Annotated in this window: 215 protein-coding genes, 6 tRNA genes, 1 rRNA gene, 5 pseudogenes and 2 riboswitches (1 of these 229 cut by a window edge); of the genes and pseudogenes, 169 read left to right on the top strand and 58 right to left on the bottom strand. The window is 37.2% G+C overall.

Translation table 11 applies throughout. The features are described from left to right. Window positions 1–537, bottom strand: partial view of a helix-turn-helix transcriptional regulator gene (locus tag A6B45_RS10070; RefSeq protein ID WP_072614438.1) — the 5' portion only. 231 nt of this gene lie to the left of the window's left edge; 537 of the gene's 768 nt are visible here — the first part of the coding sequence; the start codon lies at window positions 535–537; the stop codon falls past the left edge of the window. A gap of 420 nt (window positions 538–957) precedes the next feature. Here A6B45_RS10070 and A6B45_RS10065 point away from each other — a divergent pair, with 420 nt between their 5' ends. From A6B45_RS10065 to A6B45_RS10050, 4 genes are all read left to right on the top strand, one after another. Then, a complete protein-coding gene (locus A6B45_RS10065) occupies window positions 958–1,446 on the top strand; it encodes an MFS transporter (RefSeq protein WP_072614437.1) in 489 nt (162 codons plus the stop codon). Between the two features lie 62 nt (window positions 1,447–1,508). Next, window positions 1,509–2,549 carry an efflux RND transporter periplasmic adaptor subunit gene (locus A6B45_RS10060; protein WP_072614436.1) on the top strand — a complete coding sequence of 347 codons (1,041 nt, stop codon included), beginning with the start codon at window positions 1,509–1,511 and terminating at the stop codon, window positions 2,547–2,549. Next, window positions 2,542–3,231, top strand: a complete 690-nt coding sequence (locus A6B45_RS10055) for an ABC transporter ATP-binding protein (protein ID WP_072614435.1) — start codon at window positions 2,542–2,544, stop codon at window positions 3,229–3,231. The genes A6B45_RS10060 and A6B45_RS10055 overlap by 8 nt, the downstream gene beginning before the upstream one ends. Further along, on the top strand, window positions 3,218–4,399 hold the full coding sequence (locus tag A6B45_RS10050) for an ABC transporter permease (RefSeq protein WP_072614434.1): 1,182 nt from the start codon (window positions 3,218–3,220) through the stop codon (window positions 4,397–4,399). Before A6B45_RS10055 ends, A6B45_RS10050 begins: the two co-directional genes overlap by 14 nt. 35 nt (window positions 4,400–4,434) lie before the next feature. On the opposite strand, the gene A6B45_RS10045 is transcribed toward A6B45_RS10050, so the two are convergent. After that, window positions 4,435–5,889: a glutamate--cysteine ligase gene (locus tag A6B45_RS10045; protein ID WP_072614433.1), complete on the bottom strand. Its 1,455-nt coding sequence runs from the start codon at window positions 5,887–5,889 to the stop codon at window positions 4,435–4,437. A 128-nt stretch (window positions 5,890–6,017) separates the two neighbouring features. Between A6B45_RS10045 and A6B45_RS10040 the strand changes: the two genes are divergently transcribed. Next, window positions 6,018–6,911, top strand: coding sequence for an alpha/beta hydrolase (locus A6B45_RS10040; RefSeq protein ID WP_072614432.1), 894 nt, complete (start codon window positions 6,018–6,020; stop codon window positions 6,909–6,911). 82 nt (window positions 6,912–6,993) lie between these two features. On the opposite strand, the gene A6B45_RS10035 is transcribed toward A6B45_RS10040, so the two are convergent. The 3 genes from A6B45_RS10035 to A6B45_RS10025 are packed head-to-tail and all read right to left on the bottom strand — an operon-like array spanning window position 6,994 to window position 8,984. Continuing rightward, complete coding sequence (locus A6B45_RS10035; RefSeq protein WP_072614431.1) at window positions 6,994–7,257, bottom strand: PspC domain-containing protein; 264 nt, start codon at window positions 7,255–7,257, stop codon at window positions 6,994–6,996. A gap of 55 nt (window positions 7,258–7,312) precedes the next feature. Next, window positions 7,313–8,647, bottom strand: a complete 1,335-nt coding sequence (locus tag A6B45_RS10030; RefSeq protein WP_072614430.1) for a DUF4097 family beta strand repeat-containing protein — start codon at window positions 8,645–8,647, stop codon at window positions 7,313–7,315. Continuing rightward, on the bottom strand, window positions 8,634–8,984 hold the full coding sequence (locus A6B45_RS10025) for a PadR family transcriptional regulator (RefSeq protein ID WP_072614429.1): 351 nt from the start codon (window positions 8,982–8,984) through the stop codon (window positions 8,634–8,636). The genes A6B45_RS10030 and A6B45_RS10025 overlap by 14 nt, the downstream gene beginning before the upstream one ends. Before the next feature lie 392 nt (window positions 8,985–9,376). Between A6B45_RS10025 and tyrS the strand changes: the two genes are divergently transcribed. Both tyrS and A6B45_RS10015 read left to right on the top strand, forming a co-directional pair. Then, the gene (gene tyrS / locus A6B45_RS10020; protein ID WP_072614428.1) at window positions 9,377–10,624 is read left to right on the top strand and encodes a tyrosine--tRNA ligase; all 1,248 of its coding nucleotides are present in this window, start codon (window positions 9,377–9,379) and stop codon (window positions 10,622–10,624) included. A gap of 30 nt (window positions 10,625–10,654) precedes the next feature. After that, a complete protein-coding gene (locus A6B45_RS10015; protein ID WP_072614427.1) occupies window positions 10,655–11,644 on the top strand; it encodes a D-2-hydroxyacid dehydrogenase in 990 nt (329 codons plus the stop codon). 64 nt (window positions 11,645–11,708) lie between these two features. Here the strand turns inward: A6B45_RS10015 and A6B45_RS10620 are convergent. The 3 genes and pseudogenes from A6B45_RS10620 to ilvD form a co-directional block, all read right to left on the bottom strand. Further along, window positions 11,709–12,684, bottom strand: a pseudogene (locus A6B45_RS10620) (bile acid:sodium symporter family protein). 37 nt (window positions 12,685–12,721) lie between these two features. Further along, a complete protein-coding gene (locus tag A6B45_RS10005; protein WP_072614426.1) occupies window positions 12,722–13,042 on the bottom strand; it encodes a metal-sulfur cluster assembly factor in 321 nt (106 codons plus the stop codon). A 33-nt stretch (window positions 13,043–13,075) separates the two neighbouring features. Continuing rightward, the gene (gene ilvD / locus A6B45_RS10000) at window positions 13,076–14,818 is read right to left on the bottom strand and encodes a dihydroxy-acid dehydratase (protein WP_072614425.1); all 1,743 of its coding nucleotides are present in this window, start codon (window positions 14,816–14,818) and stop codon (window positions 13,076–13,078) included. A 438-nt stretch (window positions 14,819–15,256) separates the two neighbouring features. Between ilvD and A6B45_RS09995 the strand changes: the two genes are divergently transcribed. The 20 genes and pseudogenes from A6B45_RS09995 (at window position 15,257) to ubiE (ending at window position 34,600) form a co-directional block, all read left to right on the top strand. Next, the gene (locus A6B45_RS09995; RefSeq protein WP_072614424.1) at window positions 15,257–16,120 is read left to right on the top strand and encodes a helix-turn-helix domain-containing protein; all 864 of its coding nucleotides are present in this window, start codon (window positions 15,257–15,259) and stop codon (window positions 16,118–16,120) included. Then, on the top strand, window positions 16,101–16,901 hold the full coding sequence (gene sufC / locus A6B45_RS09990) for a Fe-S cluster assembly ATPase SufC (protein ID WP_072614423.1): 801 nt from the start codon (window positions 16,101–16,103) through the stop codon (window positions 16,899–16,901). The genes A6B45_RS09995 and sufC overlap by 20 nt, the downstream gene beginning before the upstream one ends. 1 nt (window position 16,902) lies before the next feature. Further along, window positions 16,903–18,087, top strand: coding sequence for a Fe-S cluster assembly protein SufD (gene sufD / locus A6B45_RS09985; protein WP_072614422.1), 1,185 nt, complete (start codon window positions 16,903–16,905; stop codon window positions 18,085–18,087). Continuing rightward, window positions 18,074–19,300, top strand: coding sequence for a cysteine desulfurase (locus tag A6B45_RS09980; protein ID WP_072614421.1), 1,227 nt, complete (start codon window positions 18,074–18,076; stop codon window positions 19,298–19,300). Before sufD ends, A6B45_RS09980 begins: the two co-directional genes overlap by 14 nt. Then, window positions 19,287–19,721, top strand: a complete 435-nt coding sequence (gene sufU, locus A6B45_RS09975; RefSeq protein WP_072614420.1) for a Fe-S cluster assembly sulfur transfer protein SufU — start codon at window positions 19,287–19,289, stop codon at window positions 19,719–19,721. Before A6B45_RS09980 ends, sufU begins: the two co-directional genes overlap by 14 nt. Before the next feature lie 13 nt (window positions 19,722–19,734). Next, complete coding sequence (gene sufB, locus A6B45_RS09970; protein WP_072614419.1) at window positions 19,735–21,165, top strand: Fe-S cluster assembly protein SufB; 1,431 nt, start codon at window positions 19,735–19,737, stop codon at window positions 21,163–21,165. A gap of 3 nt (window positions 21,166–21,168) precedes the next feature. After that, the gene (locus A6B45_RS09965; RefSeq protein WP_072614418.1) at window positions 21,169–21,474 is read left to right on the top strand and encodes a metal-sulfur cluster assembly factor; all 306 of its coding nucleotides are present in this window, start codon (window positions 21,169–21,171) and stop codon (window positions 21,472–21,474) included. 305 nt (window positions 21,475–21,779) lie between these two features. After that, complete coding sequence (locus A6B45_RS09960; protein ID WP_072614417.1) at window positions 21,780–22,952, top strand: 2-isopropylmalate synthase; 1,173 nt, start codon at window positions 21,780–21,782, stop codon at window positions 22,950–22,952. 1 nt (window position 22,953) lies between these two features. Then, window positions 22,954–24,027 (top strand): 3-isopropylmalate dehydrogenase, encoded by a 1,074-nt coding sequence (gene leuB / locus A6B45_RS09955; RefSeq protein WP_072614416.1) that lies wholly within the window; start codon window positions 22,954–22,956, stop codon window positions 24,025–24,027. Then, a complete protein-coding gene (leuC, locus tag A6B45_RS09950) occupies window positions 24,024–25,400 on the top strand; it encodes a 3-isopropylmalate dehydratase large subunit (protein WP_072614415.1) in 1,377 nt (458 codons plus the stop codon). Before leuB ends, leuC begins: the two co-directional genes overlap by 4 nt. 9 nt (window positions 25,401–25,409) lie before the next feature. Continuing rightward, complete coding sequence (gene leuD, locus A6B45_RS09945) at window positions 25,410–25,994, top strand: 3-isopropylmalate dehydratase small subunit (RefSeq protein WP_072614414.1); 585 nt, start codon at window positions 25,410–25,412, stop codon at window positions 25,992–25,994. 10 nt (window positions 25,995–26,004) lie between these two features. Next, window positions 26,005–27,290: pseudogene (locus tag A6B45_RS09940) on the top strand (MFS transporter). An 18-nt stretch (window positions 27,291–27,308) separates the two neighbouring features. Further along, window positions 27,309–28,097, top strand: a complete 789-nt coding sequence (locus A6B45_RS09935; RefSeq protein ID WP_072614413.1) for an L-threonylcarbamoyladenylate synthase — start codon at window positions 27,309–27,311, stop codon at window positions 28,095–28,097. Between the two features lie 202 nt (window positions 28,098–28,299). Then, window positions 28,300–28,608, top strand: coding sequence for a PadR family transcriptional regulator (locus tag A6B45_RS09930; RefSeq protein ID WP_072614412.1), 309 nt, complete (start codon window positions 28,300–28,302; stop codon window positions 28,606–28,608). 4 nt (window positions 28,609–28,612) lie between these two features. Next, window positions 28,613–29,218, top strand: a complete 606-nt coding sequence (locus A6B45_RS09925; protein ID WP_072614411.1) for a DUF1700 domain-containing protein — start codon at window positions 28,613–28,615, stop codon at window positions 29,216–29,218. A gap of 1 nt (window position 29,219) precedes the next feature. Next, window positions 29,220–30,209, top strand: coding sequence for a DUF4097 family beta strand repeat-containing protein (locus A6B45_RS09920; protein ID WP_072614410.1), 990 nt, complete (start codon window positions 29,220–29,222; stop codon window positions 30,207–30,209). 483 nt (window positions 30,210–30,692) lie between these two features. Further along, complete coding sequence (locus tag A6B45_RS09915; protein WP_096738761.1) at window positions 30,693–31,727, top strand: HoxN/HupN/NixA family nickel/cobalt transporter; 1,035 nt, start codon at window positions 30,693–30,695, stop codon at window positions 31,725–31,727. Between the two features lie 142 nt (window positions 31,728–31,869). Beyond that, the gene (locus A6B45_RS09910) at window positions 31,870–32,400 is read left to right on the top strand and encodes a GNAT family N-acetyltransferase (RefSeq protein ID WP_072614409.1); all 531 of its coding nucleotides are present in this window, start codon (window positions 31,870–31,872) and stop codon (window positions 32,398–32,400) included. A gap of 53 nt (window positions 32,401–32,453) precedes the next feature. Next, window positions 32,454–33,893, top strand: coding sequence for an o-succinylbenzoate--CoA ligase (locus A6B45_RS09905; protein ID WP_072614408.1), 1,440 nt, complete (start codon window positions 32,454–32,456; stop codon window positions 33,891–33,893). Continuing rightward, window positions 33,890–34,600: a bifunctional demethylmenaquinone methyltransferase/2-methoxy-6-polyprenyl-1,4-benzoquinol methylase UbiE gene (ubiE, locus tag A6B45_RS09900; RefSeq protein WP_072614407.1), complete on the top strand. Its 711-nt coding sequence runs from the start codon at window positions 33,890–33,892 to the stop codon at window positions 34,598–34,600. Before A6B45_RS09905 ends, ubiE begins: the two co-directional genes overlap by 4 nt. A gap of 105 nt (window positions 34,601–34,705) precedes the next feature. Here ubiE and A6B45_RS09895 read toward each other — a convergent pair whose 3' ends face one another. Together A6B45_RS09895 and A6B45_RS09890 are read right to left on the bottom strand one after the other, a co-directional pair. Continuing rightward, entirely contained in the window at window positions 34,706–35,587 is an 882-nt protein-coding gene (locus A6B45_RS09895; protein WP_072614406.1) for a metal ABC transporter solute-binding protein, read from the bottom strand. Beyond that, window positions 35,584–36,024, bottom strand: coding sequence for a MarR family transcriptional regulator (locus A6B45_RS09890; protein WP_072614405.1), 441 nt, complete (start codon window positions 36,022–36,024; stop codon window positions 35,584–35,586). The genes A6B45_RS09895 and A6B45_RS09890 overlap by 4 nt, the downstream gene beginning before the upstream one ends. Window positions 36,025–36,101: 77 nt before the next feature. On the opposite strand from A6B45_RS09890, the gene A6B45_RS09885 reads away from it, so the two are divergent. After that, window positions 36,102–37,019, top strand: a complete 918-nt coding sequence (locus A6B45_RS09885) for a D-alanyl-D-alanine carboxypeptidase family protein (RefSeq protein WP_237048951.1) — start codon at window positions 36,102–36,104, stop codon at window positions 37,017–37,019. Between the two features lie 44 nt (window positions 37,020–37,063). Here the strand turns inward: A6B45_RS09885 and zwf are convergent, their stop codons facing one another. Next, complete coding sequence (gene zwf / locus A6B45_RS09880) at window positions 37,064–38,524, bottom strand: glucose-6-phosphate dehydrogenase (protein WP_072614403.1); 1,461 nt, start codon at window positions 38,522–38,524, stop codon at window positions 37,064–37,066. A gap of 415 nt (window positions 38,525–38,939) precedes the next feature. Between zwf and A6B45_RS09875 the strand changes: the two genes are divergently transcribed. After that, the gene (locus A6B45_RS09875; protein WP_072614402.1) at window positions 38,940–40,172 is read left to right on the top strand and encodes an MDR family MFS transporter; all 1,233 of its coding nucleotides are present in this window, start codon (window positions 38,940–38,942) and stop codon (window positions 40,170–40,172) included. Window positions 40,173–40,852: 680 nt separating this feature from the next. Continuing rightward, a complete protein-coding gene (locus A6B45_RS09870) occupies window positions 40,853–41,830 on the top strand; it encodes an aldo/keto reductase (RefSeq protein ID WP_072614401.1) in 978 nt (325 codons plus the stop codon). Between the two features lie 10 nt (window positions 41,831–41,840). Here A6B45_RS09870 and A6B45_RS09865 read toward each other — a convergent pair whose 3' ends face one another. After that, the gene (locus A6B45_RS09865; RefSeq protein ID WP_072614400.1) at window positions 41,841–42,311 is read right to left on the bottom strand and encodes a MarR family winged helix-turn-helix transcriptional regulator; all 471 of its coding nucleotides are present in this window, start codon (window positions 42,309–42,311) and stop codon (window positions 41,841–41,843) included. A gap of 89 nt (window positions 42,312–42,400) precedes the next feature. Here A6B45_RS09865 and A6B45_RS09860 point away from each other — a divergent pair, with 89 nt between their 5' ends. Further along, window positions 42,401–43,375 (top strand): aldo/keto reductase, encoded by a 975-nt coding sequence (locus tag A6B45_RS09860; protein WP_072614399.1) that lies wholly within the window; start codon window positions 42,401–42,403, stop codon window positions 43,373–43,375. Window positions 43,376–43,596: 221 nt separating this feature from the next. Here A6B45_RS09860 and A6B45_RS09855 read toward each other — a convergent pair whose 3' ends face one another. Further along, window positions 43,597–43,977 carry a winged helix-turn-helix transcriptional regulator gene (locus A6B45_RS09855; RefSeq protein WP_072614398.1) on the bottom strand — a complete coding sequence of 127 codons (381 nt, stop codon included), beginning with the start codon at window positions 43,975–43,977 and terminating at the stop codon, window positions 43,597–43,599. A gap of 141 nt (window positions 43,978–44,118) precedes the next feature. Here A6B45_RS09855 and A6B45_RS09850 point away from each other — a divergent pair, with 141 nt between their 5' ends. From A6B45_RS09850 to A6B45_RS09840, 3 genes are all read left to right on the top strand, one after another. Continuing rightward, a complete protein-coding gene (locus A6B45_RS09850) occupies window positions 44,119–45,309 on the top strand; it encodes an NADH-dependent flavin oxidoreductase (RefSeq protein ID WP_072614397.1) in 1,191 nt (396 codons plus the stop codon). A 139-nt stretch (window positions 45,310–45,448) separates the two neighbouring features. Continuing rightward, a complete protein-coding gene (locus A6B45_RS09845; RefSeq protein WP_072614396.1) occupies window positions 45,449–45,700 on the top strand; it encodes a hypothetical protein in 252 nt (83 codons plus the stop codon). 321 nt (window positions 45,701–46,021) lie between these two features. Continuing rightward, window positions 46,022–47,374, top strand: a complete 1,353-nt coding sequence (locus tag A6B45_RS09840) for a Na+/H+ antiporter NhaC family protein (protein WP_072614395.1) — start codon at window positions 46,022–46,024, stop codon at window positions 47,372–47,374. A gap of 34 nt (window positions 47,375–47,408) precedes the next feature. On the opposite strand, the gene A6B45_RS09835 is transcribed toward A6B45_RS09840, so the two are convergent. After that, window positions 47,409–48,743: an amino acid permease gene (locus A6B45_RS09835; RefSeq protein ID WP_072614394.1), complete on the bottom strand. Its 1,335-nt coding sequence runs from the start codon at window positions 48,741–48,743 to the stop codon at window positions 47,409–47,411. 106 nt (window positions 48,744–48,849) lie between these two features. Here A6B45_RS09835 and A6B45_RS09830 point away from each other — a divergent pair, with 106 nt between their 5' ends. The 3 genes from A6B45_RS09830 (at window position 48,850) to A6B45_RS09820 (ending at window position 51,807) form a co-directional block, all read left to right on the top strand. Further along, window positions 48,850–49,743 (top strand): LysR family transcriptional regulator, encoded by an 894-nt coding sequence (locus A6B45_RS09830; protein ID WP_072614393.1) that lies wholly within the window; start codon window positions 48,850–48,852, stop codon window positions 49,741–49,743. Between the two features lie 128 nt (window positions 49,744–49,871). After that, window positions 49,872–50,363, top strand: coding sequence for a PH domain-containing protein (locus A6B45_RS09825; RefSeq protein WP_072614392.1), 492 nt, complete (start codon window positions 49,872–49,874; stop codon window positions 50,361–50,363). Further along, window positions 50,356–51,807, top strand: coding sequence for a PH domain-containing protein (locus tag A6B45_RS09820; RefSeq protein WP_072614391.1), 1,452 nt, complete (start codon window positions 50,356–50,358; stop codon window positions 51,805–51,807). Before A6B45_RS09825 ends, A6B45_RS09820 begins: the two co-directional genes overlap by 8 nt. A gap of 122 nt (window positions 51,808–51,929) precedes the next feature. Here A6B45_RS09820 and A6B45_RS09815 read toward each other — a convergent pair whose 3' ends face one another. From A6B45_RS09815 to A6B45_RS09805, 3 genes are all read right to left on the bottom strand, one after another. Further along, window positions 51,930–52,886 carry a DMT family transporter gene (locus A6B45_RS09815; protein ID WP_072614390.1) on the bottom strand — a complete coding sequence of 319 codons (957 nt, stop codon included), beginning with the start codon at window positions 52,884–52,886 and terminating at the stop codon, window positions 51,930–51,932. 139 nt (window positions 52,887–53,025) lie between these two features. Further along, window positions 53,026–53,847 (bottom strand): Cof-type HAD-IIB family hydrolase, encoded by an 822-nt coding sequence (locus tag A6B45_RS09810; RefSeq protein WP_072614389.1) that lies wholly within the window; start codon window positions 53,845–53,847, stop codon window positions 53,026–53,028. Beyond that, complete coding sequence (locus tag A6B45_RS09805) at window positions 53,837–55,348, bottom strand: BglG family transcription antiterminator (RefSeq protein WP_072614388.1); 1,512 nt, start codon at window positions 55,346–55,348, stop codon at window positions 53,837–53,839. The genes A6B45_RS09810 and A6B45_RS09805 overlap by 11 nt, the downstream gene beginning before the upstream one ends. A 221-nt stretch (window positions 55,349–55,569) precedes the next feature. On the opposite strand from A6B45_RS09805, the gene ulaG reads away from it, so the two are divergent. The 9 genes from ulaG to A6B45_RS09755 all read left to right on the top strand — a co-directional run bounded on the left by ulaG (window position 55,570) and on the right by A6B45_RS09755 (window position 63,103). After that, a complete protein-coding gene (gene ulaG / locus A6B45_RS09800; RefSeq protein ID WP_072614387.1) occupies window positions 55,570–56,643 on the top strand; it encodes an L-ascorbate 6-phosphate lactonase in 1,074 nt (357 codons plus the stop codon). Window positions 56,644–56,655: 12 nt separating this feature from the next. After that, entirely contained in the window at window positions 56,656–57,132 is a 477-nt protein-coding gene (locus A6B45_RS09795) for a PTS sugar transporter subunit IIA (protein ID WP_072614386.1), read from the top strand. Window positions 57,133–57,145: 13 nt separating this feature from the next. Continuing rightward, window positions 57,146–58,657 (top strand): PTS ascorbate transporter subunit IIC, encoded by a 1,512-nt coding sequence (locus A6B45_RS09790; protein WP_072614385.1) that lies wholly within the window; start codon window positions 57,146–57,148, stop codon window positions 58,655–58,657. A gap of 37 nt (window positions 58,658–58,694) precedes the next feature. Next, complete coding sequence (locus A6B45_RS09785) at window positions 58,695–59,000, top strand: PTS sugar transporter subunit IIB (protein ID WP_072614384.1); 306 nt, start codon at window positions 58,695–58,697, stop codon at window positions 58,998–59,000. A 10-nt stretch (window positions 59,001–59,010) separates the two neighbouring features. Further along, window positions 59,011–59,649, top strand: a complete 639-nt coding sequence (locus tag A6B45_RS09780) for a 3-keto-L-gulonate-6-phosphate decarboxylase UlaD (protein ID WP_072614383.1) — start codon at window positions 59,011–59,013, stop codon at window positions 59,647–59,649. Window positions 59,650–59,651: 2 nt separating this feature from the next. Beyond that, window positions 59,652–60,515, top strand: coding sequence for an L-ribulose-5-phosphate 3-epimerase (locus A6B45_RS09775; protein WP_072614382.1), 864 nt, complete (start codon window positions 59,652–59,654; stop codon window positions 60,513–60,515). A gap of 2 nt (window positions 60,516–60,517) precedes the next feature. Then, window positions 60,518–61,246, top strand: coding sequence for an L-ribulose-5-phosphate 4-epimerase (locus tag A6B45_RS09770; protein ID WP_072614381.1), 729 nt, complete (start codon window positions 60,518–60,520; stop codon window positions 61,244–61,246). A 346-nt stretch (window positions 61,247–61,592) separates the two neighbouring features. Further along, a complete protein-coding gene (locus tag A6B45_RS09765; protein WP_072614380.1) occupies window positions 61,593–61,961 on the top strand; it encodes a hypothetical protein in 369 nt (122 codons plus the stop codon). A 581-nt stretch (window positions 61,962–62,542) separates the two neighbouring features. Then, a complete protein-coding gene (locus A6B45_RS09755; RefSeq protein ID WP_072614379.1) occupies window positions 62,543–63,103 on the top strand; it encodes a helix-turn-helix domain-containing protein in 561 nt (186 codons plus the stop codon). Between the two features lie 1,211 nt (window positions 63,104–64,314). On the opposite strand, the pseudogene A6B45_RS10710 reads toward A6B45_RS09755, so the two are convergent. After that, window positions 64,315–65,181: pseudogene (locus A6B45_RS10710) on the bottom strand (NAD(P)-dependent oxidoreductase); the annotation flags it as partial. 84 nt (window positions 65,182–65,265) lie between these two features. Between A6B45_RS10710 and A6B45_RS10705 the strand changes: the two are divergent. The 9 genes and pseudogenes from A6B45_RS10705 to A6B45_RS10395 all read left to right on the top strand — a co-directional run bounded on the left by A6B45_RS10705 (window position 65,266) and on the right by A6B45_RS10395 (window position 71,496). Continuing rightward, complete coding sequence (locus A6B45_RS10705) at window positions 65,266–65,403, top strand: topoisomerase C-terminal repeat-containing protein (RefSeq protein WP_371923063.1); 138 nt, start codon at window positions 65,266–65,268, stop codon at window positions 65,401–65,403. A 323-nt stretch (window positions 65,404–65,726) separates the two neighbouring features. Beyond that, on the top strand, window positions 65,727–66,986 hold the full coding sequence (locus A6B45_RS09740) for a pectate lyase family protein (RefSeq protein WP_227005781.1): 1,260 nt from the start codon (window positions 65,727–65,729) through the stop codon (window positions 66,984–66,986). Window positions 66,987–67,209: 223 nt separating this feature from the next. Then, window positions 67,210–67,812, top strand: coding sequence for a helix-turn-helix domain-containing protein (locus A6B45_RS09735; RefSeq protein ID WP_072614377.1), 603 nt, complete (start codon window positions 67,210–67,212; stop codon window positions 67,810–67,812). A gap of 165 nt (window positions 67,813–67,977) precedes the next feature. Continuing rightward, on the top strand, window positions 67,978–68,190 hold the full coding sequence (locus tag A6B45_RS09730; RefSeq protein ID WP_072614376.1) for a helix-turn-helix transcriptional regulator: 213 nt from the start codon (window positions 67,978–67,980) through the stop codon (window positions 68,188–68,190). Then, window positions 68,183–68,626, top strand: coding sequence for a hypothetical protein (locus tag A6B45_RS09725; protein ID WP_072614375.1), 444 nt, complete (start codon window positions 68,183–68,185; stop codon window positions 68,624–68,626). The genes A6B45_RS09730 and A6B45_RS09725 overlap by 8 nt, the downstream gene beginning before the upstream one ends. Before the next feature lie 920 nt (window positions 68,627–69,546). After that, a pseudogene (locus tag A6B45_RS09710) lies at window positions 69,547–69,732 on the top strand (site-specific integrase); the annotation flags it as partial. A gap of 119 nt (window positions 69,733–69,851) precedes the next feature. Continuing rightward, window positions 69,852–70,301: a helix-turn-helix domain-containing protein gene (locus A6B45_RS09705; RefSeq protein WP_072614372.1), complete on the top strand. Its 450-nt coding sequence runs from the start codon at window positions 69,852–69,854 to the stop codon at window positions 70,299–70,301. A gap of 40 nt (window positions 70,302–70,341) precedes the next feature. Continuing rightward, window positions 70,342–71,262 carry an IS30 family transposase gene (locus A6B45_RS09700; RefSeq protein WP_012268558.1) on the top strand — a complete coding sequence of 307 codons (921 nt, stop codon included), beginning with the start codon at window positions 70,342–70,344 and terminating at the stop codon, window positions 71,260–71,262. A 3-nt stretch (window positions 71,263–71,265) separates the two neighbouring features. Beyond that, window positions 71,266–71,496 (top strand): hypothetical protein, encoded by a 231-nt coding sequence (locus tag A6B45_RS10395; protein WP_157884982.1) that lies wholly within the window; start codon window positions 71,266–71,268, stop codon window positions 71,494–71,496. 32 nt (window positions 71,497–71,528) lie between these two features. Here A6B45_RS10395 and A6B45_RS09695 read toward each other — a convergent pair whose 3' ends face one another. Then, complete coding sequence (locus tag A6B45_RS09695) at window positions 71,529–71,879, bottom strand: hypothetical protein (protein WP_072614371.1); 351 nt, start codon at window positions 71,877–71,879, stop codon at window positions 71,529–71,531. Between the two features lie 189 nt (window positions 71,880–72,068). On the opposite strand from A6B45_RS09695, the gene A6B45_RS09690 reads away from it, so the two are divergent. The 16 genes from A6B45_RS09690 to A6B45_RS09615 all read left to right on the top strand — a co-directional run bounded on the left by A6B45_RS09690 (window position 72,069) and on the right by A6B45_RS09615 (window position 89,363). Continuing rightward, complete coding sequence (locus A6B45_RS09690) at window positions 72,069–72,287, top strand: hypothetical protein (RefSeq protein WP_072614370.1); 219 nt, start codon at window positions 72,069–72,071, stop codon at window positions 72,285–72,287. A gap of 190 nt (window positions 72,288–72,477) precedes the next feature. Next, window positions 72,478–73,098: a helix-turn-helix transcriptional regulator gene (locus tag A6B45_RS09685; protein WP_072614369.1), complete on the top strand. Its 621-nt coding sequence runs from the start codon at window positions 72,478–72,480 to the stop codon at window positions 73,096–73,098. A 386-nt stretch (window positions 73,099–73,484) separates the two neighbouring features. Beyond that, complete coding sequence (locus A6B45_RS09680) at window positions 73,485–73,943, top strand: Tellurite resistance protein (RefSeq protein ID WP_072614368.1); 459 nt, start codon at window positions 73,485–73,487, stop codon at window positions 73,941–73,943. A 46-nt stretch (window positions 73,944–73,989) separates the two neighbouring features. Continuing rightward, a complete protein-coding gene (gene recQ, locus A6B45_RS09675) occupies window positions 73,990–75,798 on the top strand; it encodes a DNA helicase RecQ (protein ID WP_072614367.1) in 1,809 nt (602 codons plus the stop codon). 355 nt (window positions 75,799–76,153) lie between these two features. Then, window positions 76,154–77,014, top strand: coding sequence for an SAM hydrolase/SAM-dependent halogenase family protein (locus A6B45_RS09670; RefSeq protein WP_014325209.1), 861 nt, complete (start codon window positions 76,154–76,156; stop codon window positions 77,012–77,014). Window positions 77,015–77,039: 25 nt separating this feature from the next. Beyond that, the gene (locus A6B45_RS09665; protein WP_072614366.1) at window positions 77,040–77,603 is read left to right on the top strand and encodes an ECF-type riboflavin transporter substrate-binding protein; all 564 of its coding nucleotides are present in this window, start codon (window positions 77,040–77,042) and stop codon (window positions 77,601–77,603) included. A 31-nt stretch (window positions 77,604–77,634) separates the two neighbouring features. Then, on the top strand, window positions 77,635–79,311 hold the full coding sequence (locus tag A6B45_RS09660; protein WP_072614365.1) for an ABC transporter ATP-binding protein: 1,677 nt from the start codon (window positions 77,635–77,637) through the stop codon (window positions 79,309–79,311). Between the two features lies 1 nt (window position 79,312). After that, window positions 79,313–80,140 carry an energy-coupling factor transporter transmembrane component T family protein gene (locus tag A6B45_RS09655; protein ID WP_072614364.1) on the top strand — a complete coding sequence of 276 codons (828 nt, stop codon included), beginning with the start codon at window positions 79,313–79,315 and terminating at the stop codon, window positions 80,138–80,140. Beyond that, a complete protein-coding gene (gene pepV / locus A6B45_RS09650; RefSeq protein ID WP_072614521.1) occupies window positions 80,137–81,573 on the top strand; it encodes a dipeptidase PepV in 1,437 nt (478 codons plus the stop codon). Before A6B45_RS09655 ends, pepV begins: the two co-directional genes overlap by 4 nt. A 257-nt stretch (window positions 81,574–81,830) precedes the next feature. Next, complete coding sequence (gene rpsF, locus A6B45_RS09645) at window positions 81,831–82,127, top strand: 30S ribosomal protein S6 (protein WP_011680503.1); 297 nt, start codon at window positions 81,831–81,833, stop codon at window positions 82,125–82,127. Between the two features lie 33 nt (window positions 82,128–82,160). Beyond that, window positions 82,161–82,727, top strand: a complete 567-nt coding sequence (gene ssb / locus A6B45_RS09640) for a single-stranded DNA-binding protein (RefSeq protein WP_002815494.1) — start codon at window positions 82,161–82,163, stop codon at window positions 82,725–82,727. Between the two features lie 31 nt (window positions 82,728–82,758). Continuing rightward, a complete protein-coding gene (gene rpsR / locus A6B45_RS09635) occupies window positions 82,759–83,043 on the top strand; it encodes a 30S ribosomal protein S18 (RefSeq protein WP_004911134.1) in 285 nt (94 codons plus the stop codon). A gap of 170 nt (window positions 83,044–83,213) precedes the next feature. Continuing rightward, complete coding sequence (locus A6B45_RS09630; protein ID WP_072614363.1) at window positions 83,214–85,241, top strand: DHH family phosphoesterase; 2,028 nt, start codon at window positions 83,214–83,216, stop codon at window positions 85,239–85,241. 17 nt (window positions 85,242–85,258) lie between these two features. Further along, complete coding sequence (rplI, locus tag A6B45_RS09625) at window positions 85,259–85,711, top strand: 50S ribosomal protein L9 (RefSeq protein WP_042251058.1); 453 nt, start codon at window positions 85,259–85,261, stop codon at window positions 85,709–85,711. A 1-nt stretch (window position 85,712) separates the two neighbouring features. Next, a complete protein-coding gene (dnaB, locus tag A6B45_RS09620) occupies window positions 85,713–87,176 on the top strand; it encodes a replicative DNA helicase (RefSeq protein ID WP_072614362.1) in 1,464 nt (487 codons plus the stop codon). Between the two features lie 384 nt (window positions 87,177–87,560). Then, the gene (locus tag A6B45_RS09615) at window positions 87,561–89,363 is read left to right on the top strand and encodes a bifunctional metallophosphatase/5'-nucleotidase (protein ID WP_072614361.1); all 1,803 of its coding nucleotides are present in this window, start codon (window positions 87,561–87,563) and stop codon (window positions 89,361–89,363) included. Window positions 89,364–89,404: 41 nt separating this feature from the next. On the opposite strand, the gene A6B45_RS09610 is transcribed toward A6B45_RS09615, so the two are convergent. Together A6B45_RS09610 and A6B45_RS09605 are read right to left on the bottom strand one after the other, a co-directional pair. Continuing rightward, window positions 89,405–89,947 (bottom strand): hypothetical protein, encoded by a 543-nt coding sequence (locus tag A6B45_RS09610; RefSeq protein WP_072614360.1) that lies wholly within the window; start codon window positions 89,945–89,947, stop codon window positions 89,405–89,407. Next, complete coding sequence (locus A6B45_RS09605; protein WP_072614359.1) at window positions 89,940–90,440, bottom strand: aminoacyl-tRNA deacylase; 501 nt, start codon at window positions 90,438–90,440, stop codon at window positions 89,940–89,942. The genes A6B45_RS09610 and A6B45_RS09605 overlap by 8 nt, the downstream gene beginning before the upstream one ends. Window positions 90,441–90,516: 76 nt before the next feature. On the opposite strand from A6B45_RS09605, the gene A6B45_RS09600 reads away from it, so the two are divergent. Further along, a complete protein-coding gene (locus A6B45_RS09600) occupies window positions 90,517–91,245 on the top strand; it encodes a GntR family transcriptional regulator (protein ID WP_072614520.1) in 729 nt (242 codons plus the stop codon). 271 nt (window positions 91,246–91,516) lie between these two features. Next, complete coding sequence (locus tag A6B45_RS09595; protein ID WP_072614358.1) at window positions 91,517–93,958, top strand: phosphoketolase family protein; 2,442 nt, start codon at window positions 91,517–91,519, stop codon at window positions 93,956–93,958. 429 nt (window positions 93,959–94,387) lie between these two features. On the opposite strand, the gene A6B45_RS09590 is transcribed toward A6B45_RS09595, so the two are convergent. After that, window positions 94,388–95,179 (bottom strand): ABC transporter ATP-binding protein, encoded by a 792-nt coding sequence (locus A6B45_RS09590; RefSeq protein WP_072614357.1) that lies wholly within the window; start codon window positions 95,177–95,179, stop codon window positions 94,388–94,390. Window positions 95,180–95,497: 318 nt separating this feature from the next. Between A6B45_RS09590 and ilvB the strand changes: the two genes are divergently transcribed. The 4 genes from ilvB (at window position 95,498) to ilvA (ending at window position 99,870) form a co-directional block, all read left to right on the top strand. Continuing rightward, the gene (gene ilvB / locus A6B45_RS09585; RefSeq protein ID WP_072614356.1) at window positions 95,498–97,207 is read left to right on the top strand and encodes a biosynthetic-type acetolactate synthase large subunit; all 1,710 of its coding nucleotides are present in this window, start codon (window positions 95,498–95,500) and stop codon (window positions 97,205–97,207) included. Further along, on the top strand, window positions 97,207–97,452 hold the full coding sequence (locus tag A6B45_RS09580; RefSeq protein WP_072614355.1) for an ACT domain-containing protein: 246 nt from the start codon (window positions 97,207–97,209) through the stop codon (window positions 97,450–97,452). Before ilvB ends, A6B45_RS09580 begins: the two co-directional genes overlap by 1 nt. A gap of 19 nt (window positions 97,453–97,471) precedes the next feature. Then, a complete protein-coding gene (gene ilvC, locus A6B45_RS09575) occupies window positions 97,472–98,530 on the top strand; it encodes a ketol-acid reductoisomerase (RefSeq protein ID WP_341456130.1) in 1,059 nt (352 codons plus the stop codon). A 74-nt stretch (window positions 98,531–98,604) separates the two neighbouring features. Next, window positions 98,605–99,870: a threonine ammonia-lyase IlvA gene (gene ilvA / locus A6B45_RS09570; protein WP_081371196.1), complete on the top strand. Its 1,266-nt coding sequence runs from the start codon at window positions 98,605–98,607 to the stop codon at window positions 99,868–99,870. 37 nt (window positions 99,871–99,907) lie between these two features. On the opposite strand, the gene A6B45_RS09565 is transcribed toward ilvA, so the two are convergent. Beyond that, window positions 99,908–100,300 (bottom strand): RidA family protein, encoded by a 393-nt coding sequence (locus A6B45_RS09565; protein WP_072614353.1) that lies wholly within the window; start codon window positions 100,298–100,300, stop codon window positions 99,908–99,910. Window positions 100,301–100,399: 99 nt separating this feature from the next. On the opposite strand from A6B45_RS09565, the gene A6B45_RS09560 reads away from it, so the two are divergent. From A6B45_RS09560 to A6B45_RS09505, 12 genes are all read left to right on the top strand, one after another. Then, a complete protein-coding gene (locus A6B45_RS09560) occupies window positions 100,400–101,314 on the top strand; it encodes an isocitrate/isopropylmalate family dehydrogenase (protein ID WP_072614352.1) in 915 nt (304 codons plus the stop codon). Window positions 101,315–101,436: 122 nt separating this feature from the next. Beyond that, window positions 101,437–102,249, top strand: a complete 813-nt coding sequence (locus A6B45_RS09555) for a Cof-type HAD-IIB family hydrolase (RefSeq protein WP_072614351.1) — start codon at window positions 101,437–101,439, stop codon at window positions 102,247–102,249. 104 nt (window positions 102,250–102,353) lie between these two features. Then, window positions 102,354–102,851, top strand: coding sequence for a thiol peroxidase (gene tpx, locus A6B45_RS09550; RefSeq protein ID WP_072614350.1), 498 nt, complete (start codon window positions 102,354–102,356; stop codon window positions 102,849–102,851). Between the two features lie 104 nt (window positions 102,852–102,955). Further along, complete coding sequence (locus A6B45_RS09545; protein WP_072614349.1) at window positions 102,956–103,936, top strand: ribose-phosphate diphosphokinase; 981 nt, start codon at window positions 102,956–102,958, stop codon at window positions 103,934–103,936. A gap of 106 nt (window positions 103,937–104,042) precedes the next feature. Beyond that, entirely contained in the window at window positions 104,043–104,750 is a 708-nt protein-coding gene (gene yycF / locus A6B45_RS09540; protein WP_010281559.1) for a response regulator YycF, read from the top strand. A 67-nt stretch (window positions 104,751–104,817) separates the two neighbouring features. Then, window positions 104,818–106,683 carry a cell wall metabolism sensor histidine kinase WalK gene (gene walK / locus A6B45_RS09535; protein WP_072614348.1) on the top strand — a complete coding sequence of 622 codons (1,866 nt, stop codon included), beginning with the start codon at window positions 104,818–104,820 and terminating at the stop codon, window positions 106,681–106,683. Further along, window positions 106,673–107,965: a hypothetical protein gene (locus A6B45_RS09530; RefSeq protein WP_072614347.1), complete on the top strand. Its 1,293-nt coding sequence runs from the start codon at window positions 106,673–106,675 to the stop codon at window positions 107,963–107,965. The genes walK and A6B45_RS09530 overlap by 11 nt, the downstream gene beginning before the upstream one ends. Window positions 107,966–108,023: 58 nt before the next feature. Continuing rightward, complete coding sequence (gene yycI, locus A6B45_RS09525) at window positions 108,024–108,818, top strand: two-component system regulatory protein YycI (RefSeq protein WP_072614346.1); 795 nt, start codon at window positions 108,024–108,026, stop codon at window positions 108,816–108,818. 60 nt (window positions 108,819–108,878) lie between these two features. Then, window positions 108,879–110,018, top strand: coding sequence for a S1C family serine protease (locus A6B45_RS09520; RefSeq protein ID WP_072614345.1), 1,140 nt, complete (start codon window positions 108,879–108,881; stop codon window positions 110,016–110,018). 630 nt (window positions 110,019–110,648) lie between these two features. After that, a complete protein-coding gene (gene rlmH, locus A6B45_RS09515; protein ID WP_072614344.1) occupies window positions 110,649–111,128 on the top strand; it encodes a 23S rRNA (pseudouridine(1915)-N(3))-methyltransferase RlmH in 480 nt (159 codons plus the stop codon). Window positions 111,129–111,221: 93 nt separating this feature from the next. Then, window positions 111,222–113,387 carry a YhgE/Pip domain-containing protein gene (locus tag A6B45_RS09510; protein WP_072614343.1) on the top strand — a complete coding sequence of 722 codons (2,166 nt, stop codon included), beginning with the start codon at window positions 111,222–111,224 and terminating at the stop codon, window positions 113,385–113,387. 53 nt (window positions 113,388–113,440) lie between these two features. Next, a complete protein-coding gene (locus A6B45_RS09505; RefSeq protein WP_072614342.1) occupies window positions 113,441–113,911 on the top strand; it encodes an Rrf2 family transcriptional regulator in 471 nt (156 codons plus the stop codon). Window positions 113,912–113,975: 64 nt separating this feature from the next. On the opposite strand, the gene A6B45_RS09500 is transcribed toward A6B45_RS09505, so the two are convergent. Beyond that, window positions 113,976–114,641: an NAD(P)H-hydrate epimerase gene (locus A6B45_RS09500; protein WP_072614341.1), complete on the bottom strand. Its 666-nt coding sequence runs from the start codon at window positions 114,639–114,641 to the stop codon at window positions 113,976–113,978. Between the two features lie 125 nt (window positions 114,642–114,766). Next, window positions 114,767–114,935, top strand: a riboswitch (Lysine riboswitch). Between the two features lie 97 nt (window positions 114,936–115,032). On the opposite strand from A6B45_RS09500, the gene alr reads away from it, so the two are divergent. The 23 genes and pseudogenes from alr (at window position 115,033) to adhP (ending at window position 140,746) form a co-directional block, all read left to right on the top strand. Continuing rightward, window positions 115,033–116,145, top strand: a complete 1,113-nt coding sequence (gene alr, locus A6B45_RS09495) for an alanine racemase (protein ID WP_072614340.1) — start codon at window positions 115,033–115,035, stop codon at window positions 116,143–116,145. A gap of 9 nt (window positions 116,146–116,154) precedes the next feature. Then, window positions 116,155–117,249, top strand: a complete 1,095-nt coding sequence (locus A6B45_RS09490; RefSeq protein ID WP_072614339.1) for an aspartate-semialdehyde dehydrogenase — start codon at window positions 116,155–116,157, stop codon at window positions 117,247–117,249. Window positions 117,250–117,336: 87 nt separating this feature from the next. Beyond that, complete coding sequence (locus A6B45_RS09485; protein ID WP_072614338.1) at window positions 117,337–118,344, top strand: YdcF family protein; 1,008 nt, start codon at window positions 117,337–117,339, stop codon at window positions 118,342–118,344. An 88-nt stretch (window positions 118,345–118,432) separates the two neighbouring features. Next, window positions 118,433–120,214, top strand: coding sequence for an ABC transporter ATP-binding protein (locus A6B45_RS09480; protein ID WP_072614337.1), 1,782 nt, complete (start codon window positions 118,433–118,435; stop codon window positions 120,212–120,214). After that, complete coding sequence (locus tag A6B45_RS09475; protein WP_072614518.1) at window positions 120,198–121,997, top strand: ABC transporter ATP-binding protein; 1,800 nt, start codon at window positions 120,198–120,200, stop codon at window positions 121,995–121,997. The genes A6B45_RS09480 and A6B45_RS09475 overlap by 17 nt, the downstream gene beginning before the upstream one ends. A 183-nt stretch (window positions 121,998–122,180) precedes the next feature. Further along, the gene (locus tag A6B45_RS09470; protein ID WP_072614336.1) at window positions 122,181–122,918 is read left to right on the top strand and encodes an amino acid ABC transporter ATP-binding protein; all 738 of its coding nucleotides are present in this window, start codon (window positions 122,181–122,183) and stop codon (window positions 122,916–122,918) included. A 91-nt stretch (window positions 122,919–123,009) separates the two neighbouring features. Next, the gene (locus tag A6B45_RS09465) at window positions 123,010–123,882 is read left to right on the top strand and encodes a transporter substrate-binding domain-containing protein (protein WP_072614335.1); all 873 of its coding nucleotides are present in this window, start codon (window positions 123,010–123,012) and stop codon (window positions 123,880–123,882) included. Beyond that, on the top strand, window positions 123,882–124,523 hold the full coding sequence (locus A6B45_RS09460) for an amino acid ABC transporter permease (protein WP_072614334.1): 642 nt from the start codon (window positions 123,882–123,884) through the stop codon (window positions 124,521–124,523). Before A6B45_RS09465 ends, A6B45_RS09460 begins: the two co-directional genes overlap by 1 nt. A 10-nt stretch (window positions 124,524–124,533) precedes the next feature. Beyond that, window positions 124,534–125,193: an amino acid ABC transporter permease gene (locus A6B45_RS09455; RefSeq protein WP_072614333.1), complete on the top strand. Its 660-nt coding sequence runs from the start codon at window positions 124,534–124,536 to the stop codon at window positions 125,191–125,193. Between the two features lie 352 nt (window positions 125,194–125,545). After that, window positions 125,546–127,180, top strand: coding sequence for a peptide ABC transporter substrate-binding protein (locus A6B45_RS09450; RefSeq protein WP_072614332.1), 1,635 nt, complete (start codon window positions 125,546–125,548; stop codon window positions 127,178–127,180). 84 nt (window positions 127,181–127,264) lie between these two features. Continuing rightward, on the top strand, window positions 127,265–128,182 hold the full coding sequence (locus A6B45_RS09445) for an ABC transporter permease (RefSeq protein WP_072614331.1): 918 nt from the start codon (window positions 127,265–127,267) through the stop codon (window positions 128,180–128,182). An 11-nt stretch (window positions 128,183–128,193) separates the two neighbouring features. After that, window positions 128,194–129,219, top strand: coding sequence for an ABC transporter permease (locus A6B45_RS09440; RefSeq protein WP_072614330.1), 1,026 nt, complete (start codon window positions 128,194–128,196; stop codon window positions 129,217–129,219). A gap of 14 nt (window positions 129,220–129,233) precedes the next feature. Beyond that, entirely contained in the window at window positions 129,234–130,283 is a 1,050-nt protein-coding gene (locus A6B45_RS09435; protein ID WP_072614329.1) for an ABC transporter ATP-binding protein, read from the top strand. 2 nt (window positions 130,284–130,285) lie between these two features. Further along, window positions 130,286–131,221 carry an ABC transporter ATP-binding protein gene (locus A6B45_RS09430; RefSeq protein ID WP_072614328.1) on the top strand — a complete coding sequence of 312 codons (936 nt, stop codon included), beginning with the start codon at window positions 130,286–130,288 and terminating at the stop codon, window positions 131,219–131,221. A 105-nt stretch (window positions 131,222–131,326) separates the two neighbouring features. Continuing rightward, window positions 131,327–133,219, top strand: a complete 1,893-nt coding sequence (locus A6B45_RS09425; protein WP_072614327.1) for a M13-type metalloendopeptidase — start codon at window positions 131,327–131,329, stop codon at window positions 133,217–133,219. 92 nt (window positions 133,220–133,311) lie between these two features. After that, window positions 133,312–134,196: a sulfite exporter TauE/SafE family protein gene (locus tag A6B45_RS09420; RefSeq protein ID WP_081371195.1), complete on the top strand. Its 885-nt coding sequence runs from the start codon at window positions 133,312–133,314 to the stop codon at window positions 134,194–134,196. A gap of 67 nt (window positions 134,197–134,263) precedes the next feature. Then, window positions 134,264–134,346 (top strand) — tRNA-Tyr (locus A6B45_RS09415). A gap of 37 nt (window positions 134,347–134,383) precedes the next feature. Next, window positions 134,384–134,455 (top strand) — tRNA-Gln (locus A6B45_RS09410). Window positions 134,456–134,534: 79 nt separating this feature from the next. Then, on the top strand, window positions 134,535–135,980 hold the full coding sequence (locus A6B45_RS09405; protein WP_072614326.1) for a glycosyltransferase: 1,446 nt from the start codon (window positions 134,535–134,537) through the stop codon (window positions 135,978–135,980). Then, window positions 135,977–136,807 carry a glycosyltransferase gene (locus A6B45_RS09400; protein ID WP_072614325.1) on the top strand — a complete coding sequence of 277 codons (831 nt, stop codon included), beginning with the start codon at window positions 135,977–135,979 and terminating at the stop codon, window positions 136,805–136,807. Before A6B45_RS09405 ends, A6B45_RS09400 begins: the two co-directional genes overlap by 4 nt. 85 nt (window positions 136,808–136,892) lie before the next feature. Continuing rightward, entirely contained in the window at window positions 136,893–138,110 is a 1,218-nt protein-coding gene (locus A6B45_RS09395; RefSeq protein ID WP_072614324.1) for a phosphoglycerate kinase, read from the top strand. A gap of 148 nt (window positions 138,111–138,258) precedes the next feature. Beyond that, window positions 138,259–139,522: pseudogene (locus A6B45_RS09390) on the top strand (MFS transporter). 171 nt (window positions 139,523–139,693) lie between these two features. Then, window positions 139,694–140,746, top strand: a complete 1,053-nt coding sequence (gene adhP, locus A6B45_RS09385) for an alcohol dehydrogenase AdhP (protein ID WP_072614323.1) — start codon at window positions 139,694–139,696, stop codon at window positions 140,744–140,746. Between the two features lie 55 nt (window positions 140,747–140,801). Here the strand turns inward: adhP and A6B45_RS09380 are convergent, their stop codons facing one another. Further along, entirely contained in the window at window positions 140,802–141,134 is a 333-nt protein-coding gene (locus A6B45_RS09380; RefSeq protein ID WP_072614322.1) for a VOC family protein, read from the bottom strand. A 5-nt stretch (window positions 141,135–141,139) separates the two neighbouring features. Continuing rightward, window positions 141,140–142,420: an MFS transporter gene (locus A6B45_RS09375; RefSeq protein ID WP_072614321.1), complete on the bottom strand. Its 1,281-nt coding sequence runs from the start codon at window positions 142,418–142,420 to the stop codon at window positions 141,140–141,142. Between the two features lie 106 nt (window positions 142,421–142,526). On the opposite strand from A6B45_RS09375, the gene A6B45_RS09370 reads away from it, so the two are divergent. From A6B45_RS09370 to A6B45_RS10700, 6 genes are all read left to right on the top strand, one after another. Continuing rightward, a complete protein-coding gene (locus tag A6B45_RS09370; protein ID WP_227005831.1) occupies window positions 142,527–143,480 on the top strand; it encodes a helix-turn-helix domain-containing protein in 954 nt (317 codons plus the stop codon). Window positions 143,481–143,500: 20 nt separating this feature from the next. Further along, window positions 143,501–145,057 carry an ABC-F family ATP-binding cassette domain-containing protein gene (locus tag A6B45_RS09365; protein ID WP_072614319.1) on the top strand — a complete coding sequence of 519 codons (1,557 nt, stop codon included), beginning with the start codon at window positions 143,501–143,503 and terminating at the stop codon, window positions 145,055–145,057. 14 nt (window positions 145,058–145,071) lie between these two features. Further along, complete coding sequence (locus tag A6B45_RS09360) at window positions 145,072–145,854, top strand: biotin--[acetyl-CoA-carboxylase] ligase (RefSeq protein ID WP_227005832.1); 783 nt, start codon at window positions 145,072–145,074, stop codon at window positions 145,852–145,854. Window positions 145,855–145,977: 123 nt separating this feature from the next. Continuing rightward, a tRNA-Ser gene (locus A6B45_RS09355) sits at window positions 145,978–146,065 on the top strand. 642 nt (window positions 146,066–146,707) lie between these two features. Then, window positions 146,708–146,974, top strand: coding sequence for a hypothetical protein (locus tag A6B45_RS09350; protein ID WP_072614317.1), 267 nt, complete (start codon window positions 146,708–146,710; stop codon window positions 146,972–146,974). A gap of 277 nt (window positions 146,975–147,251) precedes the next feature. Next, window positions 147,252–147,335, top strand: a complete 84-nt coding sequence (locus A6B45_RS10700) for a DUF3892 domain-containing protein (RefSeq protein WP_072614516.1) — start codon at window positions 147,252–147,254, stop codon at window positions 147,333–147,335. 43 nt (window positions 147,336–147,378) lie between these two features. On the opposite strand, the gene A6B45_RS09340 is transcribed toward A6B45_RS10700, so the two are convergent. From A6B45_RS09340 to A6B45_RS09305, 8 genes are all read right to left on the bottom strand, one after another. Then, window positions 147,379–147,969: a hypothetical protein gene (locus tag A6B45_RS09340; protein WP_072614316.1), complete on the bottom strand. Its 591-nt coding sequence runs from the start codon at window positions 147,967–147,969 to the stop codon at window positions 147,379–147,381. A 301-nt stretch (window positions 147,970–148,270) separates the two neighbouring features. Further along, entirely contained in the window at window positions 148,271–148,582 is a 312-nt protein-coding gene (locus A6B45_RS09335; RefSeq protein WP_072614315.1) for a hypothetical protein, read from the bottom strand. 29 nt (window positions 148,583–148,611) lie between these two features. After that, the gene (locus A6B45_RS09330; protein ID WP_072614314.1) at window positions 148,612–148,884 is read right to left on the bottom strand and encodes a hypothetical protein; all 273 of its coding nucleotides are present in this window, start codon (window positions 148,882–148,884) and stop codon (window positions 148,612–148,614) included. Window positions 148,885–149,200: 316 nt separating this feature from the next. Next, window positions 149,201–149,338: a hypothetical protein gene (locus A6B45_RS10390; RefSeq protein WP_157884981.1), complete on the bottom strand. Its 138-nt coding sequence runs from the start codon at window positions 149,336–149,338 to the stop codon at window positions 149,201–149,203. Between the two features lie 180 nt (window positions 149,339–149,518). Then, window positions 149,519–150,097 carry a DUF4352 domain-containing protein gene (locus A6B45_RS09320; protein WP_072614312.1) on the bottom strand — a complete coding sequence of 193 codons (579 nt, stop codon included), beginning with the start codon at window positions 150,095–150,097 and terminating at the stop codon, window positions 149,519–149,521. A 116-nt stretch (window positions 150,098–150,213) separates the two neighbouring features. After that, complete coding sequence (locus A6B45_RS09315; RefSeq protein WP_197704147.1) at window positions 150,214–150,714, bottom strand: tetratricopeptide repeat protein; 501 nt, start codon at window positions 150,712–150,714, stop codon at window positions 150,214–150,216. A gap of 98 nt (window positions 150,715–150,812) precedes the next feature. Beyond that, entirely contained in the window at window positions 150,813–151,154 is a 342-nt protein-coding gene (locus A6B45_RS09310) for a ribonuclease G (protein ID WP_072614311.1), read from the bottom strand. 82 nt (window positions 151,155–151,236) lie between these two features. Next, window positions 151,237–151,773, bottom strand: coding sequence for a GNAT family N-acetyltransferase (locus tag A6B45_RS09305; protein WP_072614310.1), 537 nt, complete (start codon window positions 151,771–151,773; stop codon window positions 151,237–151,239). Window positions 151,774–152,082: 309 nt separating this feature from the next. Here A6B45_RS09305 and A6B45_RS09300 point away from each other — a divergent pair, with 309 nt between their 5' ends. Continuing rightward, window positions 152,083–153,252 (top strand): DUF2075 domain-containing protein, encoded by a 1,170-nt coding sequence (locus tag A6B45_RS09300; RefSeq protein ID WP_072614309.1) that lies wholly within the window; start codon window positions 152,083–152,085, stop codon window positions 153,250–153,252. 52 nt (window positions 153,253–153,304) lie between these two features. Here the strand turns inward: A6B45_RS09300 and A6B45_RS09295 are convergent, their stop codons facing one another. From A6B45_RS09295 to A6B45_RS09280, 4 genes are all read right to left on the bottom strand, one after another. Then, window positions 153,305–153,820, bottom strand: a complete 516-nt coding sequence (locus A6B45_RS09295) for a ClbS/DfsB family four-helix bundle protein (protein ID WP_072614308.1) — start codon at window positions 153,818–153,820, stop codon at window positions 153,305–153,307. 94 nt (window positions 153,821–153,914) lie between these two features. Next, window positions 153,915–154,418 (bottom strand): DNA topology modulation protein, encoded by a 504-nt coding sequence (locus A6B45_RS09290; protein WP_072614307.1) that lies wholly within the window; start codon window positions 154,416–154,418, stop codon window positions 153,915–153,917. A 167-nt stretch (window positions 154,419–154,585) separates the two neighbouring features. Next, window positions 154,586–155,194, bottom strand: coding sequence for a TetR/AcrR family transcriptional regulator (locus tag A6B45_RS09285; protein ID WP_072614306.1), 609 nt, complete (start codon window positions 155,192–155,194; stop codon window positions 154,586–154,588). 339 nt (window positions 155,195–155,533) lie between these two features. Further along, window positions 155,534–156,082, bottom strand: a complete 549-nt coding sequence (locus A6B45_RS09280) for a GNAT family N-acetyltransferase (protein ID WP_072614305.1) — start codon at window positions 156,080–156,082, stop codon at window positions 155,534–155,536. Between the two features lie 403 nt (window positions 156,083–156,485). On the opposite strand from A6B45_RS09280, the gene A6B45_RS09275 reads away from it, so the two are divergent. Then, on the top strand, window positions 156,486–158,102 hold the full coding sequence (locus A6B45_RS09275; RefSeq protein ID WP_072614304.1) for a leucine-rich repeat protein: 1,617 nt from the start codon (window positions 156,486–156,488) through the stop codon (window positions 158,100–158,102). Window positions 158,103–158,164: 62 nt separating this feature from the next. Here the strand turns inward: A6B45_RS09275 and A6B45_RS09270 are convergent, their stop codons facing one another. After that, window positions 158,165–159,103, bottom strand: a complete 939-nt coding sequence (locus A6B45_RS09270) for a multidrug resistance efflux transporter family protein (protein WP_072614303.1) — start codon at window positions 159,101–159,103, stop codon at window positions 158,165–158,167. A 197-nt stretch (window positions 159,104–159,300) separates the two neighbouring features. Here A6B45_RS09270 and A6B45_RS09265 point away from each other — a divergent pair, with 197 nt between their 5' ends. Then, window positions 159,301–160,662, top strand: coding sequence for an aminotransferase-like domain-containing protein (locus A6B45_RS09265; protein WP_072614302.1), 1,362 nt, complete (start codon window positions 159,301–159,303; stop codon window positions 160,660–160,662). A gap of 144 nt (window positions 160,663–160,806) precedes the next feature. Here the strand turns inward: A6B45_RS09265 and A6B45_RS09260 are convergent, their stop codons facing one another. Further along, window positions 160,807–161,424 carry a TetR/AcrR family transcriptional regulator gene (locus tag A6B45_RS09260; protein WP_072614301.1) on the bottom strand — a complete coding sequence of 206 codons (618 nt, stop codon included), beginning with the start codon at window positions 161,422–161,424 and terminating at the stop codon, window positions 160,807–160,809. A gap of 122 nt (window positions 161,425–161,546) precedes the next feature. Here A6B45_RS09260 and A6B45_RS09255 point away from each other — a divergent pair, with 122 nt between their 5' ends. The 6 genes from A6B45_RS09255 to A6B45_RS09230 all read left to right on the top strand — a co-directional run bounded on the left by A6B45_RS09255 (window position 161,547) and on the right by A6B45_RS09230 (window position 169,274). Next, complete coding sequence (locus A6B45_RS09255) at window positions 161,547–164,294, top strand: YhgE/Pip domain-containing protein (RefSeq protein WP_072614300.1); 2,748 nt, start codon at window positions 161,547–161,549, stop codon at window positions 164,292–164,294. 19 nt (window positions 164,295–164,313) lie between these two features. Next, a complete protein-coding gene (locus A6B45_RS09250) occupies window positions 164,314–165,438 on the top strand; it encodes a M24 family metallopeptidase (protein WP_072614299.1) in 1,125 nt (374 codons plus the stop codon). Between the two features lie 149 nt (window positions 165,439–165,587). Then, window positions 165,588–166,334: a helix-turn-helix transcriptional regulator gene (locus A6B45_RS09245; protein ID WP_072614298.1), complete on the top strand. Its 747-nt coding sequence runs from the start codon at window positions 165,588–165,590 to the stop codon at window positions 166,332–166,334. Window positions 166,335–166,480: 146 nt separating this feature from the next. After that, window positions 166,481–166,921: a hypothetical protein gene (locus tag A6B45_RS09240; RefSeq protein ID WP_072614297.1), complete on the top strand. Its 441-nt coding sequence runs from the start codon at window positions 166,481–166,483 to the stop codon at window positions 166,919–166,921. A 165-nt stretch (window positions 166,922–167,086) separates the two neighbouring features. Beyond that, window positions 167,087–167,485 carry a helix-turn-helix domain-containing protein gene (locus A6B45_RS09235; RefSeq protein ID WP_173674452.1) on the top strand — a complete coding sequence of 133 codons (399 nt, stop codon included), beginning with the start codon at window positions 167,087–167,089 and terminating at the stop codon, window positions 167,483–167,485. A gap of 286 nt (window positions 167,486–167,771) precedes the next feature. Continuing rightward, window positions 167,772–169,274 (top strand): AMP-binding protein, encoded by a 1,503-nt coding sequence (locus tag A6B45_RS09230; protein ID WP_072614514.1) that lies wholly within the window; start codon window positions 167,772–167,774, stop codon window positions 169,272–169,274. A 134-nt stretch (window positions 169,275–169,408) separates the two neighbouring features. On the opposite strand, the gene A6B45_RS09225 is transcribed toward A6B45_RS09230, so the two are convergent. The 4 genes from A6B45_RS09225 to A6B45_RS09210 all read right to left on the bottom strand — a co-directional run bounded on the left by A6B45_RS09225 (window position 169,409) and on the right by A6B45_RS09210 (window position 171,964). Next, a complete protein-coding gene (locus tag A6B45_RS09225; RefSeq protein WP_072614295.1) occupies window positions 169,409–170,416 on the bottom strand; it encodes an anti sigma factor C-terminal domain-containing protein in 1,008 nt (335 codons plus the stop codon). Continuing rightward, window positions 170,409–170,900, bottom strand: coding sequence for an RNA polymerase sigma factor (locus tag A6B45_RS09220; protein ID WP_072614294.1), 492 nt, complete (start codon window positions 170,898–170,900; stop codon window positions 170,409–170,411). The genes A6B45_RS09225 and A6B45_RS09220 overlap by 8 nt, the downstream gene beginning before the upstream one ends. Window positions 170,901–171,079: 179 nt before the next feature. Next, complete coding sequence (locus tag A6B45_RS09215; RefSeq protein WP_072614513.1) at window positions 171,080–171,382, bottom strand: bacteriocin immunity protein; 303 nt, start codon at window positions 171,380–171,382, stop codon at window positions 171,080–171,082. 24 nt (window positions 171,383–171,406) lie between these two features. Further along, window positions 171,407–171,964, bottom strand: coding sequence for an NADPH-dependent FMN reductase (locus A6B45_RS09210; protein WP_072614293.1), 558 nt, complete (start codon window positions 171,962–171,964; stop codon window positions 171,407–171,409). Window positions 171,965–172,150: 186 nt separating this feature from the next. Here A6B45_RS09210 and A6B45_RS09205 point away from each other — a divergent pair, with 186 nt between their 5' ends. Beyond that, window positions 172,151–172,762: a GNAT family N-acetyltransferase gene (locus tag A6B45_RS09205; RefSeq protein ID WP_072614292.1), complete on the top strand. Its 612-nt coding sequence runs from the start codon at window positions 172,151–172,153 to the stop codon at window positions 172,760–172,762. A 71-nt stretch (window positions 172,763–172,833) separates the two neighbouring features. Here the strand turns inward: A6B45_RS09205 and A6B45_RS09200 are convergent, their stop codons facing one another. The 3 genes from A6B45_RS09200 to A6B45_RS09190 form a co-directional block, all read right to left on the bottom strand. Continuing rightward, on the bottom strand, window positions 172,834–173,817 hold the full coding sequence (locus A6B45_RS09200) for a phosphatase PAP2 family protein (protein ID WP_072614291.1): 984 nt from the start codon (window positions 173,815–173,817) through the stop codon (window positions 172,834–172,836). A 165-nt stretch (window positions 173,818–173,982) separates the two neighbouring features. After that, complete coding sequence (locus A6B45_RS09195; protein WP_072614290.1) at window positions 173,983–174,912, bottom strand: cation transporter; 930 nt, start codon at window positions 174,910–174,912, stop codon at window positions 173,983–173,985. Further along, entirely contained in the window at window positions 174,909–175,328 is a 420-nt protein-coding gene (locus A6B45_RS09190) for a MarR family winged helix-turn-helix transcriptional regulator (RefSeq protein ID WP_072614289.1), read from the bottom strand. Before A6B45_RS09190 ends, A6B45_RS09195 begins: the two co-directional genes overlap by 4 nt. A 232-nt stretch (window positions 175,329–175,560) precedes the next feature. Between A6B45_RS09190 and helD the strand changes: the two genes are divergently transcribed. The 23 genes from helD to A6B45_RS09075 all read left to right on the top strand — a co-directional run bounded on the left by helD (window position 175,561) and on the right by A6B45_RS09075 (window position 198,205). Continuing rightward, window positions 175,561–177,924, top strand: coding sequence for an RNA polymerase recycling motor HelD (gene helD / locus A6B45_RS09185; protein WP_072614288.1), 2,364 nt, complete (start codon window positions 175,561–175,563; stop codon window positions 177,922–177,924). After that, window positions 177,924–178,613, top strand: coding sequence for a nucleoside/nucleotide kinase family protein (locus A6B45_RS09180; RefSeq protein WP_072614287.1), 690 nt, complete (start codon window positions 177,924–177,926; stop codon window positions 178,611–178,613). The genes helD and A6B45_RS09180 overlap by 1 nt, the downstream gene beginning before the upstream one ends. Before the next feature lie 116 nt (window positions 178,614–178,729). Beyond that, a complete protein-coding gene (locus A6B45_RS09175) occupies window positions 178,730–180,241 on the top strand; it encodes an MDR family MFS transporter (protein WP_072614286.1) in 1,512 nt (503 codons plus the stop codon). Beyond that, a complete protein-coding gene (locus tag A6B45_RS09170; protein ID WP_072614285.1) occupies window positions 180,238–180,915 on the top strand; it encodes a DUF4811 domain-containing protein in 678 nt (225 codons plus the stop codon). Before A6B45_RS09175 ends, A6B45_RS09170 begins: the two co-directional genes overlap by 4 nt. 177 nt (window positions 180,916–181,092) lie before the next feature. After that, window positions 181,093–181,293, top strand: a complete 201-nt coding sequence (locus A6B45_RS09165) for a cold-shock protein (protein ID WP_002815634.1) — start codon at window positions 181,093–181,095, stop codon at window positions 181,291–181,293. A 107-nt stretch (window positions 181,294–181,400) separates the two neighbouring features. After that, window positions 181,401–182,114, top strand: a complete 714-nt coding sequence (gpmA, locus tag A6B45_RS09160) for a 2,3-diphosphoglycerate-dependent phosphoglycerate mutase (RefSeq protein ID WP_072614284.1) — start codon at window positions 181,401–181,403, stop codon at window positions 182,112–182,114. Between the two features lie 128 nt (window positions 182,115–182,242). Further along, on the top strand, window positions 182,243–183,514 hold the full coding sequence (locus tag A6B45_RS09155) for a uracil-xanthine permease family protein (protein WP_072614283.1): 1,272 nt from the start codon (window positions 182,243–182,245) through the stop codon (window positions 183,512–183,514). Between the two features lie 356 nt (window positions 183,515–183,870). Then, complete coding sequence (gene atpB, locus A6B45_RS09150; RefSeq protein WP_072614282.1) at window positions 183,871–184,596, top strand: F0F1 ATP synthase subunit A; 726 nt, start codon at window positions 183,871–183,873, stop codon at window positions 184,594–184,596. Between the two features lie 167 nt (window positions 184,597–184,763). Beyond that, window positions 184,764–184,991, top strand: a complete 228-nt coding sequence (atpE, locus tag A6B45_RS09145; RefSeq protein WP_002815630.1) for a F0F1 ATP synthase subunit C — start codon at window positions 184,764–184,766, stop codon at window positions 184,989–184,991. Window positions 184,992–185,017: 26 nt separating this feature from the next. Continuing rightward, entirely contained in the window at window positions 185,018–185,521 is a 504-nt protein-coding gene (gene atpF, locus A6B45_RS09140; protein WP_072614281.1) for a F0F1 ATP synthase subunit B, read from the top strand. 11 nt (window positions 185,522–185,532) lie between these two features. After that, entirely contained in the window at window positions 185,533–186,075 is a 543-nt protein-coding gene (gene atpH, locus A6B45_RS09135; RefSeq protein ID WP_072614280.1) for an ATP synthase F1 subunit delta, read from the top strand. Between the two features lie 12 nt (window positions 186,076–186,087). Further along, window positions 186,088–187,605, top strand: coding sequence for a F0F1 ATP synthase subunit alpha (atpA, locus tag A6B45_RS09130; protein ID WP_072614279.1), 1,518 nt, complete (start codon window positions 186,088–186,090; stop codon window positions 187,603–187,605). A gap of 14 nt (window positions 187,606–187,619) precedes the next feature. Further along, window positions 187,620–188,528, top strand: a complete 909-nt coding sequence (locus A6B45_RS09125; RefSeq protein ID WP_072614278.1) for a F0F1 ATP synthase subunit gamma — start codon at window positions 187,620–187,622, stop codon at window positions 188,526–188,528. Window positions 188,529–188,683: 155 nt separating this feature from the next. Next, a complete protein-coding gene (atpD, locus tag A6B45_RS09120) occupies window positions 188,684–190,084 on the top strand; it encodes a F0F1 ATP synthase subunit beta (RefSeq protein WP_072614277.1) in 1,401 nt (466 codons plus the stop codon). Window positions 190,085–190,098: 14 nt separating this feature from the next. After that, complete coding sequence (locus A6B45_RS09115) at window positions 190,099–190,542, top strand: F0F1 ATP synthase subunit epsilon (RefSeq protein ID WP_072614276.1); 444 nt, start codon at window positions 190,099–190,101, stop codon at window positions 190,540–190,542. A 318-nt stretch (window positions 190,543–190,860) separates the two neighbouring features. Beyond that, window positions 190,861–191,904, top strand: a complete 1,044-nt coding sequence (locus tag A6B45_RS09110; RefSeq protein WP_072614275.1) for a phosphate/phosphite/phosphonate ABC transporter substrate-binding protein — start codon at window positions 190,861–190,863, stop codon at window positions 191,902–191,904. Between the two features lie 94 nt (window positions 191,905–191,998). After that, a complete protein-coding gene (gene phnC, locus A6B45_RS09105) occupies window positions 191,999–192,745 on the top strand; it encodes a phosphonate ABC transporter ATP-binding protein (RefSeq protein ID WP_072614274.1) in 747 nt (248 codons plus the stop codon). After that, window positions 192,745–193,566 carry a phosphonate ABC transporter, permease protein PhnE gene (gene phnE, locus A6B45_RS09100; RefSeq protein WP_072614273.1) on the top strand — a complete coding sequence of 274 codons (822 nt, stop codon included), beginning with the start codon at window positions 192,745–192,747 and terminating at the stop codon, window positions 193,564–193,566. The genes phnC and phnE (A6B45_RS09100) overlap by 1 nt, the downstream gene beginning before the upstream one ends. Before the next feature lie 10 nt (window positions 193,567–193,576). After that, the gene (gene phnE / locus A6B45_RS09095; RefSeq protein WP_072614272.1) at window positions 193,577–194,386 is read left to right on the top strand and encodes a phosphonate ABC transporter, permease protein PhnE; all 810 of its coding nucleotides are present in this window, start codon (window positions 193,577–193,579) and stop codon (window positions 194,384–194,386) included. A gap of 36 nt (window positions 194,387–194,422) precedes the next feature. Next, window positions 194,423–195,928: a bifunctional metallophosphatase/5'-nucleotidase gene (locus A6B45_RS09090; RefSeq protein WP_072614271.1), complete on the top strand. Its 1,506-nt coding sequence runs from the start codon at window positions 194,423–194,425 to the stop codon at window positions 195,926–195,928. 203 nt (window positions 195,929–196,131) lie between these two features. Continuing rightward, the gene (locus A6B45_RS09085; protein WP_072614270.1) at window positions 196,132–196,773 is read left to right on the top strand and encodes a LysM peptidoglycan-binding domain-containing protein; all 642 of its coding nucleotides are present in this window, start codon (window positions 196,132–196,134) and stop codon (window positions 196,771–196,773) included. Window positions 196,774–196,833: 60 nt separating this feature from the next. Next, complete coding sequence (locus A6B45_RS09080) at window positions 196,834–198,078, top strand: NADH-dependent flavin oxidoreductase (RefSeq protein ID WP_072614269.1); 1,245 nt, start codon at window positions 196,834–196,836, stop codon at window positions 198,076–198,078. A 55-nt stretch (window positions 198,079–198,133) separates the two neighbouring features. Next, window positions 198,134–198,205, top strand: a tRNA-Glu gene (locus tag A6B45_RS09075). 71 nt (window positions 198,206–198,276) lie between these two features. Here A6B45_RS09075 and proC read toward each other — a convergent pair. The 3 genes from proC to A6B45_RS10495 form a co-directional block, all read right to left on the bottom strand. Next, on the bottom strand, window positions 198,277–199,044 hold the full coding sequence (gene proC / locus A6B45_RS09070) for a pyrroline-5-carboxylate reductase (protein WP_072614268.1): 768 nt from the start codon (window positions 199,042–199,044) through the stop codon (window positions 198,277–198,279). A gap of 56 nt (window positions 199,045–199,100) precedes the next feature. Continuing rightward, a complete protein-coding gene (locus A6B45_RS09065; RefSeq protein ID WP_072614267.1) occupies window positions 199,101–200,498 on the bottom strand; it encodes an MDR family MFS transporter in 1,398 nt (465 codons plus the stop codon). Between the two features lie 83 nt (window positions 200,499–200,581). Beyond that, window positions 200,582–200,725, bottom strand: a complete 144-nt coding sequence (locus A6B45_RS10495; protein ID WP_002815612.1) for a hypothetical protein — start codon at window positions 200,723–200,725, stop codon at window positions 200,582–200,584. An 88-nt stretch (window positions 200,726–200,813) separates the two neighbouring features. On the opposite strand from A6B45_RS10495, the gene mutY reads away from it, so the two are divergent. The 4 genes from mutY to A6B45_RS09045 all read left to right on the top strand — a co-directional run bounded on the left by mutY (window position 200,814) and on the right by A6B45_RS09045 (window position 203,254). Continuing rightward, entirely contained in the window at window positions 200,814–201,842 is a 1,029-nt protein-coding gene (gene mutY, locus A6B45_RS09060; protein ID WP_072614512.1) for an A/G-specific adenine glycosylase, read from the top strand. Further along, window positions 201,826–202,935 (top strand): AI-2E family transporter, encoded by a 1,110-nt coding sequence (locus A6B45_RS09055; RefSeq protein ID WP_072614266.1) that lies wholly within the window; start codon window positions 201,826–201,828, stop codon window positions 202,933–202,935. The genes mutY and A6B45_RS09055 overlap by 17 nt, the downstream gene beginning before the upstream one ends. 89 nt (window positions 202,936–203,024) lie before the next feature. Next, window positions 203,025–203,106 (top strand) — tRNA-Leu (locus tag A6B45_RS09050). 75 nt (window positions 203,107–203,181) lie between these two features. After that, window positions 203,182–203,254 (top strand) — tRNA-Thr (locus A6B45_RS09045). A 30-nt stretch (window positions 203,255–203,284) separates the two neighbouring features. Here the strand turns inward: A6B45_RS09045 and hflX are convergent. Further along, the gene (gene hflX, locus A6B45_RS09040) at window positions 203,285–204,586 is read right to left on the bottom strand and encodes a GTPase HflX (protein ID WP_072614265.1); all 1,302 of its coding nucleotides are present in this window, start codon (window positions 204,584–204,586) and stop codon (window positions 203,285–203,287) included. Between the two features lie 293 nt (window positions 204,587–204,879). Here hflX and trpS point away from each other — a divergent pair, with 293 nt between their 5' ends. From trpS to A6B45_RS09015, 5 genes are all read left to right on the top strand, one after another. After that, window positions 204,880–205,899, top strand: a complete 1,020-nt coding sequence (gene trpS, locus A6B45_RS09035; protein WP_072614264.1) for a tryptophan--tRNA ligase — start codon at window positions 204,880–204,882, stop codon at window positions 205,897–205,899. Between the two features lie 89 nt (window positions 205,900–205,988). Then, on the top strand, window positions 205,989–207,320 hold the full coding sequence (locus tag A6B45_RS09030) for an APC family permease (RefSeq protein WP_072614263.1): 1,332 nt from the start codon (window positions 205,989–205,991) through the stop codon (window positions 207,318–207,320). Between the two features lie 338 nt (window positions 207,321–207,658). After that, window positions 207,659–209,035: a hypothetical protein gene (locus tag A6B45_RS09025; protein ID WP_072614262.1), complete on the top strand. Its 1,377-nt coding sequence runs from the start codon at window positions 207,659–207,661 to the stop codon at window positions 209,033–209,035. 315 nt (window positions 209,036–209,350) lie between these two features. Beyond that, on the top strand, window positions 209,351–210,967 hold the full coding sequence (locus A6B45_RS09020) for a peptide ABC transporter substrate-binding protein (protein WP_072614261.1): 1,617 nt from the start codon (window positions 209,351–209,353) through the stop codon (window positions 210,965–210,967). A 26-nt stretch (window positions 210,968–210,993) separates the two neighbouring features. Continuing rightward, complete coding sequence (locus tag A6B45_RS09015) at window positions 210,994–212,202, top strand: metal-dependent hydrolase family protein (RefSeq protein ID WP_072614260.1); 1,209 nt, start codon at window positions 210,994–210,996, stop codon at window positions 212,200–212,202. 55 nt (window positions 212,203–212,257) lie between these two features. Here the strand turns inward: A6B45_RS09015 and A6B45_RS09010 are convergent, their stop codons facing one another. Further along, window positions 212,258–213,439 carry an LCP family protein gene (locus A6B45_RS09010; RefSeq protein WP_072614259.1) on the bottom strand — a complete coding sequence of 394 codons (1,182 nt, stop codon included), beginning with the start codon at window positions 213,437–213,439 and terminating at the stop codon, window positions 212,258–212,260. A gap of 717 nt (window positions 213,440–214,156) precedes the next feature. Here A6B45_RS09010 and A6B45_RS09005 point away from each other — a divergent pair. Then, complete coding sequence (locus A6B45_RS09005) at window positions 214,157–214,585, top strand: hypothetical protein (RefSeq protein WP_227005833.1); 429 nt, start codon at window positions 214,157–214,159, stop codon at window positions 214,583–214,585. A 17-nt stretch (window positions 214,586–214,602) separates the two neighbouring features. After that, window positions 214,603–214,770, top strand: a riboswitch (Lysine riboswitch). A gap of 70 nt (window positions 214,771–214,840) precedes the next feature. Then, window positions 214,841–216,280, top strand: a complete 1,440-nt coding sequence (locus A6B45_RS09000; RefSeq protein WP_072614257.1) for an amino acid permease — start codon at window positions 214,841–214,843, stop codon at window positions 216,278–216,280. A gap of 54 nt (window positions 216,281–216,334) precedes the next feature. On the opposite strand, the gene A6B45_RS08995 is transcribed toward A6B45_RS09000, so the two are convergent. The 4 genes from A6B45_RS08995 to A6B45_RS08975 form a co-directional block, all read right to left on the bottom strand. Beyond that, a complete protein-coding gene (locus A6B45_RS08995; RefSeq protein WP_072614256.1) occupies window positions 216,335–216,778 on the bottom strand; it encodes a universal stress protein in 444 nt (147 codons plus the stop codon). A gap of 393 nt (window positions 216,779–217,171) precedes the next feature. Next, on the bottom strand, window positions 217,172–218,458 hold the full coding sequence (locus A6B45_RS08985; protein ID WP_072614254.1) for a replication-associated recombination protein A: 1,287 nt from the start codon (window positions 218,456–218,458) through the stop codon (window positions 217,172–217,174). A gap of 6 nt (window positions 218,459–218,464) precedes the next feature. After that, window positions 218,465–218,839 carry a YueI family protein gene (locus A6B45_RS08980; RefSeq protein WP_072614253.1) on the bottom strand — a complete coding sequence of 125 codons (375 nt, stop codon included), beginning with the start codon at window positions 218,837–218,839 and terminating at the stop codon, window positions 218,465–218,467. Window positions 218,840–218,933: 94 nt separating this feature from the next. Next, complete coding sequence (locus tag A6B45_RS08975; RefSeq protein ID WP_072614511.1) at window positions 218,934–219,797, bottom strand: MFS transporter; 864 nt, start codon at window positions 219,795–219,797, stop codon at window positions 218,934–218,936. Between A6B45_RS08975 and A6B45_RS08970 the strand changes: the two genes are divergently transcribed. Continuing rightward, the gene (locus A6B45_RS08970; RefSeq protein ID WP_227005836.1) at window positions 219,790–220,068 is read left to right on the top strand and encodes a hypothetical protein; all 279 of its coding nucleotides are present in this window, start codon (window positions 219,790–219,792) and stop codon (window positions 220,066–220,068) included. The genes A6B45_RS08975 and A6B45_RS08970 overlap by 8 nt on opposite strands. A gap of 123 nt (window positions 220,069–220,191) precedes the next feature. Here A6B45_RS08970 and rpsD read toward each other — a convergent pair whose 3' ends face one another. Continuing rightward, window positions 220,192–220,803: a 30S ribosomal protein S4 gene (gene rpsD, locus A6B45_RS08965; protein WP_072614252.1), complete on the bottom strand. Its 612-nt coding sequence runs from the start codon at window positions 220,801–220,803 to the stop codon at window positions 220,192–220,194. 305 nt (window positions 220,804–221,108) lie between these two features. Here rpsD and ezrA point away from each other — a divergent pair, with 305 nt between their 5' ends. Beyond that, on the top strand, window positions 221,109–222,824 hold the full coding sequence (gene ezrA / locus A6B45_RS08960; protein ID WP_072614251.1) for a septation ring formation regulator EzrA: 1,716 nt from the start codon (window positions 221,109–221,111) through the stop codon (window positions 222,822–222,824). A 51-nt stretch (window positions 222,825–222,875) separates the two neighbouring features. Here the strand turns inward: ezrA and A6B45_RS08955 are convergent, their stop codons facing one another. Further along, the gene (locus A6B45_RS08955; RefSeq protein ID WP_072614250.1) at window positions 222,876–224,276 is read right to left on the bottom strand and encodes an APC family permease; all 1,401 of its coding nucleotides are present in this window, start codon (window positions 224,274–224,276) and stop codon (window positions 222,876–222,878) included. A gap of 116 nt (window positions 224,277–224,392) precedes the next feature. Here A6B45_RS08955 and A6B45_RS08950 point away from each other — a divergent pair, with 116 nt between their 5' ends. From A6B45_RS08950 to A6B45_RS08930, 5 genes are all read left to right on the top strand, one after another. Next, window positions 224,393–224,983, top strand: a complete 591-nt coding sequence (locus A6B45_RS08950; RefSeq protein ID WP_072614249.1) for a nucleoside/nucleotide kinase family protein — start codon at window positions 224,393–224,395, stop codon at window positions 224,981–224,983. A gap of 275 nt (window positions 224,984–225,258) precedes the next feature. Beyond that, window positions 225,259–226,452, top strand: coding sequence for an aminotransferase class I/II-fold pyridoxal phosphate-dependent enzyme (locus A6B45_RS08945; protein ID WP_072614248.1), 1,194 nt, complete (start codon window positions 225,259–225,261; stop codon window positions 226,450–226,452). Then, the gene (locus A6B45_RS08940; RefSeq protein ID WP_072614247.1) at window positions 226,449–227,438 is read left to right on the top strand and encodes a D-2-hydroxyacid dehydrogenase; all 990 of its coding nucleotides are present in this window, start codon (window positions 226,449–226,451) and stop codon (window positions 227,436–227,438) included. Before A6B45_RS08945 ends, A6B45_RS08940 begins: the two co-directional genes overlap by 4 nt. A 34-nt stretch (window positions 227,439–227,472) precedes the next feature. Next, window positions 227,473–228,531 carry a PTS transporter subunit IIC gene (locus A6B45_RS08935; protein WP_072614246.1) on the top strand — a complete coding sequence of 353 codons (1,059 nt, stop codon included), beginning with the start codon at window positions 227,473–227,475 and terminating at the stop codon, window positions 228,529–228,531. Window positions 228,532–229,035: 504 nt separating this feature from the next. Beyond that, window positions 229,036–230,586: ribosomal RNA gene (locus tag A6B45_RS08930) — 16S ribosomal RNA — on the top strand. Window positions 230,587–230,686 lie beyond the last annotated feature (100 nt).

Raw genomic sequence — 230,686 nt, 5'->3', positions numbered from 1 at the left:
CCATTCGCCATTTGCATAATTTTTCGAATAGAGTATTTTTAAAACATGACAATGCTGGTATAACACAGGCAATATAACGTCAGCGAGTATGATAAAAGGGTCAGTTGCTGTTGTGTGTTTCAGCGCAATTGATATTTCTTGTTCAATTTTTATCGCAATAAAAGTTAATATATCCAAAGGTGTTGAAAAAAGCGATGAGACATAGTGTGGGTTCAGACCGGATTCAAGAATAATATCTTGCATAGTAACATTTCGCATATCAGAGCGAGATAATAAGCACAAGAATGCATGTGCCAACTTTTCTTTATCCAGATCTCGTTTACTTTTCTTTGGGACCTTATCGACGGGTAATAATTTTGAAAGTGGTATATTAAATGATTGTGAAATTTTTTTCAACATAACAAGTGTGGGGCGGGTTCTCGCACGTTCCCAACTTGAAACAGTTTGGTGAGATACAGACAAAAAAGCAGCAAACTCTGTTTGCGTGAGTTTGTTATCGTTTCTAATCTTTTTAATTATTTTATTAGTTTCATACATGAAAATACCACTGTTTTTTTATAAATCAATAATAAAGTCCGAAAAATATAGGCGAAAAATCCCATCTATTTTTGGTTTGTTTAATTAAAACAATTATTATCAGATTTTACTATAAAAGTCAATAAAATATTTATCGCAAAAAATACGATATGACGTAATTTTTGATGAATTTTGGGCCTGTCGACTTTGATATAATAATAACTATCGGCTAAATAGTATAGGCCCGATACAAACAAAGGAGAAGAGAGATTATCTGATAGTTCACTTATACTTGTGTTTAAAAAATAGATGATTTTTTGAAAGTCTGTGGGGATATTTTCAAAACTCATCTATTTTACTTCGCAGGTTGTTACAGTTTGAACTATTGTTAGGGTGCAAGCATGATGAATCTTGTAGTCTTGGTAATCAACAGGGAGAAATATGACAAAAACAGTTAAGATTGTGTTAACAATCGTTGGTACTTTGGTTCTAATCGGAATAACGATGGTTGGTAGTTTGATCGCTATAAAAGACGTAAGTGGATCTGAGTTTAATACGCCAACTTTGCCTGTAATGATTGGGATAGTTGTTGGAGCAACAGCATCCGTTATATTTAGTGCGTTATTTAGCAAATTATTTATTTTTCTTTCGCAACTTGGACAAGAGGCAAAGCAATCCGTATCATTCATGAATTCTTGGTATGCCACAGTAGTAAGCATGCTACCTGTTGGAATCATTAATCTGTTTCTAATAACAGTTTTGAATCTATACAAGAATGATAATAAAGCAGCAAGCATTATTGGTGATCTTGTTGCGGCATTCTTATATACATTAATTTTGCGTCAGGATGGTACGATTACAAAACGTACACAGATTATTTTTATTGTGATTTCAGTAGTTTTGGGAGCTGGGATGGCCTTTGCGTTTTAACTTTTTGTAGTTAACGATAAAGAGTTTTGAATAATCATTAACATGTTATGTAGGGGAAGTATATGAAACGCAAAACAAAAATCATAGTAACTGTTGTTGGAAGTGTTGCTGCACTTGGTATTTTAACTGCCACTGGTGTGGAAGCTTACCATAAACTGGTAAAGCCGGCAACAACGGCTAAAAACAAGTATCAAGTGTATAAAGTAACTAGTGCCTTACCACTTACAATGTCAGGAAAAGTGGTTGCTGAAAAAACACAATCTTTAAACTCACCAACTGGGAAATTGCAACAGATTAATGTGAAAGATGGGCAGTCTGTTAAAAATGGTGATATTTTACTTACCGTAACTGCTACAGATGTGCAAGATTCTATTAGTTCGCAACAGGATGTTGTAAATAAAGCCAATCGCGCAGTTAGCAGCGCATCAGCTACACTAAAAAATGCACAACAAAGTTACAATCAAGCAGATGCGGATACTAAAATGTCGCTAAAGGACACTGTTACACAAGCGCAACAAGCACTAACTGATGCAAATGGTGATTTGCAAGATGCCCAAAATAAGCTAGCAGAATTACAAGGTAAATTAACTGTATCTTTGAAAGCACCTTTTGACGGGGTTGTTTCAGTAAGTAACGATACAAAAGATGGTATACCAGCCATCACAATGAATTCAAGTCAAAAAGTTTTGCAAGCTAATGTGTCAGAATATGATTACAGCAAGGTACACGCTGGAGACAATGTCACAGTGAGCGGTATTGATGGCTCGCCAAAACAAAGTACTAAGATTACAAAAATTGAACAAATTCCATCTAGTCAGGGCAAAGGAACAACGTATTATCCTTTCTCTGCCAGTGTTAATAACGACTTTTTGTACGGACAAAGCGTTAAGGTGAAGGTGCCGCAGTCAGAGTTAAAAATTCCAAAATCAGCGGTATATAAAGGCAGTGTCTACAAAGTTATTGATGGTAAGGCTAGTCGAGCTCAAGCTGACTTAACGCAAAATGGAGATACGTACATTGTTAACTCTGGTATTAGTAAAGGGGAAGAATTGGTTACTAATCCGGATGCAAAGTTGACAAATGGAGAGGTTGTTGATGATTAACTTAGTTTCAGTCAGCAAAAGTTATCGACAGGGAAACGAGAATTATAAAGCTTTACATGAAATTTCGTTAAATATTAATGCTGGTGAATTCGTTGCGATTATGGGACCGTCCGGTTCAGGGAAATCAACATTGATTAACATTATTGGTTTTTTAGACAATAATTTTGATGGACAATATAATTTTAACGGCACTGTAGTTAATGAGTTGAATAGACGCGATCATGCTCGATTACGTAATCAATCAGTTGGTTTTGTTTTTCAAAATTTCAAACTAATTAGGAACCAAAGTGTAGGCGAAAATGTTGGGTTGCCATTATTATATGCCGGTTTGAAGCGACGTGATATTATTGCTCGTGTAAATGATGTGTTGGAGCAAGTCGGATTACCTGACAGTTATGATAAACTACCTAAAAATTTATCGGGTGGACAACAGCAACGTGTTGCAATTGCTCGTGCAATTGTCACACGTCCTAACTTTCTAGTGGCAGATGAACCCACGGGGGCATTGGATTCAGCGACATCTCGAGAAATATTGGCACTTTTTGAAGAGCTAAATCGTAATGGAACAACAATCATTATGGTGACACACGATGAAAACGTTGCACGCCAAACAAATCGTTTAATTAGGATTTTAGACGGTCGTTTACAAAGTGACGTGGAGGTGCAGCATGCAGGTTCGTGAGTTAATTGTCAGTTCATTCAGGTCGTTAATTTCGAATAAACGTCGCAGTATTTTAACTATGATTGGCATTATTATTGGTATTGCTTCGGTGATTACCATCCTATCTCTTGGTGATGGGGCACGGATTGAAATGCTGAAAAATTTGCAGGCCGACAGCAGTGGACAACAGTCGACGGAGATTACATTTTCGCCAAGTAATGATGCTAAAATTTCCGGATTTAACAATGATGATTTAGCGCGTATTCGCGCTAATGCTAAAGTCAGCAAAGTTACGGTACAGTCTGATGATCATGGTATCTTATCCAGTGAGGGGACCATTAATGGTAAGAGTATAACAGCATCAGTATATTTAGCAACAACAGCAAATGACAGTGAGATCATTACTGGGCATGGCATTAAAGCAACAGATATCTCAATGGATAACCCAGTTGCATTGGTTAGTCAATCAATTGCCAAGAAAGGTTATCGAACAAATCGAAATGCGTTGAATTCAGGAATTGAAATCAATGGCACAATGTATACAATTGTTGGCATTATTAATAATAATGCGGTAAAGGGTGAATTTTACAATTACGACGTCGTTGTGCCACGACACGTGTTTGAGAACAGTAACGCAACGGTTAATGCGAATACCTTAAAACTAACATTTGTGTCTGGTACAAATATATCTAAAGCAACAACTGATATTAAAGATCAACTCAATAAAATTGGTTCACAACATGCTTCCGGATCCTATGAGTTTTTTGATACAGCAGCCATGCTTAAAGGTATAACAGCAGTCATTAAGGGTATTACTTACTTTATTGTTGCTGTCGCCAGTATTTCATTATTTATTGCCGGTATTGGGGTCATGAACATGATGTATATTGCAGTTAGTGAGCGGACTCAAGAAATTGGTATTCGGATGGCTGTGGGGGCATCTCAGAAACAAATTTTATGGCAGTTTTTGATTGAAGCAGTTATGTTAACACTTAGTGGTGGCATGATTGGCTACCTTGCAGGGTTAGGGATAGCAATGGGAATTTCTGCTTTTCTACCATTTAAAGCTAGTGTTTCACTATCAACATTTCTATTGGCTTTCGGAACATCAACAGTTGTTGGTCTAGTGTTTGGTATTTTACCAGCAAAAACAGCAAGTAACAAAAACTTGATTGATATTTTAAGATAACAACTACTAAAAAAGTAATGATACAGTCCGTATCATTACTTTTTTGTTTTGACATATTTAGTTAAGTCTGTATTTTTTGTGAACGTCCAGACGTGGTCGTTTTGGCTTATTTGTAAATAATTATCCTTGCGCAATAATGTTTTAAATCCTAATTTATGCGCTTGGATGTAAGTTTGTTTTAAGTGATTAGGGGCAAAAACAAAGTTATTACTGCTGGATTTTCGTTCTGACAAAATCTGTTGTCCGCGTTTCAAAGCAAATGATTCCAGAGAATCATCACTAATAAAATTTGATAACTGGGACCCAATAGTTTTTGTTGGATCAGCAAGGGTATTCTTAGCGAATGTGAGAGCGCTAAAAAAATCTTCCTGTAGTTCAGCGGGGGATAGCTTAATAATATCCTCCAAGCGTTGAATCAATTGTTTAGCAGAAGTGGCGAGTGATGGGACGAGGGGATCATTTGGATGTTGTAAAGCTACCGTATGGTTTAGGGACTGCGCACTTTTTAGCTCGTCCTCTGACCATTGCTGTGGATTAATGATGGCATCGATGATTAGCAAATGGAGGAAGCTTAACGCATCTTGTGAAATACCATCTAGTGTGAAAGGATTGGTATCAAACATCCTAAACTCTAAGTATGAGGCGCCACGTTGTGCCATATTATTCAAACTTCCTGGAGCCTTTAAGCGTACGGGACCATAAAACTCACTTTTATCATAGAACTGGCCAGTATCAACATAATGTTGGAGTTGTTGCATATACGTTTCAAAGCTAGTATAGTCAAATTCAATATCGTTATGATTTGCAAAACCAAAATTACTGGCGCGCCAAGAGCGAACCGGTTGCATATGTTTGAAATTGGTTGGTAAATTATCTATTGAATTTTCAGAAACGGGGCTTGCACCAAAAAGATAGGTCAGTAGCCACCTATAATTAGCTATCTGCTGAGCGATTTGAAAGTATAATTCATTTTTGGCAACAGGATAGGAATTGATTTCTTTTTGAGAGCCAAACCACCAAACTAAGTCGTCAGCTGCTGAAAAATTAACATGAATTCCAGCCATAATATGCTTGAAAGGTCCATAACGCTCGACTAAAACATCCCGATATTCTTGATACCAAGACCGTTCAAAATGATTAAGCAAATAATCAATATCGTTGGCAGACATGTGTGGGGGCATCGAAAGAGGCCAAATGATTTCATCCTCAGCCAGTTCAGATGCCAAAATAGTCTGGAGTTCGTGCAAATGCATTAAGGCATCTTTTGAAGAATGCTTAGTAGCGGTGACTAGCTCTTCTTGGCTTTCAGAGAAATCAGTCTGGAAGTAGGGTTGATATTTCCGATTGCCTAAATCACGTGGGTGTGGATGCTGGGATAGGCTTTTACTTCCTGATTGTACACGGTGTTCTTCTATTTCAATACCGAAACGACCAGCAAATAGTATTTCACGTAGCTTATTATTTGTAAGTTGTATAGAATTTTGAAGCATACAACGTTCTCCAATTGTTATATTTAAACCATTTTAACTTATTATAAGCTGGTAGTGGTAAAATCTGTATCAGTTTTAATATTATTATTACAATTTGACGGATACGTTAATTGTTTTATAATGAAAGTATGTTATTCAAAGATAAAACATATAAATATATTCCAGCAAATATGCCAAAAAATGCTAGGGTTTTTCATGATCTTAGCTATTCGGTTGGAGATCGTCATCAGCTTGACCTTTATTTACCTAAGGTGGGGGAAAATTATCCAGTTATTATAGACATCTATGGTGGTGGTATGCTTCGAGGACAAAAATCCTCATATAAACTGAATCCCAGTTTACGGTTCTTGAGTGATGGCTTTGCAGTAGTTAGTCCAGATTATTCGCTTAATCAGCTAGGTGAACAAACTTTCCCTGTCCAAATCGCTGAGATTCGTGCAGTAATAAATTTTTTGATAAAAAATTCAAAGCAGTATGGCCTTGATACGGACAACATTATATTGATTGGAGAATCTAGTGGGGCCCAGTTAGCTGTTTTAACTGCAGCAACGATATCTGAGCATCTATTGTTGGGCAGACTCAAAGATGCAGCGGAACACACGTTTTTTCCAAAAATTAGTTGCGTGATTGGGATGTATGGGCCCTACAAAGTTGACGATTTTTCTAAACAGTTTGCTGAGCTCAATATAAAACCACAATTCAGCGAAACTGGTGAGGCACAGTCATTTGAAGGAATAATGTTAGGTACCAAACGGCCGGATCAGATGCCAAGTAAAGTTGCACAAGCGAATCCGGCAACTTATTTTTCAAAGAATATGCCGCCGTTGTTATTATTTGCTGGAACTAAGGATGATGTAGTGCCTTATTTACAGAGTGTTTCATTGGCTGAAAAGTATTATCAGAAAGTGGGTAAAAGAGCTGAGGTGATACTAGTTGATGATGCGCATCATGGACCACGTGATTTCAATACGGATGATATTCATGCAAAAAAATTGGCATTTATCAGAGAAAATACTAAATAACAATGCGTTTTTGCAAAGCGAGTAAATAGACCCTGTGGATATGAAAAAAGTCCACAGGGTCTATTTGAGATTAATGTTTTGATTAAGGGCGATCATCGTAGTCATCAGGTGTGACATCTTTTCTAGAACCGTCTGAATAATAATGTGTCTGACGTGGTTCATCAGGAATCAACACCCAGGCGATGATATAAACTAAAATTCCGGGCAGAACGGGTAGGAATCCTAATACCACGAAAATGATTCGAACTAACGTAGCATCCCAATTAAAATAGTTAGCAATCCCGCCAAGGACTCCGGCAATAACACGGTTATCACGTGAGCGAGTTAATTTTTTAGGTTTTGTCATTGTTATTCCTCCATGTAATAATTGTTGATTTAAGCTTAGAAATCAAATATAGGTACTAGTATATCTTTATAGAACCCATAGCTGCTTGTGCATCGATTGTAAATTCAGGGTTAGCACCAACAAATCCACTTTTATAGCCATCGAAACTTTTATTATAATGGATGTCACTGCGATCCAAATGAACTGCTCCTGAGTTAGTTGCTAGTTCAAAATTGAAGTCTTGATCAGCTGGAGCCGTTAAGCGAATGGTACCAGAATTAGAGTTTAGTTTCAAATCGTTTGTTAGTTGGTCAACTCTTAAACGAAGTGAACCTGAATTAATCTTGAATTCTCCGCCACCAATAAAATTGTTTATACGTACCGAACCAAAGTCAGCGTTAACTTTAGCATAATCAATAGTTGCATCGTTGATATTGACAGCACCTAATTGAGCATATATTTTAGCTTGTTCAGCCTTGATATGTGTTGCCTTTATTGAGCCGGATGCAAGTTGCCAATCTGCAGTCTTGGTATCCATATTTTTGACTTTGAAACTGCCGGCATTAATTTGAACATTAAACTTCTCGGTAACTAAGTCTTGTGCATATAAGCTGCCCGCTTGGTTTTGTACTTCTATTTTCCCAGTGTTGAACGTGCGTGGAATGCCTATGTTCACGGCAGCACGGACATGGAAGAGCATTGGATGTTCACCCTGGTTAACTACAATTTTATCATCATTTTCTGAGATAGTGGCAAAATAACGTCTATTATCACGACTAAAGTACTCATCAATAGTAATGAGGTCGATTTTATCATTTGTATAGAAGTGAATCGAAGCTTCGCTGTAATCAATTACAAAATCTTTGCTACTAGTTGGCACGGTCAATTGATGGTGAGCTTTAGCCCAGTTAGGTTCCTTGAAGTCTTTATTTTCAAAATTATCATTGCTATCTGAATCAACATTATCTTCAAACTTATAGTATTTATCGCCCACACGGGCGCCATTGCGGTCAACGTGCAACCAATCACCAAATTGGACTTTATTATTTTTGCCATCAAGGATGATATCATCACCAAGCGTTACGCCTTTTTTGTTGATGTGTAAATTTCCAATGTGCACGCCTTTATTTGAAATATCCACGTAAGGTCTTTTTGGCTCAGATTCTTTGTTTGTTTCCTCTTTTGTACTAGGTTCACTCAAGTCTTTTAACAAACTATCAATATCACCTAGTTGCTCAAAAGCATCGTCCAAAGCTTCATTATGGGACCGATCAGTTTTGGAAAAATCTTGATAAACCTCTAATAAATCGGCTACAAGTTCTTCTTTAAATTCCGTTAATTGTGCGTTCGGCGTATATTTAGAAAAAATAACATCCAAACGGGTTCTAATTTCCATTTCAACGCTCATCATAATCTTTTATCCTCCCGCTAATTAAATGGCTAATGATATCTTTGGCGAAGTCCCATTCTTGTTGTGCTGATTTAAAATGTTGTTGGCCCTGATCAGTAAGGGTATAGTATTTTCGTCTAGCCCCCTGGGTTTGATCACCCCAATAACTACGGATGTCTCCGACCTTTTCCAAGCGTCTAAACGCAGTGTACAGTGTTGCCTCATTCAGTTCATATTGTTTATTGGATAATTGGCGAATGGATTTTGAAACTTGGTATCCATAAGAATCACCTTGACTGAGAATATTTAAAATAATGGTGTCCGTATGACCACGAATGAGATCTTTTGATATATCCATATGCAGTTACCTCTTATAGCTACATAATATAACATATTACTGTGGTTGTCAAAGTAATGTGTTATAGGCGGTTATAAGAATGTTTCACATGAAACATTCTTATCGTTTTCTTGTAAAATTAAAATGTCCTATTTATCTGAAATTCTGGTATAATAAAAACATTCATTACGCTGATAAAGATAATACCATGCGTGTCAAAGAGAGTTAGCGGTTGCTGTGAGCTAATCCGTGGGTATTGTTGAGTTACACAGTGTGTAAATCAATGACGTGTGCCGCGATAAGGCATATTAAGTGGTAGGTCCGATGACTTACAATTTAGGTGGTACCACGGTGAAAATCGTCCTAGTCTATTTAGATTAGGACGATTTTTTCTGTAATTAAAGGAGATAACGATGAATTTTATTGAAGATTTAAAGTGGCGCGGTGCGCTAAATCAAGTTACTGATGAAGAGGGATTGATTAATGCAATGCAATCAGGTGAAATTGGCGCGTATGTGGGAACAGACCCAACAGCTGATTCATTACATTTGGGGCATTTGATTCCATTCATGGTACTAAAGCGTTTCCAAAATGCTGGTGGTAAAGCGGTTATTATCATTGGTGGTGGAACGGGAGCCATTGGGGATCCTCGACCAACTACAGAGCGTCAATTATTATCACCAGAACAATTACATGAAAATGAAAAAGGCATTACCGAACAAGTAACTAAATTATTTGGGGATGCCAACACGGCTATTGTAAATAATAATGATTGGCTTGGAAAGTTAACGTTAACAGACTTTTTACGTGATTATGGAAAGCTTTTTTCTATTAATGTAATGTTAAAAAAGGATGTGGTTGCATCTCGTTTAGAAACTGGTATTTCATTTACAGAATTCACATATCAAATTTTACAAGGCATTGATTTCCATGAATTGTGGCGCCGCCAAAATGTTCAATTACAAATTGGTGGATCAGACCAATGGGGTAATATCACATCTGGTATTGATTTAATTCATTCAATTGAAGGCAATGATGCGAAAGCATTTGGTTTGACAATTCCTTTGATGACAGATTCATCTGGCAAAAAATTTGGAAAATCAGAAGGGAATGCTATTTGGTTAAATCCAGAAAAAACTTCTCCTTACACTTTTTACCAATTTTGGTTTAACCAAAGTGATGAGGATGTTGTGAAGTATTTGAAGTACTTTACATTCTTGGGGGTTGATGAAATTAACGCACTTGAACAAGAGTCAAAAAACAATCCTGGTGGCCGAGTAGCACAGAAACGTTTGGCACAAGAAGTGACTAAGTTCGTTCATGGAGAACAAGCGGTTGTAGATGCAGAAAAATTGTCTGCTGCACTATTTAGTGGTGACGTTGCCGATCTTTCAGCAGCAGACATTGCAGATGCATTTGGTGGTGTTCCAAGTTTTGATATTACTTCAGAGAAAAAGAATATTGTCGATTTCTTAGTTGACGGAGAAGTAGAAAAGTCAAAACGTCAAGCTCGGGAAGATGTCACAAATGGTGCGATAACAATTAGTGGTGAGAGAGTGACAGACCTTAACTTTGAAATTGACCCAACAAAACATTATGATGGAAAGTTTGTATTGGTTCGTCGTGGTAAAAAGAAGTATTTCTTGGGTACGGTGAAATAAACTATTCTTAGCACACATTTGGAGGGTATCATGAAAATTTTAATGTACAATACAGTGTCAGATGAATTACCATATGTAAAGAAATGGATTGAGAAGACTGGGCATGAAGTTGTGACTATTGACCAACCGCTTGATGAAAGTACGGTAGAACGTGCTAAAGGGTTTGATGCTATTACTACACAGCAAACGACAGCAATTAATGCACCAATTTACAATCAACTTGCTCAATTCAATATTAAACAAATCGCTATTCGACAAGTCGGTTATGACGTGCTAAATTTACCAGAAGCGTTTGCTAATAATATTCGCCTATCGAATGTTGCAGCTTATTCACCCCGAGCAATTGCAGAATACACATTGACGCAACTTTTTAACTTGATTCGTCATAACAAGAAATTTGAACGTGCTATGGCAGTAGGAGATTACACTTGGGCAGCTGGCGGGCAAGCACGAGAAATTCATAATTTAACTGTCGCTGTAATCGGTGTGGGGCGTATTGGAACGGCACTTGCAGAAATGCTTCATGCGCTGGGGGCGACAGTGTTAGGCGTTGACCCTGTTTATCGAGCTCAGAATGAACCATTTGTAGTTTATACGACACTAGATGATGCTTTGTCTCGAGCAGATGTGATTAGCTTTCATACGCCTTTAAATGACGAAACACGTGGTATGGCAGATAAGAATTTCTTTGCCAAGATTCAGCCAGGAACAATTATGTTGAATTTTGCACGTGGCGAAATTGTTGATATGGTTGAGTTGGAAAAAGCCCTTCAGTCAGGGCTGCTAGCAGGTGCAGCCTTTGATGTGGCACCAAATGAAAATGATTTTATGAATCAAAAGCAGCCTACGACAAAATTGCCTGCAGATATACAACGATTACTCCAGTATGATAACTTTCTGTTATCACCACATATTGCCTTTTACACAGATACCGCAATTAAAAATATGGTTGAAATGGCCTTAAACGATGCTGTGACAATGGTTAATGGTGGTTTCACTGAAAATGAAATTTTGCGATAAATATAGAAATTAGTTATTAAATAAAAAGGACGGTGCTTATAGCATCGTCCTTTTAAAAGTATTTTTAGTCTTGTGTATTATCTGTATGATTCTTCCAAAGAGAGGCTAATACTGAACCGGAGATATTGTGCCATACGGAGAACATAACTGCGGCAATAGCCGAAGCTGGTTCAAAGAATGAGATGGCTAATGTAGAGGCAAGCGCAGAATCTTGCATACCAACTTCGAAGGTGATTGCCTTTTGTTGAGGCGTCTTCATTTTCATCATTTTTGAGAAACCATAGCCTAGTAAGTAGCCTAATAAATTGTGTAATATAATAACGGGCACTAAAATTAAGGTTGAAACTGCCAAAATGGTTTTAGAATTAGCTGACAACACGGCTAAAATAATTACTAATATAGCGACTTGTGATATCAAGGGCATAATTCAATCACTTTTTGTACGTGTTCTTTAAAAATCATGTGAACAATGACACCTAGTACGATAGGAATGACAACAATTTGAAATGCTGAAAAGAACATTGATGTAAAAGGAACATGCACCCATTTGCCAGCCAACAGTTTCAATAGTGTTGGAATCATGATAGGTGCTAACAATGTAGAAAGTAGGCCGATTGAAACATCAAGTGCAACATCACCGCCAGATAAAAACGACATAACGTTAGAGGAAGTGCCAGATGGAGCTGATCCCACCAATATCACCCCAACGGCAGCAGCACCTGTTAATCCAAACCTGTTAATCCAAAAAGGTGTACTAATAAAAAAGCAATTAAGGGCATAATGACGTAGTGTGCGATTGTTCCCAAAATAATTTGTAATGGATTTCGAGCTACTCTTTTAAAGTCAGTTGGTGTTAAAGTGATCCCCATGCCAAACAAAACAATCATCAGCAATATTGATACGGCTGAGAGGTTACCCACTTTTGTTGTAGCAAGTGATGTGCCAGGCCTAGGAATGAAAATAGCCGCTAAGGCTACTAAAATAACAAAGACGGTGAAAAATTTGGTAAGAAATTTTGAAAGCGATTTAATTGTATTCATATTACTCTCCCGGTAACTTGAAGTAAGGATGGTGTTTTTAACTATGGACACCTAAAACCATTTTTGCATAACGGCTCATTCTATCAGGAGACCATGCTGGTTCCCAAACTAAGTCGATCTTGACACTATTGACAGCATCGATTGCCAGTAAAGCGCGCGTAATCATTGTGTCTAATACCGCAGTTAACGGACAACCCATGGTTGTTAAAGTAAGTTTGACGGTGACATGACCATTTTCATCCATGGCTAATCCATAGACCAATCCCAAACTGACAATATCGCAACGTAGTTCTGGGTCAATTACTTGTGATAGGGCTTCTAACATCTGGTCTTGTAGTTCTTGTGTTTTATTTTCCATGGGTCAGTCCTTTATTACTGGTAAGATAAAGCTTTAGTTTGGGAAAAGTTCATCTGCTCCCTTTAATACAGCACCTGTATTTGCAGAGGTTACGAGGGCTTGATAGCGTGCCATCCATCCTTTTCTAATTTTAGGAACAAATGGCTTTAATTGTTTGTGGCGTTGTTCCAGTTCATCGTTTTCCACATGCAAATGCATTGTGCGTTTGACAAGATCAATTGTAATTTGATCACCATTTTCAACAAGCGCTATTGGTCCATCATCGGCAGCTTCAGGACTAACATGCCCGACTGAAATACCACGAGATGCACCTGAAAAACGACCATCTGTAACCAATGCGACTTCTTTTCCAAGTCCCATTCCTGTGATTGCGGATGTTGGTCCAAGCATCTCAGGCATACCGGGACCACCCTTAGGTCCTTCATATCTGATAATAACTACGTGTCCAGCATGAATTTTACCAGCATCAATAGCATCAACAGCCTCCTGTTCAGAATCGAACACAATTGCTTCACCGGTAAATATTTTAATACTTGGATCAACACCACCTGCTTTAATAACTGAGCCTTTTGGTGCCAAATTTCCATATAATATTGATAATCCACCTTGCTTGGAGTATGGGTTAACATCAAACTTACGGATGATTTCATCATTGAGAATTTCATGATCAGCAACATTCTCACGTAAAGTTTTTCCGGTAACTGTCATACGGTCGGGATGTAAGACGCCACCCATACGAATTAGTTCATTTATGATAGCGGGTACGCCACCAGCTTTGTGGACATCTTCCATGGCCCATTTTGATGAAGGCGCGATCTTAGATAAATAAGGAACCTTTTTAGCGATTTCATTGATGTCTGCTTGATCATAGTCAATACCAGCTTCATGAGCGATGGACAAAACATGCAACACAGTATTTGTTGATCCACCCATAGCCATGTCGAGTGCCATAGCGTCATCAAGTGCTTCTTTTGTAATTAAATCACGTGGCTTAACATTTTCTTTAACCATGCGCATTAGTTGTTTGGCACCATCGCGAATAAGGTCACGTCGTTCATCAGAAATGGCTAACGCTGTACCATTGAAAGGCAGCGCGATACCCATAACTTCCATTAAAGTGTTCATTGAATTAGCTGTAAACATACCAGCACAAGAACCACAAGTTGGGCATGCATTTTGTTCCATTTCTAAGAATTCTTCTTCGTTCATTAAACCAGATTTGAATGCGCCAACAGCTTCAAACATTGAAGACAATGTTGTTGCTTTTCCTTGTGGATCTAGTCCAGCCTTCATTGGCCCACCAGAAACGAATACGGAGGGTACATTACAACGTAACGAGGCCATAATCATACCAGGAGTGATTTTGTCACAGTTTGGTAAGAAAAATACGCCATCAAACCAGTGTGCGGTAATGACAGTTTCGGCTGAGTCAGCAATCAATTCACGAGAAGGTAAGGAATAACGCATACCCAAGTGACCCATAGCAATTCCATCATCAACACCAATTGTATTGAATTCAAATGGAATACCACCAGCATCACGGATGGCTTGTTTTGCAACATCAGCTAATTCACGTAAATGAACGTGACCAGGGATAATCTCTACATATGAGTTACAGATAGCTATGAAAGGTTTTTTCATATCTTCTGGGTTACTAACTTGACCGGTCGCATATAGTAACGAGCGGGCTGGGGCTTGATGAATTCCCATCTTGATGTGATCAGATCGTTTTTGTAGATCATCACTATTTACATTAAATGAAAAAGTATCTGTCATGAAATATTTCTCCGCAATTTCTAATTTTAATATGTTTTTACTAATTTGAGTATAGGGGTATAAGTTCAATTGTCAATGAACTATTCCAAATTTATATTTTCTAACAAAATAATCAGTCACAAGTTTAATTTAGGTGTATAACATATCAAATCTGCCTTGAATAGTTCTGATAACGTTTGACATTTATAAATTATAGGAATATAATTATTTTAATATTATCGTGAGTTATTGCTCAGAAACAAAAATTACATATGAATAAAAAAATAAAAAAATTAAACAACATTCTCATTATCCTTCTTCTCAATTGATGATTAGTAGGTTATTTTGAGTTAACGTCTACTAACCGTTTTAGATTTAGTAGACAGTTGGGACATTTTTTGTTCAGGCACCTAACTGTGAAAGCAGTTAGGTGCCTTTTTTCATAGGATTGGGGGATCAATGATTAATATAGACAAATTTATTAATACTAGAAAACGCTTAAAGATATCACAAATGGTACTTTGTGCTGATATTTGCACACAAGCTACGCTATCAAAATTTGAAAAACATCAGCAAGTTCCGGCTTTCGATATCATGATTGCCTTATGTGAAAGACTAGGTTTGACATTAAATGATGTTTTTCCTATCAATGTGACCGCTCGTCAGACACATAATGAAGAAGTCTTAACGCAAGCGATGCAAGAACTTTTTTATCAAAATATTTCACAGTTTGAGCAGTTAATGAGTCAAGTAGAGGTTGATAAATTACTAGATAATGAACAACCTATGTATCAAATTGCTCAATATTTTTCTTCAGTTATTTTAAAAAAGGATTGTTCCGCAGCAAAGCGAGTGATTAAAAAAATTAATATTGCTGGACTTAACAAATCTCACAAGTTGTTATTTTATGCTATAACAAGCCATTATTATTATCAACGTGGCCAATTTCATGAGGCACAACAAGCTTTTGAAGATGTGTGGCGATATCAGAAAGAAACATCAACGGTGGATCATTCAGGATGTCAAGCCGCGATTGTTTATCTGTTAGCTCAATACCAAATGTCGATTAAAAACTACAAATATGCTATGATGTTGGCAACTTATGGCATTGATTTGGCAAACGCAAGTGACAGCACGTATTTCTTGGAAAACTTTTTTTGGCTATTGGTACAGGCAAGTGATACGTGGCATAGTCAAGATTTTATTGTGAATGAAATGATTGAAAATGCACGTGTAATTGCTAAAATACATAAGAACGAAGACATTTTAAAAAAGATCAGTCAACGAAAAGGGGAAAACAACAATGGCAACACTCAAGGTTGAAAACTTACACGTTTCAGTAGAAGGAAAAGAAATTTTAAAGGGAGTTAACTTAATTGTTAATACTGGTGAAATTCATGCCATCATGGGTCCAAACGGAACGGGAAAATCAACGTTATCGCAAACTATTATGGGGCATCCAGCCTATGAGGTGACTGAAGGTCATATTTACATTGACGATCAAGATTTAGCTGAAATGTCAGTTGATCAGCGTGCACGTGCGGGTCTATTCTTAGCTATGCAATATCCATCAGAAATTCAAGGCGTAACAAATGCTGAGTTTATGCGGGCAGCAATTAACGCACGCCGTCCGGAAGATGATCAAATTGGTATTATGTCATTTATTGAAAAACTTGATGAAAAGCGTGAATTTTTATCTATGTCTGAAGAAATGGCGGAACGATATCTTAATGAGGGTTTCTCTGGTGGTGAAAAAAAACGTAATGAAATTTTGCAAATGATGATGATTGAACCTAAAATTGCTATTTTAGATGAGATTGATTCAGGATTAGATATTGATGCCTTGAAGGTCGTTTCCCGTGGTGTGAATGAAATGCGCTCTAGCGAATTTGGTGCGTTAATGATTACACATTATCAGCGACTACTTGATTACATCGTTCCAGACTTTGTCCACGTCATGATGGGTGGTAAAATTGTCAAAACAGGTGGTGCAGAGCTGGCCAAGAAGCTGGAAGCTGAAGGATATGCTGGTTTGCGAGATGAACTTGGATTGAATGTTCATTTAACAGATGAAGATGTGAATTCGTATTTTGTGGAGGATTGATATGGTTGATAATAGTGTAATACAATCTCTTCCGTTGCCTACATTTGCCAAAGTTCGCTATAATTCATGGCAGATTGATGAAATGATACCAGCCACAGATAAAGCTACAACATCGTTCTTTATGAAAAATAAGAAGAATGGCATCGAAGTTAGTGGCCTATCGACAACATATCAACATCTGACAGAAAAGATGACCGCTCAAGGGGTGATGTTGATGAGCATGGTACAAGCGAAAACAGAGCATCCAGATCTTGTTAAAAAGATGATTGGGAGTGTTATTGATAAAGCAACGGATCGTTTGTCAGCTCAAAACTTTGCCCAATTTAATACGGGGATTTTCGTATATATTCCGGAAAATGTTCAATTTGACGAAGTTTTACATTTAACCTTAAATCATTTGGCTACTTCTGGCAAAGATTTGGTTGCTCGAATTTTCGTCTATATTGGTTCGAACGCTAAAGTTGATATTCTGCAAGAGATGCATACGATAGGTACTCAAAAAACAAAAGCTTCGGTTATTATTGAAGTTATAGCCGATTCAGGTGCTCAAGTTACTTATGCTAATATTGATTCTTTTGGAGAACAAACAACAGCCTTTATTAACCGTGAGGCAGAAGTAAGAAATCACGCAACAGTTGATTGGCAAAATGCCGAGTTTAATGATGGAAATGTTATTATTCGCTTAGCAAGTCAATTGAATGGGGAAGGTTCTACCTCACATACAAATGTTATTGGCCTGACAACAAAGAAACAAACTCAGGGTCTTGTAACGACTATCTTAAATCGAGGTCGTCATTCATTAGGACATATTTTCCAACGAGGGGTCATTTTAAATCGTTCTACATTAGTTTTTAATGGTATTGGGAAAATTATTAAGGGTGCAAAGGGATCAGATGCGCAACAAGAATCACGTGTCTTGATGTTGTCCCGTCGAGCACGAGGTGATGCTAATCCACTATTATTGATTGATGAAAACGATGTTACAGCCGGTCACGCGGCTTCAGTTGGTCGTGTTGATGAGAATCAGATGTACTACTTAATGAGTAGAGGTATTAGTGAACAAGTTGCTCGAAAATTGGTTATTCGTGGATTTATGGGTGAAGTATTAGCAAAAATGCCGACAAAAGAAGCACAACAGCAGGTAGTTGAGGAAATAGAAAGAAAGTTAAAACATGAAGATGATTAAAACTGATTTTCCAATATTAAACCAAAAAATCAACGGACAGCAAATGATATATTTTGATAATGCGGCGACTTCCCAGAAACCACAGTTTGTCATTGATTCACTCGTTGATTATTATCAAAATGATAATGCTAATGTACATCGTGGTATTTATGAACTGTCAGAACGAGCTACAAACGCATATGAACAGGCACGAGACAAGGTTCAAAATTTTATACATGCAAAAAAACGCGAAGAAGTTCTCTTTACTCGTGGTACAACAGAATCGTTGAATTGGTTGGCAAGTACCTATGGTGCGGAAAACATTAAGCAAGGGGATGAAATTCTAATTTCCTATATGGAGCATCATTCTAATATAGTACCTTGGCAACAGTTAGCACAGCGTGTCGGCGCTAACTTAAAATATATTAACCTTAAAGCAGATGGCACGTTGGACTTGGCTGATGCTGAAGAAAAAATGTCTGACAGAACTAAAATCGTATCTGTTACCCATGCTTCTAATGTGTTAGGTGTGGTTAACCCAATAAAAGAATTAGCACAAATGGCACATCAACATGGCGCTATTATGATTGCTGATGGTGCTCAATCAGCGCCACACATGGTAATAGATGTTCAAGATATGAACGTTGATTTTTTTGCTTTCTCTGGTCATAAAATGTTAGGACCAACGGGTATTGGTGTTCTTTATGGTAAGTATGATGTATTGAACAAAATGAATCCAGCGCAATTTGGTGGGGAAATGATTGAACTAGTTGACCTTCATGAAGCAACATTTCAACCATTACCTTGGCGTTTTGAAGCTGGAACACCTAATATTGCTGGTGCCATTGGTTTGGGAGCAGCTGTCGATTATTTGACAAATATTGGTATGACTGAAGTAGAGGCTTATGAACAATCATTGGTTTCTTACGCTTTGCCAAAAATAAAAAAAATACCTGGCGTTACTGTATACGGTCCGCAAGATAGTGAACACCATTCGGGTGTTATCGCATTTAATTTAGATAGTGTTCATGCGCATGATTTAGCAACTGCATTGGATCAAGAAGGTATTGAAGTACGAGCAGGCCACCATTGTACACAACCACTCATGCGATACTTAGGTATTGCTGCCACAGTTCGTGTCAGCTTGTACATTTATAACACGCGTGAAGAAATTGATCACTTTATTGATATCATAGGAAAAATTAAGGAGTACTTTAATCGTGAGTTTGCATAATTTAGATAATTTGTATCGTCAAACAATTATGGAATACGCGCAACATCCACATAATTACAAGCCTATGTTGGGAACAGAAAGTTATCATGTTCGAAAGTATAACCCAACTTGTGGTGATATCATTGATTTAGCTGTTAACATCAACGATGATAAAGTGACAGATATTTATTTTTATGGGGATGGTTGTGCAATATCGAAAGCTTCCGCCTCAATGATGACGGATTTAGTATCTGGAAAAAGTAAGAGCCAGATTAGTCAGTTGGTTGATCAGTTTTCAAAAATGGCTCGTGGTGAAGACGGTGATTTCAAATCACTTGGAGAAGCACAAATTTTATCAGGCGTTACAAAATTTCCTACGCGAGTGAAGTGTGCAACCTTAGCATGGCACGCTTTGGATGAATTATTAGCAATAGAAAAATAAAGGGGGTGCAGTCATGGAAATAGATAGACAAGAAGCCATTGATCAGACAAAAGCTGCTATTTCAAACGATAAAGCTACTGAATTAGGATTTCAAGATGATTATCAAGCTGTTTTTTCGACAGGAAAAGGTCTAAATGAAGACATTATTCGTCAAATTTCAGCTAAGAAAAATGAACCACAATGGATGCTAGATTATCGATTGCAAGCGTATCAAACATATCTTCAGATGCCAATGCATAAATGGGGACCAGATTTAAGCGAGATACATTTTGAAGATATTTACTACTATAATAAGCCAACAAATGATAAGTACCGTGACTGGGATGATGTCCCAGCAGAATTGAAAGAAACATTTGAGCGTTTGGGTGTTCCAGAAGCTGAACGAAAGTGGCTGGCTGGTTCTTCTGCCCAGTATGAGTCTGAAGTAGTTTACCATCGTATGAAGGAAGAGTTCGCTAAAACGGGTATTATCTTTACCGACACAGATACTGCGGTTCAAGAATATCCAGAGCTTGTTCAAGAATACTTTGGCTCACTGGTTAAACCGACTAATAATAAGCTAGCCGCTCTAAATTCGGCAGTTTGGTCTGGTGGTACATTTATTTATGTGCCTAAAGGTGTTCACGTTACGACCCCTATTCAGTCTTATTTCCGCATTAATACAGAAAATGAGGGACAATTTGAACGAACATTAATTATTGTTGATGAGGGCGCACATGTCGATTACGTTGAGGGCTGTTCAGCACCAATGTATTCAGGGGATGCCCTGCATGCTGCTGTGGTTGAAGTGATTGTTAAAAAAGACGGGTATTGTCGTTACACTACGATTCAGAATTGGTCTAATAATGTGTATTCACTGGAAACAAAACGCGCAGCAGCGCATGAAAATGCAACGATGGAATGGGTTGATGGTAATTTTGGTTCAAAAACAACGATGAAGTATCCATCAGTTTATTTAGAAGGCGAGGGTGCAAAAGGTACCATGTTGTCGATTGCTGTTGCTGGCGAAGGGGTTAACTTAGATTCCGGTGCGCAAATGATTCATAATGCTAAAAATACGTCATCGTCTATCATTTCAAAGTCAATTGCTCATGATGGTGGGTCCACAGATTATCGTGGCACAGTTAAATTTGGACGTGAATCTGATGGTTCATTTGCCCATGTAGAGTGTGATACGATTCTAGTTGATGATAAGTCCTCAGCTGATACGATTCCATATAACACTATCTTGAATGGGAATGTGTCCATGGAACACGAGGCTAAAGTGTCGCGCGTTTCCGAAGAACAATTGTACTATTTGATGACGCGTGGTATTTCTGCAGAGAAAGCTACAGAAATGATTATCATGGGCTTTATCGAGCCATTCACAAAAGAGCTACCAATGGAGTATGCGGTTGAATTAAATCGATTAATGAAATTTGAAATGGTTGGATCGGTAGGATAAATTATGAATAAAAAAGTTGAGGCGCGTATTATGGATGCTTTGACGACTGTTATCGACCCTGAATTAAGGGTTGATATCGTCAATTTAGGATTAATTAATGGTGTTGATATTAATACCACAGGGGATGTGACAATCAATATGACACTAACAACCATGGGATGTCCATTGATTAGCGTACTAGAAGAGATGATTGACGAGGCATTAAAAATTTTACCTGAAGTAAAATCAACTAGAGTCGAACTCACGTGGGAACCAGCTTGGGAAATAGACCGAATGTCTCGATATGCCAAAATGGGGTTAGGATTATAAAAATGGCTTGATTATATAAAAATGGAATAAAACACTTCCCATGATTGACGATGAATTATAAAGTAGTTTATGATTAGTTTATTAAATTAAAAGGAAGTGTTTCACATGAGAAATCAGGCTACTGTACAAATAAATATTACAAATGCAGCCCTTCTCCTCAACTTGCTCAGACAGACCCTAGCAAGTTGAGCTTTTGAGCTGGTTGTTAGGTACTTATTTAATGGCTAGTGAATAAAAGGATGTGAGTGCATGATCCCGGACTAGTCAAATTGACTGGTCCGGGATTTTAATTTAAGGAGAAAATTATGGCAAGCAAAGTAACTTTTTATGATACAACAATGCGTGATGGTGAACAAACAATCGGGGTTAATTTTTCAATTGAAGAAAAGATTGAAATAGCAAAAGGATTGGATGATTATGGCGTTGCAGCAATTGAAGCGGGATTCCCTGCGGCTTCTCAGAAAGATTTTGAGGAAGTTAAAAGAATTGCTGAGGTTGTGGATAATGCAAAGGTTGTCGGTTTGGCACGAATGGTCAGAAATGACATTAATGCGGTTATTGAGGCAACTAAGGATGCAAAGCATCCAATGATTCACGTGTTTATTGCAACTTCACCAATTCATCGTGAGTTCAAGTTACACATGACCAAAGAGGAGATTTTGGAAAAAATCAAGGCGGACGTTACTTTCACTAAGCAGTATATGCAAGATATTGTATTCTCACCTGAAGATGCGACACGAACTGAACCTGATTTTTTGGTAGCAAGCGTGCAGACAGCTATTGACGCTGGAGCGACGATGATTAACATACCTGATACTGTTGGTTATGATACACCAGAGGAATATGGCGAAGTTTTTGAAAACTTACGTCAAAATATTATCGGTTTTGATAAAGTTGGTTGGTCAACACATACACATAATGACTTGGGTATGGCAACAGCTAATGCTTTGGCAGGAATTGAGCATGGTGCGACGGAAATTCAAGGCACAATCAACGGGATTGGTGAACGTGCCGGTAACGTTGATATGATTGAAGCAGCAGCAGCTATTCATGTGCGTCATGAAAAGTTTAATGCAGAAACAGATATTGTCTTAGCTCAGTCAAAAGCCATTTCTGACATTGTTGCACGCGCAACTCGCATGCCAGTTGCGGGTAATAAACCCATTATGGGACGCAATGCCTTTGCTCATGAATCTGGAATTCATCAGGATGGATACTTAAAAAATCCTGAAACATATGAAATTTTGAAGCCAGAAATGGTCGGCGCTACGGCATCCTTACCACTTGGCAAGTTGTCAGGATCGCATGCAGTAATGTCAAAACTAAATAGCTTAGGTTATGATGTGACGCGTGATGATATGAAAGCAATTTTCCCAATCTTTAAATCAGTTGCCGAAGAGTCTGATTTGATTACAGATGACCAATTAAAGGTTATTATGCAAGTTGTTGAAGAAAAAGAAATGGTGAGTTATCAATAATATGACATCAGTTAAAAAAATAGTAGTTTTAAAAGGCGATTATATTGGTCCGGAAATCATGACAGCCGGGTTATCAGTATTAGATGCTGCGACAAGGAATGAAGCATTTTCCTATGAACTTATAGATGCACCTTTTGGTGGTGATGGTATTGATCGAGCTGGCGATCCTTTACCCCAGTCGACTATTGATGTTTCAAAGCAAGCTGATGCGGTGCTACTTAGTGCAATTGGTGGACCGAAATGGGATAATGCGCCACGACGCCCAGAACAAGGGCTATTAGAAATTAGATCAAAACTTAATTTATTTGCTAATATACGGCCAACAAAAGTGACTCAAGCGCAAATTGACCGCTCACCATTGAAGCCAGAGTATGTTGAAAATACGGACTTTGTTATCGTTCGTGAACTGACCTCTGGTGCTTACTTTGGAAAGCCACGCAAGCTGGAAGCGCATCAAGCCATTGATACGATGTATTACAGCGAAGAAGAAGTGACTCGTATTATGCATCAAGGTTTTAAAATGGCGCAAAAGCGAAACAAGCATGTCACCATTGTTGATAAGTCAAATGTATTGGCTACATCAAAGTTTTGGCGAAAGATTGCGAATGAAGTTGGCAAAAGTTATCCGGATGTGACAATCGACTATTACTATGTTGACGCGATGACAATGGCTATTATGTCAAAACCAGCAACATTTGATGTTGTGATTATACCTAATTTGTTTGGGGACATTTTAAGTGATGAAGCAGCACAAATTACAGGTTCCATTGGACAAATACCTTCTATGTCAGTTGGTGAAAGTGGTCCTAATTTGTATGAGCCAATTCATGGCTCAGCGCCTGACATTGCTGGACAAGGCATAGCTAATCCCATTTCTATGGTAAATACGGTAGCTATGATGTTGACGGAAAGCTTTGATGAAAAAAAGATTGCAGACAAAATTACTGCAGCAGTAGATTACATTATTGAAAATCACTATGTGACGCCAGACATGGGTGGAAAAATGACGACCGATGAGGTCACGCAAAAAATGGTTGATTACATAAAAAAGTATGAATCGGCGGATATAAAATGAGCAAAACACTATTTGACAAAATTTGGGAAAAACACGTCATTACTGGGGAAGTTGGTGAAGCTCAACTGATTTATGTGGATTTACATTTAGTACATGAGGTTACCTCACCACAGCCTTTCGATGGGTTGAGAAGTACAAATCGCCGCGTTAGGCGACCGGATTTAACCTTTGCAACAATGGATCATAACGTGCCGACTAAAGATATTTTTAATGTACAGGATCAAATGTCTCGATTACAGATGGACACGTTAGTTAAAAATACAAAAGAGTTTGGTGTGCCATTGGCATCAATTGGTGATGATAAGCAAGGGATTGTTCATGTTGTGGGACCGGAGCGAGGATTGACACAACCAGCTAAAGTGATTGTCTGTGGTGATTCTCATACAGCAACTCATGGTGCGTTTGGCGCAATTGCCTTTGGAATTGGGACTTCCGAAGTTGAGCATGTCTTGGCGACTCAAACGATTTGGCAAGTTAAACCAAAAACAATGGGAATTAAGGTAACAGGAGAGTTACCTAAAAATACATACGCAAAAGATATTATTATGGGCATTATTGCTAAATATGGTGTGTCATTTGGGGTTGGTTATGCAATTGAATTTTACGGTGAAACGATTGAGAAGTTATCAATGGAAGCTCGTATGACGATGTGCAATATGTCAATTGAGGCTGGTTCAAAAACAGGTATGGTACAACCAGATCAAACGACATTTGATTACATTGAGGGTCGTGAACAAGCACCCAAGGATTTTGAAGCTGCAAAAAAGTATTGGTCACAATTCTACACAGATAGTGAAAGTGACTTTGATGAGACGTTGACTTTTGATGTATCAAACTTGAAACCGATGGTGACATGGGGAACAAATCCAGGCATGGCTACACCTATTGATCAGTCTTTGCCAGAAATCAAGGATGATAATGATGCAAACGCTTATGAATATATTGGGTTGCATCCCAATATGAAGCCTGTTGACATTAATTTGGATTACATTTTCATCGGATCATGCACGAACAGCCGTTACGAAGATCTTGAAATTGCTGCGAATATGATGAAAGGGCATCATTTAGCACCCAACGTCACTGCGTGGGTTGTGCCTGGTAGTCGTGCCATTAGAAATCGTGCAATTAAAACAGGCATTGCTAAAATATTTGAGGACGCTGGGTGTGAATGGCGTGAACCAGGATGCTCAGCATGTTTGGCAATGAATCCAGACAAAATTCCGGCAGGAAAACACGTTGCTTCAACATCAAATAGAAACTTCATTGGACGCCAAGGTGCGGGATCAAGAACGCATTTGGCTTCTCCGGCTATGGTTGCTGCGGCAGGAATTGCTGGTCATTTTGTTGATATTACAGCAGATGAATTTGTATAGGGGAATAATATGGAAGCTTTTGTAAGAGAGACAGGCAGAGCTGTTGTTATTCCAAATGACAACATTAATACTGATATTATCTTGCCTAAACAGTTTTTGAAGAATATTTTGAAAACTGGATTTGGGAAAGATTTGTTTTATGACTGGCGTTATAATGCTGATGGTTCATTAAATGAATCATTTGAATTGAACAAGCCCGAGCATGAGGGCGCTTCAATTTTGATTACAGGCAATGACTTTGGATCAGGCTCATCACGAGAACACGCGGTATGGGCGTTAACGGATTATGGATTCAGGGCAGTAATTGGCGGCGGATTTTCAGATATTTTTTACATGAATTCAACCAAGAATGGCTTACTTCCAATTGTGTTGCCTGAAGAAAATCGGAAAATATTACGAAATATTCAAGCAGATGAAAATATTCAAATTGATTTACCCGAACAAACTGTGACTTATAAAAACTATGTTTTCCATTTTGATATTAATTCACAATGGAAAGAAAAATTTATCAATGGCGAAGATGATATTGATAACACGATGAAGTATGAAAAGCTAATCGCTGCGTTTGAAAAACAACGACCAAATTTTGGATAGGAGGTAGTTCATGGAACAAGCAATGAATTTGCAGCAACGAATGGATACAACTAAAGAAACAACAACGTTCTATCATGTTTTTGCGATGATTGCAGCTGGTATGATTTTAGATGGAGCGGATGTTTATCTTGCTAGTGCAGTAAATAGTGCAATAGTTAGCACGCACTTTGCGACACTTGCACAGGGTTCTGTGTTTCTTTCCTCCGGATTTTTAGGCCTTTTCTTCGGATCCATTTTTGCTGGATTTATCGGTGATTTTCTTGGCCGGAGAAAAGCATATTCAACTAATTTATTAATATTTGGTGTACTAACCCTATGTGCGGCATTTGCAACTAATATTTGGATGTTAATCGGATTACGTTTTTTCGCCGCAATTGGATTAGGCGCAGAAATTGTGACAGGGTATGCCTTAATTAATGAATTTGCCCCAATCAAAAATCGTGGTCGGTGGAGTGGCGTAACTTCTGTGATTGCCAACTTAGCTGCACCATTGACCTTACTTTTGGCAGCAAGCGTTATTCCTCGTTATACATGGCGTGCAATGTTTGTTATTGTTGGTGTATTAGCATTGATTTTATGGGTGGTTCGCCGTCATTTTCCCGAATCACCGCGATGGTTAATTGCACGCGGAGAATATGATAAAGCTGAAAAGATTATTGAGAAATTGGAAGTGAATGGCTCGTACAGCACAAATGATTCTAGTGTAAAACGACAACCAGTGAAGACTAGGATTGGTATTGGGCTTTTGGTTGCAACTGTCGCTGTCAGTGCAGTTAATTTAACACAGTATACATTTACATCGTGGATGCCAACATTATTGATCAAACAAGGCATCGAAGTGGTTCATTCACTAACATTTTCCGCAGTTATGATGGCTGGGGCTCCAATAGGCGCACTGATAGGCGCATTATTGGTTGACGTGATAGGTCGTAAAAAGGTCATTGTTTCTGCCTTTGTAATGACTGCAGTGTTTGGGATGATTTATTCGCAGCAACATACAACGGTTGGAATTTTAATTGTAGGATTTTTGGTCGTAACTATGATGTATATTTTGATGGCTTCGGTTGTCGGCGTTTATATGTCAGAATTGTTCCCCACTTACTTTAGATTCCGTGGAACGGGTATGCTAATGGCGTAGCTAAAATATTAACAGTTTTGACACCATATTTTGCAGCGTGGGCGATTACGCAATTCAGCGCCAATTTAATTTTTTATTTTATCGCAGCAGTAGCGATAATCGCGGCTATTGTAGTTGCAGTTTATGGACCAGAGACAAAACAAAAAGCAATATATTAAAAAGGATGGTATTTTATAATGACAGAAGCAACAACAACAAAGATTCATTGGAACGGTGGTATCCAAGGCGAAGCAATTAACATCTTGAAAGAAAATGGAGGTATGATTGTTAGCCCAACAAAAGTGGGCTACATTATCATGACTTCAGATGATAAAGGGTTGGAAAGAAAGTTTGCTGCCAAAAATCGTAAGCGTAACAAGCCTGGTGTTGTATTATGTGGTTCAGTAGAACAAGTTAAAGAATTAGCGCAAATGACACCTGAAATCGAACAAATGTATCAACAACATTGGAATGAGGATATTTTGTTGGGTTGCATCTTGCCATGGAAAGAAGACGCTAAGAGCAAGATACCAAATGACGGCACCAAAGATTTGATGATGGATAAACGTGAAACCAGTTGCTTTGTTATCAAGTTTGGCACACCAAGTGAAAATATCGCCAAAGAAATGTGGGAAAAGTATGGCAAGTTCTCATTTGCAAGTTCAGCTAATCCTTCTGGTAAGGGGAATCGTGGTTTGGTAGCTGGCATTGGTGACCAAATTGAAAATGCTGCTGATTTAATTATTGAGGCTGATGATTACGTGGCATCAATTCAACCTGATAAGACGCTAGACACGCGTTACGAACAAGGGGTAATGGTATCTATGGTTGATGAGGCAGGTAAACTCATTCCAGAGCAAAATGGTGCAGTTGGTATCCAACCAGCCCCAATTGTTATTCGTAAAGGATTAGATGTCGATAAAATCATGAAAATTATGAGTGATATTTTCTCGTCATGGGATTATCGTCACGGATTCTATTATTAAAAATTGCATAAAACAGTTAAATGCCAAATTAGCGGTACGCTATCTATTTTATTGATTGCGAGCTATTAAAAGATGATTAGGCAACGAAAAATATCTCAACGATGACATTTGTTGAGATATTTTTTGTTGACAAAACAATTAAAAATTCATATAATATTTTTGAACATATATTATATGTCGTATAGTATTGGAGAAAATAAGTATGGCAATTCAAATGAGTTCAGAATTATTAGACGGTTGCGTTTTAGCGATATTAGATAAAGAAGATTATTACGGTTATGCATTAACGCAAAGAGTGCAGGGCACAATTTCTGTTTCGGAATCGACATTGTATCCTGTATTACGGAGATTAAAAAATAATCAATTCGTTACAACGTATGATCAACCTTTTCAAGGCAGAAATCGACGTTACTATCAGATTACAACACAAGGTCGTGACAAATTGGATAGCATACGCCAAGATTGGATAATGTTCCAAGCAAACGTTGACACATTATTGAAGGAGAGATAAGCAGATGGAGAATTATTTAGCTGAGTTAGAGCAACTACTACATCAGTTGCACCATTCAGATAAAGAGGAAGCGATGAATTTCTATCGAGAGTACGTGATGGACGCTGATTTAGTAACATATGAGCAATGCATTAGTGAATTAGGCACGCCAAAACAACTCTCACGAAAAATTTTAGCTGACTATTCAATTAAGGCAGATGAAAAATCAGCGGATGATACAACTAGTAAAAATCCACGGTCAAATATTAAGCTGATTTGGTGGATTGCATTAGCATTACTGGCGTCACCGTTAGCATTCCCTATATTCATTATCTTGGTCATGCTTGCTGCTGTATTTTTTGCATTCTTAGTGGCTTTTATTGCAGTTGTCATTGCACTGAGCCTGACAAGTATTTTATTAGTCATTATCGGAGTTGGTGTTTTGCTGCAATCAATCTGGACGGGGCTGTACTATATTGGTTGGGGTTTGCTCATATTGGGAATAATGTTGACAGTAATACCAGCTGGTATTGGTCTCTTGAGGTGGCTAATTGATAAAACAGCACAATTGAGCAAGGCAATTTATCGTCGCTTTACTGATAAAAAGCACATGCATCGGGAGGGTAAATAACATGAAACGAAGTGTTAAAATTGGATTAAGTTTGATAGTTATTGGCGCTGTGCTAGCTTTAATTGGATTTGGTTTTGGTGGCGGTTCCAGTTCTATTTCTTGGAATAATGGCCTTAAAGTTGTTGACCGCAAAACACAAAAAGAAAAGATGGTACAACAATCATATACTTATGACGAGGTGAAAAATATTGACGTGTCAACATCTTTACCTGTACGTATTATCACAGGGGATGTTAAGAAAACAACCGTTAAAGTAATGACGTATCAGAAACTACCCGAGTTGAGCTATCAGCAAAATCATTTGAAAATTACTGATAAACAAGTTGGCAGTGTATCTCAAGGGAATGTTAATATCGAATTTAATATTACTGGCTTTTCTTGGAATTACGGTAACCACGGATATCAAGATGGTATTTTAATTACAGTTCCGCAATCACAAAGTTTGTCTAGTATTCAAATTGACGGACAAGATGACAGCGATGTGAGTTTGTCAGATGTCCAAGCGGATAAAATAACAATGCAGCAAGTATCGGACACAGATTTGACTAGTATACAAGTTAATCATGATTTGATGATTGATGGCATCGAAGATGGACATTTAAACAATGTGACTGCATCAACAGCTACGATCAAAAGTGATGATGGTGATTTAACGATACAACACACACATATTCGTGATGGATTAAATATTAAACTAGAAGATGGTGACTTAAATATGCATCAGAATCATATTAATACTGGTGAAATACGCACATCAGATGGTGATATCACTTTAATGAATAACCAACTATCTGGTCAGCTTACAGTCACAGCACAAGATGGCGATATATCAGCAATGATTGGGAAAAGTAGTGTGACTGCTAAAACGCTTGACGGGGATATTTCTGCTTTCAATAGTCATGATGATGATCAGACAAGTTACACACATAAAGGGGCAACTGGAGCATACGTAATATCAACAGACAGCGGGGATGTGACAATTAAGCAGTAGTTAATATATTTGCTCATTAGCTGTTTAGTAACATTAATTCTATTATTAAAATAAAATAATAAAACGTTTGACACAATTAGAATTTGATAATATAATTAGTTTCATATTAAAAAATATAAATTATATGAAAAAGAGGAAAAATTATGAACAAAACAATTAAAAAAATGAACCATTCTCTCCTCTACCTACTTCTCAGTTGATGTTTAGTAGGTTCTTTGAGTGACTATCTACTAAACCAATATGACATTGATTAGTAGATAGTTGGGACAAGTGAGTAAAAACACCCCAACGCCGTAACAGTTGGGGTGTTTTTGTGTCTTATAAGACTCAAAGAAACGGGTAGTACTAAATTATAGGTGTGTATTTATCAAAAGCTACTAAAGGACATATTTAGTTCGTTAAGGACATGATTTGTTCGCTATATTTACCCGATAATCCATCCTATGATAATCTTATTTTTACAGTACAAGGAGAGAACAATTTATGATGTTACATACTCAGAAACAAGCAACAATACAGTCGGATGCAATGCGCTATGGCGCAATAATCATTCTTTTTTTAGTTTCAGGAATCATATTATTAATGACAAGTGCTTCGCAATATCCTGAAATGATAGCTATGGCCTATTTATCATTTACGATGGGACTAAGGCATGCATTTGATGTAGACCACATTGCTGCGATTGATAATATGACGCGCAAAATGTTAAACGATGGCAAAAATACACGTGGTGTGGGATTCAGTTTCTCATTTGGTCATTCAATGGTTGTTGTGTTAATGGCCTTGACCACTGTTTTATTTGTGGAATGGGCAAAGCATTCTATGCCAATTTTTGAGCAAATTGGTGGTGTCCTAGGAACTTTGATTGCAGCCACTATGTTAATGATGTTGGCCATTGTGAATAGTTTTATTTTGCGTGATATTTGGGTTAAATTCACATCGATGCGCAACCGTAGTATCAACGAGAATAAAACAGATGAAGACGTTAATTCATCCAGAATATACCGTTTGTTTTTGAGATTATTAGGAATGATTCAGCATAATTGGCAAGTTGCTATAGTTGGCTTTTTGTTTGGGTTAGGTTTTGATACTGCGACACAAATTGCAGTTTTAGCAACGTCTGCTACCGCTGCCAATGAGGGTATTCCATGGTATGCAACGTTAGCCTTTCCTTTGTTGTTCACTGCTGGGATGTGTCTGATGGATACAATTGATGGATTCTTTATGAGTACAACCTACCATTGGGTATTTTCTTCGCCATATCGAAAAGTCTACTATAACTTGACGATTACCGGAATTTCGATATTAGCAGCCGGATTCATTGGTTTTGTTGATTTTATTCAGTCCTTTGCTGCAATGTTTGGCTGGAATAATGGTTTAACAAAATGGGCAACTGCGTTAGATTTTAATCAAATGGGTATCATCTTAGTTGGTTTGTTTGTTGTCGCTTGGATCATTGCGATTACCATTTGGCATGTATTTCATTTAGCAGAGAAAGATAAAGAGCAACTAATTTAAAAGTTTATTCGATATCTCATTGACATATCTAATGAGGTATTTTTATTTGTTATTCAAGCTTAGTGAATAGCACAATTCGTATATTTTTTAACACTTTGTGATAAAATGAGAGGAATTGCTACTTAAATATGGAGAAATATTCATGATAAAAATTGTCAACGTAACAAAAAAAGATGGACAATACTGGCATGATGTCTATCTCAATGCATTTCCAGAGTATGAACGTCTACCATTTTCACAATTACAACAAATTGCCAATGAACAAGAAGCAGTTCGATTGGCAATGATTGTGGATGACGATAATCCTGTAGGAATTTTGTTATTAGTTGAAATATCAAATCAGAAAGCATTTGTACTTTATTTTGCTGTAGATGCTAATATACGTGGCAAAGGGATTGGTAGTAGAACGATTACAGCACTGAAGGAGGAATATCCTGGTGGTATCGTGTTAGAATCAGAAATTATTGGTCAACAGGCCGATAATGAAGCACAACGTGTCAAAAGATATGAGTTTTATCAACGTAATGGTGTTACTGATTCTGGCTTTTTAACAAAAAATATGGGTGGCACTTTTCATTTATTGCGTTCAACAGAACTCATTTCAGATATTGAATATGTTAAGGCTATTTCTATTTTGGGAGTTGAGGCAGAGGTAGAAAAATTGGTTGAGTAAGAACTATTGACGGCATTTTTGTTTTCATCAAAGTTCTGCGGTATGATAATAAAATGGAAAACTGGCTTACAAAACGTGCACGGCTTACGCCGAATCGGGTCGCCGTACAGTATCAAGATAAACAACTGACTTTTCAAGAAGTAGCAGAGCAAGCACATGGTATGGCTGAAAAAATTGCTGTGGTTACAGAGAATGATACTCGGGTAGCGTTAATTACGCATAATACGCTTACCGGTTATTTAGCCATTATGGCATTGCAACAACTTGGTAAAACAATTGTTTTTATTAACTGGCGATTGTCTGTTAATGAAATTAATTTTCAGCTATCAGATGCTAATGTGAATACTATTTTAACTGATGATAGTTACACGAATATTTTAAAAGTGGAGAAGCAGTTAAAACTGAGCGAACTGTCAACGCGAAAAAAAGTAAATCCAGTTACGACTTTTGATGATTCTTTTGTGACGAGTATTATGTATACTTCTGGAACAACAGGTCAACCCAAAGGCGTTATGCAAACATATCAAAACCATTTTTACTCGGCAATGGGTAGTGCATTGAATCTGGAATTACGAGCTGATGATAGTTGGCTTGCTGTTGTACCTATTTTTCATATTAGTGGTTTTTCAATTATTATGCGTGGACTAATTTATGGCATGAGCGTAGTGTTACAACGTAACTTTGATGCTCATCAAATTAACGAATTGTTGGTGCATCAGAATATTACTACTATCTCAGTAGTACCGGTAATGTTAAAGCAGTTATTAGCTGATTTGCCTAAGGATGTAAATTATAATAAGCAGTTTCGAGCCATGCTTCTTGGTGGTGGGCCAACAGATTCTGTGACACTTCATCAGGCCCAAGCTCATCACATTCCAGTAATCCAGTCGTATGGAATGACTGAAACAGCCTCACAGGTGGTGGCACTGGATGCCGAGTATGCTCATCAAAAAATAGGATCTGTAGGTAAACCACTATTTCCAGTTCGTTTAAAAATTGCTGACCACACAGGAAAACCTCAACAACAAGGGAATATTTGGATTCAATCACCAACTCTAACAATTGGTTATTTAAATCAACCTGATAAACTAGAAGAACAAATGATAGATGGTTGGTTTAATACAGAAGATTATGGTTATGTGGATTCTGATGGGTTCTTATTTGTTCAAGGTCGTGAAGGGGATATGATCAATTCAGGCGGCGAAAATATTTTCCCAAATGAAGTTGAAGATATATATGCAGATTATCCAGGCATAAGTAAAGTTGTCGTTGTCGGTGTTCCAGATGAACAATGGGGTTCGGTTCCAGTAGCTATTGTTCAAGGAGATAACTTGCGGCGTGAAGACTTAATTCAATTTGGAAAAAATCGCATTGCGCATTATAAAGTACCAAAACACTTTTACCTTGCAGATTACTGGCATACGACGGCTAGTGGCAAGACACAACGAAAGCCTTTCTTATCCGAACTCGAAAGATTAAAGGAACTAAAATGACACTATCTCCAAAAAATACAGATGTAAAATCCCTGTTTAATACTATTGCACCAGAATATGACAAAATGAATAACATTATCAGCCTGGGATCGCACAAAAAGTGGCGTCAGAAGGTTATGGATAAGATGATATTTCCAGAAAAAGCACAAATAATTGATTTGGCGACGGGAACTGCTGATTGGGCAATTGCCTTGGCAGAAAATAGTGATTCTGATTCTGAAATCATCGGCTTAGACTTCAGTGAATCAATGCTTGCGGTTGGGCAAACAAAGGTTGATATAAGTGACTATTCGGAAAAAATCACACTTGAGCAGGGAGACGTGATGGATTTAGAGTTTCCTGATAACAGTTTTGATATTGTGACCATTGGTTTTGGACTACGTAATTTACCTGATCCAAAACAAGGAATCAAAGAAATGTATCGCATTTTAAAGCCAGGCGGACAGCTTGTCATTTTAGAAACATCGCAACCGGATAGTCCCCTTGTTAAACCATTTTGGCAGTTATATTTCGGTCATGTCATGCCATTATTTGGGCGTGTTTTTGCTAAAGAAAAGTATCAGGAATACAAATATCTTGATGAAACAACAGAACATTTTATGGACTATATGACGCTTGGGCGATTGTTGCTAAAGTCGGGCTTCAAAAAAGTTAGAATTTCTCGTTTTAATTTGGGTGCGGCGGCGGCACACTATGCGACAAAGTAGGGTTAGATATAGAGCATTTTATTGGTTGGCAAATTAATGCTAAAAAAGATCAGCTATCTTTATGATTTGGATAGCTGATCTTTTTAATTCTTTCAGAGAGGTTTTTTATTGCGTAACTTTTTCGATTTCTTTCAGTTCTTTTAACTTCCAACTAACATAATTTTCACCGTTTGGAATGGTTTCAGTTACATTAACAACGGGGATATCATTTTTCTTTGCTAAATCGATTAAGTTAGAGACAGTTGAACTTGATGTCTGAGTATTATTAACAAAGAAAGCAATTTTATGGTTTGTAATTGCTGATTTAAGTGCAGCTAATGTTGCGGGTGAAGGATCATTACCTTCCTCAATTGCTTCAGAGAAATCTGTATCCATTATTTTGTATCCCAAGGCATCTAGCATATATTCAAAAACAGGTTCAGTTTGGGCAACGGTTTGGCCCTTAGCCTTTTTGGATATTTTTGTGATTAAATCATTCACAGGTTTCAGGCTAGCGATGTATTTTTTGGCGTTCTTTTTGTAATAATCGCGATTTTTAGGATCTTTTTTACCAAGCTCAGTTGCTAGATAATTTGCTGTTTTACTCATCGTTTCAGGATCATTCCACAAGTGCGGGTTGACGCCTGCTTTTTTATTTAAAACATCTTCGCCGACACGAATAAGTTTTGTATTTTTAGAAGTTTTGGCAAGCTTATTTAGCCATGCGTCATATCCTAAACCGTTAGCAAGAACGATATCAGCAGCACTGACTTTTTTGGCAACAGTTGTTGTTGGTTCATAATCTTCAGGAGAAACATTAGCGTCTTTGATAATAGCAGTAGCTGTGCCATGCTTGCCAACTACTGTTTTGGCAATTTCGGCGTAGAAGTCTGTTGAAGCAACAATTGTTATTTTTTGATTAGATGACGACGAGGAATTGCCTTTGAATAAGGCAACACCAATGACGATGACGACAATGGCAGAGAGTGCTATAATTATTTTTTTCATGAATTATTTCCTATTTTATTGAGTTTTGTTAAAAACTGGGTGATGGTTTGTTGTTGTTCCTGTGTGAAATCAGCCATGATGGTATGAATATCATCGTGCATGGTGACGTGGGCTTGCTCGTGAAGTTGTGCCAATTTTTCACCGTCTTCAGTCAGTAAATAGTGGGTGCTCCGTTTATCAGAATCATCTACCACTGCTGTGACATAATGATAGCGCATCAGGTTTTTAATAGCTTTGGTGATAGCAGGCTTTGATAGATTCATTGCAGCAGCTAATTCTGTGTTGGTCTGCGATTGCAGAATTTTAAGCAACATCAGTAAGTGGGCTTGTGTCGAATTGATTTTTTGTCCGGCAGTTGCCGTTACGAGTTCAGAATTACTAGCGTATTCTTGAACAAAAGAATTAAGCGCTTGAATAATCTTATCTGTTTTCTCCATAAATACCTCTTTAGTTTACTGGTTAATTAACCAGTTAATTATATAATGTAAGCGAAGCTATTGTCAACAGATTATTTTTGAGTACAATTATAGTCATGAAGAAAAGCGGACTACTGGCAGCAATTTGTATTGTGACATTGAATATAGTATTTCCTGTGAATGGGCAACAACAAATCCAAGCAAGTGAAAAAAAGAAATCAATTAAAAAAATCACAACAACGGCGAAAGCAGCGGTTGTGATGAATGCGGATACAGATAAAATTTTGTCCGAAAAAAACGCTCATAAACCTTTAGCGATTGCGTCAATTAGTAAATTGATGACGAGCTATTTGGTACTCAAAAGGTTACCTTTAGATACGCAAGTGCAGCCGTCGTCAAACACGATGGAAATCGGAGAAGAGTCTAATCTGGCAAGTGTGGATTTGGACAGTAATCAAACCTATTCAGCAGATGAATTATTGCGTGCTGCTTTACAGTTATCTGCTAATGACGCGGCTATTGCCTTAGGCGATCAGATTAGTGGTTCACAAACAAAATTTGTTAAATTAATGACTAAGACTAGTAAATCTTGGGGACTTACATCAGCGCAATGGTATAATGCAGCGGGAATCCGTAATGATGAAGCAATGGATGATGGTGTTAAGGCACCTGATAATGCAGAAAATAAGATGTCTGCCGTTGATGTTGCGGTTATGACCGATAATATTTTAAAAAAAACGCCACGATTAAAAAGAATTGTTCATCAATCACAAAATCAATTTGATGGCGTTACACAAGATAGTAATTATGTTTTGATGAAAAATTATTTTAAAAATACGAAATATACGGTCACCGGTGCTAAACTTGGTATCTCTGTTAAATCAGGCGTTTCTTATGTGGGATTGTTTACGTATAAAGGAAAGCATTATATCACGGTTGTGTTGCATGCTGATCAATACACGAATTTGTCAGCTGTTTTCCGTGAAACCAAACGCATCTTAAATCAGACAATATAAAAAACCGTCAAACAAATATTTGTTTGATGGTTTTTTTAATGTGCTTATCCTTTAAATACCCAAGCATCGCCATTTTCAGCTAATAGCTTGTCTGATGCTTCAGGACCCATTGAACCTGACTTATATGTCTCCAATGGTGCTTTATCTGCATCGTAAACGGCAGTAATTGCGTCAACAAACTTCCAAGCAATTGATACGCCGTTCCAATCAGCAAAGTTTGATCCGTCACCATTCATTGTATCGTGAATCATACGTTCGTATGGTTCTGGTGTGTTCTTCTTGTCTTCATCAGATACTGCCCAATCCAAGTTGATTGTGCGGGTGTTGAAGGCATCTTCAACTGACTTAGCGTTAAGCTTCAATTCAATAGCACCCTTTGGATCAATGATGATTGAGAGCACTGATTCTTGTGCTTCTTGTTCTGAACCAAAGTTGAATGTGCCAGCCTTAAATACAATATCAACACGTGTTTGCTTGGCAGCCAAACGCTTACCTGAACGAACATAGAAAGGAACACCTTCCCAACGTGGCAAATCGAACTGTAATTCACCAGCAATGAATGTGTTGTTCTTTGAGTCAGCAGGGACATCTGCTTCTTCCAAATATGGCTTGTAATCAGCTGTATCACCAGCACCATATTGTGCACGAACGAAGTATTTGTTAACTTCTTCTTCGTTATAGATCTTTAATGCATTGAATGCTGCATTCTTGGCTGCACGGATATCCTTATCGTTAAATGATTCTGGCTTTTCCATAGCTAACCAACCAACAATTTGCATTGTGTGATTTTGGATCATATCCAAAAGAGCGCCAGTAGTATCGTAGTAACCAGCACGCTCTTCAACACCTAGAACTTCAGCCAAAGTTACTTGTACGTTTTTGATATAATCCTTATTCCAAGCAGCATCAAAGATTGGGTTACCAAAACGTAATGCAGCGATGTTTTGAACCATTTCTTTTCCAAGATAGTGGTCAATACGGAACAATTGATCATCATCAAATGCGTTTTCCAAATCACTCTGCAATTCTTCAGCCGTGGCGTATGATGTTCCAAATGGCTTTTCAATCATCAAACGGTTGTAACCAGTGTCAGCAAGTAACCCTTCTGACTTTAGATACTTGGCAATTGTACCGAAGAAACGAGGTGCAACAGACATATAGAAGATGCGGTTGCCGTCAATGTCAAACTTAGTTGCTGCTTCTTCAATGGCTGTCTTCAAAATACCGTAAGATGCTGCATCCGTAACATCGTGTGCGCGGTAAGAAAAATGCTCAATGAACGCTTCAGCCTGTGCTTGATCTTCAGTGAAGTCTTTAATTGATTCACGAACCAATTGCTTAAACTCGTCATCAGTTAATTGTTGACGCGCTGTTCCAACAATGGCAAAGTGTTCTTGTAAGTATCCTTTTTTGTAAAGGTTGAAAACTGATGGGTAAAGCTTACGCTTTGCTAAATCACCAGTTCCGCCAAAGAAAGTTACCAACGTTTTGATTTCTGAAACCATGATGTTCCCCTTATAATATAATTGAATTCACTTCTTATTATAACGCAAAAAGCGTCTGAAAAGTACGTGATTCACAAACATATTAAGCGTTGAACAAGTCAAAAATTGACTAAGTGACTAGTTTATACTAAAAATATGGTTTGAGTGAGTTAAATAAACTATATATTCACAATATAATTTTACAAAGGGATGGCATTAAATGTTTTACTTGATTATTATTTTATTTTTAATTCTAACTTTCACTTTAGGTATTGGTGTGGCGTTCGAGGCCCTAATTTTAATGGGTATTATATATGTCATCCTTCGATTAATTAAAAACAAACGGGATATGCGCAAATGATCATAAATTAAGCACTTAATTTTCCGTTATATGAATAGGTTTCGTGTTACAATTATTCTATTATTCGGAGGATTTATGCAAATTGACTTAACTGATAAACCGCGTCCACTTGATGAAAAGTGGCTACTTTTTGGTACTTTATTATCCAACACTGGAAACTCAATGATTTGGCCAGTCACGACACTTTATATGACTGGTGTTCTACATCAGAGTTTTACGATGGCGGGACTAGTTTTGATGGTGGGATCACTTATTAGTATGGTTGGCTCATTTGTTGGTGGCAGGCTATTTGATAATTGGCGACCATATGAAGCAATGGTAATTACGAGCTTTATCATCTTAGTTGCTGTTTCCAGTCTGATTATTTGGAATGGGTGGCCCGTATTTGCCTTTTTTATTTGGCTAGCTAATTTTGGTATGGGCGCGGAACAAACGTTAGTTAACTCTTTTGCCACAACAATTCCTGGTGAAAAAACGCGCATCGTATTCAATAATATGTACATTGTGTTGAATATTGGTGTGGTTTTGGGAACATTAGCAGTAGGATATTTATTTGATTACGGTTTTAACCTGTTGATGATGATTTCGGCGGCGTTGTATTTTACATTAATGTTAATTATTGCAACCAAATTTAATGTTCCGGTAGTTCGCACAAATACTGACGCAACGGGCGTTACGACGCCTGAAGAAACAGAAAAAGTGAGCAGTGTCGGTGCACCAGATCAACGTTTTCGCTTGACACCAGTTTTAGTCGCCATTGGGGCGTTGTTGTTTATTACGTACTTATCCTACATGCTGTGGGAAACCGTGATGGCACCACACATGAAAAGCTTAGGTATGCCAACGCGTAATTATGCAGACTTATGGATGATTAACGGCGTAACTATTATTTTGCTCCAAAAATTTGTTTCTAATTGGGCAAATCGGCGACCATATCAAGTCTCAGTTATTCTAGGTAGTATTATTTTTGCTTCTAGTTTTTTCTTTTTGATATTTGTAAAAGAGTTTTGGCAAATTGTGCTAGTGTTTGAACTGCTAACGATTGGAGAAATGTTACAAAGTCCGCAAGTTCCAGCATGGGTTGCGCAAATCACTCCCAAAGAAGTAGCTGGACAAGCACAGGGCTTTGTTTCAATGATGATCAGCTCAGGTCGAGTCATTGGTCCAATTTATTCGGGTATGATGATGGATCGCGGTTGGATGAAAATGCTATTTTTGTCAGTATTCATAATCATGTTAATTATCACAGCTTTGTTAGCGATTACAATAGCGAAACGAACTAAAAAATCAGTGGAGAATAACAAATAAACTATTTGTTATTCTCCTTTTTCAGTGAAAGTTGCTTCTCAAGAAAGGCAATTTGGGGTAAATATTCAGAAACTGTTGTAAAGTGGGTGTCAGAAATTTAATACAGCAGAGGCTATTTTCAATTAGAGCCTGTAAATCAACATTTGCGAATTGCGGTAAATAATCTATACTTCCAACTGCCACTGATAAAGCACCCCTTTGGAATTCGTGTAAGCGCTTGCAAGCGTGAGAAAACCATGTTATAATTAAAGTATAGATTAGGAGAGAGTCCTAAAACAATTCAAGTTGTGTAAGCTATACGAATGATAGCTTAGGTGGATTTTCTTCAATCCAGGGCAGCTTGCTCAGTACTCTATTTGGAAAGTGATGGACGCGTGAAAACGTACATGTGGCTGGTAATTAGGGTCGATGGTGAGGCATAAGATGTATGGGTCTTGTGTTTGTCACTTGAGAGCAGGCTGTTTTTTGTGTCGATTGGTGTCTAATAAACTATTTTTAGGAGTGCAGGTACTTTGCACTCTTTTTTATATTACGAATATAATTGACAGTTTTTACAGGCATAAATGACTAGTCATTTTATTTGTGCAGAAATATAAATTATATTAATTATATATTGTTTATAATCGATAGATGATGTATCATGTATTTATTCAATTATTATAAGTAAAAAGGAAAAGAAAATGCTACAAAGAAATTTAGGGTCGCAAGGGTTAAAAGTTTCATCAATCGGGTTGGGATGCATGGGGATGAGTAGCACGTACGGTCGCGCTGATGATAAGGAATCAATTACGTCAATTAGGCAGGCGGTCGTTAATGGCATTTCATTGTTTGATACTGCAAATGTTTATGGTAACGGACATAATGAAAAATTATTAGGAAAAGCACTTAAGGGCGTGGACAAGCAAGTGACAGTGGCCACAAAAGTGGGCATTCAAGAAATGCAACTGAACCAAAAGAGAGTCAACGGTCGTCCTGATTATATTAGATCTGAAGTTGAAAAGTCTTTGATTCGTTTAGATAGAGAGTATATTGATTTGTACTACCTGCATCGAGTAGATCCAGATGTACCAATTGAAGAGAGCATTGGTGAAATGTCTCGACTAGTTGAAGAGGGTAAAGTCAAATACATTGGGATATCAGAAGCCTCTTTGTCAACGATTAAAAGAGCTCATCAAACACATCCTATAACGGCGGTTCAAAGCGAATATTCATTGTGGAGTCGTGGTGTTGAGAAAGAAATAATGCCTTATTTACAAGCAAATGAAATTGGATTTGTAGCATACAGTCCATTGGGTAGAGGATTTTTTGCAGATGATTTCAGTTTGGATGCGTCGAAAGAAGACGTACGCCAATACTTGCCTAGGTTTCAGGGTGACAACCTCACTGCCAATCAGGAAGTATTTAAAGTAATTCGTAATTTATCACAAAAGTTAGGAATAACATCTTCACAACTAGCCCTGGCATGGTTATTGCAAAAGAACAGTAACTTAATAGCTATTCCAGGAAGTAAGTCAATTCAGCACATTAACGAAAATATTGCATCAAGTTATATTGATCTTGATGATAAAATAATTCATATTTTAGATAAAACATTTGATGAATCTAATACACATGGCAGTCGTTATCCTAGTATGTTAATGGACGAATTGGAAAAGTAAAATAGATTCATCAAGTTAATGATGAATCTATTTTCATTCTTTTTTCAATTTTTTGTTCACTCTCTGTACCAGTTATTTGGTATCTCAAAACAGAGTTAAAGGTTTTAATATCAATCGTGTCAGATAGAGAGGATAGATTATATGCATTAAATAGGTTTTCTTTTTCCTTGATACTAGGTATTAACTCACGGCCCTTAGAGGTCAAATGTATGACTGATTTTCGATTATCGTCAATGGCTTTACTTTTATAGATGAAACCATTTTCCACCAATCGTTGCACTAATCGACTAGGACTCTTACTTTCACAAATTAGTAAATTACCTAATTCTTTTAATGATAAAGGTTCTTTTTTTGACAAAACTTGTAACACCTCACTTTGATTAGGCGTTATACCAAGAGGAGCTAAGAACTCAGCGTATTTTTTCTGACCTTCTTTTTGGACAGCATTGATAAGATATCTTAATAAATCAGCATCATTCATTTTCTTCATCCTATAGTAAAAGTATTTTTATCTATAATAGCATACTACAACATCGTACGATTGAAAATAAAAAAGGAAATAAAATACTCATGAATAAAAGTAGACAATTAGGACAGACTGACCTGTATTTATCTCCACTGGGACTAGGCACCTGGCAATATAGCACAAAAGATAGCAGCGGCACCTCAATGTGGGGAAATACCGAGACGGAGACGGTTTATGAAATTATCAAGTATTCCTTACAGAATGGGATGAATTGGATAGATACAGCTGAAATTTATGGCAATGGAACCTCTGAAACATTTATTGGAGAGGTAACGCAGCGCTTGCAAAGAGAAGATGCTTTAGCAACCAACCCTTTCATCGCTAGTAAATGGTTTCCTTTAGCTCGTTCGGCGTCATCAATCGCTAAAACGATTGATGACCGTTTAGAATACCTACAAGTACCGACTATTGATTTATATCAAATTCATCAACCGACATCTCGGTCATCTTTAAGAAAGCAGATTGAAGCCATGGTGTCGCTTGCAGAGCAACACAAAGTGAAACAGATTGGGGTGAGCAACTTTTCTGCTAAACAAATGATTAAAGCCCATCGTCTATTGCAAGAGTATGGGATGACACTTGCTTCCAATCAAGTTAAATATAATTTATTACACCGTAGTCCTGAGAAAAATGGCACACTAGAGGCTGCTAAAGAATTAGGGATAACAATAATTGCTTACTCGCCCTTACAACAAGGATTATTAACAGGGCGCTTTCATGAACAACCTGAATCTTTATCAAAGGTGAGTCGTTTTAGAAAGCTACAGTCGAATCTGACTACCAAAACCTTGCAAAGGACTGAACCACTTTATCAAGAACTAAAGAGGTTATCACTAAACTATGGGATGACAATTTCTCAGATTTCTTTAAACTGGTTAATTAATGCTCAAGGGGATACAGTTTTAGCGATTCCAGGAGCATCTAAAATACAACAGGCACAAGACAACGTAGAGGCCATGAATTTCGATTTGTCTAACAGCGACATTGAACGGTTGAACCGTATTTCAGCAACTTTATAATGCTTTAAATTTGTTATATTGGTTTTTTGAATCAAAACGGCCACTGATAATGTTGTTTGTAAATATAAAATAAGTGGCGCATAAAATATTGACTATATAAATGAATTGATGATAATAGATTTAAATTAAACCTATAGAAAAAGACGGCATAGCTTAAGTTAGTGTCGCCTTTTTTATACTTTATAATCATAGGCCAGATAATTAGCGAGAAAGGTATAGTATCAATCATCGAATTTCAAATAGCCATCGTGATTATTATTCAATAAATTGACTGGTTGCATATTACTTTGCAATTTTCTGACTCGTTTTTCACCCCAAATAGACATTGGTATTAATACCTCTCGCAAGGTCTTACCTTCCTCAGATAGGTAATATTCTACTTTTGGTGGCACTTGATTATAGACTTTTCGTACAATAATTTCATCCGCTTCTAATTCGCGTAGCTGTTGTGTTAATGTTTTCTGGGCGATATTAGGTATTCGATGGCGGAGTTCGCCAGTACGAATAGGGCCATTACCTAGATGACATAATATAATTGGTTTCCATTTGCCACCAATTACGTCCAATGTTGCTTCTACACCGATATGATATATTTTTTCCATCAGTAATTACGTGACTCCTTCTGCATTCTATGAGTACCTTTTAGTTCCTATGGTACATAATAGTGCGTACTTGTTTCAATGTCTGTAAACAGTATACTACATGTACAGGAATAAGAAACAATTGACTGAAAGGATAATACAATGGAAGAACAAAAGTTTTTGTCTCGCTTTAAATTTGATAACGGCCTAGTAATTAAAAATCATATTGTGATGTCACCTATGACAACAATGACTAGTTTTTATAATGGCATGATAACCACCGATGAACTTAATTATTATGCAGCTCGTGCTGGCGGCCCGGGAATTATCATCACCGGTGTTGCTAATGTTAGTGATAATGGTAAAGGATTTGAAGGCGAATTATCAGTTGCTCATGACGAAATGCTACCAGGACTAACTAAATTAGCTAAGGTTATTCATAAAGACGGTACCAAAGCAATTTTGCAAATATTTCATGCAGGCAGAAAAGCCAATAGTGCTATTCTCCGTGGGGAACGGCCTGTTAGTGCTAGCGCGATTGCTGCTAGTTATCCAGCTAATTCTGAGACGCCACGGGCACTAAGCGATTCAGAGATTCATCAAATTATTACTGAATTTGGCGAAGCAACTAGGCGAGCAATTGAAGCGGGTTTTGATGGCGTTGAGCTACATGGAGCCAACACGTATTTGTTGCAACAGTTTTATTCTGAAAACTCTAATCAAAGAAGTGATGAGTGGGGTGGTTCTAGAGAAAAGCGCCTAAAGTTCCCATTAGTTGTGATTGAAACTGTTAATAAAACGGTAAAAAAATATTCAAAAAAACCATTCATAGTCGGTTATCGAATTTCCCCAGAAGAAATTGAGGAGCCTGGTATTCGATTAGAAGATTCTTTTTTCTTCGTTGATCAGATTAAGCACAAAGTAGACTATATCCACCTGTCAATGGGTAGTTATAAACGAACATCTCTAAATAACAAGGCGAACAAGGAAACGTTAATTCCTCAGTTTTCTCAACATACGAAGAATATAGTACCGCTTATTGGTATAGGGTCGGTGGAAACACCAGATGATGTTAATGCTGTCATGTCTGATGGTGCAGATTTGGTAGCTATTGGTCGGGAATTCATTAGAGAGCCACAATGGATTCAAAAGATTGAAAAAAATGATTTGGGGAGTATCCGTACTTTGATCAGTCCATCTGATATGGAAGAATTGACTATTCCATCTGTCATGCAAGTTTATTTAAGAAAGTCCTTTTATTCCGTCATGCATTTTACTGATGACGCCGAAACGAAAGAGGACTACCAAAATGCATTAGCACCAATGGAAGGGCTAGACAAGAAGCTAAGATAATAGACTTGACTATATTAAATTAGTCACAGTCAAACATTCGGTTAATTATATTGAACTCATTCGAGCAGACACATGTCTTTATCTAGATAAAGTTTCTTTGCTAGGTGTACAATGTGGTTAAGAAAGGTGGGCTTCAATTATGCTTAAGAGTAAAAATGAATGGTTAAAACAATATATAACGGTAATTTATGAAAGTAAAGAGCATGTTTTCAGAATAGTCGATACTGATGCCCTGTACCAATTTACTAATACAAAACCTGACGCACTTTTGGATAGCCAAAAAATTAAAACAGACTTGGTAGCATCTCTCAAAAATAAAGAAACATCGTTGAATAATATATCTGAAAAAGTACTCTCGAATAAATATGGTCTTGAATTAATTAATAAGTAAGTATGTTTAATTTGACAGATATTGTATTTGTATAGTAGAATAAAGCTCTTGTGGATAGCATAAATAACTAGTAAGATTGGCATTCGGTGTGAAGAGAAGCAGTGGTTGGTGAAAACTGTGCAGGTGTCGTTATCTGAAATACAGCTATCAATAATCAATGTGGGCAGCACCACATTATCAAATGCTAAAGTGATGCGTTTTTGACGCGTAAGCTGGGTGGTACCACGGATTTCTGTAAATGTCGATTCGTCCCTTCTGTTTTTATAACAGCGGGGACGTTTTTTATTGCAGAAATATAGTTCTTATTCGCGGGAGATAAACATGGAAAACAAACTGACTACCAAGCTATCGACGACATTGTTGATCGTTGTAATCTTTATTTTAGCTACTGCTGTTATTGGTTTTGGATTATCGCCGAGTGTGCCTATCTTACTAGTAATTAGTATGATTGTCCTAGTCGCTCGGTTACGAGGTGTGAGTTGGCAAGAAAGTCAAGCAGCCTTGATTAAGGGAATCACTTCGGGTATAGTACCGTTGTTTTTATTTTTACTGATAGGCGCCCTGATAGCACTTTGGCTTGCTACAGGTGTAATTCCTACGATGGTTTGGGTTGGATTTAAAATGCTAAATCCCCAGTTCTTTTTACCAACTGCTTTGTTAACTTCCGCCATAGTAGGCACGTTAATTGGGAGCGCGTTTACAACGTTATCAACTGTTGGTGTGGCGTTAATGGGTGTAGGAACGTTAATGGGTTTAAATCCAGCGTTGGTTGCTGGAACTATTCTTTCTGGCGCTATTTTTGGGGATAAAAGTTCTCCTTTGTCTGATTCAACTAATCTAGCAAGTGCCATTTCAGAGACAGATTTATTCGCGCATATCAAAAATTTAATGTGGACAACATTACCTGCTTTCGGGGTAACTTTTCTTGTGACAATTATGCTTGGCTTCGGCCATCATTCGGGTGTGGGAACAACACAAAAAATTGCTTCATTATTACCATTATTGCAACCAACGTGGTGGGCTATTGTGCCACTTTCTGTGCTGGTAGTCACCGCTTGGTTTAAACTTCCAGCTATTGCGGCCTTAATGATTAACATTTTGGTTTCCAGTGCGGCTTTTTTAGCACAACACAGTGTATCTGATTTTTCTGACCTATTAGTTCATGGTTTCAAGACGACAAGTAACAATCCTACCTTAATTCTTTTACTGAATCGTGGCGGTATGTCTTCAATGATGGATACCGTAATGATGATTATGTTAGCGTTAGCTCTTGGTGGTTTATTAGATGGTCTGGGTATATTGAAAGCTGTAATGGCACCCGTTGTAGGACATTTGCAATCCCAAGGATCAGTAGTTTTAGCAACGTTATTAACAGGTATTGGCGCCAACTTTTTGGTTGGGGAACAATATCTAGCAACCATTTTACCTGGGCAGTTATTTAAAGACAGCTTTACACGTGTGAACTTATCTGGTCTGGCGTTGGGAAGAACAATTGAAGATAGTGGGACAGTAACAAATTATTTAGTACCATGGGGTGTTGCAGGTGCTTTTGCAGCACAGACGCTAGGTGTATCGGTATTAGCTTTTGCACCATTCACACTGTTTGCATTGTTGTCACCTGTGATGTCAATTGCTTCTGCACTAACTGGCATAGGTTTAAAACAACTGAAGTAATCAAAAAAGGAAGATATGTCTTCCTTTTTTAGTGTTATTTTTTGATTTTATAAAGACTAATCGTAAAGAGAACGATAAACCAGACGATTGCTAATATTGTTGTTACCATTGTGTTGGGTGAAAATAATAAGATTAAGAAAACAGTAGCCATAAACAAAATAGTTAAATAATTTGAGAAGGGTGCACCAGGCATTAAGAACAATTTTTCACCATTAGCAAACTGTTCTGATTTTCGATATTTAATATGTGTTAAAAGTAACGAGATGTAAATAACAATGAAGGTAGCTGAAGCAGTTGAAGTAACTATTCCAAATGCATCTTCTGGGAAAATATAGTTTAATCCAATAACAGAAGCGACTAAAACTGCTGATAGTGTGATGCCACGCATTGGGATGTAGTGTTTATTTAGCTTATTAAAAAAGCTATTCTTAGGTGACAAAGAAAAAATCATGCGGCCAGTTGTGAACAGCGCACTATTCAGTGACGAAGCAGCTGCGGTCAGAATAACAAAATTGATGATACCAGCCGCTGCAGGAATACCAATACCAGAAAAAACTTGCACAAAAGGTGAAGTGTTGGCGCTATAGTTTGTCCAAGGTTGGATTGTCATGATAGCCAATAAAGCACCAATATAAAAAATAAGAATCCGAATAATAATAGAGTTAATTGATTTTGGAATAGTTTGTAATGGATTTTTTGTTTCAGCAGCTGTAATACCAACAAATTCAACACCTAAGAACGCAAAAAAGGCCATTTGAAAAGCTGCTAATAAATTGTTACCATGATTTGCAATTAAACCATGCTGCCATAAAGTTGACAATTTCGTAACGCCAGCCTCACTACGTATATGAAAAACAACCATGACAACGCCAATTAAAATCATGGCTACAATAGCAACAATCTTAATTAAGGCAAACCAAAACTCTGTTTCTCCGAATGCCTTAACAGCGATAATGTTCATGCTGTAAAGAATACCTAGGAATAATAGCTCCCACAACCAGGCCGGGGTTTGTGGAAACCAGAATTGCATATACTTACCAATGGCTGTCAATTCAGCCATTGCAATAATAACCCAACCCAACCAGTAGGTCCAACCCATGACAAAACCGGTGCGCTCACCTAGATATTTTTTGATAAATCCAATAAAAACAGTCTGACTATGATCAGTTAATAATAGTTCTCCAAGGGCACGCATCATCGAGAATACGAAAAAGCCAGTTATGATATAAACTAATAGAATAGTGGGCCCAGCTTTTTGGATCGAATCACCAGCCCCTAAGAAAAGCCCAGTTCCAATTGTCCCTCCAAGGGCAATCATATTAATATGACGTCCAGATAGGGTACGTGATAATTTCTGTTGTTGACTCATTACATTTTCCTCCCAGTCACTATGTTCTATAGTAAATTATCTTGTATAATAAATAAAATTAATCTTTTTCAGTTTTACATGAAAAAAAGTATTCTAAGGAGTTATTGTGTCAACATTTTCTTATCAGGTTTTTGCAACAGTTGTTCGTTACCAGTCCTTTTATCAAGCGTCTCAAGTACTTAATGTCACACCGAGTGCAGTCAGTCACTCAATTAATCAGCTTGAAGAACAATTAGGATTTCCATTACTAATACGTAGCCGCTCTGGCATGACGTTAACTCATGATGGTGAGCTGGTGTTACCGTTTATTCAACAAATATTAGATGATGAAACAGATTTATTGCAAATGAGCAACAATATTAAAGGGTTACGTTCAGGATCAATCAAAATTGGTGCATTTAGTAGTGTCTGTATCAATTGGTTGCCGAAAATTCTTAGTTCGTTTTCTAAACAGTATCCTGACATTGAAGTATCAATTGTTCAAGGTAGCTTTGAGGACATTAGTAAAAAAGTTAAGGTGGGAGAAATTGATGTTGGTTTTACCACATTACCAGTCACAGACAATCTAACAACTATTCCGTTAATTGAGGATCCAATACATTGTGTTACGCCAGCAGGTTTTGTGCCTAAAAACAAGAAAAGTATTACGCAACAAGACATTATTAATCAAAAATTTGTACTGCAAAAGATAGATTATGACCGTGATACAAAGTCAGTTTTAGATGATTACAACGTTACAATTAATTCAATCAATTTTTCTATTGATGACCAGTCCATTATCTCAATGGTGGAGGCAGGAATTGGGTTTGGCATTTTGCCTAAATTAGCGCTAAAAAAAATTCAAGGGGATGTGGAGATTTATCCATTTCATCAGTCTTATACGAGACAAATCGTATTGGTAACTGGTAAAAATAAAGTGGCATCTCCATCAGTAGTTGAATTAGTGACGGTTATTAAAGACTTTGTTGAGAAAACATATGAGATTAGTTTGGAGAGCTAATTAACGGAAATATATGCCAAATACTTTCATATTGGACTTTAGTAATTCAAATTTATGTCACTTTTTGCATCCGGTAAATTGCTTTGATAAACTAAATATTATAATTTTAGAGTGATCGAGAGAAGAATATGATACCAGAAAATGCCGTGCAATTACCCAAAACAGCCAAATTTGTTTGGTTGATCCATGATGTTATTTGGTTTTTGTTTACATTTATAGGACTAGCCACTGTTTATATCCTTTTTTTACAATCGAAAAGGGATATTTATACAAATATTGCTGTAGTTTTCATGTTAATAGTTGTGTTGATACCGCTTATTCATATGGCATTGATTAATTATTTTTATCACTTTAGACGTTACTATATAGATGACCATGCGGTTTATATTTATCGAGGCTTTGTATTTAGAAAAGTAGAGACAATCCCCTTAAATCGTATTCAAAATGTTGATACAACACAGGGACCTATTTTACGTCGGTTCAAATTAATGGACCTGTCAATCAAAACTGCTGCACATGGTTTTGAGATTAAAGAAATAGAGGAATTGACCGCCAAAAAAATACGAGGTCAATTGGTGACAGCTGCTTTACATGCACGTGAGGTAGCTTCTGATGATTAAACAACACCAAAGCTTGTTTGCTGTTTTTATCAATTTGTTAACTAATATAAAGTTGATTGTATGGCCGATTCTTTTGGGATTATTCAATATGAATGGGAGCCGATTCACATATTTTCCTATCATTGTGATTGTTACCTTATTACTTCTGTTGCTAAGCGCTTGGGTACAGTGGTTTTTCTTTATCTTTGAGTTTGATGAACACGAATTAACTGTAAAAAAAGGTATTATCAATAAAAATCAGCTGCATATTCCATTTGAACGAATTCAAACAATAACGCGTACGATACCTTTTTACTATCAGCCTTTTCATGTTGTGCGCATGCAAATTGATACGTCAGGTCAGGGAAAACCAGATGTAATTTTTGATGCATTAACTATAAAACAGGCTAACCTAATTGAACAAAAACTTCGAGTTGCTCAAAATAGTATTAAGAAAGAATCTGAGACAGTTGAAACAACAAAAATTCAATATCAGGTGACCACTAAGGAGCTGGTCGTCTATGCGCTGACATCCTTAGGTGGGTTAGGTGGCGTTGTCGTATTATTCACTCTTTGGTCTCAAGTTGATGAGATGTTACCAAAGAATTTAAAATCGAGTTTTGAAGCTTTCTTTAATCATCAATCTGTGACAGGATTCTGTATTCTTTTTGTCTCAACCGTGATTGTTGGTATATTTGTCGGTTTTTTCAGAATATTTAATCGATATTTTAATTTTAAAATTAAACATCAGAATAATTATTTAGACATTTCACGTGGGTTTTTAGCGCATAAAACGATGCAGCTAAAACTTAATCGAATACAAACGATACAACTTCGTCAAACAATACTAAGGCGTTTGGTAAGATTAGTGAGTGTTAATGTATTGCTTTCGGCGAGTCAGGATGAAAAAGATGCCCAAACGGTTCTTATTCCTGTGGCGTCAATAGATAAAATCATGACTACTTTAAAAAAGGTTTTAACGTCTATTGATTTTGATGTGGATCATTGGCAAGTAAGTAATATTGATAAAGCGGCTTGGTATCAGGTCCGTTTCAGTGTTTTGCGCAACATTTTTATAATGGTTTTTGTAATTTCTGTTGTCATATTTTATTTTCCAAGCATGCTACAAAGATCATACATATTGTTATTCTTCTTTATCCTCATAGTAATAATAGCCATACTAATTCTAAAGAACATACTGACCATTACCGATCAAAAGCTTGGTTTTAATCAAGAATTGGTGTATATACAGCGAAGCAATGGTTTTAGCAGGGAAGGTTATTATATTCGTCGTGATAAGATTCAAGGGGTGCGAGAAAGAGGATTTATAACACTTTTTAGAAAAAAAGTACTGCACCTTGATATCATTGTAAGGGATGGCGATGGGCATCATATTATTCATTTGCGGTATGTACCACAAAGTACGGTTAATCATTTTAAACAGTGGCTGAATATAGGACTTTGAATCTTGCGATAGACAATATCAAAATGTATTTTGTCGACACTTAAAAAAACGTAAGACACTTATGGGTGTTTTACGTTTTTTGTATTCTTTATTTTAAGTTGGTGAATAATTCTATTTACTTTTTAAAAGAATTTAATTAAAACAACGCCACCAACCATGAACAATAACCCCAAAAGTTGAATGGCTGAAATGGGATTTTTCTTAGCTCCAAACCACCCAAATTGGTCTACGAGCAGACTGCCAGCAATTTGGCCAACTAAAACAATGACAACTACCAACCCAGTGCCTAGTAACGGCACTAGAAAAATATTTCCTAAGACAAATAGAGACCCAATGATACCGCCAATCCAAATCCACCAAGGTTGTTGTACAAGTTGGATAGCTTGTTTTGGTTTATGAGCATAGTGATTTATTAAGACAATAATAAGCAGTGTTATAAACCCGACTAGGAATGAAATAAGAGCTGCCTTAAGTGAGGAGTTAATTACTTTACCTAAATGTCCGTTAATAGCTGTTTGGAGAGCGCTAAGCATACCGGTTACAAATCCCAGAAATTGCCAAGGTAATCTTATGTAGTTTGACTCATTATTTTGTGAAGTTGCTTCTTTTGGACTGTTCTTTTGCTTTAATACTAGTTGCGTTAATGAAACAGAAAGAAAGACGCCGGCTAAAACTAGTAGGGCGCCCACTCCTCTAAACCAAGTAAAATCATGTTGCTTAGAGTAAAACCAACCAAAATTATCAATGAGCATACTCATGACAATTTGACCAAGAATTGGCATAATGACAGTTTGGACACTACCTAATTTAGGAAATAAGATAATATTACCGGTTAAATAGACGACACCTAACGCACCACCAATCCAAATCCACCAAGGCTCAGTTGAAAAAAAGGAACCATTAATCGTGAGAGAATGAGTAGTTACTAGGGTTACAGCTGTTAGAAAGATTGTTCCAACACCAAATGAAACTAATGAAGAATTAAATGCAGAACCAAGCACACTTCGAAGTTTGGAATTAACAGCGGTTTGTATAGGCAAGCCAAAGCCAATGACTAATCCAAGAATAAATAAGGGCATTACAGTTTCACCACTTTCTGAGAAATATCTGAATCATAAGATACATATGATTTAGTCAACATAGATATTATCCTAGGAAAATAGTATGGTTTTGTCAAGAATTTCGATTGAGTGAGAAAATTGATTTATTTCATAGCTACTACAATGAAAAATAATTTTCCAAAAATTCAGCCACGCCGTCTTCGGCATTGCTCTTAGTAATGTTTGTTGATATTTTTTTAATAGATGGGATGGCATTATCCATAGCTACTGAAACTCTGGCTAAGCTCAACATAGAATAATCATTCGCTTCATCGCCAAAGGCCATTAAACTATCTGGAGTCAATGACAACTGTTTGAGTAGCTTTGATAATGCAGCGCCCTTATTAACCTTATTTGGAACAAACTCTAATAAATTTCTTCTTGATCTGACAAAATTTATATTTTTAGTTAGTATGGGTGTGTGTTGGAGAACGTTTTCTAAATAATTTAACTCTGTATCCGTAGCGCAGACGACAAATTTATTAAACATCAAATCTGGAGTTAATTCAGATAAAAGTTTTTCTGAATAAGGAATAAGCTTCCCTACTAATTCAACATATCCAGATTTTCCAAAATCTTTAATAGAATATACGTTGTTTTGCGTAACAAGGTCAATTGGCAAACGAATATTATGTATTAAGTTAAACACCTCATCAACGTCTGAAAGAGTAAAAACATGATTGATCAGATTTTGATTTGTATATATGTTTTTGATAATTGCTCCGTTAAATAGAATGGCGTAATCATTAACTTGATTCAATTGTAGTTGTGAAAGGAAAGGCTGTACGTTGGGGAATGGACGACTAGTGGTCAGTACTATACTTTTTCCCATAGTGTGTAGACTTTGTAGAACTTTTGTATTCCTTTTGGATAAGGTTTTATCTGGCCGAAGCAGTGTATTATCCATGTCTAGGGCAATCATTTTTATTTTATTTGTCATTTGTGATTTTCTCCATAGGATTGATTTGCGATATAACAGTCTTAAGACGATCGAACTCACTTTCTTTCAATTCACTGTCGATTAGAAATGTTGGTTGTTTAGTACTGATTTCGGTAGATTCAGTAATAATTAAATCAAATTGATTGACATTGTTTGATGAGTTATCAAAGCTATTTAGCGCTTGAATAGTCAGTGCGCATGGGACAGTACTGTGTTTTTCAATGATAGTTTTAAATAAGTTCTGGCTGTATATTGGCAGGGATGTAACCATCAATATGTTCAGTTTGGTCTCTTTTTGCTGAGATAGGCTGAAATTGTAGAATATCATGGCTAGAACACTGATTTGATCTGGAAGCAAACCGTAAGGAAATAAATGGTTATATAAAGCGCTATCAGTTAATTGATTTAGGGATTCTACGACATACTTTTCAAAAAGTGGTTCGTGATATAAATATTCGTAGACAGTAATATTTTGATAACGAACAGCGTACCAAAATGGTTTGAGTTGAGTCTGAATTTCTCGGATCAGTATTTTTCTTTCAGTATTTTTACTGGTGATGTGAGAAATAGTCATAAAAGCATCCACAATGTGTTCACTTAGAATCAGGAGATCCTGAAACGAGTGTGAGCTAAAGTGATCATCCTGCTCCTTGGTAACACTAAGAAGTTGTAGCGTTAAAAACAGTTTCACAGAAGTTGGTATGTGAATCGAAAAATTAGTTTCTGCTACAAGAGCATAATCTTGAATGATGTTATGTTCTCGTCGTTTCGTAAAGGATGTAATATCAGAATCATTGAACAGCATTTCTTCAGTAATAGAATGATGGCTACTATACATTGAAGAAACAACAGAAAAAATAGTGAGTGTCAATGCATTAGAAATAGAAATACTTTTTTCCAAAGAATCTTTGTACATATTTTTCAATTTTTCACTGACTAGCAGAAATTTGGAGTGAGAGGGCTCGCCATCTAGTGAGTGAATAAAGTAGTTAAGCGGGTTTCTGTGACTTTGCAGTAGCATTAGACTATTATATGCATGGACTAATAAATCATAGCGTGGTTCCTTAAACTCAAAACCATTTTTTTTAGAAAATTCAGGTCGAAATTTTTTTCTCTTTTTTAAATCTGCGATATCGCGTAGTACGGTATTTCTGGATACATCAAATAAAGATTGAAATGCAGATAAAGTCCATTTTTTTAAGGGGAGAGCAATACAAATATCCATAATCTGCTGCCGTTCATACGAAGTAAGGTATTCATCGGACGGCGCTTGTGATAATTTATTTTTTAATACAGAAATTTGAGAATCTGAAATTTTTGTGCTTGGAACAAGAAAAGGCTGATTTGATGAACGCAAATCGGAATTCGCGGCCTGAAGTAGATAATAAATTTTACGGCTAGACAAGTTCAAACGATTTGCCATTGTTTGTACATTTGGTAATAGTTCTTGTGTGGCTATATAATTAATAAATTTCGCATAATTCATGTTCGACACTTGCATTTTTAATCGTTCCTCTCTTATATGTGAACAAATAATTTCATCCCTAGTTTATGTTTATTTTACAATGTGGAAGAGAAGGTAAACAGTCTCATTAGAGCGCTCTTTTTGTGGCGGAATGGGACTGCTTTTTTATTTTAGCATGTTTAATAATAGAGTTGTAGTAAATAATGTAAGCGCATACATTTAAAGGTTTAGTTATTTATAGAAAGGGTTTAAATACTATGGTAAAAGCAAAGAATGTTCAAGAAGCAACACGTGCAAACTGGATTGAGAATACATTTCCAGAGTGGGGAACTTGGTTAAACGAAGAAATTGAAGCATCACAAGTACCGGAAAATAATTTCCGAATGTGGTGGCTGGCCAATAATGGTGTTTGGCTTAAAACACACGAAAATACCAACATCTTAGTAGATTTGTGGAACGGTACTGGAAAACAATCGCATGGGTCCGGTTTAATGAAAAAAGGGCACCAGATGATGCGAATGAGTGGTGTTCAAAAAATGCAACCCAATCTACGTTTGCAACCATTTGTTATTGACCCATATGCTATAAAGAACGTAGATGCACTCCTAGTAACACATATCCACTCAGATCACTTAGATATTAATACAGCAGCAGCTGTGCTAAAAAATAGTAGCCCCGAAACAAAGTTTATTGGACCTCAGGCAGTCGTTGATATCTGGGAAAGTTGGGGAGTGCCAACTGATCGTACTGTTGTAGTTCATCCAGGGGATGAGGTCACGGTAAAATCAGTAACGATTAAAGCTTTAGAAGCCTTCGATCGCACAGCTTTATTAACGGTAGAACCAGATGTGAAAATTAAAGGTGCCTTACCACAGGATATGGACGAAATTGCAGTGAACTACTTACTTAAAACATCTGGTGGTAATTTGTATCATGCGGCTGATTCCCATATGTCTAATATGTTTGCTAAGCATGGTAATGAAAATGATATTGATGTTGAAATTATTAATTATGGAGAAAATCCAAGAGGCATTACTGATAAGGTTACATCAATTGATGTACTTCGTTCAGCAGAAGATTTAAAGGCAAAGGTGGTTATTCCGGTTCACTATGATATTTGGTCTAACTTTGATGCTGATCCACAAGAAATCGTAAAACTTTGGCAAATGAAGAAGGACACGCTTAATTATCAGTTCCATCCATTTGTATGGAAGGTTGGCGGTAGTTATACATTCCCACAAGATAAGGATGAAATTCAATACCATTATGACCGAGGATTTTCAGATGTCTTTTCAACGGACAATGATGTGCCATTCCCATCATTCCTCTAAAGGAGTAATAAAATGACGATGCTTAAATATTTTCATGATAATGATTTGGTGCGTATTTATGACGAGACACCGCAAGATTGGCGTGAAGCACTACGTATTGCCAGTGAGAACTTAAAGGAAAAAGGAATTATCACTGACGCTTATATAAATGAAATCATCAAAAACGTCGAGGTCAATGGTGCGTATATTGTAATAGTTCCAGGAGTTGTGATGCCACATGCATTGGCTACTGGACCCGGCGTTTTAGGAACAGGTATTGGTTTTGCTAAATTCAGTGAGATGGTGTCTTTTGAAGCAGGGAATCCAGAAAAACAAGGAAAACTATTTTTCACACTGGCTGCTAAAAATGAAGAACAACACTTGGAAAATATTCAAAATTTGATGACTTTATTAATGACCGATGGCATGATTGAAGCGTTATCTAATATCGAAACACTAGATGATTTTAATCAAGTTATGAATCATTTTGAGAGTATCCCTGCAGAATAATGAGGAGAATAAAATGGATAGCATACTAGCAGGAATATTAAGAATTTGGGAATTCTTTGCCGACAATATCTTAACTCAGCCAGCATATATGATTGGATTCATAGTGTTAATTGGTTACATGTTAGAAAAGAAACCTTGGTATGAAAGTCTGGCTGGGTTTTTAAAAGCCACGATTGGTTATATGATTCTGATAGTGGGATCAAACGGATTAGTGACCAGTTTTCGTCCGATTTTAACAGGTTTGAAAGATCGTTTCCATCTCACAGCGACAGTAATTGATCCGTATTTTGGTCAAAATGCTGTTACGGACGGATTAGAGAAAACATTTGGCCGTTCGTTTGGTGACGTAATGATTCTGTTGTTAATTGCATTTGTTTTCAATATTTTATTGGTTCGTTTTTCAAAGTATACGAAGTTACGTGCAGTATTTACAACAGGAAATGTTCAAGTGCAACAAGCAGCGACAGCATTTTGGATTCTACTCTTTGCCATTCCTAGCTTAGGGCGAATTGAAGTATTGCTGGTGATGGGCGTGTTACTCGGTTTATATTGGGCGGTTGGATCGAATATGACCATCAAAGCAACACAACAACTTACAGATGGTGGAGGATTTGCCGTAGCGCATCAGCAAATGTTTGGAATTGCTTTGGTTGCGTGGATTTCTGACAAAATGAAAAAATCTTCTGATAAAGGCAAAAATAAATCAGCAAAACGTTTAGAAGATATAACGCTCCCTGGATTTTTGAGAATATTCAATGAAAACATGGTAGCAACGGCTATCCTGATGTTCGTGTTCTTTGGAATCATCATGGTTGTGCTAGGAGAAAACTATTTTCATCAATTGTTTATTACTAGTAATGGGACTTCAGGGTTAGCCCAGGGAACTAGTTTCTTCTTCTACATCTTGACTACATCATTGGGATTTGCTGTCAATTTGGCAATTTTACAACTAGGGGTTCGTACCTTCGTTGGCGAATTAACTGAAAGCTTTACAGGAATCAGTGACACAATCTTGCCAAATTCTGTGCCTGGAATTGACGTTGCTGCAACATTTGCTTTTGGAGAACAAAACGCAGTAACCATAGGTTTCTTGTTTGGTGCATTGGGCCAATTCTTAGCTATTGGTGCATTGATGATCTTCCATTCACCAACAATTATTATTGCCGGATTTATCCCCCTCTTCTTCGATAATGCGGTCTTTGGTGTTATTGCCAATAATCGTGCGGGTGCAAAAGCGGCGATGATATTACCCTTCTTTTCAGGCATTATTCAAGTAGTTGGTGCTGCGCTAATTTCAACATGGATTGGTATGTCTAAGTTTGGTGGTTACTTGGGTATGTTTGATTGGGATACGGTTTGGCCAGTGTTTACAGTTATTTTGAAATACTTAGGTTACTTTGGAGTAGTACTAGTAGCGGCAATCTTACTCTTGATTCCTCAACTAGAATATCGTAAAGATCCAAAAAACTATTTCTTAATGGTTGAGGACTACGATGCGTATAAAGAAAATAAGGGAATTGAATAAACAATATTCAAATTGAAAAAGAAAAGGAGAAGTTATTATGAATATTTTAGTATCTTGTGCCAATGGTTCAGGCACTAGCTTAATGATGATGAAGAGTGTTGAAAAGTCAATGAAAAAGTTGGGTATTCCGATCAGTAAAATAAATCATACGAGTATTGCTGAAGGGAAATCGACAGCAACTCAGTATGACGCTGTTTTCACACCATTGAATTTTGTAAGTATGTTTGAAGATGCAGCTAAAAAAGGCGTCACAGTTGTTGGTGTGAAAAATGTTATGAGTGATAAAGAAATCACCCAACGCATCATTGATGAAACAGATTTTGAAGAAAAATATAAGAAATGAGGATATAAAAATGACGAAGCCTAATTTACAAATTGCTTTAGATCAAAATACGTTAGCAGATGCGGCCAGAATTGCTCATTTAGCAGGCCCAATTGTTGATATAGTCGAAGTTGGTACAATTTTAGAGTTACAAGCTGGGCAACAAGCTATCCGAGTTTTACGAGAAATGTTTCCAGATAAAATCATTGCTTCTGATACTAAGTGTGCGGATGCAGGATCTACTGTAGCGCAAAATTCTAAAGACGCGGGTGCAGATTTGATGACAGTCATTGACTCAGCGACAATTGCGACAATGAAATCAGCTAAATCTGTGTTGGACGGCATTCAAGTTGAGCTCTATTCAGCATGGAATTGGGAACGGGCTAAAGAATGGCAAAAAATTGGCATTGAACAAGTTATTTATCACCAAAGTCGAGATGCATTATTAGCAGGAGAGGTGTGGGGTAAAAAAGATTTGGACATTGTAAAACGTTTCGTGGATATGGGGTTCAAAGTATCTGTTACAGGTGGGTTAAATATCGATACGATTAAATTATTCAAAGGTGTTCCAGTATACACATTTATTGCAGGACGTGCAATAACTGGGCAAAAGGATCCTGCTAAGACAGCCCAAGATTTTCAAAATGAGATTAAAAAGTATTGGGCGTAACAATGGCAAAACTTGGCATTAACGAAAAGTCATTACCTGCTCAGATGTCCTGGCGAGATAAGCTTAATTTAGCAAAAAAACATGGGTTTTCTTTTGTAGAAATGTCAATTGATGAGACCGATGAACGTATTGAACGCTTAGATTGGAATAAGGAACAACGATTTCAGTTAGTTCGAGATGTGTATGAAACTGGCATACCCATTGATACAATGATGCTATCGGCGCTTAGAAAATACCCTCTCGGATCTGAGAACCCAGAAATATACGCTCAAGCATATAGCATGTGTAAGAAAGCAATTATTTTGGCTAAAGACCTAGGAATCAGGAATATACAGATTGCTGGGTATGATGAGTATTATGGCTCTAAGACAGTGTTAACACGTGAAAATTTCATTGAAAACTTGCAACGAGTAGTTGACTATGCAGCTGAAAACCAGGTTATGACTTCCATTGAGACAATGGATGACACTTTTATTAATTCGATTGCCAAGGTGAAGAAAATTAAGAAGTCCGTTGTTTCACCTTGGCTTCAGGCATATCCAGATTTAGGCAATATATCAGCTTGGCCTGAAAATAATCCGGGAGAGGATTTGACAGAAGGATTAGACAGTATTATTGCTATACATGTCAAAGATACGCTTTCGGTTACGCAAAGTACACCAGGAAAATTTAAAAATGTACCTTTTGGAACAGGGAATGTTGGATTCTTAGGATTATTTAAGACGTTAAGACGTCTAGATTATCAGGGGACATTTACAATTGAGATGTGGTCTGAGAAAGAGAGCGATTGCATTAATAAAATTGAGAATGCTCACGATTTTATAGTTGACTTACTAACCAAATCTGGAATTTCAATCGAGGTGTAATTATGTTAGAAAAGCTAAAAAATGAAGTTTATAAGGCTAATATGGCGTTGCCTAAATTAGGATTAGTAACATTCACATGGGGAAATGTATCAGGCATTGATCGTGAAAAAGGGCTATTTGTAATAAAGCCCTCTGGCATTGAGTATGACCAATTAAAACCTTCCGATATGGTTGTGGTTAATTTGGATGGGGAAGTTGTAGAAGGTAATCTCAATCCATCTAGTGACACACCTACACACGCCTATCTCTATCAACATTTTTTAAATATAGGTGGTATCACGCATACGCATTCGCCTTGGGGCGTTTCGTTTGCTGCTGCAAAAATGGATATACCAGCTGTCAGTACAACGCACGCCGATACATTTTATGGGGATATTCCTTGTGCACCAGCTCTAAGTGAAGAGGAAATTAAAACGGCCTATGAACTAAATACTGGAAAAGTCATTGTAACAGAGTTTGAGAATCGTGGGCTTGACCCAGACGCGACGCCTGCTGCCTTGGTCAGTCAACATGGCCCATTTACATGGGGTGCGACTCCAGAAAAATCTGTATACAATGCTAAAGTATTGGAAGTATCAGCAGAAATTAGTTACCATGCTTTGCAGTCAACAAGATCAGAAATTCATGTTCCGCAATACTTGTTAGACAAACATTATTATAGGAAGCACGGTGATAATGCCTATTATGGTCAGTCATCAACACAGTCAAAAAATCACATTACGCACGCCTAATATAATAAAAAAGGTCTACGTAAATCAATAAAATGAACCCGCTAACTTGAACAAATTAAATGTTCGTAAAGTTAGCGGGTTCATTTTAGGTTTCGTAAAATAGATTACCTTCCAAAGAAGTAATGATTAATTTTGAAAAAGCATTGACGTACGTTTAACATTAAGGTTGAATAGTATTCATGTTTATACAAAATGAATTATGTGAAAATATTATGAACATAGTGCAGAATACAGCCTTTAGATTGCAAAATTTAGAGGTTTGCAAGGAAGTATGGAAGATAACAAGCATCGCGGTATTGCAAGTGGGTTAAAGTGTAATATTAGCTTATTAATTGAGGGTATATAAATGTTTGAAGATGTTAGACTACAAGGACAAATATTAATGGAAATGGCAACATTTCTAGGGGATTCGTATATAAGACCAGTGTCAATAGCACTTGTTATACAAGACCTTGGCGGTACTGAGGAAACTTTTTCCAAGGTATTAACAAGAACACATATGTTAGTACATAATAATGACATTAGTAAATATACTTTAGCTGATTTTAAGGCATTTTATCAGAAAATAGAGCCAGAAATATTTAAAAATGTTAATGATGTAATTATTATTAAGGTATTAAATGGTTTGGCAATTATGTACATTGATGACTTATACTCAATTGCCAAGTATTTAACACAAACATATCAACTAGAAAATAAATTACCTGGAATTTAATTCAAAAATCCCTATGACCCATTGGGTGCTTTTTATGTATACAAAAGTGATTAATTTTACAAACAGCGTTGACATACGTTTATCATTTGTGTTTAAATAGTATCCATGTTTATAAAAACGTTATCCATGAAAATGGAAGTGGTTGGGTTGCAGTACATTAAAAAACTGATAGAACAGGTAATTCTGTTTATATGACTCAATAAATAGAGGTAAACCATTTTGAAAAATCATTTATTCGAAAATTTTATTGTGATATCTATATTGTCATATATCTTAAAAAAGTTCCCTGATATGTTAGGCACACCGTTTTGGTTTTGGGATATTGTTTACATGGTGGTTGGTTTTGTAATTTTATCGCCTATAGTTAATTTTATTAGTGATAAATATTTCAGAAAAAATGATAAATAAATGCCATTTATTGGTGAGCTCGCATTAACTTGTGGGCTTTTTTTATTCAAGGTTCGGTTTAATTGTACAATCGACCATTTAAATACTGATACATCAATATATGAATTAATTTTCTAGTGACTTTATTGGATAGATAGTAATGAATACGTTCCTTAAAATAAAGGAGAAAATAAATGGATATAAGTAGCATACTAAAAAAGAAGCGAAGAGATCATAAATTAACGCAGGAACAGCTAGCAGAAAAAATTTTTGTTTCTACAAAAATTTTTTCGAATTGGGAAAATAATAAAACCACGCCAGATATAGATAGCTTGATTATCTTAGCTCAATTATTTGATTTATCTTTAGACAATTTATTATTGAAGGGATCAAACATTGTGGAAAACATAAAAAAACAGGCTGATATCAGAAGCACAAAAATTTATCTAAACTTTGCAACTATCACCGACTTAGCCTGTCTATTTATATTAGTAACCCAACCAATTTTTGGTAACCTGTCCTTGCCTGCTCTTATCATTTTAAATTTAGCAATAATAAGTAATTGTGCGATTATTATTTATTTTGGTAATAGATTAATCCGACTAACCAAAAATTTTGAACTAGCTAATATGCCTAGAGAAGTATTTCGTAAAGCTATTCTAACTGGCGTGATTTGGGGAAGTATAATTGGTATTGTAATAGGGATCATTATTTTATTTTTTCTTTATAAATATTTGTATAGTTATAAATTTTAGCTTTACAGAATTTATAATATCTATAGCATACGAACGTTTAGTATTTCTTTGCTATTTAAGTTATTCGTTAACATAGACTGTATTATTAAAATGAAAGTTACTAAGGCTATTTAACTAGATTTAGTGCTTTTTAATTTTAGGTGAATTTTAAAATTCGCAAACAACTTCTACTTTTATACGATCGGGGTCCTCAAAATATAGTGCATTGGTTTGCAAACCTGAAGCGTGTGGATACTTGTCAGAATAAAGTTCTGTGTAATTGGCATTAATTAATGCCAATCTAATCTCATCCAGCTCGTTTTAGCTATCTACAGAGAAAGCTAAATGATTTAGCCCTATGTGAGTACGACTATATATCGGAGTTTTTTTATTAGATTGTACAAAAAAAATGTAGATTCCATCAAAAATGTAGCTAACACCATTGTCCCACTTTTGGTGGACAGTATAGCCTAGATGGTTTACAAGCAATAAGTTTCAAAATAAATTAGTTTTATTCAAATCGCTGACATATATTTCTATATGATGAATTAGACCGTTACTATCTATTTTTGATTATCCAATCTTAATTTTTTATATTTTTAAAAAGAATACTATATTTTTAAGGTTATATCATTCATTTAGTTCTAAAGCGCAGAATATTTATAAGTTATTTGCATCAACAAATCAAATTATCAAACTTAGAACATCTATTTTTAAAATAAACAGAAAAAATTTGCAGAGCATTATTAAGAATCTAACCGACTATACATTAGAACATGACGGCAATGATATATTATATAAAGTTTGGAACTATGTAGAAAAAATTAAATAATAATATAATGCAAAAGAAAAGGAAGCCTTGCGTGAACAAGTCTTCCCACGTCGATCCGTATAAAACGATGTCATTATTGATATAGTTAAAATAACCGCTAGATTGCAGAGCTAAGGCGGTTATTTTTTGTTAATTTTTAATCAACCCAACAACCAATTCTAGTAATGCTATCAAGGCAACTATAAAAGTGTCAAACATGGACATGAGCGTGTCAAAAAGGGTGATTAAAGAGTTAACCCATGAAACTTATATCAATTTGGAAAGTTTAGATGATAAACGACGCATGCTATTTAATATGCCCATTGTCTATTTTCAATTTTCTTTAAAAATATTTACCAACCGAACCAACGTATTAGGCGGTAGGTGGGGGCTAATCAAACGCAAAATACATCTGTGAGAATCATTCTGATGCTTTCATATCTTTTAAATATTGATAAACAACAGTCATATCCAAATTAGAGTCTTCATTACTACTTGTTTTATTATAAATAGTCACGTCCTTATGAACCACTGGTAAGTTCAAATGTGATTGCTGCATGAAACCTTGGATCAAATTCATATCTTTAGTAATATGTTTTAGCATAAACTGAGGATCAAATTTTTCAGAAGCAAATAAAGTCTTTTTATATTCAAAGAATGGAGTACCGATGACCGATTCACTGATTGTATCTAAAATAGCTTGTTTTGATAATCCAAATGCTTCGCCTAATAGAATTGCTTCGCTATATGCTTCGCCAAACATGCCAAGTAAAGCATTAAGAACTAACTTAAGTGCAGTCCCATTCCCTATTGATCCACTGTACTTGTAAGTACCCAAGGCCTGCCACAATGGCTCTAGTCCATTAACAATAGACTCGGTTCCCGCTGTAAGAATTAACAACGATCCTGATTCTGCAGCAAAAACTGATCCCGAAACTGGAGCTTCAACGTACTGACCGTTGTGTTCAGTAATCCAAGTAGAAACTGTTCGACTCTCAGCGGGGGCAATAGTACTCATGTTTATCAAGGTTTTATCTGATATATGACTCAAAAAATCTTCATCAATAATTGATTCGATAGCATAAAAATCAGTAACCATTAAAAAAATGACATCACTGTTAGTTAACAATTCTGGAACGCTTTGGGCCAAAGTTGCTCCCTGTTCAACTAGAGGTTTAGCTTTTGCTGACGTACGATTATATACCATTAGGGAATTATCTTGTAATAAGTGTGTTGCCATAGGAGTCCCCATTTGTCCTAATCCTATCCAACCAATCTTTGCCATAGTATTAAATTTCTCCTTTAATTGATGCTGTTCAAAACTTGCTTATACGTAGATTGTACTTCATAAAACAGTTTTAAGCATAATAATCTGCTTGGTTCTAACATAATATCCCGATTTCTTATAGATGACAAACATGCTCTAAAGGGACTTCAGAGCAAAAAGGGTAAATCATTTGACGCTAAGTTGAAGTTGGATGGTCACAAGATGTATTTTGCGTTTGATTAGCCCCCGCCTATCGCATAATACTGTTGTTCATATGCCTACTTTATTTTTTACCTAAAGTCAAAAAGGCTGTTGTATTTGTTTTTAAACAACATAAAAATATTACATCAGTTGCGTTATTTTTATTGTTAATTTTATTATAATTTTGTTTGTAACAGTATTTCATCCTAAAATTGGCTGAGCTCCCTCGGCATTAATTAATACACTAAATGACGTAAACAATAGAGCATATTTTAGTTTGAATTCAAATAACTTGCCCATTTTGTTATTTATGTCGTCTCTTTCAAATGTTTTTCAGTTGAAAACAAGTAACAGGAGCATGCAGCTTGAAAAAATATGTGATGAGTTTGATAATTATTAGTTTAGTTGGTTTTTCTTTTTTTATGTTACGTGACAAACAGGTTAACGCTACTACTCATGAAGTCAAAGATAAACAGGTTGCATCATATCAAAACAAAAGGATTTTTGCTGCAATTTATGAGTTTAAGGACAAAGATATAGATTACGTTAAAGAGTATTTCTCTAATAAGAATAAAGAAACGAAAGTTTTAGCTGTATCTAATTGGGCTGATTTAATGAACGCATTAGGAAATCAAAATAATCAAACAGCTAAAATTATTTATATTTCTGGAACAATAGATATGAACATAGGAAGTAACGGGAAAACTTTAACTGCTGCAGATTATGCAAATGGTGCGGGTTATAACTTTGCTACATATTTAAATACCTACAATCCGACTAAGTATGGTAAAAAAATGCCTACGAGAACTCAAGAAATAGCGCGTGATAAGGCCCCAAAAAACCAAGCTAAACAAATCCAATATAAGGTGCCTTCTAACACAACAATAATTGGTACCAATAATGCTAAAATTACCGGTGGGAATATGATTATTAACGGTAGCAATGTTATTGTACGAAACATTACCTTTGAAAATGCCTATGATTATTTCCCACAATGGGATCCTACAGACGGAGCTAGTGGTAATTGGAATTCTCAATACGATAATTTAACAGTTAATGGTGGGTCAAACGTTTGGTTGAACCATAATCAATTCTCTGATGGTAGCCCAACTGATAATAAAAATGGTTCATATTATGGTCGTGAGTACCAACACCATGATGGATTAGTAGATATTGTAAATGGTGCTAATAACGTGACTTTATCTTATAACCAGTTACAAAACCATGATAAATCAATGAACATAGGTAATAGTGACTCTAAAACCAGTGATTTGGGTAAACTACAAGTAACGATGCATCACAAGCATTTTGACAATCTCATTCAACGGCAGCCACGTGTTCGTTTCGGAAAAGTTCATATTTACAATAATTATTATTCTGCCACTAATTCATCTATTTACAAATTTATGTACGCTTTTGGACTTGGTAAACAATCACAAATTTATGCTCAAAATAATACCTTCGATGTGCCTACAGCCTCTATTAATGATATAGTAAAAGTATTTGGTGGAACGAATTTTACTGACAATGGTAATCTACTAAATGGAAAACAAGTAGACGGCATATCAAAGCTAACTAAATTGAATCCAATTACATTTTCTCCGAACCACAAAGCTTCATTATAGGGTTCAACAACAGCTAAAAATGATGTTAATAATAACGCTGGTCCAATACTTAGATAATAAAATTTAAAAATTTGACTAGGTGAATCTGATTTAATCTGTCATTTATTGTTATAGATGCTAACTATGCCTTGTTTAGTCGTGAAATAATACAAGCAATAAATCATTGCTTGTATTATTTTTATTTTATGTTCAAACTATATTTACAAACTCAGGAGGACTCATTATGAAATTTGGTGAGCGCTTAAAAAATGCACGATTAGATATGAATTTAACTCAAGAAAATGTTGCGAATGAACTTTTTATCACTAGGCAAACGATTTCTAGTTGGGAAAATGAAAAAACTTACCCAGATATTTCGAGCTTAATTAAACTAAGTAATTACTATCATATTTCTTTGGATGTTTTACTCAAAGAGGATACAGGTATGCGAGAAGACTTAGAAAAGAAATATGTGTCAGTAAATATGAAAAAAATATATTGGAAGTTGAACTTAGCTTTTTTTGTTTTGCTAATGTTATTCATCGCTAATATATTAGAAATAGTTCGTTTAGGTGTATTTTACATACCAATATTGTTTGTTTTTATTTTTATTGGAATGTCTATAGATAATCTTGCTGAATTTGATACAGCAAGCTCTTTAGGATTAAAATACACATGGGAAAAGTACTTTTCAGGTGATAAAGGCTTCAAATACACATTGATAATTCCTATTGCTATGTTTTTATTTGGGTTATTATGTTTATATTTACATAAAGGAAATCCGTGGGGCTCTTTTATTTTTGCCGTCCTTTTAATTTGGATACATTATGACAGTAACAAAAAATAATTTTTAACAATAAAATCTAGGCACGTTTAATAATGTAATCTGATCAAGAGTTTACAGGCAACTTATTTGTTTTAATGAGACAAAATAAAATTAAATGTTGACAATGAATGTAAAAGATGTTTTACTATAATTGTAAAACATCTTTTACATTTATAGAGGACTGAGATGAAAAATTATATTAAGGATTTGAGATTAACCAATAAAATATCTCAGGCAGAGTTAGCAAATTTAACGGGTGTGACACGTCAAACCATTAATGCCATTGAAAATAATAAGTATGATCCGTCGCTCCAGCTTGCTTTTAACTTAGCCCATATTTTACATACGTCTGTCGATGAGTTATTTGTTGATAATATGGAGGAACAACATTATGAGTGATAGTAAAAAGATAGTTCATTTTACTTTCTGGATGAACAAAATATGGCAAATAGGTTTTGTTTTGTCTTCTATTTCTATGATTAATAATATGCATCAATTAGCTACAGTAACAATATTAGTGTCGGTTATAGCATCAATATATGAGATGTATCACGTCTCTAAAAAATACCATGTCAAGGTAGTAAACCAAAAAGATGAACTATATTTTGCCAAAGATGAACGGGATCGTGACATTGCACTCAAAGTACATAGTGCACTCATTAGTACTTTTACTTTGTTGATCATATCATTGTGGCTAATATTAAGCATATTATGGGGTATGAATAGTTTGTCAATGACAGTTACGTTTTATGTTTTAAATGGCTGGGTTGCTTGCGCATTTATTATTCCGGACATTCAATACTATGTGTTATGGAATAAATATGATCAGCAATAGTGTGGGTGCGACAATATTTATGTTGACATGCTCAGTCAAGTCATGAGTTGAAAAAGAATTTATCAACTTATTTGATTCCGAATTTTTGATATATGGGTCATTTTAATATGTTGCGTATTGCAAAAACATGCGCATTTTATATTCCTTAATATAAAAAGCAAAAACAGATACCAAGTAAGAAATTAGGTATCTGTTTTTTACTGCTATATAGGCAATGTAACTAATTTGGTCCTACTTTGTAGATTAAGAAACTTATAAAATAATGAACTAGGAGGATAAACTTTATGCTAGATATTGCTACTAGGCTAAAAGATATTAGAAAAGATTATAATCTATCACAAGAGGAATTAGCCAGAAGACTGTTTGTTACCAGATAAACTATTTCATGTTGGGAGAATGGGGTAAGAGTACCAACTTTGAATGCATTAGAGGATATTTCAAATATATATGGAGTCGACATTCATGAGTTATTGGGGAAGAGCATTGTAGTTATGAAAATAAAATTAAATTGGTTTGCCATATTAGGACTGGTTGTTTTTAACGGTATATTATTAGGCACTGCAGGAACATTAATAGCGTTGGTTATGTTTTTTTGTATTTTATTGGATCAATGAGTATAGTGTCAACAATCGTTGTGATTTATAATGGGTTGTTTCAGTCAACAGTAGTTGATCAATCAATTTATCATCCATGGTTGTTAGTATTAGTTCCAGTCATTGGTGCTTTAGTATTATGTATTGCCACACGTTTGACAAAAATAATTTGGAGATATGTCTATCAATATATTAGGTACAATGTTGCAAAAGTATATTTAGGGTTCAATAATTTTTTAACGTGTATAAAATAGTTGGTGCTATTACCTTATAATTAAAACAACGCCTATATGGCTTGATTCTAACGCTTAAAAAAGAGGTTACTAGGTTATGGCTAATGTTGGTGACCTTTTAAGAATTAACTATTTAGGCACCCGTACTATGCGTAAAACGGGTACTTATCGTGTCTATATGCAATCGAATTACAACATTGGTTTAGTAATGCACTTATTAAATCACTCTAGTGAAGCAATGGCCCAAACTGATTTAGTTTTGGATCAAGCAAGTCGTTAAATGATGTTAGACCAGATCAATTTTGGATAAAAAGCTTTATATCAACTACGCAAGAGAAAATTGCTTGTTATTTTTATTGTTTTTTAGGATAGTAAAGACATCAAGAAAGGAAGTAAAAAATGAAATTTGGTGATCGGTTGAAAAAATCTCGTTTGGAGAAAGGCTTAACTCAAGAGCAAGTTGCGCAAAATCTTTATGTGACGCGTCAAACTATATCTGGTTGGGAAAATGAAATTTCTTATCCAGATATTATAAATTTGATTAAGTTGAGTGATTATTATCAAGTTTCGTTAGATACGCTTCTTAAGGAGGATAGAGGTATGCGTGAATATATGGAAAAAAAGGAGGTTACAAAAAGTTTAAGGCCAGTATATAATATGCTGATGTTTACTGACTTATTATTAATAGTGTTGCTTATTAGTAATATTATGGACTTTATCAAACTGGGAATTTTATTTATTCCTACGTTATTTCTAGTATTATTTACGGTCTATGCTTTAAATCGATTAAAATGGCAGATTGTAAAATTAAACCGAACACCTTGCATAAAAAAACTGCAGAGACTTTAATGGTAATTGACTAAAATCAACCATAAAGGATCTGCAGCTTATGTCTTCTAGTTTATCAGCTCACGAACGTTCTGTCATTGAAACAATGATCAAACTTAATCATTCAACTCGAGAAATAGCCCGTTTCTTAAAGCGTTCTCCTGCAACTATTACCTACGAGTTAAATCGAATTAAACCATACAATGCACAACAGGCTCATCATTTAGCCCAGTGTAATCGGCACAAACACGGTCGCCATCCGACCCTAACACCTGAAATATCAGCTTTTTTGAACCATCACATTGGTATCTTGAAGTGGTCACCAGAAACGGCTGCTCATGTATTGGGTATTGCTTTCAAGACCATCTACAACTGGATTCATCATGGTTTGCTTAAAATTAAGTTATCAGATTTACCTGATAAAGGTATTCGACGTAAACGTCAATCTGACGGCCGTAGACGTGTTTTTGCTCATGGCCGTTCAATTGAAAAACGACCAAAAGCTGTCCAATTAAGACAAGAATTTGGTCATTTTGAAGTTGATACGATGCAATCTGGTAAAACACGTGGCGATGTTTTAGTGACCATCACAGAACGATTGAGTCGACAACATATCATGAGACATGTCAGTGGGCGCAATAGTCAGGCAGTGACACCAGCTATTATTAGGTTTTTCAAGGGTATAAAAAATGCTAAATCAATTACAGTTGATCACGGTCGAGAGTTTGCAAAATATGATGAAATAGAAGAACAGCTAGGCATACCGATGTATTTTGCACACCCATATTCACCAGAAGAACGTGGTAGTAATGAAGTGCTAAATCGATATGTCCGTCGTTTTATCCCAAAAGAACGCAAAATTGAAACCATCAGTCAGAAAGAATTAGATCAAATTAATCATTGGATTAATGCCAGGCCAATGAAAACGCTCAACTGGCAATCACCACGAAAAGTCTTTCAGAAACATGCGGTGTTCGGATGATTCTTGCAATCTGCCAAATCTTTTGATTCTTCAAGTTCGCTTGGTCTAACGTATGAATGGCAGAAATATCTATCAGGATATAAGGGATTAAAATATGCACTTGTATTACCAACTTTTATTATATTGTCAGGATTAATTATATCCGTACTAAAGGGTATGCTAGTGGGCGGGTCAATATTTCTGGCCGGTTTAATTATTTTAATTCCTATTGTGACTAAAAAAAGATGGCATTAATTCGGTATGGCTAGTCTCTTTGTTTTTAGTATTTAAATAGTATTGTTATTAATCAAGTCAACGACATCTTCGGGATTATTGACTCCTAAAATTAACCGAGTATACTTTTCATTTTTTAACTGAATTACTACTGGTTTATTTTCTCTCTTAATATTAAAAAAACTCTCTTCGCCATCCTTTTTAAAACTACCAGTCCAATATTCTGGAAGAAAGGTTTCTGGTGCGCGTAGACCTTTGCTGTCATTTAAAATGCCTGTATCAATTGAAGCTCCAACTACGTTTTGTATTGGAACTTCAATCTTATTTTTCAATGCAGCTAGTTTGTTAATTCCTTGTGGTACCACTAGTAATTGATGATTTTTTATTGTTACTTTGTTTAACATTTTAGCTACCTCAATCTATTAATTCGCTGTGCTTCAATAATTCTAAGCCTATCTGTTTTTTGCTATTTGTTCTTTTTGATGTTCTGCATGCCATGTTTGGACAATATTATATAAATGATTAATAAGGGGAAATAACTTATTGCTTTTGTTGTTTTAGTCTTCTATACTGTGTACTCGAGGGGACTTTTTATGAACAAACAAGAAAATAAGAGTTATATAAAAGGATTTCAAGAGGCAATTGTTGAGAGCTATATCTATGATAATAAAAAAAGACATTTTCTTCGTCGTTATTTTTATGGATTAGGTAAGAAAGTTCAAGATTTTTTTCGAACTTATAATAAAAAGAATCCAGATTATGTTGCTGGTTATCATGATGGTTCAAAAAGTGAATGGGGAAAGAATCGGTAGATTATCATAATCAGCATTATAAAAAGCAAATACCAAGTAAACCATATTAGGTATTTGCTTTTTTGTATAATTTACGTAAAGTCATCAAAATCAATATATCTCGAATGACGAGACACTAATTTTAGTTAAAGTGCTTGCTAAACGTCCATTATTTCATTCATACTAGTAAAAATAAGTTCAGAGGTATGTCATGTTATTTTCGAGTAGTTTAAAACAATTGCGGTTGTCTCATAATCTGTCACAAACACAATTAGCTAAAAAATTAAATGTTTCACCTAAAACCATTTCAAATTGGGAAAATGAAAGAAATTTACCAGATATTGAATTAGTTATCAAAATAGCTAAAATATTAGATGTAACAATAGATGAGCTAATTATCGGAAATAATCAGTTAGAAGCTAAACTTATCAAAGACAGTCATAGTAGTTTTCGTGATACTGTGATGGCTATAGTAGTGACGCTATATTCCTCATTGACTGGTATGTTAGCATTAGTTTGGATTTTAAATATACAATCATTTCCTCGTAATATTGTTTTTTTGATATGGTTGTTTCTTGGCTTCATTTTTTGTTGTATGATAAAGCCTAGTAAGAATCAAAAAGAAAATCCTTTTGATTCTATATCACCAATAATTAGATATACCTTTGTAATACTATTTATAGTTTTAGGTCTGGCAATAACAATAGGATCTTTTTGGTTGATAGCCAGTTATCCGAAAAATATTACTTGTTACGTAACGATGCTAGTTGGTATTGTAATAATTATCATGACTAAACCCATTTGGCCAAAAAGTGTTAAACATTTTAAATAAACTTAACCATACTTTATTTCTATACTTAATATTCAAACTATGTTTAAATACTAAGAATGCACGAGTTAAATATGCACTTAACGCAGGAAGATGTCGCAAATGAACTTTTAATTACTAGATAAACGAGTTTTAGTGGACAAACAAAGGGTATCGAAAATAACATAAAACGTTCGTGTTTGCGCTCTTTACATAAGAATTCTGACCTTGTTTGGCCTCTAACTGTCTCTATTTGTCACTAGTAGTCAACGATACCAAACTGCTACAATAAAAAGCCCCTATGCAATTAAAAGTGGTCTTTTTATTTTGTTGCGGAATCATTTAACGATTCCGATAAATGATATAATAATTTAAGATGATCATAATGTTAAAACAATTCTTGGGGATATATGTTAATTCGGGATATGGTACGAACTAAGCCAATTAGTTGGTTATTATTCATATTTGGTTCGGATATTATGATGACGTATGGTTTGTTGTTATATCATGGATTAACACGTTTTAATCCTATGCGAGATTATATAACAATATTGAAGTTTGTTTCTATTGATTTGGTTAGTTTTGTATTTATCATGCTTTTTTTTGATTGGTTACATGTTAAGTTTTTTCAGGATGGATCGGAAAACTTGTTGGACAAAGTATTGCGAATTGGTGGCAACACGATGGCTGCGTACTTTGGCTGGTTTGCAATAGGTTTTGTTCTATTACAATTATTTAGCAATTTTCAAGCAAAGCAATTTTGGTTGCTAACGTTTGTGTCAGCTATCTTGGCAATTATGAACTGGTTGCTGAGACGTGTAACGCCAGTAAAGTTTCAATTAAATCCAATGGGAGCAGATGACAACTAATGGTCGTCTGCTTTTTAGTTAGAGGGCACATGCTATAATAGAAAATATGCAAACTGTGAATCCACAAACAATTTTAAAAGAAAAATTTGGGTACGATAACTTTCGAGCTGGTCAGCTAGATGTCATTAATAAAGTACTCGCACATAAACATGCTTTAGCGATTATGCCAACTGGTGGTGGAAAATCAATCACCTATCAGCTGCCAGCAATGATGTTTGAAGGCATTACTTTGGTCATTTCTCCATTAATTTCGTTAATGAAAGACCAGGTTGATGGGCTGAACACCATGGGTATTCCTGCAACGTTCTTGAATTCAACAGTTGACGGGCAAGAACAAGCACAGCGCATGTCGGACCTAAGACATGGCCTTTACAAAATGTTGTATGTTGCGCCAGAGCGACTGGAAATTCCTAGCTTTTTTAGTTTTGTTCAAAGTCTCAATATTGAGTTAATTGCTGTTGACGAAGCCCACGTTTTATCACAATGGGGACATGACTTTCGTCCGAGTTATCTGAATATTCTACCCTTGTTGGAACAAATTTCTGGGCATCCAGCAGTTCTTGGTTTGACAGCCACTGCAACAGAGCGCGTTCGTGAAAATCTACAACAATTGTTACAAGTAGACAATGATGATACGGTCTTGACCGGATTTGCGCGAGATAATCTGGCTTTGAATATTGTACATAATCAGGACAAACGAAAGTATGTGGTTGAATATTTACAAAAAAACCGTGAACAAACTGGTATTATTTACGCAGCAACGCGTAAGCAAGTTGATGAACTGACCACTTATTTGAATAAAATAGGCATTAATGCAGGTCGTTACCATGCTGGATTATCTGAAAAAGCACGTCAAAGACAGCAAGAAGCGTTTTTATATGATGAAAATCCAGTTATTGTGGCTACAAACGCTTTTGGGATGGGGATTAATAAACCAAATGTGCGCTATGTAATCCATTACTCTGTCCCTGGAAATATCGAGGCATATTATCAGGAAATTGGGCGTGCGGGTCGTGATGGGTTACCCGCCGAAGCTATATTATTATATGCACCACAGGATATGCATCTGCAAGAATTCTTTGTGCAAAAGTCAGAAGGTTCAGAAGAACACAAGCAAAATGAATATGATAAAATTCGAGAAATGAATGCTTTTGCTAATACGCAAACTTGCTTAGCACGCTATTTATTGCAATATTTCGGTGAAACTGTGACAGAAGATTGTGGTCATTGTTCGAATTGTTTGGATACGCGCGAATGGGTTGATGTTACGGTAGATGCGCAAAAAGTATTGGCTAATGTGATGCGTATGAATCAACGCTTTGGTAAAACGATGGTCGCTAAGGTTTTAAAAGGATCAAGTGATGCTAGTGTGCGTAAGTATGAGTTCTTACATGATTTACCAACGTTTGGTTTGATGAAAGAGCGAACTCTGAAAGAATTGACACGATTTATTGACTACTTAACAGCTGAAGGATATTTACGTTTCGAGGGCGCTGAGTTTCCCGTGTTAAAAGTAACATCATTAGGTGCCGAAGTATTAAAAGGTGAAATTAAAATTAAAAAACGTCTTGAGAAGGTACGTATTGTTAGTCAGAAAGTGACTACTGATGATTTGAAACTTTCCGACGAAGATAATCGTTTGTTTGCAAAGTTAAAGGAAAAGCGTTTAGAACTAGCTCGGGCCGCTGGCTTGCCACCTTTCTTAATATTCTCAGACAAAACTTTGATGAGCATGGCACAGGCGCGTCCGCAAACTGATACAGAGTTCTTAGCAATCTCCGGTGTGGGCGAAAAGAAGTTTGAAATTTATCATAATGATTTTGCAAAGGTTATTAATGACTTTATTGTAGTTTAATCATAAACATATTGACAAATATTCATAATTGTCTTAAGGTATCATTAGTATATTAAAATCGTTGAAGCGAAGAGTAGATAACGAGCGGAAATTCAAGCGAGTCAGGATAGTGGAAGCTGGCATGAAGCAGTTTATTGAAGATGAACGTGGATGATGTCGTGAGATTTAATAAGTTGTTAAGTTTCACGGTCGGTTAGCGCCGTTATAGTATGAGAGCATGTATTATGCTAAATCTGGGTGGTACCACGTTTTTTACGTCCCTGTTAATCTTTATGATTAACAGGGATTTTTTGTATTTCTTACGATTTTTGTAACCTACTAGAAAGCCATTAATAAGATGACCGAGGAATTGGAAATGACAAACAATCATTTAGTGTTACAAACAGATTTTGGATTACAGGATGGTGCGGTAAGCTCCATGAGAGGTGTTGCCTACAATGTTGCCGATAACATTGTTGTTAGTGATTTAACACATGGTATCACGCCATTTAATATCTTTGAAGGATCGTTTCGCTTGTTTCAAACTTTTGATTACTGGCAACCGGGTACAGTTTTTGTATCTGTTGTTGACCCTGGGGTTGGCTCAAAACGTTTGTCGGTAATTGCCAAGACGACAGCTGGCCACTATATTGTGACACCAGATAATGGCACTTTATCACATCTATTATCTAATGATTTAATCGAAAGTGTACGTGTGATTGATGAAACAACACAACGCCTCCCTGGTTCAGAAAAATCATCAACATTTCATGGTCGTGATATTTATGCTTATAATGGGGCTAAATTAGCTAGCGGACAAGTAGTATTTGAAGACTACACAGAAGAACTATCAGTTAGCGATTTGGTACGTTTACCAATTACACCTGGTGTTTATCAAGAAACGGTTTATGGTCAACCACAATTAGTGGGTAATATTGATATCACTGATGTTAATTTTGGTTCGTTGTGGTCAAATATTCCCTTACGAGAATTTGAAAAGATGAATTTGCAATATGGTGATACCTTGCGTGTTCAAATTAAATGTGATGGGAGTTTGTTATTTGATGAGGTGCTACCATATGTGCACACATTTACCGACGTTAACCCTGGGGAACCATTAATTTATATTGATTCAGTGTATACAGTTGCGTTTGGTTTGCATACTGGTAGTTTCGAACAAACATACCATGTGGGTGCTGGCCAAGGATGGGCTGTTTCATTAACCAAAGAAATATGATAGTCTCAAAGAAAAGGAGAGAAAAATGAAAGAAAATAACAAAAAAACAGGATTATCGGTGCGTTCAGTCGTTGCAACTGGTATCGGCGCTGCTGTGTTTTTCATTTTAATGAAGTACATTGCTATTCCAACTGGTGTGCCAAATACCAATGTTAACGTCGCTGAAGGCTGGTTAGCATTGATTGCTGGTTTATTTGGTCCAGTTGTTGGCTTTTTAGTTGGTGTTATTGGACATACAATTACTGACGCGACTTATGGTGCCCCTTGGTGGTCATGGGTCTTAGCTGACGGTGTGTTTGGACTATTACTTGGTTTGAGTAAAAGATTCTTGGATCTTGAGGGTGGGGATCTTTCTACAAAAAAGTTAGTTCAGTTTAATGTTTGGCAAATAATTGCTAACGTTATTGCGTGGTTGATTGTTGCGCCAATCGGCGATATATTAATATACAAACAGCCAGCTAGCAAGGTGTTCTTACAGGGCGCGGCGGCAACAATTGTTAACATTTTGTCTGTTGCTATTATTGGCTCTATTTTGCTAGTGGCTTACATCAAGTCACGTCCTAAGAAGAGCTCATTGCGCAGTGAATAAGTAGCCACGGGCTACGTACATAGGGGAAAACATGGTAGAACCATTTATTGATTTTCAACATGTGACATTTAAATATCACGCGCAATCTGAACCAACGTTACATGATGTGAGCTTTCAAATTTATCCTGGTGAAAAAGTTTTAATAGCCGGTGCATCTGGTTCGGGTAAAACAACATTACTGCGTTTACTGAATGGTTTAATTCCGCAAGCCTACCAAGGGGATATTACTGGTGAACTGACGATTAATGGTAAAAAGATCCTAGACCAGTCGCTGTTTGACCTATCTTTGCAAGCTGGTACTGTTCTTCAGGATTCTGATGCGCAATTTGTTGGTATGACGGTCGCCGAAGATATAGCTTTTTCTCTTGAAAATGATAATCAGCCGATAAAAACTGTCAGAGAAAAAGTCGCTAAATGGGCCAATCGATTTGGGTTAGGAAAACGCTTGACGTTGGCACCGCAATCATTGTCTGGTGGCCAAAAACAACGTACTGCTATGGCAGGTGTTTTGGTTGATGAAGGGGACCTATTGTTATTTGACGAACCATTGGCTAGCCTTGATCCAGCTGCTGGTGCGGCGGCAATGGCACTGATTGATGAACTTCAACAAGAACGTAATATGACAGTGGTTGTTATTGAACATCGGATAGAAGATGTGTTACGTGCTCATGTTGATCGTGTAATTGTCATGGCGCATGGTAGAATTGTCGCCAATGACACACCTACTGCCATTATCCAGGCTGGGGTGTTGTCTGCAAATGGCTTAGACGAGCCACTATACATACAACTATTACGCCGAGCAGGCGTTCCAGTGAATAAAATACCTCACGTAGCAGATGTTGAGAAAGTGGACGTTTCAAACTATAGAGACCAAATTGAAACTTTGGCAGAACCAGTACAGACAGTCACTCATGATGACAAACAGTTGTTGGTCCAAAGTTTAACCTTTGCGTACGACCAGCAAGAACCATTGTTTGAAAATTTGTCGACATCAATTCATGAAGGTGAAATTCTTGGTATTGTGGGCAAAAATGGATCAGGTAAAACAACTTTGTCCCACCTATTAACTGGCTTTCTGACACCTAGCGAGGGAGATATTCAATTAGATGGACGTTCGCTGCTAAACGATTCTATTAAAGAACGGGCCGACCACATAGGCTATATTTTGCAGAATCCTAATCATATGATTACGAAAGCAACAGTATTTGATGAAGTTGCCAGTGGACTGCGGTTGCGTAACGTTGATGAAGAACAAGTGACGGAACGCGTGCGTGAAATGTTACAACTTGTTGATCTTGATGGTATGCGTAATTGGCCCATTTCTGCATTAAGCTTTGGGCAAAAGAAGCGACTTACGATTGCGGCTGTTTTGGTTTTGAAACCAGCGATTCTAATATTAGATGAACCAACAGCTGGGCAAGATGCAACGCACACGTCTCAGTTGCTCGGTTTCTTACAGAATATTAACATTACGAACCATACGACCATTATAATCATTACGCATGATATGCATTTATTAGCAAACTTTGTTCAACGGACTCTGGTTGTTGTTGATGGGCAAATATTGGCGGATACAACACCAGCGGAGCTGCTAGCAAATGAGGCATTAGTTGACGCTGCAAGTTTGCGAACTACCAGTATTTATCGTTTAGCACAGCGTCTTAGCATTGTGCATCCAGAAGAATTAAATGCAGCTATAAGGAAATAAGATGGATAACTCACTTTTCGGATATAAAGCAAGAAATACTTGGATTAATCATGCTACGGGAACCGCCAAATTAGTTGGGTTTTTAGCATTAACAACAATTGGCATGATTTCTTATGATACACGTTTTTTAATTGCTTTAACAATATTATCGTTTTTTTTAATTAAAATGGCTCACATTAAATATCAGGAATATGCACTACTTTTAAAATTGGTATTATTCATTGGTTTGATTAACCTTGTGATGATTACTGTTTTGGCGCCTCAATATGGTGAACAAATATATGGTACGAAACATGTGATGTTTGGTAGCGGTTGGTTTACGATTACGCAAGAACAGCTGTTTTACGAATTTAATCTTCTATTAAAATATTTATTCTCATTTCCGTTGTCAATTGTATTGCTTTTCACCACCAATCCTAGTGAGTTTGCTGCTGGGTTAAATAAAATTGGCGTGCCTTACAAAGTGGCGTATGCCGTCGCAATTACCTTGCGCTATATTCCTGACGTACAGAGTGATTATCGAACGATTAGTTTGGCACAACAGGCACGTGGCTACGAAATATCAAAAAAATCTAGTTTAATACAACGGATGAAGGGTACTGTACAAATTATTCTACCATTGGTATTTTCAAGTTTAGGTCGGATTGATACGATTAGCCAAGCTATGGAATTACGCCGCTTTGGACGTTATAATAAACGTTCATGGTATCAAGAACAACGTTTTTCCATGCGTGATGTGACTATGATTCTATGGTCGGCATTGATTGTCGTGATTGGTGTCTTGCTATTTATAATTAATGGAGGTCGGATGTGGAATCCTTTCAAATGACAGCTGAACAGTGGCAACAAAAGTCGCAATTGTACAAATCAGAATTATTTAATGACTTGTTACAGTTTTTATCAATACCATCTGTGTTAGATAAAACAACAGCTAATGTTCAACAACCTTTTGGAGCAGGTATTGAAACAGCACTACAATTTCTAGTTGATATGGGCAGACGTGACGGATTTAAAGTTGAGCGTGTCGCGGATAATATGGTTGTTGTTATTGACTATGGACCAGATGATGCAACGGAAACCTTTGGGGTTTTGTCACACGTTGATGTTGTTCCTGGTGGGGATGGGGATGCATGGACGATAACGTTACCATTTAGCCCTAAAATCATTGGCAATCGCTTGTATGGACGTGGTTCACACGATATGAAAGCTGATTTAATAGCCAGTTATTACGCCTTGAAACAATTAAAAGATGCTGGTTTTCAACCACGAAAAAAAATACGTTTGATTTTTGGTAGTGATGAGGAATCTGATTGGCGTGATATGCGGGCTTATTTGGATCAAGTTGGTGAACCGACGCTTGGTTTTTCACCTGACGGAGCTTTCCCAGTTGTTCCTGGTGAAAAAGGTTTTCTAACCTTATCAATTCAGTTTCAAGGTACAACATTGGGTGCGTGGAAGCTACATCGATTTCAGTCTGGGGAACGAGATAATGTTGTACCAGGGACTGCGGTTGCTGATGTTGAGCTACCTGAAGGTGTTGACATCAATGGGTTTTTAGCTGCATATGAGCGCTATCTCAAAGATACACTAATGATTTCGGGTATAGGTCAATATGATGATGGGCATATTATATTAACGCTGTATGGGAAATCTGTTCATGGCGCCTACCCAGAAGATGGTTTGAATGCGGCAACGTATTTGGCTCATTTTTTGTTAAACTATAATTTTGATGATCAAGCGCATGGATTCTTAGAGTTTCTTGGTTTGACAAATCATAAAAACGTTTTCGGTGAAAAGCTCGGATTGGTTTACCATGATGATATTATGGGTGATTTAACAGTAAATGTGGGTAAGATTTTATTTCAAGCTAATGCTGATAGTGAAATTCGGATCAATTTTCGTTATCCAATGGGCATAACGGAAACCGCTATTTTGACACAAGTTCAGCGACATATGGGGAGCTTGAACGCCAAAATATTTAAGCAGGAAGCTTTCGGTACACATCCGCACATGGTAGACCTCAGTGATCCAATTGTAACAGTACTTGCGGATGTTTATGCTCAGCACACGCATACGCAAAAGACATATAAAATTTCTAATGGCGGCTCGTATGCACGCTTATTAAAACGTGGTGTAGCTTTTGGTGGGCAATTTCCTGATGTACCAGTCATGAGCCATCAGCCAAACGAATATGTACTGATAGATAACATCCCTAAGACACAAGCTATTTTCGCGCAAGTAATGTATGAAATGACTCGATAACGAAGATAGATGAGTTCGCAAATTTAACAATGCGGGCTTTTTTTGCATAGGCAGATAGGTAGTTAATATAATTCGACCGCATATCTACATAAGTAAGATAGACAAAAAAATCGTATTATAAGTTACCAGTGGAAATAATTCTGATAAACACTTGAAAAGTAAGGCTATATTGTAGTAGAATTAGTAGTTGTGAATGCACAATTTGTGCGATCACTCCTTGCAGCCAAGGCTGCCAGAGACCAAAAGGAGGAAATAAAATGGCTACATCATACGAAATGACTTATATTGTTCGCCCTGATTTGGATGCGGATGCTAAGAAGACTCTTGTTGAGCGCTTTGATGCAATCTTGACAGATAATGGTGCAACAATTCAAAAGTCAGCCGACTGGGCTACTCGTCGTTTTGCATACGAAATTGCTGGCTACCGTGAAGGTACATACCACATTATCAATTTTACTGCAGAAGACGATAAGGCTATCAATGAATTTGATCGTTTGGCAAAGATTTCTCAAGACATCTTACGTCACATGATTGTTAAGCGCGACGCAGAATAAATTTGAATTTTCACTGGGAAAGGAGCGTTAATTATGATTAATCGAGTAGTATTAATTGGGCGATTGACCCGTGATGTTGAATTACGTTACACACAATCAGGTGTAGCAGTCGGTACGTTTAGCTTGGCGGTTAACCGTCAGTTCACCAACGCAAGTGGTGAACGTGAGGCTGACTTTATTAACGCCGTTATTTGGCGAAAAGCAGCTGAAAACTTTGCAAACTTCACTGGAAAAGGTGCACTTGTGGCTGTTGAAGGTCGTTTGCAAACAAGAAATTATGAAAATAATGCTGGCCAACGCGTTTACGTGACGGAAGTTGTTGTTGATAATTTCTCATTACTCGAATCTCGCGCTGAAAGTGAAAAGCGTCGTTCTCAGAACGGATCATCGGCATCTAATAATGGTGCTGACAACTTCAGCGGATCAAACGATCATTCGTTTGGCGGTAATGATAACTCATTTAACGGTGTTGATCCTTTTGCAAGTGCGAGCTCAAACTCAAATACGCAATCATCAGCTTCGTCAAATAGTGCCCCTAACCCATTTGCGGCTAGTGGCAATACAGAAATTGATATATCAGATGATGATTTACCATTCTAAATAAATTAAACACTACGAAAGGAGCTTTATTATGTCAGAACAAAACTCACGTCCACAAAATTCAGAACGTCCACAACGTTCACGTCGCCCACAAGGCGGTCCACGTCGTCGTCGTAAGGTTGATTTCATCGCTGCTAACCACATCGAATATATTGACTATAAGAACACTGAATTATTAGAACGTTTCATCTCAGAACGCGGTAAGATTTTGCCACGTCGTGTGACTGGTACTTCTGCAAAAAACCAACGCAAGGTAACTACTGCTATCAAGCGTGCACGTATCATGGCTTTGTTGCCATTCGTTACGGAAGATTAATTTCTAAAAGCCTGAGGCAAACCGCCTCGGGCTTTTTTGTATATTTCGTATTGAATTCGGGATGTAGCTGTATCTAACGAACCATGTTATGGCTTGTCTGAAGTATTCTCATATTAATAATGGCACCCTGTGGTAAAATAGAAGATATGATAATTAGAAGGAAGTAGCACGTGAAACGATTTTTAAGTTTTAAAAATTTACCGATATTCTTTCAAAACACTAAACTGAGTACAGTAGCATTTTTGTTACTTGTATCAAGTGTAATGAGTGTTATTTTTGCTATGCTGTTTAATATAACATTTGGGCTCATCTGGTTGGCAATAGTTATTATTGGATTAGTGTTTAGTGCACAAGCCTTCAAAGAGGTTAGTGAAGATGCACAAGAGTACTTGTCTGGCTTAGGGTATCGCATTGCACGTAGTGAACAAGAAGCTTTAATTCGAATGCCGATTGGCATTATTTTGCTTAATCAAGATAAAAAAATTGATTGGATTAATCCATATATGCAAGCATACCTAGACAAAAGAGATGTGCTTGGATTAGAATTGTCGGAGCTAGATAATAAATTGGCTCTAGAGATTGATAATTATGCCGATGCTTCCGAGACAAATACAATCACCTGGCAGGGTAGGCAGTTTTCGTTATTTGTTCAACAAAACTTACGGGTCATTTATTTGATGGATATCAGTGAGTATGCCGCGATTACTAAAAAGTATGAAGATCATCAGTTGTTCAGTGGGTTGATATCGGTTGATAACTACGAGGAAGTCACTGATGGTATGAGCGAGTCTGAAACGTCTACTTTACGGACATACGTGACACGCGCATTGTCTGATTGGGCGCTCGAACATCATATTTATATCCGTCGTTTGAATACACTTCATTATGTTATGTTTGGTTATCAATCAGCCCTTAAAGAAGCTGAGGAAGATAAGTTCAGTGTCTTAAAAGACATTCGAGAAGCAACGGCACAACAGAACTTACCTGTGACATTGTCGGTCGGAATAGCATATGATGACACAGATATTAATAAGCTTGCTAAAATGGCCCAGACAAACTTAGATTTGGCCTTGGGTCGTGGTGGTGATCAGGTGGTTGTGAAATCTGAACAGGCAGCGGCACGTTTTTATGGTGGTGCAAGCAATCCGATGGAAAAACGTACCCGTGTCCGTGCTCGCATGGTATCACAAACTATTGCTGAACTAATGGAGCAGGCTGATAATATTATGATTGTCGGACATGCAATGCCGGATCTAGATGCAGTTGGCTCTGGATTGGGTGTCTGGCGTATGGCCCAGACAAAAAATAAACCAGCTTTTCTTGTGTTGGACGAAAAGCATGTGTACAGTGATATCCAGCTACTGTTAGCTGAACTTCGCAAAAAGCCATCAGAATTTGTGGCTCCAGGATCAAATATTGATGATTCTATCGTAGATGAAGCGCGAGCATTGAAGCTAGTACGTGATAATACGTTACTAGTATTAGTTGATCATGCCAAAGCAAGTATTTCTGGCGCACCACAGCTACTCGAGAGGTTAGCCAACCGTGTAGTTGTGATTGATCATCATCGTCTAGCCGAGCAAGGTTTAGATGAAAAACCGTTGATGTCTTATATAGAGCCATATGCATCATCGACATCAGAACTAGTTGTTGAGTTGCTGCAATATCAAGATCAGTCACATGCACCAATTACAAAGCTAGAATCAACGGCGATGTTAGGTGGCATACAGATTGATACTAAAAACTTCACTTTGCGTACGGGATCACGTACATTTGATGCTGCTAGTTATTTACGTGCTAACGGAGCTGATAGTAACTTGATTCAGTCATTTATGAAAGAGAAGTTCTCGGATTTCAAATCGCGAAGTCATTTGGTTAATTTGGCAGAGATTCATGAAGGGAATGCTATTGCTGTTGGTGATAACAAAGATATCTATTCTGGTTTGCTTACTGCACAAGCTGCGGACGAACTCTTGCAAATTAGCGGTGTGTATGCCTCATTTGTGATCACTAAACGTCAGGATGGACGGGTTGGTATTTCAGCCCGATCAACTGGGGAACGCAATGTGCAACGTACAATGGAGGCCCTTGGCGGTGGTGGGCATTTATCTAATGCAGCCACCCAAATTGCTAATGTAACAACCGAAGAAGCCAAACAACAATTATTAAATGTAATTGCGGAACAATCAGAAGATTAACATAGGGGATTAAAAAAATGAAAGTAGTATTTTTAGAAGACGTTAAAGGCCGCGGAAAAAAAGGAGAAATTAAAGAAGTACCTGATGGGTATGCCAATAATTTTCTAATTAAAAATAAAAAAGCAGAGCCAGCTACAGGAAAAAACTTGGGCGCCGTTAAGGGGCGTCAAAAGGCTGAAGAAAAAGCGGCAGCTGAGGAACTAGCTGAAGCGAAAAAATTAGCAGATTTTTTCGCTAACGAAAAGACGGTTGTTGAGCTAACTGGCAAATCAGGAACAGATGGACGTCTATTTGGTGCTGTTTCAACAAAACAAATTGCGGCTGCCTTAGAAAAACAATATCAAATCAAAATTGATAAGCGAAAGATGGAACTCAATCAGCCAATACACGCACTTGGTTATACAGATGTACCAGTTAAATTACACCGAGAAGTGACAGCGCAATTGCGTGTTCATGTAAGCGAGGGTTAATATGGATAATCCGGTATCAAATGAATATCGGCAAGTGCCGCAAGATGGTGATGCTGAACGCGCAGTTCTCGGATCCATCTTTTTTGCTGTTAAGTCAGAAAATGCGATGGTTGAAGCTAGTGCAATCTTGGTACCTGAGGATTTCAATAAATTAGCGAACCAAACTATTTTTAAAGCCATGCAGGCATTAGTGGATGAAAACCGTCCAATTGATATGCTGACAGTGCAAGATAAACTTAATAGTATGCATCAACTTGAAAACGTTGGTGGCATGGCTTATCTGGCAGAAATATCAGAGTCAACGGCTTCATCCGCCAATTTGAAGCATTATGCAAATATTGTTCGAGAAAAATCCGTTTTACGTAAAATGATTGATACGTTAACGAGAACAATGTCGTTGGCTTATGATGCTGCAGAACCAAGTGAAGATTTATTAGCGCAATTATCACGTAGTATTGATACCATTGCTGAAAATCGTGGCGATGAAAACTTTAGGAAAATCAAAGATGTATTGCAGGAATATCAAGCCAATCTGGACGAAGCTGTTAAAAATGATAGTGATGTTGTTGGTTTATCAACAGGATATCCTGAAATGGATAAAATTACACATGGCTTTCGAAATGATCAGATGATTGTTTTTGGTGCTCGACCAGCCGTTGGTAAAACGGCCTTCGTGTTGAACATTGCCCGCAATGTAGCCAAAAATGAAAAAGTGCCTGTTGTTATTTTTGAAATGGAAATGAGTGCGACAGATATTGTTGGCCGATTGCTTGCGGGTGAGGGGTCAATTGATTCTAATCATTTAACAACAGGGCAAATGACTCAAGAAGATTGGCAAGCGTTAACACTTGCTATGCAATCACTTGCGCAAATGAAAATTTACATGGATGATACTGCTGGTATTAAAATTAACCAGATTAGTGCCAAGCTACATCAATTGGAACGTGATTTGTTAAGTGACATGACTCAAGAAGAGCGCATTCAAAATCCGCATCCAATCGGTATGGTCGTAATTGATTATTTGGGGCTAATCGAGTCCAATAACTCCGAAAGTCGACAACAAGCCGTTTCTGAAGTTTCACGCGCGATTAAAAAAATGGCTAAAGAGTTGAACACACCAATTATTGCACTTGCACAATTGAGCCGAGGTGTGGAGCAACGTACTGACAAGCGCCCAGTTTTGTCAGACTTACGTGATTCAGGTTCGATTGAACAAGATGCTGATGTTGTCGCGTTTTTGTATCGAGATGATTATTCACGTGGCGATTCTGAAGATGGTGACGGGGACCCGCGTGAAGAACAAGAAGCGGTGCCGATTGAAATTATATTTGAAAAAAACCGAGCTGGCGCTCGTGGTACAGCTACCTTGATGTTTAATAAACCGACATTCAAGTTTAATGCTATGGCACCGCTATATCGGGATGATATGAATGCTGGCGCGCCGGATATCAGCCCAGGTTGGTGATGAAAAATTAAATTAGTAATAATTATACGAAAAGGCTTCATAGTATTTATGAAGCTTTTTTATTGTAATCCGAACAATTGATTCAAAAATTTAAAAATATTTATTAAAAATATAACGTTTATCAATTTTTGGACAAAATAGTAATTGTTTAAATAAATCATTTGTTAAAAAATAGTGAGTGTAAATTTATTTTAGACAGTATTTTTTTGATGTTTATTTTGCTTAAAATGCCTACTTCCCAGAGAAACTAGTAAATGCGATTATGTTTTAAATTACGAACGATTTACTGGTTTTAATAAAAATTGTTTCTTTTTAACCAAATTATAATTGGGCGTGTATTATGTGAAATGATATACTAAAACCACTTATAGGGGAGAAGATGATATGAGATTAAAATTATTATCCGGTTTAATACCGTTCGTTTTTTGTGGGTTAATGTTAACAAGTGGTCCAGTAATTTACGCAGATGTTCAAGTTACGAATGATACTGACAGTTATAGCAAGCCTAGTCTTGAACCTGATTACCAAAAGACAGATCAGAGTAATAGTCGAGACATTGCTGTTCAGTTTTTAGGAATTAATGATTTGCATGGTGGATTGGAGACCACAGGCGCTGTGGAAATCGGGACAAAAACATACGAAGATGCGGGAACTGTTGGTCGTTTGGCATCATACTTAAATCAAGCAGAATCACAGTTTAAAAAGGTAACGAAATCTACTAACAGTTTACGCATTGAAGCAGGCGACATGGTGGGTGCCGCACCAGCTAATTCATCATTGTTGGCTCATGAGTCAACAATGCATGTTTTAAAAGCTATGAAATTTGAGATTGGCACGTTAGGTAATCACGAATTTGATCAAGGTTTGCCAGAATTTAATCGCATATTAACTGGCGGAAAGCCAAGTAGTAGTGCAGATTCTTTAGTTAAAAATTATGCACACCGTTCCTCAGGAATTAAAATGGTAGTTGCCAATGTTGTCAACAAGAAGGATCATAAAATACCCTATGGGTATAAACCTTATGTGATTAAAACAGTAAAGCAAAATAATAGAACAGCCAAAGTTGGTATTATTGGTTTAGAGACTTCCACGCTACCAAGTTTAACTCTGTATAAAAACTATAAAGATTATCAAATACTCGATGAAGCGAAAACTATTGCAAAGTATGACAAAATTTTACGCAGTAAGGGTGTTAAAGCTGTAGTTGTAGTTGGCCATACTGGTGTTCGAAGTAAAGACAACACAACTAGCGGTCCTACAGTAGACATCTTGCAAAAGGTCAATAAAATAGATCCTAATAATAATGTTGGTTTATATATAGCTGCGCATTCTCATCAGTATGCAAATGCACGGGTTGGTCGCACGCATGTGGTACAAGCTGTGTATACAGGAAAAGCATATGATGATAGCTGGAGTTATATCAGTTCTAAGACAGGTAAATTTACAAAAGTGTTGACACATGTTTATCCAGTATTGTCACAAAAAGATGACGCTGAAACTAAAGCGGACAAAAAAGTAACATCAATTGTGAATGAAGCTGATAAACTTGTGAAAAGTAAAGTGAACAATGTTATTGGCTATGCAGGAAAAGCAGAAACCATCACTGGACGATTGCATAATAATTCAACTATGGAGAATGAAGCAGGTGAATTAGTCGCTGATGCACAATTGTACGGTGCTCAAAAAGCTAACTTGAAACCGGATTTTGCTTTTACCAATACCGGTGGTGTGCGGTCTGACTTAGTTGTAAAATCTAATAAAACGATTACTTGGGGTGCGGCATTAGCTGTTCAACCATTTGGAAATGTGTTACAAGTAGTTGAAATGACGGGTAAACAAATTCGTCAGGCATTGAATGAACAATATGATGAGAATCAGCAATACTACCTACAAATAGCTGGGTTAACCTACACTTATGAAAAAAATAATAATGAGAATCAGCTCTATGTTGTTAAAGAGATACATGATAGTAAAGGTCAACTAGTTTCTGATAATCAAACTTATCGTGTCGTAATTAATGACTTTTTGCATGGAGCAGGCGATAATTTCTACGCGTTTAAAGATACTAAGATAATTGGAGCAGTGGGAACAGATACGGATACGTTTATTAAATATATTAAAGCGATGACTAAAACTGATCATAAGGTAGTTGCACCAGTATTAGACAGAAAGAAATTTATTGAATGAGTAAAAAATCCTTAGTATGTCAGAATGGCCTACTAAGGATTTTAAAGTATATATTGTAATATTGTGACGACTAAAATGACAATTATATATAGTGGAACGCCGCGCCCAAAGTTGCGCCAATCAGTGGCTGATAAATTAAACCCAAGTAATAAGCTACCAATAATCACTGCAACAATTAGATTTTTAATATATGAATCAGGCGACCATACAAATTCTATGAGGAGCCAAATAACACTTGAAATACCAACTACAGGCGCCACGCTGATAAATGTATTACCTAATCTTTGATAAAAACTATGTGGATTGTACTCTCGGTTAACATATCCTAATACACGATCATCGCTAATTTGCCACAAACGAAATCCAATAACATGATGCCTGAAAATCATGGCGACAATTAGATGACTAATTTCATGCGTTACAACACCAAAGAAACTTAAAACAGCGGTAGTTGTGTAAGATGTATGTATTGTTAACCAGTTTGTCAGCGTTCCAGAAAGGAAACTAATAAACCAGGCAACTAGCACCGGTAAAATCAAAAAATAAGCGATATTGTGTGCTAATAATGACAAAAAATCAATCATGTTCTAGCAAATCCGCAAACTCAGAATGAATTAAATTGACAACTTCTTGTGGGTTAACTTTATCCGAACGACTAAGCTCGCCACCACTAACAATAATATAAGGCAGGTTAGCTGCAGTAAGATCAAAATAAATTGGGAAATGTTTATTTTGCCAAATACCCACAGGATTATTTGCGCCATGAATATAGCCAGTAGTTTTTTGTAAATCCTTGAGAGGTAGCATGGCTACTTTTTTATTGCCGGACACTGCCGCTAATTTTTTGAGCGATAAGTGTTTTGTAATTGGTAAAACAGCAACAATTGGACCTGTCTTGTCACCGTGTGCTGCCAATGTTTTATAGATATCGTCATGTTTCACGTGAAACGTTTCCAGAATAGCATCGCGCTCGTCTGGCGTTTTATCTAATATATTAAGGTTAAGTGGTTCATAGTTAACATTGTGTTTGTCCATTACTTGTTCGGGTAATGTTTTTTTCATTTTCTTTTTACTCATAAGACCATTTTATCACAAATTGGCTCTACCAATACAGTGACTGGTCAGACCAATGTATGTTATACTAAATAACATTATGTCAGAAGCTATTTATGTGACCGTACAAGCGGATCTAAAACAGAAAATTTACCAAGGTGAATTTCCAAACTTAAAATTACCAGATGAACGTTCATTAGCCGAGCAGTATGGTGTTTCACGTTCTTCAATTAAGCGTGCACTAAATGTGTTAGTTCAACAGGGCGTTATTTTTAAAAAACGTGGTAGTGGTACTTTTGTTAATCCATTATATCTTAAAAATCATGCGATTTTTCAACATGAAGGATCCAACCTAGGTGTGTCCGATTCATTTCGTGTTGACGGGCAAGCACCAAGTATCGAATTGCTTGATTTCCAAGTGATTCCAGCAACACCAGAACAACAGCAAGCGCTTTTTCTTAATGATGGTGATTTTGTATATGAAATTAAGCGGTTACGTCGTTTGGAAGGTGTGCCATTTATGATTGAACGTGGCTATGTACCCATTAATGTATTGCCCGGATTAAACAGAAGTATAGTTTCTGGGTCAGTCTACGAATACATTGAAAAAAATAAGCATCGCACAGTTACAAAGTCATTTATGACGATTATGGCAGAGCCTTCTAATACGGAGGATCAGGAATTGCTTGAACTGAAAGCTACTGAACCTGTCGGTATTATGGAAGGAATCTTCTTCATGGATGATGGTACGCCTTTGGAATTTTCGACGATGCGATTACATTATAAGTACCTCCGCTATAATGCTTTTGTGAGCTTAGATTCCGAATAAACTTACATTAATAGAAAATTAATATATAAACGCAATAAAAACAGATCTAGTGTGCAAGATCTGTTTTTTATGTAGAGAACAAATCAACGTGTAATTGGTACGTTCCAATTGTAATTAAAAACCAACCATATTTTTTAAAAACCTGACCCAATTGGACCTTTTCCCTTGAAGAAAAAAGTATAATCGGTTATACTATAGGAGTAAATAACGGAAGAAGTTCGTGGTTTACGGTGTTTATTATTCTTGCAAAAAATAAGGAGTACTTAATCTCATGGCAGATTTTGATTCAAAAGAGTACTTGGAACTTGTTGATAAGTGGTGGCGCGCAACTAACTATTTGTCAGCGGGGATGATCTTCTTGAAGAGCAACCCATTGTTCTCAGTTACTAATACACCTATCGAGGCTGAAGACGTAAAAGTCAAGCCAATTGGACACTGGGGTACTATCTCAGGTCAAACTTTCTTGTATGCACATGCTAATCGTTTGATTAACAAGTATGGTTTGAACATGTTTTATATTGGTGGTCCTGGTCACGGTGGTCAAGTTATGGTTACTAACGCATACTTGGACGGCGCATATACTGAAGATTATCCTGAAATTACTCAAGATATCAAGGGCATGAGCCACTTGTTTAAGCGTTTCTCATTCCCTGGCGGAATTGGATCACACATGACAGCTCAAACACCAGGTTCATTACACGAAGGTGGTGAATTAGGTTATTCATTGAGTCATGCTTTTGGTGCCGTTTTGGATAATCCTGACCAAGTTGCTTTCGCAGTTGTTGGTGATGGTGAAGCCGAAACAGGTCCATCAATGGCTTCATGGCATTCAATCAAGTTCTTGAATGCAAAGAATGATGGTGCCGTTTTGCCTATCTTGGATTTGAACGGATTCAAGATTTCAAACCCAACTATCTTCTCACGTATGAGTGATGAAGAAATCACAAAGTTCTTTGAAGGATTGGGTTACTCACCACGCTTCATTGAAAATGATGATATTCATGACTACGCAACTTATCACCAATTAGCAGCAAACATTTTGGATCAAGCTATTGAAGACATTCAAGCTATCCAAAAGGATGCTCGTGAAAATGGTAAGTATCAAGATGGTACAATCCCTGCATGGCCAGTTATTATTGCTCGCTTGCCTAAGGGCTGGGGTGGACCAACGCACGATGCAAGTAACAATCCTATTGAAAATTCATTCCGTGCGCACCAAGTACCATTGCCTCTTGCACAAAATGATTTGACAACATTACCAGAATTCGAAGCTTGGATGAATTCATACAAGCCTGAAGAATTGTTCAATACTGATGGAACTCTGAAAGATGAGTTGAAAGCTATTGCTCCAAAGGGTGACAAGCGTATGTCAGCTAACCCTATCACTAATGGTGGTGCTGATCGTTCAGACTTAAAGTTGCCTAACTGGAGAGAGTTCGCCAACGATATCAATGATGATACACGTGGTAAGGAATTTGCTGATAGCAAGCGCAACATGGATATGGCGACATTGTCAAATTACTTGGGTGCCGTTTCAGAATTGAACCCAACTCGTTTCCGCTTCTTCGGTCCTGATGAAACAATGTCAAACCGTTTGTGGGGATTGTTCAATGTTACACCACGTCAATGGATGGAAGAAATCAAAGAACCCCAAGACCAATTGTTGAGTCCTGCGGGTCGTATTATTGATTCACAATTGTCAGAACACCAAGCTGAAGGTTGGCTTGAAGGATATACTTTGACTGGTCGTGTTGGAATCTTCGCATCATACGAATCATTCCTTCGTGTTGTCGATACAATGGTTACACAACACTTCAAGTGGTTGCGTCACGCTTCAGAACAAGCATGGCGTAATGACTATCCATCATTGAACTTGATTGCAACTTCAACTGCTTTCCAACAAGATCACAATGGATATACTCACCAAGATCCAGGTATGTTGACTCACTTGGCTGAAAAGAAGTCAAACTTCATTCGCGAATACTTGCCAGCTGATGGTAACTCATTGTTGGCTGTTCAAGAACGTGCCTTCTCAGAACGTCACAAGGTTAACTTGTTGATTGCTTCTAAGCAACCACGTCAACAATGGTTTACAGTTGAAGAAGCTGAAGTATTGGCCAACGAAGGTTTGAAGATCATTGATTGGGCTTCTACTGCACCTTCTGGTGATGTAGATATTACATTTGCATCTGCTGGTACAGAACCTACAATTGAAACTTTGGCTGCCTTGTGGTTGATTAACCAAGCATTCCCAGAAGTTAAGTTCCGTTATGTTAACGTTGTTGAATTGCTACGTTTGCAAAAGAAGTCAGAACCTAACATGAACGACGAACGTGAATTATCACCTGAAGAATTTAACAAGTACTTCCAAGCTGATACACCGGTTATCTTTGGTTTCCATGCTTATGAAGACTTGATTGAATCATTCTTCTTCGAACGTAAGTTCACTGGTGATGTATATGTTCATGGATATCGTGAAGATGGTGACATCACAACGACATACGACATGCGTGTATACTCACACTTGGATCGTTTCCACCAAGCTAAGGAAGCTGCTGAAATCTTATCTGCAAATGGTAAGATTGATCAAGCTGCAGCTGATACATTTATCGCTAAGATGGATGACACATTGGCAAAGCATTTCGAAGTTACTCGTAATGAAGGTCGTGATATCGAAGAATTCACTGACTGGAACTGGTCACCACTTAAGTAATCTATAGGTTACTTTGTAAAAACCGACTATTATTTTAATAGTTGGTTTTTTATTGTGAAAAATAAGAAAAACAACTGTGCAACAAATAAGACCAAGTGAAATAAGCCGAAAAAAGTTATGGATGAACTGTGTTTTTCCAAAAATTAGGTAATTTGCAGAAAATATTTCATTTTAATAAATAAATGATAAAAGCCCCTGATTAGCTAGCTAATCAGGGGCTTTAAAAATCACCATATCAGCTGCTCATAGTCTGGAATGACAAATGAGCAGAATAAATATCAGCTCATTGTCATTAAGTAATAATGACGATGACGCTGAGAATGAGTTGATTAGTTACTGACATGGTTTTATTCATAGCTTTTTCTCCGTACGTTTATTTCATTTAATTAAAACATATATATAATTTCAAGTCAAGTTCACATTTTAATTTCATAAATTAGCTGGATATACAGCAATTCTTTGATTTGATATAGGTATGATTTTAATTGGTTTAGGATAAAATTTTGAAAGTAGTGACTCAGTCAATATCTCACTACGAGTTCCCTGTGCAAAGATTTTGCCATTTTTGAGCAGCATTACATGTTGAAAAATTGGCAAAATTTCTTCAGTGTAGTGCGAAACAAATAATAATGTTGGATGATTGGGTAGTTGTGCAAGTTTATTAATTTGTACTAATAATGATTCACGAGCAAATAAGTCTAGACCATTGCAGGGTTCGTCAAGTATAAGTAACTCAGGATTACCCAGGAGAGCTCTTGCAATTAAAACTAATTGACGTTGACCTTGTGATAAAACTCGGTATTGTTTATTGATTAGCTCAGATCCACCTAATTTTTCTAGTAAGTTAATTGCTTCGTTCAAATCACTTTGTTCAAAATCGTTATGAATACCAATCGTACCGAACTTTCCACTTAAAACAATATATTGCGCTAAATGGTGTTCTGGGAATTGTGATTGAATAGCCGTAGAAATTAGGCCAATTCTTTTTTTAAGTTCTAGGACGTTAGTTTTTCCAAATGTTTCTCCGAGAACGTTTATTTTTCCAGTAGTAGCCCAATAATCACCATAAAGCAGTGACAATAATGTTGTTTTACCGGCACCGTTCAAACCCATCAATACCCAATTTTCGCCTTTTTTTAGAGTCCAATTGATATTTTGTAATATCATTTTTTCTCTTTCAAATGAAACGTTTTCCATTGATAATACTGCGTCTTCTGCCATATAAATATTCTCCTTTAGATTAAAAAAAAATGAAACAATACATTTAGAATATCATTTTTATAAATTGTTAACTGTCTCAATTGACTGAAATATTCCGTTATTATATACATTAAAATATTCCAAAGTTATATATTATATTTTCAAACACTGATATATAAAAGTTTATGAAGCTTTGTGTTGATATTTTTTAGTCTTTTTTATATTAATCAAGTTGACATCACTAATTCGATTTGTCACAATACACTTGTTGCTTTGTTAATCAAAATCTAATTTTACTAATTTTCAAAGTGGCTGATAATTTTAAGAAGGGAGTAAGCTATGAAAAATGTAGTATTAACCGAAAGTAAGAATGGTGCTCAGATACTACTAGATTCTTTAGAGAAAGCAGGTGTTGACAGTCTCTTTGGTTATCCTGGCGGGGCAGTTATACCACTATATGATGCGCTATATGAATCGAGTATCAACCATATACTTGTTCGTCATGAACAGGCAGCTTCGCATGCTGCAGAAGGCTATGCAAAGGCCACGGGGAAACCAGGTGTTGTGCTAGTCACCTCAGGACCAGGTGCAACAAATACAGTTACTGGAATTGCAGATGCCTTTTGTGATTCAGTTCCATTAGTGGTTATATCTGGTCAAGTGGGTTCCGCAGCTATTGGTTCAGATGCTTTTCAAGAGTTAGATATTTTGTCTATAACAAGTTCTATAACTAAGATGAGCTATCAAGTTAGAACAGTTAGCGAATTACCATTAATTGTTGAAGAAGCATTTAAGGTCGCAGTCTCTGGTCGACCGGGTCCTGTGCTAATTGATTTGCCGAAAAGTGTTATGTTGGCAAAAAATGATGAAAATAATCATGCTAATACATTCTTCCACCAAATTGATAATGCTAAACCTGTTGTTGATACTGTTAAGGTACGCCAATTAGTAGCAGCTTTGTCTAAAGCTCGTCAGCCACTTATTATTGCTGGGGCAGGGGTTTTGAAATCAAATGCACAAGAATTATTACGAACATTAATGCATCGTTATCATATACCAGTTGTGTCGACATTATTAGGGTTGGGTGCTGTTGATTCTGATGATCAACTGTTCCTGGGAATGGTTGGTATGCATGGGTCTGTTGCAGCTAACACAGCAATCGATCAAGCAGATTTTATTTTGAATATTGGTTCAAGGTTTGATGATCGTGTTGTGACAAATGTAGACGATTTTGGAAAAAATGCAATAATTGCCCATGTTGATATTGATGCAACAGAGTTAGAAAAAGTATTGTCGACAACTTATGCTATTCACGCCAGTGCTGATGATGCTTTAAATGCTATTCTTTCTGAATTGAAGAATAGAACGATGACTGATACATCAGCATGGCAAAATTTGAACCAGCACGCTAAAGGCGAATCAACTTTTCACTATCATAAGTTGAAAACTGCTATCATGCCTCAAGAAGTAATTCAAGCCGTTGGTGAAGTTACCGAGGGGAATGCGATAGTGGTAACAGATGTTGGGCAACATCAGATGTGGGCAGCACAATTTTATCCATTCAAGCATAACTACCAAATGATAACTTCTGGTGGTTTAGGAACAATGGGGTATGGCCTACCTGCAGCTATTGGGGCCAAATTTGCTAGACGAGAAAAAGAAGTTGTGCTCTTTGTCGGTGATGGCGGGTTCCAAATGACATCGGAAGAACTAGCAATTTTGAATGATAATAATTTAAACATTAAGATTGTTATGTTTAATAATCATTCGCTGGGCATGGTTAGACAATGGCAAACATTGTTTTTTGACGGTCGATTGTCTAATACAGTTTTCAAGTCGCAACCACGATTTGATCAACTAGCACAAGCATATGATATTAACTATGCTCGGATTGATAATCCAAATAGTATGTTTGAAGAGTTGCAGGAAGCCTTTGACTCAGATAAGTCAATTCTTATTGAAGTGATTATTCCAGATGATGTAAAAGTTTTGCCAATGGTTAACGCTGGCGCAGCTTATCGGGATATGATTACTGAGGAGGAAGCTTAATGGATAAGACATTTATAACACGTGTGTATAACAGGCCTGGTTTGTTAGTTAGATTTGCGAGTGTACTAACTCGCTTGAATTTGAACATTAAGTCGTTGATGGTCACGCCTGATGAAGATCAAAAAATTTCCACGATTTCATTTATTTTTGAATCTGAAGACGAAAAACAAACGGCAACAGTTCGACGTAATTTATTAAAACAATTAGATGTATTAGCAGTAAATGATGGATTTTGCCATTATTAATCAAAAAGAATTTAAAATCATGGAGGATTTTACTATGGCTACAAAGATGTTTTATGACAAGGATATTGATACAACACCATTAGAAGGTAAAAAAATAGCTATCATTGGGTATGGTGCACAAGGACATGCTCAAGCAAATAACTTACGAGACTCAGGATTTGATGTCATCATGGGCTTGCGTCCAGGGAAGTCTTTTGATAGCGCTAAAAAAGATGGATTTGAAGTTTATTCAGCAGCAGAAGCTACGGCTCAAGCAGATATTATCATGATGGAAACACCAGATGAATTGCAAGCTTCTGTTTGGGAAAAAGAAGTGGAACCTAACATTAAAGCTGGTTCATATCTTGGATTTTCTCATGGATTTAACATTGTGTATGGTTTGATTAAGCCAAATGCTGACATCAATGTCATGATTATTGCGCCTAAGGGTCCTGGGAACATTGAACGTCGTCAATTCGTTGAAGGTGGTGGTATTCCTTCTTTGTATGGTGTACAGCAAGATCCTACTGGTGACACAGCTGACGTTGCCAAAGCTTATGCTAAGGGTATTGGATCAGGTCGCGCAGGTATTTTGGAAACAAGCTTTGAAGAAGAAACAACTGAAGATTTATTCGGTGAACAAGCTGTTCTTTGTGGTGGTTTGACACCGTTGATTGAAGCTGGATTTAACACATTGGTTGAAGCTGGCTATTCACCAGAATTGGCTTACTTTGAAACATCACATGAAATGAAGATGATTGTCGATTTGATTTTCGAAGGTGGTTTCGAAAAGATGAGACATGATTGCTCAAACACTTGTGAATATGGTGAAATGTTGAATGGCCCACGTATCATTACTGAAGAATCAAAGCAAGGAATGCGTGATGTTTTGAAAGATATCCAAGATGGTACGTACGCTAAGAAGTGGTTGGCAGAATACAACTCTGGTTTGAAGGATTTGGAAAAGATGCGTACAGAGTACAAGAGTGGTTTGTACGAACAAACTGGTAAGAAGGTTCGTGCCATGATGCCATGGATTTCAGATGCTGACAAGTATTCAACAGCAGCGGATACTGAACAATTCTCAGCAGCGAAGTAATAAAATGAGAAGCATTGTCTAAAAAATGATGCTTTTCGTACATAAAAATGAATTAATAATTGGAGATGAATTATATGACAACTGTGGCAAAGCTAACGGCTGAAGAAATAGAAGAAGCACATCGAGTCTTATCAAAAGTAGTAACGCATACTCCTTTGGCCTATGATGACTACCTTTCAAAAAAGTATAAGGCGAATATTTATCTTAAAAGAGAAGATATGCAACGCGTTCGTTCTTTTAAAATACGAGGGGCTTATTATAATATCATTAAGGCAGAGAAAGAAAAGCTCAATAATGGCGTTGTCGCTGCATCAGCTGGAAACCATGCACAAGGCGTAGCTGATACTTGTCATAATTTAAAAATACAAGCAACTATTTTTATGCCTGTAACTACACCAAATCAAAAAGTGGAAGCTGTCAAGCGTTTTGGAGGCCGATACGCGACAGTTATTCTAGTGGGAGATACGTTTGATGAGGCGCAAAGTGCGGCCTTTGACTATACTGAAAAACATAACATGTTTTTTGTAGCTCCTTTTGATGATCGACGTACTATGGCTGGGCAAGGGACAGTCGCGGTAGAAATATTTGAAGATGCAGCGGAGCAAAATATTTCGGTTGATTATTTAGTTGCATCTGTTGGTGGCGGTGGCTTGATTGGTGGTTTATCAACTTATTCAAAAAAAATATCACCACAAACAACAGTTGTTGGTGTAGAGCCACAAACTGCGCAATCAATGCAAGCTGCTTTTAAGGCAAAAAAACCGGTAAAGGTTGAAAATATTGATCATTTTGTTGATGGAGCTGCTGTTGCTTGTGTTAGCCAATTTACCTACAATCAAGCGCAACAACATGTAGATAAGTTGCTAGGCATTCCGGAAGGTAAAGTTGCTCAATCGGTTTTAGACTTATATACTTATGAAGCAATTGTTGCTGAGCCAGCGGGGGCAATGCCGATAGCTAGCCTGGATTTTATGGCTGATGATATCGTTGGAAAAAATGTAGTTTTGGTTATCTCGGGCGGGAATAATGATATTGGACGCATGCAAGAAATGGAACAGAAAGCGTTGATGTATAAAGGACGTCAGCAATTCTATTTAGTTGAATTTCCACAACGTCCAGGAGCATTACGCCAGTTTGTTAATAATGTTTTGGGACCAAATGATGATATTACTCGCTTTGAGTATACAAAAAAATTAAATTCTGAGATGGGTTCTGTTATGGTTGGTGTCTTATTAGGTGCAGAAACAAATGTTGATGACCTAACAGAACGCTTGGCAGCGTTCTTTCCAAAATATATTAACCTGCAAGAGAACACGGTACTGTTTAATATGCTTGTTTAGGCAAAGAAAAAAACTTGATTTATTTCAAATCAAGTTTTTATTTCATAGCAGTAATTTCAATTTCTAGTTTAGCGTTCTTAGGTAAAGCAGCTACTTGGACGGCTGAACGTGCTGGAAATTCTTCAATAGAAGTGGTTTCAAAGTATTTTGCGTAGATTTTATTAACTAAAGCAAAATCAGCAATATCATCGAAAAACAAACCAGCTTTTACGATATCATTTCTTGAAAATTCGGCTTCATGTAAGATGTTATCAATGTTTTCAAAAATTTGATGTGCTTGTTCAGCTGTCGTAGATCCAGCAAATTCATCTGTTTCAGGGTTAATTCCGATTTGTCCTGAAATATATAACGTGTTGTTATTTTGAACAGCTTGTGAATAGGGACCAAGCGCTTTCGGCGCTTTAGTAGTTGCAACGACTTTCTTTGACATGAATAATGTCCTCCTGATAGTTATTTTAATCTAAAAGTGTATATTATGCAATGTTTATAGAGCAAAAAAACGAAAAAATGAGAATATAAAGGAATAATTATGACGTATAAATTAGCAATATTAAAAGGCGATAAAGAATCTAGCAGTGTCATTGACAGAGCCTTGGGCATTATTAAGTCAGCTATAAATGATTCAACTGCATTCGAGGTGACGGAACTTCCTTTTGGTGTCAACGCAACACTTTCATTTAATGAAACGTTACCAAACCAGACGCTTCGTGAATTGAAGAATTATGATGCCATTTTGGTTGGCGCACTGAATCAAGAGGTAGGGACGGATAGTTTATTAAGCGTACAAGAATCACTTGTGGCATTGAGAAGATATTTAAATATTACACTTGCTTTCAAAGCGGTTCAGATTTCTGATAATAATGTTGGTGCTTCACCACTCAAGGATCCAATAGTCAGGGATACAGATTTTGTAATTGTGCAAAGTGCTAAGCGGGCTGATGATCACGTGGATGGTAATATTTCGGTCGATGATTTCGCACAAGACACAATAACATATGAACAACGTGAAGTTGAGCAAGTTATCACGGCGGGGTTTGAACGGGCGATGAATCGAAAAAAGGTGGTTACAATCGTCACTCCTTTTGATTCGTTTTATACATCAAAAATATGGGCACTAACTGCTGAAAAAATTGCTAAAATATATTCCGATGTTGTTGTAAACTACGTATCCCTATCACGTGTGATATCAACTATTATTCAGCAACCAGCTAGCTTAGATGTTGTTGTTGCTCCTAAATGGGTTGACCAGATTTTAAATGAAGAAAGCCAAAAAATTACGGGTCTACCTGAAACGGTGCCGCTGTCTATGAAAAATAATAGAGGGCAAATGCTATATCAGTTACCACAAATCAATATAGATGATAAGGATTTGATGATGGCAACTGGGGAAGGTGCAGCTAAGATTATTTTAAAAGAATGTTTTAATCATTATGATAATTTGTAAAAAATTGGTGTTTAATCACCAATTTTTTGTTGTTTATAATGCAATTAATAATATACAAATTAATGTTTTGAATGCGCTGCTGTTTGGTATAATAATAGTATCCCTAAAAATGGAGTCAAAACATGTCAGAGATAAAAATTGTGTCGATCGATATTGATGGCACACTGATTAACGATGAGCGTCAAATTCCGTTAGATGTAAAATCTGCAGTTCAACAGGCACTTGCACAAGATGTCAAAGTTGTTATTACAACCGGTCGACCACTTCCTGGTGTTCGCAATATATTAGATGAGCTAGGCATTGTAGGGAGCGAACAGTATGTCATCACGCATAATGGTGGCTTAATGCAAACTGCCGATGGCTCTCAAATTTTGTTTCATGCCGCACTAGATTTGGCAGAGTATAAAGAACTGAATGCCTTTATGCGTGAGCAAAAGACGTATATTCAAGCTGAAGATCAGTTCGCGGCTTATACGACCAATCGTTTAATTCATCGTTGGGCTAGTTTTGAAAATTCTCTTGTAAATTTGCCGTTACATATTGTTGATAATGACAATGAACTAGAGGATGTTGAAATTATTAAGGGTATTGCCAACGCTGAATCTGACGACTTGGATAACGTACAAGCGAATGTGCCAACAAGTATTTCTGACAAAATGTCAGTGATTCGGTCAACTGCTAATAACCTAGAGTTTATCAACAAAGATGCTTCGAAAGGCAATGCACTTGAAGCCTTAGCAAAAGCATTAAATGTTGATATTAAAAACACAATGGCAATTGGTGATCAAGAAAATGATTATTCAATGATTGAGCGCGCCGGATTAGGTGTTGCCATGGGTAATGCAATTGAAAAAATTAAAACGATAGCTGACATCGAGACAGCAACAAACAATGATTCTGGTGTAGCGCGGGCCCTAGAAAGATATGTTCTTTAAAAGACAGTTGTATGTTAGTTTTGACACAGCTACTGTTATGATCTATGTAGATTACTTAATTTAAAATAAAATATTTCGATATATAAGCCAAGGAGGCAAAAAAGATGAACGTTCTGTTAAATGGTAATAAAGTTGCATTGGAAGGCGATCCCCTTAAAGTTGGTGATGAGGTGCCTCATTTCAAATTAGTGGATCAAAACAATGAAAAAGTTAAGACGGCCGATCTATTAGGAAAAGTGACGTTGTTTTCTGTCGTTCCGGATTTAAATACAGATATTTGTTCATTACAGACACGTCGATTTAACCAAGCTGTGGATCAATATACAGATGTTAATTTTGTGACTATCTCCACAAATACAGTAGCAGAACAACGTGATTGGTGCGCAGCTGAGGGGGTACACAACATGCGTATGCTTTCAGATGAGCAAGAATCATTTGGATATGCAACTAAGTTATACGTACCAGATACTGGTTTTGACACACGCTCGATTTACATTATCGATGCGGCAGGGGTGGTACTTTATTCGCAAATTGTGCCAGAAATTTCTGATGAACCGAATTATGATGCAGCTTTGACAGCATTATCAAATGCCATAGCATAATATCTTATTTAAAACTTGTAATAAGACCTGTATTTAAATGTTTTTTTTGGTAAAATGAATACAGTAATACTATAATAGCTACCTATAAAAACTCGGAGTTAGACATGCCAGAACCTAAATTGAAACTTTTTTCACTCAGCTCAAACGAACCACTTGCGCAAAAAATCGCCGATTCGGTTGGTGTTCCGTTGAGCCGTATTTCCGTTAAACGCTTTGCTGATGGCGAAGTGCAAATTAACATTGAGGAAAGTATTCGTGGCGATAATGTTTTTGTTATTCAATCGACTTCAGCACCTGTGAATGATAATTTAATGGAATTGTTGATTATGATTGATGCACTGCGTCGTGCGAGTGCAAATCAAATTAACGTTGTCCTTCCTTACTATGGTTATGCACGTCAGGATCGCAAGGCTCGTTCGCGTGAACCGATCACAGCCAAATTAGTTGCTAATATGTTGGAAAGAGCCGGAGCTACACGCGTGTTAGCATTAGATCTTCACGCAGCACAAATTCAAGGTTTCTTTGACATTCCAATGGATCACTTGCAAGGTGCGCCGTTGTTGGCGGATTATTTGATTGAATCTGGCATTGCTGATAAGAAAAACTCTGTTGTTGTGTCACCAGATCATGGTGGAATGACACGCGCACGCAATCTTAATAACATGCTGGAATTGGAGTCACCTGTTGCAGTAATTGATAAGCGTCGGCCAAAACCTAATGTTGCTGAAGTTGGTAGCATCGTTGGTGATGTTCAAGGTAAAATAGCCATCATGATTGATGATATGATTGATACTGCGGGCACCATTACGCAAGGAGCGGAACTAGTTATGCAACATGGTGCTAAAGAAGTATATGTGGTTGCGTCACATGCTGTTTTCTCTGGTCCTGCTGTTGAGCGTTTACAGAACTCGGTATTCACTAAGGTTATTTTAACTGACTCAATTAATTTGCCTGAAGAAAAGAAATTTGAAAAATTGGAAATTGTTTCTGTAAGTGAGCTAATTGGTGAGGCGATTCGTCGCATTAGCAAAAACGAAGCAATCAGTTCATTGTTTAAAAATCGTTTTTCTCGCCGTACCCGCTAATCAAATATTATTGTATTTTTATGAGAACAAGTTATTACTTGTTCTTTTCGTTTACCCAAAATGTTATAATGAAAAGAAACTACACATATACGATAGGAGTTCAGCCATGAGTAAAGTATTAGTTGTGGACGATGAAAAACCGATTTCTGATATTATTAAATTCAATCTAACCAAAGAAGGCTACGATGTAGTCACTGCTGCGGACGGTCAAGAAGCACTTGATATGTATAATGATGAAAACCCTGATTTAGTTTTACTAGATCAAATGTTACCAGAAGTTGATGGTATCGAGGTTTTGCGTCAAATCCGTTCTAAGTCAGATGTGCCTGTCATCATGGTGACTGCTAAGGATAGTGAAATTGATAAGGTTCTTGGTTTGGAAATGGGTGCCGATGATTATGTCACTAAACCATTTTCTAATCGTGAATTGGTTGCACGAGTTAAGGCTAATTTGCGAAGTCGAAAGTCTGTTTCGCAAACTTCTGAAGAGACTTTTAATAGCACTGAAGATATTCACTTAGGTGATTTAGTAATCCATCCCCAAGCCTATATGGTTTCAAAGGATGGTGCTGATATTGAGTTAACGCATCGTGAATTTGAATTATTATATTATTTAGCACAACATATTGGACAGGTGATGACACGTGAACACTTGTTACAGCAAGTTTGGGGCTATGACTATTTTGGTGACGTACGTACAGTAGATGTTACGGTTCGACGATTACGTGAGAAAATTGAAGACAATCCTAGCCATCCTAATTGGCTAGCAACACGTCGTGGCGTCGGATATTATTTACGCCCATCAGAAGAATAAATGAATGAAATTTAAGTTTACGCGTACATAATGAGGGGAAGAATGCTCGCCATTGAGCATAATAAAAATGACGTCAATTACTAAATTTTTCCAATCTATTCGTTTTCGCATCACACTTGTTTTTGTGCTGTTAATGATTATCGCACTCGAACTTTTGGGTGCTTTTTTCGTACGCCAAATGGAACGTCAGAACTTAAGGACATTCCAACAACAGATCACCTTACCTAAATATGTTACTGATCCAATTAACACTGCTTTACGCAATAGTAATTCTGATGAAGGAAATCATGAAATCCAAGACGTTTTGTCTGGATTAAATAATACCAACATTGAAGAAGTACAAGTTATTGATAAAACTGGAACAATTCGAGGAACGACTTCTGTATCAGGTCAGCAAACGATTAGCCAAAAAACGACCGACATTAATGCACAAAAGGCGCTTGCTGGTGACCAGTCGTATGTTGCCACTCGAACGATCAATGAAAAAGGCGAGCGTAAAGAAATCATGACGACACCTTTAGGGGTGACTACTGGGAGATTAAAAGACGTTTCCGGTGTTATTGTTGTAAAAGCCAGTTTATTACCAGTATATAAGAATATTAACAGTGTCATGAGACTCTTTATTATTGCTGGCTTGATTGCGCTAGTTGCCAGTGTGGCGCTGGCCCTATTTTTAGCAAGAACTTTAACAAGACCAATTGAACAAATCAGTGAACAGACGACTAAAATTGCTGAAGGTGATTACTCGATGGTGAATCATATTTATGGTTCTGATGAATTGAGCCAATTGGCATTATCGGTTAATGATTTGTCTACGCGTATTGAAGAGTCAACAGAAACAGTCAACGCGGAGCGTAATCGTTTGGATTCGGTTTTGACGCATATGGCGGATGGTGTTTTAGCAGCCAATCGCCGTGGTGAAGTCACCATTATTAATCAGGCTGCAGCAGATTTTGTAGGAGTTAACCGGGAAGAAGCCCTTGGACAAAATGTTGTTATCCTCTTACGCTTAGAGGGCAAACGTACATTACGTGATATATTGGAAAATCTAAATGATTTTAGAGTAGACTTATCAGATGATAGTAAAGAACTGTTAGTCCAGACCTATGTTTCTTTGATTAAACGCCAATCTGGTTTTATTTCTGGATTAGTTGTGGTTCTACATGATATTACCGAGCAACAGCGTATAGATTCTGAACGACGTATGTTTGTTTCCAATGTTTCGCACGAATTAAGGACACCTTTGACTGCAGTTCGATCTTATGTAGATGCTTTGGCAGAGGGCGCTATTGATGACCCAGAAATGGCCCAAAACTTTTTGGGTGTCGTTCAAGATGAAACGCAGCGTATGATTCGAATGATTAATGATTTGTTGGAGTTATCGCGTCTAGATCAAGGCACAATGGAGGTCAAGCTAGAAGTTATTAATTTAAACAGTTTGTTTAACTTTGTTTTGAATCGTTTTGATATGATTTTGGAAAGTGACGCTAAAAACGAAAATACAATCACTAAAAGCTATAATATTTTGCGTGAATTCACCAAGGAAGATGTTTGGGTTGAAGTTGATCCGGATAAGTTTACTCAGGTATTAGATAATATCATGAACAATGCGGTGAAATACTCACCAGACGGTGGCACTATAACAGCTCGACTGATTAAGACAAAAACGCGTGCGATTTTAAGTATCTCTGATCAAGGGCTAGGCATTCCAAGAAAAGACTTGGATAATATATTTAATCGTTTCTTCCGGGTTGATAAATCAAGGTCCCGTGCACAGGGTGGAACAGGGCTAGGATTAGCTATTTCTAAGGAAGTGGTTGAAAAGTTTAATGGTCGTATTTGGGTTGATTCGGTTGAAAATAAGGGCTCTACCTTCTATATTTCGTTAGCTTATGTTGACGAAGAACCGGAGGACGATTGGGATGCAGAATAACCGATTAGTCCAAAGCGTTGTGATTAGCATTTTATTGATGGTTGCTATCATTGTTTCTATTGTGCTAACCGCATTAATATTTATTTCGGCGGGTAGTCAAGAGGCCCCTACACAAACTGATCAACAATCGCAACAAGCTTCCGAATTGTTTAGACCTACGAACTATATTGTGAATGACAAAAGTGGCAAACAGCATATGATTATGCATACCACGAATGCGCAATATAAAAGTATTCATCAATATTTAGTGAATTCTAGAATGACGAATCCTACGCAAAGGAAAGCAACTAATAAGCAAATTAGTCAGTTACTGCATAAAACGCAAACAGCCTTGTATCACTATCCAGACGTTGTGCCAATTGAATATTTTAATTCTTATTATTCTCAGCGTGTATCAACGCATAAAAGTTTTAACTTTGACTATGTTGTTGTGCCACTTAGTCATTCTAAAAAAGCATATTTTGTTAATACGCAGGCTAAAACAATTACAACAGTTACTATTAGCAAAATTGATACAACTAAGGCATGGAAGGTCGCCAGTCGGTTGCCCAAAGCGTTAACGGTAAACTTTAAAGTGGTCAACGGACATGTAATGCTGAACTATCCGGAAGAGTTTAAATTGCCTGTGTACTCTTATTTAGTGAATCATCGTGATCCAACGACTTATGTATCAGCACTCTTGGGTACTACAAATCAGTTAACCCAGACCACTGAGAATAATAAAAAAATTTATACTAATAAATACAGTAATCAACAAATTATTTACGATCCAGATTTAGAAACAGTGACATTTACAGATAATCGAACGACTGGTACATTACAACGTAGCTATTACAATCGGTTGAATGTCGGTTTTTCGCAAATTAATTTGTTACAATTAGATCTCTCTGATACACGCTTTTACCAGAGCCGTGATAATGGGAAGGATATCACTTATCGAACGTTTGTTGAAGGGCTACCAGTTTATTACCAATCAAAGACAGGTGCTATCCACATGACGTTAGATAAATATGGTAACCTAACAAGCACCTATTCGTTAAATGAGTTAGGTGTGCCGGTTCCTAATACGCAAAAAGATGTTACTTTGCCAAAAGCAGCAGATGTTTTGGCTAAGTTACAAAAAGCTGGAGTCAAAAGTAGTGAGTACTATTCTATTGCACCAGGATATGAATGGCTGGCTAATAAAGAAAATAACGTTTCGGTCAACATGAATCCCACATGGATGATTGAAACGCCAACGGGTTGGATGAGCGTCAATACGTTTCTAGCTAATCGAGAATAGTTTCAAATATGTGTATGTTTCAGGGCGCTGAAAACTATGAAAGGAGGAATACGTTTTTATGCAGTTTAGACGACTAAAAATATTAATGATGATGTTATTCATCTTTTTGGACGTGTTTCTCTTTTTTTGGTGGCGCAGCAATCAGAGACCAAGTATTAAAGTGACCGATGCAAATGCGAATATCATTAGTGAGATTAAAAATCAAAAAATAAAAGTAGCCAACTTTAGTACTTCGGTTACTTATGCTAGTTATTTAGCTGGTAAACGATCAAATAGCTTGATGTCAACGATTGATAAGTTATCAAACTTCAATGCAAATATTAATAATCAGACACTCTATGTGACCTTCAATAAAACATCGCAACTGGGTAGAGGAAATACTAGTAGTGGTAAAAAAGCTGCGACGGATGACGTTGAGGCGTCAAAGATAGCACGTAATGCAGGATATCGATATAATCCTATTCTTTCCAAAGTTAATGTGAAGAACCGTGTAACCTATTCTCAGTATATTGATAATTTGCCGGTCATCGCCAAACAAGGGCTGATGATTTTTAACAAAGATAAAGACCATAAGGTAACTGATTTTACACAAACCAAAATAACTAAGATTACAGTATTGCGTGATGAGCGTGCAACAATTACAGAGGAAGCCGCAATTGTCGCTCTTTATAAATTCAATGAGCTAAATAGTGGTGACAAATTATCAAAAGGTGTTTTATCATATGATACATCTGTAAAGGTTAATGGCTATGACATTTATTTACCGGTGTGGGTATTTGTTGTAACACACGCAAATGGCAACACAGGCCTTTTGAAAATTAATGCTTTTACGGGTGATAACTTATCAGAATAATTTAATTTTTGCTTAACTTCAAATTGATAAAATAAAACAAATATAGTCGAGAGGTGACTAATGGTACAATCAGCATTAACAAAAACGTTGTTAACTGGCGTCATTGCTGGTGTTGTTGGTGGAGGAGCAATTTTGTATGGGCAACAAGGTGTACAATTGTTACAAAATCAAAATCAAAAAGTAAGTACGACAGCAACAAGTACAAAAACGATTGCCAAGAATGCAACCGCTACATCAGCTTATAATAAGGTATCAGATGCAGTTGTATCTGTATTAAACTTTACTAAATCTAGTCAAGGTAGTTATCAAGAATCGTCAGAAGGTTCTGGCGTGATCTATAAAAAAACAGATGGGTCGGCATTTATTGTAACGAATAATCACGTCATCACTGGAGCGGCTAAAATTCAAGTTATGCTGCACAGTGGGAAGAAAGTGACCGCAACACTAGTCGGCAAAGATGCGATGACTGACTTAGCTGTTCTGAAGATCGACGGCACAGACGTTACGACAACTGCACAATTTGGCGATTCAAGTAAAATAACTGTTGGTGAAAACGTCTTGGCAATTGGTTCGCCGCTGGGATCTGAGTATGCTTCGTCAGTGACGCAAGGTATCATTTCTGCCAAAAAAAGGTTAGTTGAGACGACATCTGAAAATGGGCAGAATTATGGTGGATCCACGGTTATTCAGACGGATGCTGCCATTAACCCTGGTAACTCAGGGGGACCATTAATTAATTTTGCAGGACAAGTTATTGGTATTAACTCAATGAAGTTATCAACATCTTCTTCGGGAACGAGCGTTGAGGGGATGGGTTTTGCAATTCCTTCTGATCAAGTCGTTGACATTGTTAACAAATTAGTCAAAAATGGTAAGGTCACACGACCAGCAATCGGTATTAGCTTGATTAATTTGTCGGAAGTAACAGCTTCTGAGCAAAAATCAACTTTGAAAATTCCAGATAGTGTTACTGGTGGTGTTGTAGTAATGAGTTTGACTAACAATGGCCCAGCGGATAAAGCTGGATTGAAAAAGTACGATGTTATCGTTGGCATTAATGGTAAAAAGGTAAGTTCACAGGCTGATCTGCGAGAAGAACTGTACAAGAATTCGCTTGGGGACACAATAACATTGACTTATTATCATCAGGATACTAAGAAGACAGTCAAGGTTAAATTAACACAGAAATTAGCAAGCTAACAAAAATGTTAGCTTTTTCTTTACCCTTGTTTGACTTTTGTTAAAGAATATGTATTTTCTGTAAATGTTGAAAACAAGTTGAAAATGTTAACAATTTGTGGACTAAATATCAGTAAATGTGGAAAAGACGTTTAAATTAGTGGATAAGTGCTTTATTTTTATAAGAAATAATAAATATTGGTAATTTTAGACAATATTTAGTGATAAAAAGGTAGTTTTTAGACGCTCAACAGTAATGTTCGTGTATTAGAGTGATTAAAGAAAGAATATTTATGTAAACATATTTAGAATATATTTTCCGAACAATGTAAAGGAATTTTACTTTAAATATCAGTCGAACGCGTGTGCTTATCCACAATTGTGTACAACTTTGTGGAAAACTGTGGATAACTTGCGAGAAAATAGCTATAATTTGTCTAAATGAAAGTAAAATAACGTTTATAAAGTTATCCACATTTTTTTTGAAATTAAAAAAAACAGTGGATAACTTAAAAAGCGAACAGTGAAAAGGGTTGGTATAAAAGCTTTTTTGGAAAAAAATATCTTTTTTGTTCGTGTGGATAACATCGGATATAATGAGTATAGGTAACCAGCCAAAAATATTAAGAAATTGTAAAGAGTAGGTTTGAAATGAATATTAAATTAATCACGGTCGGGAAACTAAAGGAAAAGTATTTAAAGGAGGGCATTGCGGAGTATACAAAACGATTATCTCGCTTTTGTAAATTTCAAGTAGTTGAGTTGATTGATGAAAAGACGCCGGAAAATGCTAGTGAAGCACAGAATAATCAAATTATGGCCAAAGAAGGGGAGCGAATTCAGGCGAAAATTGGTTCGCGTGATTATGTTATTGTGCTAGCAATAGAAGGGAAACAGTTTCCTTCCGAAGAGTTTTCTCAAAAACTTGAAGCCGTTGCGGTTAATGGTTATTCGGACATTACTTTTATTATTGGTGGTTCTCTTGGATTATCTAAGGAAATCAAGCAAAGGGCGAACTTAAAGATGAGCTTTGGTTTGCTGACTTTGCCACATCAATTAATGCGTCTTGTGCTAATTGAACAAATTTATCGTGCCTTTATGATTCAACAAGGGTCACCATATCATAAATAACATGTAAAAAGATGAAAACTATTGTTGCATTTTCATATTTCCGTGTCTATAATATATCCATAGATAAAAAATATACACGAAAGAGTGCGAAATATGAGGAAGTTTTTTGAGAATTCAGAATGGACCCGTGTTCGAAAAATTAGGGGGTTACCATTATTATTGGTTGGTATTACACTCATTCCGAGTTTATACGCAGTCATTTTTTTGTCGTCACTTTGGGATACTTATGGTAGAGTGGATCATCTTCCAGTTGCGATTGTTAATCAAGACAAGACCGCAGAGATTAATGGGAAATCACAGAATATAGGCGATGATTTAACGAAAAAATTGCTCGACAGCAAGCAATTAAAATTAACTGAGACTTCGGCTAAGAAAGCTAAAAAGGGACTTACATCTGGAAAGTATTACATGACTATCACGATACCTAAGACCTTTACGAAGAATTCAGGTACGTTGTTGAATGCTAAGCCAGTCAAGCCCGAGATTAAAGTTGCGCATAATACTGGGCAAGGATTCATTGCTGAAAAATTAACGGCTTCGGCTGCTGATAAAGTACAGGCAAATGTTTCAAAATCACTGCAAAGCGTTTATAATAAAACAATTTTAAATGCAACAGCTTCTTCGACAAAAGGTTTTCAATCAGGGTCTAAAGGTGCCACACAACTTGGGAGTGGGTTATCACAATTGCAAGATGGTACTAAAAAATTGCAAGATGGCACAACACAGCTCCAAACCGGTACTTCACAGTTGGCAACGGGCTTGTCACAGTATACAAATGGCGTGTCGTCTGCTAATACTGGTGCCCAACAGCTAACTTCAGGTGCTCAACAACTTGCCACACAGCTCCAAAAGGTTTCTGACGAGATTAATACAAAGCAAAGTGCCAACGCGGCTGATTTAAAACAGCTTGATACAGGATTGACGCAACTCACACAGGGCTTACAAAAACTAAGTAAGGTTGAGTCACCAACGGTAACTGTTGATTCGACAAAGCTTAACGAAGCGTCCGAAAAGCTGTCAGCTGGATTAACTGGTGCTGGGAAGGATGCAGCTGCTTTTAAGGCATTAGCTCAAGATGCTGATTTCCAAAAATTTTTACAAGAAAATCCTACGGTTGCTGCTAAATATCAAGCGGCATTAAGTGATTTAGGTGAAAATGTGCAATCAAGTGCTACAGCAGCCACTACAATTCAGAGTCAATTGACCACATTAAAGGCTATGCTGCCACAATTACAAGCATTGCAGGCAGAAATTCCAGAATTACAGAAGCTCGGTCAACAAGGATCTGTTGCTACTCAAGGTGCGCAAACAGCCATTAAAACACTAAATGATAGTTTAACTACTGTCAGCCAAGGAATAGCTAACCAAGCAGTACCGGGCGCCCAACAGCTAGCGCAAGGGTCATCACAATTAACCACAGGGCTTGGACAGTTAGCTGCCAAAAACGATACGCTTAATAGTAGTGTTTCGCAATTAAATGATGGTACGACACAGTTACTTACTGGTGAAAATCAAGCTAGTGCGGCTTTACAGCAGGCAGGCACTGGCGCAACCACTTTAGCGAATAAATTAGCTGATGGTGCTGTGAAATTGTCAGCTATACACAATAAGAAATCAAATGTGGTAGCATTATCACAGCCAGTCAAGCAAAAATCATCTAATTTATCAAAGGTTCCTAACAACGGAACTGGAATGGCGCCATATATGATGTCTGTTGGTCTATTTGTTGGTATGATCACATTTACGACCATATTTGATTTCATGACGGTTTCTAAAAAGCCAAAAAATGGTTTCACATGGTGGGCTAACAAGCAGTTAATTAATGCGCCGGTCTTTATTGGACAAGCACTGATTATGACTGGTTTACTCTTCTTAGTGGATGGCATGGAGGCGCAGCGGCCAGCGATGACATTTGTTGTAGCCTTAGCAGCATCCTTTGGGTTCAACCAGTTTGTTGTCTTGTTTAATGTGCTAATTGGTAAACTAGGGTCAGGAATTATGCTGGTTTTGATGGTATTACAACTGAGTGCTAGTGCGGGATCTTATCCGATCGAGTTGTCAAACAGCTTTTTTGAGGCGATTCATCCATGGATGCCAATGAGTTACTCTGTCCATGCCTTCCGCGAAACAATTTCTATAGGTGGTAGTGTTGCATCAGACTTAACTGTATTGTTATCATTAGGGGTGATATCAATGGTACTAACATGGTTTGTGTACCAAATGAAATTAAACCATAATCAGTTAACTTTTAAGCATTAATTTAAAAGCAGTCGGCAGACTGCGTACATAAAGAAATGAAGTTGGAAAAATAAATGAAAATGTCTAGTGCAGTTGAACAAAGTTTGGTCGTCTTGGTTATGTTAGCTTTACAAAAAGATGGCTTACCTGTTAAAAGTCATGTTTTAAGTGAGCATTTAGAAGTCTCTGAATCATACTTAAAAAAAACAATGCGTAAATTAGTTGTTGCAAATTTAGTAAAAGCGATTGCTAGTAAGGAAGGTGGTTTTAAGTTGGCTCGTAAAACCAATGATATTACGCTATTGGATGTTTATGAGGCGATTGAAGGAGAAGATAGCTTTATTCATTCTACCCAATTGGCAGATCGCGTATTTCCTGCCAAAACTGCTGTTGCTGAAGGAACAAAAGAAGTTCTATCTATTGTCTATGAAGCAGAAAAAGATTTTAAGAAACGGTTAAAACGTACATCAATTGCTGATTTATTATTGTTTGCCAAAGAAGGCGAAGAAATTGTTGATTGGCGTGAAGTCACACATATTGACTAAAAAACAGTTTATTAATGCTAACCAGGCATTAATAAACTGTTTTTATATTGTGAAGTACTATATTTTATGCAACCGGTAGCGCCTCTTGTAAACTGAATTCAAAATCATCTGGAACAAGCATTCCGACATCTTTTAAAATAACATTTCCAGAAAGATAACAACCATTTTGTTGCGTTAAGCCAACCTTTGTGAAGCCAAAAGTGACTGTAGTATGAGCTTTCAGAGCAGCGCCACGTACCTCTCCCGTTGTTGCATCAATACCAGTGGGAACATCAACAGCAATAACAGGTTTATCAATGTGGTTGGCCGCTTTAATCATTTTTTGTAAGCCTTCAGGTAGAACGTTGTTCAATCCAACCCCAAATATCGCATCAATAATTAATGTTGCCTCATTAAAGTCGCTTTTTTCAGAACGAACTAAGCCATGCTTTTCGATGATTGCCAGTTGCCGTTTCACACTGTCTTTCGCACGGCTAACGTTTCCGACAAATTGTAATGAGACATTTACGCCTTGAGCGTACAAGAGACGAGCGATTGCTACGCCGTCAGCACCATTATTACCAAGACCAGCTAGTACCAAGACATGACTTAAATCGAATCTACCAGCACCGATGACATCAAGTACTGCCATTGCGGCCCGTTCAATTAATACATCCTGTGGCATACCAATAGTCTCAATCGTGTAATTATCTATTTGCTGCATTTCTGAAGCTGTAACAAGTCGCGTCATAGTTCCCATCATTTCATAAGTTATTAAACTTATTATACGGTGATTTAGCAGTCTTATCAATCAAACAAGCGTAAAAATATTGAATTTGACAAATAAAAAAAATTAGAATACAATAATAACAATTTAAGAATCATAGAGGTTGCTGCTGACATTAGTCGCTTGCGGAGTGCTTACAGGCACAATGAAACAGGTTAAAGGGGATGTAGCCGAAGCGTTGGTGCTGTGACACCAAGTAGCTGGGCCAATCGGTGAAAAATCGTTGGACTGTCGCGTAAGCGGGGTGCTATGTTATAGATTGCAATTAATTGGGATCCATGGCTGCTACTTGTGCGCTGTGGATTTTTTAATAGAGGAGGTATGCATTCATAGATATCTGTGAATGGGCTAACATATGGTAGAGGCAATAACACGTCCAACACGTCTTGAAGTTTCAAAGAGCGCTGTTGAACATAATATAATGACCGTTAAAAATGTATCGGGTGCAGACAAAGTTTTTTTGACCGTTAAGTCAAATGCCTATGGATTTGGTTTGATTCCTATGGCTCAAGCTGCTGTGGCAGGAGGTATTTATGGCTTAGGCGTAGCTGTTCTTGATGAAGCTATTGCACTACGACACGAGCGCATCACTGCACCAATTTTAATTTTAGGTATTTCACAGGTAAAGTATGTTGAACTAATGGCTGTCCAGCATATTATGGCAACTGTTGTTTCATTGGACTGGCTAGAGAAAGCAGAACAGCAGTTAACTGGTGAACAACGATTACCTATTACACTAGGTATCGATACTGGCATGGGCAGAATCGGGTTTAGAGATCGTGACACTTTAGCGAAAGCGATACAGTTTGTTTTGGATCATGCTGATAAGTTTGAATATGTTGGACTATCGACGCACTTTGCCGAATCTGATTCATCAGATACCCGGTACTTCCAAAAGCAATTAACACGTTGGCATCAATTGACGGATGACTTGCCAAAACCGAAGTACTATCATGTTGCTAATTCGGGGGCTGCAATGTATCACGCAGAAGAAGTTCCCCATGAGGTTGTCCGCGTAGGAACGGTGGTTTATGGAATTGAGCCCTCTCGTGGTGAACTAGCGGATGGACGCAACCTGAAACCCGTCATGGCCCTTCGTAGTGAGGTGAATTTTGTTAAACGCTTACCTGCTGGTGAAGGCATTAGTTATTCACATAAATACACGACAACTCAAAACGAGTGGATAGGCACTGTTCCTATCGGTTATGGGGATGGTTGGCTACGCAAATTAATGGGGTTCAGGGTTATTATTGACGGTCAATACGCCCCTATTGTAGGGCAAGTAGCAATGGATCAGTTAATGATACGTTTGCCTCGTGAATACCCAGAAGGTACAACGGTAACCTTTATTGGTCAAGATGGAGACTTAGAGAACACGATAGAGGACGTTGCACAGTTTGCAGGTTTGGCACCGTGGGAAATTACAACAGGACTACAAGATAGAATACATCGTATTTTAGTAGATTAGGAGAAGATAATGACTAGAGAATATAGTGTTGCCATCCTTGGCGCAACAGGTGCTGTGGGCACACGACTTATTGAACAATTAGAGCAATCAACGATTCCTGTGAAGAATATAAAATTGCTTGCTTCCTCACGTTCAGCAGGTAAGACACTGCAATTTAAGGGTACAGACGTGGTTGTTGAGGAAGCAACTCCAGAAAGTTTTGATGGGGTTGACTTAGTTTTGGCTAGCGGTGGTGGTTCAGTTTCAGCTCGATTTGCACCCGAAGCTGTGAAACGAGGCGCTGTGGTTGTTGATAATTCAAGCCAATGGCGAATGAATGATGATGTCCCGTTAATTGTTCCTGAAGTTAATGAAGCAGATTTGAAACAACACCAAGGAATTATTGCCAACCCTAACTGTTCAACGATTCAAATGGTTGTTGCTCTAGCGCCCATTAAAGCCAAATATGGTTTGACACGTGTTATCGTTTCAACCTATCAAGCTGCTTCTGGTGCGGGACAATCTGCATGGCAAGAGCTAGTTTCAGAAACCGATGCCCACAATGCGGGTAAAGAAATGCATGCTGAGATTTTGCCGGTTAAAAGTGCTAAACATCATTATCCCCTAGCTTATAATTTGCTGCCACAAATAGATGTTTTCGAAGAAGACGGTTACACTCATGAAGAATGGAAGATGATTCATGAGACTAAAAAAATTATGTTCGGTGATAAAAATTCTAAAGCAGTCAAAGTGACAGCAACTGCGGTCCGTGTACCTGTTCCTATTGGTCATGGCGAGACCGTTTATTTTGAAACGGATGCCGGCTCGGGAGCAACAGCCGCTGATCTTCAAGCGATTCTGAGTGAGGCTCCAGGTGTTGTTTTGGAAGACAATCCAAAGGAACAGTTGTACCCACAACCAATTAATGCCGAAGGAAAACGCGAAACATTCGTCGGCCGTGTGCGTCCCGATTTGGAAAATGATGATAGTTTCCATATGTGGGTTGTCTCAGATAACTTGCTTAAGGGTGCTGCTTGGAATACAGTGCAAATTGCAGAACGTCTTGTTGACTTAGACTTAGTTAGAGTCCCAGAAGGCGCAGCAAATAAGTTTATCACAGCATAAATTGTTTTAAGAGCGTTCAGCGCTCTTTTTATATCTCCAAAAGCGATGGCACAACTGTGTGTAAAAGTAACGTGTTACAATAGCTTTATGATAGCAATTCTAACAATTTTAACTTTAGCCATAAGTATTTTTTCTTGGCTACTTTGGCATCAAATCAGGATCAACCTAGCAAGTTTACGACTAGGATTTTATGTGTTAATCATTGTGATTTTTTTATTCATTGGTCTGCAGGTGATTCAGTTTCCAAGTATATCCGTTGTTCATATAATTAATGAAGCTAAGATGTTCGTTAAGTGGGGTAATATTGCGGGTCTATTTTTGGTGATTACACTAGCCTATCACAGTTTTCAAAGTTGGCGTAAATGGCAACACAGCCTAAATCAGTTAGTTTTCCCGCTAGTGTTGCTTGTGTATGCTATTGCTGATATTGGCATTTGGCTTCTGAATGATGGGTTTTCAATATCTTTAAACCCTATTCTTGTTGTTATCCCCTGGTTGTCAATATACGTTCTATGGCAATTTTTACAGTTTAGTATCAGTAGTATGTTGTATGGATTGGTGGTTAAACGACCAATCGATGGTCCGATTGTTGTCTTAGGCGGTGGGTTAGTTGATGGACAATACGTTGGTCGCATTGTTGGTAATCGTATTCAGGCAGCTGTTAAAGATGCAATCAAAATGTCAGAGTATCCAACAATCATTTTTTCGGGTGGTCAAGGGAAAGATGAATTAATTTCTGAGGCAGAAGCAATGAGAAACTTTGCTGTAAAAAGACTAAATGTTCCCTATGAGAAGACAATATTAGAAGACCGTTCTAAAAATACATATGAAAATTTGAGGAATAGTGCTGAATTAACTAACAGTTCATTCACATTTTATACAAGCGAGTATCATGTTTTTCGTGGTGTTTTACTCGCAAAAAAACAAGGAATTAATGCGCAAGGTCGAGGAGGTTACACGCAGTTTCCGTACCGTGGCATAGCGTTTTTGCGAGAGTTTGCTGGTGTGATGAACCTAAATCCAAAACAGCACATTATATATGGTGCTGTGTGGTTTGTTAGCAGTACGATAGTAGTTTTAATTAATTTTATATGAATAAAATATAAAAAATCTTTTTAAATATGGTATATTATTTAGATAGCTTTAATGAATTGTGGAGATTTATACTGTCTGGGAGAATCTTATGACTATTTTTGGAAAATTAATGTGGTTCTTTAAGGAGCACAAACGACTATATATGTTGGGGCTCACTTTTTTGTTTCTGACAGAAATATCACAAATGGTGTCCCCGGCGTTAATCGGTCGTTTCACTGATGTGATAGTGTCCCGACAAATGACGATGCATCAGCTATTTTTCTATGCTGGTAGTATTTTGCTTTTTTCTGTGTTGATGTACATATTTCGTTATACGTGGATTACACATATTTTCCAAGGTTCGGCGCTATTAGAAAAAACATTACGGCAGCAATTGTTTGATCACTATTTGAAAATGGATACTACATTTTATCAGCGTCGACGTACGGGGGATTTAATGGCACATGCGACGAACGATTTGTCAGCAGTGCAGAGAGTGGCATCTGGTGGTGTATTGATGCTAGTTGATTCGATTGTTATTATTATTTTCACAGTTATTTCAATGATCCTTGTGGTTGATTGGCGTTTGACGTTGATTGGTGTTTTACCTTTACCACTATTGGCGGCCGGAGTTTGGTATTTATCACCTAAAATGCGACGTGCATTTACATCATCTCAAGAAGCTTTTTCACGATTATCAAACAAGTCTCAAGAATCGATAGCTGGAATTAAAGCTATTAAAACATTGGGGCAAGAAAAACAAGACGTTGATGCTTTTGATGAGGAAATACAAAAAACGATTCAAATCAATAAAAAGGTAGCCGCCATTGACTCCTTGTTTGGACCAATGGCTACGCTGGTGATGACAATTAGTTATGTTGTGATGATTACTTATGGTGGGTCGTTGGTAGTGAATGATTCAATTTCAATCGGGCAGCTTGTCTCATTTTCAACTTATTTAGGGTTACTTGTATGGCCAATGTTTGGTTTGGGGCAATTGTTCAACGTATTGGAACGTGGTAATGCTTCATATATGCGTGTCCAAGAAATTCTATCTGAAAAATCATCAATTATTGAAGATGAGCAGGGCTACGATAGCATATCTCATGGTGATGTTGCTATTCAGATTAATCAGTTTAAGTATCCAGATGATCAATCGGAAGTTTTGAAAGATATTTCATTGAATATTCGTGCTGGTGAAACTGTCGGTATAGTTGGGCGTGTTGGTTCTGGTAAAACAACCTTAATCAAGCTGCTGCTGCGCCAGTTTGATGGTTATACTGGTCAAATTAGTTTTGCTGGTAAGAACATTAAAGACTATAAGTTAAGTGCATATCATAGAGTGATTGGCTATGTTGCGCAGGAAAACTTTTTGTTTTCGACAACAGTGAGAGATAACATCCGCTTTGCTGATATTAATAAATCGCAAGAAGAAGTAGAAAAAGCTGCTAAAATGGCGGCCTTACATGAAGATATCCAGAACTTTCCTGAGGGATACGACACACAAGTTGGTGAACATGGCGTAAGTTTATCGGGCGGTCAGAAGCAGCGATTGGCTATAGCTCGTGCCTTAATTATTGATCCAGAAATTTTAATTTTAGATGATGCTTTGTCGGCCGTAGATGCGCGGACAGAAAAACAAATATTGCATACTTTAAAAACTACTCGGCAAGAAAAAACAACGATTATTGTTGCTCACAGAATTAGTTCCGTGATGAATGCTAATGAAATTGTAGTCTTTGACCACGGTGAAATTGCTGAACGTGGTCGTCATGAAGAACTGATTGCTCAACATGGATGGTATGCCCAAATGTATGAGCAACAACAACTAGCAACAACGCTCCAACAAAACTTAGAGGGAGAGGGGGATGATGATGACAGAGAAAAATAATTCTGTTTGGGCAAAAAATATACCAGTTAGAGAACAACTGCATGTTATTTGGACGTTAATTAAAATGGCAAAACCGTTTCGGTCAATGTTTATCGTGGCACTTGTAATTGGCGCAGCTTTTGCACTACTACAAGCTGCTGCACCACGAGTTATTGCTTACTATATGACGACTTATTTGCATCAAACAAGTAGTGTTCCGCTAAAAATTACGATTAGCTTTGCTATTTTGGTTGCGGTCATTCGCGTGTTGCAAGCTGTGACAGATGCTTTGAATGTCTACTATTTCACTGTGGCTGGTGAATATGCTTTAGAAGATATGCGCTTACGCGTATTTCAAAAGCTGCACACATTAGGCATGAAATTTTTCGATGAAATGCCTGCGGGTTCACTAGTAACACGAGTTAATAATGATACGGCATCGTTGACAGATTTTTGGCGATTCTTTATGCAGCTTACTTTTGCTGTGATGAGTATGATTGGTGCCTATATTGGCATGTGGACAATTGATGTGCGCGCAACCCTCCTTATGATGGTTGTTGTACCATTCATCGTGGTCAGTATTATCATTTATCAACGCTTTTCATCACGACTATTTCGCCATATGCGCGAACGTTTGTCGGCACTGAATGCTAAAATTGCTGAAAGTGTCACCGGAATTGATATCATTCAAGAGTTTTATCAAGAGGATCGCTTTAAAAAAGAATTCGGCAAGATTAATGGCGAGTACTTTAATGCTCGTTTTAAAATGATTAAGGCTGATGCGTTGTTATTAGAACCTATGATTGACATGTTGTTAGGTGGTGCGACGGTTTTAGTTTTATGGTATTTTGGTGAACTTTCCATACAAACAGTTGTCTCAGCAGGCGCTATTTATGCATTCACTACCTATTTAAACAATATTTTTGGCCCCTTGGAAAGTATTATGAATTTGTTCAGTCCTTTCCAAGAAGGTTTAGTATCAGGATATCGTATCCTTGGTATCCTCGGTAACGATACTTATGCTCCGGCGCAAAACCCGAATGCTAAGGGAGATATCACTGATGGGAAAATTGAATTTAAGCATGTTAATTTTAGCTATGATGGTCGTCATCCAATCCTAAAAGATTTAACATTTACTGCTAACCCAGGTGATACGGTTGCCTTGGTAGGGCATACTGGTTCTGGAAAAAGTTCTACCATTAATACATTAATGCGTTTTTATGACTTTCAATCAGGTGAAATTTTGATTGATGGTCAGGATATCCGTGATATTGCGATGGATAAATTACGCAGCAAAATGGGACTAGTGTTACAGGATCCATTCATGTTCTACGGCGATATTGCGTTTAACATTCGTATGTACAATGACAGTCTTACGGATGAACAAATTAAATTAGCAGCTGAATTTGTGGGTGCCGATGATTTTATAGAAAAGTTAGACGGCAAGTATCAAGCTAAAGTACAAGAAGGAGGAAGCAGTTTTTCTGCTGGTGAGAAACAACTGATCAGTTTCGCACGCACAATTGTAGCTAATCCTAAAATATTAATATTGGATGAAGCCACTGCGAACGTGGACACGGAAACAGAAGCAAAAATTCAGAACTCACTGGTTAAAATGCGTCAAGATCGAACCACAAATGCAATTGCCCACAGACTCTCTACTATTAAAGATGCTAATTTAATTTTGGTGCTGGATCAAGGAGAGGTCGTTGAACGTGGAACCCATGATGAACTGCTTGCAGCACATGGAAGGTATTATGACCTTTATCGATTGCAAGGCGCACAAAGTGGGATAGCGGTATAGGTCAAATATCACAGTGAATGGCTATAACTTCTTGTTATAAAACTTCACATACAACTTTGACTAAACGAACTAAGTATGCGTAAAATGGTAATTAGAAGAGACTAGTTTTAGATTTTATGTTAGGCTAGTTTTTGCTACCGTGTGCACTGCGGTGTACACGCTCAGAAAAAGGAGAATTAAGTCATGTCAATGATTGAATTTAAAAACGTCGAGAAATATTATGGGAAGTTTCATGCTTTGAAGAACATTAATTTAAAAATTGATGAAGGTGAGACTGTTGTCCTTATTGGTCCTTCAGGGTCTGGAAAGTCAACTTTGATTCGTACAATTAATGGACTAGAAGAAATACAAGAAGGTAAGCTTCTAGTCAATGGATTTGATTTACATGATCCTAAAACCGATATCAATCGTATCCGTAAAAACATTGGCATGGTTTTTCAACATTTTAATTTGTACAATAATAAGTCAACTTTGGAAAACGTGATGCTCGCACCACGTCTAGTTTTGAAGCGTAATGAAGACGAAAATAAGAAAGTAGCAATGGCTTTATTAGATAAAGTTGGTTTGGCAGATAAGGCAGCTAATATGCCGTCTGAACTATCAGGTGGTCAAAAGCAACGTGCAGCTATTGCTCGTTCATTAGCGATGCAACCTAAAGCCTTGTTGTTCGATGAACCAACATCAGCTTTGGATCCTGAAATGGTTGGGGATGTGTTGGACGTTATGCGTGATATTGCTAAGGACTCATCTATGACAATGCTTGTTGTTACCCATGAAATGAGTTTCGCTAAGGCCGTGGCTGATCGTGTTATCTTTATGGCCGACGGTGAAATTCTTGAAGATAGTACAACCGAAGAATTCTTTAATAATCCTAGAGAACCACGTGCTCAACAGTTCTTGAGCCAAGTTGATCACAAATAAAATTTAGATTTGGAGGAAACGCGTTTTTGGAAGTTTCAGTATCTTGTGATATGAAATATTTGAAAATAAAAGCCATTAACGCTCTGTTACTATGGAAAAAGCTAAAAAAAGACAGTTTGGTATCATTGCCACAATCGTTTTAGCTGCTGTTATTGTCCTCGGTTTATTGTGGGCAACTACTGCTGCTAAGAAAAATGAAGAGCATCAAGACACATTACAACGTGTTGAAAAATTAGGGCGGATTATTTGGGGAGTGAAATCTGACACCAAATTATTCGGTTTAATGGATACAAAGACTGGTGTTTCTAAAGGGTTCGACGTCGATATTGCTAAAGCGTTAACAGTTCAGATATCAAAGCAAACTGGTGTTCCAATGTCTGCGGAGTTCGTACCAGTGTCTTCGTCTTCAAAAATACAATTATTGAAGAATACTAATATTGATGGCACGGTATCAACAATGACAATCACACCTGAACGTGAAAAAATTATTGACTTTACGAATCAATATTTTGATGCCGGACAATCAATTCTGGTTAAAAAAGACTCAGGAATCAAGTCAATTAAAGATATGAATGATTCAAAGTATAAAATTATCGTTGTTGTTGGTACTACGGCTGCCGAAGAGACAAAGAAATTTGCACCAAAGGCCAAGTTGCTAGCTGTTCAAGATTACGCCACAGGTATGCAGGCCCTCAAGGCCGGTCAGGGGCAGGCAATGTCAACTGATAATGCGATTTTGTATGGGTTTGCTACAGAAAACCCAGATTATCAAATTGTGGGTGGTACTTTTACCCACGGACCTTATGGTATTGCTATTGCTTTTGATAATAATCAAGGCCCAATGGTTAGGGAGACGAACAAAGCGCTTGCAACCATTAAGAAAAATGGTACTTATAATAACTTAATCAAGAAGTGGTTCAGCGATGTACCAGGACTTGATTGGCATGAATTGGAGGCGAAATAATGACGTTATTACAAAATAATTTCCCAACGTTCTTGCAAGGATTTGGATATACTTTACTATCAAGTATTATTGCGCTAATCATTTCTATGATTTTGGGCACGTTCTTTGCTATTTTACAAATTTTGCCACAAAAATGGGCGCAAAAAATTGGTAATGTATATGTGCAAGTATTTCGTAACATTCCATTATTGATTATCACCTTCTTCTTCTTCCTAGTAGTTGCTAAGGTTATTCCAATGAACGGGTTTGCTGCTGGAACCATTGCATTATCATTATATACATCAGCTTTTATTGCCGAAACTGTTCGTGCCGGTATCCTTTCCGTTGATAATGGACAAATGGAAGGGGCGCGCGCTAATGGATTATCGTTTAATCAAAGTATGCGGTACATTGTACTGCCCCAAGCCTTTAAAATAGCACTACCATCACTTGGAAACCAATTCATTAATTTGGTTAAAAACTCATCAATCCTAGCCTTTGTCGGTGGATTGGATTTGATGTATCAAGGAAATATGATTGCAGCTACTACGTTTGACACTTTTAGCACCTATATTATTGTGGCACTTTTCTATTTGGTAATTACATTGCCGTTGAGCTACTACATGCAGAATCTCGAACGTAAACTAAAGCACGCAGCATAAGGAGGACAATATGGTTACATTAGGAATTTTTGACGCCTTTACACCGCAAAACGTCCAATATTTGTTGGGTGGATTAGGCATTACAGTTGGTGTATCAATTATCTCGGTTATTTTAAGTTTTATTGCTGGATCAATTATTGGAATTGTTCAATTTGAACGTATCCCATATTTTTCTAAGTTTGTCGGTACAATTAATAATATTATTCGTAATTTACCGTTGCTATTAATTATTTTCTTCGTTTATTTTGCTTTACCAAAGATAGGCATTCATTTACCTATCTTTTGGGCAACTGTTGTTGCGATGAGCACTTTTGAATCTTCAATGCTCGCTGAAATCGTGCGTGGCGGACTAGAATCAATTGATGAAGGACAGTTTGAAGGTGCACGTGCTAATGGACTAACAAATATCCAGACAATGATCTACATTGTTCTGCCACAAGCATATAAGAAGATGATTCCACCAATCATTTCACAGTTGATATCATTGGTTAAGGATACAAGTCTTGCTATGGGTATTGTCTTGGCCGAAATGACTTATCGTGGTCAGATTATTTATGCACAAAACTCTACTTATATCATCCCGGTTCTGATTGCAATTACGTTAGTATACTTCTTGTTGAATTATGGCCTATCGCTAATTGCCAAGTGGTTTGATCGTCGCTTAGCCTAAGTACAACTTATAATTTTTAATAAAAGCATTGTTTTCTTCTAAAGGAATGGGTTTCATACGAAATGTGAAGCGCTTAATATATTTCTTTTGTGAAGTAAGAAAACGATGCTTTTTTTATTTTTATTCTAAGCATACTGTAGCTTTGCTGTTGCAATGATTAAAAAAATTGTGGCAAATGAGGTGCATTTAGCACAAAAAAACTTATTAATAGTATGATTTTGTTAGTATTCCTGACATTCTGGCGAAATGCAACAAAATATTAAAATCTAATATAAATGAGTTGCAAATGAGAAATTAACATGGTAAACTAAAAAACATCAACATATTAAGTATATCGGGAGGATATATCTTCATGGATACATGGAAAAAATGGGCGATCGGTGCAGCCGTTGTGGTTGTAGCTGGCGCTGGAACGCGTGCTGCCGGTCTCTGGGGTGGTTCGAACGGATCATCAAGTGATACACTCAAGTTTTCTTTTCCGACAGAAATTCAAACTTTAGATATTTCAAAAAATACGGATACTTACTCAGGAACAATTATTGGTAACACCGGATCTAACTTGCTCCGTGTTAATGCCAAGGGTAAGGCTGTTCCAGAATTAGCTAAGTCAGTCAAAGTATCGAAAGATGGATTGACTTATACTGCTACATTGCGCAGTGGCTTGAAGTGGTCAGATGGATCTAAGCTAACTGCTAAGGATTTCGTTTATTCATGGCAACGCATTGTTAACCCGAAGACTGCTTCACAATATGCATATTTGACATCAGGTGTTAAGAATGCAGACGACATTGTTGCTGGAAAAGCCAAAGTTAGTACTTTGGGTGTGACGTCTAAGGGGAATGTAATTACATTTAAGTTAGAACGCCCAATGCCACAATTTAAGTATTTGCTCACATTTGCAAACTTTATGCCTCAGAAGCAGAGCTTTGTTGAAAAGCAAGGTAAGAAGTATGGTACGACATCTGCAAAGCAATTGTATTCTGGTCCTTATAAGTTTGAAGGTTGGAACGGCACTAATAACAGCTTTAAGCTTGTTAAGAACGATAACTACTGGGATGCCAAGAGCGTTAAGACAAAGGAAATTGACTATTCTGTTGTTAAAAAAGCTGAAACTGCTGTGCAATTGTACAAGCAAGGCAAGTTAGACCGTGCATCAATATCAACACCAGAATTGTATGCTGCTAACAAGAGCAACAAGGATACTGTAAAGGTTCCAGAAGCAACAACAGCTTATATCGAATACAACCAAACTGGTAAAAATAAGTATTTGTCTAACACAAAGATTCGTCAAGCTTTGAACTTAGCAACAAACCGTAAAGAATTGGTTGACCAAGTTACTTCTGGTGTATCAACTCCTGCTACTGGTTTGGCACCTGAAGGGTTAGCTAAGACTGCCTCTGGCGAAGACTTAGCAAAGTACGTTGCTCCCGGTTACAAGTATGACACTAAAGAAGCTGCTAAGTTATTTGCAGAAGGGTTGAAAGAAGTCGGTGAAACAAGCATGACTTTGACAATTACGTCTGATGCAGATAGTGCAACTGCGAAGACCACATTAGATTACCTGCAAGGCTCATTACAAAAAGCATTGCCTGGTTTGAAGGTCGAAGAAAAGTTTGTACCATTCAAGCAACGTTTGCAAGATGCTCAAACACAAAACTTTGATGCGATTGTTTCACTCTGGGGTGGTGATTATCCAGAAGGTTCAACATTCTATGACTTGTTTAAGGATGGGGCTTCATACAATGATGGACAATTCAAGAACTCTGCATATACTGCAGCAGTTGAAAAAGCTGAAACCACAGATGCTTTGAATGACTCTGCACGCGATTCAGATTATAAGGCAGCTGAAGCAGCATTGTATAAGGAAGCCAACTTTAATCCACTTTACTTCCGTTCAGGATATTCATTAGCTCGTTCAAATGTTAAAGGTGTTATTATCAACACTACAGGATTAAATATGGACCTGAAATATGCCTACCGTAAGTAAGAGGTTTATGATAGAATTAAACTACATTTAATTAAAAATGAGAATTGACGTATGTCAATTCTTATTTATTAGGAAGACAAGACTATGGTGAAATACATTTTAAAGCGATTGGCGCTTCTGATTTTCACGTTATTCTTGGTGATTACTGCTACGTTTTTCTTGATGCAAATTATGCCAGGAACACCGTTCAATAATCCTAAATTAACGCCGCAAATGATTGCCCAATTGAACAAAGCATATGGTTTAGATTTGCCTTTATGGCAACAGTACTTGAATTATTTGGTAAATGCCTTTCGTGGTGATTTTGGAACTTCGTTCCAGTATCAAAATCAAAGTGTTAGCATGTTAATCGGACAGCGGTTACCTATCTCAGCCCAGTTAGGTGCTGAAGCATTGGTTGTTGGTGTGGTAGCTGGTCTGTTTATGGGTGCAGCTTCAGCTCGAAACAAAAATAATAAAATTGATGGTGCGTTAGGTGTAGTATCAACACTAGGTATTTCGGTTCCAAGTTTTATTTTAGGAATTATTTTATTATATCTTTTTGGATTCAAATGGCCATTGTTCCCAGTTTCTGGTTGGGGTGATTCTTTCTCAGAAACAGTACTACCAACCATCGCCTTAGCCGTTGGTCCTGCGGCTGTAGTCACTCGCTTTGTTCGGTCAGAAATGATTGAAGCTTTGAGTTCGGATTACGTACAATTGGCGCGTGCTAAAGGTCTAAGTGAAAAAGAAATTGTCAATAAACATGCTTATCGTAATTCAATGATACCTGTTTTGACACTGATTGGTCCGACTGCAGCTGGCTTGCTGACGGGTTCCACTTTGATTGAAAATATTTTCTCAATTCCAGGTATTGGACAACAGTTTGTTTCATCTATTCCTACAAAAGACTTTCCAGTTATCATGGGGACCACAATTGTTTATGCCCTAATGTTGATGGTGATGATTTTGATTACGGATATTTTGACAGCTATCGTTGATCCACGTGTTCGTTTGCAATAAGGAGGCTCATGATGGCTGCAAATACTGAAGATTTTGTCATTGTTGGCGCGCAAAACTCTAATGCCAACGAGCGTATTTCTAAACCAGCACTGTCATTTTGGCAAGATGCTTGGCGTCGTTTAAAATTAAATAAACTAGCGGTAATATCAATGTGGTTTTTGGTATTTATCCTAGGATTTGCTATTGCTTCAAATTTCTTTGTAACACAAAATGATGCGAATTCATTTGATGCAGATAATGTTGGTAAGTATAAAAACTTACCACCCAAGTCTGGTTTACCAATTCCAGGCTGGAACGGAAAGATTAAAGCACCAGGCGCAACTGAATCAACAGATTCATACACTGACAATAATGTAAAAAAGAACTTTTTATTTGGTACAGATAACATTGGCCGTTCGCTTGGAAAACGTGTTATTGTGGGTATTCGCATCTCGCTTTTGGTAGCAATTTCTGCTACAGTCATTGATCTTTTTATTGGTGTGACCTATGGTGTTGTTTCCGGATGGAAAGGCGGGTGGATTGATGTCGTTATGCAACGTATCATTGAAATTTTGTCATCAGTGCCTAACCTGATAGTGGTTACTATGTTTGGATTGTTACTTGGTAATGGTGTAACTTCTATTATTATTGCTATTGCTATTACCGGATGGTTAAGCATGGCTCGCCAAGTGCGTAACATGACTTTGTCATTAAAAGAACGTGATTATGTATTGGCTGCAAAGTCGCTCGGTGAAAGTTCAACTAAAATTGCTATTAAGCATTTAATACCAAACATGGCTGGAACAATTATTGTCCAGATTATGATGACTGTGCCAAGTGCAATCATGTTTGAAGCTGTCTTGTCAGCGATTAACTTGGGTGTTAAGCCACCAACAGCATCGTTAGGATCATTGATTTCTGATGCACAAAGTATGTTGCAATTCTATCCTTATCAAGTTTTGATTCCTTCCGGTATGTTGGTGTTAATTTCGTTGGCGTTCATTCTATTGGGTGACGGACTTCGTGATGCTTTCGACCCACGTGCGAGTGAAGATTAAGAGGTACATGTATAATGAGTAATCCAATTTTAAAAGTTGAAAATTTACACGTCAACTTCAATACTTATGCTGGTACCGTGCAGGCGATTCGTGATGTTTCATTTGATTTAAACGAAGGTGAAACATTAGCGATTGTTGGTGAGTCTGGATCAGGAAAATCAGTAACAACAAAAACTTTAATGGGACTAAACGCTAAGAATGCTGTCATCCCTGACAACAGTCGATTGATATTTAAGGACAAAAACTTATTAGAGTTGAAAGAAGAAGAGTGGCAACACGTCCGTGGTAATGAAATTGCTATGATTTTTCAGGATCCAATGACGAGTTTGGATCCAACAATGAAAATTGGTCATCAAATTGCTGAACCGTTGGTTAAGCATCGTGGAATGAAAGAAAAAGAGGCCTTGGCTCGTGCGCTAGAATTGATGAAAGGCGTTGGTATTCCTGATGCCGAAGAACACATCAATGACTATCCACACCAATGGTCAGGTGGAATGAGACAACGTGCGGTTATTGCAATTGCTTTGGCAGCTGATCCTGAAATATTGATTGCAGATGAACCAACAACTGCCTTAGATGTAACTATTCAAGCGCAAATATTGAACTTGATGAAAGAGCTACAGAAGGAATCAAACTCATCTATTATTTTCATCACGCATGATTTAGGTGTTGTTGCTGGCATGGCCAATCGAGTGGCTGTTATGTATGCTGGTAAAATTGTGGAGTATGGCACTGTTGATGAAATTTTCTTCAATCCACAACATCCATATACATGGGGATTGTTGAATTCAATGCCAACAACAGACACTGAAGAAGGCTCGTTACAGGCCATTCCAGGAACACCGCCTGATTTGTTGGAACCTCCTGTTGGGGATGCCTTTGCGGCACGTAATCAATATGCATTAGCAATTGATAGCCGCGAAGAGCCACCATTCTTCAAAGTTAGTGAGACACACTATGCGGCCACTTGGTTGTTGGATGAACGTGCGCCTAAGGTTACCCCACCAAGACAAATTTTGAATCGTTGGGCCCATTGGCAAGAATTACAAGGGCAGGAGGCTTAATCATGACCGAAGAAGCACCAAAAAAATTGGTTGAGTTGAAAGATTTACAGTTGTATTTTAACAAAGGTAAATCAAATGAAGTTCGTGCTATTGACCATGTGAGTTTTGATATTTATGAAGGTGAAGTGTTTGGCCTTGTTGGTGAATCTGGATCTGGTAAAACAACAATTGGTCGTACAATTTTAAAATTATATGAACCAACGGCTGGTACAATTACATTTGATGGGGAAGATGTCACTAAGTTAAAAGGAAAGCATCTTTCTGAATTTCGTAAAGACTCACAAATGATTTTCCAAGATCCTCAAGCTAGTTTGAATGGACGTATGAAAGTGCGCGACATTATTGCTGAAGGTATCGACGTGAACCATTTAGCGAAGTCCAAAGAAGAGCGTAATGCTAAAGTTCAAGAGTTGTTGGACCTAGTTGGCTTAAACAAAGATCATGCCTCTCGTTATCCACATGAATTCTCCGGTGGACAACGTCAGCGTATTGGAATTGCGCGCGCACTTGCGGTTGACCCTAAGTTCATTATTGCTGATGAACCGATATCTGCGTTGGATGTTTCGATTCAGGCACAAGTTGTTAATTTGATGAAAGAATTACAAAAGAAACATTCATTAACTTACTTGTTCATTGCTCACGATTTGTCGATGGTAAAATATATTTCAGATCGTATTGGTGTCATGCATTGGGGAAAATTGCTTGAGATTGGAACGGCAGACGCCGTATATAATCACCCCTTGCATCCATATACGAAAAGTCTATTGTCAGCTATTCCGGTGCCCGATCCGGAAGTTGAAAATAATCGCCAACATATTGATTATGATCCTAGTGTTGAAACAGACGGCAAAGAACGTACAATGTTAGAAGTTAATCCTGGGCACTTTGTTTTGGCAACTGAAGAAGAGGCTGCAACTTATAAAGTACAACAGAAGTAATATAAAAATCGAACATGTAATATTGTTCGATTTTTATATTTTAATGAAACTAGTATATAATGTTTGTTAACAAATTGAGTGTACTAAATGAGAAGGAGTGATTTAATGGTTCGAATCCAAGATGATTTTTATGAGGCAGTAAATGGAGAATGGGAAAAAACGGCAGTGATTCCATCTGATAAACCTCGCACTGGTGGGTTTAGTGATTTAGCTGATGATATTGAGCGGTGGTTACTGCAAACGACATCTGACTGGCAAAAAGGGCAAGACTTACCCGATGACGCTATTTTGAATAATTTTGTTAAATATCATCGATTGGCATCTGATTTCACAACACGCAACGAGCTTGGTTCGTCTCCAATACGACCATTTTTGAAGCAATACCAATCCTTCTCGTCTTTTGCTGACTTTGCTTCACACATCGCTGATTTAGAAAAAGCTGGGTTACCAAATGCGTTTCCGTTTGGTGTGGAACCTGATTTCAAGGACGCACGTACCAATGTTTTGTGGGCGGGTGGTCTGGATATTCTTTTGCCAGACACAACATACTACACTAAAGATCATCCACAGGCAAAAGTGTTGCTTGCTAAGTTTCGTGAAGAACAAGAGGCTTTGTTGCCAAAATTTGGTTTTTCAGAAAGTGAAGTTAATGATTTGATTGACAAATATCTTGCATTTGATGCACGGGTTGCGACCGTGGTATTGAGTCAAGAAGAGGGGCACGAGTATGCAAAGCTTTACCACCCATATGAGTGGGAAAAGCTTGTTCAATTAGCACCAGCGTTACCCTTAAACGATATTTTAAATGAATTGGTTGGTCAGATACCAGATATGGTTGTGGTTCCAGAAGAACGTTTTTGGCAAGCGGCTGATCAATTCTATTCAGAAGAAGCATGGCCATTATTAAAAGCATATCTGCTTGTGACATTGGTGAACCAATTTACAGCTTATCTATCGGACGAAATTCGTATCTTGGGAAGTGTTTATCAACGTGCTTTAAGTGGTCTGCCTGAAGCGATGAGTCAAGAAAAATCAGCCTTTTATCTTGCATCACGTCCGTTTAACCAAGCAATTGGTTTATATTATGCATCAAAGAAATTTTCTCCTGAAGCCAAAGCTGATGTTGAAGAAAAAGTTGCCTCAATGATTGATGTCTACAAGAATCGCTTGCAATCGGTACAATGGTTAAACACAGAAACGCGCAAGAAGGCAGTTACTAAGTTAAATACCATTGTGCCACACATCGGTTATCCAGAAAAGTTACCAGAACGATTGAAGAAAAAAGTAGTTTCTAGCGATGCAACGTTGTTTGAAACAGCTTTGAAATTTCGAAAGATAGAAATTGCTTATGCTTGGAGTAAGTGGCATCAACCGGTAGACCGTAGCGAATGGCACATGCCGGCTCATTTGGTTAACGCGTATTATGATCCACAGCAAAATCAGATTGTTTTTCCGGCGGCTATTTTGCAAGAACCATTTTATAGCTTGGCACAATCATCGTCGGCCAATTATGGTGGCATTGGCGCAGTGATTGCTCATGAAATTTCTCATGCATTTGATACCAATGGTGCTTCATTTGATGAGTTTGGTAGCCTGAATAATTGGTGGACAGAAAAGGACTATGAGGCATTCAAAGTAAGGACGGATCAAATTGTTCAACAATTTGATGGTTTAGACTCATACGGCGCAAAAGTTAATGGTCACCTAACTGTTTCCGAAAACGTAGCAGATTTAGGTGGTTTAGCAGCTGCATTAGAAGCAGCTAAACGTGATGAAGACTTTTCTGCAACTGAATTTTTTGAAAATTGGGCTGCCATTTGGCGAATGAAAGCACGCCCAGAATATATGAAGTTATTAGCTGCATCAGATCCTCACGGTCCTGCCAAATTACGGGTCAATATACAAGTGAAAAATTTTGATGACTTCTTTTCGACATTTAACGTGAAGCAAGGAGATAACATGTGGCTTGACCCCCAAGAACGTGTACAAATTTGGTGAATTTATTTTTAAATATGTGTTACAGTTAAAAAGCGCAAAATAGGCGCTTTTTTTGATACAATGAAAAAGATTAATTTTGAAGTGAGAGAACTATGTTGCCTGAAAATTTCATACTGTATAGTATACAAATATTACTTGTTGTTGTGATGATAGCAATGATTATAGTTGTTGTCAGATCGTACCTGCTCCATAGACAACCCATTTTTAAGCGATTTGGTTTAGGTATGTTGATTGGATTTATAACAGATTTTGGAGACACACTGGGTATTGGTTCATTTGCAACAACAACCGCAGCATTCCGGATGACAAATTATATAGATGATGATCGCAAATTACCGGGAACCTTGAATGCGGTTCATGCGATACCAGTAATGTTTCAAGCTTTATTTTTTATTACGGCTGTTAAAGTTGAATTGACAACTTTATTACCTATGACAACAGCTGCAGTGATTGGGGCTTATGTCGGGACTCATGTCACAAAAAAATGGCACGCACCTACGGTACAACGCGTGATGGCTATAGCATTATTAATTGCTGTTATTATCATGATAGTGCGTATGATTACTACCCCAGGAAGTAATAATTCAATGGGTGTGCATGGGTTACATGGCTGGTGGTTGATTTTGGGGATCGTTTTCAACTTTGGCATTGGCGTGCTGATGACTATGGGTTTGGGTAATTATGCGCCAGAACTAATATTCTTCTCTTTAATGGGTGTTAATCCCGCCGTCGCTTTCCCTGTAATGATGTTAGATGCAGCATTGATTATGCCTACTACAGCCTTAAATGTAATCAAAATGGATCGGGTATCATGGCGAGGGTTCGCTGGTGTGGCTATAGGTGGTGTTCTAGGTGTGATTGTTGCGGCTAAGTTCTTTACTAGTATGGATGTCGATTTATTAAACAAGTTAATTGTTGTTGTAGCTCTGTGGACGATTTTTGGGTTGCTTCGTGATTCTATGAAGAAGAATGTTTAAAAAAATTATGAAAAGGTATTGTCAACGACTTGATTTTCTGGTATTATAATATAGTTGTTTGAGATATGGGAGTGTAGCGAAGTCTGGCTAAACGCGACGGACTGTAACTCCGTTCCTTCGGGTTCGTAGGTTCGAATCCTACCGCTCCCATTGCCGATAAAAGCTAACGGCAAAATAAATTAGCTATTGCCCCTTCGCCAAGTGGTAAGGCATCGGTTTTTGGTACCGACATGCGCTGGTTCGAATCCAGCAGGGGCAACTAATATGAAAAGGAACTTGGGAGAGTTCCTTTTTTTGTATATAATTATCCATAACAGATAAAATGTGAGGCGATAATTATGAACTTTTTTGTGAATAAGGCAATTGGTGAAAGTAATAGTGGCGTTGAACACGCACAGTTTTATCGTGCGCACTGTTTTCGTGAAAAAAAGATTGAATTTAAGTTTATCTTCACTGACTTATTGCCACAATTACACCATCATATGCAATTGTGGTCCTTACCAGAAAATGAAGTTATCGGATTATATGATTTTTTGTTAAGTGATGATCCAAATCGATACGCCGAGACAGGTTTAACAGAAATTAATGAATATTCCACTAACTCTTTGTGGGATTTAACAAACACTCAGCGCACCATCGTGCACCAAACGACAGGGCAATATACTGAAACCATTTTTCGTACTAAAAGTTATTCTGAAGCAAAAAAAATATTTTTGATTGATGACGATCGTGTTATTTTAAAAAATGGTACCCATGAAATAATGTGGCATTATCGAGACAGTGGTTCGCGTGGAAAAATTGCTACAAATATTCATTTACATAATTTTCGTGGTAAAAACTATGTTTTTTCAACAAAAGAAGCATTAATTGATTTCTTTTTTATAGAAATGCAACATATTTTTCAAAAAAACATTTATTTTTTAGATCGTGGGACAGCATGTGAAGAATCATTAGTACGATTAAAGCGCATTGGATTACCCTTGAAAATTGTGGATATGATTCATGCTGAACACCTAGTAACCTATCAAGGAGGGCACCCTTTATGGAACAATTATTATCAATATATGTTTGATCACCTGGATGATATGGATTTAGTCGTAACAGCTACAGAATTGCAAGCTGAGATGATAAAAAAACAACTTACTCAAATGAATATGCGAGGCGTCGATAAAATTTATGCAGTGCCGGTTGGTGGGGTAGCTAAATTAGAGAATCCACGTCGCTGGCACGGCGGGACTGCTCATTTTGTCACCGCCTCACGCTTACATCCAGAAAAAAATATAGTACAAATCATAAAAGCTGTTAAAAAATTGCGCGACGAGAGAATGGATGTCACATTAGCCATCTACGGTTCAGGAAACGAAAAAGAAAACATACAAAGAGCAATAGCGGAATTAGACTTGCAATTCAGCGTGCATTTAAGAGGTTTGAGCCAAGACATTATTCATGATTTTCAAAAATATGATGCATTTGTGTCAGCCTCTTATTCTGAGGGTTTCGGATTAACGTATATTGAAGCCATTGGCGACGCTTTACCGATAGCCACCTATGCTAACTTATATGGTGCCCAAGAGCTTGTGTGTGAGGGAGTGAATGGGTGTTTAGCTGCTTTTGACAGAGACAAAGCGCAAGAGCATGCTAACATTTCTAATCTGGCTGATGCGATGCGACGCATTTTTGACAATTATGATCACCTGTCTGTTGGTGCTCACCAAAAGGCAAAGGAATATCAGACAAATAACATCGCTGATCAGTGGCAAAAGATATGTGAGGTGCTAATATGAAGATAGAGATTATCAATTCTCTCACAGAAACCAATTTAAAGGGAGTTGCTTGGCAAATAGAGCAAGTAAGGTCCGGTAATAGTGATGAATTGTGGTTGGCTACACCACATGAAGATGCAGCGCATCTCATTAAAAAACTTGGTCTAAATCCTCATAGGGTGTTTGATATATATGCGCAGAGTTATTTAAGTGAGATTGATGAAACCAAGGGCATCTGGTGGGGTGAATTACCAGTGCCCAACGAGGCGCAATTGGTTATTAACAAAGACTGGACTAAAAGTATCGTTAGCCGTGGACAACAGTTAGCAACTGTACGTTGGTTTGGTGATTCGAAACGAATCGTTCAAGCAGTTGTTTGGCAGGACTCAGATGGCAAAATAGACTATAAAGATATTTACTTACGGGACGGACGTTTATTTGCAAAACAATATTTTAGCGAAGGAAAGTTATTAGAATCCGATTTTTATTTTGGTCATCCTGAAGTGGTGGTCAGTGATTATTATTTTGAAGGTAAACGCAATTTTGTTTATGTTGCTGGTCAAAAATATGCTAGTGCTGAAAAATATATGATGAACACGCTAAGTAAATATGCTGGAAATGATTATAATGTTACACAGTTACAAAGAGAAATGAGCTACGTACCTAAACGAACAACGTTAACAATTCTTGACGAATTATCAAACGAAAAAAGAGATATTTGGAGTCAATTAACCGTTATTTTAAAAGATAATCAACATGCAATAACACGGATTTTGGTGGACCGAAAAAATTATTTGAAATTACGGATGACGGGATTGCCTATGAAAAAGGTTCACCGTCGAAATTAATCGTGCAGTTTCTCACACGCGAACAACACAAAGACAAAATTTTGTTTTATAATAGACTTGTAACTATAAAAATTTGGAGGCTATCATGGCTAAATTGACTGTTTCAGATTTGGAACTTTCAGGTAAGAAAGTATTGATGCGCGTTGATTTCAACGTGCCTATCAAGGCAGGCGTTATCGGAAACGATAACCGTATTGTGGCAGCTTTGCCAACAATCAAGTATGTTTTGGAAAACAATGGTCGCGCAATTTTGTTCTCTCATTTGGGACGTATTAAGTCTGAAGACGATAAGAAAGAATTGTCATTAGCACCAGTTGCCGCACGCTTAGGCGAATTGTTGGGTAAGGACGTTAAATTCGTACCACAAACTCGTGGTGAAGAATTAGAATCAGCAATCAACGCTTTGCAAGATGGTGAAGTTTTGATGGTTGAAAACACACGTTTTGAAGACGTTGTTGATGGCGAAGTCGTCAAGAACGAATCAAAGAACAATCCTGAGTTAGGTAAGTATTGGGCATCATTGGGTGATGACTTGTTTATCAACGATGCCTTTGGTACAGCACACCGTGCTCATGCTTCAAACGTAGGTATTGCTTCAAATGTTTCACAAGCAGCTGCTGGCTTCTTGATGGAAAAAGAAATCAAGTTCTTGGGTGATGCTGTTGCTAACCCAGTTCGTCCTTTCGTTGCTATTATCGGTGGTGCAAAGGTTTCGGATAAAATTGAGATCGTAAAGTCATTGCTGAACAAGGCCGATAAGGTTATCGTTGGTGGTGGAATGGCCTATACATTCGACGCTGCTAAGGGTAACAAGATTGGTAATTCATTGTTTGAAGCTGATAAAGTTGAATTGGCCAAGGAATTGATGGCAGAAGCTGGCGACAAGTTGGTTTTGCCAATCGATTCAATTGCTGCTGATGCATTTTCAAACGATGCAAAGACTGAAGTTGTTGATGCAGAAGCTGGCATTCCTGACGGATACATGGGTCTTGATATCGGTCCTAAGTCTGTTAAACTATTGCAAGACACTTTGGCCGATGCAAAGACTGTTGTTTGGAACGGACCTATGGGTGTGTTCGAAATGCCTAATTTTGCTAAAGGTACTTTGGCAATTGGTGAAGAATTGGTTAAAGTTACTGAAAATGGTGGTACAACAATCGTTGGTGGTGGTGATTCAACTGCTGCGGTACAACAATTGGGTGTTGCTGACAAGTTGACACACATTTCAACTGGTGGTGGTGCTTCACTTGAATATCTTGAAGGTAAGGAATTACCTGGTATTGCTTCAATTTCAGAAAAGTAATAACGAAAAGCGCGCGTGAGCGCTTTTTTTGTACAATAATTTAAAAATTGTTAAACGTTTGATTGATTAATTACTGTATATATGGTTTAATAATTAACGGACAAAATAACGTTTGCCAGTGAGCAGACATTTTGGAGGAAAATAATATATGACAGTTAGTCAGTCCGAGAACGTAGCACAACAGGAACCAGTATCTATAGGGAAGATGACCAGTGAACAAAAGGTTGTTCTTGGTTCAACAACTTTGGGATTCACTTTAGATCATATGGATGCCACTTTCTTATCATTCGCATTGGCACCCATGATTGCTGAATTACATATTACCGGGGCACAGGGCGGTATTATCGCAGCCATGTCAAACTGGGGAGCATTATTAGGAAGTCTTTTATTTGGTATTTTAGCGGATCGTATTGGTCGTGTTAAGGTTTTGTCTTATACAATTATGTTGGTAACTTTTGCAACAGTGATTCTTGCATTTTTAGACAACACACACAATCTATGCTGCTCGTTTCTTACTAGGAATGGGAACCGGTGGCGAGTATGGTGTAAGTATGGCATTAATTGCTGAAAGTTTTAGAGCCAGCCGTGTCGGGCGTATGAGCTCTATTACTGCGATTGGCGGTCAAGTCGGTGCTATACTTGCTGCAATTTTGGCGACATTAATTATGCCGTCATTTGGATGGCGTGGATTATTCATGATTGGATTCTTGCCATTAATCGTTGTATACATTGTTCGTCGCCATTTAAAAGAAACACCTGAATTTGAACAGTTACAATCGGATTATAAGGCTGGTAAAAAGAAGTTTAGCTTTTCGACAATTGCTAATAGCCCAAAACGTGCCTACACGTCTTTCGTATTGATTGTTATGTTAACAATACAAACATCTGGATACTACGGATTAATGAACTGGTTACCAACAATTATGCGTAAGCAATTGGGTATTACAGAAACAATTACAGCAGGATACGTTAATCTTGGTATGATACCAATTATTATCGGTATGGCAGTCGGTATGCTTACTTTTGGTACGATTTTAGATACAATTGGTCCTCGACGTGCTTTTGCCATATTCTTAGTTGCATCAGCGCTTATGATTTATGTCTTTACATTTGCATATAACATGTGGACATTAATTATATTGGGTGCTTTAGTTGGATTTTTCTCTAATGGTATGTATGGTGGATTTGGAGCGGTTATCAGTCGTCTGTATCCATCAGAAATAAGAGCCACAGCTGCTAACACATTGATGGGATCAGGACGTGCCATTGGGGCATTTTCATCAGTTGTAATTGGTTGGATTATGGACAACTATAATGTCGCTACGGTTATGTTGAGCCTATCACTCATGTACATGGTTAGCTTGATCTTTATGCTGACAATTCCTGGATTTAAAAAGCTTGGTCGTAATTAATAGTTTAATAAATTTTAAAAGAGCATTTATTAATAATGCTCTTTTTTAGGTTGGTTTATGTGAATCGAGTCACTAACGCTATATATTAAATAGCAACTTATACTTTACAAATGTACTAATTAGGGTTAAAATTAATTGTAAATAAGTTCACATACAAGAAAGAGGTTAAAAATGAAAGCAGCAGTTGTTCGTAACGTAAATGATGGTTATGTCGATTTAATTGATGATTGGCAACCACGTGCGTTGGCATTCGGGGACGCGTTGGTTGATATTGAATATGTTGGCCTTTGTCACACTGATTTGCACTGTGCAAATGGCGATTTCGGTGACCCTAATAAGATTGGTGAACGCAATGGTAACTTTGGTCGTGTCATTGGGCACGAAGGTGTTGGCCGTGTGTCAAAATTAGGTGAAGGGGCCGATGCTTATCTTAAGGTTGGTGACCGTGTGTCAATTGCTTGGTTCTATGATGCTTGTGGCGTTTGTGATTACTGTGTATCAGGTAATGAAACTTTCTGTCGTAAAGTACGCAATTCCGGTTACACAATTGATGGGGCAATGTCACAACAAGCCGTTGTCAATGCTAAGTATGCAGTTAAAGTACCAGATGGATTGGATCCAGTTGAAGCCACTTCAATTACTTGTGCTGGTGTTACGATGTACAAGGCCTTGAAGGTTGGTGAAACTAAGCCTGGAGAATGGGTGTCTGTTCACGGCGCCGGTGGTTTGGGTAATTTGGCTGTTCAATATGCACATAGCGTTTTCGGTGCACATGTTGCTGTTATTGATGGTAATGATGACAAGCTAGCAGCGGCAAAAGATAACGGTGCAGAAGTTCTAGTTAATCGTAAAAAAGAAGATGTTGTAGCTAAGGTTAATGAATTAACTGGTGGTGTTCACAATGCCCAGGTAACTGCTGTTAATGATGCGGCATTCTCACAAGCTGTTAATGTATTGCGCCCTATGGGTAAACTTGTGGCTGTTGCTTTGCCACAAGGTGACATGGCCTTGAACATTGCTAAAACAGTTCTTGATGGTATCGAGGTTCGTGGCTCTCTAGTTGGTACGCGAGCAGATTTGAAGGAAGCATTCCAATTTGGTGCCGAAGGAAAAGTTAAGCCAATTGTTGAAACTGTTGCTTTCCAAGACATGAATGATATTATTGATGAAATGAAAGCCGGTTCAATTACTGGTCGTAAGGTTATTGATTTTACAACACTTTAATAGTAAAAGAGCGTAAACAACTTATAATAGCTGTTTACGCTTTTTTATTTTGAACTTAAGCATTGGCTTCTAAAACAATTAAATTACCTTCGGAATCATGTATTGATAAGGCAATTTTGTTTCCAAATCTGTTTTCTGGCTTACCAATAATTGGGATGAAATTGTTACGTAAGTGTTTTACCAAATCAGCTTGGTGATCACGAACGAGCATTTCTAGGCGGTCAGTTGGTTTGCCGAAGACAAACACAATATCTTCGCCATCAATCACAAGATGACGACCACTTTGGTGGCCAGATTGCGGCAAATCAAATACATCACGCCAAAAGCGATAAGCACGGTTAATGTCAGCAGCTGGAATAGTTTTGATGTTTAGTTTACGTGGTTTCATAATAATTATAGTATAGCGGATTCTCTGTTTTTTTCAACCAGTTCCATATCTTGTTGGCGAGTTATGATTGTATAAATGGTAATCATTGATGCTAAAAATCCCATGAAGAACCAAGAAATATTTGGTGAATAGATATTTGCGGTGCCGAGAAAAATAATTTGACCAAGTGGCGTGGCCGACATAACGAATGTATTAATCAGACCGGACACTCCAGCCAAGCGATTATGATCGATTCGCTTCATTAAGATTGCTCCTAATTTTGGATTGATTTTAGCTTCAATGTATGAAAATAAAAAAATGATTAGCATCCATAAAACACCATTTGGATAAAAAATTGGTACAGCAGCAATTAACACAATACCGATACCAGAGATACCAACTAATTGTTTTGTTGTTAGTTCCTTAAAAAAATCATTGGTAACCAAAGATCCAGTCAATAGACCAATTGAACTTATTGCGCCAAAAATAGCTACGGTCGTGCCAAAGTTGCCAATTAATAATGATTTGCTATGTAATAAGGTCAGGTTAAAAATACCATTAAAAGAGGTGCCGACAAAATTAATGGCGGTAGCGAGCAGTAAAATTTGGAAAAATAGATAATCCTTGTAAACATAAATAAAAGTTGATTTTAAATCTGAAAAAATTGATGTATTGGTATTTGACTTTGTTTCTGCTTCAATATGTTGTTCGGCTTCCGAAAATTGACGATGATTAAGCGCCATAATAGACCAAGCAATAACAAACATCCCAGCATTGATAAGACTAAATCCAGCGTAATTTTGATGCAAAATGCCAAGTAAAGCGACTCCGGAAAAACCACCAATTAAGTTGACGGCAATACTGACAGTTTGCTCCAAGCTCATTGCTTCTTGCAAATCAGAATCGCTTAAAATAAATCTAGAAACTGGTTTCATTAGTAAATTACTATAAGATCCGACTACCGAAGAAATAAAGACTAATAATAACAGTATCAAAAAACTCCAAAATTGACCGTCAAAGAAAATCAATATCACAGTAATAATCAAAAAGATTATTGATTGGGAGAGGCGAGCAATACTCCAAGACTGAAGGTGATGCTTCGTTTTATCAGCAAAATTTCCAACAATAATGGAGAATAGTGTTGGTAGCATTTCTGTAAATGCAACCAATGTAACACTAAGTGTTTTGTTTGGTAGTGTTGCAGCGTAAACTAAAAAAACAATATTGAAAAAACTGCTTCCTAAGTTATTAACGAACTGTGATGCAATCATTACTCGAAATGCTATGTTATTTTTGGCAACTCGCATATAAGAACTCCTTTTTGAATGATAAATTGAATAAATATAGCATACATGGTAAAGTCAGTTTGACAATGAAAAGAGAATATATTCTATTTTTTTAATGATGAGGGTAATGAAAATGAATTATGGTGCGACTTTTAAACGTTTACGAGAAGATAAGGGTTTAAAAATAGTTGATTTAGAACAGCCTAGCATATCTCGATCACTGATTGGAAAATTTGAAAAAGGGCAAACTCGTATTTCAGCGGATCGGTTAGATAAATTATTATCAGATATGGGTGTTAGCCATGATGAATTCTTATTTCTTGGTGGAGAAACCAACAATAATTATATTTATATGTTGCTCCGTGAAATGGGTGTTCAATCCGGAAAACCACAAGAAAAGAAACAATTAGAAGCAATGATTTTGAAAGCTACAAATGATATGCGTCAAGGTCGTGGCGGTATCAGTGCACGCTTTATACGAGATTTTGGTTTAATGATACAGGGCGCACTTGCCGAAGAAGGCAATTTACAAATATATGATATTGATATTGTGAAAAAGCACGTCAAACCAGCAGTTAATTTTTTAAAACAAGCCGAAACGTGGGGACAAATTGAATTAGATATTTTTACCTTGTTTTATTTTGGTATGTCTCCAAGTGATTTGTTAATTTTAAGCCGTTTGGCTATTAAACGAGCAAAATTTTATACACAATTACGTACAGAAAAAAAGCGATTAGTAGATATTGCTTATACAGCGTTTAATGGACTGCTCTTTGTAGATCTTAAAGGTGCAGCTGAAATGTTAACCTTATCGGAACAAATATTGAGTAATGCTGATCAGTTTATACTAGATTGGACAGGTGAGCGAATTCGTTTGAAGTTTGGAAAGGGCTTATTAATGATGATGCAAGGAAGTGTGGAAGAAGGCTATCAACTAGCTTATTCGGTTCTTACTGTTTACGAAATTACTGACCAAAAAGATAAAGTGAAATATTCCAAAGAAGTTATTGAAAAAACACGAGACGCTGTTTTATCGGGTGAAACGCAAAAAATACCTCGTACATACTCAATGTTGCTTTAAAGTATGGTAGACTTATAGTTATGGCATTATTAGAAATTTCAGGTCTTTCAATGGCCTACGCAGAAAAAACTTTATATGAAGATGCAGCTTTTGAACTACAAGCTGGAGAACACATGGGAATTGTTGGCCAAAATGGTGCTGGTAAGTCAACACTTATCAAAATCATTACTGGTCAGGAACTTCCTCTTTCTGGTAAAATCGAGTGGCAAAAAGGGTTAAAAGTTGGTTACTTAGACCAGTATGCAGAAATTCCTGAAGGAATGACGCTGGTCGATTTTTTGCATACAGCTTATCAAGATTTGTATGACAAGCAAGACCGTATTACGGAACTATACAATGAATATGCAGAGAGTTTATCTGACAAATTGTTAGAACGTGCTGGTCGTATGCAAGAAGAGCTAGACGCTGCCGGATTTTATGATGTGGACACCAAAATCGAACGCGTGATTTCTGGATTGGGATTGGAAGCTATTGGGCGTACTCGGGCACTAGAATCAATGTCTGGTGGGCAACGTGCCAAAGTTATTCTGGCTAAGTTATTGTTAGAAAATGACGACGTTATTATCTTAGATGAACCAACAAACTATTTGGATGTGGCCCATATTGAATGGCTTGAAGATTTTCTACAGTCTTTTGAAGGATCAGCGATGATTATTTCGCATGATTTTGACTTTTTGGATAAGGTAACCAATGCAATAATTGACCTATCGTTTGGTAAAATTACTAAGTTCCGTGGCTCATTTAAAAAGGCAATGCGTCAAAAAGACGAGCGAGCTGAGCAACAGTTACGTCAATATGAAAAGCAACAAGGTGAAATTGAGAAGGCTCAAAAGTTTATTGCTAAAAACAAAGCTCGTGCTTCAACATCAAAACAAGCTAAGTCTCGTGAAAAAATGTTGGCAAGAATGGATCGAGTTGATCCACCTTCAGAAGCATTACAGGCCAAGTTTAATTTTCCTTATGTTAATTCACAATCTGCAAATGCATTGACAGTGAATGAACTGTCAGTCGGTTATGTAACACCAGTGTTGGAACCAGTAACTTTTTCAATGACTTCTGGACAAAAAGTTGTTTTTAAAGGATTCAATGGTGCTGGTAAATCGACATTAATCAAATCAGTTTTGGGTGTTATACCAGCACTTGGTGGTGAGGCAGAGTTTTCACCATCAGCAGTAGTGAATTACTTTGATCAGGATTTAGAATGGGATAACGATCAGAAAACCCCACTACAAGAAATGCAAGATCGTTTCCCTAAATTGGAGCCGAAAGCTTTACGTACTCGGTTAGCCGCTGCTGGTATTAACGCTGAAAATGCGCAAAAGCCATTAAAACAGTTATCCGGTGGTGAACAAACGAAAGTTAAATTGGCTATTATGGAAATGAAGCCAAGCAATTTCTTAATTTTAGATGAACCTACAAATCATTTAGATGAAGGAACTAAAAATGCGTTACGAAAAGCAATTGATAAATTCCCTGGTAATGTTATTATCGTTTCCCACGAAACTAGTTTCACTAAGGGATTGGGAGACAAGGAATTAAACGTTGCTGCGTTAAGTTATAAAGAAGAAGCAGAATAAAAGGGGTGTGCGAATTGTCGCACAAATTTTATACGATGAATTTAATCACACAATCAAGTATGCCTGAACAAATTACAGTGATTGATGTGGTTGACTCAACGATGATAAAAGGCCGAGACATGCTCAATGCGGGTGTGTCTAGGCCTTTTGGCGTTGTTAGCAACCAACAGACGGCTGGTTACGGTAAGAAGGGGCGTTCATTTTTCTCACCTAAAGGAGCGGGTATATATCAAACATTTGTTTTTGATATTCAGAATGAATTCGATGCAGGTCTACTAACTACGGGGGTGGCTGTATCGGTTGCTCATGCAATTTTCAAAGTTAGTGGTATCCAAGTTGATCTTAAATGGGTAAATGATCTATACTTAAACGATCGCAAGATTGCAGGAATCTTAGTAGAAGGCATTCTAACAAATAATGTTGTAACTCAGGTAGCTATTGGTATTGGTTTGAATATTTTGCCAACTGCTGTTCCACAAGAATTAAAACATATTGTTGGAACATTAGGAGTAGATGTTGATAAAAATTTGCTCGTACAAACTATTTTTTCTGAAATTGTAAGTGACTTTTCCGACTATAAAAGTGGTCTACATCTTACATATTATCGCAAGCATTCATATTTACAAAATAAACATGTTATTTTAAAAACAGGTAATGCGGATGTTGAGGGAGACATTTGTGGTGTTGGAGATCATGGAGAGTTACTTATAGAGCAAAATGGGCATGTTTCAGCGTTTATTAGCGGGGATGTTACTAAAGTAGTTCTAAGAGAAATAGCAGGCAATGGGGATAAATAAAGAGCATGTAACGTGGTAGCTCTTTTTTCTCATAAGACGCTTGATTTACTTTAAATAAAGGCTTTATGAATAATTTTGGGTATTGCTATCCGTTCTAAATTCTGGTATATTAGTTATTGTTATGGAGAAGTACTCAAGCGGCTGAAGAGGCGCCCTTGCTAAGGGTGTAGACGTGTTAAAGCGTGCGAGGGTTCGAATCCCTTCTTCTCCACTAATACATTTTAAGGCGTTGCATAAGGTTTTAAAGATCTTAGTGCAACGCCTTTTGTTATGGCTTATTATTTCATTAAAGTGAATGTTATTTCAAGCGAAATAATTCAAAAATAACACATAAAACCAGCATATGGTAAATATTACAGAAATATATATTTAAAAATGTATATACATAGTTCCGACACAACTGGCGGAAAACATATTCGTAACAAACTGCGAACAAGTATACTTTCGGGTACGGTTGTAGCGGTCGTACTTACAGGTACGCCCGTTCATTAAAAACGTTGTAAGTGAATTCAAATACATGGTTGTCCAGTTTTGGACAATTCTGTCTAAAACTACTTTTACTCAATCTTGAGTAAACCAAATTCTCCACTTGTGGCGAAAATAGTTCCCAGATAGTTGGGAAAGTAGATGGGTGAACGAGACGTTACCCCAGCTTAATATAGGAGGGTTGTGGTTCTAAAGTCACAAAACACGAGCTTAGACCTGAAGCACTGTTTTAGTGCATCAGTTTAATTTCAAAACGGGATTGAGTTGACAACAGATACCTAAGGTAACGGTTTGATACTTTAGCATAACGACAATTTGTAATAAGCGCCTTGTAGGAGTAGAATTCTCACTAAAGGGGAACTTCAAAATGTCAAAAAAAGAAAATTTGCTGGAATTATTGCAAAAACTAGATGTGAATAGTGACGAACAAGTTTATATCAATAAAGCTATTCATCAATTAACAGATGAAAAGCAAAGCGAACAAGTTGTTGCTCGTGGTTTGGCGAAAGACTTTAGATCACTTGCATTGAACCAGAAGTTATCTGAACAAGGATTAAAGCTATTCACAGAGTTACAGAAGCCTAATTTTGCTGAAGATGTTGCTCGCTTGTCTGCAACAATGTGGACATTATAAACTTATATTTTCTTAGAACAGAAGCCCCCGTCTATTTGGAGGCTTTTTTACTTTACGTTAATCGTCTATAGAGCTATATTATAACTGTGAAAGGATAGTGGAGAGTTGTTGACTTAAATAATGGCATGAGCCAGTGAATTATTAGGAGATAAAACATTGACACAATCAAAATGGGCAGATTTTTTTGATTTGTGAAGTACACCATGGTGATGATCCAGATGTTATAGAATCCGTAAAAGTTAAACTTGATTTTATTGATTCTATTTCTAAATGAAAAATTGAATTTACTAAGGAATACATTAGAACTGACTGTAATTCAACGAAAAAGGATAATTTGGATAACCTACCAGAATATAAGTAAGCAAAAAGCCCCTGATTAGTCCTCGGAGGCTTTTTTAATTAACTTAGTTGTACTCAACAATATCTTGGGGTTCTAATAGTTTCAATCCAGCAAGTGACATTTCAAATCTGTATGAAGAGCCATCTTCTGAGAATTGGATATTTTCTGCGTTTACAGAGAATGCATTCAGAACGTTTTCCTGTATTTGCTCGCTGGTAATCATTTTAATCGGTGTAATTCCAACTGTAACACCTGCTGTCGTGAATTTGGTTGAGATTATATCGTTACCGAATAACTCTAATAATTTGAACTTAACAATTAATCTGGATATGTTATAGGTATAAGCAAATCTGTTCCAATTCTTTATTTTTCCGTAGTCAAATGTTCCGTTATTCATAGATGTATATATATCGTTCTGAATTTTGTTCACATAATTTACGCGAGCAATTACTATGATAACAAAGAGTGCCAGTTCCACTAAGTAGACAAGCAAGTTTGTAAAGTTTTCGTTACCAAAAAGAAAATGCAATGCAGTATTAATCACTAGTAAAAGGGAGATAAATAATGCTGCAGACGCTACAAGCGTGCCAATATTTTGAGTTGGGGTGGTGTTATCATCAATGTATTTTTGTAATTTAGGTGAAAAATATTTCATGTTGGTTTTTTCTTTCTTGAGTTTCTTCTAATTTTAATCTAGCAAGTGACATTTCAAATTTTTAGGACGAGCTATCTTCATAAGTTCCGTTATATATAGAATTCTACATATCTTTAATTTTGTCACCTATCATACTGTATGCGCGCAAATATTAAAATTGCCGTTTCGACAAAATTGGCAATTAAGTTTATGTTGTGTTTAATATTAACATTGCGGAAATAAATAACGCCAAAAAATTTAAACACCAGTATCTTGCGTTTTTTGTGTATTATCGTTGCTTTGTTTGTTGGAAATCTGGTTATTATTTATAAATATATAAATGGCGATATAGTTCTTGGCTAACCTGAAAAATGTTGAGCAAGCTAACCAATGCGTAAGCTGAAAAAGGTAACCATTTTTTCTCTCTAAATCTCTCAACAGCGTATGAAATAAGCATAAATGCTAGTAACAATGGCATTGAGCGCTGGATATAGATATTATTCGGATATATAAAATTGGCTACAATCAAAGGAATAGCAATTACAAAAAGCGCTGCTCTATATTGAAACATTTTGCTGTGTATTTTTAGGTCTTTCATATTTACACTTTCTCTTTCTTTATTCTTCTGATTCATGTTTAAAAGCTTTTTTATTTAATCATCAATTAGTTATCTCCAATGATAGGGCGTCGTCTGATAATAATTTTTTTGTCTAAAGTAACTGATATTCCTTGTTCAAAATACCCGCTATTCTCGACTATAGCTTCATTCTTGCTAACCTTGAGCAATATTACTGGACCGCCTCTAAAGTTATCAGAAACATCTCCAATAGCTATATTTCCCTGCTCATTATCCATAACGATTGTATTTTCAGGTGTAAATAGTTGCCAACCATAAGCTACTATTTGTGTCTTTAATTCTTGTGCTTTTTTTGTCATTATTTTTTCCCCAATAATGCTTTTAACGTGGTTCTGCACGTGATAACTACTGATGACTAACAGAAAAATTACCTAAAGAAAGATATTATAGTTATTATTAGTAAAGTAGCTACGCTAACCAGAAATAAATCCCATTTTAAATATAATTTTGAACGCGTATGACGGTATCTATCAATTACAAGAACTAACCATAATGTAACAAGGATCGAAGCCTGAATGATTTGTATATATACTGAGCGTGCATTAGTTAAAACTTTATATATAATTGTTCCTAATAATCCCATCGTCGCAATGGTTTTAAATAAATTGGCTCTTGTCATAGTTTTATCTCTCTATTGGTTGAAATATTTGTATTGTTCTCCTCAAAGAAAAACTTAGCAAGCAATTTCAGTGCATAATCGTTGTCGTTAATTTTTGCATCATTCTTGGCCAAAGATGAAAATGCATAAGTCATGTGTTGCCCACCACTAAGAATAAGCTTCAATTTATGAAGCTCATTCTTAGTGGTGAAAAGTCAGATCTAAAATTGGGGTTAATAACGATTAAATTATAAAGCAACGTCAGAATCACAACTAGAACCAGGAATTTCAAGAATCATTATCCTGAGTATTAGTATCATGTTCAGTTTTAAATCTTATTCTTGATTCAGTTTAAAAGTTATTTTCCCTTTGTTAAGATTAGTATCTTGTTGGTAAATTAACTTTAGTTGATGATTTGTATTTGCTTGCCCCACAAGGTTTCCCGTTGTTGATTCACCTTTAAGTAAGATGCCGCTGTCTAAAGAATCAGTTACGTTGTAAGAAGACTCCGTTGTATCTGTTTGTTTACCATTGTCATCAAGGTGAAAAAAGTATGAATCATAATCAAATTTTTTATTACTATGATTGGTAATGGTTATATTAACAACAACAAATTGATTTCCAGCATCTAATTTATCAATTTTTGGGTAACCATCTATGAAACGGAAGTCATTTACTTTAAACTGAATATCTTTATATTCTGCTGTCTCACCAACTTTAAAAATTGACTGCGGTTTTAAAGTGTTTTTGGATGAGGTTGTATCAACTTTTTTAACTAAATCACCAGAATACTTAGTATAAGTTTGCCAAAAGCCAATAATGACGACAATTACTATTATTAGCGTGGTAATCCAAATACTTTGATAAAGAATTTTATTTTTGGAACGTGCTTTTATATTTTTTCTTCTTTGCATTTTATATGCGCATTAAAGCAGCGAGTGACTTGTAATGGAACAGCAACTATTTGCCGGTTTTATTTTCATGATTTGTCCCTATTGAGGATTTTTAATATACGATGCTCGATGATTATTTAAAATGTCTGGTCTAGATCTTGTGAGTACAGTTCTAGTGCTTTAGTATACGATTTAATATCAGTGTCTTCACTTGTCTCAATAAGACATTCCAATAAAATAGTTGTGGACTCTTTAAAGCGTTTTAAATTATAGAGTGTCATCCCCTTGAAAACTTTTAAAGCATTATTTGTTGGAAATAATTCCGTACCTTTTGATAAAATATCTAATGATTCATCATAAGAACCTATTGATCGTAGAGTACTACCTAAACCTAAGTAGGCGTTTTCTAAATCGACAGATTCTAGCCCATTGTTATCAATGGCTGCATAGTAGTGAGGGACAGCTTCTCTTTCTTGCCCAAGAATATCGAAGCTCCAAGCATATTGATATTGAATATAGGCATTAAGCGGATATTTTGCATCTAATTTTTTTAAGATACGGTTGGATGCCTTAAATTCTTTTTCATGTCTCATTTTTAGTGCGGTTTTTAAAAGAATATTGTCTTGAGTGGTCATCATTTGATTTCAGTTCCTATAAATTTCAAACGAGTGATTAATGAGTTTGAAATTTTTTGTTGATTTTTCTCTGCGCAAGCACACCAAATAGGATGAGACTATTAATAGTTATTTTGATTTAAGACTGATGAGAAAAGAATCACGAAAAGTAAAAAGTATAGTACTAATATGGCGATTGTCAAAATAAACTGTACCAATCCAGCACGATTCCATGTGGCCTGGACAGCTTTAAATGTCTCCACGTCAGTGTAATCACCTTTTTGCCAAGCCCATTCATTGCCTTTAAATCCACAAACAAAGATCCAAATGAAATTAAATAAAGGGATTAGGCATAGTAAAGGTAAATAAGTTTTGTTACCAATTCCCCAAAAAATGTTATACATGAAGGCCCCCCAGTTCCAACCTTTAATTTCAACAGGTACAATTTTGCCATTCTCATCCATAATCATTCTCCCAATTCTTTTAACATGAGTCCTACATGTTAACTTGTTTATGTATGCACTCATTGAGTGCTTTTATTTTTTATTACTGCCTTGCATACCAGTCTTCTTGGAAAATCGCATAATAGTCTATATCAATCCATTTTCCGTTGTAAAAAATTTCATTCTTGGCTGTACCTTCTTTGACGAATCCCGCTTTAGTGTAGGCTTTTACAGCGCCGATGTTGGAGGGGTATACTGAGAGCTTAATTTTGTGCATGTTGAGATTATTAAAACCATAATCCAAGATTAAAGACAAGGCTTCAGTGCCATATCCCTTTGATCGGTCTTCCTTTTTGGGGAAGCCAATACCAAGTTCACAGGAATGATTGCGTACACTGATATCAGATAGATCAACAAACCCAACTAAACTATCATCACTGACTTTTCGAATGGTAAATTCAACATTTTCATAGCTGTTGGAAGCATCCCTAAATATTTTTTCCCAGTCTTCCGCGGTGTAAGGGTGAATCATATCACTAGTTAACGGCGTTAAAAAATCTTCGTCCCATTGCCAACTAGCTAACTTTTTTCCATCTTCTTCATGATAATGCGACAGTTTTACATTGTTACCTATAAACATGTTTTTCTCTTTTCTTTAATATGCATTAGTGAGTTTCCTATAAACAATTAAAGAAATATGCAGCCTAGTTCATCTTGCTTGCAGTCATAATGCAACTCCGTTGATACATCTTTTATCGTGGATAAGTATTTGCACGTTAATATTTGGAACACTTTACTTTGCTTATATAGTATCAAATAGTTAAAGGACACGAATACTATTAGAAAAACCTTAAATAAATGTTAACATGATGAACCTTGTGGGGATAACAATAAAATCTGATGTTTCCTTACTAAGTCTGTATAATAAATACAATAGGAGTGAATCGCAATGAATAAAATTTTAAAAGATCAGTTCATGATTGATCAATTATCTGATAATCAGAAAGAAACCATTACAAGTATAAACAGTTATATTAATGAGAGCATTAAAGGAAATCAGCATGCTGTGGCGGTTATTCAAGGGGCTGCCGGCACTGGTAAATCAGTTGTTTTAATGAATTTAGTCACAAAATATATGACGGATAAACGCTATAAAACCGCGTTAGTTGTTAATCATCCCGAATTATTTAAAGCTTATCAAGATCTTGCCCATGATATTCCCGGTATGAAAGAAAAGGATATCTTACGTCCCACAGCACTCATTAATCGTGCCCAGAAAAACAATTGGAAATATGATGTTATTTTCGTAGATGAGGCACATTTATTATATTCAAAGCCAGAGCCTTATGCACACTATCGAGGTGAGAACCAACTCACAGATTTGATGAACTTAGCCAAAATTGTGGTGGTGGTCTATGATTTTGCACAAGTTTTTCAATCTAAAATGTACTGGTCACAAGATTTATTACGTCAGACCGTTGGTAGTCATCCATACCGACAATTTGATATGGATTTTCAATATCGTATGGTTGCTAGTTCAGAACAAGTACAATGGATGGATGACTTAACAGCACAAAAGCCATTAATGCCTTTTCCTCGTAATAGTGATTTTGACTTTAAAGTATTCTCAACAGCAGGGGACTTATATGAGGAAGTTAAAGCTAAAAATCGCGAAGTTGGGCTCAGTCGTGTTGTCGCAACTTCTGGATTCCCACGCATCGATGGGCGCCATAATGTTGAGATGGACACATTTTCTTTGCCTTGGGACGAATGGGATCCACAACGTACACACTGGGCTAAACGTGAATCCTCTATTACACAAGTAGGCACAATTTATACCTTACAAGGATTTGATTTGAATTACGTGGGCATGATCATTGGTCCATCATTTGGCTATGACGACAAAACAGATAGCATGACTATTTTGCCAGAAAAATACTCACACAAAGAGATTTTTAAGAAGCGTAAGGATATCAAATTTACAAGCAAAGAATATCAAGATTTTATTGCTAATGTTTTGAATGTTTTAATTAAACGTGGCAAATATGGTATGTATTTAACAGCTTATGATGATCAACTAAGGCAACGGTTAGTTGATTTGTATCAAAATGAATGTTAAATTATAGCAACAAAAAGCCATGATAACAGTATATGTTATCATGGCTTTTTGTTTATTTAATCAATGCTAACTTTTTCCACTTACGAATCTTGGTTCTAAAAGTTTTAAAAGGTGCTACCGAGTTGATGTGAACCCATTTCCATACCGGCCATTGGGCTGGAGTAGTTGCCCACTTTCGCTTATTGGGCTCAAATAAAATGTCATCTGGTAAAGAACTTACAAGTTCACAAAGTTCATTAACACGTTTATTTAGCAAGTTAATCTGTTCTTCAAGAGAAAGGTCAGCATAAGTATCATAAAATGATTGATAGAGTCCGCCTAAATTATTCCATTTATAACCTTTTGCTGGTACAAAGATCTCTTTCCCAGCTATTTCATCTCTTTCCCAGTTCAATAAGGCGGTAATCCATCCTAACTGGTATGAAATGTTTTCGCTTGGTGTGCGATCAACATCTTGTATCCGTTTATTGCTAAGTGAATTTGGAATATTTGTAAATTCATCAATGTACTTTTTATAACTGGTTTTAATGGCCTCGTTTAATGCGACCTTGCTTTCATATGATTTCATCGGATAGCGTTCTTTCTAAAGTATGATGGATTATTTGAGCGACCTGATTCAACATTTGTTTTGATCACATATAATTGTACGTTTTTTGTAAAACTTATAATTGGTCCAAAAATTGTTCAATTTGTTTTTTGTTTTTTAAGATAACAATATTTTTAGATTGATCAATCGTTTCAAACATGTTCATGATCATAACTTTTTGTTTATTGGGAAAGTGCCAAATCCACTTGAGAAAATCAAAATCAATTTTTTCCGGGCAATTGTCTTGCATATCTGGACGTGACGTGCCTCTATACTGCAGAAGACGTTTAAAAACTTGATAGATACATACAAATCGACTTCTATCTAGGAATATAATGGTATCGGCAGCAGCAACTCTAATATCTAGTGTGCCATTATAATTACCATCAATGATCCAGCTATCTTGACGCACTAAATTGTTAACAATGATGGCTTGTTCAGGTTTTGGCGTCATTTGCCAATTCGGTTTCCACAACAACTTATCTAAGTGAAAAACTGTAATGTTCAATTGCTTACTCAGTTTGCGTGCTAACGTTGATTTTCCAGCACCGCCTGAGCCAATTAATAAAACTCTTTTCATGATTTTCCCTCACGTTGCTTACTATTATAACTTTAAAACGATCAAATATAAATGAGATTGTTGGGAGAAAGAATCAGCTGTTATAAAAATCCAAGGCGCATATAGAACTAGTAAAAGTAGCGCTCATCTTTTTATCAGTCACTGAAGTATAGGAAAAGGAATTCTAATTATGCTGGTTGATAGACAGCAAATAATCGGCTTTGAATCAAAATTTTTGCTACATCGCTTGGCGTTTCAGGATTAGCTTTTTGTAACCAATGGTCAATGATACTGACAAGGCTACTGGTTAATAACTCAATCGTGTAGTCACTTGGTAAGGCTTGCAATATATGATCACTAGTATTTTTGCATAGCTTTTCAAATAAGTGGTCAAGTAGGCGGTTCATTTTGTAAATAAATTGTTTATCACCGTTTTCGGATAGCAAGGTTTGAAAGAAAAAGCGGTTATTATCTAGATAATTGAAAATATTAATCAAACTGAAATATGGCGAGGAGGGCGTAGATAGTATATCGCCTGAGGGATTGTCTAGCCAAGCAACTGTTTTATTAATTGTTAAGGTGGAAAGCGTTTCAATGTGTTTTAATAAATTATTTTCCAATTTCTCCAAGAGATCATATTTATCAAGAAAATATACATAGAACGTACCACGGCTAAGGCCAGCTTGTTGAGTGATATCTGATATCCTTGTATTAGCAAAGCCTCTTTGATGGACTAGACTTATAAACACTGTGGTAATCTTTGTTCTGGTCAAGTTTTTCTTATCTTGTCTATTCATGCGTATATCCTTTTCAATAAGTGTCAAAAATCAAAAGCTTGTTGTAAGTAAGGTTAAGTATTTGCTATCTGAATAAAACCTATTTGATATATTACCTAAAGTTATCATAACATCTACATTTAAAGCATGCAAGTGATTGCTTGCATGCTTTAAATGTAGATGTTGCCAGTCAGCAAATGAACAATGATGAGTGAGGGGAAATTTGTTCACAAAGATCAAATTGACAGTTGTATCACAACTAAAAAAGTTGACGCTGAGGTATAATTAACGTTGAATTATAATGAGACAGAAAAAACGCGGGATAACATTATGTTATTTCGCGTTTTTTAGCATTGATTATCATTGATACTCATTTTGGGAAGCATACCAGTCATTTTGGAAGATGGCGTAATGGTCAATATCGACCCATTTGCCATCATAGAAGACTTCATTTTTAAAGGTACCTTCTTTGGTAAATCCATTCTTTTTGTAGGCTTTCACAGCAGGTGTGTTAAATGGATAAACGGTGAGCTTAATTTTATGCATATTTAAATTGTTAAAACCATAATCTAAGATTAAGCTCAAGGTTTCAGATCCATAACCTTTTAGACGATCTTCCTTTTTAGGAAAACCAATCGCTAATTCGCCAGTATGATTGCGTATGTTGAGGTCAAACAAGGCAACAAATCCGACCAAATCATTATTCTCTGTTTTTCTAACAGTAAATTCAACATTTTCTTTGCTTTTAGATGAACGTCTAAATATATTTTCCCAGTCCTCAGCGGTATGAGGATGAATCATATCATCTGATAACGGGTTATTGAACGCATCATCCCATTGCCATTCAGCAAATTTTTTGCCGTCACCGTCATGATAGTGTGATAGTTTTACTTTTTTTCCTATAAACATGTCTGCTTTGATCTCTTTTCTTTAAATTGTCATGAGCTTTATGATCTGCACCAACAATTCAAATTTGATGCAGATTAGTTATTTTTATTTGCAATCATATGCGACTCCATATCATCAACACCTTTTAACGTGAATAAGTTGTTGCACGTTCATATTTAATATATTTTAATGATAACAAATATAGCAATATATTAAAATATATTAATTTAATATATTATTAACCCATCAAGTGTTGAAAGAGGTATTAATGAATAATGTGATTTATAATAAAAACAGAGATAAGAGAATTCTGAGTATGTGATGTCTCATTCGGCGTTAACAGTGCTTAGCCAGTTTTCTATCGTAAAGCATGTTGTGAAGGAGTTTTATTGCAGCACGAAATAGGTAGGGGAGGAATGAATGTATGATGTATAACGATGATACGGTTAGAGAAACTCGAGGCAAATATCTTTTGATCAGAATGATGTTCATTATATTGTTTGTTGGTGGTGCATTGTGTATCAATAGCACGATTGTCCATGCTGATGGCGTACCACAACCGTCTCTCAAAATAAAGAATGGGGTCTTGTATGGTTTTTCGGACAATTCATCACAACATATAGGGGCAAAGGTTGTGATTCCAAATAATGTTACAAGTATTGCTAGCACTGCTTTTTACAATCAAGGCATTGCGAGTGTTGATTTTAGTTCAGCAACTAACCTAAAATCTATCGGAGATTTTGCTTTTGCTAAAAATCGTTTAACAGCTGTGCAGTATCCTAATCTAAATGACAATAATTTAGGATGGTATATTTTCTATGATAACGCGATCAGCTCAGTCACGTTTGCTAACGGTGTGACACATATTAACGATGGTGCCTTTGCCAAAAATCCTAATCTGACATCGGTCACTTTTCCAGCAACAATTACATCAATTGGTGATTGGACATTTGCCGGTGATCGCTTAAAGACGGTTGATCTGACAACGATAAAAAATACGAATAGCTTAAGTGTTGGCTCAGGAGCTTTCTATGGAAATCAAGCCTCACATATTACGGTGTTACCCAATAATGTATTAGATAGTAGTGGCAATCATCCGGTTCGCTGGTATGGTTATGAAGCTTTTGGACAAAATACTGGGCAGGCGGATGCCGTTGCTAAGCAATATGCATTGAAGCATCAGTCTTATGGGAAAGGGGCATCTGGTAGCATAAGTAATCCACAAAGTTTTACTTATGATCACAATGATCCAACAGTAGTGACAGGTATTAAATCGGGCGTCACCACACTCGGTAAAACTATTGTTATTCCCACGAATGTGACAAAGGTTGCTGCTAATGCGTTTAAATCATTAGGCCTCACGGGCGTAGATTTCTCCAAAGCAACAAATCTGAAACAGATTGGGAATTTTGCTTTCTATGATAACCAAATTTCAAACACATTAACTTTACCTAACAGCCTAAACACTGACATATCAGGTATTGGCTGGTATGCATTTGCGTCAAATAATATAGCAAAAGTTAACTTACCAAATAATGGTCTGACAGCATTGAATGATTTTGTGTTTGCTAGCAATCAACTTACTAGTATCAACTTGCCAAACACTTTGAAAACAATGGGGGATGGTACCTTCATTGATAATCAAATGACAAATATAATATTACCATCTAGTATTCAAAGAGTTGGTTCTGGATGTTTTGCTGGCAACTTAATTAACAGTACACGCGCAACAGAACTAACCGCTACAATTAATGGTACAAATTCTGAAAAAAGTTTTTCAGCAGTATTATATCCTTTTGGTATAACTGATACCAATCAGTCGCCAGCAGCTAGCACGATTAAGAATCGCTTTGTAGAAATGAATGATGGCACTTGGAAGTACTTAGACAGCAATGGAGTACCTTTAACAGGTAAGCAGATTATTGACGGACATACTTATTATTTTAAATCTGATGGCACACAAGTAAAAGGTTACTCTATCAAATTCAAGGACGGTAGTGTGCACTATTTTGATGCGAATAGTGGCGATATGTTGAACTAAAACCCAAACGTTTACTGTTGTGCTTTGATAAAAAAAGCGCTGTGGTTGATAACTCGGGAAGATTACTTACGCAAACTAATTCCCAGTATGCCTACTATAATCACTACGACACCTACGAGTTCCCAACTGAGTGAAAAAGGGTGATGGAGAAAGATTGCACTTAATAAGATGGAAAAAACGAGCTCCATCGCTTGAGTAGCCTCAACCTTCGATAACGATTTGATTTCTCGAAAAACTAAGGAAGTTGCATGAAAAAATATAGCGGTCGCTATAATACCAGAAAACAGTGCCACTAAAAGAGTGGACACCATTGTTTTGGCAGTAGGGGCACCACTAATATAGAAACTAACAATAGCCAACAAAATCCACGTTGGGTAGGTACACAGTAGCATGCCCCACATTCTTTCGAGACCGGTAATTTTTGGCGCAGTCATCATAACTTTTCGGTTTCCAAGTGGATAACAAATAGCCGCAATCACTATCGCTAGTATTGATAAGTATATTTGGTTAGAAATTTGAATAGCACCCAAGTATTGGAGAATTGTTAGGAAGACACCGAAGAGAATAATAAGCATCCAAGGTAAACTTTGCCAAGGGAAAGGAATTTTTGTTGAAAGATTACCGATATTGAGTAGAGGCGTTGTTAAAACACCACAAACAATAGTTACCTGCCAAACACTGGCGATTAGCCAACCAGGTAGATAATTACTAGCTAGGCATAACGGAACATAAAATAGAACAAAACAGAAGTGACTCCAGGCCCACCAAGATAGAGGCCGTTTGCGTATTGATTGGTTAACTCGCCTAAAGGAGCCTCCTAATGGAATGAATATCAAAGCAAGCATCGGCATCATCCATAAATATCGTAAAGAGGCAGACCAGAGCCAAAATCCATTTTTATTAGCAATAACTTCATTAAATATAAATGTAAGAGAGAAGAAGAAGGCAGATACCACGCCCAATATAATTGCTTGCATACTCTTTGATAACTTATTCATCATTCAATTTATCCTCACTCTTTCAATGGACAATTTATAAGTATAAGGCTAACAGCAATTAAATAAGCATACAATAAAAAAATTGTATGCCATATAATTTTTATTGTGCATAGATTAGTGTATACTGATTTTTAATGAACAGATATTTTAGTGGTTACAGGTATTGATGCTGATAAATTTTACTTAGGAGGCTGAACGGGGTGAATGATTATGAATTACCATGGGTACCGAGCAAGTTACCACTTGAGAAACCTTTTTATAAAAGTATTTATCAATCCTTATATGATGACATTCTGACGGGTGTCCTTAAGCCGCACGATCAGTTACCATCGCAACGTGAATTGTCATATTTTTTGGATATTCACTTCACCACAGTGACACATGCCTATGATCTTGGTTTGAAAAATGGCTTATTATATACCGAAAGGGGGCGAGGTACTTTTATATCGCCTAATGGCATTTCTGATCATACTATTCAAGGAAAAGAAGGCGTAAATGATTTAGGTATTTTGAATGTAACTTCAGTTGAAAATAGTTTAGCAGAATTTTATGTGAAAGAAGCTATTAAGAATATTCCCGTTAAAAAGTTACTGCGGTATTTCACAAAGTCATCCTTAGATGATAGTTATGATAGGGCCACACAAAAATGGTTTGAATATTTAAACATAGATGTATCTGGCGATATGGTCAGCCTAATAACAAATGGCGGACAGAACGCACTCGCCATCATTTTAACAGCTTTATTTAAACCTTCAGACACCATAGTTGTGGATGACTTCACATATTCTAATTTTATTGAATTAGCTAAAACGTTGCATATTAAGTTATTGTCAATTCCACAAGATGATGAGGGGATGAAGCTTGATCAGTTGGAAGATATGTTGACAACGCATACAGTTGCTGGTGTTTATGTCATGCCTTTTCGGTCGAACCCCACTAATGTTTCCATGTCCATTAGGCGGCGAGAGAAGTTAGCAGCTCTAAGCATTAGCCATAATTTTTTAATCATCGAAGATGATTATTTACGATACTTGGATGTTGAAAAACAGAAAGCCATGATTAACCTGTCACCGAGTCACACAATCTACCTATCTAGTTTCTCTAAAATAGTTGCTCCAGGAATTCGCGTAGCGTTGGTATTGTTTGATAAAAAGTTTGAGCAAAAAATGAAACATTCATTTACAAATCTCAATTTACAGGAGCCAACTTTAGATTTTGAAATTATTAAATATTTAATTAATCATGACTTTGTTTTAAAGATAATTAATAGCCAAATGAAGCAGATAAAGACTAGTTTAGCTTTATTTGAGGACGTCTTTGAAACAACAGCACCACTGAGTCCATTTCAATGGATTAAGATAAATTCTGCAATTAATATTAAACAAGTGAAAGATCGTCTGGATAAGCTGGGAATACATGTATTATACAGTCCGCAGTTTCAAGCAGGTGGTTGGAAATCAAATAACGACTATTTTATTAGAGTATCGATAACTGCCATTAATGATTTAGCAAAACTAGAAAAACTGTTGCGAACTATTAAACGTACAATTTCGCCGAGCTAAGTTTATAATCCGTGTCATTGATTTTTAAAATATAAATATAAAACAAAGAGAATATGTGAATAACATATTCTCTTTGTTTTATTAACTGTGGTGTCATTGTCGCTTTAAAGAAAAATGACCGAGACTTGATTTGTGTTACAAAAATTATTTTACCTGGTAAGCAGCCAGTATACGACTTCTAATCAAAATTTCGGCAATTTCAGATGGAGATTCAGGGTCATCTTTTTGTAACCAATGACCAATAATGCTAATGAGCGAACTAATTAATAGATCATGTGTATAGTCACTGGGAATAATCTCATTACCATCTTTAAAAATATTTTTGTAATGTGAGTCAATTTGTTCATCAATCAAATGACGTAACTTATACACAAATTGTGAATCACCATTTTTTGAGAGGAGTGTCTTAAGCGTGAAACGGTTTTTATCGAGAAAGTCAAAAGACTGAATGAAACTACGATACGGTGAATAAGTATCTAACTCAGCCGATAGTTTATTATTATCAACATCGTCTAGCCAAGATATTGTCTTATCTATATTATTTTGCATTAGCTTTTCCATATTAGTTAGTAAATAAGTCTCAATTTTTTCTAACACATCGTATTTATCAAGATAATAAATATAAAAAGTACCACGACTTAGTTTGGCTGTTCGTGTGATGTTGGAGACGGTTAAGTTGTTAAAGCCTTTTTCGCTAACTAATTTCACGAAAGCATCCATAATTCGTTGTTGTGTTAATTTATTTTTTTCCTGCCGATTCATACTATTCTCCTCATAAAATTAGACAAATCCCTTAGTACTTGTACATTGATTTATATATAACCAATGCTAATATAAACTATAGCTACAAAAAAAGCAACACGTTGTTAAAAAAGGGGAGCAACATGCTCGGAATAGAATGGAAAAAAATATGGAAAAATAAATTTATGGTGGTTGTTCTAATCGCTATTGTGTTAATTCCGTCAATTTACGCGATTGGGTTTCTTAAATCGATGTGGGATCCTTATGGCAAAATAAAAGATTTGCCCGTGGCAGTTATCAATGAAGACAAATCTGTGCATTACCAAGGAAATAAATTAGCAGTAGGAGCTAAGCTAAAAGATAATTTAGCGGATTCAGATGCGATGAAGTTTAGTTTTCCATCGCAAAAAGAAGCCAAAAAAGGGTTGTCCAATGGCAAGTACTATATGGTCATGACAATCCCAAAGAACTTTTCTAAAAATGCGACGACATTACTGGACGCACATCCCAAAAAGATGTTAATTCACTATACAACGAGTTCTGGACACAGTTTTATCGCTGGAAAGTTTTCAAAATCAGCGGCTGAAAGCATTACAAACGCAATTTCAAAACAAGTAACCAAAACTTATGCTGAGACATTGTTTAAACAAATTAAAACGTTAGGAAATGGTATGGGCACAGCGGCTAACGGTAACAAAAAGTTAGTTGATGGAACTGAACAATTACAATCTGGAAATCAGACGGTCACAACAAATCTACGAACACTTGCTTCAAGTAGTTTAACTTTCAGTAATGGTACGAATACACTGACAGACGGGTTATCACAATACTTTAGTGGCGTGAGTCAACTTGATGCAGGAAGCTCAAAATTAACTGCTGGTTTAGGACAATTAGGTGAAAAAATGCCCACGTTAAGTAGTGGTGTTTCACAATTATCTACAGGATCAACGAGTTTAAACAGTGGTTTGCAGCAGTATACAGCAGGTGTGAGCCAACTAAACACGGGAGCCAATGCTCTTAATGCTGGTGCGCAAAAATTAGCTCATGGTAGTAGTAATTTAGCTGCCGGGGTGAATAAATTAACTAGCGGATCGAGTTCTTTGACCAAAGGTGTTAGTGCATACACAACCGGAACAGACGAAGCGTATAAAGGAAGCCAAAAAGTTTCCGATGGCTTGGCACAAATGAATGCAGCTTTAAATAGTGACGACGCTAAAAACAAAATGACGCAGTTACAAACAGGGCTGCAAAGTTTTCAGACAGGATTGAATCAGTTGAAGACCTCGTTAGACAATAGTGATCAAAATACTGAGCAAATTACTAAATTAACAAGTAGTATGAGTAGTCTTGCAGCGAACGTTACTACGATTAGCAATTATATCAGCGGTACGCAAAGCAAAATCGAATCTGTTGCAAAGACACAAAAGCTAACCGACACGCAAGTCAATGCATTAGAAACGGCATTATTACCAACAGATGACATTAACAATTCACTCAAATCAGCAACAACAAATCTAAGTGAATTACAGACTAACTTAACCGCATTAATTAAATCAAGTAACACAAGTGTGTCGCAGTTAAAATCAGCTGTGAATACACTAAATACTAGTTATGGAACTAGTGACAATACAAAAACGTTGTATGGTGGCGTAAGTAGTTTGGTTGGTTCACTTAATAACGTTGGTGATTCAACTGCGCAATTAAGTACTGGGGCAACAAAATTAACCAATGGGTTGTCACAACTGAGCGGAAAATCAGAACAGTTAGTTAGTGGTTCAGCACAATTACAAGAGGGGCTTGAACAACTTAATACGAATGTACCATCACTCACCAGTGGTATTGAGAGCCTAGCTAATGGTAGTTTGAAGCTAAGCAATGGTACCCAAAAGTTATCACAAAATAGTGATAAGTTAAATGCTGGATCCCAAAAAATCAGCAGCGGCCTATCATCACTAAATGAAAAGATGCCTGCTTTAGGTTCAGCAACGTCAAAGTTATCGTCAGGAAGTAGTCAGCTAACGGCAGGACTGGATAAATTGGCTGCAAATAACAGTAAGTTGTTAAGCGGGTCCACTCAATTAGCTAGTGGTGCCACAAAGATAGCAGATGGCAGTGCTAAGTTGGCTGATGGTTCAGCAAAACTTGGTGATGGTCTGACGAAAGTTAAAGATGGGAATACAACGCTCGCTGACAAGCTAGGTCAAGCAAACAACAAGGTTAATAAAATTAACTCAAATAAGTTAACATATAATCAATTAGCTACCCCAGCAAGCACCAAGCATGTGGAAAAAGACAAAGTTCCTAATAATGGTACAGCTATGGCACCTTATATGTTGTCAGTGGCACTCTTCGTTGGTGCTGTTGCCTTTAACTTGATGTTTGATTTAGTAACACCTCTAAAGTATCCTAAAAAGGCTATTAGTTGGTGGGCAAGCAAGATGTCTGTGCTTTATCCATTCGCATTTCTGCAAGCAGCAATTATGTACTTTGTTTCTATTAGTATGATTGGCATCAAACCAGTTCACTATGTTGCAACTTTCTGGGTGCTGATTCTGGTATCATTTACCTTTATTAATGTCGTAACATCCCTTAACTTGTGGTTTGGTAAAGTTGGTTCATTCCTAGCAATGATTTTGATGGTTATTCAGTTAGGTGGTTCCGCGGGAACATATCCAATTCAATTGTCAAATGGTTTCTTTGAAGCCATACACCCATATTTGCCAATGACTTATTCAGTCAATGCACTGCGAGAAACGTTGATGATTGGTGGATCCGCTAAAAGCGATGTGATGGTTATGTTTGGCATATTTGTTGCCTTTACATTGATTATGATTGGTTTCTATATGTTCAAGCAATTAAAAATCAAGAAGATTAATTATAAACACAGTTAATATTTTAAAAAAGGAAATTATGAGTATACTCAGTGATGAAATAAATAACCGCATCCAAAATTGCCAAAGATTCTTGCAAGAAAAAGAGTTAAGTGCATACGCAGTAACAGATGTAGAGGACATATGGTATTTGACCAATATTGATTATAGCCCTGAGCAACGGCCGTTTTTCTTAATTATTTATCCAGATAAGAAACCTTTAATGCTGGTACCAAAATTAGAAGAATCACATGTTGATGTTGACTATTTTGATTACGATATTCAAACGTATTTTGATGTTACGTCTGAAATTGGTCAAAACTGGCACGAGGTGGTTACAAAAAAGTTTGAAGGGTTGGATAAAATTGGTATCGAAAGTAATGCACTTTTAGAAATAACTGCAAAGGCACCGACAGTAGATTGGCAACCAAATGATATAATCAAAAAGTTACGTGAAATAAAGAGCGCTTACGAAATTGACAAAATTTCAACGACTGCAAGAGTATGTAGTCGAGTTGTTCGTGCAACGTTAGGACAAGTGAATAACGACTCCAAAGTGATAGACCTTTACAACCTTCCGTTTAAGGTAGTTGGTAAAGAAATCGCGGATAATTTTAGTCTTACAAATAGAGTAACAAATGGTGTATGGCCGTCAACTTATAGTTTCATGCCCCATAGCATTCCTGATATGGAGGCAACAGTTGATCATGGGCCAAATGTTAACGTCGCTGTGTTTAGATTAGCGGGCTATGCTGCCGAATGTGAACGTACTTTCTTCATGGAGAAACCAACAAAAGAAGAAGAACTACACTTTAATCAAATGATGACGGCTAGAAATATAATGCTCGATATGCTGCGACCTGGTGTTAAGGCATCTGAAGTAGAGAAAAAAGTGCGAGATTACCTTATTGACCAGCATCTTACGGCTAACATTCTTCATCGACCTGGTCATGGCATCGGATTAAATAACCATGAAGAGCCAACCTTATCATTAGGTAATGACACAGTTTTGAAAGAAAATATGGTTGTATCGGTGGAACCAGCAATTTATTTTGAAGGTCAAGGCGGTTATCGACATTCAGACACGGTGTTGATAACTAAAGATGGTTATAAATTACTAACTGATGCGCCGGTTACTTTGGAAGAATTAACCGTCGAGAATTAATTTAAAGAGTGTTCAACTCAATATGAGTTGAACATTCTTTTTATCTATCATTGTATTGAAATGCCCTCATATCAACATGTTAAAGAATACTTGCTCGATTTTCACACTGCAATTTCGTATACTTAAATTTGTTATGAGAGGGGAATCACATGGAACTCGGTCAAAAACTGAAAGAAAGAAGAATTACTTTAGGTAAAACCCAACAACAAATGGCCACAGAATTGCATGTTACGCGGCAAACAGTGTCACATTGGGAGAATAATGACACTTATCCGAGTTTGGATATGTTGGTTACGTTGAGTGATTACTTAGGTTTTTCTTTGGACACAACGTTAAAAGAAGAGGGGACAGATATGATTGATAGCATTAATAAGAGTTTAGAAGAGGGAAAGAAGTATAAAAAAATCGTTCGAATACTAGTTATTTGTGTAATTGTTTTTTTATGCTTTATTTCTATATTGACATATGGCAGAGCAACGCAGAATCAATTGATTGACCGATACAATCCTTTTTTAAAGGAAAGCTATGGTTATGCAGTGCTACCTGAAAAAGTAACTATGAAAAAAATAAATGGTACTGAGCAAGTTACAGAAAAAAATGGTAAACATAAAACAAAAAAAATCATCATTAATATGCCACAGCCAGTGGACGCTTACGTGACAACTGACATTTTTGGTGGGGGAGAATGGTTGAAATTCGAAGTGGGTACTATTCCAAAAGGATATCATTATGCTATTGTGTTACATAAAGGTTCGTATGTTAAAAGAGCTAAATTAGTTACGAAAAATCAGGTTCCATCAATCTATCAAAGTGTGATTGGGGATGAATATATGAAGTATACTGAAAACCCTGGTGGTCGTAATTCTTTTAATCCATTTTCAAATGGTGGTGTATAATAGTGGTGACAAAATAAATTTTTTAATGATTATCCAATAACTTAGGTAAAAGGCTCTCTTAGGGGAGTTTTTTTGTTTCTATTTCTTATTTTTCAAGATAAAGGTATACTGTTAATATTCAATGTTTATCAGAAAGGTATCAGACAATGACTGAGAGTGAAAAAGTAGAATTCAAAACATTAACAAGTATTCTTAAGAAACTTGATATTAGTAAAGCTACGTATTATAGGAGAGCAAAGGCTTGGAACATCAATCCCAGTCAGCGTGAATTTACACATGAAGAATTAAAAAATCTTGAGTCGATGCCTGAAAATGTTGATAATAACCATTCTGATGTCGCTTCAGAAAGTGTCAAGACTTTATCAGAACAACTCAAGACAAAAGATGAACAAATTAAACAACTTCATAAATTACTCGACCAGCAACAAACGCTCTCCCTTGATTTACAACATAAGATTGATGTAAAAGAACAACAGTATCTCGAAGTTTCAGACACGTCTGATTTTGTGTCAGAAATCGACAATTTAAAAAAAGAACTACAAAAAGAGAAATCAAAAAGTTTTTGGGCAAAACTCCTGAAAAAATAAGCGCAACATAGCTAAAGCTGATATTAAAGCAAAAATTCCACCTTTCGCAATCTATATGTGCGCATTTTTCTGTTGCAGATTGCTATTTTCACTGATTTAATTGCTATCGTTTCACACGATTTTGTTGAATAATTAAGTTATAAAATATACTTAGGAGAATAAATCATGGAGATACAGTTTCCGATACAGTTAAAAAAATTACGCACGGGCTTGAGTATGTCTCAAGAAGATATTGCTGGCAAGCTGTACATTTCACGTCAAGCTGTTTCTCGTTGGGAGTCAGGGGACGCAACACCAGATATGAGTAATTTAATTAAATTAGCTGAAATATTTGATTGCTCACTAGATACACTTGTACTGGGAATTGAACCCAAACAAGATAATATAGACGATAGAATAGATCACAATGAGTTTGTATTTGATCCACGTAAGGGCAAGTACATTCGTAGAAGAAGTGAGCATATGAATTTTTGGGAGTTTGCAGCGGCTTATTGGTGGGCAGCAATACCAATAGTAGCAATTCTTGGCGGTACAATTCCTGACATTATTCAAGCTTTTAAATAATTTTGCCAATCAAATATTAATGACTTCATACATAGCTATTTTATTAAATAGTTCCAAGCACAATTAAGGGTAACTTAATTGTGCTTGCTTTTTTATGAGTATAGCTAATTTTATTAAGTATAATAACGACACTACTAGCAAGAAAATAACCCACGTTTTATTAATAAATCAGAATAGTATGGGTAATAGAAAGCTTTTTTTTAAGTTTTAAACTTAAAATAATACAAGATTGTTATAATTTTGATTAAGTTAGGGACGTATGAAAATTAAAGAAGGGTGTGTTATTTTGACTAAATTAATCGATAAGTTAAATGAACATTGGATAGCAAAAGCCAACCAGCCGATTTTAAAAGATGCGCAAAATCGAGAATGGTTAACGGGAAGTCAAGCAAGACATCGAATTGATAAAATTAAAGATGAATTCAAGACAATTGGTATAACAACAGGTGCAGTGGTAACAATAAGCCTACCCAATGATATTAATTATCCACTGGTTAATCAGGCTTTATGGGAATTAGGTGCAATTGGCCATTTAGTTGCTCCCTCGACTGCTTTAATAGAAATAGAAAGAGAGGTAAATGAGTATGGATATTTTGGCGCCATAACTTTAGTAAACCGTCCTACAACAAACGTTACCAATTGTTGGCGTGAAACTACGATAGTAAACAAAAAATGGTCAATATTTATCAATCATAAACATATAAAAAATATGGTCATGTCAGGTACTGAATTGGATACTGCTTTAATTTTAAATACATCAGGAACAACTGGCAAGCCAAAACGAGTAGCATTGAGTCACCAACAATTACTAAAATCAGCGCAACACATTGTGACGAGTCAGAAATTAACATCCCAAGAGACCACAATGGTAGTGATGCCGTTATTTCATATTAATGCTACGGTAATTTCAACTTTAGCAACTTTTGTTTCTGGTGGTAATTTGGTTATCACAGACAAATTTAGTGCTAGTAAGTTTTGGTCACAAGTAGCAGAGCATCATGTCACTTGGATTTCTCTTGTGCCAACCATTATCAGTATCCTGTTGTTAAATGAACAAGCTCGTAATGAATATGGTAAAGAAAAAAATAAACTGCAGTTACGCTATGTCCGTTCAGCCTCGTTTTCATTACCTGAAGAACGTTGGCATGCCTTTGAGCAGATGTTTGGGATTCCAGTAATTGAGGGGTATGGTATGACTGAAGCGGCTAGCTTGATTACATTGAATCCGTTTAATCATCCTAAAATTGGTTCTGTTGGCATCCCCGTAGCGACCGAAGTTCAACTAATGGTTGATGGAAAGTTAACAAACGAATCAGGAATGACAGGTGAGATTGCTTTAAAGGGTGATCACGTGATAACAAGTTATTTAGATCCTGCTCCGCATGCATTTGCAGATAAGTGGCTATTAACAGGTGATGTCGGTCGTTTTGATACGGAGGGCTATTTATATATTATTGGACGGGTTAAAGAAATGATTAATCGTGGTGGGGAAAAAGTTTCACCTTATGCCATTGAGTCAATAATTAGTGTGTTACCATTTATCGAGGAGGTTATTGCCGTCGGGTTACCTCATGATCTTTACGGAGAAGAAGTGGCTTTAGCAATTATCAGTCGTGATAAAGAAACCCCACATATCAAACTGAAAAATCAGATTGAAAACTATGCTACACAAAATTTATCTAAACCGGAGCGGCCAACAAAAATATTCTTCGTCCATGATGTACCACGCAATCCTACTGGTAAAGTAAAGCGTTTTGAATTGGTTAAACAATTATTACAACAATCATAAAAAACATCCTCTCTGTGAAAGATGTTTTTTATTTTGTAACAGTTTAATATGTGACCAAAACAATCAATTATTAGAAAAACACTCAATGTTTTAGTAATTTTGATTTCTGTATGGTTTTTAGTATTTAAGATAATCTATTTTAATGGTGTTTCATAAGGAACAATTGGTGTTGTTAATCCGACATTACTTGCAAAAACGAAATTCAAATCATCTAGACTTTGCAGATTATCAGTTTTACCAGTGACAATAACACCACTGAATTTTGCGGTGCTTAAGTTTGAAGACAGTTGTGATTTAATTGATGATATATAGCTTTTGTCAGAAATATGCGACTCTAACGGTAAAGATATTGCGTCAGTCAACGCTTGTTTCAATCCCTTGTAGCCAGTGTAAGTATTGTTTTTTGTGTTACCTTCCTGCAAAGAACCTTGTCCATCATCGCTAGCATTCAAACCAATATAATTGCCAACCCTTTCTATTGTTGAAGTATTATTATTTCCAAAACCCAACCAATAGTAATTAATCATGACATTATCTGGAATCATTTTTTTAATTTCACTATAAGAATAAGGTTTGTCAAAGGTTAAAGCTACTTCTGCTAATGTGTTTTTCATCGTAGACAATGTTTTTGCTTCATGCGTGGGTGGTGTATATAAAGTGATTTTTTTTGAATTTTTATATATTGATGTAGCAGAACGATTAAAAAATATAGGTTCTTTTTCTTGTGTTTTAGTGTTTTTAGCAATAATTGAGGGTTTGGCATTATAAACATCAATGCTATCGTGAGAGAAATTTCGTGTTCCAGATAGACCGATTTGTACAGTTTTTTCAGAATAATAGATATGATAACCATCAATATTTTTAATGCGAGTTTCGGTTGTTGTTGATTTTGCCCATGCGGTGGAAGTAGTATGTTGTCCAGTTGTGAATATATTTGGTGAAAAGGCGATATTTTCGATATTTAGTTTTTGATCTTGTAATTCTAATTGTTTATTCATAGTATTGGCTACAAATAAATTTGCGCCGACAAGAATGATAAGAAGCACGATGATTGTAGATAACGCACTAGTAAGTATACCTTTAAGGGTATTTCTTTTTTTGGTTTTTTTGATTAATTTTTCAAATGCTTGATTATCATTCATTTTTATATTTCTCCAATAATTTTTTGAGATGTGTTCTCGTTCTAAATAAATCTATTTTTATTTTAGCTTGGCTAAAATGCAGTTCGTTAGCTATGAATTTAATAGTTCGTTGTTCATCGTATTTTAAATAGATGAGCTGTAATTGATAATGACTAAGTTGATTAAGCACTTCGTAAGGTAGGTTGGAATTGTTTAATTTTGTATGAAATGTGTTTGCTGTTTCCGAGGTATTGTAAAGTTCATATAAGATACTTTCATATCTTTTATTTCGTCTATACTTGTCATAAAATTTTGACAGGGCAACTTTGTAAAACCAAGGTCGCAACTTGACTTCTTCTAAAATAATATTTGCTTCAATTAGCTTAACCATTACATCTTGAGCAATATCTTCCGCATCTTGTCGTCTAGCGCCTTTTTTTATTAAAAATCGAACAACTTCTTGTGCGATATCAAGGACTATGTTTTCATATTGATTAATCTCCATTATTTTCTCCTGTTATATATATAACGAACAAGAAGACAAATGGTTACAAAAATGTTTCAATTTGTTTCATTTAGTCTATTTTTGTGAAAAAACGTAAAAGCTCTTATATCAACATTAACTGCTCAAACAGTTCATATTGATATAAGAGCTTTTAAACTCTTTGTGATTTTATTTAGTATTTAAAACCATACAGGCAACATTACGGCAGAGGTGGCAATGCCATCATAGACAGTAGCCTGTTTTTTTACTTGATTATGTAAGGTAATTGCTGCTTGAGGTAATTGTTTTTTCGTTTCCCAATAATATGATACAAGAGACTTAACTATCTTCGATGCCATTAAACGGGTGTCTTGTGTTTTATTGAGTTCTTTTGCAAGATTAAGAATTAATTCTCTTAATACTGGTTCTTGTTTTACTTCTGAATCAGAAAAAGCCACACTCATTTGATCTAACATAGTTTCGACTTGATTATTTTTTTGCATAATCACTAATTTTCACTCCAATATTTATAATAATTCGTTATTTAGCACATTCTCAAAGCATACGCCTAATTGTTGCACATCAGGTCGGTACTTTGCGAGTGCATCATCAATGTTGATAAATGAATGATTGCTAAACATATCGTCATTGATGCTAATTGATAAATTAATCGGCAATTTGTTCATATGCAGTCCTTGTAAAACAAGCGATAAGGCAATATCTGCTTGAAATCCACCGTGTGAGCCAAAGACTACAGTACTAATCGGTTTTCCTTGCCATTCACTATACAATGAATCCAGTGCATTTTTCAAAATAGCAGGATAACCCCAATTATATTGAGGATACACAATAATAAAACCATCATATTGATTGATCAAATCACGCCATTTTTGAGTCGTTTCTAATGTGTAATGACCTTTAGCAGGAATTTCAGGTTCCGCTAACCAAGGAAGATTGACTTTTGCTAGGTCGATTAAATTTGTTTGGAATTGACTGCTAATTAAATTTTTTTGAACCCAAGTGGCAATGTCAAATGAAATTCTATTAGGTCGATTACTGCCAATGATGATGCCAATGTTCTTCATACCATGAACTCCCTTGTTGTAATGACACACAGCTTTCTTAACAGCCATTATTGCGCTAAACTAATGTTCTGTCAATAATTTCTCTAGTTCTTTTAAAATAGACATAGTGTTGGTTTTATGAGATAATTGAATGAATATAACGTATGATTATTGGGTATTAAAAATAAAAAATATTGGAGAACAAAATTGATTATTAGAAGGGCAACACGAAAAGATTTAGATTTAATTACAGAACTAACTTATAATGCTTTTCAAAATTATCCTTTATTCAATGTTTCTACAAATAAAGAAAAATTACACAAAACATTACATTTTTTACTGTATTTAAATACACTAGCTAACATCAATGCTAATGATTGTTATGTATGTGTTGATGGTAAAGAACTGGTTGCCTCTTTTATTTTAAAAAAACCTGAACATCATCATATTAGTTTTGGAACCTATATTAAAATTGGCGGTTGGCAGTTACCTTTTAAATGTTCACCTAAGTTAGCCAGTAACATTATGAATAATTTGTCTAGGTCAGACGCCATTATGCCTGAAAAATTTAAAAATTACTGGTACTTGGATACTTTGGTTGTTTCACCAGATTATCAAGGTCAAAAAATAGGATCAAAAACTTTACAAGAGGTAATGAAAATGGTCTTACAGCAAGGTGGTAAAAAGTTGTGTCTTATCACTAATACAGAAATTAACAGTATTTTTTACCAAAAAAATGGTTTTAAAAAGGTAACAAAGCAATCATTTAATTCATTTGGACAAATAAACGATACATGGGTATTTGAGCAGGAAGTTTAAAGGCCCGATTGTATTTCATGTTTGAACAAAAAAGCCTATGATATCATAGGCTTTTTTATGCTAAATTATTTCTAGTTTAATTTTGATTCAACAAAATGTGCTGCCAGTAGGCGACTTGCTAAGAAGATAATTGACCCAACAATGAGACTTGAAACAGTCACATCACTTAGCCAGTGTGCACCGATACGTACACGACTAAGTCCAGTCAGAATGCCCATCGCAATACCGAAGATTGTCATTTTCTTTTGCAAACTAATATTTCCGCGAGGAACGAAGAAAGTTAAGTATAGGAATAACCAACCAGACATTGTGTGACCGGAAGGAAAAGAGTTATGCCCATTAACGCCATTTAAGTGATACCAAGGTGTAAATTCACTCATTGCTTTGCCGGAAACAGTTGTCATTTCGTATGGTCGGAAACGACCCCATAGTGTTTTCATCTCGCCAATTGTTGTTTGTGCGATGAAGACGACGGCAATACCAATTAAAGCAGCATTTAGTAGATAACTAATATCTGCCTCGTCTTTATTTTTAAGCCAGTTGAAAAATACAAATGATAGTAATATCGTTAAAATAAGTGCAGCACTCCAACGAAGTGGTTCCGGATAGTTCGCGACAGATGAGGTGTTATTTGCTACGCCCATGGGGATGCCTTTTGATAAATTATTGAGCATGGAGTACGTGTAACTCAGCATGTCCTGTAATATTGCTAACATTTGATTGAATGCAAATACCAATGCACCACCAGTCATGATATATCTCAATGCTTCCCCTTGAATACGTCGCCAGATTGTCCAAGCGATAATCTCGAAGGCAGCGAACAACACGATACCCGCGCCTTGATCAGCATAATTCTGGAAAATATTACCAAATATCGAATTTTGATTCATGACAGCCGAGGTCACATTTTTATCAAAAAAAGTTGCAACTAGTAAACTGGCAAAGCCGATAATCAATAGAATAGTGAAGGTCTTTTTTTCACCGTCTGTTGTTTTAAATATATTCCCATCTTTATTTTGTGATTGCCCACTAAAATTTGTACTAGTCCACTGCATATTGTTTTTTTCCTCCCAATTGATAACTTCAGTATATTGGACGGATGTTGCGATAAGGTCAATTTTATGTAAAGGGCATTTAAATTTTAACATAATGAAGTGAAGAAACATCGATCAGCAACAAAAAAAGGACTATTTATAAAAAGTCCTTTAACTGCTACAGTACTAACTTTTTTCATTTTTTCCAACATTAGAATAAACAAAAACAATATTTATAAAAGCGAGTTTTTGCGAAAGATCATTTAAAATATTATTTTTATAGATTGCTAATTTTTCTGTGTCAATCATATGTGTTTTGCTACTGATTGCTATGCATGCTTTGAATGACATTCCGACTTTGTACACTTTACAATCATTGATCGCAAAATCGTTTGATAAGTGGCTTCTAATGGATCCCTCAATGAATGATTTAATGCCTTGATCTTGTGTTAGGCCGCCACTAATTTCTATCAAGGCATTTTTCATGATACGCAATGGTACTCTAATAATGAACAAAACAATAATTACTGTAATGAAGGAATCACCTGTATACAATAGGAAGCTTAATGGTGAGTTCTTAGAGATGAATAGTATGAAAAATGCGGCCGCCCCAATTCCGGCTGACATTATACCATCTATCATTGCACTTTTGGTTTCTGCTGACAATAAGGTACTTGTATTATGAATTTTTTTATTTTGATGTTTATAAAAATAGGAAAGAGTCAAGGATAGAATAACCATTATAATTTCGTAGGGTATCACAGGAGCAATATTTAAGAGATGCCCGTGACCATATACAAAATATTGGTAAGCTTTTCCACCAACAGTTATTAATGAAACCATTAATAATATAATTGTAAGTAGTGACTGAAAAAATGCATACAATGGCTCTAAGACGAATAGACCATTTGGAAAGCGCGTGCTAACTTTAGTACTTATTTTTGATATGACAATTGATAGCAGGGCAGTAGTTAATGTAATCAGTGTAAAATATGCATCAACAAATAATGCCTCTAAATGTGTCGCAAAATAAGCGGTGAGAGCTGATATGCCCATCAAAAAAAGCCACAAACATCCAATTATGAGACTGCGTTGTTCAATATTTTTTTGGTTCATATTTTTTCATTGATTTTAAACATTATTTTGTGAAGCACCTTTTGTTCTTCAGGTGAAAGCACTGAAATCGAGTCAAGAAAAACCTGATCAAATAGTTGATGGTTTTTTTCACAGTTTTCTTTGATTTCTTGGCTTAACTCCAGGTAAGAGGTACGTTTATCGACTTTAGAAGGCCTTTTGACTAGGTACTTTTCAGCAACGAAACGATGAATAATACGAGTGGCTGCTGGTTTAGATATTTTCGCCTTTTCCGCAAAGCTAGTTACAGTCGGGTTCTCTAGGGTGTATAAGAGGTCGATATAATATTCGTCATTTGCCGACATGTTCGGAAAATGTTCACTGCTATCAGATTTCTGTTGGTATTGTAGCAGTACTTTGTCATACAGTTCTGAAAAAATGAGACTAATAGGTTTCATATACTTCCTCCGAGATATGATTAACAAAAGTAATTACTTTAATTAACTACTTTCACTAATCATATATTGAATAATTTGTTTTGTCAACTGATTATACTTTATTTTATTTACGAAAAGTTAGTTTAGACTTATTTAATTTGAAGACTATAATTCCTTCACATTCATTTTGCTGTTCATTTGAAACGACTAAGCGTATAATTATTACATTGAAATCAAGAGAGTGAGATGCATTTTGAACGAAAAAATAAAACAAGTTGAAACGCAATATTTGAACAAAACCCTCAAGAAGATGAATCAATCGTTGATTGACATCGAAGCTGAGATAAACCGTACCAATAAGAACATTAGTGATGTTTCAAAAAGCTGGGGCGATGTGCGCTTAAAGACAGACACGTACTCTGGCATTGTTGAAACAGCTATGTCAGTGCGTCAGCAGCAACAGATGCTTGCTGAACGCGAGAACTCAAAAACACGAGCAGAAGTACGTTTTGAAACATTAAAAAAACAAATTAAAAAGCCATATTTCGCACGTATAGATTTTAGTGAATCAGTTAGTGATAGTGGTGAACCCGAGACAATTTATATTGGGCTTGGATCTTTTAGTGACGATGACAATAACTACTATGTATATGATTGGCGTGCGCCAGTGGCTTCAATTTATTATGATGGCGGTATTGGGGATGTCGAGTACTTAACGCCAGATGGTTCACAAAAAGCTCATGTGACCTTGAAGCGACAGTTGCAGATTGAAGATGGTGTGATCGTGACACTCTTTGATACGGAAGAAGCAATTGGTGATGCAATGTTGATGAATGCTTTAAATGGTGAATCATCAACAAAAATGAAATCAATTGTTACAACTATTCAAAAAGAACAGAATAAAATCATTCGTAATACGAATGCTGACTTATTATTTGTCCAAGGAGCAGCTGGTTCGGGTAAAACAGCAGCGGTTTTGCAACGCATTGCGTATTTGCTTTACCGTTACCGAGGAAAGTTGACTAGTGGACAAGTCATTCTGTTTAGTCCAAACCAATTGTTCAATGATTATATTGATCAAGTTTTGCCAGAGTTAGGCGAGCAAAATATGGTGCAAATGACCTTCTATCAGTATGCTTCACGTCGCTTGCCTAAAATTGCTGTTGAAACATTGCAGGAACGTTTCGAGATTGATAAAGCAGACAGTAAATTGTCACTCATTAAAGGTAGTTTAATGATGTTTAAAGCTGTTGAGGCATATGCAAATAGCTTAAATAAACACGGAATGAAGCTCCGCAGTATTGTATTCCGCAACGAACCACTCATACCGAAGGAACGCATCGCTGAAATTTATTATCAATATAATGAAAATTACAAGCTCAGTCAACGCTTAGAAGCAACTCGTGATACATTGATGCGTATATTAAGTAGTCGTTTAGGAACAGAAATGCGCAAAGATTGGGTTGATCTTGAGATTGAAAATTTATCTAAGCAAGAATATGATGAATTAGTTGGCGCAGGTCGTGTCAGAATGGGCGATAATGAAGAGGCGGATGCCGCAGCTGTTACACGTCGTACGCAACTTGGTCAGGGTGAACAAGAACGTGAGTTCTCTAGTGAAAAGGCGGAACGAAAGTTTTTGGCAAAGCAAATTGTAACGCGCGCGTTAAAGCCATTAGCTCAGCAAATTCGTCGTGGACGCTTTTTAAATATCAATGCACAGTTCGTTGATTTTATGCGTGAAGCCCACAAATATATTGATTTATCAGCTTATGGTGTTTCAGATGAAGGATGGCAGTTACATGTTGAACAAGTGATTAATAATTTAAAAAATCATCAATTATCACTTGCTGACACAACAATTTATCTCTATCTCTATGACTTAATTACTGGTAAACATGGTGAGCGTGATATTCGTTTCTTGTTTATTGATGAAATTCAAGATTACACACCATTCCAGTTAGCATTTTTGAAATTTAGTTTTCCATTGGCCAAATTCACTGTGTTAGGTGATTTGAATCAAGCCATTTTCACAAAAGACAATGCTACTCATCTAAGAGAAGATTTTGCAACACTATTTGCACCAGAACGTGTGGAAAATATTCAATTAACGCAAACTTATCGTTCAACACAACAAATAACAGACTTCACAAAAGAAATTCTAATTGATGGTCAAAATATTGATGCTTTCAATCGAAATGGCGAAAAGCCAGTGGTCCATATAGGGCAAAGCGAAAAGGAATTATTACAGTTATTAAAAGTACAATTGCAAGGTAATGCTCAAGAGCAAGAATCTACAGCAATTATTACCAAAACATTGGCCGATGCAAAATCTTTGGCACAGGCTCTAAATGATAAAAATGTTACTTTGATTCAATCAGAAAACCAACGTTTGGCTCCCGGTGCCATTATTGTGCCATCTTACCTTGCCAAAGGCTTGGAATTTGATGCAGTTATTATATGGCATGCGGATACAACGAGATATACTGATAACAGTGAACGTCGTTTACTATACACTGTAGCATCTCGGGCAATGCACCGTTTGACATTACTTTCAGAAAAAAATGCGACACCGCTATTAAATAATGTAGCGAAAGATCTTTACGAGGTTCGTTAATGATTGATTTGGTTAGTTTCATTGAAGGTAGATATGTTGCACCATTTATGGTCATTGGTATCACTGGTTCGGTGGCAGTTGGGAAAAGTACGTTCGCACGTAATTTGGCCGAAAATTTAAGTAGGCACGGCTTGAAATCAACAGTTATTAGTACTGATGATTTTTTGATGTCTAATAAAGAACTCCATGAGCGAGGTTTGTTTGAACAAAAAGGTTTTCCACAAACCTATCACATTGATCAATTGGAGCAAGTAATCAAACAATTTCATTCGGGGGAAAAGTCGGTAGATATTCCGATTTATACACAGGAGCTTGCCGATATCCACCCAAATGAAACGCAGACTGTGGAACTACCAAATATTCTTATAATTGAAGGGGTAACTGCTTTGCAGTTGCCAGCTGAGCAACTGGATTTAAAAATATTTATAGATGCTAATCTGGCAGACATTAAGAAATGGTATTTAACTCGAACACTTGAAGTAACTGCTTTAGCAAAAGATGATCCTTCAAGTTGGCGCTATAATTATGCCAAAATGCCCTTGGATGAATTTACAAAATTAGCGATGCAAGTGTGGCAAACTACAAATCAAAAAAATTTGGATGACTATATTTTGCCGACAAAAACACTTGCTGATGTGGTTGTTTATGTTAATCAACAACATGATATTTTTGATATCGAATTAAAATGAAAATAATTGTCAACTATGTTGACAATTATTTTTTTAAGCGTAAAATAATCACGTGAAGTTAAATAGTAACAAAGTGTTTTCTGTAAATAACGGGAAGCTAATGAAAGGATTTACACATGTCAGATACAATTACAGATACACATGGCAAAAGCGTTAACCGCTTAGCCATGATGCTTGTCTTATTAATTGGTGTGTTTGCTGTGATGTTGATGCAGACATCGCTAGGAACTGCGCAACCAGCATTAATGAAAGCGTTTGATGTTAATGCTTCCACTGTACAATGGCTTACAACAATTTTCTTGATGGCTAACGGTATCATGGTGCCAGTTTCTGCCTTCTTAACCACAAGAATTCCAACAAAAACGCTTTATTTATCAGCGTTAATTTTATTTACTGCGGGGACATTTTTGGCCTTTATGACGCCAACAAGTGCTTTTTGGTTGCTAATGGTTGCTCGTGTACTACAAGCGATGGCTGTTGGTGTTTTGATGCCTTTAATGCAGGTTGTGTCACTAACGTTATTTGATGCAGAATCTCGTGGAAAAGCCATGGGATTAGGCGGTTTAGTTGTTGGTATGGCGCCTGCCATTGGTCCTACTCTGTCGGGCTGGATTTTAGAAAAAGATCATACGGTTCTAGGTTTTACTTTGCAAAACTCATGGCGCTCAATTTTTCTTATTGACCTTCCTGTGGTAATCATTGTGATCATTGCATCGTTCTTCGTCTTTCATGATGTATTGCCAACAAGGAACATTTCTCTAAACGTTCGTTCGTTGATCGAGTCAACCTTTGGCTTTGGGTTAATTTTGTTTGGGTTTGCAATGGTATCCACTCATGGTTGGGGAGACTTTGGCTGGGTTATTGCACCGTTGATAGTTGGTCTTTTAATTATTGCGGAATTTATGTGGCACCAATCTAGAATGGAAAAGCCATTCTTAGATATGTCAGTATTTAAGAATAAGCAATTTACTATCACCACTATCTTGGTTTCTTTGGTTATGATGTCAATGATTGGTGTTGAAATGATTTTGCCAATCTTCTTACAAAATATCCGTGGAATGACACCTTTGCATTCAGGATTAACATTGTTGCCTGGTGCTCTAATGATGGGGCTAATCTCTCCAATTGCCGGAGCTTTTTATGATAGACACGGCGCTAAGCGCTTGGCTATTACCGGATTTTCAATCTTAATTATTGGTACCTTTCCACTATTTTACATGACAGCTGATACACCTTCTATGTATATTACAGGGTTATATACGTTACGTATGTTTGGTATCGCAATGACGATGATGCCTTTAACAGCTTCGGCCATGGGCGCTTTATCTCCTGATACTGCAGCACAAGGAACAGCTGCTAATAATACAATGCGTCAAATTGCTTCATCATTAGGAACAGCAATCTTGGCTTCAGTAATGCAATCAGTAACAGATAGCAATAAACCATCTTCAGCATTGAAGGGACAGGATCCATTGGCATGGGCCCAAAAAACAATTGATGCAACATTAAACGGTTTTCACGCATCATTCCTTTTGGCATCGTGCTTTGCAATTGTAGGTGTCCTTATTGCATTCACTTTGCACAGTGGTAAAGTAAACACACCATCAAAGATGGAGGTTTCCAAATGATTATTTTAATTATGGCTCTATTTGCTATCTTAGCCTTTTTAGCAAATATGATGTTAGAAAACCGTATTATTCGTTTAACTATTACATCTATTATGTTCCTCGGCCTGGTTATTTCAGTGGTTGGCATTGTTGCAAATATGCATGACCACTATGGCATGAAACAGGTTACTACAACAAAGAAGGAACAGATCTATACAGCCGGAAGTGCCAATCAAGGTTTTGGTATGTTATTGTATCAAGCTGTTGGCACTAATGGAAAAGAAAATGTTTACATCTATAAAACTAGTTCTGATGCTAAGAAGACACATGTAGCAAAGCCAGATTTAAACACAACGTCTAATCAGGAAAGTATTTCTGGTAATAAAGCATATAAAGTTACTAAAACAACGCGTTGGGTCTATAAAAATAGCACCTATAAATTATTGTTTGGTATCGCTGACAATAACAATTCTTTAAAGCATCGCTACACTACGTATCAGGTACCAAGTACATGGATCGCATTAACAACAGCACAAGCGAAATCATTGTCTGCTAAAATGACACCTAAAACGGACGCAGAGAAAGTCGCTGCTGCCGAACAACAAAAGCAGTTAGCAGCACTTGCTCAAACCGATCCTGATAAGGCAGCACAAATGCAAGTTAAAGCGGTTAAGACAGCTTTAAATATTAAGTAAAGTTACTGTCTAATTTTATTAAATATCAAATTGCTTGCTAATTTTTGTAGATGTGTTACACTGTAAGAGTAATAAAAGTTTTTGATTTTGATTTGTTTTTCTCGGAAGGCGCTCAGTACCAATTATTTAAATTACGAACAATACAGCTTGGTGAGCACACCAAAGGAGAAACATATCATGGAAAAAGGCACAGTAAAGTGGTTTAACGGAGAAAAGGGTTACGGATTCATCACACGCGAAAGCGGCGAAGATGTATTTGCACATTTCTCAGCTATCCAAGGTGACGGCTTCAAGACTCTTGACGAAGGTCAAGCAGTTACATTTGACGTTGAAACTTCAGACCGCGGTTTGCAAGCAACAAACATCACAAAGGGTTAATTTCTTTTGGAACACACAGCTTATATAAGTTGTGTGTTTTTTTGTGTCGCCAAAACGTGGTATAATATAGTCGTTAAATTAAACACAAACTAAGGAGTTTAGCACACATGGCTAAGTTAGTATTAATCCGTCACGGTCAAAGTGAATGGAATGCATTGAACTTGTTTAATGGTTGGATTGACACAAAGTTGTCTGAAAAAGGTATTGCCCAAGCTAAAGAAGCTGGTGATCTTTTGGCTGCTGAAGGTATTCAATTTGACCAAGCGTATACGTCAGTTTTGACGCGTGCAATCCAAACGTTGCACTTTGCTTTGGAAGAAGCCGGACAATTGTTTATTCCAGAAGCAAAGTCATGGCGTTTGAATGAACGTCATTATGGCGCACTACAAGGTCAAAACAAAGCTGAAGCAGCCGAAAAGTGGGGAGATGAACAAGTTCACATCTGGCGTCGTTCATATGACGTTTTGCCGCCATTGTTGGACTCATACGAAGAGACAATGACAGTACAAGGTAACACTTACCCAGCATTTGATCGTCGTTACGCTGATGTACCTGAGGGTGAATTGCCATTGGGTGAAAACTTGAAGATTACTTTGGAACGTGTGTTGCCTTTCTGGGAATCAGATATTTCAAAAGATTTGAAAGCTGGTAAAAACGTGGTTATTGCCGCTCACGGTAACTCATTGCGTGCATTGGTTAAGCACTTGGAAAACATCTCAGATGATGACATTTTGAATGTTGAAATCGCTAACGGACAACCATTGGTATATGATTTGGCTGATGACCTGTCAGTTGTATCAAAGAAAACATTAACTAAGTAATTTAATTCATAAAAGATATGCTGTTTCATAAGATTGAGTAGTGTGTCTTTTTTTTCTGCAATCTTTCGACATTATTTTGGAATTTTGTTTATAATAAAATGAGTATATTCTGTAGGAGAGACCCCCTTATGTCAAAAAATCAAAATAATGCGATTTATGATTTACATGATAAGCCACCCTTTTTTACATGGTTAGGTTTATCATTGCAACATCTGTTTTCTATGTTCGGCGCTACTATCTTAGTGCCATTACTTGTTGGCCTCAATCCTGGAGTAGCCTTGTTTACGTCAGGAGTTGGTACGCTACTTCATTTACTGATTACACATGGTAAAGTACCAGCTTATATGGGATCGAGCTTTGCCTTCATTATTCCCATGACTTCCTTACTGAAGACGGTTGGTTATCCAGCCGTAGCGCAAGGAATTATCTCTGTTGGTCTAGTATATTTGGTTGTTGCTTTCATTGTAACTTTTACTGGCACTGCTTGGATTGAATATATTTTCCCAGCTGAGGTCGTGGGGCCAATCATTATGGTGATTGGCTTGAGTCTAGCTGGTTCTGCTGCTTCTTCAGCAACTACCATGAACGGGCATTATGATATTCGTGTGTTTACGGTCGCACTGGTTACGTTGTTGGCAACGATTGCCTTTAATATGTTCTTAAAGGGATTTTTAGGACTATTGCCAGTGCTACTAGGCATCATCTTTGGCTATATTGTGGCTTTAATTACGGGTCTAGTAGATTTGAGCCCAGTGGCTTCTGCCCATTGGTTCCAATTACCTAATTTTGAGACGTTCATTGGTAAAGATGGTTTCGTCTTTTATCCAGCGGCTGTATTGAGCATGGCACCATTAGCTTTAGTTACGCTGTCTGAACATTTAGGACATTTGATGGTTTTGTCAAAAATCACAGGAACTGACTTTTTTGAAAATCCAGGTTTGAAGCGTACCTTAACGGGGGATGGTACGGCTTCCGTTGTTGCTGGATTGATTGGCGGACCAGCGGTAACGTCTTACGGTGAAAACATCGGTGTCATGCAATTAAGCCGTGTTTATTCAGTTTGGGTCATTGGCGGAGCAGCCTTTTTTGCGGTCATCTTTAGTTTTGTTGGCAAGCTATCGGCTTTGATTTCAACGATCCCTGGCGCTGTTACGGGTGGTGTTGGCTTTATGTTGTACGGTGTCATTGCGGCTGCAGGGTTGCAAGTTATCGTTGACAATAAGGTTGATTATAGTAAGAAACGTAATTTAATGATTGCAGCACCTATTATGGTTGTCGGTATCGGAAACTTTCATTTACAATTAAGCACACAAGTTGATTTTTCTGGTGTTGCCATTGCTACTATTTTGGGCATTGTATTGAATTTAGTTTTGCCAAAAGTGGCTGCAAGTGAAAAGTAAATCATAGAGAGCGGAATTTGTTAAAAATTCGGCTCTTTTTATTAATGATTAGACAGTCAATACGCATTGGTCTGAAGTTTACTGTTTTGTAAAGATTTTAAATTTTGTGATACGAATACACATTGTAAACGTATACATTTAAGACTATGTGAAAATACTGATAAACGTTATTATTCTTATATTTGGGTCGGAATAACTTAACTAACAACGTTTCGCTTAAAGAAAATAAAAAGTTTGTGAAAAACATCGCGGTAAATGGTTGAATTTCAAATTGAAAGGCGTATCATATATTTTATGTTATGACGAATAGCCGATTTCGACCATTTCGCCAAATTATATGAGAAAGGAGAAGGCGCATGGATGACCCAACGGCAACGTTTAAGTTTCTTGGTCTAACTTTTGATTGGACAACGATTATTTCAACGTTGCTGGCTATGGCAATTGTTGTCATTGTTTCAATTGTATTGACTCGCAAACTTAGTGTAAAGCCTAACAAACGGCAAAATGCAATTGAATATTTGTTAGATTTCACCAACGGTATCGTGAATGGACAACTAACAAAGAAGCAAGCGCGCCAGTTTGGTTTGTTTGCATTTACATTGTTCTTCTTTGTGATTGTTTCAAATGAAATGGGCTTGCTAATACAATTTAAGCTTGGCGATGGTGTGACTTATATTAAGTCACCAACTGCCGATCCAATTGTAACAATGACGCTTGCAATTATGTCGTTAATGGTTGCTCACGGTATGGGTGTGCAAGAACTTGGTTTTAAAGGTTATATTAAAAACATGTTTTTCACCCCATATTCATGGATGCTTCCGTTGAATATTATTGAACAATTAGCCAATTTCTTGACGTTGTCACTGCGTTTGTTTGGTAACATCTTCGCTGGTGAAATGTTACTAACGCTCGTGGCTAACAGTTTGGCCTGGCCTGGGCACTTTAATGGGCTCTGGTCAGTGCTAGCATTGCCGATTGAAATGGTCTGGCAAGGCTTTTCACTCTTCATCGGTGGTATTCAGGCATATGTGTTTGTCATTTTGACAGGTGTATTCATCTCACAATTGTCTGGTAACGAGTAAGAGTGTCCTCGCAAATGAGATTTGTGTTACAGAAGCACTGTGTAAATGATGATTCTATAACACGAGTTGGTTTGCTCACAAAACGCGGGAGCGTATCATCTAAAATAGTATAAATGCGCACACTTGAAATCGTTCTTGTGTGTGCGCTACGAATAAGGAGAAATCTAATGGATTTGCACAATCTTGGTGTAATCGCAGCAGGTCTTGCAGCTGCTGGAGCCGCCGTTGGTGGTGGTATTGGTAACGGTGTTTTGATTTCACAGTTCTTGGCAGGTATGAGCCGTCAACCAGAACTTGAAGGCCGTTTGTTGTCACGTATGTTTTTGGGTGTTGCGTTGGTCGAAGTTATGCCAATTTTGTCAATTGTCTTCGCCTTCATGTTGATGGGCAAGTAATCACACAATAGTAGCGGAGGAAAATTATGTTGGGAACAACAACATTAGCAGCACTTCCACTTGGAAATATGCTGTTTATTATCATTGCCTTCCTCTTGTTGATGCTCATTTTGAAGAAGGTGGCCTACGGACCATTGACAAAAGTTCTTGATGAACGTGCTGATAAAATTTCTTCTGATATTGATGGTGCTGAAGTAGCTCGTCAAGAGGCAGAAAAATTGGCGTCACAGCGTCAAGCAGAATTGGCAGAAACACGTCAGAATGCCACAAAAGTGGTTAATGACGCTAAAGCTAGTGCTCAGAAGCAAAGTGACTTGATTGTCTCTGCAGCTAACGATCGCGCAGCTTCTGTCAGCCAACAAGCTCAGACGGATGCACAAAAGCTTAAGGAAGACGCAATTTCTGGTGCAAAAAACGATGTTGCAGCCCTTTCAGTGGCAATTGCTTCAAAGTTAATGCAAAAAGAACTATCGTTAAATGATCAACAAGCATTAATTGATGCTTACATTTCAGATTTAGAAACTAAATAAGGAGTATTGGGATGGCAAAAAATATTAAAGATATTGCTGACCAATACGCCAAAGCAATTTTTGAACTTGCTGGCGAACAGGATAACGTTAACGAAGTTTTAGAGGATTTACGGGCGATTAAAACAGTACTTAATGAAAATAAAAGTTTTGTTACTGTTGCATCATCAGCAGATGTTGCAGTTTCGTCACGTGATGACTTGTTGAAAACTTTAACAAATGACAGCACGGATTCTGTTAAGAATCTTGTCAAGTTATTACAAGCCAATAATCGTTTAGATGTTTTGTTACTTGTGGTTGATGAGTTCATCAACCATTATAATGAAGCTAACGGTATTGTAGATGTAAAAGCAACTACAGCTGTTTCACTCGATGATGGACGTTTAAATAAATTGGCTTCTGTTTTCGCATCAAAGACAGGTGCAAAACAAGTTAATATTGAGAACGTTGTTGATGAAAGCATCCTTGGTGGTGTTATCTTGCAATCACAATCAACTTTGATTGATGGTAGCTTGCAAACAAAAATTGCCAAAATGAAGGCACAATTATTAGGTTAGTGAGGAAGAATAATGGCTATTCAAGCTGAAGAAATTTCTGCTTTAATTAAGCAACAGCTCGAAAAGTTCGACACAACGCTAACTGTAGAAGAAGTGGGAACTGTTACCTATGTCGGTGATGGTGTGGCCCGTGCAACTGGCTTGGCTAATGCCTTGGCTGGTGAACTTGTCGAATTTGCTAATGGCACTTACGGCATGGCCCAAAACCTCGAATCAAGCGAAGTCGGAATCATCATTCTTGGTGGTTTTGATAACATTCGTGAAGGTGACACAGTAAAGCGTACTGGCCGTATCATGGAAGTGCCAGTTGGCGAACAATTAATTGGACGTGTAGTTAACGCCTTGGGTCAACCAATCGATGGATTGGGTGAAATTAAGACAGATAAAACACGCCCTGTAGAAGTAAAAGCACCTGGTGTTATGGAACGTAAGTCGGTTTTCGAGCCATTACAAACAGGTATTAAAGCGATTGATGCCCTCGTTCCCATTGGACGTGGACAACGTGAATTAATTATCGGTGACCGTAAGACTGGTAAAACGTCTTTGGCCATTGATACAATTTTGAACCAAAAAGATCAAGACATGATTGTTATCTATGTTGCCATTGGTCAAAAGAATTCAACTGTGCGTGCACAAGTTGAAACTTTGCGTCAAATGGGTGCAATGGACTATACAATCGTTGTTAATGCTGGTCCTTCAGAACCAGCGCCAATGCTGTACTTGGCTCCTTATGTTGGTGCAGCCATGGGTGAAGAATTCATGTACAATGGTAAGCATGTTTTGATCGTGTATGATGATTTATCAAAGCAAGCCACGGCTTACCGTGAGCTGTCATTGATTCTTCGTCGTCCACCAGGACGTGAAGCTTATCCTGGTGACGTCTTCTACTTGCACTCACGTTTACTAGAACGTGCGGCTAAGTTGAGCGATGAATTAGGTGGCGGTTCAATGACTGCATTGCCATTCATTGAAACACAAGCAGGTGACGTTTCTGCTTATATTCCTACCAACGTAATTTCCATTACTGATGGTCAGGTGTTCTTAGATGCCGATCAATTCTATGCTGGTGTTCGCCCTGCTATCGATGCTGGAACTTCTGTTTCACGTGTTGGTGGAGATGCACAGATTAAAGCTATGAAGAAGGTTGCTGGTACGTTACGTTTGGACTTAGCATCTTTCCGTGAGTTAGAAAGTTTCGCTCAATTTGGTTCAGACTTGGATTCGGCAACACAAGCAAAGCTTGCTCGTGGTCGTCGTACAGTTGAAATTCTGAAGCAACCATTGCATAAGCCAATGCCAGTTCAACATCAAGTTGTTGTATTGTACGCATTGACGCATGGTTTCCTAGATGACGTAGCTGTTTCAGACATTGAACGTTTCCAGGATGAATTGATTGCTTACGTTGACGCAAATGCTTCTAATTTATTCAAGACAATTGTTGAAACAAAGAACTTACCTGAAGAGGCTGATTTGAATGCAGCAATCGAAGCCTTTAAGGCTGGATTTGCTGGATCTGAATCAGCGGAATAAAAGGAGGCGCTGTGATGGCTTCTTTGCAAGATATTCAGCGTCGTATTTCATCCACTAAAAAGACACGTCAAATTACGAGTGCCATGCAAATGGTTTCAACGGCAAAGTTAAGCCAAATTCAGAAGTATAGTGCAGGGTATGGTGATTATGCGGCACGTTTAGAGGCTGTTGTTGAACATTTAGTTTCAGCACATCTCTTTGATAACGCAGATGCTGATCATATTCCATTGATTGCACAACGGCCAATCAAAAAAACAGGTATCTTGGTGGTAACATCGGATCGTGGTTTGGTTGGTTCGTACAATGCAAATGTCATCAAGCAAACTAATGTTTTGATGGAAAAGTTGAATTTGGATACAAGTAACACAACAATTTTAGCTGTTGGTGGTAATGGTGCAGATTTTTATAAGAAGCGTGGTTTTGAAGTTATTTTAGAACACCGCGGTGTCTCAGATGTTCCAACGTTCAATGAAATTCGTTCAGTAGTTAAAACGGTAACAAGTCTTTATGAAAATGAAGTATTCGACGCACTTCATGTTGTTTATAACCATTTCGTGAATCGCTTGACTAGTGAGTACAGAGATGTACAGTTGCTACCTTTAACTGGTGACACATTGAATGCAATGGGCGGAACGGAAGAACAAAAAGCTGAATTAGATGTTCAAGCTACTTATGAAATTGAACCAGATACAACAGCAGTATTAAATGTTATTTTGCCACAATTTGCGCAAAGTTTAGTGTATGAAGCAGTGCTTGATGCAAAAACAGCGGAACACGCCGCTTCATCTACAGCGATGAAGGGTGCGACTGATAATGCCAAAGATCTCATTGGTCGTTTGGAATTACAGTTTAACCGTGCACGTCAAGCAGCAATTACGACTGAAATTACTGAAATTACTGGTGGTATGGCAGCTTTGGAATAAGTTGACTATGCTATTCAATTATTAAAATACGCACAATTATTTGTGTAGGAATGTATTTGGTATAGCATGATGAAAATAACAATCGATGGTTGTTCTAACATTGATGTGTTCAGGTCATGCATTGCCTCATACTTAAAAACTGAAAGGAAACGACAATGAGTACTGGAAAAGTCGTACAAGTGATTGGTCCGGTCGTCGATATTGCGTTTGAAGCAGGGCAACAAGTTCCTGATATCAACAACGCCCTTGTAATTGATAAGGGTGATGGGCAATCATTGACAGTTGAAGTATCTTTGGCTTTGGGTGACGGAGTTGTCCGTACGATTGCCATGGACTCAACAGACGGGCTCCAACGAGGCATGGGAGTAGTGGACACTGGTAATCCTATTGAGGTTCCAGTTGGTGAAGCTACACTTGGTCGTGTCTTCAACGTATTGGGTGAACCTGTAGATAATAACGGTGCAATTGATTCTGATGTTCGTCGTAGTTCAATTCATCGTGAAGCACCTAAATATGATGAGTTAACAAGCTCAACAGAAATATTGGAAACAGGTATCAAAGTTATTGACCTGCTTGCCCCATATGTTCGTGGTGGAAAAATTGGTTTGTTTGGTGGTGCCGGTGTTGGTAAGACAGTTCTGATTCAAGAATTAATTCACAACATTGCGCAAGGCCACAATGGTATTTCGGTCTTTACTGGTGTCGGAGAACGTACCCGTGAAGGTAATGATATGTACCATGAAATGGAAGAATCAGGCGTATTGAAGCAAACCGCCATGGTTTATGGTCAAATGAACGAACCACCAGGTGCACGTATGCGTGTTGCCTTGACAGGTTTGACAATGGCTGAAAACTTCCGTGATAATGAAGGTAAGGATGTGTTGTTGTTTATCGATAACATTTTCCGTTTCACTCAGGCTGGTTCAGAAGTGTCAGCTTTGTTGGGACGTATTCCATCAGCCGTTGGTTATCAGCCAACATTGGCAACAGAAATGGGTCAATTGCAGGAACGAATTACTTCAACAAAGAAGGGTTCAGTTACTTCAATTCAAGCTGTTTATGTGCCTGCCGATGATTATACTGATCCAGCGCCTGCTACAACATTCGCGCATTTGGATGCAACAACTAACTTGGAACGTGCATTGACACAGCAAGGTATTTATCCAGCTGTTGATCCTCTAGCATCAACCTCATCTGCTTTGGATCCACAAATCGTTGGTCAAGAGCATTATGAAGTTGCAACTGAAGTACAACGTACTTTGCAACGTTATCGCGAATTGCAAGATATTATTTCGATTTTGGGTATGGATGAATTGTCAGATGAAGAGAAAACGACTGTTAACCGTGCACGTCGTATTCAATTCTTCTTGTCACAACCATTCTCAGTTGCCGAAACGTTTACCGGTATCAATGGTGAATATGTGCCAGTTGCCGAAACTGTGCGTTCATTCAAGGAAATTTTGGATGGTAAGTATGATGATTTGCCAGAAGATGCATTCCGAAACGTTGGTGCTATTGAGCAGGTTGTTGAAAAAGCCAAGACAATGGCCCAATAAGGGGGTATTGACATATGGCAGACGAAACAACTGCAACACACGGAATTACTGTTCAAATCGTGACGCCCGCTGGTGAAGTCTATAACGAAAGCGGTATTGATATTGCCGTTGTAAACACTCAGGGTGGTCAAGTTGGTATCATGGCTAAGCATGTGCCTATGTTGGCAGCATTGACAATTGATGAATTAATCGTTAAGCGCGGTAATGATCAGGAATCTTTGGCCGTTAACGGTGGCATTGCTGAGTTTTCAAATGATACATTGACGGTCGTAGCTGATAGTGCTGAAACTTCAGATGTGATTGATGTGTCTCGTGCTGAAAGTGCTAAAGAGCGTGCGGAAGCACGCTTGGCACACGCACAAGACGATAATAATGATGCTGAATTACGTCGCGCACGAATCGCTTTGATGCGTGCCGTGAACCGTATTCACGTTGCTGCCTTGAAATCAGGCCGTTAAATTTTAAACCCTCGAAACAATTGTTTCGAGGGTTTTTATGATGGCATTATTCATTAGGAAAGGCGTTTACAAAAGAAACGTTCTTTTTTTTATTAAAAATCATAACAATGTTCAGAATGTACCGTATTTTAATTTTAAAAATGATTAATAATTGTTTCGTTATGTTGATGTTTGTTTGACAGAGTAGCAGCTAGACAGACATTGAATTTTTCTTGACAAAAGTTTGACGAAAATTTGACAATGCTTGTGTAGAATAAACTGGTAACGCAATGGTTACTAAAACGAGAGAGACCATTAAGGTCACAGGAGAACTGAATCATGAAACAGACCGCTAAACAGATCATCCGTTTAAGTATGGTTTTTGCTGTTGCATTGATTGCTTCCGCAACATTGGGCGTGCAGAGCGCAAGTGCAGCAACTAAGACAATCAAGGAATTGAAAATTTATTTTGTTCCTTCAAAGCAACCTGACCAAATTGTAACAGCAACTAAGCCATTGAAAGGCTTGTTGAAAGCACAATTAAAAAAACAGGGTTACAATGTTAAAAATGTTGATATTAAAGTAGGTACAAGTTATGAAGCTGCTGGAGAAGCGCTAACGTCAGGAACTGCTGATGTTGGTTTCATTCCGGGTGGTACCTATGTGATGTATGAAGACGGTGTTCAAGTTTTGTTGACAGCAACGCGTGCTGGTTTAAATAAAGACTTCACTTCTGCTGCAAAGTGGAACGACGGTAAGGCAACTGAACCTACCCAAAAGCAAGCGGCGACATACCGTTCACTGTTTATCGCTGGTCCTTCTGCCAAAGGACAAGAATTGGCTAAGAAAATCAATTCAGGCAAGAAGTTGACATGGGAAGATTTGAACTCTGCTAAGTGGGGATTGTCATCAACCACTTCTTCAGCCGGTTATATTTATCCATCATTGTGGTTGAACAAAAACTACAAGAAGACGGTAACTGATTTGTCGAATACTGTGCAAGTTGATTCATACGGTTCAGGTATGGCACGTCTAGCTTCTGGACAAATTGATATTTTGCCAGTTTATGCAGATGCGCGTCGTGATTTTGCGGATGCATGGACCAAAGATTATAAGCAATCAAAGTCAATTTGGGATGAAACAAATGTTATTGGTGTTTCACAACCAATTTACAACGACACAATTTCAGTTTCAAAGAAGTCAAAGATTATGACTAAGGATTTTAAGTCAGCTTTGTCAAAGTCATTTATTAAATTGGCTAAGACTAAAGAAGGTAAAAAAGTGATTGCAATCTATTCACACGAAGGTTATGTTAAAGCAAAGTCATCTAACTATGACGGTGAACGTGCAGCACAAAAAGTGTTGAAAGAGTCAACTAAGTAAATTAACGACATTAATAAGCGGCTCCTGAGCTGCTTTTTATTGCGTTTGGTGTCCTCTAAAGGCGCCAATACATATTATAGTTTAGGAAGAAAAAATGATTAAATTTGAGCATGTTTCAAAAACCTACCCCAACGGTGTGAAGGGCTTGCAAGATATCAATTTAGAAATTGAAGATGGTGAATTTGTGGGCATTATCGGCATGTCTGGCGCTGGAAAGTCTACATTTATTCGAACCATTAATCGATTGAATAATATCACAGAGGGTAAATTGACGGTTGATGGCGTTGAAATTTCTAACTTAAAAGGCAAAGCATTACGCCGTTTTCGTCGAAAGATTGGTATGATTTTTCAGTCATATAATTTGGTGCCACGTATCACGGTTATTCGCAACGTCATGAGTTCGTTGGTGCCTGATATGTCGTTGTGGCGGGTCATTTTAGGGCTATTTTCCAAGGATGATAAAATACGTGCACTAAAGGCCTTAGATCGTGTTTCAATGTTAGATAAGGCTTTTGTTAGAACCGATCAATTGTCTGGGGGACAACAGCAGCGCGTCTCATTAGCGAGAACTCTGGCACAAAATCCATCAGTGCTCTTGGCTGATGAACCAGTGGCGGCACTTGATCCTGTAACGGCACATGAAGTGATGGACGATTTTAAGCGCATTAATGACGAACTTGGTCAAACAGTTCTGATCAACATTCACCATGTGGACTTGGCACTTGACTATGCCAAACGCATTATTGGTATTCGCGCTGGTCGTGTGGTATACGATGGACCAGTTTCTGGTGTGACACAAGAAATTTTAGATAATATCTATTCAAAAAATGAGGCCGAATAATGTGGTGGTATGATAAATTATTTAAAGCTAAGAAATACACGTTAGCCAACGGTAAAACAGTCAGCCAGAAGTTTACGAGAACCCCACTCATTTTGCTGATTGTATTAATTATTTTAATTATTTCAGTTGTTGTGACTGGTTTTAGTTTACCAACCTTATTTGCTAATTTTCAGCAGTTTTGGGTTGTCTTTGGCGATTTATTTCCACCAAAGTGGTCTTATTTTCCATCAGTTTGGCAACCTTTAATTGATACGATTAAAATGTCACTCTTTGGATCTTTCTTTGGTGCAGTAGTGGCTCTACCATTGGCGATACTGGCTGCTAACAATGTTACTAATAATCGGTTGATCAACCTAATTGTGCGGTTTGTATTGACGGTGTTACGGACATTACCAACATTAATTGTTGCCCTGATTGCGACTTATATTTTTGGATTAGGCACATTTGCAGGTACAGTAGCTATCTTTATGTTTAGTTTATCATTCGTTGGTAAACAACTGTTTGAGTATATTGAAACAGTGGATATGGGTGCGTATGAAGCCTTGATTGCCACAGGTGCAAATGCACCGCGAGCTTTTGTTACCGCTATTATGCCACAAATTTTGTCGACTTATTTGTCGACATCGTTATTTGCTTTTGAAGGTAACGTTCGTTATGCGGCTATTTTAGGTTACGTTGGCGCTGGCGGTATTGGTATGATTTTGAACCAAAAAATTGGTTGGCGTGAATTTCAAAGTGCCGGTATGATATTGGTAGCATTATTTGTTGCGGTGGTGCTGATTGAAACATTGAGTCAACAACTACGAAAATTCTTGAGTTGAGGAGAACAACATGAATAAAAAATTAGAAGCTGTTCTGCTGACACAACCTAAACGTGCTAAATATTATATCACTGCTGCTATCATTGTATTGATCGCCTTGGTTTGGTCATCATCTGCTTTAAATCAAATGACTTTAACTGACAAAGGTTGGCGAATCGGTTGGAATATCCTAGAAGGAATTGTGACACCAGACAAAAACCTATTATTTGGTGGTGGTGATAGTGGAGTTGCCTATTTGATTTTGCAAACAATCGCAATTGCCTTTCTTGGTACACTAGTTGGTGCAATTATTGCGGTGCCGCTGTCATTTATTTCAGCCACCAACATAGTGCCGAAGCTAGTTGTTGTAGTAACACGGTTTGTGATTATGGCGATTCGTACAGTACCATCATTAGTATATGGTTTGATGTTTATTCGCGTGACTGGACCGGGACCGTTTGCCGGTGTGATGACACTGGCAGTTGTCTCTATTGGTATGATTTCAAAACTGTTTATTGAGACAATTGAAGACTTAGATTCGGGCATCTTGGAATCTTTAGATGCAGCAGGTAGTACATTTTTCCAAAAAATCCGTTATGGTGTTTTACCACAACTCAGTTCCGATTTTATCTCAATTCTTGCGTATCGATTTGATATGAATCTGCGTGAAGCCACTATTTTGGGATTAGTTGGCGCTGGTGGCATTGGTGCGCCGATGATTTTTGCGATGAGTGGGTATGAGTGGCACAAAGTTGGCGCCATTCTAATTGGTCTGTTTGTATTAATTTTTGTCATTGAGTACTTATCAGATAAATTACGTCAGCACTTACTTCATGGTTAAAAGATGGGCGGCCTCTTTTTTGAAAGAAGGAATTTAATGAAACATTTCAAGTTATATTACACTTCGGATGTACATGGTTACTTATGGCCAACTGACTACATTCAAAGCGGATTACAACCACAAGGGCTCATAAATGTAGCTGCTAACTATCAAAAGGATAGCAACACCCTAGTGATTGATGGCGGTGACATGTATCAAGGATCACCACTATTACAATACCTCAAGAAGTATGAAGACATTGATGCAGTGTCAGATATGATGAACATGGCTGGATATGACTATGTTACGCTTGGTAATCATGATTTCAATGCAGGTTATGACGAACTGAAGAAGGATTTGGCAAATTTAAATGCGACGGTTTTAGCAGAAAATGTTACAGATGAAAACGGTCAAACATTATATCCAGCAGAAATTAAGACATTAGCTGATGGCACAAAAGTTGGTTTAATTGGTTTGGTGACTGATTATATTAATATTTGGGAGAAACCTGAACATCTCGCAGGAATTAAAATTGAATCACCTTTGATCAAAGCGAGTCAAACTATTGCACGCCTGCGTCAATCAGCCGATGTTGTGATCGGCATTTATCACGGGGGATATGAGCGTGACTTGGATTCAGGCAAGATAACCAGTATGACATCTGAGAATATTGCTTGCCAACTCACCGCAGAACTAGATTTGGATATCTTATTGACTGCACATCAGCATGGTCAAGTACCAGCCCAGTTAATCAATGACACATTAACGCTACAATTGCCAAATCAAGCTAAATTTTATGCGCAAATTGATGGCGAGTTAAGAGACGGAAAATGGTTATTCACCGCATCGACAAATTCTGCCGGTACGATTAGCCAGCCTGACATGTTTAAAGCCTTACAACCACTTAACGATAAAGTTGAAGCATGGTTGGATCAGCCGATTGCAAATTTGACATCATCTGTTGCAGTTGAAGAACCGTTAATTTTGGCACAATATGGTAATGATATTTTGCGCTGGGTAGCGGCGGTACAAATGGCTGCCACTGGTGCGCAAATTACATTGCAAGGCTTAAATAATAATCCGTCAAGTTTACCAAAGCAGTTGACACTCAGATCGATTCTGCAAAATTACCCATTTGATAATACGTTAGTCACAAAACGTATTTCTGGTGCTGATTTACGCGTTGGATTGGAGCATACAGCAAATTATTTTGTTATGGAAGGTCAGAAATTAGCTGTTAATCCTGATTGGTTGAAACCAAAAGTGGAACATTATAATTATGACTTAGCGTTTGGTATTGATTATGAAATTGATGTCCGTAGGCAAGTCGGACACCGTATTACAAAATTACAGTATCAGGGGAAAGATATTCAAGATACTGATTACTTTAGCATTGCGATGAATAATTATCGTGCTGTCGGTGGCGGTGATTACCAAACTTATGCGAATTCAGAGATAATTTATACTGGTGATAAGGCTATTCAAGATATGTTAGTTGCTTATTTTGAAGATCACGATCAATTACCAAATACCCCACAATTACTGTTAAAAGTGCTATATTAATTATTTATTGTAAATCTTAAGATTGTTATAAGACAACGTGATGGGAAAATGTATAGTAAATAATAGTATGTAATGTTCTTGTTATGAAACAGATGTTTGCTTATTATATTCAGCGACTAAACTAATACTCGTAAGTTAATTACATGGATACGCCAATTCTGGTTTATCCATTCAGAACAGATAATTTAGGAGTACAATCACATATGTTTAATATTAAGAAGACTTTGACAATCGCTGCCGGTGTTGCCGGTGCCTTAGCGTTTGGAGGAGCCCATGCAAGTGCCGATACAACAACATCAACTTCAGATTACGTTGTACAATCAGGTGATACATTAAATAAAATTTCAGCAAAGTACAATGTTTCAGTTTCTACAATTGCTGCTCAAAATAATATTTCTAATGTTAACTGGATTGTAGTTGGTCAACATTTGAGTTTTGCTACAACTGGCACATCTACAACACAAGCATCATCAGCTACAACTGACACAACATCAACACAAGCATCAACATCAACAACGGCAGCTGCAACTGACACAACATCAACACAAGCATCAACATCAACAACAGCAGCTACTACTTCAACAACATCATCAACTTCAACAACATCATCAACAAATTCTGATGCGTTGAATACATTGATTGCTCGCGAATCTGGTGGCAATGTTAATGCTACTAATGGTCAATACTATGGTTTGGGTCAATTGTCAGCACAAGCACGTGCCATTTATGGCGGTAATTCAGCTGACTACAATGATCAATTGAATGCGATGAAGGCTTATATTGCAGCGCGTTATGGTACTGCTGAAAACGCCTTGGCACATTCAAATGCTACTGGTTGGTATTAAAATTTAGTTTTATAAAAAATAAAATCGCCATTTGGCGATTTTTTTCGTTATAATAAATTTATGCAAATAAATTACGATTTTTTAGATCCATATACATTTAAAAATAAACCAATAACAGTTCGAAATCATGTAGTTATGGCGCCAACTACGCTAAAAAGCTCTCTGGAGGATGGCAGTGTGTCAGATAATGAACTGAAATATTACCAAATGCGTTCAAATGGTCCAGGAATGATTATTGTTGAAGCAGCATACGTTAATGAACTCGGGAAAGGCTGGGAAGGTGGTCTTTCAGCTGCTGATGACGATAAGATTGTGGGACTGTCAAGGTTAGCTAGTGCAATTCATTCTGGTGGTGCTAAGGCTATTTTGCAGTTATTTGCAGCTGGTCGTCAATCAAGCCAAACAATTTTGCGAGGTGAGCAAATTGTTTCAGCTTCTGCTCAGCCTTACCCTCACGGTAGCCATGAAACGCCTCGTGAGCTTAAACATGAAGAAATTTCACAAACAATCGAGGATTTTGCGGCGGCAACAAAACGAGCCATCTTAGCTGGATTCGATGGCGTTGAGTTGCATGGTGCCAATTTGTATTTGTTACAGCAGTTTTTTTCACCAGAAAGTAATCGACGCCAAGATATTTGGGGTGGAACTTTAGAAAAAAGAATGCGTTTTGGGTTAGCCGTTACCGCTAAAGTCGCTGATACGATTGATAAGTATGCAAAGCGTCCATTTTTACTGGGCTATAGGCAGTCTCCAGAGGAATCAACTACCCCAGGAATTACTTTGGCAGACTCATTGGCTTTTGTAGAAAGGTTGGTTTCCCTGCCGATAGATTATTTACATCTATCACTAAAGGATGCCTTCCAAAAACCTTTTCGTGATGCAAAAGCTATCAAACAAGTAACGACTCATTATACGGAAGTTTTACCAGATAATGTGCCATTAATGGTGGCAGGACTCATTAAGCAACCTATGCAAGTCGAGTCATTACTCGATGAAGGGGTGACCTTTGCAGCCATGGGTAGAGCGCTGATTGCTGACCCAAATTGGGTTCAGAAAGTAAAATTAAATGATGAAAAGTCTATTAGGTACGCCGTTTCTCCAGCTGATTTTGATTTATTAGGAGTGCCCCAACCATTAAAAAAGTGGTTATTAACTCGTTTTAAAAATGGGTTCCCAGTGACAACTGACATAGAATTCGATCCAAAGACACCTTGGAAATACTATAAAAGTGCGCCAACTCAGCCCAGACAACAGATTGATCCAACAAAATTGATGACTTTGAAGAAAAGGGTTGACGGTAATTAGTATTCTTGATATACTAATATAGTTGTTTGATTGAAACAAATGACATATTGATCATGGCTCGTTGGTCAAGTGGTTAAGACGCCGCCCTTTCACGGCAGAATCGAGAGTTCGATTCTCTCACGAGCTATCAAAAGTCACAACTTCGGTTGTGGCTTTTTTTGTGCAAAAAAATGCAAATAAAAAGCGTTCTAAGAACGCTTAAGTATGTTTATGATTGACAGTAGCATTGATGGCTGAGTTTACAATAGCATCAAAATCATTTTGTTCAAAATCATCCAATCCAGCACGAGTGGATCCACCGGGTGAAGCAACGTTGTTCATTAATGTTACTGCATCGCTATTTGATTTTTGTAGGGTTTCAGTTGTACCGGCCACAGTCGAAGCAGCAATGGTGGCTGCACTCTCGCCATCTAATCCGTTGTTGATGCCAGCCTGAGTTAATGCATCGATAAATTTAAGGACAAATGCAGGGCCTGAACCCGCGATTGCTGAAAAAATAGCGAAATATTGTTCATCAAGGACACTAGTAGTACCTAACAGGTGCCAGTAATTTTGCACCATTTCAATTTGGCTCTCACTTAAACGCTTTGAAAATGCTAAAGCGGTGCTACCTTTACCGATTGCTGAGTTAATATTGGGTAACGAACGAACATTGAAAGCTGTTGGGAACACCTCATCAAGATCTGAAATTGTTACTTGCGCAAGTACTGAAATAACAATTTTACCGTCTAGATTTAAAGAAGTACCCAGCGTACGTAGTTGGTTAGGCAAGAAAGCGATAACGACAATATCACACTTTTTTGTGATTGTTTCTGAGTCGGCTGCTTGGATATGTAAATTTGCTGCTAATTTAGCCGCACTGTGGGGAGAGGAAACATAAATATTTTTGCTATCAATACCTGCGTGAATTAAGCCTTTAATCATCGCAGTAGCCATATTACCAGCACCAATGAAACCGTAATTCATAGTTGAGACTCCTTTGTGTTTTATAGTTACATTATAGCAAACAATAGCTGTTTATTTTATGTGGCGCGAGTTTTAAGTTTTAGTAGGCTAGTTAAACTTGCTGCAACCAACATTAAGAATGCGGCAGTTAAAAAGGTTACTTTTACCCCATGCAAATCAACTATTTCAGCACTGAGGTGAGTGTGTTTATGACCATAGTTAAGTGCACTTTTCGTCATAATTGTTACCAAAGTGGCTGTACCAAATGATGCTGCAAGTTGTCTAATTGTAGTAAACATGGCAGACCCATCAGGAATAAGTTTTAAAGGTAATGCATTGAAGGCCTCTGTTTGAATTGGCATCAGGACCAAGACTAGTCCAAGTTGACGGACAAATTGTCCGAGAACAGCGAGCCAAAGTGAAGTTGTTAATGTCAGAGAAGCTAAAATAAAAGTACCAAACGCTGTAATCATAATACCAACTAATGTTAAATATTTAGCACCGTAGCGATCATATAAACGACCACTCCACGGTGATAAAAATGCGGTTACTAAGGCACCAGGAAATAACACTAGACCTGATTGAAAAGCTGTTGTACCACGCACATTTTGCATATAGAGGGGTAACATCAGTGCACCGCCATACATAGCAATCATCAAAACAATATTGATTAAAACAGCAACGTTAAATTGTCGATATTTAAATACGGACATATTTAACAATGGTGTTCTGGTTGTATATTGGTGCCAAATGAATAAACTTGTAACAATAATACCTATTAATACAAATCCCCATACAGTAAACTCGTTCCAAGGGGTTGCACCTGCGTTAGAAAATCCGTAAAGTAATGATCCGAGACCAATACTTGACAAAACAACGCCGATAAAATCGAATTTTAACCTCTTTTGTTGCCCAATATTTTTTAGTAAGAAATAAGCCAAGATGAAGTTCGCAATAATTAATGGTGCGACAAGATAAAATAGGAAGCGCCAACTTAAATTAGTAACGACTAATCCCGACAAGCTGGGACCCAAAGCAGGGGCAAAATTAAGCGCCAAACCGATTGTCCCCATTGCAGATCCACGTTCATTGGGTGAAAACAAATTCATGACAACGACATTCATTAAAGGACCGAATACACCGGCACCCATCGCTTGAATCATACGCCCGATAATGAGGATATCAAATGTTGGCGCAAATCCAGCAGTTACTGTTCCTATGGCAAACAGCCCAGCGGCGGTTAAGTATAGTGTACGTGTTGTTAGGCGTTGAATCAGAAAAGCTGTTAACGGAACCATCACACCATTGACTAACATGTAGCCATTTGTCATCCATTGACCCAAGTCTGTGGAAATATGAAATTCACGCATGATATCTGGCAAGGCAACATTCATTAATGTTTGATTTAAAAAGCCTAAAAAGGTACCGATAACTAATATAATTAAGATTGTTTTTTGCTTTTGTGTTATATTCAACAGTATCCACCTTTCTTTTTTTTTCGTCATAAAAATGCAAACAAAAAACCAGTATAAATACTGGTTTTAAGTAGTCGATAAAATTACTTTGTAGAAGGTAATTCTTCTGACTTACCTTTTGCCCATTGTTGCAATTTTGCGATAGCAGCTTGACGTTGTTTCTTGGCAGCGCTATGACTAACTTTGCGGGCACGTGCAAATGAGTTAAGTGGCTTCTTTAATACCATGATTGTGCTCCTTTTTTATTCAATGATTTCATACAAATAATAATTATACGGCAAAATCTATATGAATACAAGTGTTACAATAGATATTATGGAAACTTGGAATGAACAAACAATTAAAGAATTTCGTAAAACATTGCTCAATTGGTATGATAAAGAAGGGCGAGTGCACTTGCCATGGCGTGTTAATCATGATCCCTATCGTGTTTTAGTTTCAGAGATTATGCTGCAACAGACACGTGTAGATACAGTTATTCCGTATTTTGATCGCTTTATGACATCGTTACCAACGGTTGGTGATTTAGCGATCGCACCAGAAGATGTTGTGCTCAAATTATGGGAGGGTTTAGGCTACTACTCGAGAGCACGAAACTTACAAAAGGCGGCACAATTTGTTGTCAATGAATTGCATGGGCAATGGCCAGAGAGTAGTGATGATCTGCAAAGTTTGCCAGGAGTGGGGCCATATACAGCGGCAGCTATTGCGTCAATAAGTTTCAATGAGGTAGTTCCGGCTGTTGATGGCAATCAATATCGTGTTTTTAGTCGATTACTTAAAATTGACGCTGACATTGCTGATGCAAAATCACGTAAGATATTTTATGATATTATTGCGCCAATTGTTGATCCGGAAAGACCGGGGGACTTTAATCAAGCAATTATGGACCTGGGATCAAGTTATATGACAACCAAAAATCCCGATAGCTTATATTCACCGGTACGTGAATTTAATGCGGCTTTTCGAGATGGTGTGGAGGATCAATACCCTGTTAAAACCAAGAAACAACGACCAGTAAAACAGTTGTTTATGGCTTCAGTTTTTGAAAAAGATGGTAAATTATTATTTGAAAAACGACCGGATAATGGTTTGTTGGCTGGATTTTGGACATTTCCACTAACACAAATTGAAAGTATGGAATCAATTACGGGTCAACAGTTAAATATTAAGCCCGTGACACATATTTTTACACATCGTCGATGGGAAATTTGGTTAGTGAAGCAAGAAACAGCTATGCTGAATGATAATCAACAATATTTTAGTTCTGATGAGTGGTCAGCATTAAGTTTACCGAAGGTACAACATAAACTATTGGAGAAATTATATGATACCGAATCCTAAATACAAAAATATATTTTTTTGGACCATTGAATTATTAGCGCTATCGCTCTTAATTTTGATTGTTTCCCGATTTGATTTTCTAATGAAACCAATTTCAGTATTTATTTCCACGGTTTTTGTACCATTAATTGTAGCCGGATTCTTGTACTATGTTTTGAAACCTGTTTTGACACTTTTAAAGAAAATTACAGTTAAAGGGCATAAAATGCCGCATCAACTGGCTGTGATAATTACTTTTGTGTTGTTCCTAGCCGTGATAGCTGGCTCCTTAATTTTGTTGATACCAACACTAGTGGCGGAAATTACTAATTTAATTACTGCACTGCCTGAATTTGCACAAAATGTACAGCGCTTTGTAACAGATTTACTGCAAAGTAAGTGGTTATCAAATTTAAATTTGTCAATTGATGTAGATGAAGTAAAGGGTGCTGTTGGCAAGTACTCGGCTTCTTTTTTAACTATTACGGCAGGTACATTAGGCAGTGCTGTCTCGATGATTACATCTGTCACGATTAATGTCGTGACTATTCCAGTTGTCTTATTTTATATGCTAAGTGATGGTGATCGCTTGTTGCCGGCAATCCAGAAGCTTTTTCCAGTTCGTTTTGCCGACAATGTCAAAGAATTGACACTTAAAATGGATAAAACCATTGAAAAATATATATCGGGTCAAGCTATTGAAATGCTGTTTGTCGGGGTGACCATGGCTGTGGGTTATTTAATTATTGGTGAACCATACGCATGGTTACTGGGTGTGATTGCTGGTATTACTAACATAGTGCCATATATTGGCCCTTGGATTGGGGTTATACCAGCGTTGATTGTTGCAAGTACACAATCATGGAAACAAATGTTGTTAGTAATGATTGTGATGATGGTTGTGCAGCAATTGGATGGAAACTTTATTTATCCAAATGTTATTGGAAAATCATTACAAATTCACCCATTAACAATTATGATTCTTTTGATGGTAGCTGGTAATCTTTGGGGGATTTTTGGCATGATATTGATTGTGCCAATGTATGCGGTTGCTCGAACTGTTGTTAAATTCGCCATTGAAATGCGTCAATTGACTAAGGAATCGTTAGAATAGCAGTTTTTTAATATTTTTTGATTTAAGTTGTATTACCCTCTTGACTGATTTAGATTTTTCCAGTAGAATTAAAGGGTTGTGTGATACATGCGGGTGTGGCGGAACTGGCAGACGCGCTGGATTTAGGTTCCAGTGGAGTAATCCGTGCAGGTTCGATTCCTGTCACCCGTATAATATGGTCGCCGCCATATTTATATATTGAGGTATCTGGTATTATTCTCTTGTAGTACCTGAGTACTTTGATTTGCCGACCTAGCTCAGTTGATAGAGCACCTCACTAGTAATGAGGGGGTCGCCGGTTTGAGCCCGGCGGTCGGCATAATTATTTTCAAGCAAAAAGCATGAATTCCTAGGAATTCATGCTTTTTGCTTCCGTAATATATTGTTGAAATAAGTTTCGCTCGACTTCAGATAACTCAACCGTTAGCCAACTACCAGTTTCGTCATATTGTTCTTCTATAAATTTATGTTTTGCAGCTAATTGGGCAACTATATTCCCTTTATCAAATGGTATATGCAAAGTTACGACTTCGCTATCGTTAAAAATATGTTTAACAATGAGATCAATCAATGCATCTTGAGAATTGGTATCTAATGCTGACAAAGTAATTACGTTATCGCCAGAGATGTCTGGATAGTGTAGCTCAGTGCGATCAGCTTTATTATATACCGTAATAACGGGTTTACCAGTAACACCAATCTCAGTTAATGTTTTTTCAGTTGTTTCCATCATAGATTTATAATGTTCGTCTGAAACATCCACCACGTGCAGTATTAGATCTGCATTTGCCGCTTCTTGTAACGTTGATTGGAAAGCAGCAACTAAGTTATGAGGTAGCTTTGACACGAAACCAACCGTATCACTTAATAAAAACTGTCTTTTATCAGGAAGAGTTAGTTGTCTAACTGTGGTATTTAGCGTAGCAAACAGCATATCTTTTTCAAACACTTGCTTACTATCATCATTGTCTGCACCAACACCAAAACGCATCAACAAACGATTCATCAAGGTAGACTTTCCAGCGTTTGTATAGCCAACCAGTGCTACGTTGGGTAAGTTGTTAGCATGTCGTTGCATTGAACGCGTATTTTCACTTTTGTCTAAATCAGCCAGTTCTTGACGAACATGAACCATTTGGGACGTAATACGTTGGCGGGATTGTTCTAGTTTTGTTTCACCAGAACCACGTGAGGTGAAACCAGCGCCACCTGTACCTGTTTGTTGATCTAATGAAATCGACATGCTTGTACGTAAGCGTGGTAGTTGGTATTGCAAACGCGCTAACTGGACTTGGAGTTTTGCAACTTTAGTCTTAGCTCGTTGTGCGAAAATTTCGAGAATTAAGCCAGTACGATCAACAACAGTAGCATCAGTTGTTTTTTCCAGGTTACGAATTTGAGAAGGTGTCAATTCATCATTGACAACAATCATATCAACGTTATAAGTTTTTACAGCTTCACCTAACTCTTTAACCTTGCCTTTACCAAAGTAAGTACTAGGATTTGGTCGTTCTAACTTTTGAGTAAAAGTTTCAACGGGTTCAAGATTATTTGCTTTTGCTAGATTTGCTAGTTCTTCTAATTCGTAGTCTAGGTTTCCTTGATTAGTTGTTAAGCCAACTAAAAATACTTTACGAGGGTTTTCTTGCATAAAAAATGCCTCCAATCAACTTGCGAGACTGGTGGCAGTTTACGTGTTTAGTACGAAAAAGGCAGACCAATCTCAAGAAAAGCGCATAAAAACAATCTATTGCTTTTATTCACCACATCTTAAAAATTGTTCAACAAGTTCTCGTACCTCTTTCTTCTTAATAGTGATAGTGTATAAGTTTTATAGGAAAATGTCAATAATAGCGTACTTTATTTTGTGATAATTTCTTCAACGCTGCTCCTAGATTTAACGTATAATAGAATGAGTTAACTAATTAATAGAAGGTTTTGAACATGTCAAAAGAAATTTATTTAACTGGTGATCGTCCCACCGGTAAACTACATATTGGTCATTATATTGGATCGTTAAAAAACCGTGTGAGCATGCAAAATTCTGGCGATTACTTGCCATTTGTTATGATTGCTGACACACAGGCATTTACAGATAATGCTCGTAATCCGGAAAAAATACGTCAATCATTAACTGAGGTAGCCTTGGACTATTTGGCGGTTGGCATCGACCCAGCTAAGACAACTATTTTTGTACAATCACAAATCAAAGGGTTATTCGAACTGACAGAATACTTCATGAATTTGGTTAGTGTAGCACGTTTGCAACGAAATCCAACAGTTAAGTCAGAAATTAAACAAAAAGGCTTTGATGAGGGAATTCCTGCAGGATTTTTGACATATCCAGTATCACAAGCAGCCGATATCGCTATTTTTCGAGCAACAAAGGTGCCGGTAGGGGATGATCAAGAACCTATGCTTGAGCAGACACGTGAGTTAGTACGCTCGTTCAATAATGCCTATAAGTCTGATGTCCTAGTTGAACCAGTTGGTGTTTTTCCACCCAAGGGGCAAGGGCGTTTACCAGGTTTAGATGGTAATGCAAAAATGTCCAAGTCATTAAATAACGGTATTTTCTTGAGTGATGATGCGGATACATTGGTGAAAAAGGTTAAGTCAATGTATACGGATCCCTTACATATCAATATTACTGATCCTGGTCATGTTGAAGGTAACGTGGTGTTTACTTACTTAGATATTTTTGATCCGGATAAAAAACGTGTTCAAGAACTAAAAGATCAGTATACGGCTGGTGGCTTAGGTGATATGAAAATAAAAAAGCATTTGATAGATGTCATGGAAGCTGAGATGGCACCAATCCGTCAACGACGCGAAGAATTTGCTAAGGATATTCCAGCAGTTTTGGATATGTTACAAGAGGGATCGAATAAAGCTAATGCAGTAGCTGAAGAAACGATGAAAGATGTTCGTCATGTAATGGGACTGGATTATTTTGGTAATTAAAAGCTCGGACTTTCTTTCCGAACTTTTTTATTTTATGTGATGGGTATTGATGAATAATAAAGATATTATTTATTTATCTTGGAGATATGATGGGAAATAATGAACAGAAATTAAATCGTGGTTTTGGATTAACAGCATCATTAGCTTTAGTTGTTGGAACAATCATTGGTTCTGGTATATTTTTTAAGCAAGGCAGTGTTTTAGAATCAGCAGGTAGCACAAACGCAGCGATGTTAGCTTGGATTGCTGGAGGTCTTTTAACGCTAGCGTCAGGAATCAGTGTAGCTGAAATTGGCTCCCAAATGGACAAAACTGGTGGCATTTATATTTATATCGAGAAAATTTATGGTAAGATTTGGGGGTTCTTGGCTGGGTGGATGCAAGTGATATTTTACGGCCCGGCAATGATGGGATCTATTGCTGCTTATTTTGGAATACTGTTTGTTGATTTGTTTGGTTTATCTAAAAGCTTAGAAATTCCTTCGGCAATTCTTGCGCTATCATTTGTTGGTATTATTAATTCGATTCCTAATCGTTTCAGTGCAGGTTTCCAAATCATAACAACCACAGTGAAAATGTTGCCTATAGTTGCACTAATTATTTTTGGAATTTTTTTTGGACAGCATAATGCACTTGGACAAACCGTTGCTCATATTTCACAAAGCGGTCAAGGAGGATTTGGTGTGGCTGTCTTAGCAACGTTGTTTGCATATGATGGTTGGGTTACATTAGCCAATATTAGTGGAGAAATTAAAAATCCGCAAAAAGTCTTGCCTAGAGCGATAATTTTTGGGATTTTAATTGTCATTGTAGCGTACGTTGGGGTAAGTTTTGGTGTCTACCAAAGCTTACCAGCTAATAACATTGTTAAGTTAGGTCAAAACACAACACTATATATGGCTACTAATGCCTTCGGGGTTATTGGTGGGAGGTTATTAAGTGTAGCGGTATTAATTTCATTACTTGGAACCCTCAATGGTAAAATAGTCTCTTTTCCTCGTGTTCTTTTTGCAATGGCTAATGACGGTTTATTTCCATTTGCTAAGCAGTTTTCAAAAATTAATATGCGATCACGTACACCTAATAAATCGATTTGGTTTATGATTTTGCTAGGGATTTTAATGATAGTTTTTACTAATCCTGATAGGTTAAGTGATATTGCGATTTTTACAACATTTTTGTTTTATATATTAGTATTTGTTGGCGTTTTTAAGTTACGTAGAAGAGATCCTTTGGGTGAGCAACGTAACTTTTCAATGCCATTGTATCCTTGGCTACCAATTCTAGCAATTTTGGGATCAGTGTATGTCGAAATTTCGGAAATTATGCATGATCTTTCTGGTGTGCTCATTTCAATTGCAATTGTTGCTTTAGGATATCCGGTTTATCTAGTTCTTTCTCGCCGTATAAATAACAAATAAAATATTTGCAAACATTCATCCAGTAGTGTAATATTAGGTTCATTAAATAAGTTGAGAGTACATTATGATTAAGAAAACAATGAATATAAAGACATCGTATGTATATCTACTCAGTACCTTTATTTTTAAATAAGGTGACTGAGTCTTTTCAGTTGCTAATAGTGCGACTGGAGGTAGCTGTCTTGAACAGAACGTATTCACATGACCTATCCGGTTTCGGATAGGTTTTTTTGTTCAAATGGCAATTAAAAAAAGGAGAAACACAATTTATTGCGATGATAAAATAATGATATTATTTGTTATCTTAAAAATAACATTGTGAATTGATGGTAAATAACATGGAATTAGACAAAATTGGTCAATTGATACTATCGAAAGATTTGGAAACAGCCTTAATGGACGTCAAAATGGGTATAGAAGTCGAAATGCATAGAGTGTTTAAAAACGGCAAGCTATCTAATCACGGATTTCCAGAAGAACTTGGTGAGCAAGAGAAAAATAGACGAATCAAAAATGATTTTTTTAATATGCAAAGTGAAATTATAACGCCCACTGCTGCAAATGCGGCTGAAGCCATTCGCGATTTAACCGCACTAAATTATTCATTACGGTCGGCATTAAAAGAAGATGAAGTACTTTGGCCCCTTTCATTACCACCAATATTACCTGAGAATTTAAATACATTAGAAATATCACATGTTAGTCCAGAAAAAGAAAAATACTATCATGAATGGTTATCTAAGCATGATATTCGACGAGCACTACCGACAGGTGTACATGTTAATTTAAGCTTTGACAGTGCGCTGATTAATTCACTCTATGCTTATGTTAGAAATGATTATACGGATAAATCAGCGATACGTAATGCTTTATTTGAAAAGGTAACACATGGTTTCATTAAATATAGTTGGTTGTTGACTTACTTGTTTGGTGCTACGCCTATCTCTGAACAAAATTTTTATGTCGGCAGTGTTCCAGATTATCCTGTGCGTTCACTAAGAGGATCACGAGAATATGGCTTGTTTAGTGATTTTCGAGGAAATTATTCGAGTATTCATGACTATGAGAAGGCTATTTTAGTAGCTATTGATTCAGAAGAGATTCAGTCTGAGTCAGAATTCCATGGGCCCATTCGATTAAAGTCATTAAAAGGTCTAAAAGGTATGGCACAAAACGGCGTTGATTATATGGAATTACGTATGTTGGATTTAGATCCAACTTCATCAATAGGTATTCGTAGTTCTACTGTTCGCTTTATTCGATTATTAGTAATGTATTTTGTGATGAATGAAGATGACTGGCAAGAAAGTGATCAATTGAAAGCTGAAAAAATGAATGAAAAAGTTGCTTTAGAACCGGCTCAGTCGATGACTGGGTACCAAAATGAAGCAATCAATATGATGAATAACCTTCAAAATTTTGTCAAATCGATTGGCCTCTCTGTAAATATGCAACGAACACTAAACGAACTAAACCAACGTGTTATTAATCCTTCGATAACTTTATCAGCGCAATTGTGCAATGAAATTGAAGACAATTCTTTAATAAAATATGCGATTTCACGAGCAGAAATGTATCAAAACGGAGCACTACAAGATCAAAGAAGAGTATATAAAAAGTCTCTTGATGGGCAAGATGTGACAGATGATGAATTACAAGAAATATTATTTGATCAGGATTGGCAACATATTGAATATCCTAAAAATATAAGCTGAAAACCACATTTATTAGATTTTGGAAAAAGTATTGAAAATATAAAGAAAATAATGTAATATTAATTTCATCAAATATGTCGGGAGAACAACATGATGATTAAAATAAACATGCAAACACAGGCTGTACAATCACAACTACTTCTCAACGCCCTCATTCTCGAGTAAGGCGGTTGAGCATTTTCAGTCGCTAAAATATATGCGACTGGATTTGCTCTCCGTGAATAATGATACAATCACGAAACCAATCCAATATAGGATTGGTTTTTATTTTATTTGTTAAACAAGTTTTAAGTCAAGGATATGAGGAAGAGATAAATGAACAAAAAAATACGTTGGGCGGCAGGTGCATTCGTCATCTGTGCTATAGCAGGCACTTGGTTTGTGAAACACATTAACGGATCAGAGAACAAGGTTAAAACTTTGCAAACTATGATGAAAGATGATGTCATGACTATGAACCCAATTATGACAACTGATATTTATTCAGGTCAGGCCCAAGATCAAGTTTATGAAGGGCTTTATCGTTATAAAGGTGATAAAGTTGTTGCCGGAATGTCAGATAAAGTTGTGAAGCCAACTCAAAATGGTACGGTTTATACATTTAAGATTCGGAACAATGCTAAATGGTCAAATGGAGATAAAGTTACTGCCCAAGACTTTGTGACAGCAATCCGTGCAATAGCAGATCCAAAAACAAAATCACAAAACTCAGCTGATGCCATATCAATCATGAAAAATTATGAAGATGTTCACTCAGGTAAAATGTCACCGGATAAAATTGGTGTTAAGGCAATTAATAGTCATACGTTGCAAATCACATTAACACAAGCAACACCTTCTTTTGACAAATTAGCAACCTCTATTATTCCAGTTAATACTAAAGACTATGAAAAGTGGGGTACTAAATACGGTACGTCGTCAAAGTATATGGTGACGAATGGAGCCTATCAGATGATTGGTTGGACTGGAACTAACTCTGGCTTTACTTTCACTAAAAATTCTAATTATTGGGCAGCGAAGAAGGTACAAATTCAAAAGGTTAAAGTGCGAGTTATTAAGACACCAATGACGGCAGCGAACGAATTTAAGAATAAACACTTAGACATTGCTCAGCTTTCTGATGACTATATTAAAACCTACAAAAACACAAAGTACTATCACGCAACCCCACAAGCAGTGGTTAGGGGCATATATTTTAATGAAACAAGCGAAAAGACTAACAATATACACCTAAGGCAAGCATTTGGATATGTAATAAACCGTAATGAGATTACTTCTAACATAATGAATGATGGCTCAATGCCACAGTCAAATGCGGTGCCAAAAGGCATTATGACAAATCCGAAAACTGGTGCGGATTTTACCAAAGATGCTGGCACACAGTTTACAGTTGATAAGAAAAAAGCACAAACTGAATGGGCAGCCTATCTAAAGGATACGGGAAAAACTAGTGCAACATTTACAATGACATTTGACGACGATTCTACAAGTAGAAAAGTTGGTGCTTATATTCAATATACTGTGGAGCACGCATTCAAGGGCATCACTATTAATACGAAATACGTGCCACATTCACAAGCTGTTTCAGAAGTATTAAAACAAGATTTTGACATGGTGAATATGGGATTAAGCGTTACTGTACCAGATGCGGCTTACCCATTGGCGATTGGCAAGACCGGTTATGGGTTGAATTTTTCAAAAGTTAGTGATGCGACATACGATGGTTATTTAGCACAGGCGGCGGAAGAAACAAACGATGCTAAAGCACGTTATGCAACGTTACAGAAAGCTAACCAGTATTTTACTAAAATAAAAGCTTATATGGTACCGATTTATCAACCAGTAACAGCAAATGTTGTTACTGATAAAATTGGTGGATTTAAAGGAAATAGCTTTCATTCACCAGCATATCAAGATATGTACTGGAAATAACTTAATGAGTACGGAGAAATTATCAAATGACAAAAACAAAATATTACAATTTCAATGGCTTTAATGCACAAACAGGTGAATTTGATCCAAACAGGTACGTTATTGTTGATGAACAATCGGGACGCTATATTGATGTTGGAAAAGGTGAAGGCCCTGATATCGAAAATGCTATTAATATGGCGGGAAAATACATTATGCCAGGATTAATTAATGCGCACATTCATATTGACTCTGATGTGAACCATGAATTTGGAAAGGAAAAATTTGGTGTTGATAGCGATGAAGAGCATGTTCGAGCAGCTATTGTGGCCGAACATAATATGAAAAAAATGCTTCATCATGGTGTGATGGTTGTACGAAATGTTGGCACAGCACGTATGACTGATATTGAAATTGCACGTATGCAGCGTGAAGGTGGGATTCAAGGACCAATGATGGTTGCTAGTGGTGCAGCCTTTTCAATGACAGGTGGACATGGTAGCAATGGTGGTGGTATTGAAGTTGATGGTGTTGATGAGGTTCGTAAGGCAGTACGTCAGGCAATGAAAGGCGGCGCCCAAGTAATCAAGTTTATGGTGACTGGCGGTGTAAGTGCTGGAGATTTTGAGACCCCAGATCAGGTTCAATTAAATGAAGATGAAGTTCGAGCAGGTGTGATTGAAGCGCATAAAAAAGGAATTAAAGTTGCGGCACATGCTCAAGGTGCCGAAGGAATAAAAATTGCTGTCCGAGCTGGAGTTGATTCTGTAGAACATGCTTTTCATATTGATGACGAATCGATAGAATTGATGAAAAACAAAGGAACATCGGTCATACCAACAATGATAGCTATGAAGAGGATTATTGATCGACCGGATGAAGTGCCATCATGGATGATTGAGCGAGCCATTACACACTGGGAGGCACATCAAAAAAGTATCGAGAAAGCAGCAGCGGCGGGAGTGAATATTGTAATGGGAACAGATTCTGGTACACCGTTCAATGGTTTTGGAAATGAAAGTGCTGTCGAAATGGATATGATGGTTGAATTTGGTCATATGACGCCTCAGCAAGTTCTAAAATCAGCAACTGTTAACGCAGCTAAAATGATGGGAATTAATGATAACTACGGTGCTATTGAGGTTGGTCAATATGCAGACTTTATTGTGATTCGGGAAAACCCGATTAATAATATGAAAGTTTTGCAGCAAGAACAGAAGCAAATTTTTCAACATGGTCATGCTGTAATAAGATAAAACACAAATAAAAAAAGACGTTATTACAACGTCTTTTTTAGTTCAGTTAATTTTTTTAGTTTGAAGAACTATCCTCAGAATCAGTTGATTCGTCATTTTCTGGTCGGAGAGAATCAGCTATTGTTTGTAGAGAACTTGGTATATCACCGCCGTAGGCTGAACCAGTAGAAGCATGCTTCAAGCCAAGGGCTTTACGAGCTAAATTAGTAACACGTTGTTTTTCTTTTTGAGTAACAACTTCATATGAAACATTATTACCTTCGGAATCAGGATAACTCGTACTAACACCTTGAATATGCTCTGTAACAATTTTCTTTGCGGCGTTAATATATTTGCTAGCAATTGTAGTTAAGTCACCAAATGATAAATCAGTTTGAACATTTGAACTCATTGTATTCATAAACTTGGTATTTAATAAACTAGAAACATTAGCCGATTTTTTAATTAACGCTTCTAACACCAATCGTTGACGTTTTTGGCGCCCATAATCACCATCTGGATCATCGTAACGCATGCGCGAGAATGCAAGGGCTGCATCACCAGTCATGACGTGCTTGGTTGCCGACCAAGTGACCCCATTATCATCAGAATGTTCATAGCCTGTACTTCCCTTGTGGAAACGGTATAGGTTTGCACCATACGCATGGGCTGTGTCCTGACTATAAGTGAAGTCAATGGGGGACTTAACAGAAATCCCCCCAACTTGAGTGACCATTTTTTCCAAGCCGGACATATTAACTAAGGCATAAAAATCAATAGGAATGTTTAAGTAAGATTCTACAGTTTTAATAGCAGTTGCCGTTGAACCATAGGCGTAAGCTGCATTTATTTTTTGAGGGAAAGTACTTTCGTACCCCGGAATAGAAACCATCGCATCACGAGGAATAGAAATCATTGTTGTTTTTTTTGTCTTAGGATTAACAAGAAGCAACATCATTGAATCGGTACGTCCCTTGTAGGTACGTCCTAATTCACCGGTATCCGTTCCAAATAACAAAATAGACAAAGGCTTTCCACTTTGCACAACGCTTGAGACGTTTCGGGATTTTGTGACGCCACTGCTCTTGTATGTTTTATCAATTGCTGATTTAGTATTATGGATAGCCATCCAAGCAAATGTGCCTGACACGATAAGTAAGAGACCGACAACAAGCAAGATAATATTTCGTAGTTTGTGACTACTTTTTGAATAGCGAGCAATTCTGGACTTAACTGCAGTTTTTTTGTTTTTTTTCATAACCGTCTCTCGATTGTTTTAGCCAATTAATTATGGCATTTTTTAAGATAATAAAGACAATTATCGAATTTTATCGATACATTGTCATTTTTAGATAGCAAAGGTAGAAAACTTGAAACTAACTATTAATCAAAAAACACTGACCTTCATGTTCATCACATTTTGAGATTATTAGTCTAGCAATAATTCGTTTACCATGTATTAATACTTAAGAGCACAACTAAAAATATCGGCAAAAAACCAACTGGTAGTAATGATATCGGACCAAGTTAAAGTCAAGATTAAATTTTAACCATATCAGTTTTTTTTAATAATTATATCTCATATAATGCTACAATTATTAAGAACTATAAGCAAATGAGTTTGTAGAAATTTAATATTTGGGAGAATGTGAGCAAGCGGTGTTAATTGAGCATATTGTTGTCCTTATAGAATTATGTTTGTGTCAGTATAATTTGAATATGCGTATCCGTATCATCACAATTATAAACAATGTTAATTCCACCGGATAAACTAAGAAAAATTTTAATCATTACTTTTGGCATTATTTTTGTTTTTTTAGGTATTCAAGTTAGATTTCATATGATATTTATGCAAGTTCTGGACGCGACTACAGATTTTGCAGTAAACAATATTTTATCGTTGAAAATACCCTTATACTTAGGGTTAGGTAATCTTTTTTCCCATTATTGGGTCGTCATTCCATTGATAGCGGTCATGGTAGCATTTCTTTATTTAATAAATTATAAGATTGCTGCTTGGTGGTTTGCCATTACACAACTTGTTGCGATGTTGCTGACATGGGTTATTACAATTATTTTACGCATTCATTGGCAGGATGGTCCTAAAATAGGTGAAACGATACCCAACTTATTGTTGGTATGGTGGTTGCAATTGCTCTTGCTGCTGGTCATTATTATGCCACATTTGGTCAAGTCGAGAAAAATTCAAGTGATGATCAATATTGTCATTGGTTTATTTTGGTTATCAATTATGTTAGCCCGTATTCAATCTCACCATATGGCATTGACTAGTGGCTTGGGAGCAATTACCTTTGGCTATTTTTGGTGGCAGTTTAGTGCACAACAATATTACAAACGTGCTCGTCACTGGCAAAGGGTACTCAAAATTGACGGTCGTGTATAAGTGTGTTATTATTTTGATTGTGTCAAAGAGGTTGCAACCGACATGAGTCGCATGATGAAGTCCGCCAGGATGTTGAAATCATGTAAAAGGGAAGGTTGCCGAAAGGATTATCTGGCAAGATAATTCTTGGGCTAGTGATTAATAGTTGCTAGACTGTCGCAAAATTGCGGTGCGCTTTGAAAAGTGATTAATAATGACTTTTTAAACCTCTTCCGTTTGTTGTGAAGAGGTTTTTTATTTTGAGAAGGAGATATTATGTCTGAACATAATAGACACATACAGCGTAGATTGAAAACACGACATGTGTCAATGATTGCATTAGGTGGTTCAATAGGAACGGGATTATTTGTGGCGTCAGGAGCAACTGTTGCTCAAGCTGGACCACTAGGAGCTATTGTTGCTTATTTAGCTATTGGTGTAATGGTTTATTTTTTAATGACCTCACTGGGGGAAATGGCTACATATTCACCAACATCAGGCTCATTTTCTGATTATGCTGGAAAATATGTTGATCCCGCATTGGGATTTGCAATGGGTTGGAACTATTGGTTTAATTGGGCTATCACGCTTGCTGTTGATATTGTTGCTGTTGGTTTAGTAGCTGAGTTCTGGTTTCCACATACGCCTGGATGGATATTTTCCGCAGTTGCGTTATTACTTATCTTTTTGATTAATATCCTTTCGGTTGGTACTTTTGGTGAAGCAGAGTTTTGGTTATCAATGATTAAGGTGATAACTATCATTGCTTTCCTAGTTGTTGGTCTAGCTACTATTTTCGGTGTAATTCATTCTGACATCAATGTCATGAAAAACTTGTCGGTCGGTAATCACGGGTTTGTTGGTGGACCACAAGCAGTACTCTCGGTTTTTGTTGTTGCCGGATTTTCTTTTCAAGGAACTGAGTTAATTGGTATTACTGCTGGAGAAGCTAAGGATCCTGATAAGTCAGTTCCTAAGGCGATAAATCAAGTATTTTGGCGTATCTTATTGTTTTATATTCTGGCAATTTTTGTCATTTCCGCTTTGGTTTACTATAAAGATCCGCGCTTATTGAGTTCTTCCACACAAAACATTGCTGTCTCACCATTTACTATTGTATTTAAAAATGCAGGGATTGCTTTTGCGGCTAGTTTAATGAACGCAGTTATCTTAACATCAATTGTTTCGTCAGCAAATTCAGGTTCATATGCTTCTACACGTATGTTGTACGCTATGGCGCGTAAAGGGGATGCGCCTAAAATTTTTGCCAAGCTTTCAACTAGAGGGGTACCAGTTGCAGCCTTAGTATTAACTACCGCGATTGGGCTATTAGCATTTATTGCTAACACCAAAGGAGGATCAGTTGCTTATACTTGGCTGGTCAATGCCTCTGGGTTAACTGGATTCATTGCTTGGGTCGGCATTGCTATCTCTCATTATCGCTTCCGAAGAGCTTATGTGGCGCAAGGGAAGAGTCTGTCTGATTTGAAATACAAGGCTAAGTGGTTCCCATTCGGCCCACTATTTGCCCTAGTAATTTCTATTGGTGTTATTATTGGTCAGGATCCGGACAGTTTTGCCCATCTAAATGTGGAAAAAATATTTGTGACCTACTTATCAGTTCCTTTGTTTGTAATCTTATATTTTTGGTACAAGGTTTCTCATAAAACGAAGCTAATTGCTCTAAAAGATGTTGATTTAGAACAATATAAATAAAGACATATAAAAAGACACTGCATCATTGTAGTGTCTTTTTATATGAGCAATAATTTAACCGCGAACTACTAGGACATCAACTTTAGCAGATCGCGTTACGAATTCAGTAACAGAACCAATAACTAAACGTTCCACAGCATTTAATCCAGTTGCACCGATAACAATCAAATCAGCATTGACTTCGTTAGGTACATCTTTAGCGATTAACGACTTGGGCGAACCGTATTCGATTAGATAATCGACATTTTTAACGCCAGCTTCAATTGCCTGTGCCTTATATTTTTCTAAGCTTTTACGCGTTTCATCTGAAACTGCTTCAACCATTGTATCGTCAAAACTAGCTACATTTTGAAATGCACGGGTATCGATAACGTTTAAAATTGACAAGATGCCTTCATCACCAGCATCCAAGGCCAGTTCAATCGCGCGCGTTAATGCAGCTTCAGATTCTTTTGATCCATCCAGTGGTACTAAAATCCTATGATAATTTGCTGTCATAATAACATCCCTTCTTGCAATGTGCAATGCGTTCTTCTTCTACACCTCTAGTATAGCGCTTTCATAATAAAATTAATAGTATGTTCTTTAACCTAATTAAACACAGGTTTTAATTTATACAAAAAAACGCCCACAAATGTGGACGCACGGGCTTAGCCCGGAACACTCAATTGATACCGTTAATCGCTACGCAGATTTTCCTCGAAATTATCGAGGTGGATGGTTCATCAAGATTGTCAGATTACCGAATGAAAGGGCATATCTTCTAAGTCTTGAATTCCCAACCGAAAATAAAAGTTGTAAGGAAAAAGCTGATGATGTAGCAATGCGTATATCTGAGGAATTCATATAGTATTATAACGCGAAAACTCGTTAACTGAAAGACTTGACTTTTTAGTTTAGCCCATTTTCTTGTCGCGATTTTAGTGTTTGATAGACATCAAATAATTGTTGTTCAACTTTCGAATTACCTTTAGGATGAAAGTACTGAATGTTTGTCATTTTATCTGGTAAATATTGCTGAGCTACCCAATCATTATCATAGTCGTGTGGATATGTGTAATCTACACCGTGATTCAACTCCGAAGATCCCTTATAATGTGCGTCTTTTAAGTGATTTGGTATATCGTAAGACTTGCCATGACGAACATCACTAATAGCCGAGTCAATCGCTTTATAGGCCGAATTAGATTTAGGTGAGAGAGAGAGCTCAATAATAGCATTGGCAAGTGGAATTCTGGCCTCTGGAAATCCTAGTGTTTGTGCGGCTTGAATAGCGGTGACGGCTCGCTGAGCTGCCGGTGGATTTGCCAACCCGATATCTTCGTATGCAATAACGGTAAGTCGGCGTGCTAAAATCGGTAAATCACCGGATTCGATAATGCGGGCAGCGTAGTGTAACGCCGCATCGGTGTCGGAACCGCGAATTGATTTTTGCAGGGCTGAAATCACATCATAATGCGCATCTCCATCTTTATCTGCTGATAATGCTTTGCGTTGCACAGTCTCTTCAATGATTGGCAAACTGATATGAACGACACCCTTTTTATCTGCTTTTGTTGATAAAACTGCTAATTCTAAACCATTTAAAGCACTACGTAAATCACCATTTGTTGCTCGTGATAATTGCAACATAGCGTTATCATCGAGCACGATATTGTATTGTCCAAGGCCTTTTTCTTTATCAGTAATGGCTCGTTTAACGGCGTTTGTAATATCTGTTTCACTTAGACTATTAACTTCAAATATTTGCGTTCTGGAACGAATAGCCGGTGTGACATTAATATAAGGATTTTCTGTCGTCGCACCAATTAATATAATTGCTCCGGACTCCAAATGCGGTAGTAAAAAGTCTTGTTTGATTTTGTTTAAGCGATGAATTTCGTCTAGTAATAAGACGACAGTCCCTGACATTTTTGCTTCTTCGACAACGATTTGTAAATCTTTTTGGCTATCGGTAGCAGCGTTTAGCATGCGAAACGCATATTTTGATGAACCGGCGATGGCACTAGCTATTGATGTTTTACCAGTACCAGGCGGTCCGTACAAAATCATCGAACTCAGCCGATGAGCAGCGACCATGCGCCAGATGATTTTGCCTTCACCAACTAAATGTTGTTGGCCAACAATCTCTTCAATTTTTGTGGGGCGCATACGGTACGCTAGCGGTTCTTGTGTCATAAACAATTATCCTAAGTAAATATTATCTACATTGACAGCAGTACTAGCGGCTAATACCACTGCAATTGGATCTTCTTGATGTGCGGATTTTGTAGAGTCGGAAAGCAAGGTGAAACTATGTTTGCTCTGCGTTGCTAAACCGACATACGTTGAAAAATAGTCACCGGCAAGTTGCTGATCAATTAGAACCTTGCCAATGCTATGTGATTTAAGTGATGCGGCAAATTGTGATTGGATGTTTGAATTGCCTAATTGAGATACCTTAATTGCGACAATGACACGTTCTCGGAACGTGCCAAGATAACGGTTTTGCTCATCAGGGTTAATTTTTGGGCTGCCAGTACCAAGCTGTTCTTGTTGTAAGCGTTCATTGACGTCCATAATTTTCTCCATTAATGTTTGATACTTCTATTATACGTTATCTTAGTTGTTAATTTGTACCTAAACTCTCAGTCAATGGGGCGCAATGATAAACCTAGATGTTGTTTTGGTTATCTGGTATTAAACGTAGTGCCCAAAGAGTTAATATAATCGCTCCTAATCCCAGAAAAATAATTGTGGTAGCTATACCAAACGAACCAAGAAATGGTGCGCCAATCAGCATTGATGCTGCAATGACTTTTCCTAATTGAAAAATTGAACCATTAAAAGCAAGGTAGGCGCCACGTTTATTTTCTGGCATTAAATCGGCTAATTTTGATTGACGTGTTGGGACATACATCAATTCACCAAAAGATAATATGAAGCTTGACAAAATTAATAAGGGTAGCGTGTTGACGTATGCTTGCAGAGCGTAGCCTAATGTAAATAACATGGTGCCCATTACAAATATTTTTTTCGTATTGCGATTAGTTATCCAACGAGATATTGGTGCAGTAAACAAAACGATAATAGCTGTATTAATACTTGTCAATAGACTTAACATTTTTACACCATCAAATGATATACCCAACCATTTCGTATGGATAAAACTTTGTGCCAAATGGATGGCAATAAAGTTAGTACGTTGAAATTCAACACTAAGTAATAAGATGCCACCTAATGTGAAGATAACAAAACGAGCATCGCATAATACGATCTGATAACTATGAAATACAGACTGAAACCCAACGTGACTTTTTTTATTAATCGTTTGTTCATGGGTTTCAGTAATTAAATATTTGGTTAAAAGTAATGAATTAATATTTATGATAACTAGAATAGTAGTAAGTAATAAGAAATGTCGTTCAAATAACCAGCCACCAATGAGCATTCCAACCATCAATGCCAGGTTATTAGCCCAATAATTGATGGCATACATGAAAGCACGTGTTTTTTCAGTTGAGACGTCGATGAGCATTGCTTCACTAGCTGGGCTAATCAAGCCACTAGCAATATTTCCAACGTTATTAGAGCAACTCCAGCATTTAATTTTTCTTTTCAAGCAAACTGAAAATGAAAAAGATCGATATCTTATTTATTTGAAAATTGATAATTGGCTAATAGAACAAAACATCTTGTTCTACACGGCCCATGCTGTTCGAGAAATATATGTCCACCAGTTTTTAGTAAATGAAGGGGATCGATATGATTATAAAAATGCTTGGAAAATGCCAGAAATAAATAATTAAACGAATAAAAAAGTTCGCACAAAAAGGCAACCTAACTTTAGGTTGCCTTTTTGCTCGTTACTAATAAAAATAAAAAACGTCACCATGTTTTGGTGACGTTTCAACCAACTAAGAATTAAAATATTAACCCAAGTGGTTGTAATATTCGACGATCAATGCTTCGTTGATGTCAGCATCTAATTCTTCACGTTCTGGCAAACGAACGAGTGAACCTTCAAGCTTTTCAGTGTCTAATGATACGAATTGTGGGCGTGCCACAACTGATTCGATAGCAGCTTGAATAGGCAAGATGTTCTTTGACTTTTCGCGAACTGATACAACTTGTCCAGGTTGAACGTTGTATGAAGGAATATCAACGCGCTTACCATCTACTAAGATGTGACCATGATTAACAAGTTGACGTGCTTGTTGGCGTGTTGTTGCCAAACCGAGACGATAAACAACTGAATCTAAACGTTGTTCCAATGAGATCATGAAGTTAGTACCATGAGTACCCTTACGAATCTTACCAGCCTTGTTAAACAAAGCTTTGAATTGACGTTCAGTCAAACCATAAGTGAAACGCAACTTTTGCTTTTCGCGCAATTGCATTCCGTATTCAGAAATTTTAGCACGACGGCCGGCACCATGGTCACCAGGTGCGTAAGCACGACGTGACAATTCTTTACCAGTACCAGACAATGAAACACCTAAGCGACGTGAGATACGCCACTTTGGACCTGTATAACGTGACATGTATATGTCCTCCAAAATGTATTATGCTGTACATTTGAGGGTAAGTACCAGATGCGTGCAGCGCCTATCTTGACGTTTCTCAGAGCCAGTAGCTATGGCCTTACTAACGATTTGGGGCGTTGTTGACGCGCTTCTTTACTTACTGCTACTCAATTTAACAACTTATTACATGATATCAGAACCATTAAGGAATAGCAAATTGTTAAGAAAATTGTAAACGATTTGAGATTTAGCAAATCTCCTTTAATTGAACCGTATAAGTGCTAAGATGGAAAGTGAAAATTAAAAGGTTGGAAACTATCCATATGTTTAACTTTACAGTCTTAGCAATTATATTACTTTTGGTTGTCATCGCTTATTTAGCAATATTTGTGATGCAAAGAACTACGGTCAAAAAAGTTAGTGACCTCAGGGCAAGAAAAGATCAGCTTGAATCTTTGAAAGTTCGTGAAGAGCTTGTAGAGGGACGAAAGTTACCTTTAACAGGCCAGTCTTTAAAGAACTATCAGAAATTTGAGAGTGCTTTTAATGATGTTCAAAATAATAAGTTTTTGAAAATTGATCAACAAGCTAATTTAGTACTTTTTGAGGCTCGAGGCATAAACTTTATTAAGACACGTAATGAATTAGAACGTTTGCAAGGAATGGTGGATGACACGGAAACTACCATTAAAGATGTGCGGGCTGGTCTGCTTGATTTAAAGAAAACTGATGAAGAGCATCGCGAGGCAATCAATGATCTCAAGAAGAAGTATGAGGGATTGCGTAAGCGTTTGCTTGCTGAAAACTTTAAGTTTGGACCAGCTAACCCTGCCCTAGATAAGTTTTTGAGTCAATTAGAAGCAGACTACGACGAGTTTACAGAGTTAACAGAGAATGGTGATCATGCTACGGCTTCTGATATCTATGAACAGTTAGCGATGGAAACAACTCAAATGGAAAAAATGATGGCTGATATTCCAGAGTTGTTTGATCAATTAAACATTAAGTATGTTGATCAATTAAATGAACTAGCCCAAGGGCACACTAAGCTTGTAGAAGCCGGTTATGTTTTTCCAAATGATAGCGTGGAGCAAGAACTTCAAGCAATTGACTCACAACGCCAGCAAGTTTTGAATTTATTAGCAGATTTGAAGCTAAAGGAAGTAACTGAACAAACTGGATATATTGAACAGCGTATTGATGCAATGTACGAAACGATGGAAACGGAAGTAACGGCACGCAAGCACGTCACTAAAAATGCCGATCGTCTTTCTTCTGATTTATTGCGTCTGCGTGAGCAAAATCAGACACTATCTATTGAGCTGGATAGATTAGGTCAAAGCTTCCAATTTAATCATAAAGAGTTGGAAACAAGACGTACTTTACTTGAACAAATCAACATGGCAGAGGAGCAAATTAATCATAATGATGATTTACTTGAAGCCAAAGAAATATCATACAGTGAATTGCGAATTCAGCAAGAAAAATTGCTGAAGCAGTTTGAAGAAATTGAGACGCAACAGGTAGACATTTGGGATAAAATTTCTGGATTGGAAAAAGCTGATCGATCAGCTAGACAACTAGGTGGACAATATCAAAAAGAAGTGGAAGCAATTAAGAACGCCGTTGAACGGATGAACTTGCCTGGTTTGCCAGTCGCTTATCTGGAATATTTTTATGCCGTATCAAATGAATTAAAGCGCCTTGCTAAGTCATTAAATACAAATTTGATTGACATGGATGAGGTACAACGTCAATTGAACATTGTATCAGCTGACATTGATACATTAAAAGAAAAGACAGAAGAAATTGTTGATCAGGCTGCACTCACTGAACAGCTATTACAATATGCTAATCGTTATCGTGCTTCGAATGAACGTGTTGCTGCTGCGAGCGAGCAAGCACGAATGTTTTACGAGAGGGACTATAATTTCAAGCAGGCAATGGATATCCTCGGCTCAGCTCTTGACAGTGCTGAACCAGGTGTTTATGAAAGATTAGTTGATTCATACATGCGCCGAAAAACGCCGTTAGTATAGTCAAAATAAAAGGAGCCACCGTTATTGAGCGGTGGCTCCTTTTATTTTAGATTATGATAATTTAGAATGCTTAATACCATAGGAGAAGTACCAGATAATACCAAGGAGTAACCAGATGCCAAACATTTTGAGTGTCTCGGCAGATAGTTGCGTAATAAAGAACAAACTTATCATACCCGCAATAAAAGGTACAATTGGATAGCCAGGCACTTTGAAACCATCGTGAGCTAAATCTTTACGACGACGAAGAATTAGGATACCGAAATTAATAAAGGCGAATGCTGTTAAAGTACCCGCGTTAATTAAACTAGCCAATGTGCTGAGGGGGATAAGACCCGCGAAAATAACTTCAACGACAACTGCCAAAATTAATGCATTTACTGGTAAATGCGATCCTGGTGATATTTTACCTAGGCTGCGCGGAAGTAAACCGTCACGCCCGAAAGAATAAGTTAATCGGGATGAGGCATAGATCAGGGCTAATACAGCTGTGAACATACCGATTAACGCACCAATAGTAATGACGATAGAGAACTGTGTTTGATGTACAACTTGCAGCGCAAATGCTGCTGGGTCATCAACACCAAGTTTTTTATAATTGACAATTCCCGTTAACACTATAGAGAAGAGTGTGTATAATAGGGCTGAAATAATAACCGTACCAACAATACCTTTGGCCATTGTCTTTTGTGGGTTCTTAACTTCAGCAGCGTGGGCAGCGATGGTATCAAAGCCTAGGAAAGCAAAAATAATGCTAGCAGTTGCGGCCCAAATTCCGTTCAAGCCGCCCAATCCACTGTGAAATTCTTTAGGATAAAATGGTACATAATTGCTTGTTTTAATAAAAAATGATCCGCCAACAATGAATAAGATTAAAATAGCAATTTTGATAACTACTGCGCCATTTTCAACCTTCTTTGAAGTGTTTAATCCTCGTGACAGTATAGCAGCGACGAATAAGATAATTAATACTGCAAATAAATTGACAATTCCGCCTTCCATTGGGCCGGCAGATAAATATTTGGGGATATGAATGCCGAATATAGCTAATAAATTACCAAGGTAAGCTGAAAATCCAGTTGCAATTGCTGATACTGCTAAGAAATATTCGACAATTAATGACCAACCTAATAGCCAACCAATGATTTCTCCGTAAATAGCACCCCCATATGAGTAAGCTGAGCCAGCAACTGGCATGGCGGCTGAAAACTCAGCAAAAGCCATTCCTGATAATCCAGAGAAAATTGCAGCAATTAGAAATGCAATAGCTACTGCTGGACCCGCATGATCAGCGGCTTCGTGGCCAGGAAAAATAAATATTCCTGTACCAATGACTGTGCCTACTCCTAGACTAATTAAGTCGCGCGTTGTTAAAACACGCGACATATGTGAATCTGCACTTAGGTAATTATCAACAGATTCCCGCTTAAAAGCTCGCGCAAGAAGTGACATAATAGTTCTCCCATTTTTAATAGTTTTTGTACACCAGCTATTCTATCAATTTCAAGTATACTTGTCGAACTTTATAAATAGTTTTACGATACAATAATAACTAAGGAATTTGAATGATGAAAAATAACAAAGTTTTTGTAATTACTGGTGCCACAGGCGTCGGTAAGACAACAATTGCACGCTATTTGCAAGACACATATCGGATGCCACGAGTTCTAACGCATACAACGCGCCCCCCGCGGGAGCGGGAAGAAGACGGCATAGCCTATTATTTTGAAACTGATAATAGTTTTGAAAAGAATCATTATTTGGAACGGGTGCAGTATGCTGGATATAAGTACGGCTCATCATACGAGGCATTAGAGCGCGCTTGGGGAAAAAGTCCGTATGCAACAATTGTCTTGGACACTGCGGGGGCTATTACGTATTCTCAGGAACTAGGTGAGCAGGCTGTGATTATTTTCGTTACAGTCACGCATCCTGATATGCTAATTGACCGTGTGCAGGTTCGGGGAGATGATCCATTAGTGGTTGAACAACGAATAGCTTCGCCGGAATTTTTACGCGATGTAACCTTGCCAAAAGAACTGAAAAATGTTGCCTATGAACTAGCGAACGATGATTGGGCAAAAACTAAAGTACGTCTTGATCTACTTGTCAATGATATTATGAGCGGCCGTAGCCTACCTAAAAAAGGTAAAATGTGATTTTGTTAATAAGAAACTTGACAAATGATTGAATTAATATTAAAATTAATCTCATACAAAATAAAAAGGTTTTAACACAATGTCACATTTAATGAACAAAACTACAGCAAATTTTTACTTTAAGTATTTTGGCTAACTATCCAAGTACTTAAGGCATTTTGCGTAGGTATTCGGATTAATCTTCTGAATGCCTAGTGAGTTCATCTATATTTGAGCAAACGCACATTCAGAATTTTTTCTGGATGTGCGTTTTGTGTTAAATTAGGGAGAAAATTATGCCAGAAGTAAAACCCTCGTTATTGAATAATCTCAATCAACATTTGAAACTTGTTGGTCCATCTGCTATTCGAGCATTTGATATTGAGGTGAGTGAGATTCCAGATATTATTAAGCTGACGTTAGGGGAACCAGATTTTAATGTACCCGATCACATTAAACAAGCGGCAATTCGGTCGATTGAGGCAAATGATTCACACTATGCTGCATCAAATGGTACGATTCATTTACGTGAGGCTGCGGCTGGATTCTTGGCAGACCGTTATGATATCGATTACAATCCTACTAACGAAATTATTGTAACTATAGGGGCAACTGAAGCTATTTATGATACGCTCACAACTATATTAAATCCAGGGGATAAAATTATACTCCCCACACCGATTTTCCCATTATATATAGCAGTGGGGTTAGTAGATGGTGCTGAACCAGTATTTATCGATACCTCGTCAAATGATTTTGTATTAAGTCCAGAGATGCTAAAGGATGCAATTGCTAAGCATGGGGATGATATCAAAGCCGTTGTACTAAACTTCCCATCTAATCCAACTGGGGTTACTTACAATGATGAACAAATAAAAGCGATTGCAGATGTTTTGCGTGGTACTGACATTATTGTTATTTCCGATGAGATTTACTCTGAGCTATCATATGAAAATAGTCATGTATCAATGGCTAAATATTTGCCTGAACAAACAATTTTGCTGAATGGTGTTTCAAAATCACATGCAATGACGGGTTATCGCATTGGTATTTTGGCTGGTCCAGCACAATTGGTTCAAAAAATAGCGATGATTCACCAATTTGCAACAACAACTGCCTCTAATCCGGCTATGGCTGCAGCTGCAGAGGCGTTAGGGACAGAGGCAGGGCGGCAAGATACGTTAGTCATGAAGGCTGAGTATCTTCAACGACGTGATTATGTTTATGACACAATGACACAACTTGGTTTTAAAGTTGCTAAACCAGATGGGGCATTCTATATTTTTGCTAAAATACCGGCTGGCTATATTCAGGATGATTTTGCTTTTGCTCGTGATTTAGCTCAAAAGAATGGTCTAGCTTTGATTCCAGGTTCGTCATTTGGTCCTGGAGGAGAAGGATATATTCGACTAAGCTATGCAGCATCAATTGAAACACTGCAAAAAGCTATGCACCGTTTGACCGCTTATATGGAAGAAAATGGTAAATGAATAGAATATTGATGACAAGTGTGCGTAGTGACGAAGAGCAGGCTATTCGTCACTACGCTGAAAAGAATAATGTGGAAATAGTGATTTCTCGTGATGATTTCCATCCTGAAACACTACCTAACTTAACAGAAATTGACGGATTAATCATACAACAAACTGCAAAAATTGGTGGGAATCAACAATTTTATGATCATATTGCTAAACAAATAACTCAAATAGCGACACGGACCGCTGGATATGACATGATTGAAGTTGATCTGGCTAAAAAAGCTGGTTTAAAAATAACAAATGTACCAGCCTATTCACCCAGATCAGTTGCCGAAATGGCACTTATGCAGATACTGAGATTATTGCGTCATACGCCAGAATTTGAAAAACGGATTGCTAACAATGATTTTCGCTGGACCGGCCTGCAAGCAAGAGAAATTCATTCTGTTACCATCGGCATTATTGGTGTAGGGCGAATTGGTGGTACATTGGCAAAACTACTAAGTAGTATTGGTGTCAACGTCTTAGGTTACGATACGGACCCTGATACTTCACTTTGTGATGTGATTACCTACGTTACAAAAGATGAGCTGTTGGCACAAAGTGACGTAATTAGTATACATGTCGATTTAAATGAAACCTCAATTCACTTGCTTTCTGAGGCTGATTTCCTAAAAATGAAAAAAGGTGTGTTGTTAATAAATGCTTCACGTGGCCCAGTTATCAGCACAAATGATTTAATTACTTCTTTAGAAAATGGCCAAGTGGGTGCCGCGGCGTTAGATACGGTGGAAAACGAGTCCGGTGTTTTCAATCACGATTTACATAATCAGAGGGTGCAAGATGCACGCATCCAAAAACTATTATCAATGTCAAACGTAATTATTACGCCTCATGTTGGCTTCTTTACTAACATAGCCGTCAAGAACATGGTTGATATTTCGTTAGATGACACATTAATGATATTAAACGGTCAATCTTCACCACACGAAGTTTAAATTAAGCGCTTCGGCGCATACATAGGAAAGAAATATGAAATCAGTTAAACGTAGTTCCGCGGCAACAATAAAAAAATTCATTATTGATATATTGAATGGTACGAGCTTGGGTATAGTTTTGACTTTGATCCCTAGTGCATTGGTCAGTCAATTGCTGTTATTGTTTTCTGGTAACGAAATTGCTACCCAGATTGCGTTTATGACAACACTGATTCAAAGTACATTGCCATTAGTAGCGGGATTTGCTGTGGGTCAAATTTTAAAGTTGACAGTAATTGATTCAGGCGCCATCGCGCTTGCGATGTTTGTTTCTGCTGGTGTTGTGAAAAGCACAGCCAATGGCACGATTATTTCTGGTAGCGGTGTGATGCTCAATATTTTGTTTGTAGCCTTTTTGGCATCTATATTGGTAAAGATCACTGAGAAATCTTTTGGACATTTTAAAATATTATTACAGCCATTATTTGTAGCGGTTATTGCTGGCGGCATTGGGCTGATGACCTTACAGCCAATCAGTGTCTTGCAAACTTTGATAGGGGATGGCGTCGCCTATGCTACTGAATTAACACCACTAGTAATGGGCGCGGCCCTAGGGGTGATTTTTGCTTTTCTTATTGTTTCCCCATTATCTTCGGTAGGTATTGCGATGGCTATTAGCCTGGCAGGAGTTGGATCAGGCGCTGCTAATGCAGGAATCACAGTGGCAAGTTTTACATTAGCGTTAATGGGCGCTAGTGTGAATCCCATTGGTGGAACATTGGCGCATTTTGTTGGCTCACCAAAAATTCAAATGGCAAATATGTTAGTAAAACCCAAACTATTTATACCAACAAGTATTGGTGCGGCAATAATGGGTGCGGTAGCAACTATGTTGAATATCAAAGGAACGCCATTTTCCGCAGGGTTTGGATTCTCTGGATTAGTCGGTCCGTTGACGGCTTGGTCGGAATCAGACAAAAGCGTTGTATCTATATTTAGTGTTTTGCTGGTATTTGTCATACTTCCTATTATTATCGCTACAGTTTTAAAATGGTTATTCATGACTAAGTTGAAAATGATTAAAGCAGAAGATCTTAAGCTAACATTGCAGTAATTACTTAAGTAAAGGTAAAGGGAGAAGAACGAAAGAGAGGAAAGGGATAAAAAAGGGGCGGATAAAGCGAATGAGGAGAGGGAGTAAAGGGTTAAAAAGGGATAAAAAGCGAACGAGTAAAGGAAAGTAAAAAACAAGTAAAAAAGTAGTTGACGAGCGGGGTTAAAGTTGGTATATTAGTATATGTTCCAACGGAGCGAAGCGACGCAAAGCGTTGCGAGGCAAGGGGGAACGGGAGCGCGAAAGTAGTGAAGTCGAGAAAAACTTCTTAAAAGAAGTAGTTGACAAAGCGAAATGAGCGTGGTAAGATAATATAGTTGTCTCAGCGACAACGAGTAGCACATTGAAAACTGAACAAAACTTTGAACAAACGAATCTGTAGCTGTTACGTAAAGTAACAAAAACAAATTTGCGAAGTCAATTCGTAACAAACAATAAACGGATTACGTTATAGAGATATAGCGAAAGATAGTCAGTTTAATCGAAGAGCAATCTTCAAATTTTCAAATTGAGAGTTTGATCCTGGCTCAGGATGAACGCTGGCGGCGTGCCTAATACATGCAAGTCGAACGCACAGCGAAAGGTGCTTGCACCTTTCAAGTGAGTGGCGAACGGGTGAGTAACACGTGGACAACCTACCTCAAGGCTGGGGATAACATTTGGAAACAGATGCTAATACCGAATAAAACTTAGTGTCGCATGACACAAAGTTAAAAGGCGCTTCGGCGTCACCTAGAGATGGATCCGCGGTGCATTAGTTAGTTGGTGGGGTAAAGGCCTACCAAGACAATGATGCATAGCCGAGTTGAGAGACTGATCGGCCACATTGGGACTGAGACACGGCCCAAACTCCTACGGGAGGCTGCAGTAGGGAATCTTCCACAATGGGCGAAAGCCTGATGGAGCAACGCCGCGTGTGTGATGAAGGCTTTCGGGTCGTAAAGCACTGTTGTATGGGAAGAACAGCTAGAATAGGAAATGATTTTAGTTTGACGGTACCATACCAGAAAGGGACGGCTAAATACGTGCCAGCAGCCGCGGTAATACGTATGTCCCGAGCGTTATCCGGATTTATTGGGCGTAAAGCGAGCGCAGACGGTTTATTAAGTCTGATGTGAAAGCCCGGAGCTCAACTCCGGAATGGCATTGGAAACTGGTTAACTTGAGTGCAGTAGAGGTAAGTGGAACTCCATGTGTAGCGGTGGAATGCGTAGATATATGGAAGAACACCAGTGGCGAAGGCGGCTTACTGGACTGCAACTGACGTTGAGGCTCGAAAGTGTGGGTAGCAAACAGGATTAGATACCCTGGTAGTCCACACCGTAAACGATGAACACTAGGTGTTAGGAGGTTTCCGCCTCTTAGTGCCGAAGCTAACGCATTAAGTGTTCCGCCTGGGGAGTACGACCGCAAGGTTGAAACTCAAAGGAATTGACGGGGACCCGCACAAGCGGTGGAGCATGTGGTTTAATTCGAAGCAACGCGAAGAACCTTACCAGGTCTTGACATCCTTTGAAGCTTTTAGAGATAGAAGTGTTCTCTTCGGAGACAAAGTGACAGGTGGTGCATGGTCGTCGTCAGCTCGTGTCGTGAGATGTTGGGTTAAGTCCCGCAACGAGCGCAACCCTTATTGTTAGTTGCCAGCATTCAGATGGGCACTCTAGCGAGACTGCCGGTGACAAACCGGAGGAAGGCGGGGACGACGTCAGATCATCATGCCCCTTATGACCTGGGCTACACACGTGCTACAATGGCGTATACAACGAGTTGCCAGCCCGCGAGGGTGAGCTAATCTCTTAAAGTACGTCTCAGTTCGGATTGTAGTCTGCAACTCGACTACATGAAGTCGGAATCGCTAGTAATCGCGGATCAGCACGCCGCGGTGAATACGTTCCCGGGTCTTGTACACACCGCCCGTCACACCATGGGAGTTTGTAATGCCCAAAGCCGGTGGCCTAACCTTTTAGGAAGGAGCCGTCTAAGGCAGGACAGATGACTGGGGTGAAGTCGTAACAAGGTAGCCGTAGGAGAACCTGCGGCTGGATCACCTCCTTTCTAAGGATAATCGGAAAGCGACAGGGACTTAAGTGTCAATTTGTTTGTTTCAAAGTTTTGTTTAGTTTTGAGTGTGATACTTTAATAGGTATCATTGTCT

This window comes from Leuconostoc suionicum, assembly GCF_001891125.1.
GTDB lineage: Bacteria > Bacillota > Bacilli > Lactobacillales > Lactobacillaceae > Leuconostoc > Leuconostoc suionicum.
Note: the sequence above shows the minus strand (reverse complement) of the source record. Positions and strands in the feature narration are given on the sequence as shown.

What these genes read in the sequence shown, in the direction of transcription:
- A6B45_RS09435 (WP_072614329.1), top strand. Translation starts at nt 129,234, where the DNA reads ATGAGTAATCCAATTTTAAAAGTTGAAAATTTACACGTCAACTTCAAT.
- A6B45_RS09850 (WP_072614397.1), top strand. Translation starts at nt 44,119, where the DNA reads ATGGAAGAACAAAAGTTTTTGTCTCGCTTTAAATTTGATAACGGCCTA.
- A6B45_RS09300 (WP_072614309.1), top strand. Translation starts at nt 152,083, where the DNA reads ATGAATAAAATTTTAAAAGATCAGTTCATGATTGATCAATTATCTGAT.
- A6B45_RS09320 (WP_072614312.1), bottom strand. Translation starts at nt 150,097, where the DNA reads ATGCAAAGAAGAAAAAATATAAAAGCACGTTCCAAAAATAAAATTCTT.
- A6B45_RS09080 (WP_072614269.1), top strand. Translation starts at nt 196,834, where the DNA reads ATGCAAATAAATTACGATTTTTTAGATCCATATACATTTAAAAATAAA.
- A6B45_RS09020 (WP_072614261.1), top strand. Translation starts at nt 209,351, where the DNA reads ATGAACAAAAAAATACGTTGGGCGGCAGGTGCATTCGTCATCTGTGCT.
- A6B45_RS09785 (WP_072614384.1), top strand. Translation starts at nt 58,695, where the DNA reads ATGAATATTTTAGTATCTTGTGCCAATGGTTCAGGCACTAGCTTAATG.
- A6B45_RS09430 (WP_072614328.1), top strand. Translation starts at nt 130,286, where the DNA reads ATGACCGAAGAAGCACCAAAAAAATTGGTTGAGTTGAAAGATTTACAG.
- A6B45_RS08995 (WP_072614256.1), bottom strand. Translation starts at nt 216,778, where the DNA reads ATGACAGCAAATTATCATAGGATTTTAGTACCACTGGATGGATCAAAA.
- A6B45_RS09870 (WP_072614401.1), top strand. Translation starts at nt 40,853, where the DNA reads ATGCTACAAAGAAATTTAGGGTCGCAAGGGTTAAAAGTTTCATCAATC.
- A6B45_RS10030 (WP_072614430.1), bottom strand. Translation starts at nt 8,647, where the DNA reads ATGATGAGCGTTGAAATGGAAATTAGAACCCGTTTGGATGTTATTTTT.
- A6B45_RS08985 (WP_072614254.1), bottom strand. Translation starts at nt 218,458, where the DNA reads ATGACACAAGAACCGCTAGCGTACCGTATGCGCCCCACAAAAATTGAA.
- alr (WP_072614340.1), top strand. Translation starts at nt 115,033, where the DNA reads ATGGTAGAGGCAATAACACGTCCAACACGTCTTGAAGTTTCAAAGAGC.
- A6B45_RS09400 (WP_072614325.1), top strand. Translation starts at nt 135,977, where the DNA reads ATGAAGATAGAGATTATCAATTCTCTCACAGAAACCAATTTAAAGGGA.
- A6B45_RS09700 (WP_012268558.1), top strand. Translation starts at nt 70,342, where the DNA reads ATGTCTTCTAGTTTATCAGCTCACGAACGTTCTGTCATTGAAACAATG.
- A6B45_RS09795 (WP_072614386.1), top strand. Translation starts at nt 56,656, where the DNA reads ATGACGATGCTTAAATATTTTCATGATAATGATTTGGTGCGTATTTAT.
- phnC (WP_072614274.1), top strand. Translation starts at nt 191,999, where the DNA reads ATGATTAAATTTGAGCATGTTTCAAAAACCTACCCCAACGGTGTGAAG.
- A6B45_RS09280 (WP_072614305.1), bottom strand. Translation starts at nt 156,082, where the DNA reads ATGTTTATAGGAAAAAAAGTAAAACTATCACACTATCATGACGGTGAC.
- A6B45_RS09220 (WP_072614294.1), bottom strand. Translation starts at nt 170,900, where the DNA reads ATGGAGATTAATCAATATGAAAACATAGTCCTTGATATCGCACAAGAA.
- dnaB (WP_072614362.1), top strand. Translation starts at nt 85,713, where the DNA reads ATGGATAATCCGGTATCAAATGAATATCGGCAAGTGCCGCAAGATGGT.
- tpx (WP_072614350.1), top strand. Translation starts at nt 102,354, where the DNA reads ATGAACGTTCTGTTAAATGGTAATAAAGTTGCATTGGAAGGCGATCCC.
- leuB (WP_072614416.1), top strand. Translation starts at nt 22,954, where the DNA reads ATGACATCAGTTAAAAAAATAGTAGTTTTAAAAGGCGATTATATTGGT.
- A6B45_RS09055 (WP_072614266.1), top strand. Translation starts at nt 201,826, where the DNA reads ATGATACCGAATCCTAAATACAAAAATATATTTTTTTGGACCATTGAA.
- A6B45_RS09590 (WP_072614357.1), bottom strand. Translation starts at nt 95,179, where the DNA reads ATGGCAGAAGACGCAGTATTATCAATGGAAAACGTTTCATTTGAAAGA.
- rlmH (WP_072614344.1), top strand. Translation starts at nt 110,649, where the DNA reads ATGAATATTAAATTAATCACGGTCGGGAAACTAAAGGAAAAGTATTTA.
- A6B45_RS09460 (WP_072614334.1), top strand. Translation starts at nt 123,882, where the DNA reads ATGACGTTATTACAAAATAATTTCCCAACGTTCTTGCAAGGATTTGGA.
- A6B45_RS09855 (WP_072614398.1), bottom strand. Translation starts at nt 43,977, where the DNA reads ATGGAAAAAATATATCATATCGGTGTAGAAGCAACATTGGACGTAATT.
- leuC (WP_072614415.1), top strand. Translation starts at nt 24,024, where the DNA reads ATGAGCAAAACACTATTTGACAAAATTTGGGAAAAACACGTCATTACT.
- A6B45_RS09455 (WP_072614333.1), top strand. Translation starts at nt 124,534, where the DNA reads ATGGTTACATTAGGAATTTTTGACGCCTTTACACCGCAAAACGTCCAA.
- A6B45_RS09245 (WP_072614298.1), top strand. Translation starts at nt 165,588, where the DNA reads ATGGAACTCGGTCAAAAACTGAAAGAAAGAAGAATTACTTTAGGTAAA.
- A6B45_RS09580 (WP_072614355.1), top strand. Translation starts at nt 97,207, where the DNA reads ATGGATAAGACATTTATAACACGTGTGTATAACAGGCCTGGTTTGTTA.
- A6B45_RS10040 (WP_072614432.1), top strand. Translation starts at nt 6,018, where the DNA reads ATGTTATTCAAAGATAAAACATATAAATATATTCCAGCAAATATGCCA.
- A6B45_RS09330 (WP_072614314.1), bottom strand. Translation starts at nt 148,884, where the DNA reads ATGACAAAAAAAGCACAAGAATTAAAGACACAAATAGTAGCTTATGGT.
- A6B45_RS09530 (WP_072614347.1), top strand. Translation starts at nt 106,673, where the DNA reads ATGCAGAATAACCGATTAGTCCAAAGCGTTGTGATTAGCATTTTATTG.
- A6B45_RS09790 (WP_072614385.1), top strand. Translation starts at nt 57,146, where the DNA reads ATGGATAGCATACTAGCAGGAATATTAAGAATTTGGGAATTCTTTGCC.
- A6B45_RS09680 (WP_072614368.1), top strand. Translation starts at nt 73,485, where the DNA reads ATGTTAATTCGGGATATGGTACGAACTAAGCCAATTAGTTGGTTATTA.
- A6B45_RS09380 (WP_072614322.1), bottom strand. Translation starts at nt 141,134, where the DNA reads ATGAAACCACGTAAACTAAACATCAAAACTATTCCAGCTGCTGACATT.
- A6B45_RS08945 (WP_072614248.1), top strand. Translation starts at nt 225,259, where the DNA reads ATGCCAGAAGTAAAACCCTCGTTATTGAATAATCTCAATCAACATTTG.
- A6B45_RS09485 (WP_072614338.1), top strand. Translation starts at nt 117,337, where the DNA reads ATGATAGCAATTCTAACAATTTTAACTTTAGCCATAAGTATTTTTTCT.
- A6B45_RS09015 (WP_072614260.1), top strand. Translation starts at nt 210,994, where the DNA reads ATGACAAAAACAAAATATTACAATTTCAATGGCTTTAATGCACAAACA.
- A6B45_RS09605 (WP_072614359.1), bottom strand. Translation starts at nt 90,440, where the DNA reads ATGAGTAAAAAGAAAATGAAAAAAACATTACCCGAACAAGTAATGGAC.
- A6B45_RS09935 (WP_072614413.1), top strand. Translation starts at nt 27,309, where the DNA reads ATGACAGAAGCAACAACAACAAAGATTCATTGGAACGGTGGTATCCAA.
- A6B45_RS09365 (WP_072614319.1), top strand. Translation starts at nt 143,501, where the DNA reads ATGGCATTATTAGAAATTTCAGGTCTTTCAATGGCCTACGCAGAAAAA.
- A6B45_RS09110 (WP_072614275.1), top strand. Translation starts at nt 190,861, where the DNA reads ATGAAACAGACCGCTAAACAGATCATCCGTTTAAGTATGGTTTTTGCT.
- A6B45_RS09845 (WP_072614396.1), top strand. Translation starts at nt 45,449, where the DNA reads ATGCTTAAGAGTAAAAATGAATGGTTAAAACAATATATAACGGTAATT.
- A6B45_RS09505 (WP_072614342.1), top strand. Translation starts at nt 113,441, where the DNA reads ATGAAAATGTCTAGTGCAGTTGAACAAAGTTTGGTCGTCTTGGTTATG.
- A6B45_RS09705 (WP_072614372.1), top strand. Translation starts at nt 69,852, where the DNA reads ATGAAATTTGGTGATCGGTTGAAAAAATCTCGTTTGGAGAAAGGCTTA.
- A6B45_RS09910 (WP_072614409.1), top strand. Translation starts at nt 31,870, where the DNA reads ATGATAAAAATTGTCAACGTAACAAAAAAAGATGGACAATACTGGCAT.
- A6B45_RS08970 (WP_227005836.1), top strand. Translation starts at nt 219,790, where the DNA reads ATGAGCATTGCTTCACTAGCTGGGCTAATCAAGCCACTAGCAATATTT.
- ilvB (WP_072614356.1), top strand. Translation starts at nt 95,498, where the DNA reads ATGAAAAATGTAGTATTAACCGAAAGTAAGAATGGTGCTCAGATACTA.
- A6B45_RS09835 (WP_072614394.1), bottom strand. Translation starts at nt 48,743, where the DNA reads ATGAGTCAACAACAGAAATTATCACGTACCCTATCTGGACGTCATATT.
- A6B45_RS09000 (WP_072614257.1), top strand. Translation starts at nt 214,841, where the DNA reads ATGTCTGAACATAATAGACACATACAGCGTAGATTGAAAACACGACAT.
- A6B45_RS09450 (WP_072614332.1), top strand. Translation starts at nt 125,546, where the DNA reads ATGGATACATGGAAAAAATGGGCGATCGGTGCAGCCGTTGTGGTTGTA.
- A6B45_RS09730 (WP_072614376.1), top strand. Translation starts at nt 67,978, where the DNA reads ATGAAAAATTATATTAAGGATTTGAGATTAACCAATAAAATATCTCAG.
- A6B45_RS10055 (WP_072614435.1), top strand. Translation starts at nt 2,542, where the DNA reads ATGATTAACTTAGTTTCAGTCAGCAAAAGTTATCGACAGGGAAACGAG.
- leuD (WP_072614414.1), top strand. Translation starts at nt 25,410, where the DNA reads ATGGAAGCTTTTGTAAGAGAGACAGGCAGAGCTGTTGTTATTCCAAAT.
- ilvD (WP_072614425.1), bottom strand. Translation starts at nt 14,818, where the DNA reads ATGACAGATACTTTTTCATTTAATGTAAATAGTGATGATCTACAAAAA.
- sufC (WP_072614423.1), top strand. Translation starts at nt 16,101, where the DNA reads ATGGCAACACTCAAGGTTGAAAACTTACACGTTTCAGTAGAAGGAAAA.
- rpsF (WP_011680503.1), top strand. Translation starts at nt 81,831, where the DNA reads ATGGCTACATCATACGAAATGACTTATATTGTTCGCCCTGATTTGGAT.
- atpB (WP_072614282.1), top strand. Translation starts at nt 183,871, where the DNA reads ATGGATGACCCAACGGCAACGTTTAAGTTTCTTGGTCTAACTTTTGAT.
- atpE (WP_002815630.1), top strand. Translation starts at nt 184,764, where the DNA reads ATGGATTTGCACAATCTTGGTGTAATCGCAGCAGGTCTTGCAGCTGCT.
- A6B45_RS09470 (WP_072614336.1), top strand. Translation starts at nt 122,181, where the DNA reads ATGTCAATGATTGAATTTAAAAACGTCGAGAAATATTATGGGAAGTTT.
- A6B45_RS09560 (WP_072614352.1), top strand. Translation starts at nt 100,400, where the DNA reads ATGACGTATAAATTAGCAATATTAAAAGGCGATAAAGAATCTAGCAGT.
- A6B45_RS09190 (WP_072614289.1), bottom strand. Translation starts at nt 175,328, where the DNA reads ATGAAACCTATTAGTCTCATTTTTTCAGAACTGTATGACAAAGTACTG.
- A6B45_RS10045 (WP_072614433.1), bottom strand. Translation starts at nt 5,889, where the DNA reads ATGCTTCAAAATTCTATACAACTTACAAATAATAAGCTACGTGAAATA.
- A6B45_RS09215 (WP_072614513.1), bottom strand. Translation starts at nt 171,382, where the DNA reads ATGCAAAAAAATAATCAAGTCGAAACTATGTTAGATCAAATGAGTGTG.
- A6B45_RS09930 (WP_072614412.1), top strand. Translation starts at nt 28,300, where the DNA reads ATGGCAATTCAAATGAGTTCAGAATTATTAGACGGTTGCGTTTTAGCG.
- A6B45_RS09275 (WP_072614304.1), top strand. Translation starts at nt 156,486, where the DNA reads ATGATGTATAACGATGATACGGTTAGAGAAACTCGAGGCAAATATCTT.
- A6B45_RS10495 (WP_002815612.1), bottom strand. Translation starts at nt 200,725, where the DNA reads ATGGTATTAAAGAAGCCACTTAACTCATTTGCACGTGCCCGCAAAGTT.
- A6B45_RS09600 (WP_072614520.1), top strand. Translation starts at nt 90,517, where the DNA reads ATGTCAGAAGCTATTTATGTGACCGTACAAGCGGATCTAAAACAGAAA.
- A6B45_RS10035 (WP_072614431.1), bottom strand. Translation starts at nt 7,257, where the DNA reads ATGACAAAACCTAAAAAATTAACTCGCTCACGTGATAACCGTGTTATT.
- mutY (WP_072614512.1), top strand. Translation starts at nt 200,814, where the DNA reads ATGGAAACTTGGAATGAACAAACAATTAAAGAATTTCGTAAAACATTG.
- A6B45_RS09370 (WP_227005831.1), top strand. Translation starts at nt 142,527, where the DNA reads ATGAAAATGAATTATGGTGCGACTTTTAAACGTTTACGAGAAGATAAG.
- atpF (WP_072614281.1), top strand. Translation starts at nt 185,018, where the DNA reads ATGTTGGGAACAACAACATTAGCAGCACTTCCACTTGGAAATATGCTG.
- A6B45_RS09235 (WP_173674452.1), top strand. Translation starts at nt 167,087, where the DNA reads ATGGAGATACAGTTTCCGATACAGTTAAAAAAATTACGCACGGGCTTG.
- A6B45_RS08950 (WP_072614249.1), top strand. Translation starts at nt 224,393, where the DNA reads ATGAAAAATAACAAAGTTTTTGTAATTACTGGTGCCACAGGCGTCGGT.
- rplI (WP_042251058.1), top strand. Translation starts at nt 85,259, where the DNA reads ATGAAAGTAGTATTTTTAGAAGACGTTAAAGGCCGCGGAAAAAAAGGA.
- A6B45_RS09685 (WP_072614369.1), top strand. Translation starts at nt 72,478, where the DNA reads ATGTTATTTTCGAGTAGTTTAAAACAATTGCGGTTGTCTCATAATCTG.
- A6B45_RS10015 (WP_072614427.1), top strand. Translation starts at nt 10,655, where the DNA reads ATGAAAATTTTAATGTACAATACAGTGTCAGATGAATTACCATATGTA.
- A6B45_RS09335 (WP_072614315.1), bottom strand. Translation starts at nt 148,582, where the DNA reads ATGAATCAGAAGAATAAAGAAAGAGAAAGTGTAAATATGAAAGACCTA.
- A6B45_RS09025 (WP_072614262.1), top strand. Translation starts at nt 207,659, where the DNA reads ATGGAATTAGACAAAATTGGTCAATTGATACTATCGAAAGATTTGGAA.
- A6B45_RS09085 (WP_072614270.1), top strand. Translation starts at nt 196,132, where the DNA reads ATGTTTAATATTAAGAAGACTTTGACAATCGCTGCCGGTGTTGCCGGT.
- A6B45_RS09175 (WP_072614286.1), top strand. Translation starts at nt 178,730, where the DNA reads ATGTCAGATACAATTACAGATACACATGGCAAAAGCGTTAACCGCTTA.
- A6B45_RS09225 (WP_072614295.1), bottom strand. Translation starts at nt 170,416, where the DNA reads ATGAATGATAATCAAGCATTTGAAAAATTAATCAAAAAAACCAAAAAA.
- A6B45_RS09660 (WP_072614365.1), top strand. Translation starts at nt 77,635, where the DNA reads ATGGTAGAACCATTTATTGATTTTCAACATGTGACATTTAAATATCAC.
- A6B45_RS10005 (WP_072614426.1), bottom strand. Translation starts at nt 13,042, where the DNA reads ATGGAAAATAAAACACAAGAACTACAAGACCAGATGTTAGAAGCCCTA.
- A6B45_RS09735 (WP_072614377.1), top strand. Translation starts at nt 67,210, where the DNA reads ATGAAATTTGGTGAGCGCTTAAAAAATGCACGATTAGATATGAATTTA.
- A6B45_RS09980 (WP_072614421.1), top strand. Translation starts at nt 18,074, where the DNA reads ATGAAGATGATTAAAACTGATTTTCCAATATTAAACCAAAAAATCAAC.
- A6B45_RS09695 (WP_072614371.1), bottom strand. Translation starts at nt 71,879, where the DNA reads ATGTTAAACAAAGTAACAATAAAAAATCATCAATTACTAGTGGTACCA.
- A6B45_RS09840 (WP_072614395.1), top strand. Translation starts at nt 46,022, where the DNA reads ATGGAAAACAAACTGACTACCAAGCTATCGACGACATTGTTGATCGTT.
- ezrA (WP_072614251.1), top strand. Translation starts at nt 221,109, where the DNA reads ATGTTTAACTTTACAGTCTTAGCAATTATATTACTTTTGGTTGTCATC.
- adhP (WP_072614323.1), top strand. Translation starts at nt 139,694, where the DNA reads ATGAAAGCAGCAGTTGTTCGTAACGTAAATGATGGTTATGTCGATTTA.
- A6B45_RS09425 (WP_072614327.1), top strand. Translation starts at nt 131,327, where the DNA reads ATGGTTCGAATCCAAGATGATTTTTATGAGGCAGTAAATGGAGAATGG.
- A6B45_RS09860 (WP_072614399.1), top strand. Translation starts at nt 42,401, where the DNA reads ATGAATAAAAGTAGACAATTAGGACAGACTGACCTGTATTTATCTCCA.
- A6B45_RS09195 (WP_072614290.1), bottom strand. Translation starts at nt 174,912, where the DNA reads ATGAACCAAAAAAATATTGAACAACGCAGTCTCATAATTGGATGTTTG.
- A6B45_RS10050 (WP_072614434.1), top strand. Translation starts at nt 3,218, where the DNA reads ATGCAGGTTCGTGAGTTAATTGTCAGTTCATTCAGGTCGTTAATTTCG.
- A6B45_RS09030 (WP_072614263.1), top strand. Translation starts at nt 205,989, where the DNA reads ATGGGAAATAATGAACAGAAATTAAATCGTGGTTTTGGATTAACAGCA.
- A6B45_RS09545 (WP_072614349.1), top strand. Translation starts at nt 102,956, where the DNA reads ATGCCAGAACCTAAATTGAAACTTTTTTCACTCAGCTCAAACGAACCA.
- A6B45_RS08980 (WP_072614253.1), bottom strand. Translation starts at nt 218,839, where the DNA reads ATGGACGTCAATGAACGCTTACAACAAGAACAGCTTGGTACTGGCAGC.
- zwf (WP_072614403.1), bottom strand. Translation starts at nt 38,524, where the DNA reads ATGGTTTCAGAAATCAAAACGTTGGTAACTTTCTTTGGCGGAACTGGT.
- A6B45_RS09350 (WP_072614317.1), top strand. Translation starts at nt 146,708, where the DNA reads ATGTCAAAAAAAGAAAATTTGCTGGAATTATTGCAAAAACTAGATGTG.
- A6B45_RS09500 (WP_072614341.1), bottom strand. Translation starts at nt 114,641, where the DNA reads ATGACGCGACTTGTTACAGCTTCAGAAATGCAGCAAATAGATAATTAC.
- A6B45_RS08955 (WP_072614250.1), bottom strand. Translation starts at nt 224,276, where the DNA reads ATGTCACTTCTTGCGCGAGCTTTTAAGCGGGAATCTGTTGATAATTAC.
- ssb (WP_002815494.1), top strand. Translation starts at nt 82,161, where the DNA reads ATGATTAATCGAGTAGTATTAATTGGGCGATTGACCCGTGATGTTGAA.
- A6B45_RS09925 (WP_072614411.1), top strand. Translation starts at nt 28,613, where the DNA reads ATGGAGAATTATTTAGCTGAGTTAGAGCAACTACTACATCAGTTGCAC.
- A6B45_RS10060 (WP_072614436.1), top strand. Translation starts at nt 1,509, where the DNA reads ATGAAACGCAAAACAAAAATCATAGTAACTGTTGTTGGAAGTGTTGCT.
- sufD (WP_072614422.1), top strand. Translation starts at nt 16,903, where the DNA reads ATGGTTGATAATAGTGTAATACAATCTCTTCCGTTGCCTACATTTGCC.
- A6B45_RS09655 (WP_072614364.1), top strand. Translation starts at nt 79,313, where the DNA reads ATGGATAACTCACTTTTCGGATATAAAGCAAGAAATACTTGGATTAAT.
- proC (WP_072614268.1), bottom strand. Translation starts at nt 199,044, where the DNA reads ATGAATTACGGTTTCATTGGTGCTGGTAATATGGCTACTGCGATGATT.
- A6B45_RS09165 (WP_002815634.1), top strand. Translation starts at nt 181,093, where the DNA reads ATGGAAAAAGGCACAGTAAAGTGGTTTAACGGAGAAAAGGGTTACGGA.
- trpS (WP_072614264.1), top strand. Translation starts at nt 204,880, where the DNA reads ATGTCAAAAGAAATTTATTTAACTGGTGATCGTCCCACCGGTAAACTA.
- recQ (WP_072614367.1), top strand. Translation starts at nt 73,990, where the DNA reads ATGCAAACTGTGAATCCACAAACAATTTTAAAAGAAAAATTTGGGTAC.
- A6B45_RS09440 (WP_072614330.1), top strand. Translation starts at nt 128,194, where the DNA reads ATGGCTGCAAATACTGAAGATTTTGTCATTGTTGGCGCGCAAAACTCT.
- A6B45_RS09920 (WP_072614410.1), top strand. Translation starts at nt 29,220, where the DNA reads ATGAAACGAAGTGTTAAAATTGGATTAAGTTTGATAGTTATTGGCGCT.
- A6B45_RS09670 (WP_014325209.1), top strand. Translation starts at nt 76,154, where the DNA reads ATGACAAACAATCATTTAGTGTTACAAACAGATTTTGGATTACAGGAT.
- A6B45_RS09665 (WP_072614366.1), top strand. Translation starts at nt 77,040, where the DNA reads ATGAAAGAAAATAACAAAAAAACAGGATTATCGGTGCGTTCAGTCGTT.
- ilvA (WP_081371196.1), top strand. Translation starts at nt 98,605, where the DNA reads ATGACAACTGTGGCAAAGCTAACGGCTGAAGAAATAGAAGAAGCACAT.
- A6B45_RS09395 (WP_072614324.1), top strand. Translation starts at nt 136,893, where the DNA reads ATGGCTAAATTGACTGTTTCAGATTTGGAACTTTCAGGTAAGAAAGTA.
- A6B45_RS09815 (WP_072614390.1), bottom strand. Translation starts at nt 52,886, where the DNA reads ATGCCCTTATTTATTCTTGGATTAGTCATTGGCTTTGGCTTGCCTATA.
- A6B45_RS09475 (WP_072614518.1), top strand. Translation starts at nt 120,198, where the DNA reads ATGACAGAGAAAAATAATTCTGTTTGGGCAAAAAATATACCAGTTAGA.
- rpsR (WP_004911134.1), top strand. Translation starts at nt 82,759, where the DNA reads ATGTCAGAACAAAACTCACGTCCACAAAATTCAGAACGTCCACAACGT.
- A6B45_RS09770 (WP_072614381.1), top strand. Translation starts at nt 60,518, where the DNA reads ATGTTAGAAAAGCTAAAAAATGAAGTTTATAAGGCTAATATGGCGTTG.
- A6B45_RS09010 (WP_072614259.1), bottom strand. Translation starts at nt 213,439, where the DNA reads ATGAAAAAAAACAAAAAAACTGCAGTTAAGTCCAGAATTGCTCGCTAT.
- A6B45_RS09260 (WP_072614301.1), bottom strand. Translation starts at nt 161,424, where the DNA reads ATGAATCGGCAGGAAAAAAATAAATTAACACAACAACGAATTATGGAT.
- A6B45_RS09875 (WP_072614402.1), top strand. Translation starts at nt 38,940, where the DNA reads ATGCAAATTGACTTAACTGATAAACCGCGTCCACTTGATGAAAAGTGG.
- A6B45_RS10025 (WP_072614429.1), bottom strand. Translation starts at nt 8,984, where the DNA reads ATGGATATATCAAAAGATCTCATTCGTGGTCATACGGACACCATTATT.
- A6B45_RS09810 (WP_072614389.1), bottom strand. Translation starts at nt 53,847, where the DNA reads ATGACAAATAAAATAAAAATGATTGCCCTAGACATGGATAATACACTG.
- A6B45_RS09895 (WP_072614406.1), bottom strand. Translation starts at nt 35,587, where the DNA reads ATGAAAAAAATAATTATAGCACTCTCTGCCATTGTCGTCATCGTCATT.
- A6B45_RS09595 (WP_072614358.1), top strand. Translation starts at nt 91,517, where the DNA reads ATGGCAGATTTTGATTCAAAAGAGTACTTGGAACTTGTTGATAAGTGG.
- A6B45_RS09420 (WP_081371195.1), top strand. Translation starts at nt 133,312, where the DNA reads ATGTTGCCTGAAAATTTCATACTGTATAGTATACAAATATTACTTGTT.
- yycF (WP_010281559.1), top strand. Translation starts at nt 104,043, where the DNA reads ATGAGTAAAGTATTAGTTGTGGACGATGAAAAACCGATTTCTGATATT.
- A6B45_RS08935 (WP_072614246.1), top strand. Translation starts at nt 227,473, where the DNA reads ATGAAATCAGTTAAACGTAGTTCCGCGGCAACAATAAAAAAATTCATT.
- A6B45_RS09125 (WP_072614278.1), top strand. Translation starts at nt 187,620, where the DNA reads ATGGCTTCTTTGCAAGATATTCAGCGTCGTATTTCATCCACTAAAAAG.
- A6B45_RS09725 (WP_072614375.1), top strand. Translation starts at nt 68,183, where the DNA reads ATGAGTGATAGTAAAAAGATAGTTCATTTTACTTTCTGGATGAACAAA.
- A6B45_RS09200 (WP_072614291.1), bottom strand. Translation starts at nt 173,817, where the DNA reads ATGCAGTGGACTAGTACAAATTTTAGTGGGCAATCACAAAATAAAGAT.
- A6B45_RS09270 (WP_072614303.1), bottom strand. Translation starts at nt 159,103, where the DNA reads ATGATGAATAAGTTATCAAAGAGTATGCAAGCAATTATATTGGGCGTG.
- atpH (WP_072614280.1), top strand. Translation starts at nt 185,533, where the DNA reads ATGGCAAAAAATATTAAAGATATTGCTGACCAATACGCCAAAGCAATT.
- A6B45_RS09820 (WP_072614391.1), top strand. Translation starts at nt 50,356, where the DNA reads ATGATTAAACAACACCAAAGCTTGTTTGCTGTTTTTATCAATTTGTTA.
- A6B45_RS09905 (WP_072614408.1), top strand. Translation starts at nt 32,454, where the DNA reads ATGGAAAACTGGCTTACAAAACGTGCACGGCTTACGCCGAATCGGGTC.
- A6B45_RS09295 (WP_072614308.1), bottom strand. Translation starts at nt 153,820, where the DNA reads ATGAAATCATATGAAAGCAAGGTCGCATTAAACGAGGCCATTAAAACC.
- A6B45_RS09520 (WP_072614345.1), top strand. Translation starts at nt 108,879, where the DNA reads ATGGTACAATCAGCATTAACAAAAACGTTGTTAACTGGCGTCATTGCT.
- A6B45_RS09375 (WP_072614321.1), bottom strand. Translation starts at nt 142,420, where the DNA reads ATGCGAGTTGCCAAAAATAACATAGCATTTCGAGTAATGATTGCATCA.
- phnE (WP_072614273.1), top strand. Translation starts at nt 192,745, where the DNA reads ATGTGGTGGTATGATAAATTATTTAAAGCTAAGAAATACACGTTAGCC.
- A6B45_RS09765 (WP_072614380.1), top strand. Translation starts at nt 61,593, where the DNA reads ATGTTTGAAGATGTTAGACTACAAGGACAAATATTAATGGAAATGGCA.
- A6B45_RS09405 (WP_072614326.1), top strand. Translation starts at nt 134,535, where the DNA reads ATGAACTTTTTTGTGAATAAGGCAATTGGTGAAAGTAATAGTGGCGTT.
- A6B45_RS09180 (WP_072614287.1), top strand. Translation starts at nt 177,924, where the DNA reads ATGATTGATTTGGTTAGTTTCATTGAAGGTAGATATGTTGCACCATTT.
- A6B45_RS09775 (WP_072614382.1), top strand. Translation starts at nt 59,652, where the DNA reads ATGGCAAAACTTGGCATTAACGAAAAGTCATTACCTGCTCAGATGTCC.
- A6B45_RS09960 (WP_072614417.1), top strand. Translation starts at nt 21,780, where the DNA reads ATGGCAAGCAAAGTAACTTTTTATGATACAACAATGCGTGATGGTGAA.
- A6B45_RS08975 (WP_072614511.1), bottom strand. Translation starts at nt 219,797, where the DNA reads ATGCTCATCGACGTCTCAACTGAAAAAACACGTGCTTTCATGTATGCC.
- tyrS (WP_072614428.1), top strand. Translation starts at nt 9,377, where the DNA reads ATGAATTTTATTGAAGATTTAAAGTGGCGCGGTGCGCTAAATCAAGTT.
- A6B45_RS09995 (WP_072614424.1), top strand. Translation starts at nt 15,257, where the DNA reads ATGATTAATATAGACAAATTTATTAATACTAGAAAACGCTTAAAGATA.
- A6B45_RS09250 (WP_072614299.1), top strand. Translation starts at nt 164,314, where the DNA reads ATGAGTATACTCAGTGATGAAATAAATAACCGCATCCAAAATTGCCAA.
- A6B45_RS09865 (WP_072614400.1), bottom strand. Translation starts at nt 42,311, where the DNA reads ATGAATGATGCTGATTTATTAAGATATCTTATCAATGCTGTCCAAAAA.
- A6B45_RS09565 (WP_072614353.1), bottom strand. Translation starts at nt 100,300, where the DNA reads ATGTCAAAGAAAGTCGTTGCAACTACTAAAGCGCCGAAAGCGCTTGGT.
- sufB (WP_072614419.1), top strand. Translation starts at nt 19,735, where the DNA reads ATGGAAATAGATAGACAAGAAGCCATTGATCAGACAAAAGCTGCTATT.
- atpA (WP_072614279.1), top strand. Translation starts at nt 186,088, where the DNA reads ATGGCTATTCAAGCTGAAGAAATTTCTGCTTTAATTAAGCAACAGCTC.
- A6B45_RS09510 (WP_072614343.1), top strand. Translation starts at nt 111,222, where the DNA reads ATGAGGAAGTTTTTTGAGAATTCAGAATGGACCCGTGTTCGAAAAATT.
- phnE (WP_072614272.1), top strand. Translation starts at nt 193,577, where the DNA reads ATGAATAAAAAATTAGAAGCTGTTCTGCTGACACAACCTAAACGTGCT.
- A6B45_RS09240 (WP_072614297.1), top strand. Translation starts at nt 166,481, where the DNA reads ATGACTGAGAGTGAAAAAGTAGAATTCAAAACATTAACAAGTATTCTT.
- A6B45_RS09305 (WP_072614310.1), bottom strand. Translation starts at nt 151,773, where the DNA reads ATGTTTATAGGTAACAATGTAAAACTGTCGCATTATCATGAAGAAGAT.
- A6B45_RS09340 (WP_072614316.1), bottom strand. Translation starts at nt 147,969, where the DNA reads ATGAAATATTTTTCACCTAAATTACAAAAATACATTGATGATAACACC.
- A6B45_RS09890 (WP_072614405.1), bottom strand. Translation starts at nt 36,024, where the DNA reads ATGGAGAAAACAGATAAGATTATTCAAGCGCTTAATTCTTTTGTTCAA.
- A6B45_RS09315 (WP_197704147.1), bottom strand. Translation starts at nt 150,714, where the DNA reads ATGATGACCACTCAAGACAATATTCTTTTAAAAACCGCACTAAAAATG.
- A6B45_RS09490 (WP_072614339.1), top strand. Translation starts at nt 116,155, where the DNA reads ATGACTAGAGAATATAGTGTTGCCATCCTTGGCGCAACAGGTGCTGTG.
- A6B45_RS09255 (WP_072614300.1), top strand. Translation starts at nt 161,547, where the DNA reads ATGCTCGGAATAGAATGGAAAAAAATATGGAAAAATAAATTTATGGTG.
- ulaG (WP_072614387.1), top strand. Translation starts at nt 55,570, where the DNA reads ATGGTAAAAGCAAAGAATGTTCAAGAAGCAACACGTGCAAACTGGATT.
- ubiE (WP_072614407.1), top strand. Translation starts at nt 33,890, where the DNA reads ATGACACTATCTCCAAAAAATACAGATGTAAAATCCCTGTTTAATACT.
- yycI (WP_072614346.1), top strand. Translation starts at nt 108,024, where the DNA reads ATGCAGTTTAGACGACTAAAAATATTAATGATGATGTTATTCATCTTT.
- A6B45_RS09825 (WP_072614392.1), top strand. Translation starts at nt 49,872, where the DNA reads ATGATACCAGAAAATGCCGTGCAATTACCCAAAACAGCCAAATTTGTT.
- A6B45_RS10390 (WP_157884981.1), bottom strand. Translation starts at nt 149,338, where the DNA reads ATGACTTATGCATTTTCATCTTTGGCCAAGAATGATGCAAAAATTAAC.
- A6B45_RS09915 (WP_096738761.1), top strand. Translation starts at nt 30,693, where the DNA reads ATGATGTTACATACTCAGAAACAAGCAACAATACAGTCGGATGCAATG.
- gpmA (WP_072614284.1), top strand. Translation starts at nt 181,401, where the DNA reads ATGGCTAAGTTAGTATTAATCCGTCACGGTCAAAGTGAATGGAATGCA.
- A6B45_RS09445 (WP_072614331.1), top strand. Translation starts at nt 127,265, where the DNA reads ATGGTGAAATACATTTTAAAGCGATTGGCGCTTCTGATTTTCACGTTA.
- A6B45_RS09115 (WP_072614276.1), top strand. Translation starts at nt 190,099, where the DNA reads ATGGCAGACGAAACAACTGCAACACACGGAATTACTGTTCAAATCGTG.
- A6B45_RS09310 (WP_072614311.1), bottom strand. Translation starts at nt 151,154, where the DNA reads ATGGATGAGAATGGCAAAATTGTACCTGTTGAAATTAAAGGTTGGAAC.
- A6B45_RS10065 (WP_072614437.1), top strand. Translation starts at nt 958, where the DNA reads ATGACAAAAACAGTTAAGATTGTGTTAACAATCGTTGGTACTTTGGTT.
- hflX (WP_072614265.1), bottom strand. Translation starts at nt 204,586, where the DNA reads ATGCAAGAAAACCCTCGTAAAGTATTTTTAGTTGGCTTAACAACTAAT.
- walK (WP_072614348.1), top strand. Translation starts at nt 104,818, where the DNA reads ATGACGTCAATTACTAAATTTTTCCAATCTATTCGTTTTCGCATCACA.
- A6B45_RS09805 (WP_072614388.1), bottom strand. Translation starts at nt 55,348, where the DNA reads ATGCAAGTGTCGAACATGAATTATGCGAAATTTATTAATTATATAGCC.
- A6B45_RS09480 (WP_072614337.1), top strand. Translation starts at nt 118,433, where the DNA reads ATGACTATTTTTGGAAAATTAATGTGGTTCTTTAAGGAGCACAAACGA.
- A6B45_RS09465 (WP_072614335.1), top strand. Translation starts at nt 123,010, where the DNA reads ATGGAAAAAGCTAAAAAAAGACAGTTTGGTATCATTGCCACAATCGTT.
- A6B45_RS09170 (WP_072614285.1), top strand. Translation starts at nt 180,238, where the DNA reads ATGATTATTTTAATTATGGCTCTATTTGCTATCTTAGCCTTTTTAGCA.
- A6B45_RS09090 (WP_072614271.1), top strand. Translation starts at nt 194,423, where the DNA reads ATGAAACATTTCAAGTTATATTACACTTCGGATGTACATGGTTACTTA.
- A6B45_RS08940 (WP_072614247.1), top strand. Translation starts at nt 226,449, where the DNA reads ATGAATAGAATATTGATGACAAGTGTGCGTAGTGACGAAGAGCAGGCT.
- A6B45_RS09285 (WP_072614306.1), bottom strand. Translation starts at nt 155,194, where the DNA reads ATGAATAGACAAGATAAGAAAAACTTGACCAGAACAAAGATTACCACA.
- A6B45_RS09965 (WP_072614418.1), top strand. Translation starts at nt 21,169, where the DNA reads ATGAATAAAAAAGTTGAGGCGCGTATTATGGATGCTTTGACGACTGTT.
- ilvC (WP_341456130.1), top strand. Translation starts at nt 97,472, where the DNA reads ATGGAGGATTTTACTATGGCTACAAAGATGTTTTATGACAAGGATATT.
- A6B45_RS09615 (WP_072614361.1), top strand. Translation starts at nt 87,561, where the DNA reads ATGAGATTAAAATTATTATCCGGTTTAATACCGTTCGTTTTTTGTGGG.
- atpD (WP_072614277.1), top strand. Translation starts at nt 188,684, where the DNA reads ATGAGTACTGGAAAAGTCGTACAAGTGATTGGTCCGGTCGTCGATATT.
- A6B45_RS09005 (WP_227005833.1), top strand. Translation starts at nt 214,157, where the DNA reads ATGGTAGCATTTCTTTATTTAATAAATTATAAGATTGCTGCTTGGTGG.
- A6B45_RS09690 (WP_072614370.1), top strand. Translation starts at nt 72,069, where the DNA reads ATGAACAAACAAGAAAATAAGAGTTATATAAAAGGATTTCAAGAGGCA.
- A6B45_RS09155 (WP_072614283.1), top strand. Translation starts at nt 182,243, where the DNA reads ATGTCAAAAAATCAAAATAATGCGATTTATGATTTACATGATAAGCCA.
- A6B45_RS09290 (WP_072614307.1), bottom strand. Translation starts at nt 154,418, where the DNA reads ATGAAAAGAGTTTTATTAATTGGCTCAGGCGGTGCTGGAAAATCAACG.
- A6B45_RS09210 (WP_072614293.1), bottom strand. Translation starts at nt 171,964, where the DNA reads ATGAAGAACATTGGCATCATCATTGGCAGTAATCGACCTAATAGAATT.
- A6B45_RS09555 (WP_072614351.1), top strand. Translation starts at nt 101,437, where the DNA reads ATGTCAGAGATAAAAATTGTGTCGATCGATATTGATGGCACACTGATT.
- A6B45_RS09780 (WP_072614383.1), top strand. Translation starts at nt 59,011, where the DNA reads ATGACGAAGCCTAATTTACAAATTGCTTTAGATCAAAATACGTTAGCA.
- pepV (WP_072614521.1), top strand. Translation starts at nt 80,137, where the DNA reads ATGACAGCTGAACAGTGGCAACAAAAGTCGCAATTGTACAAATCAGAA.
- A6B45_RS09610 (WP_072614360.1), bottom strand. Translation starts at nt 89,947, where the DNA reads ATGATTGATTTTTTGTCATTATTAGCACACAATATCGCTTATTTTTTG.
- rpsD (WP_072614252.1), bottom strand. Translation starts at nt 220,803, where the DNA reads ATGTCACGTTATACAGGTCCAAAGTGGCGTATCTCACGTCGCTTAGGT.
- A6B45_RS09755 (WP_072614379.1), top strand. Translation starts at nt 62,543, where the DNA reads ATGGATATAAGTAGCATACTAAAAAAGAAGCGAAGAGATCATAAATTA.